The 192,902-nt window shown below is 74.2% G+C and carries 173 protein-coding genes, 3 tRNA genes, 3 pseudogenes and 2 riboswitches; of the genes and pseudogenes, 92 read left to right on the plus strand and 87 right to left on the minus strand.

What is annotated here, in order from left to right; genetic code table 11:
- The 3 genes and pseudogenes from ACPCUX_RS06630 to ACPCUX_RS06640 form a co-directional block, all read right to left on the minus strand.
- Window positions 1–1,264, minus strand: a pseudogene (locus tag ACPCUX_RS06630) (hypothetical protein); the annotation flags it as partial.
- A gap of 33 nt (window positions 1,265–1,297) precedes the next feature.
- Window positions 1,298–2,317, minus strand: a complete 1,020-nt coding sequence (locus tag ACPCUX_RS06635; RefSeq protein ID WP_034651214.1) for a sugar phosphate isomerase/epimerase family protein — start codon at window positions 2,315–2,317, stop codon at window positions 1,298–1,300.
- A gap of 94 nt (window positions 2,318–2,411) precedes the next feature.
- Window positions 2,412–6,089, minus strand: a complete 3,678-nt coding sequence (locus ACPCUX_RS06640; protein ID WP_423388417.1) for a PQQ-dependent sugar dehydrogenase — start codon at window positions 6,087–6,089, stop codon at window positions 2,412–2,414.
- 614 nt (window positions 6,090–6,703) lie between these two features.
- Here ACPCUX_RS06640 and ACPCUX_RS06645 point away from each other — a divergent pair.
- Window positions 6,704–6,979, plus strand: coding sequence for a type II toxin-antitoxin system Phd/YefM family antitoxin (locus ACPCUX_RS06645; protein WP_021483283.1), 276 nt, complete (start codon window positions 6,704–6,706; stop codon window positions 6,977–6,979).
- A gap of 94 nt (window positions 6,980–7,073) precedes the next feature.
- On the opposite strand, the gene ACPCUX_RS06650 is transcribed toward ACPCUX_RS06645, so the two are convergent.
- The 6 genes from ACPCUX_RS06650 to ACPCUX_RS06675 all read right to left on the minus strand — a co-directional run bounded on the left by ACPCUX_RS06650 (window position 7,074) and on the right by ACPCUX_RS06675 (window position 14,772).
- Window positions 7,074–7,694 carry a M15 family metallopeptidase gene (locus ACPCUX_RS06650; protein WP_423388418.1) on the minus strand — a complete coding sequence of 207 codons (621 nt, stop codon included), beginning with the start codon at window positions 7,692–7,694 and terminating at the stop codon, window positions 7,074–7,076.
- A gap of 139 nt (window positions 7,695–7,833) precedes the next feature.
- The gene (locus ACPCUX_RS06655; RefSeq protein WP_415297495.1) at window positions 7,834–10,767 is read right to left on the minus strand and encodes an FAD-binding and (Fe-S)-binding domain-containing protein; all 2,934 of its coding nucleotides are present in this window, start codon (window positions 10,765–10,767) and stop codon (window positions 7,834–7,836) included.
- Window positions 10,764–11,651 (minus strand): MurR/RpiR family transcriptional regulator, encoded by an 888-nt coding sequence (locus ACPCUX_RS06660; RefSeq protein ID WP_021482220.1) that lies wholly within the window; start codon window positions 11,649–11,651, stop codon window positions 10,764–10,766. The genes ACPCUX_RS06655 and ACPCUX_RS06660 overlap by 4 nt, the downstream gene beginning before the upstream one ends.
- Window positions 11,648–12,802 carry a BadF/BadG/BcrA/BcrD ATPase family protein gene (locus ACPCUX_RS06665; protein WP_423388419.1) on the minus strand — a complete coding sequence of 385 codons (1,155 nt, stop codon included), beginning with the start codon at window positions 12,800–12,802 and terminating at the stop codon, window positions 11,648–11,650. The genes ACPCUX_RS06660 and ACPCUX_RS06665 overlap by 4 nt, the downstream gene beginning before the upstream one ends.
- A gap of 120 nt (window positions 12,803–12,922) precedes the next feature.
- The gene (locus ACPCUX_RS06670; RefSeq protein WP_076404229.1) at window positions 12,923–13,597 is read right to left on the minus strand and encodes a response regulator; all 675 of its coding nucleotides are present in this window, start codon (window positions 13,595–13,597) and stop codon (window positions 12,923–12,925) included.
- Entirely contained in the window at window positions 13,594–14,772 is a 1,179-nt protein-coding gene (locus ACPCUX_RS06675) for a sensor histidine kinase (RefSeq protein ID WP_423388462.1), read from the minus strand. Before ACPCUX_RS06675 ends, ACPCUX_RS06670 begins: the two co-directional genes overlap by 4 nt.
- A gap of 108 nt (window positions 14,773–14,880) precedes the next feature.
- Between ACPCUX_RS06675 and ACPCUX_RS06680 the strand changes: the two genes are divergently transcribed.
- On the plus strand, window positions 14,881–15,885 hold the full coding sequence (locus tag ACPCUX_RS06680; protein ID WP_144679396.1) for a CPBP family intramembrane glutamic endopeptidase: 1,005 nt from the start codon (window positions 14,881–14,883) through the stop codon (window positions 15,883–15,885).
- Window positions 15,886–15,900: 15 nt separating this feature from the next.
- Here the strand turns inward: ACPCUX_RS06680 and ACPCUX_RS06685 are convergent, their stop codons facing one another.
- From ACPCUX_RS06685 to ACPCUX_RS06700, 4 genes are all read right to left on the minus strand, one after another.
- Window positions 15,901–16,599: a DNA alkylation repair protein gene (locus ACPCUX_RS06685; RefSeq protein WP_137281316.1), complete on the minus strand. Its 699-nt coding sequence runs from the start codon at window positions 16,597–16,599 to the stop codon at window positions 15,901–15,903.
- Window positions 16,600–16,679: 80 nt separating this feature from the next.
- Entirely contained in the window at window positions 16,680–17,465 is a 786-nt protein-coding gene (locus ACPCUX_RS06690) for an SDR family NAD(P)-dependent oxidoreductase (protein WP_074803850.1), read from the minus strand.
- Window positions 17,466–17,614: 149 nt separating this feature from the next.
- Window positions 17,615–18,226, minus strand: a complete 612-nt coding sequence (locus tag ACPCUX_RS06695) for a DUF6993 domain-containing protein (RefSeq protein ID WP_423388420.1) — start codon at window positions 18,224–18,226, stop codon at window positions 17,615–17,617.
- A 52-nt stretch (window positions 18,227–18,278) separates the two neighbouring features.
- Window positions 18,279–18,437, minus strand: a complete 159-nt coding sequence (locus ACPCUX_RS06700; protein ID WP_021483806.1) for a hypothetical protein — start codon at window positions 18,435–18,437, stop codon at window positions 18,279–18,281.
- A gap of 169 nt (window positions 18,438–18,606) precedes the next feature.
- Between ACPCUX_RS06700 and ACPCUX_RS06705 the strand changes: the two genes are divergently transcribed.
- A complete protein-coding gene (locus tag ACPCUX_RS06705) occupies window positions 18,607–19,089 on the plus strand; it encodes a glutathione peroxidase (RefSeq protein ID WP_415297497.1) in 483 nt (160 codons plus the stop codon).
- A gap of 53 nt (window positions 19,090–19,142) precedes the next feature.
- On the opposite strand, the gene ACPCUX_RS06710 is transcribed toward ACPCUX_RS06705, so the two are convergent.
- Together ACPCUX_RS06710 and ACPCUX_RS06715 are read right to left on the minus strand one after the other, a co-directional pair.
- Window positions 19,143–19,775, minus strand: a complete 633-nt coding sequence (locus ACPCUX_RS06710) for a uridine kinase (protein WP_415297498.1) — start codon at window positions 19,773–19,775, stop codon at window positions 19,143–19,145.
- 60 nt (window positions 19,776–19,835) lie between these two features.
- Window positions 19,836–20,714: an AraC family transcriptional regulator gene (locus ACPCUX_RS06715; RefSeq protein WP_423388421.1), complete on the minus strand. Its 879-nt coding sequence runs from the start codon at window positions 20,712–20,714 to the stop codon at window positions 19,836–19,838.
- 130 nt (window positions 20,715–20,844) lie between these two features.
- On the opposite strand from ACPCUX_RS06715, the gene ACPCUX_RS06720 reads away from it, so the two are divergent.
- Together ACPCUX_RS06720 and ACPCUX_RS06725 are read left to right on the plus strand one after the other, a co-directional pair.
- Window positions 20,845–21,390, plus strand: coding sequence for a carboxymuconolactone decarboxylase family protein (locus tag ACPCUX_RS06720; RefSeq protein ID WP_076404221.1), 546 nt, complete (start codon window positions 20,845–20,847; stop codon window positions 21,388–21,390).
- Between the two features lie 11 nt (window positions 21,391–21,401).
- Entirely contained in the window at window positions 21,402–22,181 is a 780-nt protein-coding gene (locus tag ACPCUX_RS06725) for an MOSC domain-containing protein (protein WP_423388422.1), read from the plus strand.
- 10 nt (window positions 22,182–22,191) lie between these two features.
- Here the strand turns inward: ACPCUX_RS06725 and ACPCUX_RS06730 are convergent, their stop codons facing one another.
- Window positions 22,192–23,973 carry a SpoIIE family protein phosphatase gene (locus tag ACPCUX_RS06730; RefSeq protein ID WP_211932559.1) on the minus strand — a complete coding sequence of 594 codons (1,782 nt, stop codon included), beginning with the start codon at window positions 23,971–23,973 and terminating at the stop codon, window positions 22,192–22,194.
- Between the two features lie 174 nt (window positions 23,974–24,147).
- Here ACPCUX_RS06730 and ACPCUX_RS06735 point away from each other — a divergent pair, with 174 nt between their 5' ends.
- Window positions 24,148–24,819, plus strand: a complete 672-nt coding sequence (locus tag ACPCUX_RS06735) for a response regulator transcription factor (RefSeq protein ID WP_043652826.1) — start codon at window positions 24,148–24,150, stop codon at window positions 24,817–24,819.
- Window positions 24,804–26,045, plus strand: a complete 1,242-nt coding sequence (locus ACPCUX_RS06740; protein ID WP_143311052.1) for a sensor histidine kinase — start codon at window positions 24,804–24,806, stop codon at window positions 26,043–26,045. Before ACPCUX_RS06735 ends, ACPCUX_RS06740 begins: the two co-directional genes overlap by 16 nt.
- Here ACPCUX_RS06740 and ACPCUX_RS06745 read toward each other — a convergent pair.
- The 5 genes from ACPCUX_RS06745 to ACPCUX_RS06765 all read right to left on the minus strand — a co-directional run bounded on the left by ACPCUX_RS06745 (window position 26,011) and on the right by ACPCUX_RS06765 (window position 32,495).
- On the minus strand, window positions 26,011–26,730 hold the full coding sequence (locus ACPCUX_RS06745; RefSeq protein ID WP_076404591.1) for an FAD:protein FMN transferase: 720 nt from the start codon (window positions 26,728–26,730) through the stop codon (window positions 26,011–26,013). The two genes, ACPCUX_RS06740 and ACPCUX_RS06745, sit on opposite strands and share 35 nt — an antisense overlap.
- Before the next feature lie 23 nt (window positions 26,731–26,753).
- The gene (locus ACPCUX_RS06750; protein WP_043652828.1) at window positions 26,754–27,281 is read right to left on the minus strand and encodes an FMN-binding protein; all 528 of its coding nucleotides are present in this window, start codon (window positions 27,279–27,281) and stop codon (window positions 26,754–26,756) included.
- The gene (locus tag ACPCUX_RS06755) at window positions 27,278–28,678 is read right to left on the minus strand and encodes a ferredoxin reductase family protein (protein ID WP_423388423.1); all 1,401 of its coding nucleotides are present in this window, start codon (window positions 28,676–28,678) and stop codon (window positions 27,278–27,280) included. Before ACPCUX_RS06755 ends, ACPCUX_RS06750 begins: the two co-directional genes overlap by 4 nt.
- 103 nt (window positions 28,679–28,781) lie before the next feature.
- Window positions 28,782–30,701, minus strand: coding sequence for a heavy metal translocating P-type ATPase (locus ACPCUX_RS06760; RefSeq protein WP_423388424.1), 1,920 nt, complete (start codon window positions 30,699–30,701; stop codon window positions 28,782–28,784).
- A gap of 84 nt (window positions 30,702–30,785) precedes the next feature.
- Window positions 30,786–32,495, minus strand: a complete 1,710-nt coding sequence (locus tag ACPCUX_RS06765) for an alpha/beta hydrolase (protein ID WP_409141522.1) — start codon at window positions 32,493–32,495, stop codon at window positions 30,786–30,788.
- Window positions 32,496–32,645: 150 nt separating this feature from the next.
- On the opposite strand from ACPCUX_RS06765, the gene ACPCUX_RS06770 reads away from it, so the two are divergent.
- A complete protein-coding gene (locus tag ACPCUX_RS06770) occupies window positions 32,646–32,894 on the plus strand; it encodes a toxin HicA (RefSeq protein WP_085388602.1) in 249 nt (82 codons plus the stop codon).
- Window positions 32,891–33,217, plus strand: a complete 327-nt coding sequence (locus ACPCUX_RS06775; protein WP_043652837.1) for a type II toxin-antitoxin system HicB family antitoxin — start codon at window positions 32,891–32,893, stop codon at window positions 33,215–33,217. Before ACPCUX_RS06770 ends, ACPCUX_RS06775 begins: the two co-directional genes overlap by 4 nt.
- Before the next feature lie 82 nt (window positions 33,218–33,299).
- On the opposite strand, the gene ACPCUX_RS06780 is transcribed toward ACPCUX_RS06775, so the two are convergent.
- Window positions 33,300–34,541, minus strand: coding sequence for an SLC13 family permease (locus ACPCUX_RS06780; protein WP_423388425.1), 1,242 nt, complete (start codon window positions 34,539–34,541; stop codon window positions 33,300–33,302).
- Between the two features lie 162 nt (window positions 34,542–34,703).
- Here ACPCUX_RS06780 and ACPCUX_RS06785 point away from each other — a divergent pair, with 162 nt between their 5' ends.
- From ACPCUX_RS06785 to ACPCUX_RS06820, 8 genes are all read left to right on the plus strand, one after another.
- Entirely contained in the window at window positions 34,704–35,108 is a 405-nt protein-coding gene (locus ACPCUX_RS06785) for a metalloregulator ArsR/SmtB family transcription factor (RefSeq protein ID WP_114553290.1), read from the plus strand.
- On the plus strand, window positions 35,105–36,157 hold the full coding sequence (locus ACPCUX_RS06790) for a cation diffusion facilitator family transporter (protein WP_423388426.1): 1,053 nt from the start codon (window positions 35,105–35,107) through the stop codon (window positions 36,155–36,157). Before ACPCUX_RS06785 ends, ACPCUX_RS06790 begins: the two co-directional genes overlap by 4 nt.
- A gap of 47 nt (window positions 36,158–36,204) precedes the next feature.
- Window positions 36,205–37,848 carry an ATP-dependent DNA ligase gene (locus ACPCUX_RS06795; RefSeq protein WP_423388427.1) on the plus strand — a complete coding sequence of 548 codons (1,644 nt, stop codon included), beginning with the start codon at window positions 36,205–36,207 and terminating at the stop codon, window positions 37,846–37,848.
- A gap of 139 nt (window positions 37,849–37,987) precedes the next feature.
- On the plus strand, window positions 37,988–38,641 hold the full coding sequence (locus tag ACPCUX_RS06800; protein ID WP_211932548.1) for a fasciclin domain-containing protein: 654 nt from the start codon (window positions 37,988–37,990) through the stop codon (window positions 38,639–38,641).
- 144 nt (window positions 38,642–38,785) lie between these two features.
- Entirely contained in the window at window positions 38,786–39,664 is an 879-nt protein-coding gene (locus ACPCUX_RS06805; protein WP_085386999.1) for a DUF4397 domain-containing protein, read from the plus strand.
- Window positions 39,661–40,383: a class F sortase gene (locus ACPCUX_RS06810; RefSeq protein ID WP_396049859.1), complete on the plus strand. Its 723-nt coding sequence runs from the start codon at window positions 39,661–39,663 to the stop codon at window positions 40,381–40,383. The genes ACPCUX_RS06805 and ACPCUX_RS06810 overlap by 4 nt, the downstream gene beginning before the upstream one ends.
- A gap of 89 nt (window positions 40,384–40,472) precedes the next feature.
- Entirely contained in the window at window positions 40,473–41,054 is a 582-nt protein-coding gene (locus ACPCUX_RS06815) for an RNA polymerase sigma factor (protein ID WP_423388428.1), read from the plus strand.
- Window positions 41,038–41,847 carry an anti-sigma factor gene (locus ACPCUX_RS06820; protein ID WP_396049857.1) on the plus strand — a complete coding sequence of 270 codons (810 nt, stop codon included), beginning with the start codon at window positions 41,038–41,040 and terminating at the stop codon, window positions 41,845–41,847. The genes ACPCUX_RS06815 and ACPCUX_RS06820 overlap by 17 nt, the downstream gene beginning before the upstream one ends.
- Window positions 41,848–41,876: 29 nt before the next feature.
- On the opposite strand, the gene ACPCUX_RS06825 is transcribed toward ACPCUX_RS06820, so the two are convergent.
- Window positions 41,877–42,455 carry a dihydrofolate reductase family protein gene (locus ACPCUX_RS06825; RefSeq protein WP_085388598.1) on the minus strand — a complete coding sequence of 193 codons (579 nt, stop codon included), beginning with the start codon at window positions 42,453–42,455 and terminating at the stop codon, window positions 41,877–41,879.
- Between the two features lie 78 nt (window positions 42,456–42,533).
- Between ACPCUX_RS06825 and ACPCUX_RS06830 the strand changes: the two genes are divergently transcribed.
- Window positions 42,534–43,106 (plus strand): TetR/AcrR family transcriptional regulator, encoded by a 573-nt coding sequence (locus tag ACPCUX_RS06830; RefSeq protein ID WP_043652855.1) that lies wholly within the window; start codon window positions 42,534–42,536, stop codon window positions 43,104–43,106.
- A gap of 32 nt (window positions 43,107–43,138) precedes the next feature.
- Here the strand turns inward: ACPCUX_RS06830 and ACPCUX_RS06835 are convergent, their stop codons facing one another.
- A complete protein-coding gene (locus ACPCUX_RS06835; RefSeq protein WP_423388429.1) occupies window positions 43,139–45,091 on the minus strand; it encodes a BTAD domain-containing putative transcriptional regulator in 1,953 nt (650 codons plus the stop codon).
- A 135-nt stretch (window positions 45,092–45,226) separates the two neighbouring features.
- Between ACPCUX_RS06835 and ACPCUX_RS06840 the strand changes: the two genes are divergently transcribed.
- Window positions 45,227–46,099, plus strand: a complete 873-nt coding sequence (locus ACPCUX_RS06840) for an alpha/beta fold hydrolase (protein WP_114552896.1) — start codon at window positions 45,227–45,229, stop codon at window positions 46,097–46,099.
- Window positions 46,100–46,115: 16 nt separating this feature from the next.
- On the opposite strand, the gene ACPCUX_RS06845 is transcribed toward ACPCUX_RS06840, so the two are convergent.
- Window positions 46,116–46,745, minus strand: coding sequence for a PAS and ANTAR domain-containing protein (locus tag ACPCUX_RS06845; RefSeq protein ID WP_423388430.1), 630 nt, complete (start codon window positions 46,743–46,745; stop codon window positions 46,116–46,118).
- Between the two features lie 197 nt (window positions 46,746–46,942).
- Between ACPCUX_RS06845 and ACPCUX_RS06850 the strand changes: the two genes are divergently transcribed.
- The 11 genes from ACPCUX_RS06850 to ACPCUX_RS06900 all read left to right on the plus strand — a co-directional run bounded on the left by ACPCUX_RS06850 (window position 46,943) and on the right by ACPCUX_RS06900 (window position 54,746).
- Window positions 46,943–47,653, plus strand: coding sequence for an ANTAR domain-containing protein (locus tag ACPCUX_RS06850; RefSeq protein WP_085386994.1), 711 nt, complete (start codon window positions 46,943–46,945; stop codon window positions 47,651–47,653).
- A 100-nt stretch (window positions 47,654–47,753) separates the two neighbouring features.
- On the plus strand, window positions 47,754–48,770 hold the full coding sequence (locus ACPCUX_RS06855; protein WP_114552898.1) for a zinc-binding dehydrogenase: 1,017 nt from the start codon (window positions 47,754–47,756) through the stop codon (window positions 48,768–48,770).
- A 694-nt stretch (window positions 48,771–49,464) separates the two neighbouring features.
- Window positions 49,465–49,791, plus strand: a complete 327-nt coding sequence (locus ACPCUX_RS06860) for a hypothetical protein (RefSeq protein ID WP_423388431.1) — start codon at window positions 49,465–49,467, stop codon at window positions 49,789–49,791.
- 82 nt (window positions 49,792–49,873) lie between these two features.
- A complete protein-coding gene (locus tag ACPCUX_RS06865; RefSeq protein WP_021482216.1) occupies window positions 49,874–50,188 on the plus strand; it encodes a DMT family transporter in 315 nt (104 codons plus the stop codon).
- A gap of 2 nt (window positions 50,189–50,190) precedes the next feature.
- A complete protein-coding gene (locus ACPCUX_RS06870; RefSeq protein WP_043657296.1) occupies window positions 50,191–50,604 on the plus strand; it encodes a DMT family transporter in 414 nt (137 codons plus the stop codon).
- 136 nt (window positions 50,605–50,740) lie between these two features.
- Complete coding sequence (locus ACPCUX_RS06875) at window positions 50,741–51,394, plus strand: ANTAR domain-containing protein (RefSeq protein ID WP_051028361.1); 654 nt, start codon at window positions 50,741–50,743, stop codon at window positions 51,392–51,394.
- A 52-nt stretch (window positions 51,395–51,446) separates the two neighbouring features.
- Complete coding sequence (locus tag ACPCUX_RS06880; protein WP_043657299.1) at window positions 51,447–51,953, plus strand: hypothetical protein; 507 nt, start codon at window positions 51,447–51,449, stop codon at window positions 51,951–51,953.
- Window positions 51,950–53,179 (plus strand): NRAMP family divalent metal transporter, encoded by a 1,230-nt coding sequence (locus ACPCUX_RS06885; protein ID WP_076404205.1) that lies wholly within the window; start codon window positions 51,950–51,952, stop codon window positions 53,177–53,179. The genes ACPCUX_RS06880 and ACPCUX_RS06885 overlap by 4 nt, the downstream gene beginning before the upstream one ends.
- Complete coding sequence (locus ACPCUX_RS06890) at window positions 53,176–53,616, plus strand: hypothetical protein (protein ID WP_396049847.1); 441 nt, start codon at window positions 53,176–53,178, stop codon at window positions 53,614–53,616. Before ACPCUX_RS06885 ends, ACPCUX_RS06890 begins: the two co-directional genes overlap by 4 nt.
- Entirely contained in the window at window positions 53,613–54,026 is a 414-nt protein-coding gene (locus tag ACPCUX_RS06895) for a hypothetical protein (protein ID WP_085386989.1), read from the plus strand. Before ACPCUX_RS06890 ends, ACPCUX_RS06895 begins: the two co-directional genes overlap by 4 nt.
- 114 nt (window positions 54,027–54,140) lie before the next feature.
- A complete protein-coding gene (locus ACPCUX_RS06900) occupies window positions 54,141–54,746 on the plus strand; it encodes a flavodoxin family protein (RefSeq protein WP_034652636.1) in 606 nt (201 codons plus the stop codon).
- A gap of 10 nt (window positions 54,747–54,756) precedes the next feature.
- On the opposite strand, the gene ACPCUX_RS06905 is transcribed toward ACPCUX_RS06900, so the two are convergent.
- The 8 genes from ACPCUX_RS06905 to ACPCUX_RS06940 form a co-directional block, all read right to left on the minus strand.
- The gene (locus ACPCUX_RS06905; protein ID WP_034652607.1) at window positions 54,757–55,077 is read right to left on the minus strand and encodes an ArsR/SmtB family transcription factor; all 321 of its coding nucleotides are present in this window, start codon (window positions 55,075–55,077) and stop codon (window positions 54,757–54,759) included.
- Window positions 55,074–55,559: an SRPBCC domain-containing protein gene (locus ACPCUX_RS06910; protein ID WP_085386988.1), complete on the minus strand. Its 486-nt coding sequence runs from the start codon at window positions 55,557–55,559 to the stop codon at window positions 55,074–55,076. Before ACPCUX_RS06910 ends, ACPCUX_RS06905 begins: the two co-directional genes overlap by 4 nt.
- 100 nt (window positions 55,560–55,659) lie before the next feature.
- Entirely contained in the window at window positions 55,660–56,037 is a 378-nt protein-coding gene (locus tag ACPCUX_RS06915) for a fluoride efflux transporter FluC (protein WP_396049842.1), read from the minus strand.
- Entirely contained in the window at window positions 56,034–56,480 is a 447-nt protein-coding gene (locus ACPCUX_RS06920; protein ID WP_396049840.1) for a FluC/FEX family fluoride channel, read from the minus strand. Before ACPCUX_RS06920 ends, ACPCUX_RS06915 begins: the two co-directional genes overlap by 4 nt.
- A complete protein-coding gene (locus tag ACPCUX_RS06925; RefSeq protein WP_423388432.1) occupies window positions 56,468–57,028 on the minus strand; it encodes a universal stress protein in 561 nt (186 codons plus the stop codon). The genes ACPCUX_RS06920 and ACPCUX_RS06925 overlap by 13 nt, the downstream gene beginning before the upstream one ends.
- 41 nt (window positions 57,029–57,069) lie before the next feature.
- Window positions 57,070–57,144: riboswitch (Fluoride riboswitch) on the minus strand.
- A 24-nt stretch (window positions 57,145–57,168) separates the two neighbouring features.
- Complete coding sequence (locus ACPCUX_RS06930; protein ID WP_423388433.1) at window positions 57,169–58,554, minus strand: hypothetical protein; 1,386 nt, start codon at window positions 58,552–58,554, stop codon at window positions 57,169–57,171.
- Window positions 58,555–58,635: 81 nt separating this feature from the next.
- Complete coding sequence (locus tag ACPCUX_RS06935; protein WP_034653862.1) at window positions 58,636–59,907, minus strand: arginine deiminase; 1,272 nt, start codon at window positions 59,905–59,907, stop codon at window positions 58,636–58,638.
- 43 nt (window positions 59,908–59,950) lie between these two features.
- The gene (locus ACPCUX_RS06940; RefSeq protein ID WP_043654682.1) at window positions 59,951–61,402 is read right to left on the minus strand and encodes a basic amino acid/polyamine antiporter; all 1,452 of its coding nucleotides are present in this window, start codon (window positions 61,400–61,402) and stop codon (window positions 59,951–59,953) included.
- 283 nt (window positions 61,403–61,685) lie between these two features.
- Between ACPCUX_RS06940 and ACPCUX_RS06945 the strand changes: the two genes are divergently transcribed.
- On the plus strand, window positions 61,686–62,117 hold the full coding sequence (locus ACPCUX_RS06945; protein WP_009861914.1) for a hypothetical protein: 432 nt from the start codon (window positions 61,686–61,688) through the stop codon (window positions 62,115–62,117).
- A 15-nt stretch (window positions 62,118–62,132) separates the two neighbouring features.
- Here the strand turns inward: ACPCUX_RS06945 and ACPCUX_RS06950 are convergent, their stop codons facing one another.
- Window positions 62,133–62,792: a GntR family transcriptional regulator gene (locus ACPCUX_RS06950; RefSeq protein ID WP_144722927.1), complete on the minus strand. Its 660-nt coding sequence runs from the start codon at window positions 62,790–62,792 to the stop codon at window positions 62,133–62,135.
- Window positions 62,793–62,882: 90 nt separating this feature from the next.
- Between ACPCUX_RS06950 and ACPCUX_RS06955 the strand changes: the two genes are divergently transcribed.
- The gene (locus ACPCUX_RS06955) at window positions 62,883–63,971 is read left to right on the plus strand and encodes a 3-keto-disaccharide hydrolase (protein ID WP_255438124.1); all 1,089 of its coding nucleotides are present in this window, start codon (window positions 62,883–62,885) and stop codon (window positions 63,969–63,971) included.
- 13 nt (window positions 63,972–63,984) lie between these two features.
- On the opposite strand, the gene ACPCUX_RS06960 is transcribed toward ACPCUX_RS06955, so the two are convergent.
- Window positions 63,985–67,407 carry a GH36-type glycosyl hydrolase domain-containing protein gene (locus ACPCUX_RS06960; protein WP_423388434.1) on the minus strand — a complete coding sequence of 1,141 codons (3,423 nt, stop codon included), beginning with the start codon at window positions 67,405–67,407 and terminating at the stop codon, window positions 63,985–63,987.
- A complete protein-coding gene (locus ACPCUX_RS06965; protein ID WP_081599999.1) occupies window positions 67,404–68,141 on the minus strand; it encodes a TetR/AcrR family transcriptional regulator in 738 nt (245 codons plus the stop codon). Before ACPCUX_RS06965 ends, ACPCUX_RS06960 begins: the two co-directional genes overlap by 4 nt.
- 141 nt (window positions 68,142–68,282) lie before the next feature.
- Between ACPCUX_RS06965 and ACPCUX_RS06970 the strand changes: the two genes are divergently transcribed.
- The 5 genes from ACPCUX_RS06970 to ACPCUX_RS06990 all read left to right on the plus strand — a co-directional run bounded on the left by ACPCUX_RS06970 (window position 68,283) and on the right by ACPCUX_RS06990 (window position 73,773).
- Window positions 68,283–69,572 (plus strand): extracellular solute-binding protein, encoded by a 1,290-nt coding sequence (locus ACPCUX_RS06970; RefSeq protein WP_021481813.1) that lies wholly within the window; start codon window positions 68,283–68,285, stop codon window positions 69,570–69,572.
- 15 nt (window positions 69,573–69,587) lie between these two features.
- Complete coding sequence (locus ACPCUX_RS06975; protein WP_021481814.1) at window positions 69,588–70,511, plus strand: carbohydrate ABC transporter permease; 924 nt, start codon at window positions 69,588–69,590, stop codon at window positions 70,509–70,511.
- Between the two features lies 1 nt (window position 70,512).
- Window positions 70,513–71,406 carry a carbohydrate ABC transporter permease gene (locus ACPCUX_RS06980; protein ID WP_144722923.1) on the plus strand — a complete coding sequence of 298 codons (894 nt, stop codon included), beginning with the start codon at window positions 70,513–70,515 and terminating at the stop codon, window positions 71,404–71,406.
- Between the two features lie 23 nt (window positions 71,407–71,429).
- Window positions 71,430–72,599, plus strand: coding sequence for a glycoside hydrolase family 1 protein (locus tag ACPCUX_RS06985; RefSeq protein ID WP_409141539.1), 1,170 nt, complete (start codon window positions 71,430–71,432; stop codon window positions 72,597–72,599).
- A 160-nt stretch (window positions 72,600–72,759) separates the two neighbouring features.
- Window positions 72,760–73,773 carry a LacI family DNA-binding transcriptional regulator gene (locus tag ACPCUX_RS06990; RefSeq protein ID WP_423388435.1) on the plus strand — a complete coding sequence of 338 codons (1,014 nt, stop codon included), beginning with the start codon at window positions 72,760–72,762 and terminating at the stop codon, window positions 73,771–73,773.
- A 36-nt stretch (window positions 73,774–73,809) separates the two neighbouring features.
- Here ACPCUX_RS06990 and ACPCUX_RS06995 read toward each other — a convergent pair whose 3' ends face one another.
- Together ACPCUX_RS06995 and ACPCUX_RS07000 are read right to left on the minus strand one after the other, a co-directional pair.
- The gene (locus tag ACPCUX_RS06995; protein ID WP_423388436.1) at window positions 73,810–75,762 is read right to left on the minus strand and encodes a glucoamylase family protein; all 1,953 of its coding nucleotides are present in this window, start codon (window positions 75,760–75,762) and stop codon (window positions 73,810–73,812) included.
- A gap of 239 nt (window positions 75,763–76,001) precedes the next feature.
- Window positions 76,002–76,427: a winged helix-turn-helix transcriptional regulator gene (locus ACPCUX_RS07000; protein ID WP_144722920.1), complete on the minus strand. Its 426-nt coding sequence runs from the start codon at window positions 76,425–76,427 to the stop codon at window positions 76,002–76,004.
- A 134-nt stretch (window positions 76,428–76,561) separates the two neighbouring features.
- Here ACPCUX_RS07000 and ACPCUX_RS07005 point away from each other — a divergent pair, with 134 nt between their 5' ends.
- Entirely contained in the window at window positions 76,562–77,434 is an 873-nt protein-coding gene (locus ACPCUX_RS07005; protein ID WP_423388437.1) for an aldo/keto reductase family oxidoreductase, read from the plus strand.
- Window positions 77,435–77,659: 225 nt separating this feature from the next.
- Here ACPCUX_RS07005 and ACPCUX_RS07010 read toward each other — a convergent pair whose 3' ends face one another.
- Together ACPCUX_RS07010 and ACPCUX_RS07015 are read right to left on the minus strand one after the other, a co-directional pair.
- Window positions 77,660–78,475, minus strand: a complete 816-nt coding sequence (locus ACPCUX_RS07010) for a CPBP family intramembrane glutamic endopeptidase (protein ID WP_423388438.1) — start codon at window positions 78,473–78,475, stop codon at window positions 77,660–77,662.
- 258 nt (window positions 78,476–78,733) lie between these two features.
- The gene (locus ACPCUX_RS07015; protein ID WP_423388439.1) at window positions 78,734–81,382 is read right to left on the minus strand and encodes a replicative DNA helicase; all 2,649 of its coding nucleotides are present in this window, start codon (window positions 81,380–81,382) and stop codon (window positions 78,734–78,736) included.
- A gap of 403 nt (window positions 81,383–81,785) precedes the next feature.
- On the opposite strand from ACPCUX_RS07015, the gene ACPCUX_RS07020 reads away from it, so the two are divergent.
- A complete protein-coding gene (locus ACPCUX_RS07020; protein ID WP_415298942.1) occupies window positions 81,786–83,150 on the plus strand; it encodes an MATE family efflux transporter in 1,365 nt (454 codons plus the stop codon).
- 96 nt (window positions 83,151–83,246) lie between these two features.
- Here the strand turns inward: ACPCUX_RS07020 and rplI are convergent, their stop codons facing one another.
- The 5 genes from rplI to ACPCUX_RS07045 form a co-directional block, all read right to left on the minus strand.
- Window positions 83,247–83,693, minus strand: coding sequence for a 50S ribosomal protein L9 (gene rplI, locus ACPCUX_RS07025; RefSeq protein ID WP_021481585.1), 447 nt, complete (start codon window positions 83,691–83,693; stop codon window positions 83,247–83,249).
- 19 nt (window positions 83,694–83,712) lie between these two features.
- Window positions 83,713–83,949, minus strand: a complete 237-nt coding sequence (gene rpsR / locus ACPCUX_RS07030) for a 30S ribosomal protein S18 (protein WP_021481584.1) — start codon at window positions 83,947–83,949, stop codon at window positions 83,713–83,715.
- A 101-nt stretch (window positions 83,950–84,050) separates the two neighbouring features.
- Window positions 84,051–84,584, minus strand: coding sequence for a single-stranded DNA-binding protein (locus ACPCUX_RS07035; RefSeq protein ID WP_423388440.1), 534 nt, complete (start codon window positions 84,582–84,584; stop codon window positions 84,051–84,053).
- Between the two features lie 153 nt (window positions 84,585–84,737).
- Entirely contained in the window at window positions 84,738–85,028 is a 291-nt protein-coding gene (gene rpsF, locus ACPCUX_RS07040; protein ID WP_170982187.1) for a 30S ribosomal protein S6, read from the minus strand.
- 153 nt (window positions 85,029–85,181) lie between these two features.
- Window positions 85,182–87,593: a transglycosylase domain-containing protein gene (locus ACPCUX_RS07045; protein ID WP_423388441.1), complete on the minus strand. Its 2,412-nt coding sequence runs from the start codon at window positions 87,591–87,593 to the stop codon at window positions 85,182–85,184.
- A gap of 414 nt (window positions 87,594–88,007) precedes the next feature.
- Here ACPCUX_RS07045 and ACPCUX_RS07050 point away from each other — a divergent pair, with 414 nt between their 5' ends.
- The 4 genes from ACPCUX_RS07050 (at window position 88,008) to ACPCUX_RS07065 (ending at window position 93,565) form a co-directional block, all read left to right on the plus strand.
- A complete protein-coding gene (locus tag ACPCUX_RS07050; RefSeq protein WP_021482833.1) occupies window positions 88,008–88,703 on the plus strand; it encodes a PadR family transcriptional regulator in 696 nt (231 codons plus the stop codon).
- The gene (locus tag ACPCUX_RS07055; RefSeq protein WP_021482832.1) at window positions 88,700–89,791 is read left to right on the plus strand and encodes an inositol-3-phosphate synthase; all 1,092 of its coding nucleotides are present in this window, start codon (window positions 88,700–88,702) and stop codon (window positions 89,789–89,791) included. The genes ACPCUX_RS07050 and ACPCUX_RS07055 overlap by 4 nt, the downstream gene beginning before the upstream one ends.
- Before the next feature lie 537 nt (window positions 89,792–90,328).
- Entirely contained in the window at window positions 90,329–91,660 is a 1,332-nt protein-coding gene (locus tag ACPCUX_RS07060; RefSeq protein ID WP_423388442.1) for an MFS transporter, read from the plus strand.
- Window positions 91,661–91,987: 327 nt separating this feature from the next.
- On the plus strand, window positions 91,988–93,565 hold the full coding sequence (locus ACPCUX_RS07065; RefSeq protein WP_423388443.1) for an MDR family MFS transporter: 1,578 nt from the start codon (window positions 91,988–91,990) through the stop codon (window positions 93,563–93,565).
- 136 nt (window positions 93,566–93,701) lie between these two features.
- Here ACPCUX_RS07065 and ACPCUX_RS07070 read toward each other — a convergent pair whose 3' ends face one another.
- Window positions 93,702–95,135, minus strand: a complete 1,434-nt coding sequence (locus tag ACPCUX_RS07070; RefSeq protein WP_420867583.1) for a CCA tRNA nucleotidyltransferase — start codon at window positions 95,133–95,135, stop codon at window positions 93,702–93,704.
- Window positions 95,136–95,308: 173 nt separating this feature from the next.
- On the opposite strand from ACPCUX_RS07070, the pseudogene ACPCUX_RS07075 reads away from it, so the two are divergent.
- The 8 genes and pseudogenes from ACPCUX_RS07075 to ACPCUX_RS07110 all read left to right on the plus strand — a co-directional run.
- Window positions 95,309–95,896 (plus strand): annotated as a pseudogene (locus ACPCUX_RS07075) (NUDIX hydrolase); the annotation flags it as partial.
- Window positions 95,897–96,024: 128 nt separating this feature from the next.
- The gene (locus ACPCUX_RS07080) at window positions 96,025–98,316 is read left to right on the plus strand and encodes a DUF6049 family protein (protein WP_423388444.1); all 2,292 of its coding nucleotides are present in this window, start codon (window positions 96,025–96,027) and stop codon (window positions 98,314–98,316) included.
- Complete coding sequence (gene murJ, locus ACPCUX_RS07085; RefSeq protein WP_354804972.1) at window positions 98,313–100,235, plus strand: murein biosynthesis integral membrane protein MurJ; 1,923 nt, start codon at window positions 98,313–98,315, stop codon at window positions 100,233–100,235. Before ACPCUX_RS07080 ends, murJ begins: the two co-directional genes overlap by 4 nt.
- A 107-nt stretch (window positions 100,236–100,342) precedes the next feature.
- On the plus strand, window positions 100,343–102,193 hold the full coding sequence (locus ACPCUX_RS07090) for a protein kinase family protein (protein WP_423388445.1): 1,851 nt from the start codon (window positions 100,343–100,345) through the stop codon (window positions 102,191–102,193).
- Between the two features lie 353 nt (window positions 102,194–102,546).
- On the plus strand, window positions 102,547–103,575 hold the full coding sequence (gene trxB / locus ACPCUX_RS07095) for a thioredoxin-disulfide reductase (protein ID WP_086150122.1): 1,029 nt from the start codon (window positions 102,547–102,549) through the stop codon (window positions 103,573–103,575).
- 39 nt (window positions 103,576–103,614) lie between these two features.
- Window positions 103,615–103,947: a thioredoxin gene (gene trxA, locus ACPCUX_RS07100; protein ID WP_021479912.1), complete on the plus strand. Its 333-nt coding sequence runs from the start codon at window positions 103,615–103,617 to the stop codon at window positions 103,945–103,947.
- 135 nt (window positions 103,948–104,082) lie between these two features.
- Window positions 104,083–105,411, plus strand: a complete 1,329-nt coding sequence (locus ACPCUX_RS07105) for a PLP-dependent aminotransferase family protein (RefSeq protein ID WP_304441589.1) — start codon at window positions 104,083–104,085, stop codon at window positions 105,409–105,411.
- Window positions 105,412–105,615: 204 nt separating this feature from the next.
- Window positions 105,616–106,536: a D-alanine--D-alanine ligase family protein gene (locus ACPCUX_RS07110; protein ID WP_044143999.1), complete on the plus strand. Its 921-nt coding sequence runs from the start codon at window positions 105,616–105,618 to the stop codon at window positions 106,534–106,536.
- A 1,368-nt stretch (window positions 106,537–107,904) separates the two neighbouring features.
- On the opposite strand, the gene ACPCUX_RS07115 is transcribed toward ACPCUX_RS07110, so the two are convergent.
- The 9 genes from ACPCUX_RS07115 to rpmH all read right to left on the minus strand — a co-directional run bounded on the left by ACPCUX_RS07115 (window position 107,905) and on the right by rpmH (window position 115,018).
- Window positions 107,905–108,042 carry a hypothetical protein gene (locus tag ACPCUX_RS07115; protein WP_211932506.1) on the minus strand — a complete coding sequence of 46 codons (138 nt, stop codon included), beginning with the start codon at window positions 108,040–108,042 and terminating at the stop codon, window positions 107,905–107,907.
- A 675-nt stretch (window positions 108,043–108,717) separates the two neighbouring features.
- On the minus strand, window positions 108,718–110,103 hold the full coding sequence (locus tag ACPCUX_RS07120) for a ParB/RepB/Spo0J family partition protein (protein ID WP_423388446.1): 1,386 nt from the start codon (window positions 110,101–110,103) through the stop codon (window positions 108,718–108,720).
- On the minus strand, window positions 110,100–111,272 hold the full coding sequence (locus ACPCUX_RS07125; protein WP_332306493.1) for a ParA family protein: 1,173 nt from the start codon (window positions 111,270–111,272) through the stop codon (window positions 110,100–110,102). Before ACPCUX_RS07125 ends, ACPCUX_RS07120 begins: the two co-directional genes overlap by 4 nt.
- 115 nt (window positions 111,273–111,387) lie before the next feature.
- On the minus strand, window positions 111,388–112,050 hold the full coding sequence (rsmG, locus tag ACPCUX_RS07130) for a 16S rRNA (guanine(527)-N(7))-methyltransferase RsmG (RefSeq protein WP_423388447.1): 663 nt from the start codon (window positions 112,048–112,050) through the stop codon (window positions 111,388–111,390).
- Window positions 112,051–112,454: 404 nt separating this feature from the next.
- On the minus strand, window positions 112,455–112,982 hold the full coding sequence (locus tag ACPCUX_RS07135; protein ID WP_114552588.1) for a protein jag: 528 nt from the start codon (window positions 112,980–112,982) through the stop codon (window positions 112,455–112,457).
- A gap of 39 nt (window positions 112,983–113,021) precedes the next feature.
- Window positions 113,022–114,113 (minus strand): membrane protein insertase YidC, encoded by a 1,092-nt coding sequence (yidC, locus tag ACPCUX_RS07140; RefSeq protein WP_043651562.1) that lies wholly within the window; start codon window positions 114,111–114,113, stop codon window positions 113,022–113,024.
- Between the two features lie 60 nt (window positions 114,114–114,173).
- Window positions 114,174–114,509, minus strand: a complete 336-nt coding sequence (yidD, locus tag ACPCUX_RS07145; RefSeq protein ID WP_396049806.1) for a membrane protein insertion efficiency factor YidD — start codon at window positions 114,507–114,509, stop codon at window positions 114,174–114,176.
- A complete protein-coding gene (gene rnpA, locus ACPCUX_RS07150; RefSeq protein WP_031315171.1) occupies window positions 114,506–114,874 on the minus strand; it encodes a ribonuclease P protein component in 369 nt (122 codons plus the stop codon). Before rnpA ends, yidD begins: the two co-directional genes overlap by 4 nt.
- A 6-nt stretch (window positions 114,875–114,880) precedes the next feature.
- Complete coding sequence (gene rpmH, locus ACPCUX_RS07155) at window positions 114,881–115,018, minus strand: 50S ribosomal protein L34 (protein ID WP_034225701.1); 138 nt, start codon at window positions 115,016–115,018, stop codon at window positions 114,881–114,883.
- A gap of 544 nt (window positions 115,019–115,562) precedes the next feature.
- Between rpmH and dnaA the strand changes: the two genes are divergently transcribed.
- From dnaA to ACPCUX_RS07180, 5 genes are all read left to right on the plus strand, one after another.
- On the plus strand, window positions 115,563–116,984 hold the full coding sequence (gene dnaA / locus ACPCUX_RS07160; protein WP_043651559.1) for a chromosomal replication initiator protein DnaA: 1,422 nt from the start codon (window positions 115,563–115,565) through the stop codon (window positions 116,982–116,984).
- A 1,469-nt stretch (window positions 116,985–118,453) separates the two neighbouring features.
- The gene (gene dnaN, locus ACPCUX_RS07165; RefSeq protein ID WP_034651929.1) at window positions 118,454–119,584 is read left to right on the plus strand and encodes a DNA polymerase III subunit beta; all 1,131 of its coding nucleotides are present in this window, start codon (window positions 118,454–118,456) and stop codon (window positions 119,582–119,584) included.
- A gap of 52 nt (window positions 119,585–119,636) precedes the next feature.
- Window positions 119,637–120,575 (plus strand): phosphogluconate dehydrogenase (NAD(+)-dependent, decarboxylating), encoded by a 939-nt coding sequence (gene gnd / locus ACPCUX_RS07170; protein ID WP_034651935.1) that lies wholly within the window; start codon window positions 119,637–119,639, stop codon window positions 120,573–120,575.
- A gap of 37 nt (window positions 120,576–120,612) precedes the next feature.
- Window positions 120,613–121,917 carry a DNA replication/repair protein RecF gene (gene recF, locus ACPCUX_RS07175; protein ID WP_423388448.1) on the plus strand — a complete coding sequence of 435 codons (1,305 nt, stop codon included), beginning with the start codon at window positions 120,613–120,615 and terminating at the stop codon, window positions 121,915–121,917.
- Between the two features lie 106 nt (window positions 121,918–122,023).
- Entirely contained in the window at window positions 122,024–122,524 is a 501-nt protein-coding gene (locus ACPCUX_RS07180; RefSeq protein WP_034651951.1) for a DUF721 domain-containing protein, read from the plus strand.
- A 92-nt stretch (window positions 122,525–122,616) separates the two neighbouring features.
- On the opposite strand, the gene ACPCUX_RS07185 is transcribed toward ACPCUX_RS07180, so the two are convergent.
- Window positions 122,617–124,179, minus strand: coding sequence for a hypothetical protein (locus tag ACPCUX_RS07185; protein ID WP_423388449.1), 1,563 nt, complete (start codon window positions 124,177–124,179; stop codon window positions 122,617–122,619).
- Between the two features lie 561 nt (window positions 124,180–124,740).
- Here ACPCUX_RS07185 and gyrB point away from each other — a divergent pair.
- The 6 genes from gyrB to ACPCUX_RS07215 all read left to right on the plus strand — a co-directional run bounded on the left by gyrB (window position 124,741) and on the right by ACPCUX_RS07215 (window position 131,108).
- On the plus strand, window positions 124,741–126,816 hold the full coding sequence (gene gyrB, locus ACPCUX_RS07190; protein ID WP_031315400.1) for a DNA topoisomerase (ATP-hydrolyzing) subunit B: 2,076 nt from the start codon (window positions 124,741–124,743) through the stop codon (window positions 126,814–126,816).
- A gap of 183 nt (window positions 126,817–126,999) precedes the next feature.
- Entirely contained in the window at window positions 127,000–129,639 is a 2,640-nt protein-coding gene (gene gyrA, locus ACPCUX_RS07195) for a DNA gyrase subunit A (protein ID WP_232322760.1), read from the plus strand.
- Window positions 129,636–130,646 (plus strand): DUF3566 domain-containing protein, encoded by a 1,011-nt coding sequence (locus ACPCUX_RS07200; protein ID WP_255438120.1) that lies wholly within the window; start codon window positions 129,636–129,638, stop codon window positions 130,644–130,646. The genes gyrA and ACPCUX_RS07200 overlap by 4 nt, the downstream gene beginning before the upstream one ends.
- 127 nt (window positions 130,647–130,773) lie before the next feature.
- A tRNA-Ile gene (locus ACPCUX_RS07205) sits at window positions 130,774–130,847 on the plus strand.
- Window positions 130,848–130,874: 27 nt separating this feature from the next.
- A complete protein-coding gene (locus tag ACPCUX_RS07210; RefSeq protein ID WP_021483216.1) occupies window positions 130,875–130,994 on the plus strand; it encodes a DLW-39 family protein in 120 nt (39 codons plus the stop codon).
- A gap of 38 nt (window positions 130,995–131,032) precedes the next feature.
- Window positions 131,033–131,108: transfer RNA gene (locus ACPCUX_RS07215), tRNA-Ala, on the plus strand.
- 222 nt (window positions 131,109–131,330) lie between these two features.
- Here the strand turns inward: ACPCUX_RS07215 and ACPCUX_RS07220 are convergent.
- Complete coding sequence (locus ACPCUX_RS07220; protein ID WP_423388450.1) at window positions 131,331–132,497, minus strand: hypothetical protein; 1,167 nt, start codon at window positions 132,495–132,497, stop codon at window positions 131,331–131,333.
- Between the two features lie 140 nt (window positions 132,498–132,637).
- Here ACPCUX_RS07220 and ACPCUX_RS07225 point away from each other — a divergent pair, with 140 nt between their 5' ends.
- Entirely contained in the window at window positions 132,638–133,177 is a 540-nt protein-coding gene (locus ACPCUX_RS07225) for a peptidylprolyl isomerase (RefSeq protein WP_021483785.1), read from the plus strand.
- A gap of 107 nt (window positions 133,178–133,284) precedes the next feature.
- The gene (locus ACPCUX_RS07230) at window positions 133,285–134,094 is read left to right on the plus strand and encodes a rhomboid family intramembrane serine protease (RefSeq protein WP_423388451.1); all 810 of its coding nucleotides are present in this window, start codon (window positions 133,285–133,287) and stop codon (window positions 134,092–134,094) included.
- 106 nt (window positions 134,095–134,200) lie between these two features.
- On the opposite strand, the gene ACPCUX_RS07235 is transcribed toward ACPCUX_RS07230, so the two are convergent.
- Window positions 134,201–134,452, minus strand: a complete 252-nt coding sequence (locus ACPCUX_RS07235; protein WP_021483485.1) for a cell division protein CrgA — start codon at window positions 134,450–134,452, stop codon at window positions 134,201–134,203.
- Window positions 134,453–134,799: 347 nt separating this feature from the next.
- Here ACPCUX_RS07235 and ACPCUX_RS07240 point away from each other — a divergent pair, with 347 nt between their 5' ends.
- The 4 genes from ACPCUX_RS07240 to ACPCUX_RS07255 are packed head-to-tail and all read left to right on the plus strand — an operon-like array spanning window position 134,800 to window position 137,226.
- The gene (locus ACPCUX_RS07240; RefSeq protein WP_232322665.1) at window positions 134,800–135,600 is read left to right on the plus strand and encodes a DUF881 domain-containing protein; all 801 of its coding nucleotides are present in this window, start codon (window positions 134,800–134,802) and stop codon (window positions 135,598–135,600) included.
- On the plus strand, window positions 135,597–136,376 hold the full coding sequence (locus tag ACPCUX_RS07245) for a class E sortase (RefSeq protein ID WP_085386962.1): 780 nt from the start codon (window positions 135,597–135,599) through the stop codon (window positions 136,374–136,376). The genes ACPCUX_RS07240 and ACPCUX_RS07245 overlap by 4 nt, the downstream gene beginning before the upstream one ends.
- The gene (locus ACPCUX_RS07250; RefSeq protein ID WP_021482317.1) at window positions 136,376–136,570 is read left to right on the plus strand and encodes a hypothetical protein; all 195 of its coding nucleotides are present in this window, start codon (window positions 136,376–136,378) and stop codon (window positions 136,568–136,570) included. The genes ACPCUX_RS07245 and ACPCUX_RS07250 overlap by 1 nt, the downstream gene beginning before the upstream one ends.
- A complete protein-coding gene (locus tag ACPCUX_RS07255; protein WP_085386961.1) occupies window positions 136,567–137,226 on the plus strand; it encodes an aminodeoxychorismate/anthranilate synthase component II in 660 nt (219 codons plus the stop codon). The genes ACPCUX_RS07250 and ACPCUX_RS07255 overlap by 4 nt, the downstream gene beginning before the upstream one ends.
- A 116-nt stretch (window positions 137,227–137,342) precedes the next feature.
- Here ACPCUX_RS07255 and pknB read toward each other — a convergent pair whose 3' ends face one another.
- From pknB to ACPCUX_RS07290, 7 genes are all read right to left on the minus strand, one after another.
- Entirely contained in the window at window positions 137,343–139,418 is a 2,076-nt protein-coding gene (gene pknB, locus ACPCUX_RS07260; RefSeq protein WP_396049789.1) for a Stk1 family PASTA domain-containing Ser/Thr kinase, read from the minus strand.
- Between the two features lie 110 nt (window positions 139,419–139,528).
- Window positions 139,529–141,199, minus strand: coding sequence for a protein kinase domain-containing protein (locus ACPCUX_RS07265; RefSeq protein ID WP_423388452.1), 1,671 nt, complete (start codon window positions 141,197–141,199; stop codon window positions 139,529–139,531).
- Window positions 141,196–142,662, minus strand: coding sequence for a peptidoglycan D,D-transpeptidase FtsI family protein (locus tag ACPCUX_RS07270; RefSeq protein ID WP_211932496.1), 1,467 nt, complete (start codon window positions 142,660–142,662; stop codon window positions 141,196–141,198). Before ACPCUX_RS07270 ends, ACPCUX_RS07265 begins: the two co-directional genes overlap by 4 nt.
- Window positions 142,659–144,299 carry an FtsW/RodA/SpoVE family cell cycle protein gene (locus ACPCUX_RS07275; RefSeq protein WP_400112491.1) on the minus strand — a complete coding sequence of 547 codons (1,641 nt, stop codon included), beginning with the start codon at window positions 144,297–144,299 and terminating at the stop codon, window positions 142,659–142,661. Before ACPCUX_RS07275 ends, ACPCUX_RS07270 begins: the two co-directional genes overlap by 4 nt.
- Window positions 144,299–145,729: a Stp1/IreP family PP2C-type Ser/Thr phosphatase gene (locus tag ACPCUX_RS07280; protein ID WP_085386956.1), complete on the minus strand. Its 1,431-nt coding sequence runs from the start codon at window positions 145,727–145,729 to the stop codon at window positions 144,299–144,301. Before ACPCUX_RS07280 ends, ACPCUX_RS07275 begins: the two co-directional genes overlap by 1 nt.
- 6 nt (window positions 145,730–145,735) lie before the next feature.
- A complete protein-coding gene (locus ACPCUX_RS07285; protein ID WP_076404153.1) occupies window positions 145,736–146,239 on the minus strand; it encodes an FHA domain-containing protein FhaB/FipA in 504 nt (167 codons plus the stop codon).
- A 10-nt stretch (window positions 146,240–146,249) separates the two neighbouring features.
- A complete protein-coding gene (locus tag ACPCUX_RS07290) occupies window positions 146,250–146,957 on the minus strand; it encodes an FhaA domain-containing protein (protein WP_021480387.1) in 708 nt (235 codons plus the stop codon).
- Between the two features lie 401 nt (window positions 146,958–147,358).
- Here ACPCUX_RS07290 and ACPCUX_RS07295 point away from each other — a divergent pair.
- A tRNA-Leu gene (locus tag ACPCUX_RS07295) sits at window positions 147,359–147,442 on the plus strand.
- 141 nt (window positions 147,443–147,583) lie between these two features.
- Here the strand turns inward: ACPCUX_RS07295 and ACPCUX_RS07300 are convergent.
- Window positions 147,584–148,081, minus strand: a pseudogene (locus ACPCUX_RS07300) (DUF6389 family protein); the annotation flags it as partial.
- A 9-nt stretch (window positions 148,082–148,090) separates the two neighbouring features.
- On the opposite strand from ACPCUX_RS07300, the gene ACPCUX_RS07305 reads away from it, so the two are divergent.
- The 3 genes from ACPCUX_RS07305 to ACPCUX_RS07315 are packed head-to-tail and all read left to right on the plus strand — an operon-like array spanning window position 148,091 to window position 150,963.
- Window positions 148,091–148,465 carry a PadR family transcriptional regulator gene (locus ACPCUX_RS07305; protein ID WP_423388453.1) on the plus strand — a complete coding sequence of 125 codons (375 nt, stop codon included), beginning with the start codon at window positions 148,091–148,093 and terminating at the stop codon, window positions 148,463–148,465.
- Window positions 148,465–149,841, plus strand: coding sequence for a permease prefix domain 1-containing protein (locus ACPCUX_RS07310; RefSeq protein ID WP_086150261.1), 1,377 nt, complete (start codon window positions 148,465–148,467; stop codon window positions 149,839–149,841). The genes ACPCUX_RS07305 and ACPCUX_RS07310 overlap by 1 nt, the downstream gene beginning before the upstream one ends.
- A 39-nt stretch (window positions 149,842–149,880) precedes the next feature.
- Window positions 149,881–150,963: a squalene cyclase gene (locus ACPCUX_RS07315; protein ID WP_144722898.1), complete on the plus strand. Its 1,083-nt coding sequence runs from the start codon at window positions 149,881–149,883 to the stop codon at window positions 150,961–150,963.
- Here ACPCUX_RS07315 and ACPCUX_RS07320 read toward each other — a convergent pair.
- From ACPCUX_RS07320 to ACPCUX_RS07335, 4 genes are all read right to left on the minus strand, one after another.
- Window positions 150,888–151,943: an ABC transporter substrate-binding protein gene (locus tag ACPCUX_RS07320; RefSeq protein ID WP_144722897.1), complete on the minus strand. Its 1,056-nt coding sequence runs from the start codon at window positions 151,941–151,943 to the stop codon at window positions 150,888–150,890. The two genes, ACPCUX_RS07315 and ACPCUX_RS07320, sit on opposite strands and share 76 nt — an antisense overlap.
- Window positions 151,944–152,034: 91 nt before the next feature.
- Window positions 152,035–152,817 carry an ABC transporter ATP-binding protein gene (locus ACPCUX_RS07325; RefSeq protein ID WP_031315990.1) on the minus strand — a complete coding sequence of 261 codons (783 nt, stop codon included), beginning with the start codon at window positions 152,815–152,817 and terminating at the stop codon, window positions 152,035–152,037.
- A 116-nt stretch (window positions 152,818–152,933) separates the two neighbouring features.
- The gene (gene fepG, locus ACPCUX_RS07330) at window positions 152,934–154,025 is read right to left on the minus strand and encodes an iron-enterobactin ABC transporter permease (protein WP_423388454.1); all 1,092 of its coding nucleotides are present in this window, start codon (window positions 154,023–154,025) and stop codon (window positions 152,934–152,936) included.
- Window positions 154,022–155,116 carry an iron chelate uptake ABC transporter family permease subunit gene (locus ACPCUX_RS07335; protein ID WP_144722895.1) on the minus strand — a complete coding sequence of 365 codons (1,095 nt, stop codon included), beginning with the start codon at window positions 155,114–155,116 and terminating at the stop codon, window positions 154,022–154,024. The genes fepG and ACPCUX_RS07335 overlap by 4 nt, the downstream gene beginning before the upstream one ends.
- Before the next feature lie 183 nt (window positions 155,117–155,299).
- Between ACPCUX_RS07335 and idi the strand changes: the two genes are divergently transcribed.
- Window positions 155,300–155,896 carry an isopentenyl-diphosphate Delta-isomerase gene (gene idi / locus ACPCUX_RS07340; RefSeq protein ID WP_086150146.1) on the plus strand — a complete coding sequence of 199 codons (597 nt, stop codon included), beginning with the start codon at window positions 155,300–155,302 and terminating at the stop codon, window positions 155,894–155,896.
- Window positions 155,897–155,931: 35 nt separating this feature from the next.
- On the opposite strand, the gene ACPCUX_RS07345 is transcribed toward idi, so the two are convergent.
- The 3 genes from ACPCUX_RS07345 to ACPCUX_RS07355 are packed head-to-tail and all read right to left on the minus strand — an operon-like array spanning window position 155,932 to window position 158,485.
- Window positions 155,932–156,672 (minus strand): hypothetical protein, encoded by a 741-nt coding sequence (locus ACPCUX_RS07345; protein WP_144722894.1) that lies wholly within the window; start codon window positions 156,670–156,672, stop codon window positions 155,932–155,934.
- Window positions 156,669–157,484 (minus strand): hypothetical protein, encoded by an 816-nt coding sequence (locus ACPCUX_RS07350; RefSeq protein ID WP_423388455.1) that lies wholly within the window; start codon window positions 157,482–157,484, stop codon window positions 156,669–156,671. The genes ACPCUX_RS07345 and ACPCUX_RS07350 overlap by 4 nt, the downstream gene beginning before the upstream one ends.
- Window positions 157,481–158,485 (minus strand): hypothetical protein, encoded by a 1,005-nt coding sequence (locus ACPCUX_RS07355; RefSeq protein WP_137281383.1) that lies wholly within the window; start codon window positions 158,483–158,485, stop codon window positions 157,481–157,483. The genes ACPCUX_RS07350 and ACPCUX_RS07355 overlap by 4 nt, the downstream gene beginning before the upstream one ends.
- 195 nt (window positions 158,486–158,680) lie before the next feature.
- Between ACPCUX_RS07355 and ACPCUX_RS07360 the strand changes: the two genes are divergently transcribed.
- Window positions 158,681–159,529, plus strand: a complete 849-nt coding sequence (locus ACPCUX_RS07360) for a class I SAM-dependent methyltransferase (protein ID WP_114553409.1) — start codon at window positions 158,681–158,683, stop codon at window positions 159,527–159,529.
- A gap of 416 nt (window positions 159,530–159,945) precedes the next feature.
- On the opposite strand, the gene ACPCUX_RS07365 is transcribed toward ACPCUX_RS07360, so the two are convergent.
- Window positions 159,946–160,854 (minus strand): SDR family oxidoreductase, encoded by a 909-nt coding sequence (locus tag ACPCUX_RS07365; protein ID WP_198163138.1) that lies wholly within the window; start codon window positions 160,852–160,854, stop codon window positions 159,946–159,948.
- Window positions 160,855–160,940: 86 nt separating this feature from the next.
- Between ACPCUX_RS07365 and ACPCUX_RS07370 the strand changes: the two genes are divergently transcribed.
- Window positions 160,941–161,465, plus strand: coding sequence for a low molecular weight protein-tyrosine-phosphatase (locus tag ACPCUX_RS07370; RefSeq protein WP_228485158.1), 525 nt, complete (start codon window positions 160,941–160,943; stop codon window positions 161,463–161,465).
- On the opposite strand, the gene ACPCUX_RS07375 is transcribed toward ACPCUX_RS07370, so the two are convergent.
- The 4 genes from ACPCUX_RS07375 to ACPCUX_RS07390 form a co-directional block, all read right to left on the minus strand.
- Window positions 161,448–162,056 (minus strand): VanZ family protein, encoded by a 609-nt coding sequence (locus ACPCUX_RS07375; RefSeq protein WP_137281385.1) that lies wholly within the window; start codon window positions 162,054–162,056, stop codon window positions 161,448–161,450. The two genes, ACPCUX_RS07370 and ACPCUX_RS07375, sit on opposite strands and share 18 nt — an antisense overlap.
- A 163-nt stretch (window positions 162,057–162,219) precedes the next feature.
- Window positions 162,220–163,368: an alpha/beta hydrolase gene (locus tag ACPCUX_RS07380; RefSeq protein ID WP_396049765.1), complete on the minus strand. Its 1,149-nt coding sequence runs from the start codon at window positions 163,366–163,368 to the stop codon at window positions 162,220–162,222.
- 95 nt (window positions 163,369–163,463) lie between these two features.
- Window positions 163,464–164,063: a DnaJ family domain-containing protein gene (locus ACPCUX_RS07385; protein ID WP_423388456.1), complete on the minus strand. Its 600-nt coding sequence runs from the start codon at window positions 164,061–164,063 to the stop codon at window positions 163,464–163,466.
- A gap of 65 nt (window positions 164,064–164,128) precedes the next feature.
- Window positions 164,129–164,761, minus strand: a complete 633-nt coding sequence (locus ACPCUX_RS07390; protein WP_423388457.1) for a hypothetical protein — start codon at window positions 164,759–164,761, stop codon at window positions 164,129–164,131.
- 123 nt (window positions 164,762–164,884) lie between these two features.
- Between ACPCUX_RS07390 and ACPCUX_RS07395 the strand changes: the two genes are divergently transcribed.
- Both ACPCUX_RS07395 and ACPCUX_RS07400 read left to right on the plus strand, forming a co-directional pair.
- On the plus strand, window positions 164,885–166,069 hold the full coding sequence (locus ACPCUX_RS07395; protein ID WP_354805024.1) for a pyridoxal phosphate-dependent aminotransferase: 1,185 nt from the start codon (window positions 164,885–164,887) through the stop codon (window positions 166,067–166,069).
- 95 nt (window positions 166,070–166,164) lie between these two features.
- On the plus strand, window positions 166,165–167,064 hold the full coding sequence (locus tag ACPCUX_RS07400; RefSeq protein ID WP_249356011.1) for an endonuclease/exonuclease/phosphatase family protein: 900 nt from the start codon (window positions 166,165–166,167) through the stop codon (window positions 167,062–167,064).
- A gap of 16 nt (window positions 167,065–167,080) precedes the next feature.
- Here ACPCUX_RS07400 and ACPCUX_RS07405 read toward each other — a convergent pair whose 3' ends face one another.
- Window positions 167,081–167,449, minus strand: a complete 369-nt coding sequence (locus ACPCUX_RS07405) for a CBU_0592 family membrane protein (RefSeq protein WP_128957677.1) — start codon at window positions 167,447–167,449, stop codon at window positions 167,081–167,083.
- 216 nt (window positions 167,450–167,665) lie between these two features.
- On the opposite strand from ACPCUX_RS07405, the gene ACPCUX_RS07410 reads away from it, so the two are divergent.
- The 4 genes from ACPCUX_RS07410 to ACPCUX_RS07425 all read left to right on the plus strand — a co-directional run bounded on the left by ACPCUX_RS07410 (window position 167,666) and on the right by ACPCUX_RS07425 (window position 173,064).
- Window positions 167,666–168,583, plus strand: coding sequence for a LysR family transcriptional regulator (locus ACPCUX_RS07410; protein WP_108050856.1), 918 nt, complete (start codon window positions 167,666–167,668; stop codon window positions 168,581–168,583).
- 79 nt (window positions 168,584–168,662) lie between these two features.
- On the plus strand, window positions 168,663–170,162 hold the full coding sequence (locus ACPCUX_RS07415) for a lactate/malate family dehydrogenase (protein ID WP_423388458.1): 1,500 nt from the start codon (window positions 168,663–168,665) through the stop codon (window positions 170,160–170,162).
- Window positions 170,163–170,266: 104 nt separating this feature from the next.
- On the plus strand, window positions 170,267–171,346 hold the full coding sequence (locus ACPCUX_RS07420; RefSeq protein WP_074804112.1) for a PIG-L family deacetylase: 1,080 nt from the start codon (window positions 170,267–170,269) through the stop codon (window positions 171,344–171,346).
- Entirely contained in the window at window positions 171,343–173,064 is a 1,722-nt protein-coding gene (locus tag ACPCUX_RS07425; protein WP_074804115.1) for a sensor histidine kinase, read from the plus strand. Before ACPCUX_RS07420 ends, ACPCUX_RS07425 begins: the two co-directional genes overlap by 4 nt.
- Here ACPCUX_RS07425 and ACPCUX_RS07430 read toward each other — a convergent pair.
- From ACPCUX_RS07430 to ACPCUX_RS07440, 3 genes are read right to left on the minus strand one after another with little or no spacing between them, the layout of a single operon-like run.
- Window positions 173,061–174,197 carry a hypothetical protein gene (locus tag ACPCUX_RS07430; RefSeq protein ID WP_175009387.1) on the minus strand — a complete coding sequence of 379 codons (1,137 nt, stop codon included), beginning with the start codon at window positions 174,195–174,197 and terminating at the stop codon, window positions 173,061–173,063. The two genes, ACPCUX_RS07425 and ACPCUX_RS07430, sit on opposite strands and share 4 nt — an antisense overlap.
- 5 nt (window positions 174,198–174,202) lie before the next feature.
- Window positions 174,203–175,492, minus strand: coding sequence for a glycosyltransferase (locus tag ACPCUX_RS07435; RefSeq protein ID WP_074804119.1), 1,290 nt, complete (start codon window positions 175,490–175,492; stop codon window positions 174,203–174,205).
- Between the two features lie 4 nt (window positions 175,493–175,496).
- Window positions 175,497–176,384: an ATP-grasp domain-containing protein gene (locus ACPCUX_RS07440; protein ID WP_423388459.1), complete on the minus strand. Its 888-nt coding sequence runs from the start codon at window positions 176,382–176,384 to the stop codon at window positions 175,497–175,499.
- Between the two features lie 149 nt (window positions 176,385–176,533).
- Window positions 176,534–176,642: riboswitch (glycine riboswitch) on the plus strand.
- 282 nt (window positions 176,643–176,924) lie between these two features.
- Between ACPCUX_RS07440 and gcvP the strand changes: the two genes are divergently transcribed.
- Genes gcvP through gcvH form a run of 3 tightly spaced genes read left to right on the plus strand, consistent with a single transcriptional unit; the run spans window position 176,925 to window position 181,406 of the window.
- Window positions 176,925–179,780, plus strand: coding sequence for an aminomethyl-transferring glycine dehydrogenase (gene gcvP, locus ACPCUX_RS07445; RefSeq protein WP_423388463.1), 2,856 nt, complete (start codon window positions 176,925–176,927; stop codon window positions 179,778–179,780).
- Window positions 179,777–181,000 carry a glycine cleavage system aminomethyltransferase GcvT gene (gcvT, locus tag ACPCUX_RS07450; protein ID WP_085386941.1) on the plus strand — a complete coding sequence of 408 codons (1,224 nt, stop codon included), beginning with the start codon at window positions 179,777–179,779 and terminating at the stop codon, window positions 180,998–181,000. The genes gcvP and gcvT overlap by 4 nt, the downstream gene beginning before the upstream one ends.
- A 28-nt stretch (window positions 181,001–181,028) precedes the next feature.
- Window positions 181,029–181,406, plus strand: a complete 378-nt coding sequence (gcvH, locus tag ACPCUX_RS07455) for a glycine cleavage system protein GcvH (RefSeq protein ID WP_021483687.1) — start codon at window positions 181,029–181,031, stop codon at window positions 181,404–181,406.
- A gap of 75 nt (window positions 181,407–181,481) precedes the next feature.
- Here gcvH and ACPCUX_RS07460 read toward each other — a convergent pair whose 3' ends face one another.
- From ACPCUX_RS07460 to ACPCUX_RS07470, 3 genes are read right to left on the minus strand one after another with little or no spacing between them, the layout of a single operon-like run.
- Entirely contained in the window at window positions 181,482–182,051 is a 570-nt protein-coding gene (locus tag ACPCUX_RS07460; RefSeq protein WP_051027849.1) for a hypothetical protein, read from the minus strand.
- Window positions 182,048–182,548, minus strand: a complete 501-nt coding sequence (locus tag ACPCUX_RS07465) for a pyruvoyl-dependent arginine decarboxylase (RefSeq protein ID WP_043653117.1) — start codon at window positions 182,546–182,548, stop codon at window positions 182,048–182,050. Before ACPCUX_RS07465 ends, ACPCUX_RS07460 begins: the two co-directional genes overlap by 4 nt.
- On the minus strand, window positions 182,545–185,463 hold the full coding sequence (locus ACPCUX_RS07470; RefSeq protein WP_186325292.1) for a response regulator: 2,919 nt from the start codon (window positions 185,461–185,463) through the stop codon (window positions 182,545–182,547). The genes ACPCUX_RS07465 and ACPCUX_RS07470 overlap by 4 nt, the downstream gene beginning before the upstream one ends.
- 70 nt (window positions 185,464–185,533) lie before the next feature.
- Between ACPCUX_RS07470 and ACPCUX_RS07475 the strand changes: the two genes are divergently transcribed.
- The 6 genes from ACPCUX_RS07475 (at window position 185,534) to ACPCUX_RS07500 (ending at window position 189,513) form a co-directional block, all read left to right on the plus strand.
- Window positions 185,534–185,929, plus strand: a complete 396-nt coding sequence (locus tag ACPCUX_RS07475; RefSeq protein WP_043653120.1) for a response regulator — start codon at window positions 185,534–185,536, stop codon at window positions 185,927–185,929.
- Window positions 185,926–186,279 carry an Hpt domain-containing protein gene (locus ACPCUX_RS07480; protein ID WP_167496879.1) on the plus strand — a complete coding sequence of 118 codons (354 nt, stop codon included), beginning with the start codon at window positions 185,926–185,928 and terminating at the stop codon, window positions 186,277–186,279. Before ACPCUX_RS07475 ends, ACPCUX_RS07480 begins: the two co-directional genes overlap by 4 nt.
- A 109-nt stretch (window positions 186,280–186,388) precedes the next feature.
- Window positions 186,389–186,682, plus strand: coding sequence for a hypothetical protein (locus ACPCUX_RS07485; protein WP_043653125.1), 294 nt, complete (start codon window positions 186,389–186,391; stop codon window positions 186,680–186,682).
- Between the two features lie 170 nt (window positions 186,683–186,852).
- Window positions 186,853–187,107: a helix-turn-helix domain-containing protein gene (locus tag ACPCUX_RS07490; protein ID WP_043653127.1), complete on the plus strand. Its 255-nt coding sequence runs from the start codon at window positions 186,853–186,855 to the stop codon at window positions 187,105–187,107.
- A 79-nt stretch (window positions 187,108–187,186) separates the two neighbouring features.
- Window positions 187,187–187,615 (plus strand): (deoxy)nucleoside triphosphate pyrophosphohydrolase, encoded by a 429-nt coding sequence (locus ACPCUX_RS07495; RefSeq protein WP_085386939.1) that lies wholly within the window; start codon window positions 187,187–187,189, stop codon window positions 187,613–187,615.
- 71 nt (window positions 187,616–187,686) lie between these two features.
- Window positions 187,687–189,513: a lipase family protein gene (locus ACPCUX_RS07500; protein WP_423388460.1), complete on the plus strand. Its 1,827-nt coding sequence runs from the start codon at window positions 187,687–187,689 to the stop codon at window positions 189,511–189,513.
- A gap of 52 nt (window positions 189,514–189,565) precedes the next feature.
- On the opposite strand, the gene ACPCUX_RS07505 is transcribed toward ACPCUX_RS07500, so the two are convergent.
- Entirely contained in the window at window positions 189,566–189,949 is a 384-nt protein-coding gene (locus ACPCUX_RS07505) for a hypothetical protein (protein ID WP_137281395.1), read from the minus strand.
- A 114-nt stretch (window positions 189,950–190,063) separates the two neighbouring features.
- Here ACPCUX_RS07505 and ACPCUX_RS07510 point away from each other — a divergent pair, with 114 nt between their 5' ends.
- Window positions 190,064–190,486 carry a VOC family protein gene (locus ACPCUX_RS07510; protein WP_137281396.1) on the plus strand — a complete coding sequence of 141 codons (423 nt, stop codon included), beginning with the start codon at window positions 190,064–190,066 and terminating at the stop codon, window positions 190,484–190,486.
- Window positions 190,487–190,528: 42 nt separating this feature from the next.
- On the plus strand, window positions 190,529–191,818 hold the full coding sequence (locus ACPCUX_RS07515) for an amidohydrolase (RefSeq protein WP_137281397.1): 1,290 nt from the start codon (window positions 190,529–190,531) through the stop codon (window positions 191,816–191,818).
- Between the two features lie 7 nt (window positions 191,819–191,825).
- Here ACPCUX_RS07515 and ACPCUX_RS07520 read toward each other — a convergent pair whose 3' ends face one another.
- Complete coding sequence (locus ACPCUX_RS07520; protein ID WP_423388461.1) at window positions 191,826–192,830, minus strand: DUF2510 domain-containing protein; 1,005 nt, start codon at window positions 192,828–192,830, stop codon at window positions 191,826–191,828.
- Window positions 192,831–192,902 lie beyond the last annotated feature (72 nt).

Here is a 192,902-nt window from a genome sequence, read left to right on the forward strand (position 1 = left end):
CGGTGAGCGTGATCGTCGCGGTGTAGGTGCCGCGCGGCGTGTCGAGCGGCATCTTGAGGTCGAGCTCGGCCCCGATCACGGACGCGCCGCGCGCGTGGCCCTCGTCGGCCCGCGCGAGGGTGCGTGCCTGCTTGAGCCCCTCGCCCTCGTCGAACCCGGACGCGACCGGGGCGCCGGCGACCGCGTCGCCGCCGTTCTCGATGACGCCCGGCGTCCAGCCGAGGTGCTTGCCGTCGACGGTCTGGCCGCCCGCCGTGAAGTCGGACACCTGGCCGGTGACCGACCACGCCGGGTCGCCCGCGCGCGTGTCCTGCACGCGCACGGGGACGAGCTGGCCCTGGGCCTGGTAGTAGCTGAGCTCCTCGTCGGCGACGCCGAGGTCGACGAGGCGCGACGAGCCCTCGAGCGACCACGTGAGCTCGCCCCCGGACTGCTGCGGCACGGTGACGGCCACGGCCTGGTCGCCCTCGGGCGCGGCCCCCGGCTCCTCGCCGGTGTGGTCGCCCTCGACGCCGCCCGCGGTGTTCCCGGGCCCGAAGACGGCGGCCGGGTCGTTGCCCGTCGCGCGGATCGTGCCCTGGACCGCCGTGCCCGCGACCCGCAGGTTGCCGGCGTTGCCGCTGAGCACGAGGTCGCCCGCGACCGCGTTGCCCCACTCGTCGGCCTCGCCGGACGCCGTCGCGCCGACGAGCAGGTCGCGCGCACCGTTGCTCACGGTGAGCGTGCCCCCGACCACGGCGCCCGCGACCGTCACGCCGAACGCGGAGCCGTCGAGCGTCGCGTCGCCGCGCACGGACGTGCGCAGCAGGTCGACGTAGCTCGCCTCCTGCGTGAGCAGCCCGCCGGAGACGGTCGAGTCGCTGATCTCGACGTCCACACCCCCGGCCGCGACGTCGCCCCCGACGGTGAGGTCGTTGAGGTACAGGAACCCGTTCCGGGTGCCCGCCGAGTAGACGCTGACGTCCCCGGCGACGCTCGTGCCGTCGAGCAGCACGCCGTACGCGTCGGTCGCGACGACGTCGCCCCCCACGGTCACGGACGTCGCGTCGAGCCAGCCGCCCGGCTGGACCACGACGTCGCCCTCGACGGTCGCGCCACCGAGGACGCAGTCCGCGCCCCCGGGGACGACGAGGTCGCCGCTGACGGTCCGATCGCCGAGGTCGGTCGTGCACTCGACGTCGGCGGCCTGCGCCGCGGGCGCGACCGCCGTGGCCGTGGCCACCGCGAGCAGCGCGGCGGCCGGGACCTTCCACTTCCACTTCATGTGATGCTCCTTGTCAGGTGTGGTCGGTCCGCGTCAGCCGCGGAGCGAGGAGATCTCGCCGTAGCTGCGGCGGGCGTTGCCCAGGGAGTTGAGGGCGTTGCCGGGCTCGGCCACGGTCGCCGCGTTGTCCTGCTCGTACAGCCCGAACCGCTGCCCTCGGTCGCGGAGCTGGGAGAGGAACGCCTGGTAGGGGATGTCGCCGGCGCCGAACTCGATGATGTCGTAGCCGTTGCCGCTGGACTCGTTCGTCTTGCCGTCCTTGAGGTGCAGGATCGGGAAGCGGCGCGGGTCGCGCGTGACGTAGTCGATCGGTTCGAACCCGGGGTACAGGTGGCGGCCCACGTAGGCCCAGTAGACGTCCATCTCGAAGAACACGAGCTCGGGGTCGAGGTTGTCCCACAGCAGGTCGTAGACGCGCTGGTTCGGGTCGTCGCTGGTGAACGCCCACTCCTGGGCGTGGTTGTGCGAGTAGAGCTTGAGGCCCGCCGCGCGGGCCTTCTCGCCCATCTGGTTCCAGGTCTCGCAGGCCTGGAGCCACTGCGCCTTGGGGATGGGGCCGCCGTAGCCGCCCGCGATGGGGCCGCCCTGGCCGAGGTGCGGCATGCCGAGCGCGAGCGCCTTCTCGATCTCGGCGTCGATGTTCGCCGGGGTGAGGTTGACGTGCGCGCCGACGGCCCGCAGGCCGTTGTCGTCGAGCAGCTGCCGGATCTCCGGCACGGTGATCGCGCCGACGCTCCCCTGCGTGTAGCCCGCGAACTCGATCTCGGAGTAGCCGATGTCGGCGAGCTCCTCGAACACGGCCCGGAACCCGAGCGAGCTGACCTTGTCCCGCACGGTGTAGAGCTGGATGCCGATGCGGTTCACCGGCACGAGCCGGTTGCGCCCGCCGGACGGCGCGACCGCCGTCGGGAGGGCGCCGCCGAGCGCGTTCGCCGCCGACGGACCGAGGGCGGCCCCCACGCCCACGGCGACCGACGACGCCGCGAGCGCCTTGAGCAGGTTGCGACGGGTCATCGGCTTGGCCGAGACCGTCGGGTGGTGGTGTGAACTCATGTCTCTCCTTCGAGGTGAGCCGCCCCGGGACCGCACCCGGGGACGCCTGGGGGCCGGTGGCCCGGGCGGGTCGCCCGGGCCACCGGTGGGACGGTCAGCTGCGGACCGTGAGGGTGAGGTTCACCGTGCTGGGCGCGACCCCGGCGGACCCCTGGTAGCGGGCCTGCACCTGGTAGGTGCCGGTCGCCGCGAGCTTGGGGAGCGTCACGACGACGTCCCCCGCCGCGTCGAGCGTCCCGGTGAGCGACGCGACGGTGCCGTTGTTCTTGCGCACCGTCACCTGCACGTCGCCCGTGGGCACGACGCCGGTCGACGACTCCACGTGGAGCGTCGCCTTCGCCGCGACGGCGGGCTTCACCGGGTTCGGCGCCACGCTGCCCGTCGTGGTCGACCGGGCCTGGGCCACCGTGAGGCGCACGGTCCCCGCCGACGCCGTGTAGACGCCGTCGGCGCCGTACGTCGCGGTGAGGGTGTGCGTCCCGACGGCGAGCGACGGGTCGATCGCGATCGTCGCCGTACCGTCCGCGAGCGTCCCGCGCCCGACCTCGGTCTCGCCCGTGGTGAGCACGACCTCGCCCGTGGGCGTGCCGCCCTCGCCCGTGACCGTGACGACGGCCTCGCCCGGCGCGCCGTAGGAGACGCGCGCGGCGCCGACGGAGACCGTCGTGGCCGAGGCGACCGTCGGCTCGTCCGGGGCGTCGAGGTCGATCGTGAACGACACCGCGCCGGCCTCGGAGACGTTGCCGCCCGTGTCGGTCGCGCGGTAGAGCAGGTCGTACGCGCCGTCCTGCGAGAACGTCACGCCGTACTGCTGGTTCGCCGCGAGGTTCGTCCACGTCGCGCCCGCGTCGCGCGAGTACTGCACGCTCGCGACCGCGCCGTCGTCGGTGGCCTGCACGGAGAACCGCACCGGCTCGTTGAACACGCCGCCGACGCCCGTGGGCGCCTCCGGCGCGAGCGTGTGCGCGACGGTCGGGGCGGTGACGTCCGCCGCGCCCGCCCCCACCATGGTGATCGCGTCCACCGCGAGCTCGTCGGACGACGTCACGAACAGCGTGCCCGAGCCCTCGGGGGCGTCGAACGTGATCTCGACGTCCTGCCAGCCCTCGCCCGCGGGGACGACGGCGGTCGCGAACGGCTCGGCGTCGGCCGCGCCCCAGCGGAGCTGAAGCTCGCCGCTACCGCTCGCGCGGACCACGGCGCCGTCGATCCCGGCGAAGCTCACCGGGTCGTACCGCAGGAAGTCGCCCGCGCCGAGGCCGCGGACGGCGTTGCCGCCCCGTGCGGTCGCGTCGGCGAACACCTCGACGCCCTCGCGGCCGATCGCGTGCTCGCCCTGCTGCTCCTTCGGGTTGAGGCGCAGCGTCGCCTCGCCCGCGGCCGGCGGGAGGCCGTTGTGGCCCGCGTCGGTGTACGTGACGACGACCGCCCCGTACAGGAGCGCGCCCGGGCCGTGCTCGGGCGAGTTGGGGTCGGTGCGCCACGCGCCCGTGCAGCCCGTGCCCGTGGACTCGGGGTGCGCGTGCTCGTCGTGCCCGAGGCCGTAGGTCCACGCGACGCGCGAGCACACGGTGCCCGAGCCCGCCTGCGGGTCCTCGAACGCGGCGGCGTACGCCTCGAGCACGTCCGCCACCATCTGCGCGGTGACGGCGCCGCCGGAGATCGCGACGAGCTCGTCGAGGGTGAAGCCGGAGGCCTCGCCCAGCGTCTCGGCGTCGACCCCGAGCGTCTCGACGAGGACGTCGTGCCCGATCGCGTCGGCGAGCCACTCGCCGATCTGGTCGCCCGACGTGAGGTGCGGCGTCGGCGCCTCGCCGCCGCCGAGGTCGTCCTCGGCGTCGGTCGTGGTCACCTTGTACGGGACGGCCTGGCCCCAGTCGAAGAACGCGCCGTCGGCCGGGTACTCGATCGTGACCTCGGGCGCCTGGTTCCCGACAGAGATGACGCGCGACGTGAGGGAGAACTTGCCCGACGCGTCGGTGACGCGCAGGCGCGCGGTGTACGCGCCGATCTCCGTGTACGTGTGCGTCGCCCGGACGCCCTCGGCGTCGAACGTGCCGTCCCCGTCCACGTCCCACGCGTAGGTGAGGTCGTCGCCCTCGGGGTCGGACGACGTCGACGCGTCGAACGTCACCTCGAGCGGCGCCTGCGACGACGACGTGGGCGTCGCGGTGAAGCGCGCCTGGGGCGCCTTGTTGCCCTCGGCGTAGTCGATCCGGTACAGGCCCGCGTCGGGGTTCGCGCGGAAGAAGCCGTCGCCGTAGTCGAGCACGTAGAGCGAGCCGTCGGGACCGAACTCGAGGTCCATCGGGTTGTCGTGCGGCGGCTGGCCCGCCGCGGCGAGCGCGGCGTTCGGCAGGAAGTCCTCGATGTGCGTGACGTCGAAGGTCTCCCAGTCGACCGTGAACGCGGCGAGGTAGTCCTGCGAGAACTCGCCGAAGAACGCCTTGCGGTCCCAGTACGCGGGGAGCTTCGTGGTCGACGGGTTGTCGGCGTCGTAGTGGTAGACGGGACCGCCCATCGGCGCCTGGCCGGAGCCGGAGCCGAAGTTCACGAGCTCGTCCCACGGCTGGTCGCCCGGGTTGTCGCCGTACCAGAGCGTCGCGGCGCGGGCCGGCGGCAGCTCGCGCAGGCCCGTGTTCCAGCGGGAGTCGTTGACGAGGTTCTCGGGGTCGAAGAACTCCCCCGGCGTGCCCGTCGCGAAGTCCCAGTCGTTGTAGGCGAAGTTGTCGCCCTGGACATAGGGCCAGCCGGCGTTGTGCGGGTCGTCGAGCGAGACGACGTTCCACTCCACGAGGCCCATGGGCCCGCGGCCCGCGGTCTCCGCGACCGCCTTCGTCGCGTCGGGGCCGTAGTCGCCCCACGAGAGCGAGTTCGTCTCCGGGTCGACCTCGAACCGGAACGGGTTGCGCACGCCCATGACGAAGATCTCGGGGCGCGTGCCCTCGGTGCCCGGCGCGAACAGGTTGCCCTCGGGGATCGAGTACGAGCCGTCGTCCTCGACGTGGATCCGCAGGATCTTGCCGCGCAGGTCGTTCGTGCTCCCCGCGCCACGACGCGAGTCGAAGCCGGGGTTCATGCCGGGGGCGTCGTTGTTCGGCGCGAAGCCGTTCGCGCCCGGGGTGCTCGCGGGCGTGTTGTCGCCCGTCGTGAGGTAGAGGTTGCCGTCGCCGTCGAAGTCGATGTCCGCCCCGACGTGGCAGCACTGGCCGCGCTGCACCTCGACGTCGAGGATCACCTGCTCGCTCGCGAGGTCGATCGTGTCGCCCGTCCACTGGAACCGCGCGAGACGGTTCACGCCCACCCAGCGGTCCCAGTAGCTCTCGTCCTCGCCCGCCGGGAGCGAGTTGGGCGCGTTGCCCGTCGGAGTGTCCGCGACGCCGTCGCCGTCCGCGTCGCGCGGCGCGTAGACGAGGTAGACCCACCCGTTGTCCTCGAACTCCGGGTCGAGCGCGACGCCCTGGAGGCCGTCCTCGGAGTTCGCGTAGACGTCGAGCGTCGTGACCACGCGCGTGATGCCCGTCGCCGGGTCGGTGAGCCGCACGTCGCCGTTGCGGGCCGTGTGCAGGACGCGCGAGTCCGGGAGGATCGCGAGGTCGATGGGCTCGCCCACGTCCTTCGTCAGCAGCACGCGCTCGTAGTTGGACCAGTCGAGCGCCGCCTCGGCGCCCGGTTCCGCGCCGTGGTCGACGCCGTCGTGCGCGACGGCGGGTGCCGTCGCCGCGCCCAGGCCCGTGAGCGCGAGGGCGCCAGCGGCCAGAGCCGCGGTCACCCGCCGGTTCCGGCGCGTACGCCGGTCGATATCCTTCATCTGATGCCGCTCCTGTGAGGTTCAGTCGCCTGTGAGGGGTCATCCGGACCGGGTCGCCCCCGTCGCGCCAACGACGGAATCAGGGCGGCTCGGTCTGTCTGTGCTGGTGGGAGGGCTGCGCGCCCCCTGCCCGGTGGTCCTCCTCGTCTCGTCGTCGAGCGCGATCCCCCCGCACGTCGTCGTGCGGACGGAGAGTGCCACCACGTGCACCGGGGCACGCGCGGAGGCGGTCGGGCCGTAGCGGTCGGGTGAAATTCACCTACCACTCGGTCGTCATCCTACGAGGCTTCTGTCGGGTGTCAATCAAAAGTCGAAAGTCCGCCGATGCACGGACTACAGGCAGGAACGCAGCCGAATCCTGACTGCGCTGTCGGGTTCGGGAACTGACCTCGAGCGCGCAGAGATCCCGCCAACGATCCGCCGTCGAGCACGTCGAGGCCGACGGCCTGCACGCCCGCTGCGCGGGCCTCCCGGCGTCCCGTGGGCCGAGAAGGCCGCGAGCACGGGAAGAAGGGGGTGCCTCTTTGGCAAGAATGAGGCTATTCACAGGCTCGTAGTCCGGACAGTATGAGCGCATGAAGTCGGTAGCTCTGAGCGAGGCGAGGGACAGGCTGTCGGCCCTGGTGGACGAGGCCGAGCGAGAGCTCCAGATCATGCGGATCACCCGGCAGGGGCGCGGTGCCGCGGTGCTGATGGCCGGGGACTACCTCGAGTCGCTGCGCGAGACGCTGTTCTGGCTGTCCGAGCCCTGCGTGCTCGACGACGTCGACGGGGCCCGTCGCGCCGCCGCCGAGGGCGCGACGACGTCCGGTGACGACCTGCGAGCACGGTCGGGGCTGCCGGCCCGGTGACCGCCGACCAGACCCCCAGCGTGGCGGCTCGAGGTCGCGACCGCGGCCGAGCGGTTGTTGCGACGCCTACCGCACAAGGTCGCGACCGCGGTGGTCAGGACCGGTACACCCAGTGCCACGGTTCGCGCGGGGTGTCCTCGACGAAGCCGAAGCGGCCGCCGTTGGTGCGCATCCACGCCTGGGCCCGGTCGTCCAGTTCGAGGTCGACCGCGATGCCCCAGCCGTGCGGGCTGGTCCCCGGCTCGGCGGCGAGCCCGCCCTGGGAGTACAGGCCCTTGCGCGCGGCGACGTCGACCTGCGCGTCGTAGGACCGGTAGGAGTCCGTGATGCCGATGCGGACGCCGTCGCGCGCCGCCTCGGCGAGCAGGCCCTCGAGCGCCTGGCCCGCGGGCGCCCAGAGGCGGTGGCCGGTCGTCCCGACCTCCTGCAGGGCGGTCCGGGGGATCTTCCCGTTGCCGTAGGCCGCGAGGTCGCCGGGGACACCGTCGACCGTGCGCGTCCGGTCGGGACCGGTCGCGCCCGCCACCGGGGTGCTGCCGGTGCCGGTCGAGCCCGCCAGCACCGTGCTGAGGAGCTCGTCGAAGCGCGCGCCGGAGCCGCTCGCGACCGCGTCCGCGGCGCGGGCGTCGACGGTGCGGACGTCGACGGCGCGGGCGGGGCTGAGGGTCGCCTCGATGGCAGCCACCCGCTGCGCGATCGCGGTGATGCCGTCCATCCGGTCGTCCTCCTGGGGGCGTGCCGGCGGTGGCGTCCACCGGTCAGCTCTCCCTATGCACCACGACGAGCGGTCTGCCGCCTCCCCGCGTCGCGGCGACCGCGCCGAGCGCGCCGACCGAGGCGCGACCGCGCGCGGCTCAGACGGTAGCGCCGGGGCGCGTGGCCGCCTCGAGGAGCTCGAGCACGTGGACGTAGTCCTCGCCCGTGGCGCGCGACATGCCCATCTCGCACGTCCGGTTGCTCGACACGTACGCGTCGAAGCGCCCCTCGGGGAGCGTGCCGGCGCGGTGCGCGACCTCGTCCGCCTCGGCGCGCGTCGCGCCCGCGGTGAGCTCGGGGTGCAGCATCCCCCGGTCGCCCGCGAACCCGCAGCAGCCCCAGGCCGTCGGCACGGTGGCGCGCTCGGCGACGGCCTCCGCCACGGCCCGCAGGTCGTCCACGGCGCCCAGGTGCACGGTCGCGCACGTCGGGTGCACGACGACGTCCCCCGCCCGCGCGACGTCGACCCCGCGCGCCGCGAGGCCGGGCAGCACGTCGGTGCGCACGAACGTCACGGCGTCGACGACCCGCAGGCGGGCGAACCGGTCGCGCGCCTGCTCGTCGCGCGGGTCCGTCCCGGTGAGGTGGCGCGCCGTCTCGGCGAGGCCGTGGGTGCAGCTCGACGCGTCGCACACGACCGGCAGCTCGCCCTCGCGCGTGGCGACCCACAGCGCGTCCACGACCTTGCGGGCCATGGCGGCCGCGCCGTCGGGCAGGCCCTTGGACGACCACGGGGTGCCGCAGCACAGCCCGCCGATCCCGTCGGGGACCACGAGCCCGACGCCCGCCCGCTCGCACAGCGCCCGGAACGCGGCCTCGGCCCCGACCGGGCGGCCCGCGCCGTCCCTGCCGCACGCGCCCCCGGGCAGGCCGGCCCCGGCGGGCGCGAAGAGCTCGCCCATGCACGACGCGAACAGCACCGCGCGCGCGGAGGCGTCGCCGCCGTCGGCCACGACGGCCGTGGTCCCGCGGCGCGGCCCGGGACCGGGCAGGTCGGCGTCGACGCGCGGCACGACGTCCGTCCCGACGACCCCGCGGGCGACGTCGGACGCGACGCGCACCAGCGGCGTCGGGAGCGCTTCGACGACGCCGAGCGCGGCGCGCAGGCCCGTGACCACGGTCCCCCAGTGCTCGGCGGCGGCCGCTCCCCCGCGCTGCACGAGCCGCGGCTGCGACCGCGCGCGGTGGCCCTTCATGACGACGCCCGTGTCGATGCCCACGGGGCACGCCTCGACGCAGAGCGAGTCCGCGGCGCACGTCGCGACGCCCTGGTAGGCGTACTGCCGCTCGAGCTCGCGCCGCTCGGCGGGCGGCGCGGCGGCCATCTCCTTGAGCAGCGCGATCCGCTGGCGCGGCGTGGTCGTCACGGTGCGCGACGGGCAGCCCGGCTCGCAGTACCCGCACTCGACGCAGCGGTCGACGAGCGCCGCGTCGTCCCCGCCCGCCGACGACTCGACCTTGAGGTTCCGCAGGTGCTCGTGGTCGTCGTCGGTGAGCACGACGCCCGGGTTGAGCAGGCCGTGCGGGTCGAGCAGCCGCTTGACCTCGCGCATGACGGCGTAGAGCTCGTCGCCGTACTGGCGCCGCACGAACGGCGCCATGATGCGGCCGGTGCCGTGCTCGGCCTTGAGCGTTCCGCCGTGGCCGAGCACGAGGTCGACGAGGTCGTCGCTGAACGCCGCGTACCGGTCGAGCTCGGCGCGGTCGCCGAGGCGCGGCGTGATCATGAAGTGCAGGTTGCCGTCCTTGGCGTGCCCGAACGTCACCGCGTCGCCGTAGCCCCGGCGCTCGAAGAGCGCGCCGAGGTCCCGCACCGTCGCGGTGAGGTCGGCGACGGGGACGGCCACGTCCTCGAGCAGCGCGGTGCTGCCCGCGGGCCGCGCGCCCGCGACGGCGGTGTACAGGCCCTTGCGCACGCGCCACAGGCGCTCGCGCGTCGCGGCGTCGGTCGTCACCGTGGCGGGGACGGCCAGGAAGCCGGCGAGCGAGCCGACGACGTCGCGCGCCGCCTCCTGGAAGGGCGCGAGACCGTCGGGGGTCGCCGCGCGGTACTCGACGAGGAGCGCGGTCTGCCGGTGGATGCCCGCCCCGGAGGCCAGCGAGCGCATCGAGGGATCGGCGGCCGGGTCCGCCGCGGCGACGCGGAGCGACGCCGCGTCGAGCAGCTCGATCGCCTCCGCGCCCGACGCGACGAGCGGCACGAGCGCGTCCGTGGCGTGCTCCAGCGAGTCGAGCACGAGGAGGGTCGTCGCGGCGTGCGCGAGGAGCGGCACCGTCCGGAACGTCACGTCGGCGACCCAGCCGAGCGTGCCCTCGCTCCCGACGAGCAGGTGCTCGAGGATCTTCACGGGCTCGTCGTGGTCGAGGAACGCGTTGACGGAGTAGCCCATCGTGTTCTTCATCGAGAACTGGCGCTCGATCTCCGCGCGCGCCGCCGCGCTGCCCCGCACGCGGTCGCGCAGCTCCGCGAGACCGCGGTGGATCGCGGGCTCGGCGGCGCGCAGGCGCGCGTCGGCGTCGGGCGCGCCCGTGTCGACGACCGTCCCGCTCGCGAGCACGACCGTCATCGCCTCGACCGTCCGGTACGCGGTCCGCGCCGTCCCCGACGACATGCCCGACGAGTTGTTCGCCACGACCCCGCCGATCGTGCACGCGATCTCGCTCGCCGGGTCCGGGCCGAGCCGGCGCCCGTGCCGCAGCAGGTGCGCGTTGACGAGCCGCAGCGTCGCGCCGGGCTCGCAGCGCACGCGCTCGCCGCCGTCGAGCACCTCGACCCGGGTGAAGCGCGTGCGCGTGTCGACGAGCACGCCCGCGCCCGACGCCTGGCCGGACAGGCTCGTGCCGCCGGAGCGGAACGTCACCGGCAGCCCGCGGCGGGACGCCTCGCGCATCGCGGCGACGACGCCGTCGCGGTCGTGCGCGCGCACGACGACCTCGGGCCGCAGGAGGTAGTGCGACGCGTCGTGCGCCTGCGCGACCCGCGTCAGGAGGTCCGTGCGCAGCTCGAGGCCGGGCGTCTCGACGGCGGTCACGGGCGCGTCCGGCGGTCGTAGCCGAGGCGGTGGGGCTGCACGGCCTCGTACGTCGCGCGCAGGTTCGCGGTCGTGCGGTCGTACAGGCGCTGTGCGACGCGCACGAACAGGAAGTCGACGAGCGCGAGCTGCGCGATGCGGCTCGACAGGGCGCCGGACCGGAACTGCGTCTCGCGCGCCGTCGTGGTGAGCACGAGGTCCGCGTGCTCGACGAGCGGCGACTCGGGGAAGTTCGTCACGGCGACGGTCGTCGCGCCGCGGTCGCGCGCGATGCGCAGGGCGTCGTTCGTCTCGACGGTGAGCCCGCTGTGCGAGACGCCGACGGCGACGGCGCCCTCGGCCAGGAGCGCGGCGGACTGGAGCTGGACGTGCGGGTCCGGCGACGCGAAGCACAGCAGCCCGATGCGCTGGAGCTTCTGCGCGAGGTCCTGCGCCGTGAGCCCGCTCGACCCGACACCGAACAGGTCGATCCGCGTCGCCTGCGCGACCGCGGCGGTGACCTGCTCCAGCGCGTCGAGGTCGAGCATGCGCGCCGTCTCCTCGATGGTGCGCGCCTCGTGGAACGCGATCTTCGTGACGACGTCGTGCAGCGTGTCGTCGGGGTCGATCTCGCCATGCGCGACGTTCGCGCGCTCCTGCTCGACGGCGCGGCGGCTCGTCGCCTGCGCGAGGTCGATGCGGAACTCCGGGTACCCGGCGTACCCGACCGCGCGGCAGAACCGCACGACCGTCGCCTGCGACGTCCCGACGAGCGCGGCGAGCTCCGTGATCGTCTTGCCCACGACGGCCGCCGGGTCGGCGAGCACGGCCTCGGCGATGCGCGCCTCGGCGGGCCGCAGGCTCGGCAGGGCCTGGCGGATGCGGACGAGGCCGTCGGCGGTCATGGGGTCTCCTCGGCGGTGGTCGGGTGCGGGGCGGTGCCGGGCGCGCCCGGCGGCAGGGCGGTCGGTGGCGCGGCGGTCGGTGGCACGGCGGTCGGTGGCGCGGCGTGGTCGCCGAGCGTGAGCCAGGGCGCGTGCTCGACGACGGAGCCCGGCTCGGTCGCGAGGCGCGCGGCGAGGTGCAGCGCGCCGTCGAGCGGCGTGCCCGCAGGGTCGACGAGCGCGACGTCGGGCCGCAGCACGGCGAGCCGCGCCCGGAACGCGTCGGTGAGGAGCGGGCCGATCCCCAGCACCCCGCCGGTCGCGGCGGCGAGCGGCGGGACGCCGTCGACGAGCGCGGCGGCGAGCGTCGTCGCGAGGTGGGTCCCGGCGCCCGCGAGGACCTGCCGCGCGACGGGGTCGTCGGCACGGGCGGCGGCCGCGACGTCGGGCGTGAACGACGCGAGCACCTGGGCGCGGTCGGGGCGCGTGTAGAGCTGCCCGGGCCACGACGGCACCGGGCCGAACCGCGCGACGGCGGCGGCGAGCAGCGCCGGCGAGCCGCCGGAGTCGCGGCCGTCGTGCGCGGCGACCGCGGCCCGCAGCCCCTGCGCGCCGATCCACGACCCGGAGCCCAGGTCGCCGAGCAGGTGGCCCCACCCGTCGACGCGGTGCCACACGGTCCGCAGGTCGGTGCCGAGCGCGATCGCCCCGGTGCCGACCGCCACGACGGCGCCGGGACGGCCGCCCAGCGCGCCGAGGTGCGCGGTGAGCGCGTCGGCCGCGACGGCGGTGCGCGGGCCGGGCCGGACGGACGGGTCGCCGTCGACCGCGGGGCCCGCGGCGGGAGGCAGGCCCGTGCGCAACGCGGCGTGCAGCTCGGCGGGGTCGCGCACGAGGGACGCGAGGCCGGTCGCACCGACCGCGGCCGCGGCGACGCCGTCCGCGGCGAGAGCGGGGACCGCGGCACGGAGGGCGTCGAGGAGGTCACGCACGACGTCCGCGGCGTCGCTCCCCGTCGGCCCGATCGCGACCGGTCGGCCGGACAGCGCGACGTCGTCCGTACCCGCACCGGACCCTGCCGCGGCGGGCAGGCGACGGGCGAGGAGGCGGCTCCCCGACCCCCCGACGTCGAGCCCGACGACCCACGGCCCCCCGAGCGTGCTGCTGCTCACGGGGCCAGTGTGGCACAAACTTTCACAGCAGAGAGGAAAAAGGGAGATTCTTGCCAGGATGCCCGGACCGCGTGCGCTCACCGTACGCCGCCCGGTCCGCCGCGGGAACCCCCGCCGCGGTCATCCGTGCTCCGGGTCGTTCCGCAGCACGAGGGCGGCGACCTGGGTGCGCGACTCCACGCCGAGCTTGGCGATCACCCGGCTGACGTGCGTCTTCACGGTGGCGAGCGAGATGAACAGCGCCGCGCAGATCTCCGCGTTCGACATCCCCCGGGCGAGGGCGCGCGCGATCTCGCGCTCGCGCGGGGAGAGCGTCGCGAGGGCGTCGACCGCGGCGGCGTCCGGCGGCCGGGTGTTCTCGGCCGCGAGGGTCATCACCCGCCGCAGCACCGCGGGCGCGAGGACGGGCCGTCCCTGGGCCGCCGCGCGGACGGCGTGGGCGAGCTCGTCGGGCGGCGCGTCCTTGAGGAGGAACCCGCACGCCCCGGCACGCAGGGCACGGACGACGTGGTGGTCCGTGTCGAAGGTCGTCAGGACGATGATCGCCGTCTCCGGCCGGAGCGCGGTCTCGCGCGCCGTCGCGACCAGCCCGTCGCAGCGCGGCATGCGCAGGTCCATGAGCACGACGTCGGGCCGGCAGGCCTCGATGACGTCGCGCGCGTGGTCCCCGTCGACCGCCTCGCCCACCACGGCGATGTCGGGCTCGCCGCCGAGCATCAGGCGCAGCGCCGAGCGGACCTCCGGCTGGTCGTCGACGGTGACCACCCGGACGACGTCGGATGACGGGCGGCTCACGCGGCCGGCCAGGGGATCGTCACCGACACCACGTGCTCGTCGACGCCCGGGCGGACGCTGACGGACCCGCCCACGGCCCGCGCCCGTTCCTGCATCCCGATGACGCCGAGGCCCGGTCGGGGCGCGCCCTGCCGCGGCCCCGCGAGTGCGTTGCGCACGACGATCGCCAGCTCGCGGCCGGGAGCGCCGCTGATGGCGACGTCGACGCGCTGCCCGGGGGCGTGCCGCCGGGCGTTGGTCAGGCACTCCTGGACGATCCGGAACGAGTGCCGGCTGACGGTCGGGGGCAGGCGCTCGAGGTCGACGGCGCAGTCCGTCCGGGCGAGCGGCGTCTCGGCCACGAGCTCGTCGAGCCGGTCCAGGGTCGGCTGGGGCCGGTCGTCGTCCGACCGGCTCGGGCCCCGCGCGTAGGTGAGGAGCTCGCGCAGGTCGGCGAGCGCCTGACGGCTGCTGTCGTGCAGGGCGGCGACGGCCTCGTCCCGGTCCGCGGCGTCGAGGTCCGTCCGGTGCCGCAGGACGCTCGCGTGCATCGCGGTCACCGAGAGGCGGTGTGCGAGGGCGTCGTGCATCTCCCGGGCGATCTGCGTGCGCTCCTGGTGGCGAGCTCGCTCCTCGCCGAGGCGCTGCTCCTCCGCGGTCAGCCGGACCCGCTCGTGCAGGGTGGCGACGAGGTCCCGCCGCGCGCCGACGGCGATGCCCGCGGCGAGCGCGACGGCGAGGACGACCGCGGTCGCGCCCACCGCGACCACCACCTCCCACCACGGCAGCGCGACGCCGACCAGGTCGATCCCCAGGGCGGCCACCGTCAGGACGCCGACGAGCCAGACCGCCGCGACCGGCGCCAGCTCGCGCACCCGGCGCCGGGTGGCGAGCGACCCGAACGCGACGAGGGCCGCCGGCACCGCCGCGGTCGAGACGACGGCGAGCACGGCGAGCAGCAGGGCGACGAGGAAGGGCGCGCTGCGGCGCCAGAGCACGACGACCCACGCGGCGACCCCGAACGCGAGGTCGAGGAACAGGAGCGCGGCGAACCGCACGGGATCGTCCTGCGCGCCCGGCGTGTCGACGCTGAGCGCGAAGTTGCCGAGGAACAGCAGGGCACCCGACAGGGCGACCGCGGCCAGGAGGCCGGTCTCGCGGAGGACCCGACGCCACGCCGGGCGCTGCGCGAACATGCTCACCGGAGCACTGTAGGCACCGACGAGCCCGGCGCCCCGGCTGAGGACGGGAAATCAGACCGATGACCGATACCGCGGCCCGAGCCGCCCGACCAGGCTCGACGCATGCACCCCTCGCTCGACGAGAGTCCCGTCCCGACGGCACCCGTGCCCGGCGCGCCGCTCATCGGTCCCGTGTCCCAGCCCACGCTCGACAGCACGACCGCGACCACCTTCGCCTACCACCGGGCGGCGCACGTCGACCTTCGCCCCGCACGGTGGTGGACCCCGCTCACCACGTTCGGCGCGACGGCGCTCCTCTACCTCGCCTTCCTCGCCCCGGTCGCCGTCGTCGCGGTCGCCTACGCCGTGCTGGTGCCCTACCGGCCCGGGCTGCCGACGCCGTCCGACGACTTCTCCGACCCGCTCAACCCGCTGGACTGGGCGATCGGCCTCGGGCTCATCGCGCTCCTGCTGCCCGCCGTCGTGCTCGGCGTGCGCTGGGGCGGTCGACGCCGCGGCACGATCCACTCGGTCGCCGGACGGTTCCGGTGGGGGCTCGTCGGCAGCGCGGTGCCGCTCGTCGTGCCGCTCTACGGCGTCGTCACCGTGGGCGGGTTCCTGCTCCGGCCGCCGTCCGACCTGGCGACCCCCACCGTGACCCCGGCCCTTCTGGTGAGCCTGGGGTGCATCCTCCTCCTCGGGCCGCTGCAGTGCGCCGCCGAGGAGTACGCGTTCCGCGGCCTGCCCCAGCAGATGCTCGGCACCTGGCTGCGCTCGCCCGTGTGGGGGATCGTCCTGCCCGTCCCGTTCTTCGTCGTCGGCCACGGGTACGACGGGGTGGGGCAGATCGGCATCGCGGCGTTCGCGCTCTGCACCGGGTTCCTCGTCTGGAAGACGGGCGGGCTCGAGCTGGCCGTGCTCGTGCACGTCGCCAACAACCTCTTCCTGTTCCTCCTCGCACCCTTCAGCGCCTCGTCGATGGAGCAGGGCGCGATCGAGCCGCTCGTGCTGCTCGTCGACCTCGCGCTCCTCGGCAGCGCCACCGCCGTGCTCACGGTCTGGTTCTCCCGCCGCGAAGGGCTGCGGATCCTCGAGCCCTGCTGCGGCCGGGTGCCGTCCCGGGGCTGAGGGCGACCCCGGCGCTCAGCGCGCGAGCCACTCCTTGCGCTCCGCGGGCGGCAGCTTCTCGACGGCGGCACGCAGCACGTCGCGCGACATCGTGGCGGCCCGCTCCTCGAGGAACGCCCGCAGCCGCTCGGGCTCGACGTCGCCCGCGTGCCGGAGCATCCAGCCGACGCCCTTCTGGACGTACGGCTCCGGGTCGTCGAGCAGCACCGCGGACAGCCGGAACGTGTCGTCGACCTGGCCGCGCCGCAGGAACGCCGCCGTCGCGACGACGGCGGAGCGACGGCGCGGCCAGTCGGGCGCGCGCGCCAGGTCGTCGAGCACGTCGCGCGGGCGGTCGAGCAGCCACGTCCCCAGCACCTGGGACGCGGTGAGGTCCACGAGGTCCCACGTGTCGATGCGGTCGTGCCGGCGCAGGAAGAGCTCCACGAGCTCCGCGTGCCGCTCGACCGTCACGCGCCGGGCGGTCGCCGCCTTGCCCATGATCGAGCACCCGCCGGCCCGCACCTCGTGGATCCGGTCCTCGAGCAGCAGCTCGATCTGGTCGACCGGCAGGTCGAGGGCGTTCTTCGCGAGCACGAACACGTCGCCCATGCGCACCCCGGCGACGGAGCCGCCGTCGCCCGGGAAGCTCCGGGCGGACGCGCGGCGCTGGGCCGCCGTCGCGCGGGCGAGCAGGTCGGCCCGGAAGTCGGTCGCCGTCGTGTACGGCGGCATCGTCCCTCTCCTCTCCTCCGGGCGCGAGCCCGGGGTCCTGTCGGCGTCGGGCGGCCCGTGGCCCCCGGCGGTCCTGCGGCTCAGCGCGGCGCCATGCGGATGGCGCCGTCGAGGCGGACCACCTCGCCGTTGAGCATCGGGTTCTCCACGATCGCGCGCACGAGGTGCGCGTACTCCTCCGGGCGCCCGAGCCGGCTCGGGTGCGGCACCTGCGCCCCGAGCGACTCCTGCGCCGCCTCGGGGAGCGACGCCATCATCGGGGTGCGGAAGATCCCGGGCGCGATCGTCATGACGCGGATCCGGTGCTGGGCGAGGTCGCGCGCGAGCGGCAGCGTGAGGCCGGCGACCCCGGCCTTGGACGCGGCGTAGGCCGCCTGCCCGACCTGGCCGTCGAACGCCGCGACCGACGCCGTCTGCACGACGACGCCGCGCTCCTCGCCGTCGGGGTCGGGACCGTCGGGACCGAGCGGGTCGAGGGCGAGCATGCGCTCCGCCGCGAGCCGGACGACGTTGAACGTGCCGACGAGGTTGACGTCGACGACGCGGCGGAACGCGTCGAGCGCGTGCACCCCGGACCGGCCGAGGACCCGCTGCGCGAGCACGATCCCGGCGCAGCTCACGACGACGCGCGCCCCACCCAGGGCGTCCGCGGCGTCCAGGGCCCGCGCGACGTCGTCCTCGCTCGTCACGTCCGTGGGGACGAACCGCGCCGCGTCGCCGAGCCCCGCGGCGACCGCCGCGCCGTCGGACGACGCCAGGTCGGCCAGCACGACGCGCGCGCCGGCAGCCACCAGGCCCTCCGCCGTCGCGCGCCCGAGGCCCGACGCCCCGCCCGTCACCAGCGCGACCGCGCCCTCGATCCGCATCTCTCACCCTCCGTCAGCCGTGCGGGCTCCGTCGCCCGCCCCGCTGACCGTACCCAGGTGGAGCCGCAGGTCGCGAGATCGACCCGCGCGGCGACCTCCCGGACCACCCGGGCCGGGCGCGCGGCCGCGGGCGCCCGGTGCGAGGGGCCTCAGTGCGCCGGCATCTCCAGGCAGCCACCGTCCGCGATCGGGCCGCCGGCCTCGAGGGTCACGGCGTCGGGCGCGACGCCCCCGAACACGCAGCCGCCCGGGACGGCGACGCCCACGCCGACGGTCGTCGCGACCTCGCCGGACGCCGTCGTGCCCACGACCTGCACGGTCTCGAACCCCGCGGCGGCGAGCGCCGCCGCGACCTCGACGGCGTCGACCGCCGAGCCGTCCGCGACCGGGTCGAGCGCGGCGCGGACGGCGGGCACCGAGCGGGCCGCCTCGGCGTCGCGCTCGGGCGTGCCCTGGCGCTGGCGGTACGCCTCGTTCGACGCGTCGAGCGTCGTCTCGCGCCCGGTCCCGGCGCCGGCCGAGGTGCTCGCCGGGGCGCTCGCGACCGACCGCTCGGCGGAGGCGCCCCGCTGGTCGGCCCACGACCGCATCCCGACCGTCACGACGGCGAAGTACCCCACGACGCCGACGAACGCGAAGATCGCGATGCCCACGACCACGCCGACCACCGCCCGGGTCACGGGCGAGGTGGTGTCGGGGCCGTCGTCCGGTCCCCCGTCGTGTCCGTGGCCCGGGCCGTCGTCCGGCAGCCGCGTCGTCATGCCCCGAGTCTGTCCCGCGCGGGCGCGGGAGGCCACCGAGATTCCGCCGCTCCTACTGCTCGCGCGCGGCGCGGACGCCCTCGAGCCAGCGGTCGAACTCCTCCGCGAGCTCCTGCGGGGACATCCGGAGCGCCTCGGCCGGGCTCGTCGCCTCCCGGCCTGCGACGTACAACCGGCGCACCATGTCGGTCTTCGGGGTCCACGGGCGCATGGAGGCGTCCCTTCTCTCGGCTGCTGGCATCGCGCACATACTTCAGCACGCCACGGGCAGGCTCGCGCGCGCTCGACCGGGGGTCGGGACCGGTTCCGCACGACGTCACACCCGCGGTGCGAGGATGGGACGGGCCCGGACGCGCCGGCGCCTCGCCCGAGGAGGTCCCATGAGCCTGTACGACATCCCGTTCGACGCCATGGACGGGACGACGCACACCCTGCGCGAGCACGCGGACGACGTCGTGCTGGTCGTCAACGTCGCGTCGCGGTGCGGGCTCGCGCCGCAGTACGCGACGCTCGAGGCGATGCAGGAGAAGTACCGCGACCGCGGGTTCACCGTGATCGGGTTCCCCAGCAACCAGTTCCTGCAGGAGCTCGGGAGCAACGAGGCGATCCAGGAGTTCTGCTCGCTCACGTACGGCGTCACGTTCCCCGTGGTGGACCGCGTGCGCGTCAACGGCCGCCACGCGCACCCGCTCTACGCGGAGCTCAAGAAGACGCCCGACGCGGACGGCACGGCGGGGCGCGTCACGTGGAACTTCGAGAAGTTCCTCGTCCTGCCGGGCGGCGAGGTGCACCGGTTCCGGCCGCGCACCCTGCCCGACGACCCGGCGATCGTCGAGCTCGTCGAGACGCACCTCCCCCGCTGACCGCGCCCGCTCCGGCCCGCCGCACCCGCAGCCACGGCCATGGCCACGGCCACTCAGCGGACGACGAGCGCCGGGTGCCGCGGGTCGTCGACCCGCACGACGACGTCCGCCACGTCCTCGGGACGGACCTCCTGCGCGTACCGGCCGTAGGCGGCGAGCGTCCACGCCGCGTCGGGCGCGGTGCGGCGCGCGAGCGTCGCGGGGCGCAGGGCGAGGTGCACGGTGAGGTCGAGCGCGAGGCCGAGCCCCAGGCAGAGCGCGCCGTCGAGCACGACGACGAGGCCCGGCTCGGCCTCGACGTACGCGGCGCGGGTCGACCGGCTCGTCGCGGGGTCGCGCAGGCTCGGCAGGTAGCGGCCGGACCCGCCCGGCCCGACGGCGTCGAGCACCTCCCGCCGGAGCCCGGCCACGTCGACCCACTCGTCGAGGAGCGCGTCGGGATCCTCGCGCCCGCGCTCGAGGCGCAGCGACGCGGAACGCCAGAAGTCCTGCACGCGCACGCGCGCGACCGGCCGACCCGCCGCGCGCAGCGGCGCGACCAGACGATCCGCGAGGTCCTCGGGCCGCGTGGAGGGGTGGCCGTCGACGAGGAGGCGGACCGCCCGGGGCTGCTCACGCCCGACGGCGAGCACGCGCTCGACGACCCGGTCTACGAGGACGTCCTCGCTCACCGGCTCGACGCGCACCGGCTCGACCCGCCTCGGTTCGGTCCGCACCGTTCGCCCCGCGCCTTCGACCGCACCGCGTCAGGATGCCACGGACGCCGCCGCCGGGTCCGCGCGCTCGGCCAACCACGCGCGCGGCGAGCGGCCGACGCGGTGGCTGAACGCGCGCGAGAACGCGGCGGGCGTCGCGTACCCGAGCTCGGTCGCCGTGCGGCTCACCGAGGCGCCCGCCCGGAGCCGGTCCTGCGCGACGGTGAGGCGCCAGCCGGTCACGTAGTCGCCGGGCGGCTGCCCCACGACGGCGGTGAACCGGGCGGCGAACGCGCTCCGGGACAGGTGCGCCGTGCGCGCCATCGACGCGAGCGTCCACGGCTCCCCCGGCGCCTCGTGCACGGCGACGAGCACGGGCGCGAGGCGCTCGTCGGCGAGGCCGGGGAGCAGCCCCGGCGGGAGGGCGAGGTCGTCGGCGTGGTCGAGGATCCACCGGAAGAGCTGCACGAGCACGACCTCGAAGAGCCGGTCGGCGAGGACGCGACGGCCGCAGCGGACGTCGTCGATCTCGCGGAAGAGCAGGTCGAGCGCGGGCTCGAGGCCCGCCACGTCGTCGAGCGGCAGCACGAGCACGGGCGGCAGCGTGCGCACGAGGGGGTGGGTGGCGCCGCCCTCGACGTCGAGCGTCGCGCACGCGAAGTCGGAGTCCTCGGTGGGCGCGTTGTGGAACGCGTGGTCGAGCGGGCGCGGGTAGAAGAGCAGGCTCGGGCGGTCGACGCTGCGGCGCTCGACCCGGCCGTCCGCGCCGACGTGGGTCATGTCCATCTCGCCCCGCCGGAGCACGTGCAGGAACCCGCGCCCGGGCCGCGCGTCGAACGTCGTGACGCCGCACAGCGGCCCGGTGTGGAAGAGGTGCGTGCGCACGCGGAACCGCTCGAGCAGGTGCGAGAGTCGGTCGACGGGAGCCATCGCCCCAGGATGCCAGACGATCGGACACGTTCCGAGGACGATTCGTTCCCCGTCGTCCGACGCGACCGACCAGGCTGGACGGCGTCGGCCCCGCCCGGGACCGGCGTCCCCGCACCCGGAGGAGATCACCGTGTCCCGTGTCCCCCTCGTCAGCCCCGAGTCCGCCACCGGCCCCGTCGCCGACGGGCTCGACCAGATCCGTGCCGCGTTCGGCGGCGTCCCGGCGATGTTCCGGGCGGTCGCGAACTCGCCCGCCGCCCTGCAGAGCATGTGGGGTGCGTTCGGCGCCCTCGGCACCGGCACGCTCGGCGCGGCCGTCGGCGAGCAGATCGCCGTCGCCGTCGCGAACCGGAACGCGTGCGCGTACTGCCTCGCCGCCCACACCGCGCTCGGGCGCAAGGCCGGCGTCGCGCGCGACGACCTCACCGCCGCGCAGGACGGCACCGCGTCCGACCCGCGCGTCGAGGCGCTGCTGCGCTTCGCGCTCGCCCTCGTCGACGCGCGCGGTCACGTGACCGCGCAGGACGTCCAGGCGGTGCGCGACGCGGGGTGGACCGACGAGCAGGTGGTCGAGGTCGTCGCGCACGTCGCCCTCAACCTGTTCACCAACTACGTCAACGTGGCGCTCGACGTCCCCGTCGACTTCCCCGCCGTCGGCCTGCGCCGCGCCGCCTGAGAGGAGCCACCGTGCCGTCCCGCCCCGTCGCACCGTCCCGCCCCGCCGCACCGTCCCGCCCTGGCGACCCGTGCTCCCCCGCGCCCGCCTCGCGGCCCGCGAGCGCCGTCGTGCTGGAGGTGCGCACCGGCGGGGTGGGCACGGTGGCCCACCGCGGGCGCGACGTGCCGACGGCGTTCCGCAAGCGGCCGCGCCTCGGCCCCGTCGCGGTGGGGACGGAAGGGCTGGAGGGCGACGCGCAGGCCGACCGGCGCGTGCACGGCGGCCCCGAGAAGGCCGTGTGCGTGTACCCGGTCGAGCACTACGCGGCGTGGCGCGACGAGCTCGGCGCGGACCTCTCGCCCGGCGCGTTCGGGGAGAACCTCCTGACGCGCGGGCTCACCGAGGACGACCTGCTGCTGGGCGACGTGCTCGCCCTCGGGACGGCGACCCTCCAGGTGAGCATGCCGCGCCGCCCCTGCTACAAGCTCGCGGCCGTGCACGGCCTCGTCGACCTTCCGGACCGGGTCCAGGCATCGGGTCGCACGGGCTGGTACCTGCGCGTGCTCACGCCCGGCACGGTGCGGGCAGGCGCGACCGCCGTCGTCGTCGACCGGCCGCGCCGGAGCGCGACGGTGCGGGAGGTCAACCGCGTGATGAACCTCGACCGCGACGACCTCCCGGCCGCCGCCGCGCTCGCCGCGCTCCCGACGCTCCCCGCGCGCTGGCGCGACACGCTCGCGCGCCGGCTCCGGGGCGGGACCGAGGACGACCGGGCGCGGCTGCGGGGGCCGCTCGCCGAGGGTCCGTAGCGCCCGCCGCTCAGGGGTGGGGCGGCGCACCACCGTCGGATGCCGCGGCCTCGTCCCCGCGTGGCAGGCGGACGACGAGCAGGCACGTGTCGTCCTCGTCGCTACGGCCCCCGGCCTGGTCGAGCAAGTGGTCCCGGACGGCGGCAGCGTCCGCGTCCGCCGGGGCGCGGCCGAGGGCCCGCGCGAGCTCCGCGACGCCCTCGCGCTGGCCCCGGGCGCGGGACTCCACGAGGCCGTCGGTGTACAGCACGAGCACGCTCCCGGCACGCGGTCGCAGCCGGGCGGCCGTGACGGGCCGGGGCGTGACGACCCCGATCGGCGTGGTGAGCGACTCGTCGAGCGGGCGGACGGCGCCGTCGGGCGTGCGGAGCAGGGGCGGCGGGTGGCCGGCCCGGCAGTAGACGAGCTCGCGCCCGCCGTCCGCGTCGGGCGGCCCGAGCGTCGCGACGACGCACGTCGCGACGTCCGCGAGGCCGAAGCGCTTCACGAGCCCGTCCAGGCGCTCGACGACCTCCTCGGGCGTCGTGCCGTCCGCCGCGACGGTGAGGAGCGCCGACCGGATCTGACCCATCGCGGCGGCGGCGTGCATGTCGTGCCCGACGACGTCCCCGACCACGAGCAGCACGCGGCCGTCGGGCAGCTCGATCGCCTCGAACCAGTCGCCGCCGACCGCCGCGGCTCCCACGGACGACCCACCTCCCGCGGGCCGGTAGACCACGGCCACGTCCAGCCCGTCGAGGGATCCGAGCCGCGGCAGCATGCGCTCCTGCAGGGTGTGCGCGGCGTCGCGCTCGCGCTCGTAGAGCCGCGCGTTGTCGAGCAGGAGGCCGATCCGGTGGCCGAGGTCCTCGAACATCACGGCGTCCTCGTCCTCGAAGAACCCGGGCTGCGCGCTGACCACGGCGAGCACGCCGACGATCCGGCCGCGGGCCCGCAGCCCGACGGACATCGCGGAGCCGAGCCCGAGCTCGTGCATGGCGGCGAGCTCCTCCTCGTCCGCGTGCGGCGAGACGAGGTCGGGCGTGACGTCGAACGGTCGCGCGAACCGCGCGCCGCCCCCGAGCACGTCGACCGCCGCGAGCGAGCGGTCCGCCCAGCCCGGTGTCCGGGACAGGCGCCGGGCGGCATCGGCGAGCGCCGGGTCGTGCGACGCGACGTCGGTGCGCGAGCGCCCACCCGGGTACGTCACGACGACCGCCCAGCACGAGAACACCTCGGCCACGGCCTGTGCCGCCTCGGCGAGCACGTCCTCCGTGCCGAGCAGCTCGCCGAGGCGCTCGACGATCCGGGTGGTCGTGGTCAGCCGATGGTTCGCGGAGATCGCGGCGTCGAGCGCCGCCTCGCGCGACCTCTCTGTCTCGACCCGGGCGGTGACGTCGGCCTGGACGCCCACGAAGTGCGTGAGGGTGCCGAGCTCGTCGTGCACGGGCGAGAGGGTGAGCTGGTTCCAGAACGGCGTGCCGTCCTTGCGGTAGTTGAGCAGCGTCTCGCCCGCCGTGGTGCCGCCGTCGACCGCGGCCCGGATCCTCGCGACCGCGTCGCGGTCGGTACCCGGGCCCTGGAGGAACCGACAGTTGGTGCCGAGCACCTCGTCCGCGGCGTAGCCGGTGGTCGCCGTGAACGCCGGGTTGACCCAGACCAGAGGCACCCCCGGGGCGCGGGCGTCCGCGATGGTGAACGAGACCTCGCTCGCAGACATCGCGCGCCGCTCGAGCGCGGCGGCGAGGCGCTCCGCCTCGGCCGGTGCGAGGGCGGCGCGCGCGGGGTCGGAGGGTGCGGAGGACGCGACCACAAGACGCCTCTCGGCTCGACGACGGGCGTCCTGTGCTCGAACGCCCGGAACACTGTCGCACGTCGCGACCGTCCGTGAGGACCCGCTCCGGGCGGGCGGCGGTGCGTCGGCCGCAGTTGTGCCCGACCGCCCGGCGGTCAGAATGGACACGTCCGGGAGACGAGGCGGAACCGCATGACAGTCGAGGCACGGGTCCTCGTGGTCGAGGACGACCGCATGCTCGCGGACATGCTCGTGGAGCTCCTCGGGAGCGAGGGCTACGCCGTCGAGGTCGCGCACGACGGCCAGCGCGGGCTCCACCTCGGCCTCACGCGCGAGTACGACCTGCTGCTCCTCGACCGTGGCCTGCCCGCCGTCGAGGGGCTCGACCTGCTCGCCCGGCTGCGCTCGCGCGGCGTCACGGCGCCCGCGCTCGTGCTGTCGGCGCTCGGCAACCCGGCCGACCGTGTGGCCGGCCTCGACGCCGGGGCCGAGGACTACGTGGGGAAGCCGTTCGACGTCGACGAGCTGCTGGCGCGGCTGCGCGCGCTGCGCCGGCGGGGCCAGGCGTCCCCGGCGGCGGGCGCGATCCGCCTCCCGGGCGGCACGCTCGACCTCGGGACCCGCCGCGTGACGACGGACGCAGGCACGACCGCCGACCTCTCGGCGCGCGAGGCCGCGCTCGCCGAGGTCCTCGCCCGGCACCCGCACCAGGTCTTCGGCCGGGACGAGCTGCTGGAGCGCGTGTTCCCCGAGGCGTCCGACCCGGGGGTCGTGGACACCTACGTGTACTACCTGCGCCGCAAGCTCGGCCGCCGCGCGGTCACGACCGTGCGCGGGCTGGGGTACCGGTGGGGCGCACTGTGATCACGGGCGCGGAGCGCGACCTCCTGCGGCGCACGAGCCGGCGCCTCGCGGTGCAGACGGGTCTCCTCGTGCTCGTGAGCCTGCTCGTGGTGGCGGCGGTCGTCCTCGCCGTGGTGGCTCGCGCGCTCGGCGAGGCGGACGACCGTCGGCTCGAGTCGGCGGCGTCGGCCGACGAGGTCACCGACGCGGGCCCAGGGATCTGGGTCGCCGTGGCCTCGCCGCGCGGTGTCGACGCGTCGCCCGGGATGCCGGCCGGCCTGCCCGACCTCGGTCTCGTCGAGCAGGTGGCACGCACGGGGACGAGCGCGCGGGAGCGGGTGACGACCTCGGCAGGCACGTTCGAGGTGCTCACGGTGGAGCGTCGGGACGGCGTCGTCCAGGCCGTCCTCGACCCGTCCGAGACGCGCGAGGAGCTGGCGCGCCTCCTCCTCGCGCTCGGTGTCGCGACGGCCGTCGGGGTCGTGCTCGCCACCGTCGGGGGCTGGTGGCTCGGGCGTCGCGCCGTCCTCCCCACGGCGCAGGCCCTCGCGATGCAGCGGCGCTTCGTGGCGGACGCGAGCCACGAGCTGCGGACCCCCCTCACCCTGCTCTCGACGCGCGCGCAGCTCCTGCGTCGCCGGCTCGAACGACCGGGCCCGGGGACGGCGGAGCAGGTGGCGCGCGACGTCGACGGGCTCCTCGAGGACACGGCCGCGCTCAGCGACGTGCTCGACGACCTGCTGACGGCCGCGGACACGCGGTCCGTGGACCTCGTCCCCGTCGACCTCGCGGCGCTGGCCGACGCCGTCGTGCGCTCGGCCGAGGCGCGCGCGGCGTCGCGCTCCGTCGCGCTGCGGCGCGCGGGGACGGACGACCTCACGGTCGCGGGGGCGCCGGCCGCGCTGCGCCGCGCGCTCACCGCGCTCGTGGACAACGCGGTCGACCACGCGACGCACGAGGTCGTCGTCACGGTGCGGCGCGCCGGGTCGGCCGCGCAGGCGCTCGTCGACGACGACGGACCCGGGCTGGGCGAGGACGCCGGTGACCTGTTCGCACGCTTCGCCTCGCGCCGCCCCGGGCCGGCACCCGACGAGGGCGGGCGCCGCCACTACGGGCTGGGGCTCGCGCTCGTCGCGGAGGTCGCGGCCCAGCACGCGGGCACCGTGGAGGCGACGAACCGCCCCGACGCACCGCACGGGGCCCGTCTCGTGCTCACGCTGCCGCTCGGCCCGCCGGCCCGTCGCTGACGACCGTCCCGTCCGGGAGGACGGCGAGCACGAGGGCAGCCCCCTGGTCCACCGCCCACGCGACCCCCTCCTCGCCCAGCGCGAGGACGCTCGTCGCGAGGACGTCGGCGGTCGTGAGGTCGGGCGCGACGACGGTCGCCGACAGGAGCCCGCGCGCGGCGGCACCCGTGCGCCCGTCCCACACGTGGAGACCGCGCTCGTACGTCCCCGACGTCGCCACCGCGCCGTCGTGCAGCTCGACCCGCGCCACGAGCCCGTCCACGCGCGCCGGGGAGCGCACGCCCACCACCCAGGGCCGGCCGGGCTCCGGCCCGCCACGGACGGCGACGTCCCCGCCGGCGTTGAGGCACAGGTCGGAGAACCCCGCGGCGACGAGCCGGTCCACCGCGCGCTGCGCGGCCCAGCCCTTGACGACGCCGTCGGTGTCGAGCGTGCCGTCCGGCCGGTGCACGTCGAACGCGCCACCGCTCGCGACGCGCGCGGCCTCCGCGAGGTCGAGCACCTCGCGCAGGTCCCGGGAGGGGCGCGCGACGAGCCCGCGCCGGTGGCGGGACAGCTCGCTGTCCGCGCGTCGCCCGCTGAACCGCGCGTCCGCGGCGTGGAGCACCGCGAACGCCGCGCGGGCGGCAGCCTGCGCACGCTCGTCGTCGGGCGCGCGCAGGTCCAGCGACATCGGCAGCCCCATGACCGTCTCCGTCCGGCGCACCGTCAGCCCCGCGCGTCGATCGCGGCCTGGAGGGACTCGCGGTAGCCCTCGGAGGTGTAGGTCGCCCCGGAGACGGTGTCGATGCGCGCGGACTGCGCCCGCACGGCCTCCTGCGCGAGCAGCGGCGTGGCGCGCGCGGAGATCTGGGAGCTCTCTCCCCCGCTGGGCGACCGCACGGTCTGCACCGCGTCGAGGTGCGTCCCGGTGAACGTCACCGCGACCTGCACCGGCCCGTACCGCGTCTGGACGACCGACCCCGTCACGGTCGCCCGCGTCGGGTCGGGCGTGCCGGTGCCCGGGCTCGCCGGGGACGTGCCCGGGTCCGTCGAGCCCGCGGTGGAGGGGGCCGGCGTCGGGGTCGTGGGGGTCACGGGCTCCGACCCCGCGACGACGGCGGCGGGACCAGCCGACGTCGCGGACCCGTCCCCGGCGAGGCCCGGCACCCCGCCGTACCGCGCGAGCGCGGCGGCCCCGAGCGCGAGCACGCTGCCCGCGTAGACGATCGTCCCTCTCCAGCGGCGTCCGGTCATGACAGGCTCAGCTCCTCGTGGTGGACGGCGGACCGCGGCACGCCCGCGCGGCGTGCCGAGTCCTCGACGGTGGCGACCATCGCGGGCGGACCGCACACGAACACGTCGCGCGACGCGATGTCGGGGACCAGGGCGTCGAGCCGCCCCGGGCCCAGGGGGTCGTACCCGAGGTCGGCCCGGCGGCCCACGACGGGCAGGTACGTGAGCGGCGCGTCGGCGAGCTCGTGGCCGAGGCCGAGGTCCGCCCGGGACCGGGCGCGGTGCACGACGACGACGTCGTGACCGCGCGCGACCAGGTCCTCCGCGAGCGCCCGCACGGGCCCGACGCCCGCGCCCCCGGCGACGAGCAGCACACCGCGGCGTCGCGCCCGGGCGGCGGTGAAGCGGCCGAACGGTCCCTCGAGGAGCACGCGCGTCCCCGGCCGCAGGTGGGCCACCGCGCGCGAGTGGTCGCCCAGGCCACCGACGGTGAAGCGCAGGTGCTCGCCGTCGGGCGCGACGGAGACCGAGTAGGGGTGGGCGGTGACGACGTGGCCCCGCGCGAGGAAGCGCACGAGGAAGAACTGGCCCGCCCGTGCCCCGGCGTCCGCGAGCGCCGGACCCGACACCCACACGCTCGTCATCCCCCCGGCCTCCGGCACGACCGCGCTCACCCGCGGCGCGTCCCGGAGCACGCCCAGGAGCGGCAGCACCACGCGCCACGTGAGCAGGGCCGCGGCGGTGCCCGCGTAGAGGAGCACCCAGGCGGCGCGGGCCGTCGGGTCGGCGACGAAGTGCGCGCCCGCCGTGACCTGGTGCGCGAACGTGAGGTACACCCCGGCGTAGATCGTCAGGTGCACGAGGAACCACGCCTCGTACGACAGGTGCCGCCGCACGAGGCGCGCGCCGGACACCCCCACGACCACGAACAGGCCGGTGCCGACCAGCGCCGCCGTCATGTCCGGCTCCGCCAGCACGAGGGTGAGCGCCTGCCACCAGGACGCGGCCTGCGCCGGCAGGGCGGTCCCGGCCACCATGAGGAGCGTGTGCGTGAGGACGAGGAGCACGACGGCCGTCCCGAGGACGCGGTGCCACGCGACGAGCCGGTCCAGGCCCACCGCACGCTCGAACCAGGGCACGCGCCCGACGAGGAGCAGCTGGGCGCAGACCAGCACCGACGCGACGAGCCCCACGAGCTCCCCCACGCCGGTGAGCGCGCCGGCCGGGGACGCCCCGGCGGACGGCGGCGTGCCCCGCCACCAGAACGCGACGACGAGCACGAGGACACCGACCAGCGCCGCCCGCAGGACGACCGCGCCCGGAGCGGGTGCGCCCGCTCCGCGCCGTGCCCGGGCCGTGGCCCGGTCCTGGGGCTGGGCCTGCTGGGCCGGCGTCCGGCGCGTCGTGAGGATGCTCATGCGAGACAGCGTGCCCGCCGATTCTCAGAGCATTCTCGGAGACGGTGCCGGGGGTCCGGGGTCCGATCCTCTCGTCCGCCCGTGGGCGGGTGGACGCCGGGTCTCAGCGGGACGACGCCGCCGGCACGAGCGGCTCGCCTACCTCCGCGGCGGATGCCGACCGGGACGGTCCGGGCGGCGTCTCGTCCCTGCCCGGGCGGGTGGCGAGCAGCGCCCACAGGATGCACGCGAGGTCGACGACCTCCTGGAGCCACGCCCCCGCGAGCGCGGGGAGCCGCCCCGTCGCGGCCACGACCATGAGCAGCCCGGACAGGGCGATCCCGATGCCGATGGCCTGCCACGCGACCCGCACGGTGCGGCGGCCGATCCGCACGGCGCCGACGGTGCGCGCGAGGTCGTCGCGGACGACGACGGCGTCCGCGGACTCGGTCGCCGCCGTCGAGCCCCGTGCGCCCATGGCCATGCCGACGTCGGCCACCGCGAGGACCGGGGCGTCGTTCACGCCGTCCCCGACCATCATCACGGGGCGGTCCGGCAGCGCACGCACCGCGTCGACCTTGTCCTGCGGGAGGAGGCCGGCGCGCACGTCGTCGATGCCCACCTGGTCCGCGACGTGCCGGGCGGTCGCCGCGCCGTCGCCGGTGAGCATGACGGTGGTCCGCACGCCCGCGGCGTGGAGGGCGGCGACGGTGGGGCGGGCCTCGGCCCGCAGCTCGTCGGCGAGGAGCACGGTCCCGGCGTACGCGCCGTCGACGCCCACGTGGACGGCGCTGCGGCCCGCGCCGGGCACGGGGACGCCCGCGGGCGCGCCCGCGGTGACGAAGGCCAGCCGACCGACCGCCACCGCGTGGCCGTCCACCGTCGCGCGGGCTCCCCGGGCGGTCTCCTCCGTCGCGTCCCGTGCGGCGGGCAGCGCGAGGTCCCGCTCCTGGGCCGCGCGGACGATCGCCGCCGCGAGCGGGTGCACCGAGTACTGCTCGACGGCGGCCGCGAGCGCGAGCACGCGGTCCGGCGTGCGGTCGCCCGCGGGCAGGACCTCCACGACGACCGGCGCCCCGTGGGTCAGCGTGCCCGTCTTGTCGAACGCGACGGTGCGCACGCGCGAGAGCTGTTCGAGCGTGCCCGCCGACTTCACGATGATCCCGTTCCGGGCCGCGCGGGACATGCCGGACATGAAGGCGACCGGGGCCGCGATGATCAGCGGGCACGGCGTCGCGACGACGAGCACCTCGGCGAAGCGGGTCGCCTCGCCGCTGAGCGCCCACGCTGCGCCCGCGAGCGCGAGGGCGGCGACCGTGAACGGCACCGCCACGCGGTCGGCGAGGCGCACGAACGGCGCCTTGGACTCCTGCGCCTGCTTCACGAGCTCGACGATCGCCTGGTACTGCGAGCCAGCGGCCGTCGCGGTCGCCCGGACCTGCGCCGCTCCGCCGCCGTTGACCGACCCGGAAAGCACGACGTCCCCGCGCCGGTGCTCCACCGGGAGCGACTCCCCGGACAGCGACGACTCGTCGAACGTGGCCGCCGTGCTGAGCAGGACGCCGTCCACGGGAACGACCTCCCCTGGCCTAACCCACACCTCGTCGCCGGGGCGCACGTCGTCGACGGGGACGTCCTCGAGCTCCCCGCCGGGCCCGGCCCGGTGGGCGACGCGCGGCGCGCCGGCGAGCAGGCTCGACAGCTCGCGCCGCGCGCGCCCGTTCGCGTAGTCCTCGAGCGCCTCGCCGCCCGAGAGCATGAGGCACACCACGAGGGCGGCCCAGTACTCCCCCACGAGCACCGTGGCCGTGACGGACAGGACGGCGAGCAGGTCGACGCCGTACGTGCCCGCCCGCAGGTCCGCCACCATGCCGCGCGCCCGGACCACGACGAGCACGAGCGCGAACGCCGAGACCACGACCTGGGCCGAGAGGGCCGGCCCCCAGGCCTCGAGCACGCCGGCGAGACCACCCACCGCCACCGTGGCGACCACCCACGGGTAGCGCCGGGCGGCCTCCGTCACGCGGCGGCCCGGTCCGGTCATGCCTCCAGGGTGGGCATGCGCCGGGACGGGTCGCCAGGGCCGAACGGCCGTGACCGCGGGGACCAGCGGGCAGCGCCCCGCGGGTCAGACGACCGGCAGGCGCAGCGCCTCGCCGAGCGGGACCGACGGGCCCTGGAACGGCACGGCGTCCTGCTCGCACGTCGCGCCGTCGGTCGCGTCGAGGTCCACGAGGTACCGCGCGACGGCGGCGTCCGCGCACGCGCTCTTGCCGATGATCGTGTGGCCCCAGCCCTCGACGGTGAGCACGCGGGCGTCGGGCCAGCGGTCCGCGTAGGGCTGCGTGAACCCGTACGGCGTCGCGGGGTCGAACCGGGTGCCGACCACGAGCACGGGGGCGTCCGTCGTCTGGTCCCACGGGCCCGTGAACGCGTCGCGGTCCTCGACGGGCACGAACTCGCACTGGACGCCCACCCAGCCGCGGAAGCGCCCGAAGTGCGGGTACTGCGCGTCGAGCGCGTCGACCTTCGCGGGGTACTGCCACGGGCGGCCGGGGGTCGTCGTGTCGACGCACAGGCTCGCGAGCGCGCCGCCGACCGACGCGTAGTCCTCGGCGAATCCGGCGCGGCGGAGCAGCTCCCCCAGCGAGGGCAGGGCGCCGAGGGTGCGCTGCCGGTCCGCGGCCGCGGGCGGCTCGACGGCGCCGCTCAGCACGGCGAGCGACGCGAGCGTGAGGTCGAGGTCGCCCCACGCGACGGGCTCGTACAGGTACTGGAAGACGAGCGCGACCGTGTCCGGGTAGCCGACGCGCACGCTCGTGCCGTCGGGGAGCGGCACGTCGACGGGCGCCCCGCGGAGCGCGGCGTAGGTCGCCTCGACGACGTCGGCCGGGTCGCCGAGCGACGCGAGCGCGCACGCCGACGGCCCCGCCTCCGCGCACAGCCGCGTGAACTCGCCGAACGTCTCGGTCGCGCCGGCGGCCTGCCCGATCCGGGCGCCGATCAGCTCGCGCGACCCGACGCCCGACCACGCGTCGACGTCCATCGTGCCGTCGAGCACGAGGGCGCGGACGCGGTCGGGGAACAGCGCCCCGTACGTCGCGCCGAGCACCGTGCCGTAGGAGTACCCCACGTAGCTGAGCTGCTCGTCGCCCACCGCCTGGCGCAGCAGGTCCATGTCCCGCGCGACGTTCGCCGTCGACGCGTGCGCGATCCGGTCGCCGGAGAACAGCGTGCACGACGCCCCGAACGCCGCCATCTGGCCGAGGTAGCGCGCCTCCTCGCGGTCGGTCACGGGGAACGCGGGCAGGCCCGCGAGGAACGCGTTCTCCCGCTCCTGGTCGCGGAAGCACGTCGCGGGGTCGGACGTCCCGACGGCGCGCGGGTCGAACCCGATGACGTCGAACCGCGCGAGCACGTCGTCGTCGAAGAGCGAGCCCCCCAGCAGGTGTAGCGTCTCGACACCCGGCCCGCCCGGGCCGCCGAAGTTGGTGAACAGGCTCCCGATCCGCTGCTCGGGGTCGGACGCCGGGAGCCGCGTCAGGCCGATGGTCGTCGTACGGCCGTGAGGGCGGTCGTAGTCGGTCGGCACCTGCGCCGTCGCGCACTCGAACGCCTCGAGGCCGTCGCCGTCGCAGGGGCCCCACGCGATCTCGGGCACGGGTGCCTCGACCTGGGCGGCCGTCGTCGTGGCGGGTCCGGTGCGGGCCGACGCCGTGGCGGCACCGGTGCGGGCTGGCTCACCCCCCGGGCCCGCGACGGCCGCGGCGGGGACCCCGCCGAGCAGGAGGACCGCCGCCAGCGACGAGGCGGCGGCGCGGACGGTTCGTGTCGTCATCGATCGCGAAGTCATCGCTCCCCATCCGACCACGGCCCCGCGAGGAACGCACCCGGACCTGTGCGGCCGAGCACGCCGGGCCACAGCACGGGTGGTACCACTATTGGTACCGTAGGTCTTCTGACGAAGCGAGACAAGGTGCTGGACCGCATGCGGAACAGCCCGGGCAGCGTTCGCTTCGACGAGCTCGCCGCCGTGTGCGACCACTACTTCGGCGAGCCCAGACGCAGCGGGGGCTCGCACCACGTCTATGCCATGCCGTGGCCCGGTGACCCCCGGGTCAACATCCAGAACAGCAACGGCCGGGCCAAGGCCTACCAGGTCAGACAGGTCCTCGAGGCGATCGACAGGCTCGAGGCCATGCACGAGGAGAACGACTCCACGGAGGAGGAGAAGTGAACGCCGCCGAGCACTACAGCTACCGCGTGTCCTGGTCCGCAGACGACGGAGAGTTCGTCGGTACGGTTCTCGAGCTACCCTCCCTCTCCTGGCTCGAGCCCGAGTCGGCCGCCGCGTTCGCCGGGATCCGGAAGCTCGCCTCCGAGGTGGTCGAGGACCTCGCAGCCTCTGGCGAAGAGGTCCCCGAGCCCCTGTCCGAGCGCCACTACTCCGGCGAGTTCCGCGTGCGGATCCCCCCGGCCATGCACCGTCGGCTCGTCGAGGAGGCTGCCGCGCAGGGCATCTCGATGAACCGTCTCGCCAACCACAAGCTCTCAGCCTGAGACAGCACGCAGCCCGCGTCCGGAGATCTCGTCTCGTCTCCTCGCGCGGGCTTCGTCATGACCGCTCGGCCGTGATGCCGGGTCACGTCGGCCGGGTCAGCACCACGACGGCGACCCCCGCCGCGACGGCGAGGGGCGCGAGCACGAGGCCCTGGCGGATCACGTGCCACGCGGGCGGCGCCTCCTGCCCGAAGGTGTGACGGCGGTACTGCTGCCACCACAGCACGGTCGCGAGCGACGCCCAGGGCGTGATCAGCGGCCCGGCGTCGACCGCGACGAGCAGGGTCGCGAGCCGCTCGACGTCCTCGCCCGCCGCGGGGAGCAGCGCGAGGAACGCGGGCAGGTTGTTCACGAGGTTCGCCGCGACCACGCCCGTCGCGGCCAGGCGGGCGAGGTCGCCCGGCCCGGTCCCCGTGCCCGCGACGGCGGCGAGGAGGTCGCCGAGCCCGTGCGCGTGCCAGGTCTCCACGACCACGAACAGCGCCGCCACGACCACCGCGGACCTCCACGGCAGCATCTCCCGCACCGGCACGAGCGGGCGCACGCGCCGCCACCACGTCGCGAGCGCGAGCACCGCCGCGCCCGCGAGCGCCGTCGGCGCGACGGGCAGCTCGAGCGCGAACGCGACCGCGAGGAGCACGACGACGGCCCCGGTGACCCGCAGGAGCACCCGGTCGGGCGGCGTCGGGCCGGGACCCACGAGGTCGAACCGTCCCCGCAGGTGGCGACCGTGCAGCGCGAGCAGCACGACGACCGTCACCACGAGGACCGCGAGCGCCGGCGCCCACATCACCCCGACGTACCCGGTGCCGAACCGGTCCGCGGCGAGCAGGTTGGTGAGGTTCGAGACCGGCAGGAGGAGCGACGCCGTGTTCGCGAGCGCGAGCACGGTGAGCGCGAGCGGCAGCGGTCTGGTGCCCGTGCGACGCGCGAGGGCGAGCACGACGGGCGTGACGAGCACCGCCGTCGTGTCGAGCGACAGCACCACGGTGCTGGCCGTCGCGAGCAGCACGACGAGCACCCACAGCACGATCCGCCGACCCCCGGCGAGCCGCGCCGCCCGGGCGGCGACGGCGTCGAACAGGCCCGCGCCCGCGCACAGCTCCGCGACCACCGTGATGGCGAGGAGGAACACGAGGACCGGCCCGGTGCGCACGAGCAGGTCGCGCGCGTCCGCCGCGGGGAGCAGCCCCGTCGCGGGGAGCGCGACGACGACCACCGCGGCGAGGAGCCACGGCGGCAGGCGACGGCGGCGTCGCCGGTGAGCCGTGCCCGCGGCGGCGCCGGAGTCCGCGCCGACATCAGCGGGAGGCTCGGTCGTCACGGCGGTCACTGTACGACCGGTGCGCCTCGCTCGGCGGTCCGGAGGCTCGTGCCCTCGCAGCCATGGGGGCGCGCTGCTCCGCCCGTGAGGCGTCGTGCACCGCGAGACCGACGGGGTCGTCCGAGCAAGGACGGGGGTCAGCCGGACCGCTACTATCTGCGTATGCGTGAAGATACGAAGGGTTGCACCTTCGGTACCGAGAGCCCCTACGTCGAGCTCGCGGCCGAGGTGTTCTCGCTGCTCGCCGACGCGACGCGGGTCCGGATCGTCCTCGCCCTGCGAGACGCCGAGCTCCCCGTCAACGCCCTCGCCGAGGTGGTGGGCAAGTCACCGACCGCGGTCTCCCAGCACCTCGCGAAGCTCCGGTGGGGCCGGATCGTCCGTGCGCGCCAGGAGGGCAACCGCGTCTTCTACTCGCTGATCGACGAGCACGCGCGCACGCTCGTGACGCAGGCCGTCTTCCAGGCGCAGCACGCGGTGGACGACCACCCGCAGCATCACGCCGACGGCGCGCACCGGGCGGCGGAAAAGCCGGCCGCGGGCAGTGCGGACGAGGCCGCGCGATGACCGCGCCGCGGCCGGCCGTCCTCGGCCACGACCACCCGCACGACCACGACCACGACCACGACCACGACCACGACCACGACCACGACCACGACCATCATCACGACGCGCACCCGACGGGCCTGCGCGGCTGGCTGCACGAGGTGTTCGTGCCGCACTCCCACGACGCGGCCGACTCGATCGACGACGAGCTCGTCGCCAGCGGCCAGGGCATCCGCGCGGTGAAGGTCTCGCTCGTGGTCCTCGGGCTCACTGCGCTCGCGCAGCTCGCCATCGTGGCGGTGAGCGGGTCGGTCGCCCTCCTCGCCGACACGGTGCACAACCTCTCCGACGCGCTCACGGCGGTGCCGCTGTGGATCGCGTTCGTGCTCGGCCGTCGTGCCGCGACGCGCCGGTACACCCACGGCTACGGCCGGGCGGAGGACCTCGCGGGCCTGTTCATCGTCGCGATGATCGCCCTCTCGGCCGTCGTCGCAGGCGTCGAGTCCGTGCGGCGCCTCGCCGACCCGCAGCCCGTGGAGAACCTCGGGTGGGTGGTCGCCGCGGGCGTCGTCGGGTTCGCCGGGAACGAGGCCGTCGCCGTCTACCGGATCCGCGTCGGGCGCCGCATCGGCTCCGCCGCGCTCGTCGCCGACGGCGTGCACGCGCGCACGGACGGGTTCACCTCGCTCGCGGTCGTGCTCGGCGCGCTCGGTGTCCTCGTCGGCGTCCCCCTCGCCGACCCCGCCGTCGGCCTGCTCATCACCGTCGCGATCCTCGTCCTCCTGTGGGGCACCGCGCGCGACGTCGGCCGTCGGCTGCTGGACGGCGTCGACCCCGCGCTCACGGACCGCGCCCGCCGCGCGCTCGACGCGGTGGACGGGCTGGACGGCGTGGACGACGTCCGTCTGCGCTGGGCAGGGCACCGGCTCACCGTGCAGGCGCGCGTCCTCGTCCCGCCCGAGACCTCGGTCGCCGTCGCCGACCGGACGTCGGCCCGCGCCGACGACGCGCTGCGGCACGTCCTGCCGTCGGTCGGGCGGGTCGACGTCGTGGTGGCCCCCTCCCCCTGAGCGCGCCCCGGCGGGCGAGGCGTGGGTGGTCGGCGTGAGGATGGGGCATGCTGCTCGCCGAGGTCGCCGCCACGTCCGACGCCGTCGCCGCCACGCGCTCGCGCCTCGCCAAGCGCGCGGCCATCGCCGACCTGCTGCGGCGCGTCGCGGACGACGCCGAGGCCGGGAGCGCGGAGGTGGAGATCGCCGTCGCGTACCTCGCGGGCGAGCTGCGCCAGCGCCGCACCGGGCTCGGGTGGCGGTCGCTGCGCGACCTCCCCGCGCCCGCGGAAGAACCCGGCCTCACGCTGACCGACGTCGACACCGCGTTCGCCCGCATGGCGGACCTCTCCGGCCCCGGGTCGTCGACCGCGCGCCAGGCCGAGGCGGCCGCCCTGTTCGGCGCTGCGACGGCGCGCGAGCAGTCGCTCCTCGCCGGACTGGTCTCGGGCGAGCTGCGCCAGGGCGCGCTCGACTCCGTGGTGGTCGACGCCGTCGCCGAGGCTGCGGGCGTCCCCGCCGACGCGGTGCGGCGCGCGGTCATGCTCGCGGGCGCGACCGGGCCGGTCGCCCGCGCCGCGCTCACGGCGGGCGGCCCGGAGGCCGCGACGGAGGCGCTCGCGGCGTTCCGGCTCACCGTCGGCCGCCCGGTGCGGCCGATGCTCGCGCAGTCCGCACCCGACGTCGGCGCCGCGCTCGACAAGCTCGGGGCCGCGCCGGGCGACCCGTCGGGCACCGCCGTCGCCGTGGACGTGAAGCTCGACGGCATCCGCATCCAGGTGCACCGCGACGGCGACGACGTGCGCGTCTTCACGCGCTCGCTCGACGACATCACCGAGCGCGTCCCCGAGATCGTCGCGGCCGTGCGGGCGCTCCCCGCCCGGGCGCTCGTCCTCGACGGGGAGGCGCTCGTCGTCGGGCCCGACGGCGTCCCCCGCCCGTTCCAGGAGACCGCCGCCCGCTCCGCGACGCAGGGCGAGCGCAGCGCCGCCGAGGAGGCCGAGCTCGCGGCCTCGCTCGAGCTCTCCCCGTTCTTCTTCGACGTGCTCCACACCGACGGCCGCGACCTGCTGGACGAGCCGCTGCGCGACCGGCTCGCGGTGCTCGACGACCTGCTCGCCGACGCCGCCGAGCCGCTCGTCGTGCGGCGCCTCGTGACCGACGACGCCGCGGCCGCGACCGCGTTCTTCGACACCGCCGTCGCGGAGGGCCAGGAGGGCGTCGTCGTGAAGTCGCTCGGAGCGCCCTACGCGGCCGGGCGGCGCGGTGCCGGCTGGGTGAAGGTCAAGCCGCGGCACACGCTCGACCTCGTCGTGCTCGCCGTCGAGCAGGGCTCCGGCCGGCGCAGCGGGTGGCTGTCGAACATCTGGCTCGGCGCGCGCGACCCCGACGGCGGGTTCGTCATGCTCGGCAAGACGTTCAAGGGCATGACCGACGAGATGCTCGCGTGGCAGACGCAGCGCTTCCGCGAGCTCCAGACCTCCGACGAGGGGTACGTCGTGCACGTGCGCCCCGAGCAGGTCGTCGAGATCGCGTTCGACGGCCTCCAGCGCTCGACCCGCTACCCCGGCGGGCTCGCGCTGCGCTTCGCGCGCGTCGTCCGGTACCGCGACGACAAGACGGCGGCCGAGGCCGACACGATCGACACGGTCCGCGCGCTCGCACGCTCGCTCGGGGGCGGCACGACGGAGGCGCCAGACACGGAGGGCTGAGCGGGCGGCGCGTCGAGCGCGTCAAGAAGTCGTCGGCGGTGGGTGCATCCGCGGGCGGCGGTCCGGGTGAAGGAGAGGTGGACGCCGCCCGGCGTCCGACGGCGCACCGCCGTCCCGTGCACGACGAAGGGACTCGACGATGAACCTCCGACGCACGCTCACCGCGGCGGGAGCCGCGCTCCTCGCCCTGACCGCCGCGGCCGCACCGGCCGTCGCGGCACCGGCCCCCACGACGGCGCCGCCGTCGGGCACCGCGAGCCTCGCCTCCGTGCTCGCGGCCGACGGCGACACGTTCGACCGCAACTGGTACGACTTCGACATCGTCGACCAGGCAGTGGCCGCGGTCCTCGCCGCCAAGCCGGACAGCCCCGTGGCGGTCCTGGCCGACGGCACGGTGCCGCTCACCGCGTTCCTGCCGAACGACCGGGCGTTCCAGCTCCTCGCGTTCGACCTCACGCACCGCTGGCAGCCCACCGAGGAGCGCGTGCTCACCTCGCTCGCCGGCGCGGTCGGCATCGACGCGATCGAGCAGGTCCTGCTGTACCACGTCGTCCCCGGCGCGACGATCGACTCCGGCACCGCGCTGCGGTCCGACGACGCCGTCCTCACCACGGCGCAGGGCGCGACGTTCCGGGTCGACGTGCTGAGCAAGCGCCTCGCCCTGGTCCGCCTCGTCGACCAGGACCGCAACGACCTCGACCCGTTCCTCGTGAAGAGCAAGCTCGACCTCAACAAGGGCAACGTCCAGATCGCGCACGGCATCAGCGCGGTGCTGCGGCCCCAGAACCTCTGACCGGTCCCCCGTGCCCGGCCCCGCACCGCGGGGCCGGGCACTTTTTTTGATGCGTGTGCATCCAGATCCGCACCTGCGGGGGAAGAGGGAGTGTCAGCAGATCGAGCGCCCGGGACGGACCGGGCTCGACCACCGGAGGACACCATGCACCGCACCGCACGACGCACCGCCGCGCTCGCGGGCGCAGCGACCCTCGTCGCGCTGGGGGCCGTCGCGCTCCCCGCCCAGGCCGCCACCGACGACGGCGCCTCGCTCTCCGTCCTGCACGGCGTGCCGGACACGCCCGTGGACGTCTGGGTGAACGACGAGCTCACCCTCGACGACTTCCAGCCCGGCGACCTCGCGGGTCCGCTCGACCTCCCCGCCGGGACGTACACGGTCGCGATCACGGCGCCCGACGCGACGGACACGAGCTCCCCGGTCATCGGCCCGGTCGACCTCCAGCTCGCGGGCGGCACGAGCTACACCGCCGTCGCGCACCTCGACGCGGGCGGCCAGCCGACCGCGACGCTCTTCACGAACGACACGAAGCCCACGGCCGCGGGCCAGGGCCGGCTCACCGTGCGCCACGTCGCCGCGGCGCCCGCGGTCGACGTCCTCGCCGGCGGGGAGGCGGTCGTGACCGGCCTGGAGAACCCGAAGGAGGCTGTGCTCGACCTACCGGCCGGCACGATCTCGGCGACCGTCGCCGCCGCGGGCACCACGGAGCCCGTGCTCGGCCCGGCCGACCTCACGGTCGCCGAGGGCGTCAACACCATCGCGTACGCGTGGGGCAGCCTCGAGGACGGCAACCTCGCCCTCGCGACCCAGACGGTCGAGGGCCTGCACTCGTCGCCGTCGGGCGTCCCGGCCGGGCTCTCGGGCCTCGCGGCCGACGCGCCGAGCAGCACCGCGACGGGCGTCGCCATCGCGTTCGGTGCGTCGCTGTTCGGCCTGCTTCTCGTCGCGGCCACCTTCATGCTGGCGCGCGCGTGGCGCCAGCAGCACGCGGCCCACGCCGTCCGGAGCGACCGGACGGCATGACGCAGCGCACGACCGCCGGTCCCGCGCGCCCCGCCCGGGGCGCGCGGGCCGGCCTCCGGACCCTCCTGGGGGCGGTGCTCGTCACCGCAGCGGTCGTCGGCGGATGCTCCCTGCCGTCCGCCGACGGGTCTGCCGACGGACTCGGACCGTCGGCCGACCCCCTCCCCACCCCGGCCCCCCACCAGGGCGGGGAGGCGACCGCGGGGACGCCCGGGCCGGCCCGGGACGCACCGGTGCCGGTGCGCCCGGCCCGGGACGTCCCGGCTCCCCCGCCGCCGGCACCCGCACGGGTCGTCGTCGGTGACCTCGGGATCGACCTGCCCGTCGAGCCGGCGGGCGTCGACCCCGAGGGGCGGATGGCGCTGCCGGGCTCCGGCGACGTCGCCGCGTGGTACCGGTTCGGGCCGGCCCCGGCGAGCCCCACCGGGACGACCCTGGTCGCGGCCCACGTGGACGACCCGGACGGCGTCGGGCCGTTCGCGCGGCTCCGCGAGATCACGACGGGCGCGAGCGTCGACGTCGTCGACGCGACGGGCACCTCGTACACCTACACAGTGACCGACATCAGGAGCATCGCGAAGCCCGACGTGCCGCTCGACGCGCTGTTCGACCGCGACGGCGAGCGCCGCCTCGTCCTCGTGACGTGCGGCGGCCGCTGGGACGCCGAGCGACGCTCGTACTCGGACAACGTGATCGTGACCGCGGTCCCGTCGCGGTGACGTCCCGCACGGGCGCTACGATCGCTGCTACCCGCTCGCCGCTGCCGCTCCGGGCGGTCGGCACCGACCCTCGAGGACCCGCCCTGAACGTGACCGAGACCGGGACCACCGACCCGGACCTGTGGCGCCTCGGCCGCGACTTCGCCGACGGCGACGAGCAGGCGCTCGCCGAGGCCTACCGGCGCTGGTCCGCGCTCGTGCACACGATCGCGCTGCGCTCGCTCGGCACGCGCGCCGACGCCGAGGACGTCACCCAGCAGGTCTTCGTCGCGGCCTGGCGGGGCCGGTCCCGGTTCGACCCCGACCGGGCCCGGCTCCCGGCCTGGCTCGTCGGGATCACGCGGCACACGGTGGCCGACGCGCACGAGGCCCGGTCGCGGGTCCGCCGGTCGGAGGGGGCCGCGGCCACGACCGCCCCGGACGCGGGCCGCGCGGCGAGCGAGGACACCGACGTCGGACGTGTCGCCGACCGCGTGCTCCTCACCGAGGAGCTGCGACGGCTCGGCGACCCGGGGCGGACGATCCTGGAGCTCGCGTTCTTCCGCGACCTGACGCACGTGCAGATCGCCGAGGAGCTCGGCCTGCCGCTGGGTACGGTCAAGAGCCACGTACGACGAAGCCTGATCCGGCTGCGCGACCGATTGGAGGTGGACGGTGCAGCACATCGATGACGAGACCCTCGCGCTCCTCGCGCTCGGCGAGGACGTGCTCGACGACGACGCGCGCGCGCACCTGTCCTCCTGCCCGGAGTGCGCCGACGCCGTCGCAGGGCTCGCGCGCGTCGTCGACGCGTTCGACGGCGCGGACCCGGCGGACGAGCTCGTCGCCCCCGACGCCGCGGTGTGGTCGCGAATCCAGGCCGAGCTCGGCCTGACGAGCGCCGCCGCCGCTCCGCCCGTCGTCGCCCCCGCGGCGGTCACCGACGCTCCGGCCGCGCCGACGCTCCCGCAGGGCGCAGCCGAGCCCGGGACGGAGGACGGCGTCGCGACCGGCACGGCCGTCGTCGTGCCGCTCGCGTCGCGGCGCCGACGGGTCTGGGTCCCGGTCGCGGCGGCGGCTGCGGCCGCGCTCGTCGTCGGCGGCGTGGGCGGCGTCCTCTGGGAGCGCCGCGAGGTCGAGCCGCCCGAGACGACGGTCGCGAGCGCGACGCTCGACCCGCTGCCCGACTGGCAGGGCGCGAGCGGCGACGCGCGCGTCGAGGAGCGGCCCGACGGGCGGCGCCAGGTCGTCGTGACGGTCGACGCGCCGGCGCCCGACGGCACGTACCGCGAGGTGTGGCTGCTCGCGGAGGACCTGAGCGGCCTCGTGAGCCTCGGCGTGCTCGACGGCGCGGAGGGCCGCTTCGACGTGCCCGACGGCCTGGACCTCGCCGAGTTCCCGGTGGTCGACGTCTCCGAGGAGCACTTCGACGGCGACCCGTCCCACTCGGGCGACTCGGTCGTGCGGGGACCGCTCGACGTCTAGGTGCACGGTCGTCACGGCGGGACCGTCGCTCACGCCCGCGCGTACTCCGCGAGCGTGACGCCGGAGCGGAACGTCTGCGTGCCCGTCGATCGCCAGGAGAGGGGCGCGTAGTCCCGCTCGCCGAACAGCGGGACGCCGGCGCCGAGCATCATCGGGTTCACCTTGAGCGCGAGCCGGTCGATCTCGTCGACGAGCACGGCGGCGAGCGCTCCCCCGCCGCACAGCCAGATCCCCTGGCCGTCCTCCCGCTTGAGCGCGCGGACCGTCTCGACCGGGTCGGCGCCGGTGAACAGCACCCCCTCGCTCCCCTCGGGCGCCTCGTGCGTGCGGGTGAAGACGATCTGTCGCAGGTGCCGGTAGGGGTTCGGCAGGTGGTGGTCGGGGAGGCCGACGGCGTAGGTGTTCCAGCCCATGAGGACGGTGTCGAAGGGGCCGTCGGCGACCGGGAGCCCCGCGGCCTCGGCCAGGTCAGTCGGCGCCGTGCCGCGGTACCGGGACCAGATGGGCGCCATGTGGTCGCCCTCGGCGAGGAAGGCGTCGAACTCGCCTCCCGGACCGGCGATGTACCCGTCGAGGCTCACGGCGACGTAGTAGGTCAGCTCGCGCATCATGTCTCCTGACAACTACAGATGAAGTGGTTGCCGGTGAGACTACAACAGGTGCAGTGGTTGCGATAGCCTCGGCGCATGGCGAAGAACACCGCACGGCGCAGCGCCCTGGCGGACGCCGGGATCGCCGTGCTCGCCCGCGAGGGGTCGCGCGGCCTGACGCACCGCGCGATCGACGACGAGGCCGGGGTCCCGACGGGCACGACGTCGAACTACTTCCGGAGCCGAGACGCCCTCGTCGCAGGGCTCTTCGAGCGCATCGGGGAGCGGCTCGCGCCGACACCCGAGGACCTCGCCCGACGCGCGGCCCAGACGCCCGACCGCGCGCTGTTCGCGGACTACCTCCGCGACATCGTGCGCCGGTTGTCGACCGACGCCGACGTCACCCGAGCCCTGTTCGAGCTGCGGCTCGAGTCCGGCCGTCGGGGCGAGCTCGCGGCCGTGCTCGGCCCGTGGCTGCGCGCGGGATTCGAGGCCGACGTCGCGTTCAACCGGTCGGCCGGCCTGCCCGGCGGACGCCGGGAGATCGCCCTGTTCCACTACGCGATCGACGGGCTGCTCCTCGACCGTCTCACCACGCCGATCGACCCCGACATCCCGACCGACGACGTCGTCGACGCGCTCGTGGCGGGGTTGCTCCCGGAGCGCTGAGCGGCCTCACGCCCGCCCCCGAACGGCCGCCCCTACGACGCGCGGCGCTCGTCGAGCCGGTCGAGCCAGCCGCGGACAGGCCCGAGCGAGACCAGGCCCGACCCGGCCCCGGCGAGCTCATCGGGGGTGCGGGCGAGCGCGCGTCGGGCCTGCCCGGCGAGCGCGCGGTCCCCGAGCCGCAGGGCGGTCTCCGCGCGCAGCGCCCACAGCAGCTCGCGCAGGTGGTCGGCGGGCGGCTCGGGCGCCGCGAGCGCGAGCTGTGCGGCGGCGTCGGGGTCGCCCGCGTCGAGCACGAGCAGCGGCTCCGCCCACGGGGCGTACGGGCCGAGGTCGGCGATCTCGATCCCGGCGAGCGGGCGCCCGTGCCGCACGCGCACGGTGAGGAGCGCGAGCGGGAGCAGCCCGTCGCGCACGCCGGGCATGCGCACCCCGGCGAGCCGGTCGTCGGCGGCGCGGTACGCGCGCGCCGCGGCGTCGGGCGGGGCGGTCTCGGCGTCGCGCATCGCCCGGTACCAGGCGGTGAGCATCGGGACCACGGGCGACTCGTAGCCCGCCGCGACGTCCTCGGCCGCGGCGGCGTGGGCGTCGGCGCCAGGGAACCGGCCCGCGCCCGCCGCCGCCTGCATCCGGACGAGGTGGCCGAGGATCGCGAAGGTCGGGAGGTCGTGGTCCTCCGCCAGGGCGACCAGCTCGGCGCCGGTCCGGTCCCGCTCGGGACCGGCGCCCGGCCGCTGGAAGGACTGGAGGAACCGCGCGTTGAGCGCGAGCGCGAGCGTCGCCGGGTCGCCGAGGTCGCGCGCGATCCCGACGGCGTCCTCCGCCGCGGCCCGCGCCCACGCGTCGCGCGTCCCGCGGTGCTCGATGCCGACCACCGCGAGCAGACGCGCCCGCAGCACCGGGGGCGCGTCCGGGCCGAGGCGCCCGAGGGTCCGCCGCGCGACGCCGACGAGCGCGTCGGCCGCCGCCGGGTCGTCGCTCCGGGTCCAGACGGCCGGGACGTCGTACGCGGTGACGGTCCGCGCGGCGAGCACCGGGTCGCCGGTCGCCTCGGCCGCGAGCGCCGCGGCGACGCGCTGCTCCTGCGCGGTCGCGAGGTGGTCGCCCCCGGCGACGGCGAGCGTGCGCGCGACGTCGACCGTGGACCGCAGGTGCGTGCGCGAGCCGGTGGGGGCCGTGACGGCGAGGCGCGGCCCCGGCGTCGGGCCGTCGAGCGACGCCGCGTGGCCGAGCACGTCGCGCTCGAGCCGGACGAGCTCGGGACCCGGGTCGAGGCCGAGCTCGTCGGCGAGCCGGCGGCGCGCGCGCCGCAGGACGTCGAGCGCGTCCGCCTGCCGCCCGTCGCGGTACAGCGCGAGCGCGAGCAGCGCCCACGCGTGCTCGCGCCACGGGTGCGCGGCGGCGTGCGCGTCGAGCACGACGACCGCCTCCGCGGCCCGGCCCTCGCCGAGCAGCGCGTCCGCGAGCAGCTCGACGGCGCGCGCGTGCACCTCGACGAGGTGCCGGCGCTCGGCCCGCACCCACTCCCGGTCCGGCAGGTCGGCGTACGGCTCGCCGCGCCAGGCGGCGACGGCGTCCGCCAGCGCGCGCGTCGTGCCCGACGCCGCGTCCCCGGCCCCGGGAGACGCGCTCGCCCGGGCGACGGCCGCCTCCAGGCGCGCCGCGTCGAGCGCGTCGTCCGGGAGCCGCAGCGCGTAGCCGCCGTGCGCGGTGACGAGGACGCGCGGGGGCGTGCGCGGCGCGCGCCTGGGCTCCAGGCGCCGCCGCAGGTCGCCGACGAACGTCGCGAGCGCGCCGCGCCGGTCGCCCGTCCCCGCGCCGGGCTCGTCCCAGAGGTCGTCGGCGAGGCGGTCGAACGGCACCGGGCGCCCGCGCGCGGCGGCGAGGCGCGCGAGGAGCTCGCGCTGGCGCGGTCCGCCGGGGTCGACGTCCGCGCCGTCGCGCAGCACGCGGACCGGCCCGAGCACCTCGACGCGCAGCTCCACCACCCCGCCATTCTCGCCGCACCGGGGCACGGATCGGGCGGCACTGATCGGACGCTGATCCGCCGCCCGAAGGATGGCGACGAACCGGCCGGGCACAGCCCCGGCACGGCCGAGAACCGCTCCGAGAGAGGACACCCCATGCACATCCCCGGCTTCGAGACCCGCACCGTCGAGGTCGCGCCCGGCGTCGCGCTGCGCGCCGAGACCGCGGGCGAGGGCACGCCCGTCGTGCTCCTGCACGGCTTCCCGCAGACGCGCCACATGTGGCGGCACGTCGCGACCGACCTCGCGCGCGACCACCGCGTCGTCGTGCCCGACCTGCGCGGCTACGGCGAGAGCGCGAAGCCCGCCGCCACGACGCCCGACGTCTACGCCAAGCGCACCATGGCCGCCGACGTCGTCGCGCTCGCCGACGCGCTCGACGTCGACCGGTTCGTCCTCGTGGGCCACGACCGCGGCGCGCTCGTCGCGTTCCGCGCGGCGCTCGACCACCCCGACCGCGTGAGCCACCTCGGCATCCTCGACGTGGTGCCCACGCTCGACACGTGGGGAGTGCTGCACGGCGTGGACGCCGCCGTCGCGTTCCACCTGTACCTCATGGCGCAGCCCCCGGGCCTGCCGGAGACGATGATCCGCAACAGCGCCGACGCGTTCTTCGGGTCCTTCCTCGACGCGTGGACGCAGGACCCGGCCGCGATCCCCGCCGACGTGCGTGCGCACTACCTCGCGTCGAGCCGCGACGCGGTCGACTCGATCGTGGCCGACTACCGCGCGACCGCGACGGTCGACGTCGAGCACGACCAGGCGTCGCTCGACGCGGGCGACCGGCTCGCGATGCCCGTCGCCGTGGTGCAGCAGGACTGGGGCGCGCAGCTCGGGTACGACGCCGCGGGCGTCTGGCGGCGCTGGGCGCCCGACCTCGAGCACCTCACGACGACGGCGGGCCACTTCATGGCCGAGGAGGCGCCGGGCGACGTCGCCGCGGTCGTCCGGTCGCTCGCACGGCGCTGACCGCCCGGCCCGGCGCCTACCGCAGGAGGGACACGACGCGCCGGGCCCGGTCCGGGCTCGGCGTGGTGCCCTCCTCGACGACCCGCCGGGCGAGCTCCCGCAGACGCACGTTGCGGTCGTTCGAGACGCGCTTGAGGAGCCCGAACGCCTGCTCCGTCCCCACCCCGAGCGCGGCGGCGACGACGCCCTTGGCCTGCTCGATCGGTCCGCGGCTGCGGGCCGCGGCCGCGATGTCGCGCTCGGCCTGCTGCTCCGCCCGGTCCCGGACGGCGACCGTCACGTCGACGAATCTGCCCATCAGCTCGACGACCCGGCCGGTGTCCCGGTCGCGACGGCCGTGCCCGACGAGCACGAGGACCCGCTCCGCGCCGCGCGCGTCCATGATGCGGTGCATGCTCGAGAACGGCTCCCCGTCGACGCGGGCCCGCTCCAGCAGGTCGCGGACGCGGTCGCGGTCGTCGGGGTGCTTGTGGGCGAGCACGAGCGACGTCGTGGGCACGACCTCCCCGGGCTCGAAGCCGTGGAGGCGGTACGTCTCCGGCGACCACCACCAGACGTCGGTCGCGAGGTCGACCCGGAACTGCCCGGGCGTCGTGCCGTCGCCGAGCGAGACAGGGTGCAGCGGTGCGGGGTTCTCCACGGACATGGGTCGTCTCCGTCGTCGTTCAGCGGGGTGGTGAGCCAGGTCCAGACTCGACTCCGGGACTCTAGCCCGGTGGCGGTTTCCTGCAACCGGTCCGGGGACAGCCCGGACCGGAGCGCGTCGGAGCGTCGGTCCACCGCCGACGAGCGAGTGTGGGGTGCGCTGTCAGACTGACCGTGCACGAGGTAGGGAGGCACACCGTGGGCGCCGCGCCGGATCTGCTGGAGCTGCTCTCGCGCGCCCTCTCCCGGGCCGACCGCAGCCTGCCCCTCGCCACGCGGCTGTGCCAGGCGTCCGCGACCGTCCTCGGAGCCCGGAGCGCGGCGCTGACGGTCGCGCCGACGGCGGAAGACCGGCTCACCGTGTCCACGGCGGACGGCCTCGCGGCCCGCATCGAGGGGCTGGGCGAGGTGATCGGTGAGGGCCCGGTCCAGCGCGCCCTCTCGGAGGACCACATCGTCGTCAGCGGGGCCGACGACGGCCGCGACGAGCACGACTTCCCCGTCTTCTCCCACGCGGTCGAGGCGATCACGGGCCAGGGCGCGTACCACGCCGTGCCGATGCACGCGGGAGGGCGGGTCGTCGGCGTGCTGAGCATCGTCACCTCCTCCCGGACGCTGGCGCGGGGACCGGAGGAAGTACAGCTCCTCGCCGACACCGTCGGGCTCTCCCTGCTGGGCGACCTCGACTCCTTGGACTGGGCGCCCCGCGCGGAGGTCCACCAGGCGACCGGCATGGTCACCGCCCAGCTCCGCATCCCGCCCGGCGACGCGCTCGCGGTGCTCCGGGCGCACGCCTACGCCCGGTCCACGACGCTCGACGACGTCGCCGACGAGGTCGTCACCAGGAGGCTCAGCTTCGCCTACGACGAGGAGCACGCCGTGCAGACGCTCCGGACCGACGACGGCTGACCACAGGCTCTCGACGGCCGCACGGGCCCCGCGCCGCCAGCCGCCGTAGGCTCGACGACGTCCCGACCGCCCACCCGCCCGCCCGCCCCGAGGAGCCCCCGTGCGCGCGACCGTCATCCACGCCCCCTACGACGTCCGCGTCGAGCAGCGCGACGACCCGCGCCTGCTCGCGCCCACCGACGCGATCGTGCGCGTCGAGGCCGCGTGCGTGTGCGGGTCGGACCTGTGGACGTACCGCGGCGTCAACCGGGTCGAGCACCCCGTCGCGATGGGGCACGAGTACGTGGGCACGGTCGAGGAGGTCGGCGCGGACGTCCGGACCGTGCGCCCGGGACAGCTCGTCGTCGGGTCGTTCTTCGCGTCCGACAACACGTGCCCGATCTGCCGGGCCGGGTACCAGACGTCGTGCGTCCACCGGGAGCCCGTGCGCGGCGCCCAGGCCGAGCTGCTGCGCGTCCCGCTCGCGGACGGGACGCTCGTCGCGACGCCCGAGCGGCCCGACGACGACCTCCTGCCCGCGCTGCTCACGGCGTCGGACGTGCTGGGGACCGGGTGGTTCGGCGCGCGTGCGGCCGAGGCCGGCCCGGGCAAGACGGTCGTCGTGGTGGGCGACGGCGCCGTCGGGCTGCTCGCGGTCCTCGCCGCGGCGCAGCTCGGCGCCGACCAGGTGATCGCGATGAGCCGGCACGCGCCGCGCCAGGAGCTCGCGCGCGCGTTCGGCGCGACGGAGGTCGTCGCGGAGCGGGGCGACGAGGGCGTGGAGCGGGTCCGCGAGCTGACCGACGGGCTCGGCGCGCACAGCGTCGTCGAGGCGGTGGGCACGCAGGACTCCATGAGCCAGGCGCTCGGTGCCGTCCGGGCGGGCGGGCACGTCGGGGTCGTCGGGCTGCCGCACGGCGTCGACCTCCCGGCGGTCGACATGTTCTACCGGCACGTGCACTGGTCCGGCGGGCCCGCGCCCGTGCGCCAGTACCTGCCCGAACTGCTCGACCTCGTGCTGGAGCGGCGCATCGACCCCGCGCGCGTGTTCGACCTCGAGCTCTCGCTCGACGACGCGGCCGAGGGCTACGCCGCGATGGACGAGCGGCGCGCGATCAAGGCGCTGCTGCGCCCCTGACCGCGGCCGACCGCGGCTGCTAGGGTGCCCGCGTACCGCATCGCGTGGCGGCCTTCCCAGCTCATCCTTTTGCCTGGAGACAGCCGCATGTCTGCACGTCCCCGTGTCCGGACCTTCCGTCGCGACGACCGCGACCAGCTCACGGACCTCGTCAACTCCCACCTCTCCGCCGTCGTGCCGGGCGCGCGGCTCTCGGTCAACAGCGTGCTCGGGAGCCTGGAGCGCCAGCCCGACGAGCACGTCGTCGACCCGTGGGTCGTCGAGCGCGCGACGTTCGTCGTCGAGTCCCGGCACCGGGTCGTGGGCGCCGCGCACCTGCACCGGTTCACGGCCGGGCCGGAGGCGAGCGACGACTACCGCGACGCCGGCCTCGTGCAGTGGCTCCTCCTCACGCCGCCCGACGACGAGGACCCGGAGCAGTCCGCCGAGGCCCGCGCGGCCGCGGACGCGCTGACGGCCGCTTGCCACGCACAGCTCGCGGCGTGGCAGGTGCGCGTCGCGTACGCGGACGGGCAACTGCCGTTCGCGGGCGTCTACGGGGTGCCGGAGCAGTGGCCGCACGTCCGCGAGGCCCTGGAGCGCGCGGGCTTCCGTCCCGGAGAGCACGCCGAGACGGTGCTGCTCGCCCCGACCTCGGCGCTCCCCCGCGCCGGACGACGTCGCCCTGCGGCGCACGCTCGGCCCCGGCGGGGGCGTGCGGTTCACCGCGCACCGCGGCACGGAGACGGCCGCGTACGTCGAGCTCGACACGACCCTCGGCCGCGCCGAGCGACAGGCCGCGACGGGAGGCACCGCCGAGCTGGTGGACCTCGCGCCCGGCCCGGGGGCCGACGACGCCCTGCTGGCCGGGGTGCTGGCCAAGGCCCGGGCGTGGCTCGAGCTCGCCGGGGTGCACCGTGTCCTGGTCGGCACGGACGCGACGGACCACGAGGAGATCGCCCAGCTGCGCGCCTGGGGGTTCCGCGAGCTGACGACCGTGAGCCGCGGCTGGCGGCTGGAGAGGTCGAATGTGGTACGTTAGTACCAGAGTTGCGTCGAGGTAGCTCTGCGGACGAGGGAGCAGTACCCGCACGGACAAGACTGACTCAGGAGGGTTACTTGTCATGGCTTGGCTCGTCCTGGTCCTCTCGGGCCTGCTCGAGGCAGTGTGGGCCACCGCACTCGGAGCGTCGGAGAACTTCCGCCGGTGGCGCCCGACCGTCGTCTTCTTCGTCGCCATGTCGCTGAGCATGGTCGGTCTCGCCTGGGCGATGACCACGCTCCCCACCGGCACCGCGTACGCGGTGTGGGTCGGGATCGGCGCGACGCTGACCGTCGTCTGGGGCTTCGTCACGGGCAAGGAGCGCGCCACCGTGGCGCGCGTCGGCCTGCTCGTGCTGCTCGTCGGCTCCGTCATCGGGCTCAAGGCGGTGAGCTGACCGTGCCGTGGATCATCCTGCTCGTCAGCGCCGTCTTCGAGGCCGTCTGGGCGACGGCGCTCGGCACGTCCGACGGGTTGTCCGTCCTCGGGCCGTCCGTCGTCTTCTTCGTCGCGCTCGCGCTGAGCATGCTCGGCCTCGGCTGGGCGACCAAGCACATCCCGATCGGCACCGCGTACGCGGTGTGGGTCGGGGTCGGCGCGGCGCTCACCGTCACCTACGCCATCCTCACGGGCGACGAGTCCGTGAGCGTGGGCAAGGTGGTCTCCATCGCCGGGATCATCGCGGCGGTGGTGGGCCTCAAGCTCGTGCCGTCGCGCCCGGGGCGGGCGGCCGAGAGGGCTTCCGGCCCGGAGGCCGACGCGTCGGCCGACTCCGCGCGGGCGCCCGCGGGAACGGCCCCGGACCGCCCGTAGCGCGGCGTCGAACCGCTCCGCCGCGCCCCTGAGCACGGGATTCGTCGCTCGGGGGCGCGGTGCGGGAGCATGTGCGCCGGGGCGACGGGGTCATGCAGCGGCCCGGACGCCGCCCTCGAGGCCGCAAGGAGCAGAAGTGAACGGTTCGGCCGACGCCGCCCTCTCGACGTGGGTGCCCTCTCCCGGCGCCGTCGCCGCCGGGGAGTTTCGGTACTACCCGGAGGAGGACCGGTGGTGGTGGTCGGACCCGCTCCTCGAGCTCTTCGGCTACTCCCCCGGTGAGGTCGTCCCCACGACGGAGCTGCTCCTGTGGCACCACCGGGCCACGGGCAAGGACCGTGCGCAGACGCTCACCGCCATCGCGCGCGCCGTGTCCGGCGAGGCGCCGGTGCAGGTGCAGGTCATGCGGGACGCGAGGGGCCGGGAGTGCGCGGTCATCGTGCTCGTGGACGTCGCCTGGACCGACCCGACCGGCGTACCCGTCGCCCGGGGCGTCGTGCTCGACGTGACGAGCGTCGTCGGCGTCGGCGCACGGGCCCAGGCGAACGAGCAGATCGGCCTGTGGGCACAGTCCCGCGCCGCGATCGAGCAGGCCAAGGGCATCATCGCGCTCGCCTACCGCGTCACCCCCGACGCCGCGTTCGCGTCGCTCCGTCGCTCGTCGAGCCTCGCCAACGTCAAGGTGCGCGACATCGCCGAGTCGGTCGTCGCCGTCGCGCAGGACCTGCCGGCCGGGGCCGACCCGCGACCGGCGCTCGACCGCGTGCTCGCGGGCGTCCAGGCCGCCTGACCGCCGGCCCGTCCGGGTGCAGGCCTCCCGGAGCAGCGGCACCATCGCTGACGTGGGACGTCGTGCGCGCATCACCCGGTCCGGGGCCGCGCTCGGGCTGCTGCTCGGGCTCGCGCTCGGCACGACGGTGGGCTGCACGGCGAGCCGGCAGGAGCCCGGCCAGGCGACGGCCGCCGTCGCCGACGCGGTCGCCCAGGCCGGGTCGGCGGTCGAGACGACGCGGCTCACCGTGCGCCTGCTCGACGCCGACCGTGTGACGACGCCCGTCGCGGACGCCGCCGTGCTCGACCAGGTCCGGGTCCTCGAGGAGTCCACGACCGCCCTGACCACCCTCGTGCCGCCGGACGACGTCTCGTCCGCGCAGCGCGACGCAGGCCTCGCGGCCGTCGCCGACGCGACGGCCGAGGTCGTCATCGCGCGCGCCTGGGTCGCGCGCGAGGCGGGCGGCGACCTGTCGGCCGCCGGGGCGGTGCCGCTCACGGCGTCCGAGCTCGAGGCCGACCTCGCGCGCGCGGCCGACGACCTCGACACGGTGCTCGCCCTGGCGGGTGGCGCGTGAAGCAGCTGCTCGGTGTCGCGCTCGGCATCCTCACGGCGATCGGCGGGTTCGTCGACATCGGCGACCTCGTCACGAACGCCGTCGTGGGGTCGCGGTTCGGCCTGTCGCTCGTGTGGGTCGTGGTCGTGGGCGTCGTCGGGATCTGCCTGTTCGCGTCGATGTCGGGCCGCGTCGCGGCGGTGAGCGGGCGCGCGACGTTCGAGATCATCCGCGAGCGCCTCGGCCCGCGGGCGGCGGGCGCGAACCTCGCGGCGTCGTTCGCGATCAACCTCCTCACGCTCACCGCGGAGATCGGCGGCATCGCGCTCGCGCTGCACCTCGCGAGCAGCGTCGAGCCGCGCCTGTGGATGCCGGTCGCGGCGCTCGCCGTCTGGCTCGTGCTGTGGCGCGTGAAGTTCCAGGTGATGGAGAACGTCGCGGGCCTGCTCGGGCTGCTGCTCGTGGGGTTCGGGGTCGCGCTGTTCCTGCTGGGACCGGACTGGGGCGAGCTGCTGCGCCAGGCGGTGCCGCCGTCGCCCCCGGAGACGGAGCACGTCGCGACCTACTGGTACTACGCCGTCGCGCTCTTCGGCGCCGCGATGACGCCGTACGAGGTGTTCTTCTTCTCCTCCGGGGCCGTCGAGGAGGGCTGGACCGCGAAGGACCTCGCGCAGAACCGCGTCAACGTGCTCGTCGGGTTCCCGCTCGGCGGGCTCCTGTCGGTGGCGATCGCGGCGTGCGCGGCCGTCGTGCTGCTGCCCGCGGGCATCGAGGTGTCGTCGCTGTCGCAGATCGTGCTGCCCGTCGCCGAGGCCGGGGGGACGCTGCTGCTCGCCGTGGTGATCGTGGGGATCGTCGCGGCGACGTTCGGCGCCGCGCTCGAGACGGCCCTGTCGAGCGGGTACACGCTCGCGCAGTACCTCGGCTGGTCGTGGGGGAAGTTCCGCCGCCCGGCGCGCGCGGCGCGCTTCCACCTGACGATGGTCGTCGCGCTGCTGCTCGCGGTGGCGATCCTCATGACGAGCGTCGACCCGGTGGCGGTCACCGAGATGTCCGTCGTGTTCTCCGCGGTCGCGCTGCCCCTCACGTACGTGCCGATCCTCCTCGTGGCCAACGACCCGGAGTACATGGGCGAGCACGTCAACGGGCGCGTGACCAACGCGCTCGGCATGGTCTACCTGGTGATCGTCGTCGTCGCGGCCGTGGCGGCGATCCCCCTGATGATCGCGACGGGAGCAGGGTCATGAGCCGGGACGCCACCCCTTCGACGGGGGTGCGCGTCGTGGACGCGCGCCTGCACCTGCTGAGCCGTCAGGTGCTCGACGTCGACGGCGAGCCGGTCACGACCGTCGACGACCTGGAGCTCGTCGCCTCCCCCGCCGCGGACGATGCCGCGCCCGACGGCTCGCCGGGCGGCGGCCCGCGGGACGCGGTGCCCGGCGAGCCGGCGGAGGTCGGCGCGGTCCTCACCGGGCCGGTGCTCGTGACGCGCCTCCTCGGCGGCCGCCCGCCCGCGTCGCGCTGGGAGCGCGTGCCGTGGTCCGACGTCGGGCACGTGGGCACGGCGCTCGAGCTCACCGTCCGCGCGGACTCGCTCGACCTGCACTGGACCGAGGACTGGCTGCGCGAGCACGTCGTCGGCCGCATCCCGGGTGGGCGGCACGACCCCGAGGAGGAGTCGTGATCCTCGGCGACCTGCTCGACGCGCGCGTCCTCGGGCCCGGCGGGGAGGACCTCGGGTTCCTCGTCGACGTGCGCCTCGCGCTCGACACGCTGCCCGACGACGGCCCGCCCGCGGGCGGGGCCGACCCCGACGACGCGCACCCCGAGGACCGCGCGCTGAGCGATCAGGTGCGACGGCGCAGCCGCGTCGGGCGCGCGCGGGTCGTCGGGATCCTCGTGAGCCCACGGACCGGGACGTCGTTCCTCGGGTACGAGCGCACGGGCGTCACGGCGCCGTGGCCGGTGCCGCAGCTCGTGCGGCGTCGGCACCGCGGCACGTTCCTCGTGCCGTGGGACGACGTCGCCGCCGTCGGGCAGGGCGAGGTCCGGCTCGCGCGCGGCTACCGGCGCCAGGACGCCGCCCTCCCCTGACGACGCCGCGCGTTGCGAGCGGCGCGCGGCCCCGTGACGCTGGACGGGACGGTGGAGCCAGCCGCCGCCGGCCGTCCCGGGCGGCACGACCGCCCGGCGCCACGGGAGGACCCCATGAAGGCGCTGTTCGTCAGCTGCACGCTCAAGAGCTCTCCGGAGCCGTCCAACACCGAGGCGCTCGGGCGCGTGGTCGCCGAGGCGCTCCAGGACCGCGGGGTCGAGGTCGAGCACGTCCGCCTCGTCGACCTCGCCGTGCCGCCCGGCGTCGTCACCGACGTCGGGGAGGGCGACGAGTGGCCCCGCGTGCACGAGCGGCTGGTCGCGTCGGAGATCCTCGTGGTCCTCACGCCCACGTGGCTCGGGCGCCCGTCGTCGCTCGCCCAGCGCATGCTCGAGCGCATGGACGCGATGATCTCCGAGGAGGGGCCCGACGGGATCCCGGTCGCGTACAACCGGGTCGCGGGGGTCGTGGTCACGGGCAACGAGGACGGCGCGCACCACGTCATCTCGGAGGTGAGCGGCGCCCTCGCGGACATCGGCTACACGATCCCGGGGCAGGCGTGGACCTACTGGAACCAGGGCCCGGGGCCCGGGCCGGACTACGTCCAGACCGGCCACGGCCACGAGTGGGCGCGCGAGACCGGGCGCCTCATGGCGCACAACCTGCACGCCGTCGCGTCGGCGCTCGCGGCGCACCCCGTCCCCGCTCCCGGCTCCTGACCGACGACCGCTACGCCTCCGCGATCCGCTTGATCGCCGCGAGCCGGCGGTCCCACGCCGCGCCGATGGCCTCGAGGGCGCGCGCGGTCTCGCCGAGCCGCGTCCCGACGGCCCGGTGCCGGACCTCGCGCCCGACGCGCACCGACTCGACGAGCCCGACCTCCGCGAGCACGGCGAGGTGCTTCGCGATGGCCTGCCGGCTCACGGGGAGCCGCTCGGCGAGCGCGGACGCCGAGAGGTCCGCGCTGCCGAGCTCCTGGAGGATCCGCCACCGGGTGTCGTCCGCGAGCGCGGAGAACACGGGGGCGAGCTCCGTCGCCGCTGCGCTCACGCGTGCCCGCCCTCGGCCGCGAGAGCGCCCTCGAGGAGCTCGACGAGCTCGTCGAGCTCGCTCGTCCACCCCTGCCGGTGGCTCTCGAGCAGCTCCTCGGGGTCGGCGGTGCGCTCGAACCCGGTCTCGACGACGCGCAGGACGGTCGTCGGGCCCTGGGGCTCGAGCGTGAAGCGCGCGACGGTCGACGTCGTCTCGTCCACGGGCTGCCCCACCGGGGTCCCCCACCGGAAGGCGAAGGTCGTCGTGGGGTCGTACTCCTCGATCCGCACCTGGACGTCGGGGACGTCGGGCCAGCTGAACACCCCCTCGCCACCGACGCGCAGGTCGGGCAGGGACGTACGCTGACCGAACCAGCGGCTGATGAGGTCCTCCTGGGTGAGCGCCGCCCAGACGCGGGCAGCCGGGGCGTCGATCGTCACGGTCCGGGAGACGGTGTACGACGCCGGGTCGACGACGGCCGGCTCGTTGGTGGTGGTCATGGTGCGTCCTCTCCGTGGGGAAGGTCTCGCTGTGCAACTCCACAGTTGCACAGCGCCGGGTCGGGGCGCAACCCCCGGGTTGCACCGGGCCCGCGACGACTCACCCTCCCCCGAGCGCGATCCCCGCCACGGCGGCCGCGAGGCACACGAGCAGCATCCCCAGCGCGTGCAGGAGCGCGACCGCGCCGCGACCCGCGAGGAGGAGCCGCGCCCCCTCGACGGACGCCGTCGAGAACGTGGAGTACCCGCCGAGGAACCCGACGCCGAGCACCGCCACGACGTCCCCCTGGCCCGGGTGCGTCGCCCCCCAGCCCGTGAGCAGCCCCAGCAGGAAGCAGGCCGTCACGTTCACCGCGAGCGTGCCGAGCGGCGTCGACCAGCGGTTGTGCCGCGCGACCACCGTGTCGAGGAGGAACCGGGCCGCCGCACCGAGCCCGCCCGCGACGGCGACGAGCAGCAGGTCGGGGACCCCCGTCACCGCGCGCCACCGTCCCGGGCGACGCGTCGCCGTCGGGCCGCGGCCGCGAGCGCGACGCCGCCCACCGCCGCCGCGACCCCCAGCGCGACGCTCCCCAGCGCGTAGGCCGCGCCGAGGGCGGCGTGCCCGCCGCTCGCGAGGCGCTCGACCTCGACGACGAACGTCGAGTACGTCGTGAAGCCCCCGAGCACGCCCGTGCCGCACCCGAGCCGGACGGCGCGGCGCCGACCCGAGTCGGGGCCCGCGCGCAGCAGCGTCTCGAGCAGCGCACCGAGCACGAACGAGCCGACGAGGTTGATCCAGAACGTCGTCCACGGCCACGCTCCCGGCACGGGCGCGAACGCCTGCTCGAGCAGCGCGCGCGCCGTCGTGCCGACCGCTCCCCCGGCCGCGACGAGGCCCGCGAGCGCGAGCAGCGGGGTCCGGCGCGTCACCTCTCCCACGGGGTGCGGATCTCCTTCCAGTCCACGACGGCGAGCGGGACCGTGAGCACGGGACGGTGCTGGTGGTGGGCCAGGTGCACCGCGACCGACCCCTCGACGAGCTCGCGCACGTGCGCGAGCGAGCCCGGCGCGCGCGAGCCGACGACGATCACCGCCGCGTCGACGGCGCGCGCGAGGTGGGTCAGCGCGCGGTCGGGCCGCCCCGCGAGGTAGCGCAGCTCCCACGGCACGCGCACGTCCGCGAGCTCCGCGCCGACCTCGGCGCGCAGGCGCTCGGCGGTGTCCTGCCAGGCGTCGTCGGCGGAGTCCGGGTCGAGGGACGCGTGCGTCACGGACCCGTCCGGGTGCTCCTCGACCACGGCGCGCGACGCGTCGGCGTACGCCGCGACGAGCCGGGACCCGGCGGCGTCGGCCCAGGCCGCCGCCGTGCGGACCACGAGCGGGTCACCGCCCGGGACGACGCCCACCACCACGGCGTGCCCCGCGAACGGGACCATCCGGTCGAGCGCGGGCTGGGGCACCGGTCCCGCGTGCGGGCGTGCTCTCATGCGGCCTCCTCCCGCGGGCAGCGCCCTGCCCGCCGACGTGCGACGAGTCAGGAACCATCAGCCCTGGCGGCGGTTCGGGCGGCTGCGCCCCGGCGGGATCCATCACCGCTCCCAGCGTAGCCAGCGCCGGGACCGTCCGCTCAGCCGGCCTTGGGCTTCGCGAACTTCTTCTCCTCGAACGACTTGGCCAGCTCGTGGTCGGTGACGACGAACCCGACCGCCTGCGCGACCGGGAGCACCTGGTCGCGCTCCAGGCCGTCGTCGATCCCGAGCCGGTACATGATCACGACGGTGCCCGTGCTCAGCATGACCGACGGCGCGTCCCCGTCGTCGAGGATCGCGTACGAGCCCTGGAACCCGGGCTGCGGGACGGCCGCGGCCAGGGTCGGGTGGGCCGGGCCGGTGGTGTCGGCCAGGGGGTCGCCCTCCGGCGCGTCGTTGAACGCCGCGGCGGCGCGCTCGGCCTCCTCCTTCGAGCCGACGTCCAGCACGACGACGTCGAGCGCGACGGTCGGGCCGTCGTCGGACACGACGCGCGCCTCGAACCCCGCCTGGCACGAGCCCGCGAGGGCCTGGATCGCGGGGATCGCGGGGACGTCGTCGCACGCGAAGTCCCGCCGCGCCACGAGGGCGATGCGGTCGTCATTGACGAGGTAGTCGTTGTCGGAGAAGTACGCCCACGACATCGGCGCGAGCTCGGGGCCCTTCTCCGGGTCCATCTCCGCGCCCGCGCGGTACTCCTGCGCGAGCCACGGCTCGTCGTCCGTGACGTCGGTGTCCGCGGGGTCCTCGGTCTCCTCCGGCTCCGGCTCCGTCGGCGCGTCCGACGTCGCGGGCGCCTGCTCGGCCGAGGTCGGCCCGGGGTCGGGCGCGGCGTCGTCGCGCAGCCCGAGCCACACGCCGAGGGCGCCCGCGACGAGCACGAACGCGCCCACGCCGGCGAGCACCGGCACGAGCCACGGGCGACGGCCGCGGCCCGGCGGCGTCGCGTACGGGGAGAAGCCGTACGGGTCCGACGGCGGCGCGGTCGCCGTCGGGACGACCGTCGCGTCGTCGGGCGCACCGTAGCCCTGGCCGGACGGCGCCCCGTACGGCGCGGACGGCGTGCCGTACGGAGCCGTGGGCCGGGTGCCGTGGGGCGGGGCGCCGTAGGGCGCGCCCGCGTACGCCCCGGGCGGCGGCCCGGTGTGCCCGGGCGGCGGGGGTGCGGTGTGGCCCGACGACGTCGCGGCGGGCGGCCACGTCGCGCCGGTCTCCGCGGGGGGCCAGGTCGCGCCCGTGTCCGCGGGCGGGATCGTCGCGTGCGGGTCCGGGCCGCGGTACCCCTGCGGCGCGGGCGGCGCCCCGCGCTGCCCGTACGGGTCCGTGCCGTACGGGACCTGGGCGTGGGGCTGCCCCGGTCCGGGCGGGGGCGGCGGGGGCGGCGTCCCGCCCGGGGTCGCGGCGCCGTCGTCCCCGTACCGCCGCGGAGGCCGCATGACGGTCTGGTCGTCGACCGGCTCGTACGGCTCGGTGGGGTCGGACATCGGGCGGGTCCTCTCGTCGTGGGCGGCTCGTGCAGGGTATCCCGGGAGCCGCGCCGCGCCGGTGGTCCGCCGAGCGGCGTCTCAGTCGAGCGGGTCGCGCGCGATGGGGCACGTCATGCAGTGCCCGCCGCCCCGGCCGCGCCCGAGCTCCGCCCCGACGATCGTCACGACCTCGACGCCCGCGCGCCGCAGCGCCGCGTTGGTCAGGGTGTTGCGGTCGTAGGTGACGACGACGCCCGGCTCGATGGCGACGGCGTTGTTCCCCGAGTCCCACTGCTGCCGCTCGGACGCGTACGCGTCGCCCGCCGTCTCGACGACGCGCAGCGCGGGCAGGTCCAGGGCGCGCGCCACCACGTCGACGAAGGGGGTGTCGCCCTCGTCGGTGATCTCGACGCCCGGCGCACGGTCCGACGGCCGCAGCGTGAAGGTGTGGATGCCGTCGACGATCGCCGGGTGCACCGTGACGAGGTCGCGGTCCGCGAACGTGAACACGGTGTCGAGGTGCATCGCCGCGCGCAGCCGCGGCATGCCCGCGACGACGACCTGCTCCGCCGCGCCCGCCTCGAACAGCGCCTTCGCGAGCTGCGAGATCGCCTGGCGCGACGTGCGCTCGCTCATCCCGACGAGCACCGCGCCGTTGCCCACCGGCATGACGTCGCCGCCCTCCAGCGTGGCCTGGCCCCAGTCCTGCTCCGGGTCGCCCCACCACACCGTCGACTCCCGGTACTCGGGGTGGAACGTGTAGACCGCCTTCATGAGGAGCGTCTCCTCCTGGCGCGCCGGCCAGTACAGGGGGTTGAGCGTCAGGCCGCCGTAGACCCAGCACGTGGTGTCGCGCGTGTACAGGGTGTTCGGCAGCGGCGGGAGCAGGTACTCGAACCCGCCCGTCGACTCGCGCGCGAGGTTCACGTAGCCGGTGCGGTAGTCGTCGGGCAGGTCGGTCGTCGCCAGGCCGCCCACGAGGAACCGCGCGAGCTCGCGCTCGCTCAGCGAGTCGAGGTAGGCCCGCGTGCCCTCGACGAGCCCCAGGCCCACCTGGTTCGGCACGACCTTGCGGTCGAGCACCCACGCCCGCGCCTCGGGGATCGCGAGTGTCTGCGCGAGGAGGTCGTGCAGCTCGACGACCTCGACGCCCCGGTTCGTCAGCTTGTTGACGAAGTCGAGGTGGTCGCGCTGGGCGGCCTCCACCCACATGACGTCGTCGAAGAGGAGGTCGTCGGAGTTCGTCGGGGTCAGCCGCTCGTGCGCGAGCCCCGGTGCGCAGACGAGGACCTTGCGCAGGCGCCCCACCTCCGAGTGGACGCCGTGCTGCGCGGGCGGGACGGTGGACGGGACGGCGGACGCGACGCTCATGGGTGCTCCCTCTCGGTGGTGCGGTCGGTACGGTCCGGTGGTCTCACAGCGACACCCACCCCGTCGCGAGCCCGACGACGGCGAGCACCGCGAGCGCCACGACGACGCCGAGCAGCGCGAGCTCCGCGGGCCCGAACGCCCGCCGCCCCTGCTCGCGGCGCGTCATGACGAAGAGGACGGTGACGGGCGCGTAGAAGACGAACGCGAGCAGCGCGAGGTCGAGCCCGGCCGCGAAGAGCAGGAACGCGGTGTACGCCGACGCGAGGACCGCCACGACGAGGTCGCCCGTCAGGGTGCGGGCGGGGGCGCCGTCGTACGTCTCGCGCGTGAGCCGCAGCCGCAGCGCGTAGAGCGCGGCCAGGAGGAACGGGATGAGGGTCATCGACGCGGTGAGGTCGAGCGCGAAGTCGAACGCGTCGTCGGAGAAGTACGTGACGACGAGGACCACCTGCGAGAGCGCCGTGCTGAGCAGCAGCGCGTTCACCGGGACGTCCTCCCGGCGCGTGCGGGTGAGGAACCGCGGCATGTCCCGGTCCTGGGCCGCGACGAAGAGGACCTCCGCCGCCATGAGGGTCCACGCGAGGTAGGCGCCCAGGACCGAGACGATCAGCCCGACGCCCACGAAGACGCTCCCCCACGGCCCGACCGCGGCCTCCAGCACGCCCGCCATCGACGGCTGGCGCAGCTCCGCGATCTCGGCCATCGGCAGGATCCCGTAGGACACGATCGTCACCGACGCGAAGATCGCGAGCACGCTCGTGAACCCGAGGATCGTCGCCCGCCCCACGTCCTCGCGGCGGCGCGCGTGCCGCGAGTAGACGCTCGCGCCCTCGACCCCGAGGAAGACGAACACGGTGACGAGCATGGTGTCGCGCACCTGGTCGAACAGCGACCCGGTGTACGAGGCGCCGTGGAGGTTCGCCGCGAAGACCGCGGGGTCGAACGCGAGCACGGCGAGCAGGACGAAGACGAGGATGGGCACGAGCTTGGCGATCGTGACGATCCGGTTGATCGCCGTCGCCTCCCGGATCCCCTGCCGCACGAGCGCGAAGAAGAGCCACAGCCCGACCGACGAGAGCACGAGCGCGAGCACCGTGTCCCCCGCGCCCAGGGCCGGAACCCATGCCCCGAGCGTCGACATGATGAGCACCCAGTACGTCACGTTGCCCACGCACGCGCTCGCCCAGTACCCGGCGGCGGCGTAGAAGCCCGTGAACTCCCCGAAGCCCGCCTTCGCGTACGCGTAGACCCCGGCGTCGAGCCCGGGCTTGCGGACCGCGAGCCGCTGGAAGACGAGGGCGAGCGTGAACATGCCCGCGCCCGCGACGACCCACGCCACGAGCGCGCCCGCGACCCCGGTCTCCTGCGCGAAGCGGCGCGGGAGCGAGAAGACGCCCGCCCCGACCATGGAGCCCACGACCATCGCCGTGAGCGTGAGCACGGTGACCTTCGTGGTGCCGGACGTCGTGCCCTGCGCCGTGCCCTCAGCGGTCATGCCCCACGCCCCTCGCGCTCGCGTGCCGGCCCGCGCCGAGCGGCTCGGCGGCACCGTGCTGACCCGGTCGATGATGGCAGCGCCGCGGTCGGGCCGCGCGTCGGGTGCCGAGGTCCCCCGCGCGACCTACCCCGGGCGCCGGACCCGCTGCCCGATCTCCTCCTCAGGGTGGACACGCGCGCGCGATCGGTACGCGTACGCTGCCGGTGGGTCGCCGGACACGGCAGGGGGGAACTGCTCGACCGACGAGTGACCGACCGTCGTCCGACCCACCTCACCGCACATGAACATGCTCACCTGGACCGCCGTCGACCACCGGACCTGGCGTGCCCGCAGCGCCTCGCGCGAGTACGTCGTCCGGCGCGACGACACCGGCACCTGGACCCTCGACGGCCCCGGCCGCACGTGGGGCGCGCTGCCGAGCCTCGAGATCGCCCAGGAGGTCGCCGCGCTCGCCGACGAGGTCCACCACGACGACGACCGGATGACGAGCTATCGCGTCGTCACCGCCACGGGTGCGCGGCGCGGCGAACCGTTCGGCGCGGAGACGGACGAGGAGGCGCTCGACGTGCTGCGGGCCCGGCGCCGGGCCGGCAACCTCCCGCTCGCACCGTTCCGCCTGGAGACCTCCGACGGCCGCCTGGTCGGCGCGTGGGACAAGGCCGTCCAGATCCCGGCCCGGTCGGTCGGCGACGGGACGTCCGGGCCGGTCTGACGCGCGGTCTGACGCTCAGGCCCGCGACGCGGCGCGACGCGCCGCGAGGGCCGCCCGCCGCCGTCGGCTGCTCTCGACGTGCGCCGCGGCGAGCTCCGCGGCCCGGTCGCCGTCCCGGGCACGCACCGCGTCGAACAGCGCCACGTGCTCGTCGGTGACGTCGGCGAGGTCGTCGTGCTGCGACAGCGCCCAGCGCATCCGGCTGCGGATGCCCTGCATCATGTCGTCGAGCAGCCGGTTGCCCGCGAGCGCCGTGACGATCTCGTGGAAGTCGGCGGCCGAGCGGCGCGACCCCACGGGGTCGGCCGCGCGTGCACCCTCCTGCTCGCGGTCGAGCGCCGCGCGCAGGCGCTCCAGCCCCGCCGGCTCGTGGCGCTCGGCGGCGAGGCGGAACGCGAGCGGCTCGAGCACGGTGCGGACCTCGTCCAGGTCGGCGAGGTCGGCGTCGGTGAACGCCCGCACGACGGCCCACGTGTGCGGGCGCAGCGCGACGAGCCCCTCCCCCTCCAGGACCTTGAGCGCGTCGCGCACGGGGATGCGGCTCACGCCGAACCCGGCGGCGAGGTCGCGCTCGACGAGGCGCGAGCCGGGCTCGCGCACGCCGTCGAGGATCTCGTCCCGCAGCCGGGACGCGACCCGCGCGGACTCCAGCACTCGCTCCTCGGCTCCGGCCACGCGTCGATTCTCGCACCGGCCCGGGTGCCGTTGAGAGCCCGCGCGGACCGTGCGAGGGTGGACGGGACCGCGTCGAACGAGGGAGTTCCGATGACGAGCACCACCCGTACCCCCGCCCGCGCGACCCAGGGCAGGGTGCGCCGCGCCCGGCTCGCCGGGGCGACGGCCCTGGCCGCGGGGATCGCGCTCGCGGCGCCCGCGGCGGCGGTCGTGCCCGCCGCGGCACCCGCCGACGACGGCTACGAGGTGATCCTCGACGGCACGCCGGAGTCGTTCGACGCGTGGGAGTACGCGGGCGACGGCGGGTTCGACCGTCTCGACGACGGCACGGTGCGCAGCCGCGCCGGCGCGGGCGGCGGGTTCGGGACGCTCTGGTACCCGGTGCGCCAGTACGGCGACTTCTCGATGGTGGTCGAGTTCCGCGACGACGCCCCCGGCGACGCGCGCGCGAACAGCGGGATCCAGGTCCGCTTCCCGGACCTGTCCGGACCGGTCGAGGGCTGCCCCACGACGTTCAACGGGAGCGAGACGGGCAACCTGTCGTGGATCGCGGTCAACTGCGGCCACGAGATCCAGGTCAACGACTCCCCCGAGGGCGGCTCGAACGACCCCCGCAAGACGGGCTCGGTCTACGGCTTCGCCGACCTCGGCCTCGACGAGGCCCGGCCCACCGCGAAGGGCACGTGGAACGAGCTGGAGGTGCGCGTCGTCGGGCAGCACTACACGGTGATCCGCGACGGCGTGGTCATCAACGAGTACGAGAACCTGCCGGGCGTGCCGTTCCCCGACCGTCCGCTCGACCCGGACTCGAGCTCGCGCGGGCTCGTCGGGTACGTCGGCCTCCAGGCGCACGGCTCCGCGCCGGACGTCGTGTCGTTCCGCGAGGTGCGGGTCCGCGAGCTGCCGCCCGTCCACGTCGAGGCCGACGCGCGGTGCCTCGGCGGGACGGCGCACGTCGCCGTCCGCGCCGAGAACGTCGGGAGCGACCCGCTCGACGTCACGCTCGGCACGCCGGCCGGCGAGCGCACGTTCGACGCCGTGGCGCCCGGGCGCAACGCGTACCGCGCGTTCAGCGCCCGTGCGGCGTCGGTCGACGCGGGGACCGCGACGCTCACGGTCCCCGGCGCCGACGGCCCCGTGGTCGTCGAGACGCCGTACGCGGGCGTCGACTGCACCTGACCGGCGGCCGGGCCTACGACCCGGCGGGCACCGTGACCTCGACGTGCGCGGCGTCCCCGAGGTCGCGCGTCGCGACGACGACGCCGCGCTGCCGGTAGTCACCGGTGCGCAGGGTCGCCGGCACGGGCGCGAGCGCGTCCGGGCCGCTCCCGGCGCGCACCTGCACGCCGTCCCCGGTCGCCGTGACGCGGTAGACCACGCGACGCGTGCGGCCGCCGAGGTCCAGGTCGACGACGAGGCCGTCCGCCGCCGCGGGCAGCACCGGGTCGACGACGATCTCCCCGCCGCGCTCGGTCAGCCCGAGGACGCCCTGGACGAGCTGGCGCAGGTAGATGCCGGGGCCGCTGGAGTACACGCGCCACCCGCCGCGCACCCCGACGCTGCCGTCGCGGAGCCCGTCGAAGTCGCGCGCGAAGCTCTCGCGGTCGGGGAAGTCCGCGTCGCTCGACGAGAAGTAGGCGTTGCGCTGGCGCGGGGCGGCGTGCGCGAGGCGCCGGCCGAGGTCGACCGGGCTGATGCGCAGCAGCTCGTCGAGCGCGCGGCCGCGGCCCAGGGCCGCGAGCGCCTCGACGTAACGGATGTGCGCGTGCACGTACATGAGCCCGATCTCGCGGCCGACGTTCGCGGCCTGCTCGGCGCGCAGGAACGTGTGCGGCACGCCCTCGTCGAACGCGGCCGGGTGGTCCATGAGGCGCACGCCGTCGGGGAAGTGCAGGTGCTCCAGCACGAGGCGCTCGTGGTCCGCGGCCTCCTCGGGCGTGAGGATGCCCGCGATGATCGACTGCGTCATGGGGATGAGGCGGTACCGCATCCCGGAGACGGTGTCCGACGGGTGGATGACGAGCTCGTCGCCGTCGGTGCCGTGGCGCACGTACCCGGCGAGGACGCCGTCCACGAGGGCGCGCTCGCGCAGGTCCGCGCGGACCTCCGCCGCGAGCGTGCCGGCGCGCCCGGAGAGCGCGGCGAGGTCGTCTCGGCCGGCGGTCGTGCGGGCGAGCAGCTCCGCGGCCTGCACGAGCAGCGCGGTGGTCCACGTCGACGCCAGGTCGGTGCGCATCCGCGGGTCGGCGGGCTGGAGGGTGTCGTCCCAGTCGCCCTCGCCGTAGGCCGGCAGCGCGGTGCCGGGCAGGCGGTCGCGGTCGAGGTGGTCGAGCAGGCGGGCCACGTGGTCGCGGACCGTCGCCGCGGCGTCGGGCCCCGAGGCGGCCGGGCGGCGCTGCTCGTGGTCCCAGAACGGGACGTGCTCGTCGAGCACGGCGAGGTCGCCGCTCGCCTCCAGGTACTGGGCGAGCGCGAACAGCGGCCACACCACGACGTCGCCGTGCGAGGAGTCGTTGTACCGCTCCGCGTAGGCGTCGAACATGAACCACTGCGGGAACTCGCCCCACGTGTGCTGGTGGGCCAGGACGCGCAGCACGATCTCGCGCGCGACGTCGTGGCGCCCGCCCGCGAGCGCGAGCTCGAACGGGCCCTGGCACACGTCGCGCGTGCCCCACGCCGCGCCTGAGTACTGCTCCAGGCCGTGCGGCACGAGGAAGTGGATCAGCGCGTCGTGCGCGTACCAGGGCACGAGGAGGTCGAGCTCCTGCGTCTCGACCGTCGCGTGCGGCGCGAACCGCAGCCCGCGCACGACGCCACGGACGGTCTCGACGTGGCGCGCGAGGGTCGCGTCGGCGTCCGCCAGGGGGTCGAGCGCGCCCGCGAGGAGCCCGAGCGCGGCGTCGGTCCCGCGCAGCGAGCCGGAGAGGGCGAGCGTGAGCGACCCGGTGCCGGTCGTGCTCGTGAGGCGGCGGGTCGTGCCGGACGCGGCGCCCTCGGCGCCGGCCTCCGAACCGTCCTCCTCGACGACCAGCCGCGCGGACGACGCCAGGGCGTACCGCAGGTCCGGGTAGTGCGCGTCGACGTCGCCGCCCGGCACGGGCCGCACCACGACGGCGTCGCCCGGGGCCGCGGGGACGTGCTCGGCGAGCCAGCCACCGGCCTCGTCCTCGAGCTCGAGGGTCGCGGTCACGTGCAGCGGGCGCTCGCAGCGCACGGCGACGTCGATGCGGTTCTCGCGGTCGTGCGCGACGGTCCGCACGTCGACCCGCCCGAGCGGCGTCTCGTAGAGCCAGCGGACGCCGCCGACGTCGAGCACGAGCGCGGACGGCAGGCCGAGGAGCCGGGGCCCGCGGCCGTCGTCGACGAGCACGCGCAGGCCGCTGCTGCGCATCAGATTGAGGTGGTGGCGGTGCACGGTCGCGAGGCGGTTCGCCGTGGTGTTGCCGAGCACGACGTGCGACGCGAAGACGCCGGGCGCGAACGCCGTCGTGGAGAGGACGTCGTCCGTGGGCAGCACGTCGTCGCCCGCCTTGAGCACGTGCCCGTGCGAACGCTCGGTCACGGTGTCCTTGCGCGCGTCGACGACGTGCGTCCCCGTCGCGGTGAAGAACGACAGGAGCGTGCCGTCGGCGTCTCGCTCGGGCAGGAGCACGTCGTCGGCGGCGAGGCCGACGGCGGCGAGCAGCCCGGCCTCGTCGAGCTCGTCGCCCGCGAGGAGCGGCGCGTCGCGCAGCGCGGAGGCGGTCGGCGTGAAGCGCGCGGTCGGGCGGTCGGCGGCCGCGGCGGCGACCGCGGCGGCGGCCCAGCCGGACACCTCGTCGAGGTGGGCCGCGAGCGGCCCGGGCGCGTCGGCGTCGACCACGGTCACGGCGTGCACGCGCGCCGTCCCGGTCGAGAGGTCGAGCGGGCGCGAGACGAGCGTCGGCATCGCGTACTCGTACTGGAGCACGCCCGGCTGCACGGGCCCGAGCAGGCCGTGCGGCAGCCCGTCGCGCCGCGAGCGCGCGGTGAAGACCTGGAGAGAGTCCGTGAGGTGCGCCACGGCGCCCTCGACGAGGAACGCGACCGCGAGCGGGAGGCGCGGCTGCGCGGACATGGTCTGCCGGCTGACGAGCACGGTCCCGGCGTCGGGGTGCTCGAGCGCGCGGTGCAGCAGGTACTGGCACACGTACGGCTCGCTCGACAGCGCCGCGGCGGGCGGCGCGAGCGCGAGGTCCTGCGCGTGCACGACGTCGTAGCGCGTCCCGGCGTCCGTCGCGGGGCCGGCCGTGAGGTCGACGCGCCAGACGAGCGTGCGCCCGTCGAGCGTGAGCGCGACGCGCGTGGCGAGCCCGAGCGCGGCGCCCGACCACACGACGCGGTCGGCGCCGACCTCGACCGCCGTCACGGCGGGTGCGGAGCCGGTGAGGCGCGCGACCTCGACCGTGCCGTCCGGGCGCGTGGCGCGCAGCAGGATCCCGCCGAGCATGCGGTCGTGCTCGCCCGGCAGGTACTGGTTCACGAGCAGGCCGTCCGTGCTGACGGCGCGCACGTCGCCGCCGCCGGTGAGCTCGACGGTCAGGCCGCCCGAGGTGAGCGTGGCGCGGGCGGGGGTCTCGGTCGCGGTGAGGGTCACGCGGTCTCCTGCTCGGTGGTGCGGGGCTCGGGTGCTGCGGGCGACGTGCCGTCGGGGCGCAGCAGCGCGAGGAACTGGTCGAAGAGGGCGACCATGTCGACGTTGTCGGGGTCGAGCAGCCACTGGAGCTGCAGGCCGTCCATGACGGCGGAGAAGAGCTGGCCGATCGCGGCCGGGTCGACCTCGGGGCGCAGCTCGCCCCGGGCGACGGCGTCCTGGAAGCGGGTGTCGTCCTGGTGGCGCAGCGCGCGGTAGCGGTCGCGGACGACGTCGTGCGCGGGGTGGGTCGCGTCGGTCGCCTCGGCGGCGACCACCACGTGGAGGGACACGAGGCCGGGCGTCTCGGCGTTGCGGCGCACCTGGTCGCGGATGGTCGTCAGGAGGTCGGCGCCCGCGGCCTCGTCCTCGCCGCGGCGCACCCGGTCGCGCCGGTCGCGCTCCTCCAGGGTCGCCGTGAGGAGGCCGGCCTTGCTGCCGAAGTGGTGCAGCAGACCGGCCTCGGAGATCCCGACGCGGGCCGCGATCTCGCGCAGCGAGCTCCCGCGGAAGCCCTGCTCGCCGAACACCTCGACCGCCGTGCGGAGGATCTCGCGGCGGCGCTGCTCGCCGCGGACGATGCGGCGGTCGGGGAGGCCGGCCGCCGTCGTGCCGCGAGCGCCCGTCGCGCTCGTCGTCCTCGGGCCCCCGGCCGTCCCCGTCGTGGCGCCGCCACCTGCGGGGTCGCTCTCGTTCATCACCGTCTCCTTCGGCAGGTCTGTCGGCGCCAACGGTACGGCCTGGACGCCCCGGTTGAAAATACTAACCGAGCGCACGCTAAGGTAGTTTCCACAGCGGCTCACACGGACGAGCCGACTGCTCGATGAGGAGGATTGCTCATGAAGCTCGGACGCAAGGCGGTCGCCATCGGCGTCGTCGGACTCCTGGCCCTGACCGCGTGCGGTCGCGCGGACGACGACTCCACGGGTGGTGAGACCAGCGCCGGCTCCACCACGACGGTGGACGACGCGCCCGCGGAGGGTGACATCACGATCTGGGCGATGGGTGAGGAGGGCGAGAAGCTGCCCGACTTCGTCCAGGGCTTCACGGAGGAGAACCCCGACGCGAACGTCGAGGTCACCACGATCCCGTGGGCCGACGTCATGACGAAGTTCCAGACCGCTGTCGCCGCGGGCACCGTGCCCGACGCGATCATGATCGGCTCGTCCTTCATGCCGACGATGGTCGCGACCGGCGGCCTCGCCCCCGTCCCCGAGGGCCTCGTCGACAACGACGACTTCGTCGAGGGCGCCGCCGCCTCGACCGTCGCCGACGGCGTCGCGTACGGCGTGCCGTGGTACGTCGAGACGCGCGTCCTGTACTACCGCTCCGACCTCGCCAAGGCCGCGGGCGTCGAGGCTCCCACCAGCTGGGAGGAGCTCACCGCGTTCGCGGAGGCCATGAAGGCCAACGGCTCGACCTACGGCCTCCAGCTCCCGATGGGCGACGCCGAGGACTCGACGCAGGTCATCCTGCCGTTCTACTCGCAGGCCGGCGGCTCCGTCCTCAACGAGGCCGGCGACGGGTTCGACCTCGACAACCAGGCCATGGTCGACGCGCTCGACTACTACGCGTCCTTCTTCACCGAGGGCCTGTCGCCGCTGTCCGGCTACGGCGACTCGCAGAACAGCGCGTTCGTCGACGGCTCCGACCCGGCGTTCATCTCCGGCCCGTGGATGGTCAACGTGCTCGCCGACCTCCAGGGCGAGGACTGGGTCGAGCAGAACGTGGCCACCGTGCCCGTGCCCGCCGGCTCCGCCAACAACGACTCCTACATCGGCGGCGCGCACCTCGGCGTCTTCGCCGAGGCCAAGAACGCCGACGGCGCCTGGAAGCTCATCCGCTGGCTCTCCGAGCCCGAGACGCAGCAGGCGTGGTTCGACGCGACGAGCGACCTGCCCGCGCTGAACAGCGCGTGGGACTACGAGGCGCTCACCTCGAACCCCCGCACCCAGGTGCTCCAGGAGCAGCTCGAGAACACGATCGCCCCGCCGACCGTCCCGAGCTGGGACGAGCTCTCGGCCACCATCGAGACCGAGGCCGAGAAGGTCGCGAACGGTCAGGTGTCCTCCGAGGACGCGGCCAAGGCCATCCAGGCCAAGGCCGACACGCTCGGGCTCGGCTGGTAACAGGGCCCGTCAGTCATGACCACCACCACCGAGGGACGGCGCCGGCGTACGGCCGGCGCCGTCCACCGGCGACGGCAAGCGCTCGTCGCCTGGCTGTTCGCGCTCCCGTTCGTCGCGGTCTTCACGGTCTTCATGCTGGGGCCGCTGCTCGCGTCGTTCGGGATGTCGTTCTCGGACCTCACGATCCGTGACATCAAGACCCCGTTCGCGGTGAACTTCGTCGGGATCGAGAACTTCACCGGCGTCTTCCAGGACGAGCTGTTCCGCAAGGCGCTGGTCAACACCTTCTACTTCGTCCTCGTCGGCATCCCGCTGACGATGGTGCTCGGCCTCGCCCTGGCCGTCGCGCTCAACTCGGGCATCGAGAAGTTCCGCAGCGTCTTCCGCGTCGGCTTCTACACGCCCGTCGTGACGTCGATCGTCGCCGTGGCGGTCGTCTGGCGGTTCATCCTCCAGGACTCGGGCCTCGTCAACACCGTGCTCGGCTGGGTCGGGATCGACGGCCCCGACTGGCTCAACGACAGCACGTGGGCGATGCCGTCGATCATCCTCATGGCCGCGTGGCGCAACATGGGCACGCTCATGATCATCTTCCTGGCCGGCCTGCAGGCGATCCCGCGCGACGTCTACGAGGCGGCCGAGGTCGACGGCGCCGGCTCGTGGCGGCGCTTCCGCTCCATCACGGTCCCGCTGATGCGCCCGACGCTGCTGCTCGGCGCGGTGCTGCTGTCGGTCGGCTTCCTCCAGGTGTTCGAGGAGCCCTTCGTCATGACCAAGGGCGGCCCGGTCAACTCGACGCTGACCATCAGCTACTACGTCTACAACCAGTTCGGGTACGGCAACTACGCGTTCGCCTCCGCAGCCGCGTACGTGCTCTTCGCGCTGATCGCCGCCCTCGCCGCCGTCCAGTTCCGCCTGCTGCGGTCGAAGGAGGATTGACATGACCGTCACGTCCTCGCGGACCCCCTCCGCGACGTCGGCTCCGGAGGGCGCGCCGCGCCGTCGAGCACGACGCCCGATCCGCTGGTCGCGCGGCGCCACGTACACCGCGCTCGTCGTCGGGCTGCTCCTGACGCTCATGCCGTTCATCTGGATGGCGCTCGGCAGCTTCAAGACGCAGGGCGAGCTCCTGCAGCGGCCCATCACCTGGTGGCCCGAGAACCCGACGCTCGACAACTACGAGCGGTGGCTGTCCCAGCTCAACTACGGGCAGTACTTCACCAACTCGATCGTCGTCGCCGTCGTCGTCGTGCTCGGCAACATCATCTTCTGCTCGATGGTCGGCTACGCCCTCGCGAAGATGCAGTTCCCCGGCAAGAAGGTGCTGTTCGCGCTCGTCATGCTCACGCTCATGGTCCCGGGCGTCGTCACGCTCGTGCCGATGTTCGTGCTCGTGTCCAACATGGGGCTCGTCAACACCTACCCGGCGCTCATCCTGCCGTTCCTCGCCGGCCCGCTCGGCGTGTTCCTCATGCGGCAGTTCATGCTCGGCATCCCGGACGCGCTCATCGAGGCCGCCCGGATCGACGGCGCGGGCGAGTTCCGGGTCTTCTTCCGGATCGTGCTCCCCCAGTGCGGGCCGCCGCTCGCGACGCTGAGCATCCTCACGTTCCTCGGGTCGTGGAACAACTTCCTGTGGCCCCTGGTCGTCGCGCAGACGGAGAACATGTACACCCTCCCCGTCGCGCTCTCGCTGTACTCGGTCGGCTCGAACGGCACCTACTACGGCCTGCTCATGGCCGGGTCCGTGCTCGTCGTGACGCCGATCCTCATCCTGTTCCTGTTCCTGCAGCGCTACTTCGTGCAGGGCATCGCCATGACCGGCATCAAGTGACCGGCGACCGACGAGGAGAGCCTGTGTCGATCACCTTCCCCGAGTCCTTCGTCTGGGGCGCCGCCACGGCGGCCCACCAGATCGAGGGCAACAACGTCAACAGCGACTGGTGGGCGCGCGAGGTCGACCCGGCCTCGACCCTCGCCGAGCCGTCGGGCGACGCCGCCGACTCCTACCACCGGTACGCCGACGACATCCGGCTGCTGGCCGAGTCCGGGCTCACCTCGTACCGGTTCTCGATCGAGTGGGCGCGCATCGAGCCGGCCGAGGGCCGCTTCTCGCGGGCCGAGGTCGACCACTACCGCCGCATGATCGACTGCTGCCTCGAGCACGGGGTCACGCCGCTCGTCACGCTGCACCACTTCACCTCGCCGCGCTGGTTCGCGGAGGACGGCGGCTGGACCGACCCGCGGTCCGTCGAGCGGTTCGCGCGGTACGTCGAGCACGTGCTGCCGCTGCTCGACCGCGCGTCGCACGTGTTCACCATCAACGAGCCGAACATCCTCGCGATGATGATCACGGCCGCCAAGGGCACCGAGCAGCTCCAGGCCGGCACGATGCACGCTCCCGACCCGGTCGCGACCGAGCACCTCATCGCCGCGCACCGCCGGGCCGTGGAGCTCGTGCGGACCGTCGGGGTGCCCGTCGGGTGGTCCGTCGCGCCGCAGCAGTTCTTCGCCGACCCCGGCGCCGAGGAGGTCCTGCGCGAGTACGCCTACCCCCGCGAGACCGTCTTCCTCGAGGCCTCGCGCGGCGACGACTTCGTCGCCGTCCAGGCCTACACGCGCACGCGGATCACCGTGGACGGGCCGCTGCCCGCCCCGGAGGACTCCGAGAAGACGCTCACCGGGTGGGAGTACTACCCGGCCGCCATCGCGGAGGCCGCGCGCCTCGGGCACGAGATCACCGGTCTGCCGGTCCTCGTCTCGGAGAACGGCATCGCGACGGCGGACGACGCGCGCCGCATCGACTACACGCGCGACGCCCTGCGCGCGCTGCACGCCGAGATGGAGGCGGGCCTCCCGCTGCTCGGCTACCTGCACTGGTCGCTGCTCGACAACTACGAGTGGGGCTCGTTCGCCCCGACGTTCGGGCTCGTCGCGTGGGACCCGGAGACCTTCGAGCGCACGCCCAAGCCCAGCCTCGGCTGGCTCGGCGGCGTCGCCCGCGGGAGCGTCTCGCTCGACGACTGACCGCGCGCACGGCGGCCCGGTCCGGACCTCGCGGTCCCGGCCGGGCCGTCGTCGTCCGTGCCAGGCCCGGTCGCGACCCGGGGCCTCGCTACGATCCGGGGTCGGGGCACGCTCCCCCGGCCGGACCGGCCGCGGGTCGCACGACGGACGGAGGGCTCGGATGGCAGCGTCGCAGCCGGGTCAGCGCGTCCCCCTCGCCCGGGTCGCGGCCGACGCCGGGGTGTCCGTCCCCACGGTGTCGAAGGTGCTCAACGCGCGCCCGGACGTCTCGGCGGCGACGCGCGAACGGGTCGCGGGCGTCCTGCGGCGGCACGGCTACGAGATCCGGCCCCCCACGTCCCGGCGGACGGGGCTCGTCGACGTCCGGATCGTCGACTTCGAGGGCCCGTGGTCCGAGGCGGTCGTGCGCGGGGCGGTCGCGGAGGCGCGGCGCCTCGGGCTCGACGTCGTGCTGTCCGTCGAGCTGGACCCCGACGACTGCGGCGCCTGGGTCCGGCACGCGCTCGCCCGGGGCACGGACGGTCTCGTGAGCGTCGTCGCCGTGCCCGACGCCGAGGCGCGTGCCGCGCTCGCCACGGCCGGGGTGCCGCTCGTCGTCGTCGACCCGCGCCGCCGTCCGCCCGAGGACGTGCTCAGCGTCGGGGCGGCCAACTTCCAGGGCGCGCTCGAGGCGACGGCGCACCTGCTCGCCCTGGGGCACCGACGGATCGCGACGATCACGGGCGTCCCCGAGCAGGACAACGCGCTCGCCCGCCTCGCGGGCTACCGCGCCGCGCTCATCCAGGCGGACGTGCCCGTCGACGACGACCTCGTGCGCCTGAGCACCTACGGGGTCGCCGCGGGCTACGAGGAGACGCAGCGGCTGCTCGCCCTCGACGACGCCCCGACGGCGATCTTCGCGTGCAGCGACGACACCGCGCTCGGCGCGCTGCGGGCGCTGCGCGAGGCGGGGCGCTCCGTGCCGGACGACGTCTCGCTCGTCGGGTTCGACGACCTGCCCGTCGCGCCCTGGACCGACCCTCCGCTCACCACGGTGCGCCAGCCGCTCGTCGAGATGGGCGCCTCGGCCGTCGCGCTCGTGCACCGGGCACGCAGCGCGAGCGGCCGCACCCTGCGCACGGAGCTCGCGACGAGCCTCGTCGTGCGCGCGTCGACCGCCGCGCCGCGCGCCTGACGCGCGCGGCACGGCGGTCGGCCGCGGTGCGTGGGGTCAGCCGCAGGAGACGCCCGCGTAGCGGTACGGCAGCTCCTGGACGGTCGCGCCGTCGTCGGACGTCACCGTCACGGTCGCGGTGCCCGACGGGATCTCCGCCGTGCGCGCCGAGAACGCCCGGTAGGTGCTGCGGTGCGGGGCGACGTCGTCGTACGACCGCGTCCCGTACGGGGTGGCGAGCTCGACGGTCGTGCGGCCGTCGGACGTGCTGGTGGCGCGCACCGCGACGGCCGCCCGGTTCCCGAGGCAGCGCGCCTCGACCTCGACGTCGGCGCCCACGCCGGGCGTGAGGTCGGCGACGGCCGAGAACGTCTCCGCCTCCATGAGCGGGCGCAGCGCCTGCTCGAGCCGGTCGTCGACGAAGTAGTCCTTGAGGCGCGAGTCGTCGAGGACGTTGCCGATCGCGGCGACGATCATCGCCTGGTCGAGCGACAGGTAGCGCTCGGCGACCGTGCCCGAGCGGACCGCGACCGAGTCGTAGAACCCGCCCGGCCCGTACGCGTCGAGGTCGTCCGCGAGGTGGGCCAGGTTGTCGAGCACGCCCTCGGTGTCGTACGCGAGCCCGAGGAACGACGCGTGCGGCGTCACGACACCGTCACCGAACTCCGGCGCCGGGTTCGTGGCCTCGCGGCAGCCCTCGAAGCCGAGGTCGACGTCGGTCTCGCCGTCGGACAGGTAGCCGTCGGAGCGCAGGCCGATCGCGTCGACACCGTACTCCGCGTACCCGCCGAAGGGGTTGCTCGCGGGCGAGAATCCCCAGGCCCCGTACCCGGCCTCGTCGAGGCCGTGCTCCTTGTGGGCGCGCACCACGAGCGGGTGGTTGACGCCCCACGACGTCGGGCCCCACTCCGCCTCGGGGACGAGCATGTCCGGCATGAGCGCCTCGAACATCGAGCCGCCCCAGCCCGGCACGACCGCGAGGTCGCGGTAGCGGTACGCCCCCTCGAACACCGGGACGCCGAGGTGCTCGCGCGTCTCGCCGATCGGCTTCTGCTCCTGCCACGACCAGTCGCACGTGTCCGGGAACGTCCGGTAGCTCGCGTAGTAGGCCTCCGGCGGCACCTCGCCCTCGGCGATGCCGAGGTAGGTCGCGATGCGCGTCTCCGAGACCGTCGTGTCGTAGTTGTGGCACGTGTAGTAGACGTCGGTGCCCGTGCCGAGGTAGTCCCCGGCGACCGAGCACCCGGGCGGCTCCTCGTCCCAGAACCCGCCGCGCAGCAGCCCGACGCCGAGGTCCGGGCGCGCCTCCGCGTTGTAGAACGCGCCGAAGTGCATGCCGTCGTAGACGGCCAGCGCCTCCTCCGCGAGGCTCGGCTCCGCCTCCGCGACGACGCGCAGGCCCGCGGCCAGCCAGCCGTTGTCCACCGAGCTGAGGAACTGGTGCACCGGGTTGCCGTCGTCCGGCCACGTCTCCACCCGGTCGCCCGTCGCCGGGTCGTACCAGTTGTAGAACATGCCGCTCGCGTCGTGCCGGTCGAGGGACGCGACCGTGTCGATCGTCGTCGCGAGGCGGTCGCGCGCCTCGGCCTCGTCGACCAGGCCCAGGTCGCGCGCCACGACGGTGGACCACAGCCAGCCGCCGATGTTCGTCGGCGACGTGTACGCGCTGCTCGACGCCGGGTCCAGGTCGCCCTCGATGTTGTCCGCGGGCAGGCCGGTCTCCTCGTCGGTCATGGCCTCCAGCGAGGTGTACGTGTCCTCCAGGTACGTCTCCAGCGTCGCGCGCTGCGCGCCCGTCAGGGCGGGCTGCCCGACGGCGGGCGTCGCCGTCGCCGGGACGCTCGCCGTGCGCGGGGCGCCTTCGGCGGCGGCCGGGACGCTCTCGGCCGCGGCCGGGACGGCGAGTCCCGCCGCGAGCGCCAGCCCGCCGGCGAGCCCACCGGCGACGAGGCCCGTCGCCCTGCGTCGGCGCCGCGTCGTCTCGCACGCGCGGTCGGTCGATCCATCCATCAGGCACTCCTTCGTGTCACGGCCCCGAAATTTCGGCCGAACTTTCCGAATGGGGGCGGAGAGGGTAGCCCGGTCGGTGGGGCCGGTCAACGGGTGGTGACCGGGGGACGGTCTCGTGCGGTCGGAGGGCCGACGAACCGGGAGAGCGCGTGGGACGTCGGCGTGCCGCCGCGGTCGGGGCGCTCGGGCGGAGTGATCCCGAGGAGCCCGAGGTCCGGCGGTCGTCACCGTGCAGCTCGTCAGTCGTTCGTGTCGTACTGGCGACGGCTGGCCTGCACCGCGTCCATGTTGTCCTGCGCCCAGGCCCTGAGCTCGCGCGTGGTCCGGTGGAGCGAGAGACCGAGATCGGTGAGCGTGTAGTCGACGGTGACGGGGACCGTCGGGGTCACGGTGCGAGTGAGCATCCCGTCCCGTTCGAGTGAGCGGAGGGTCTGGGTGAGCATCTTCTGACTCACCCCCGCGATCATGCGCGACAGCTCGGAGTAGCGCAGGGAGATCGGCTCCCCGTCGCCGCCGGGGCCGTCGCCGCCCAGGGCGCACAGAACCAGCACGACCCACTTGTCGGAGAGCCTGTCCAGGAGCTGACGGCTCGGGCAGGCGGACAGGAACGCGTTGTAGGCGGTTCTGGCTCGGGCTCGCCGTTCGGCCGCGGTCTGCGTCGTCATGAGTCTCGTCCTTGCTCGGGGAGGTAACGCACTTCAGGGTGCGTACTTCCTTGTGGAGAGTTGCTCTCTCATGCTCGTGCACGGCGAGGTGGAGCACCAGCCTGTTGAAGCACGCACACGAGAGGCATGACGAGATGACCACGGACACGACCACGCTCCCCGGGGGGACCTGGGCCCTCGGCGGACGCACCATCACCCGCTTCGGGTACGGGGCGATGCAGCTCGCCGGACCCGGGGTGATGGGACCGCCCACGGATCGGGACGGTGCGATCGCGGTGCTGCGCGATGTCGTCGAGCAGGGGATCACCCACATCGACACCAGCGGCGCCTACGGGCCGCACGTGACGAACGAGCTGATCCGCGAGGCGCTGCACCCCTACCCGGAGTCGGTGCTGATCTCGACCAAGGTCGGGGCCGACCGCGACGCCGCGGGCGGCTGGCCCGCTGCCCGCACGCCGGCGGACCTGCGCCGCCAGGTGAGGGAGAACCTCGAGTCCCTGGGCGTGGAGCGCCTCGACCTGGTGAACCTGCGCATGGGCGACGCCCACGAGCCGCAGCCCGGTTCGATCACCGGGGCCCTGGAGACGCTCGTCGAGCTCCAGCAGGAGGGACTCGTCCGACAGCTCGGCGTCAGCAACGTCACCGCCGAGCAGGTCGCCGAAGCCCGTGCGGTCGCGCCGATCGTGTGCGTCCAGAACATGTACAACCTCGCGCACCGCGGGGACGACCGGCTGATCGACGACCTCGCCGCGGACGGTATCGCCTACGTCCCGTTCTTTCCCCTGGGAGGGTTTAGTCCCCTGCAGGCAGGCGCCCTCTCGGCCGTCGCAGCGCGACTGGATGCCACCCCGATGTCCGTCGCCCTCGCCTGGCTCGTGCGACGCTCCCCGAACATCCTCCTCATCCCCGGTACCTCCCGGGTCGCGCACCTGCGCGAGAACCTCGCCGGAGCAGCACTGGCACTCTCGCAGGAGGACGTCACCGAGCTCGACACCATCGGTCGCTGACTGCCCGACCGGCGGGGGCCTGCACGGCGCCCGCCGGTCGGACCCGCCTGGCAGACACCCTGGGGTGTCGGTGGACAACCTGGGTGGGAGATGGCGCCGGGAGGGCCGGTGCCGCGCAGATCGCCTGCCCGAGACGCGGCGATCACGCTCACCGACGCGCCGCCCTCCGCATCTCTGCGCACCACTGCGGACGTCCATCCGCGTCGCCGCAGCCCTGCGTGATGCTCAGCGCCCGACGCGCCATCGATGAGTCGCCCGCGACCTGTGGGAGAGCATGACCGGTGCGAGGGCAAGAATCAGAACCCCGGTATTGGCGGCAAGAGTGCCTGCCCAGGTCGTCGGCGGGATGCCGAGAGTGAAGCTGGCGGCGTTGAACACCGTGTGGCTGAGGATGCACAGGAGCACCCCGTTCGAGCCGGCCGTCCTGAAGATCGCGCCGTAGAGGAAGCGGAACGCCATGATCTGGACCGCGAACATCCAGAAGTCGATCAGACCGGACTCGTGGTTCGTGCCAGGGATGAAGAAGAGCGGCACGTGCCAGAGGAGCCAGATGATCCCGACCACCAGCGAGGACGGGACGAACCCCCACCGCCGATCGAGCCCGGGTTGCAGCGCGGTCATCCAGCCGGCCTCCTCCATGCCGCCGATGACGAGATTGCCCGGCAGGGACAGGAAGAACACGAACCACGGGAGCGCGTGGGTGGAGGGGCCGGAGACCAGCAGGTGGAGCGCGAAGTACAGCGCGAGCGCGGAGAGGGCGAGCAGATATCCCGCGGGACGGCCACGGATGGCGAAGACGAGGCGCAGCCACTCCCGGAGGCCCGAGACCCTCCGGCTCGCTCGCAGGACGACGTACGAGGCGATCGCGGGCGAGAGGATGTAGAGCGCGAACGGTACGTTCGCCAGGAGCTCGGGAACCGTGGAGACGACGTTGTGCACCTCGTGGCCGAAGCGGGCCGCCACGATCAGCCCACCGGAGATCCCATAGGCGATCAGAAAGGTGAGCGCCACGAGCTGGCGAGCGATCCGGGCGTCCGTCACCCCGCAACGATAGGACCCGGGACCGAAGCAACGCGGCTCGTCCAGGAGCGCGCCGTGACGTCAGCGCGAGAGACCACGAAGGGGCCTCCGCCACGCTCCGCACGGCCGAGGGACCCACCCGCGAGGTGGTCGCCGTGCCACTAGCACTGCCCCCTGCACGCCAGCGCTGCGCCGGAGGGACCGACGGTGGCTGTGCACGATGGACGTGACACAGAGAAAGGAGGTGGCAAGTCGACAGCGACGACTGCCGGGCGTTCCCTACATCTGCATATCCGCGAAGCGTTGGTAATGACCCTGGAACGCGACGGTGATCGTGTCGGTCGGACCATTTCTGTGCTTGGCGACGATCAGGTCCGCCTCGCCCGCTCGGGGCGATTCTTTTTCATAGGCGTCTTCGCGGTGCAAGAGGATCACGACGTCGGCGTCCTGCTCGATGCTGTTGTGTGCCGCGATGCCGTTCGCGACGAAGTTGTGCCCGTCGAGGACTGTGGCGTCGTAGACCTGCTTCTCCCCCATCGGCTCGATCGAGACGACCTCGTCCCACAGGAGGTCGTTGACGGCCATGATCTCCAGCTCCTCGCTCTCGAGCACAGCCGCGATCTTGCCGAGGCGGTGCCTCGACGGGGAGTTCTTCCACAGCGCGCTGCCGCAGAACTCGGTGCCGATCGCTGCCGCGAGCTCGCGGTGCGTCATGCCGCGCTCGACGAGGATCTCGCGGACGTCGTCCCAGACCCGGCGCGGGACGGTGTCGACGTTCGTGTTGGCCCGCGTCTCGCGGATGATCGTCAGCAGCTTCTCGGCGACATCGCCGCGGTCGCCGTGCACGCCGATCTCCTGGAGGAAGCGGCGCTGGTCATCCACCCCGCTCACGTCGAGCGTGTACCCGGGGCGGTACGACCCCTTGGGTGTCGCCGTGCGCACGCGCGTCGAGATGCCGAAGCGGAGCAGGAGGCGCGACAGCCCGTCGACGACCTCACGGGACGTCGAGGCGTAGTAGATCCGACCGCTGCGCCCGTTCTTGTTGATCGTCACCGAGCCGTCCGTGGCCCAGATGTGCTTGATGAAGAGCGCGATCTGACGCTTGGGCAGGTGGAAGACGCTCGTCGGGATGAACTTCTCGTGGCTGCGCGCCCCGAACAGGCCCAGGTCGTCGAGCCACTCGGCGATGGGGTTCCGGCGACCCCGAGCGAGACGGTAGGGCGCCGGGAGGCGCAGGGTCGTGACCCTTGCGGCGGCATACTCGTCGCGGATCGGGGTGATGCCGAAAGCGCCTGCGGCCTCGGAGACGGTCGCGAGGTTCCGCTCATCGATCGAGGCGTAGCGGATCGGCTGGCGCTTCACGAACGACCCGTCACCGAGGAGGTGCGCGAGCATGACGACCTTGCGGTCGTCCCACTCCAGGTTCCGCTCCGGCCCCGGTACGTGGCGCGGTACACCGATGCGCGAGCCCACCTCCAGGTCCCCGAGCGCCGTCCAGCCGTCGTAGGTGAGGAACGGGTGGTTCGCCGTCGCCTCGATCTCCTTGCCCGACGCGAGGCGCATCCTGAACACCGGCTTCACTCCGGTGGGGAACACGTGGGTGAGGTGACGGCGCACGTACTGGAGCCGGTCGTTGAGCGCCCACACGGGCACGTCCTTGGCGTTGAGCGCGAACAGCTCACCGAGAGTGGTCTCCGCGCCGGTGTCCGCGCGCAGGATCTTCGTGTCCTCGGTGAGGCAGCCCGACTCACGAAGGTCACTCATCTGCGGCTTCTTGTCGCCACGCTGTTCCGGACCACGGTTCAGCTGCGAGATCGCGATGACAGGAACCTCGAGTTCCTTCGCGAGCAGCTTGAGCGCACGCGAGAACTCCGAGACCTCCTGCTGGCGCGACTCGACGCGCTTGCCGGAGCTCATGAGCTGGAGGTAGTCGATGACGACGAGCTTGAGGTCGTGCCGCTGCTTGAGCCGACGGCACTTGGCCCGGATCTCCATGAGCGACATGTTCGGCGAGTCGTCGATGAACAGCGGCGCCTCGGCGACCTTGCCCATCGTCGAGGCGAGCTTCTGCCAGTCCTGCTCGTCCATCTTCCCGGAGCGCATCCGCGTGAGCGGCACCTTCGCCTCGGCGGCGAGCAGACGCATCGTGATCTCGTTGCGGCTCATCTCCAGGGAGAAGATGACGGCCGCCATCTGGTGGTGCACCGCGGCGTGCGTCGCAACATTGATTCCTAAGACGGATTTTCCAATGGCCGGGCGCGCCGCGACGACGATCATCTGGCCGGGGTGCAGGCCGTTGGTGAGCCGGTCGAAGTCGGAGTACCCGGTAGGGACGCCGGTCATGCCCTCGCCGCGCCCCTGGGCGGCCTCGATCTCGTCGAACGTGGGCCCGAGGATCTCGGCGAGGGGGAGGTAGTCCTCCGTCGTGCGCCGCTCCGTCACGGCGTAGACCTCGGCCTGGGCGTTGTTGACGATCTCGTCGACGTCGCCGCCGTCGGTCGCGTAGCCGAGCTGCACGATGCGCGTGCCCGCCTCGACGAGGCGGCGCAGGACCGCACGCTCGCGGACGATGCGCGCGTAGTACCCGGCGTTGGCGGCGGTCGGCACGCCGGCCATCAGGTCGTGGATGTAGGGCGCGCCGCCGATGCGCTGGAGCTCGCCGCGCTTGGTCAGCTCCGCGACGACGGTGATGGCGTCGGCGGGCTCGCCGCGACCGTAGAGGTCGATGATCGACTCGTAGACGATCTCGTGCGCCGGACGGTAGAAGTCGGAGCCGCGGATCTGCTCGATGACGTCTGCGATGGCGTCCTTCGACAGCAGCATGCCGCCGAGCACGCTCATCTCGGCGGCGACGTCCTGGGGCGGCGTCCGGTCGAACCCCGACGGCCCCGGTCCCCCGTAGCTCTCCTCGAGCTCCTCGATCGACATGCGCCCCTCGCTCCCCCGGGACTGGAACGGCCCTTGCGGGACCGCACGACCGGGACCACTCTTCGTCGTACACGTGTTCTACCGCGGGCCACCCACACGACTGTCCCGGTGGCCGCGCCCCCCGCCTCCGACAGGCACGACCCCGCGACACTAGATCGCCACCGGACGCCCTGCAAACGGCCCTGTGCACGCCCGGTGGACAGGGACCCCCGTTCCTGTGGACACAGTCCCCCACACTGTGCACACCCGGTGGAAAACGGTGTGGACAACCTCACGATCTTCCTGTGTACATCGCCGTGAGCGGCCTCTGACCAGCCTCATCACTACCCTCAGGGGTGTGGAAGAAAGAAAGTCGGGCGACACGCCGACGACACGCCGGACACCGTCCGGCCACCCCGACGACATCGGGCCGCCGTCCGGCCCCGGTACGTCGTCCACAGGTCGCCGCGCACGGTCCCGGCTCGACCGCGAGATCCTGGCCCTCGCCGTCCCCGCGCTCGGCGCGCTCGTGGCCGAGCCGCTGTTCGTGCTCGTCGACAGCGCCGTCGTCGGCCACCTCGGCACCGCGCAGCTCGCAGGCCTCTCCCTCGCGTCGACCCTCCTCGTGACCCTCGTCGGCCTGTGCGTCTTCCTCGCCTACGCGACCACGGCCGCCGTCGCGCGCCGCATCGGCGCCGGCCACACGCGGGAGGCGCTCCAGTCCGGGATCGACGGCCTCTGGCTCGCCGTCGGGCTGGGTGCGCTCCTCGCGGCCGTCCTGTGGACGACGGCACCGTGGGCCGTCGGCGCGATGGGCGGCACGGGTGAGGTCGCCGAGCACGCCGTGGTGTACCTCCGCTGGTCCGCGCTCGGACTCCCCGGGATGCTCCTCGTCCTCGCGTCCACCGGCGTGCTGCGCGGCATGCAGGACACCCGGACGCCCCTGTGGGTCGCCGCGGGCGGCGCGACCTTCAACGCGGTCCTCAACGTCGTCCTCGTCTACGGGGCAGGGCTCGGGATCGCCGGGTCCGGCATCGGGACGGCCGTCGCCCAACTCACCATGGGCGCGGTACTCGTCGTGGTCGTGGTGCGCGGCGCCCGGCGGCACGGCGCGTCGCTGCGGCCCGCCGCGGGCGGGATCTGGGCCAACGCGCGCGCCGGCGCTCCGCTCTTCGTCCGCACGCTCTCGCTCCGCCTCGCGATCCTCCTCACCGTGTTCGTCGCGACCGGGCTCGGGGAGGTCACGCTCGCGGGCTACCAGGTCGTGAACTCCGTCTGGGGTCTCGCGGCCTTCGCTCTCGACGCGCTCGCCATCGCGGCGCAGGCGCTCGTCGGGCACGGGCTCGGGGCCGACGACGTCCCCCGCGTCCGCGCCGTCCTGCGCCGCACCCTCCAGTGGGGAGTGGCCGCCGGGGCCGGGCTGGGCGTCGTCATGGCCGCGGGCGGCTGGTGGTTCGCGCTCCTCTTCACGTCCGACCCCGAGGTGCGCACCGCCGTCGCCGTCGGCATGGCGGTGTGCGGCGTCCTCCTGCCGATGGCGGGTTGGGTGTTCGTGCTCGACGGCGTCCTCATCGGCGCCGGGGACGGCCGCTTCCTCGCCTGGGCGGGCATGCTCACGCTCGTGGTCTACGCGCCGTTCGCGCTCGCCGTCCGGCACTGGGCGCCCGACGGCGCGGCGGGCCTCGCGTGGCTCTGGCTCGCCTTCGCGGGGGTCTTCATGGCGGCACGCGCCGTCACCACCGGGCTCCGTGCGCGCGGGAGCGCCTGGATGGTCACCGGCACCGCCTGAGGGCTCGACGCGCGCAGCCGGCGACTGGGCCGGACGCGACGAAGGCCCGGCCCCTCGGAGGAGGGGCCGGGCCTTCGTGGACTGCTCAGCAGCAGATCAGGCAGCGACGACCTTCACCGCGAGGGTCGCGGAGACCTCCGGGTGGAGGCGGACGGAGACCGTGTAGTCCCCCGTCGCCTTGATCGGCTGACCGATCTCGATCTTGCGCTTGTCGACCGACGCACCGGCGGCCGTCACGGCGGACGCGATGTCCGCCGTCGTGACGGCGCCGAAGAGGCGACCGGCAGCGCCGGCCTTCGCCTCGACGACGACCGGCTTCGCCTGCAGCGAGTCGCGGATCGCCTTCGCGTCGTCGAGCGACGCGATCTCGCGGGCCTTGCGCGCCTTGCGGATCGCAGTCACCTGCGACTCGGCGCCCTTGGACCACGGCGTGGCGAGCTTGCGCGGGACGAGGAAGTTACGGGCGTACCCGTCCTTCACCTCGACGACGTCGCCGGGCTCACCGAGACCGGTGACCTCGTGGGTCAGGATCAGCTTGGCCATGAGTTCTCTCCCTTCCCGCTCAGCGAGCCGTCGACGTGTACGGCAGCAGCGCCATCTCGCGCGCGTTCTTCACCGCACGGGCGATCTGGCGCTGCTCCTGGACGGAGACGCCGGTCACGCGACGCGCGCGGATCTTGCCGCGGTCGGAGATGAACTTGCGCAGCAGCGCGGTGTCCTTGTAGTCGACCGACTCGATCTTGGCCGACTTCAGCGGGTTGGACTTCTTCTTGGGCTTGCGCACCACAGGCTTCGCCATGGTGTTGCTCCTCTACAAGGTGCGATCCCCGCGTGCGGACTGCGCCGACGAGCGGCGCGGCACCCGCGGGGACGGGTGTGTGTTCTGGGAGTGGCGGACGATCAGAACGGGGGCTCGTCGGAGAACGAGCCACCGGACGACGCGGGACCAGCCGTGGCCCACGGGTCGTCGCTCTGCTGCTGACCGCCGCCGGAGCTGAATCCGCCGCCGGAGTTGGCGCCACCTCCGTAGCCGCCACCGCCGCCGAAGCCGCCGCCACCGCCACCCGAGCGCTGAGCGCGGGTGACCTTGGCAGAGGCGTAGCGCAGGGAGGGACCGATCTCGTCCACCTGCAGCTCGACGACGGTGCGCTTCTCCCCCTCGCGGGTCTCGTACGAGCGCTGGACGAGGCGGCCCTGCACGATGACGCGCATGCCCTTCGTCAGCGACTCCGCGACGTTCTCCGCGGCCTCGCGCCAGATCGAGCAGCGCATGAACAGGGTGTCCCCGTCCTTCCACTCGTTCGACTGGCGGTCGAAGGTCCGCGGCGTGGACGCCACCGTGAAGTTGGCCACCGCCGCACCCGAGGGGGTGAAACGCAGCTCCGGGTCTCCCGTGAGGTTCCCGATCACCGTGATGACGGTGTCACCTGCCATGGCCAGCTCCTTCGTGTGTCGTCTGTGTCGTCGACGGCGCCGTGCGCCTCGCTCGTAACGTTCTCGCGTCGCTCATCCCACCACGCGGCGCCCACACGCGCTACGGCGTGCAGCGTCCGGTGCAGGACGGTCGGACGGGGGAAGCGGGGAGGATCAGCGAGCGTCCGTGCGCAGGATCTTGGTCCGCAGGACGGCCTCGTTGAGGCCGAGCTGACGGTCCAGCTCCTTGGCGGTGTCGGAGGTCGACGTGAAGTCGACGACCGCGTAGATGCCCTCGGACTTCTTGTTGATGTCGTACGCCAGGCGGCGACGACCCCAGATGTCCACCTTGTCGACGGAGCCGCCGTCGGTCTTGATGACCGACAGGTACTTGTCGAGCGACGGGGCGACGGTGCGCTCCTCGATCTCGGGGTCGAGGATGATCATCAGTTCGTACTGACGCATGCGGATAACCCACCTCCTCTGGTCTTCGCGGTCACGGTCTCTCCGTGACAGGAGGGTTCATGCTTCATGCTGCTACCGTCCGACGGGCGGACGGCAGCTCCCCAGGGTACCCGCTCGGCGCGGGCGCCCGGAAATCTGCGGCCGACGGGCAGGTCAGCCCCGGCCCGGGATGATGCCGCCGACGTTGCCGTTGCCCCCGCCGGGGTTGCCTCCACCACCCGGGTTCCCGGTCTCGGTGGGCGACGGGTCCGGATCCTCCGGATCCGGCGTCTCCGGCGGCGGTTGCTGGCCCGGGTCGGTCCCCTTGGAGACCACGAGCGCGATGGTCGACCCCGGCGGCACCTGGTCCATCGAGGACTGGCTGATGACGTAGCCCCGCGGCTGCTGGTCGGAGAACTCCTCGGTGATCCGCACCTTGAGGCCGGCGGCCTCGATCTGGGCGCGCGCGGCGCGGGCCTCCATGCCGACGACGGACGGCACGGCCACGTTCTCCGGCTGCTGCGGCTCCTCCGTCTCCTCCGGCGTCGGCTCCTCGGTCGGGGTCTCCGTCGGGGTCTCGGTGGGCGTCTCCGTCGGCTTCGGCTTGGGCGGGGTGTAGTCCGGGAACTCGCCAGCCGGCAGGTTCGCCGCGGCGGTCTGCATGTACGACGTCCAGGCCTCGACCGGCCACGACCCACCGGTGATCTCGCTGTCGACCCACTTGCCGAACGGCGTGATCTGCTCCTGCTCGCCGTTGGGGCCGGACTGGTAGAGACCCACGACCGTCGCGAGACCGGGGGTGAAGCCGGCGAACCACGCGGACTTGTTGTCCGTCGACGTACCCGTCTTGCCCGCCGCGGGACGACCGATCGCCTGCGCGGGCTTGCCCGACCCCGTCTCGACGACCTGGGAGAGCGCGTACGTCGCCGCTGCCATCACCTCGGGGTCGAACTCCTGCGTCCGCTTGTCGGCCCCCGGCGCCTCGTAGACGAGGTTGCCGCGGGAGTCGGTCACGGAGGCCACGATGTGCGGCGTCGCCTTCATGCCCTGAGCCGCGATGGTCGCGTACGCGTTGGTCAGCTCGAGCGGCGTCACCGTCGCGTCACCGAGCACGTTCGCCAGGTTCACCCCGACGTCGGCCTTGATGCCCAGGCGAGCCGCGACGTCCGCGGTCTTCTCCGGCCCGACCTCGAGGTTGAGCTCCGCGTACGCGGTGTTCACCGACTGCGCGGTCGCCTCGGTGAGGTCGACGTTCCCCCAGTCGTGGTCGCCGAAGTTGCGGACCTTCCAGTCCTCGCCATTGTTGGCGCCGGGGAAGGTCTTGGGCGAGTTGCCGTCGAAGCGCTCGTCGAGCGTGTGCCCGTTCTCCAGGCCCGCGATGAGCGTGAACGGCTTGAACGTCGAGCCGCCCTGCGCCGCACCGGGGGTCGCGCTGTTGTACTGGTTCTCGAGGAAGTTCTTGCCGCCGTAGAGGGCGCGGATCGACCCGTCGTTCGGGTCGACGGAGACGATCGCGGTCCGGAGGTTCGGGGAGACCGGGTTCTCGTCGCGGCCCTCCTGGGGGAGCGAGTCCGCCGTCGCGACGGCGGCCTGCTGCATGGCCGGGTCGATCGTCGTCGTGACCTTGTAGCCCTTGCTCGTGAGGGCGTCCTCGCTGATGCCGATCCCCTCGCCGGCGAGCTCCTTCTCCACCATGGCGAGGAGGTAGCCGGTGGGACCCTCGTACTTCTGGGACTTCACGTACTCCTGCGCCTCGGGGAAGCCCGCGTCCACCGCCGCCTGGTGCTCCTCGGCGGTGATGTGGCCGTCCTCCTCCATGTTCCGCAGCGTCCGCTTCCACCGCTCCTCGGCCTGGGCGTGGTTGACGGCCGGGTCCCAGTTGGTGGGGCTGGGGATGATGCCGGCGATCATCGCGGCCTGCGACACCGTGAGGTCGGCGGCGTTCACGCCGTAGTACTTCTTGGCGGCCGCCTGGATGCCGTAGGCGCCACGACCGAAGTAGATGGTGTTGAGGTAGTTGCCGAGGATCTCGGGCTTGTCCTGCTTCTGGGTGATCTTGACGGCGAGGATCGCCTCGCGCGCCTTGCCCGCGTAGTCGGTCACGGTGTTCGTGTAGTACCGCTCGACGTACTGCTGCGTCAGCGTGGACGCGCCCTGACGGCCGCCACCCTTGATGTTGTTGTAGAAGGCGCGCGCGATGCCCTTGACGTCGACGCCGGAGTTCGTCCAGAACGTGCGGTCCTCGGACGCGACGACCGCGTTGCCGACGTACTCCGGCAGCGTCGCGTAGTCGACGATCTCGCGGTCCTCGACCGCGTACTTGCCCATCTCGGTGGTGCCGTCGCCCCAGTAGACGGTCGACGTCTGGGCGCCGACGCTGGGCAGCTTCGTCGGCACGTCGGTCGTGTACCACGCGGCGACGGCGACGCCCGCGACGAGCGCGATGCCCGTCAGCATGGTCCCGACGACCACGCGCCACGACGGCAGCCAGCGGCGGACGCCCTTGACGTGCGAGCGTGGGTAGTTGAAGAACCGACGGCGCCCGCGCGGGGTCGTCCGTCCGTTCGTCCTCGTGGATCGCGCCACGGTCTACCTTCCTCTGGGGGGCATCGAGGAGCCGGCCCGCGTCGACCGCGGGCCCGCCCGTGGGCCGCCGTGCGGAGACCACCTGACCGACGGGACGGGCCCCGCCTCGGGGGCGGGCCGCCGTCGGGCACGAGGTCGGCGCACGCCGGACCACCCTGAACAATAGGGCGTCCCCCTGTCCCGACAAGGGTTCAGCGCACCGTGAGCGGGATCGTCCGCCATTGATTCGCCCGGGCGTCCCGCCGCCTCCGCGGGTTCTTCACATGCCCGGCGACGCGTGTCACAGTCCGGTCAGGATTGCACGACACATCGGGACGACCTAACCTGTCGATGTATCGAGTCGATACATCGGGGTCGACCACGATCCCAGCGGGTCCCTCCGGGGCACGCCGAGGAGCGTCAGGAGGTGGGATCGTGCGGAGCAAGACGCCTGTGCTCGAGACCGCGATCCTGGGGCTCCTCAAGGAGGCGCCGCTGCACGGGTACGAGCTGCGCAAGCGGCTCAACATCATGCTCGGCTCCTTCCGCGTGCTGTCCTACGGCTCGCTGTACCCCGCCCTCAAGTCGTTGGTGGCCCGCGGGCTCATCACCGGCACGGAGCAGTCGGCCGCGCAGTCGACCCTCGCGCCCGCCCTCTCGGGCAAGCGCGCGCGGATCGTCTACGAGCTGACAGCCGAGGGCAAGGAGCACCTCCAGACCGTCCTGGCCTCCTCCGGGCCGGCGGCGTGGGAGGACGAGAGCTTCGACGTCCGGTTCGCGTTCTTCGCGCAGACCGACGCCGAGACCCGCATCCGCATCCTCGAGGGCCGGCGCACCCGGCTCACCGAGAGGCTGGAGGCGGTCAGGGAGTCCGCGGCTCGCACGCGCGAGCGGCTCGACGAGTACACGCTCGAGCTGCAACGCCACGGACTCGAGCAGGTCGAGCGCGAGGTGCGCTGGCTCGACGGTCTCATCACCACCGAGCGCGACAGGAGCTCCGGGCACGCCCGGGGCGCCGCCCGCGCGCGGTCCAGCAGCACCCCGCATCCTGCGGAACCATCCGAGCAGGAGCCCGACGGCGCGAGGCGTCCCGAGGACCCTGGAACAACGAACACCAAGGAGCGAGGATGACCTCCATCCGCGTCGCCATCGTCGGCGTAGGCAACTGCGCATCGTCCCTCGTCCAGGGCGTGCACTTCTACCGTGACGCCGACCCGAGCAGCACCGTCCCGGGCCTCATGCACGTCCAGTTCGGCGACTACCACGTGTCGAGCCTGGAGTTCGTGGCGGCGTTCGACGTCGACGCGAAGAAGGTCGGCTTCGACCTCTCCGAGGCCATCAACGCCTCCGAGAACAACACGATCAAGATCGCCGACGTGCCGCCGCTCGGCGTGACCGTCCAGCGCGGCCCGACCCTCGACGGCGTCGGCAAGTACTACGCGCAGACGATCGAGGAGTCGGACGCGGAGCCGGTCGACGTCGTCGCCGCGCTGCGCGAGGCGCAGGTCGACGTGCTCGTCTGCTACCTCCCCGTGGGCTCGGAGCAGGCCGCGAAGTTCTACGCGCAGGCCGCGATCGACGCCGGCGTGGCGTTCGTCAACGCGCTGCCCGTCTTCATCGCGTCCGACCCGGAGTGGGCCGCGAAGTTCGAGGAGGCCGGCGTCCCGATCGTCGGCGACGACATCAAGTCGCAGGTCGGCGCGACGATCACGCACCGCGTGCTCGCGAAGCTCTTCGAGGACCGCGGCGTCGTGCTGGACCGCACGTACCAGCTCAACGTCGGCGGCAACATGGACTTCAAGAACATGCTCGAGCGCGAGCGCCTGGAGTCCAAGAAGATCTCCAAGACGCAGGCCGTGACCTCGAACCTCGAGGGCCCGCTCGGCGGCAAGAAGGAGGACCGCAACGTCCACATCGGCCCGTCGGACTACGTCGCGTGGCTCGACGACCGCAAGTGGGCGTACGTGCGCCTCGAGGGCCGCGCGTTCGGTGAGGTCCCGCTGAACCTGGAGTACAAGCTCGAGGTGTGGGACTCCCCCAACTCCGCCGGCATCATCATCGACGCCGTCCGCGCCGCGAAGATCGCCAAGGACCGCGGCGTCGGCGGCCCGATCCTCTCGGCCTCGACGTACTTCATGAAGTCCCCGCCGGTCCAGATGGAGGACACGAAGGGCCGTGCGCAGCTCGAGGCCTTCATCGCCGGTGAGGTCGAGCGCTGACCTGGAGCGCAGTGGAGGGTGAGGGCCGAGGTACGAGGCGCTCGCCCGTCACGGAGCGCAAGGTCAGCGCGACCGGAGACGTCGAGCGCTGATCCGGAGTGCAGCGAAGGTCGAGAGCCCGGCACGCTTTTCGCCGGGCTCCCGGCCGTAGCGGAGCGCAGGACCAGCGCGACCGAAGAGTCGAGCGCTGACCTGGAGCCCTGAAAGCTGAGCGCTCCGCCGAGGTAGAGCCCTGGTCGTCCGGCAGGAGGACCAGGGCTCTACCTCGCTCGGCCGGGTTCGCCGTCGGCCGCGGGCACGCTCGAGGTGAGACGGCACCGGGAGGGCGGGGAGGCGCGCCGCGTCGTGGCGGGTCTGGCGGGAGCCGCGAGGGACGAGCGGCGGATGGTAGACGCGGCGCGCCTCCCCGCCCGACCACCCAGGGCGACCCGCGCCGTCGGCCCCCGACCCGCGCCGTCGGCCCCCGATCCGCCGCGCGACGCCCCACGGGGGACAACCGCATGTCCGACCGCACGACGACGAACGTAGGGTGACCGCGTGGGTGTGATCTCCGAGCTGCGGGCGCTGCTGCGTCTGGACGGCTTCCGCAAGCTGTTCGCCGTCCGGCTCGTGTCGCAGGCCGGGGACGGCATGTTCCAGGTCGGCCTGGCGTCGCTCCTGTTCTTCTCCCCCGAGTCGCAGGGCACGGCGGCGGCCATCGCGGGCGCGTTCGCGGTGATGCTCGCGCCGTTCACGATCGTCGGCCCGTTCGCCGGGGTGTTCCTCGACCGCTGGCAGCGGCGTCAGGTCCTCGCGTGGGGCAACGCGGTGCGCGTCGTCATCACGCTCGGCATGGCGGTGCTCATGCTGACGGGCGGGGTGAGCGGCTGGATCTACGCGCTGGGCCTGGCCGCGCTGTCCGTGAACCGCTTCCTCCTCGCCGGGCTCTCGGCGGGCCTGCCGCGGGTCGTCGACGGCCCGCTGCTCCTCACGGCGAACTCCCTCACGCCGACGCTCGGCGCGGGTGCGGCGTTCGTCGGGGGCGGGATCGGCGTGGTGCTCGGGCTGGCGTTCGAGCCGGGCCGGGTCAAGGACTCGTCGGCGCTCGTGTGCGCGGCGCTCGTGTTCGGCGTCGCGTCGCTCCTGGCGCTGCGCCTCGGGCGCACGCAGCTCGGCCCGGAGCGCCCGGCGGAGTCCGCGATCCGCTCGGAGATCGCGCGAGTCGCACGCGGTCTGGCCGACGGCGCCCGGTACCTCGTCGCGCGACGAACGCCGGGGCAGGCGCTGCTCGCGATGGCGACGCACCGCTTCCTCTACGGCGTGGTGTTCATCGCGTCGATCCTCATCGCGCGCAACCTCCTGAGCCCCGGCGACCAGGACGCGGGCTTCGTGACATTCGGGCTCGTCGTGGGGCTCACGGGCGTGGGAGGTGCCGCTGCGGCGGTCATCACCCCGTTCCTGTCGCGCCGCACCGGCCCGCAGGTGTGGATCGCGATCATGCTGCTGCTCGCGGCCGCGAGCCAGCTGCTGCTCGTCACGACGCCGTCGCGCGCGGTGGTGTTCACGGGCGCGACGCTGCTGGGCCTGGCCGCCCAGGGCACGAAGATCGCGGTGGACACGATCGTCCAGCGCGACACGGACGACGAGTTCCGCGGTCGCGCGTTCGCGTTCTACGACGTGCTCTACAACGCGGCGTTCGTGGGCGCGGCGGCCCTCGCGGCCTTCACCCTCCCGGACACGGGCTGGTCGCGCGGCGTGTTCGCCGTGCTGGCGGTGGCGTACTGCGTCGCCGCCCTGGTCCTGTGGACGCGGGGCGCGCGCACGCCGTCCGAGCCGGGCGACGCCCTCGTGCCCGACGCCGGGGCCTCCCCCCGCACGTCGCCCGCCTGACGCGGCCCTCCGCTCGACCGCCTGCGCGACGCGCGCGGGCCGCCTTCTGCCCTCGGCGTACCGATGAGTCCGGGGCGGAAAAGAGGTCGTCACCGTCGGCGGGAATAACGCAGGATGGTGAATGGTCGTACAGGGTACGGATCTCGCGGCGAGCGCCGCGCGGGCCGTCCCGGGTCGCGTCACCCTGCTCGTGACCCCGCCGACCGAACCGACACCGTCGTCGCGTGCCCCCGCACGCGACCGTCGCGCTGCCCTGCAGCGCACCCTGCCCCCCGACCGGGTCCGACCCTGCGCCCGGGCCGCCACCGACGCGAGCGGAGACACACCGTGACAGCCTCCCCCACCCACGACACCTCGGCCGCCGTCGACCGCCTCCCCCGGGCGGACTTCCTCGTCATCGCGCTGCTGCTCGGCTCGGCGTTCGTCGTGATCCTCAACGAGACGACGATGAGCGTGGCGCTCGCGCCGCTCATGGCGGACCTCGGGATCACCGCGAGCACCGGCCAGTGGCTCACGACGGCGTTCATGCTGACCATGGCCGTCGTCATCCCGGCGACCGGGTTCCTGCTCCAGCGGCTCGGGACGCGCGGTGCCTACCTGCTCGCGATGTCGCTGTTCAGCGCGGGCACGCTGCTCGCCGCGCTCTCCCCCGGCTTCGCGTGGCTGCTCGTCGGGCGCGTCGTCCAGGCGTCGGGCACGGCCATCATGATGCCGCTGCTCATGACGACGATCATGACGCTCGTGCCGCCGGCCATCCGCGGCAAGGTCATGGGCAACATCTCGATCGTCATGGCCGCCGCGCCCGCGCTCGGTCCGTCGCTCTCGGGTCTCATCCTCAACTCCCTGAGCTGGCGGTGGGTCTTCGGCATCGTGCTGCCCATCGGCCTCGTCGCGCTCCTCCTCGGCTTCCTGTACATCCGGGACGTCGCAGACCGTACGCACTCGCGCCTCGACCCGTTCTCCCTCGTCCTCGCGGCGTTCGCGTTCGGCGGGCTCGTCTACGGGCTCTCGAGCATCGGGGAGGCCGCGCGCCACACGCCCGTCGTCCCGCCGGCCGTGCCGCTCGCTCTCGGCGTCCTCGCGCTCGCCGCGTTCGCGTGGCGGCAGATCGTCCTCCAGCGCGAGGACCGCGCCCTGCTCGACCTGCGCGTGTTCACGCACCGCGGGTTCAGCGTGCCGCTCGGCATCATGGCCGTCGGCATGGTCGCGATGTTCGGCTCGCTCATCCTCCTGCCGCTGTTCCTCCAGGACGCGATGGGCCTCGAGCCGCTCGCGACCGGGCTCATCGTGCTCCCGGGCGGGCTCCTCATGGGTCTGCTCGGCCCGACCGTCGGCCGGCTCTACGACCGGGTGGGCCCGCGTCCACTCGTCATCCCGGGCGTGAGCGTCGTCGCGGTGGCCCTCGCGGCCTTCACGACGATCCACGCGAACTCGTCGCCGTGGTTCGTCCTGGCGCTGCACGTCACGCTGAGCCTGGGCCTCGCGTTCATGTTCACGCCGCTGTTCACGTCCGCGCTCTCGTCGCTCGAGCCGCACCAGTACTCGCACGGCTCCGCGTCGATCGGCACGGTGCAGCAGCTCGCGGGCGCCGCCGGGACCGCGATGTTCGTCGCGGTCATGACGTCGCGCTCGATCGCCTACGGCGAGGCGGGCGCGTCGCCCCGGGTGGCGCTGGCGGAGGGCGTCGGCGACGCGTTCGTCTGGGGCACGGCGGTCATGCTGGTCGCCGTCGGCCTGTCGTTCCTCCTGCGCCGCAGCGCGCCGCCGGCGCACGGCCACGGCCCGGCGCAGCCCGGCACGCAGGACGCCCCGGTCGAGGACGCCCGCACCGGGGACTCCCGCGCCACGGACGCCCGTACCGCGGACGTGAAGGTCGAGGCCGCCCTGGCCACCGACGACGTCTGAGGCGACCGGCACGACGTCGCACCCGCGAGCACGGCGAGGGGTGCCGCTCTCATCAGCCCGAGAGCGGCACCCCTTCGGTGTCTTCGCTCCTTCTCACCGCCGAGGGCTCACCCGCGCGCCCGGAGGTACGCCATGCTCAGGACGCCGACGACTCCGGCTGCTCGGCCCACCACCGCAGGAGGTCCGCGCGCGCCGTCTCCTCGTCGACGGGGCCCCGGTCGAGGCGCAGCTCCAGCAGGTGCTTGTACGCCTTCCCCACCACGGGCCCGGGGCGGATCCCGAGGATCTCCATGATCTGCTGCCCGTCGAGGTCGGGGCGGACGGCGTCGAGCTCCTCCTTCGCCTGGAGGTCGGCGATGCGGCGCTCCAGGTCGTCGTACGACTCGCGCAGCCGCTGGGCCTTGCGCCGGTTGCGGGTCGTGCAGTCGGCGCGCGTGAGGCGGTGCAGGCGCTCGAGCAGCGGGCCGGCGTCGGTCACGTAGCGGCGCACGGCCGAGTCGGTCCACGCGCCGTCGCCGTAGCCGTGGAACCGCAGGTGCAGCTCGACGAGGCGGGCGACGTCCTTGACCACCTGCTTGTCGTACCGCAGCGCCTTGAGGCGCTTGGCGACCATCTTGGCGCCGACGACCTCGTGGTGGTGGAAGCTCACGCCGCCCCCGGCCTCGAACCGGCGCGTGGGCGGCTTGCCGACGTCGTGCAGGAGCGCCGCGAGGCGGAGCACGAGGTCGGGCGAGGGGACGGCGCCGTCGGGCCCGGTCTCCTGCGCGATGGCCTGGTCGAGGACCGTGAGCGAGTGCTCGTACACGTCCTTGTGCCGGTGGTGCTCGTCGATCTCGAGCTTGAGCGCGGGCAGCTCGGGCAGCACGTGGTCGGCGAGGCCCGTGTCCACGAGGACCTCGAGCCCGCGCCGCGGCGCGGCGCCGCACAGCAGCTTCGACAGCTCGTCGCGCACGCGCTCGGCCGAGACGATCTCGATGCGCTCGGTCATGAGGACCAGCGCGGCGAGCGTCCCGCCGTCGACGTCGAACTCGAGCTGCGCGGCGAACCGCGCCGCGCGCATCATGCGCAGCGGGTCGTCGTCGAACGACTGCTCGGGGGCGATCGGGGTGCGCAGGACGCGGCGGGCGAGGTCGCCCAGGCCGTCGAACGGGTCGACGAACGTCATGTCCGGCACCCGCACGGCCATCGCGTTGACGGTGAAGTCGCGGCGCGACAGGTCGCCCTCGAGCGTGTCGCCGAACGCGACGACGGGCTTGCGTGACGTCGGGTCGTACTCGTCCGTCCGGTACGTCGTCACCTCGACGACGAGGTCGTCACCGGGGCCGCTGCTCCCGAAGCGCTTCGCGCCGATCGTGCCGAACTCCTTGCCGATGTCCCAGTGCGCGTCGCCCCACCGCGCGAGGATCGCCTCGGTCTCGTCGGGCGACGCGGAGGTGGCGAAGTCGAGGTCGTTGCTCGCCCGCCCGAGGAACGCGTCGCGGACCGGTCCCCCGACGAGCGCGAGCTCGTGGCCCGCGGCCCGGAACGCCTCGCCGAGCTCGATCGCCGCGGGCGCCATCTCGGTGAGCACCGCGAGGGCGCGGCGCTGCAGCTCGAGCGCGTGCGGCGTCGCGGGCGGTGTCGGCTGGGGCGACGGCGAGGGGGACGAAGGCTGGGGCACGACACCCAAGCCTGCCAGATGCGGCGCCCGCGCCGGGGAGCCGGTCCCGGGGAGGTGGGTGCCCACTCGGTAAAGTTGAACCCATGTCCACCCCCGCGCACGCCGACGACCCCCGGAGGGATCCGGCGGGCGGGCGTGGCGACGGCCGCGGGCAGCCCGCCCCCGTCCCGGCCCCGCCGGGCGGCCACGCCCTCCGCATCGACCCGCGCTCGCGACCGGGCCCCGCGCCGGCGCCGCTCCCGGTCGTCGACGAGGTCTCCGCGGGCGGCCTCGTCATCACCGTCGCCGGTGGCTACCCGTGCGCGGCGATCATCGCGCGGCGCAACCGCGGGGGCCGCCTGGAGTGGTGCCTGCCGAAGGGCCACCTCGAGGGCGACGAGACGCCGGAGCAGGCGGCCGTCCGCGAGATCGCGGAGGAGACGGGCATCCGCGGCGCGGTGCAGGAGCCCCTCGGCGTCATCGACTACTGGTTCACGGGCGACGACCGGCGCGTGCACAAGGTCGTCCACCACTTCCTGCTCCGCGCGACGGGCGGGCACCTCACGGTCGAGGGCGACCCGGACGGCGAGGCCGAGGACGTCGCCTGGATCCCGGTCGTGGACCTTCCGGCCCGGCTGGCGTACCCGAACGAGCGGCGCATCGCCGTCGTCGCGCAGGGCGTCCTCGAGGGCCGTCGCACGCGGTTCCACGGGGTGGTCGAGAGTAGTGTGACCCGGACGATCGTCCGCCCGCACGGCCACCCGCACGACGGCCGCGGCGGCCCGGCACCGCCCGCCCCACGGAGCTCGACCGACCACTCATGACGCCCTCCTCCCGCAGCGGTGCGCGCCCCCCCGGCGCCGCGCCGGCCTCGCTCCGCGGTCCGACCGCACGGCTGCTCGTCACCCTGCTCCTGGTGCTGGTCGTCGCGGCCGGCGTCCTGCTCGGCGGCACGACGGCGGCCCCGCCCGCCGCGGCCGACACGGTCCCGGAGGGCGAGGACGCGGTGACGCTCGAGCTCACGTCGCTCGCACCGACCGTCCTCGCGCAGGACAGCACCCTCACCGTCACCGCGCGCGTCACGAACGGGACGGAGCAGACGCTCGGCTCCCCCGCGGTGACCCTCGGCGTCGACCGCCGCGCGCTGCGCACGCGGTCCGCGCTCGAGAGCTGGACGACGACCGGTCTCGACGGGCGTGTCGGCGCCACCGTCGCCACCGAGGACGTCGGGCGGCCGCTAGCCCCCGGGGAGAGCGCCGACGTGACGCTCTCCGCGTCGGCCGCCGAGCTCGGCCTCGGCACGGGCAACGACCCGGGCCCGCGCGGCCTGGCGGTCGCCGTGTCCGACGGCGGTACGCGCCTCGCCGTGCAGCGCACGTTCGCGCTCCGGGCCCCGGCGGACGACGTGTCTCCCGTGCGGCTCAGCGTGGTCGCGGCGGTGACGGGCCCCCCGGTCGACCCCGACCCGGTCGCGTACGACGACGCGCTCTCGGCCGCGGTCGCGAGCGAGGGACGGCTCGGTCGCCTGCTCGCCGCGTCGGGCGGGACGTCCGACGTGGGCTGGGTCGCCGACCCGGCGCTGCTCGCGGCCGCAGCCGTCGCCGCCGACCCGGCGGTGAACGCCTGGGCGGACGCCGTGAGCGGGGCGACCGCCGGGCGCTCCACGTTCGCGCTGCGCGCCTACGACCCGGACGTCGCGGCGTTCGCGCACGCGGGCCTCGCGCTGCCCGAGGGGACGCCGCTGCCGTCGTCGGGCACCTCGTCCGACCCGGTGTCGGGCACGGCGGCCGACGGCACGACCGACGGCACGACCGACGGCGACGGCACCGACGACGCCGCGGACACGGGGACCCCCGCTCCCCCGGACCCGACGAACGGGTGGCGCACCGACCTCGCCTGGCCGGCCGAGGCCGTCCCCGACCTCGCGACCACGACGCTCGCCGTCGCGTCGGGGGCGACCGCGACGGTCGTCGGCCCGGGCGGCCTCGCGCCGGACGAGTCGCTCACGTACACGCCCTCGGGCGTCGCGACGGTGACGACGTCCGCGGGACCGGTCACGGCGCTCGTCGCCGACCCGGTGCTCACCGCGCTGCTCTCCGCCGGCGACGGCTCCGGCGTCTCCGCCACGCAGCGCCTGCTCGCCGAGACGGCCGTGATCGCGCGCGAGCGCCCCGCCGACCAGCGGCACGTCCTCGCGGCCCTGCCCCGGTCGTGGGAGCCCGAGCCCGGCCTGTTCACGGCGCGGCTCGACGCGCTGCGCGACTCCGGCTGGGTCGACCTCGCTCCCGTGGACCAGCTCCTCGCGGTCGAGCCGCCCGCCGTCGACCGCGCGTCGCTGCCCGAGGACGCCCCCGCCGACGGCGAGATCGGTGCCGCCGAGCTCCGGTCCCTCGACCGGTCGCGCGCGGAGCTCGCCGCGTTCGCGACGGTCGCGGCGGACCCGACGGCGCTCACGCGCCCGCTCGAGCCGGCGTTCGTCACGCCGACGGCCGTCGCCTACCGCGCGGCACCGCCGTCGCGCACGCTCGCCGTCCAGCAGGCCGAGCAGCGGTCCGCCGCGGTGCGGGGCGGGCTCTCGGTGGAGACGCGCTCGTCGTTCTTCTTCGTCGCCGAGCAGGAGGACCTGCCGGTCCGGGTGCGCAGCACCCTCACGCAGGACGCGACGGTCCAGGTCGTCCTCCGGCCCGACGACCCCCGGCTGCGGGCCCCGGAGCGCACGACGGTGACGATCCCGGCGGCGACGCGCGACGCGGACGGCGACCTCGTCCCGACCGAGGCGAGCGTCGGGGTGCCGGTCGAGGGCTTCGGGAGCGGCAACGTCACGGTCGAGGTCGAGCTCGTCAGCGCCGCGCAGCCCCAGGTCCGGGTCGCGGAGCCGCAGCAGTTCGTGGTCCGGGTGCGGGCCGACTGGGAGTCCGTCGGCACGGTCGTCGTCGCCGTCCTGCTCGTCATCGCGCTGTTCGCCGGGATCTGGCGCACCGTGCGTCGTGGCCGCTCGCCCCGTCGTCTGGCCGGCGCCACGCTCGACCAGCCGTCACCGCAGGACGCGCCGGCCGCGACGCCGGGCGGGCCCGACGGACCGCCCCGGCGTGACGAGGAGCGCGTCGAGTGAGCCCCGGACAGCCGCGGCACGTCCGTCCCGCGGGTGCCGGGCGAGGTTCTCGCCCGGGGACGACGCGCGACGCCGTCCCCAGGATCGAAGGCGCGCTCCCGGGCGACCCCGCGGCGTCGGGCACCCCCGACGAGACCGCGGAGGCGGGCGCCACCGAGGCCCCGGCGCCCCGCACGGGGAGTCTCGGCCGGTCGTCGGCGCTCATGGCGTCCGGCACCTTCGTCTCGCGCGGCCTGGGCCTCGTGCGCAACGTGCTGCTGGTCGCCGCGATCGGCACGACGGGCCTCGTGGCGGACGCGTTCGACGTCGCGAACAAGATCCCCAACGTCCTCTTCGCGATCCTCGCGGGCGGTGTGCTCAACGCCGTCCTCGTCCCGCAGATCGTGCGCGCCTACCGCGCGCGCAACACGCAGGAGCGGCTCGACAAGCTGCTCACGCTCTCGGGCGTGATCCTGCTGGCGCTTTCCGCGCTGCTCACGGCCGGTTCGAGCATCCTCGTCGCGCTGTACACGGGGCCGGGCTGGACGGCGCCGCAGACGTCGCTCGCCGTCGCGTTCGCGTTCTGGTGCACGCCCCAGCTCTTCTTCTACGGCCTGTACACGCTGCTCGGGCAGGTCCTCAACGCGCGGGGGCAGTTCGGCCCGTTCATGTGGGCGCCCGTGCTCAACAACGTCGTGTCGATCGCCGGGTTCGCGGCGTTCATCGCGCTGTACGGCCCCGCGGCGACCGGGAACGTCGACGACCTCACGCAGTGGGACGGGACCAAGATCGCGCTCCTCGCAGGCACCGCGACGCTCGGCGTCGCCGCCCAGGCGCTCATCCTCGTCGTGCCGCTGTGGCGCGCGGGCTTCCGCTGGCACCTGCGGTTCGGCCTCCACGGCATCGGCCTGCGGTCCGCGGGCCAGGTGGCACTGTGGACCTTCGCCGCCGTCCTCCTGGAGCAGGTCGGCGTCCTGTTCACGACGCGCTTCGCGAGCGAGGCGCCCCGTGCGGCGCTCGCGCAGACCTTCGGGGCCTACCGCGACGACCCCGGGACCCTGGGCGCCGTCACCGGGCTCGTGACGGGCGCCCCCGGCGCCTTCTCGGACGCGCTGGCCGTCGCGGGCAACGCGGCCTACACGCAGGCGCTGATGATCTACCTCCTGCCGCACTCCCTCGTGACCGTCTCCATCGCGACGGCGCTGTTCACGGGCATGAGCGCGGCCGCCCACGCGGGCGACCTCGCGCGCGTGCGGCACGACCTCTCGCGCGGCGTGCGCACCGTCGGCGTGTTCACGGTGTTCGCGACGGCGGTCCTCGTCGTCCTCGCCCTGCCCGTCACCAAGCTGCTCGTGCCCTCGGTGGACGCCGCCTCGGGCGAGGCCGTGTCCATGGTGCTGCGCGCGATGGCGCTGGGGCTCGTGCCGCTCGGCGGCATGGTCCTCATGAAGTGGGTCTACTACGCGTTCGAGGACGGGCGCACGGTCTTCTGGATCCAGGTGCCGGGCACGCTCGTGCTCGTCGGCGTGTCGTGGCTCGGCACGCAGGTCCTCCCTCCCCAGCTGTGGGTCGTGGGCATCGGCCTCGCGATGAGCCTGTCCAACCTCGTGGCGGTCGGGCTCCGCACCGTCGGCCTGCGCCGCACCCTCCACGGGCTCGACGGCGCGCGGATCCTCCGCCTGCACGTCAAGGCCGGGCTCGCCGCGCTCGTGAGCGCCGTCGCCGGGTGGGGCGTGCTGCGGGCCTTCGTCGTGCTCTCGGGCGACCCCGCCGACGGGATCTACGGGCTCTCGTGGTGGCAGTCGGTCGTCGTCGTGGCGGTCGGCGGCACCGTGATGGGCCTCGTCTACGCGGGCGGCCTCAAGCTCATGCGCGTGCGGGAGCTCGACCAGCTCGCGGGACCGCTCGTGGGCCGCGTCAGACGCCTCGTCCGCCGGTGACGCGACACGTCTGACGTGCGGGTATCCGGTGATACGGGGGCAATCCGGGCCCGCGTACCATGGGGTCTCGACCACGAGTCCCACACGGAGGAGGTCCGGTGAACGGCGTGGCCCCAGGAACGTTGCTCGTCGCGCGCTACCGGCTCGACGAGCAGCTCGCGTCCGACCTGTCGGACGTCACGGCATGGTCGGCCCACGACCAGATCCTCGACCGACCGGTGCGGCTCTCGGTCGTCACCGGCGCACACGTCGCCGAGGCGCTCGACTCCGCACGACGCGCGGCGCTCGTCGTCGACCCGCGCCTCACGCGGGTGCTCGACGTCGGGTCCGAGGACGGCGTGGCGTACGTCGTGACCGAGCGCTACACGGGCATCACGCTGAGCGAGGTCGTCGCCGGCGGGATCGTGGACCCGCAGCAGGCGCGCGCCATCGTCGGCGAGGCTGCCGCGGCGCTCGAGGTCGCCCGGCGCCGCGGTGTCCACCATCTCGCGCTGCGCCCGGACGCGGTGCGGGTCGACGGCAGCCGCGTGCTCGTCACGGGCCTCGGGCTCGACGCGGGCGTGGCCGGTCACGACCAGCACGACGCCGAGCAGACCTCGCGCGCGGACGCCGTCGGGCTCGTCGCGCTCCTCTACTACGCGATGACGGCCCGCTGGGCCGGGCCGTCCCTCGACGTCCCCTGGATCGCCGCGGACTCCATCCACCCGCTGCCCGCGCAGCGCGCGGGCGACAGCGTGCTCGCCCTCTCGGACGTCCGTCCCGACGTCCCCGCCGAGCTCGACGAGCTGTGCGCCGAGACCTTCGCCGGCACCCACGGCACCGCCGCGGAGTGGACCGCGACACCCCTGGGAGAGGGTCCGCGCTCCCCCGCCGACGTCGTGGGTGCGGTCGAGCCCTGGGGCGAGGTCTCCGTCGTCGCGGCGCTGCCCGCGTTCGTGCAGCCCGCCGCCGGTGTGAGCCGCCAGTCCGTGCGGACGGCGTTCGACGGCGCAGCGAGCGCGCCGCCCGGGACGCCGCCGCCCGCGCCGCCCGTCCGCCGTCCGACGACCGGACGCATCCACCGCGTCGGTGCGGTGCCGGGGTCGGCCGGTGCGGGCGCGGGAGCGGCGTACGCCGCGGGGGCGGCGACCGGGGCCACCGCCGCCGTGCCGCCGCCCACCGCCGAGGCGTACTCGGTCCCGCCGCCGCCCGTCGGCTACGACGCGGGCACCGTCCCCCTGCCGTACGACCCGGCGTCCCCGCCGCCCCCGCCCGCCGGTCCCGACGCCGCGCAGGCCTGGAGCGAGCCCGTCCCGTCGCGGCGCGGGCCGCGCCGGTTCAACGCGACCCCGATCGTCCTCGTGCTCGTGCTGGCCCTCGTCGTCGGCGGTGTCGTCTGGGCCGTCAACACGGCGTTCGACGGCTTCGGCCCCGCCGTGCAGACCAACGAGCCCACTGCGGGCGGGTCGGAGGCACCGGCCGAGGGCGGAGAGGGCGACGCCTCCGCAGGTGAAGAGGCACCGCCCGCGCCCGAGGTCCGCCCGATGATCGCGTCCGGCATCGCGCTCGACCCCGAGGGCGACGCCGCCGGCAGCAACGACGGCGAGCACCCTGAGCTGGCGTCGCTGGCCTACGACCAGCAGCCGGACACGACGTGGATCTCGCGGCGCTACAACGCGGCGGACTTCGCCGGGCTGCGCTCGGGGATCGGTTTCGCCGTCACCCTCGAGCAGAAGGCGCCCGTCTCGTCGATCGTCATCGACACCGCGACGAACGGCGGCAACGTCGAGATCCGCGCGACGAGCCCGGACACCCCCACCGAGGGCACGGTGCTCGCCTCCGGGCCGCTCTCCCCCGGTGCGACGTTCACCTTCGAGCAGCCGGTCGAGGCCGAGTCCATCGTCCTGTGGTTCACCGAGCTGCCGCAGAACCCGGCCGGCGAGTACCGCGCGGAGATCAACGAGATCCTCGTCTCCTGACGTCGTGGGGGGCCCGACGCCGGGTCCCCCACGGTCCGCGGCGTCGCCTGCCGCTGTGCTCGTGCCCGCGGTGCGGTGCTCGTCGCGGACACGTGCGTCCTCGCCGGCCGCCCGTCGCTCTGGCGCCACGAGGCCGTGGAGCGCCCGCACACGGCACCCTGTCGGCGGGCACGGCCGCGGGCTGGTGCCGGGACCATCGCCGCGGCGCGCCGGGTGCCGGTCGGTCCGCACCCACGGTGAGCCGAGCACCCGCCGACCCGCCAACCCCCGTACCGTGGAACAGAAGCCGCCCCGGCGGCGTTCACACTCTCGCGTGGTCGGCCGCCACGCACCGAGCATCCGAGGAGCAGCACGTGACCGAGCAGTCAGCCGTCCAGAACCTGATCATCGTCGGGTCCGGTCCCGCCGGGTACACCGCGGCGATCTACGCGGCGCGCGCGGGCCTGTCCCCGCTGGTGCTCGCGGGGTCGGTCACCGCCGGCGGTGCGCTGATGAACACGACCGAGGTCGAGAACTTCCCCGGGTTCCCCGACGGGATCATGGGCCCAGAGCTCATGGACCACATGCAGAAGCAGGCCGAGCGGTTCGGCGCGCGCATCGAGTGGGACGACGCCACGCTGCTCGACCTCGAGGGGCCGGTCAAGACCGTCGTGACGGGCAACGGTGACACCTACCGCGCCCGCGCCGTCATCCTCGCGACCGGGTCCGCCTACCGCGAGCTCGGCCTGGACGACGAGAAGCGCCTGTCCGGCCGCGGCGTGTCCTGGTGCGCGACGTGCGACGGCTTCTTCTTCCGCGACCAGCACATCGCGGTCGTCGGCGGGGGCGACTCGGCGATGGAGGAGGCCACGTTCCTCACCCGCTTCGCCGAGAAGGTGACGCTGGTGCACCGTCGTGACGAGCTGCGCGCGTCGAAGATCATGGCCGACCGCGCGCTCAACGACCCGAAGATCGAGTTCGCCTGGAACAGCGAGGTCGCCGGGATCGAGGGCGACAAGAAGGTCGAGGGCGTGACGCTGCGCGACACCGTGACCGGCGAGGAGCGCGAGCTCCCCGCGACGGGACTGTTCGTCGCGATCGGCCACGAGCCCCGCACCGAGCTCGTCAAGGGTCAGATCGACCTGGACGACGAGGGCTACATCCAGGTCGTCGGGCGCACCACCGCGACCAACCTCGAGGGCGTGTTCGCGTGCGGCGACGCCGTCGACCACACCTACCGCCAGGCCATCACCGCCGCCGGCTCGGGGTGCTCCGCCGCCCTCGACGCGCAGCGCTACCTCACCGAGCTCGCGGACGCGGCGGGCCTCGCGGACCTCGCCGGCACCCCGCAGACGCCGAACCCCGACGAGCTGCCCGAGGCGCTCGCCGAGCTCCAGGCCTGACCCCGCACCGTAGCCACCGACGTCCCCAGGAGGTTCACCATGTCGACCGTCCCCGTCACCGACGCCACCTTCCGCGCGGAGGTCCTCGAGTCCGACGTCCCCGTCCTCGTCGACTTCTGGGCGACCTGGTGCGGCCCGTGCCGCCAGGTCGCGCCGATCCTCGAGGAGCTCGCCGAGGAGTACGACGGCAAGATCAAGATCGCCAAGCTCGACACCGACGCGAACCCCGAGACGACCGCCGCCTACGGCATCGTGTCGATCCCGACGCTCAACGTCTACGTCGGCGGCGAGCTGCAGAAGTCGATCATCGGTGCGCGCCCCAAGCGCGCGCTCACGGAGGAGATCGACGCCGTCCTCGCCACGACCGTCTGAGCCGTCGCCTCCCGCGACCGCACGGTCCGCGAGCGACCTCGCACCACGCACGCCGGAGGGCGGGCCACCAGCACGGTGGTCCGCCCTCCGGCGTCTTCACGCGATCCCCCGATCCTCCGTGCCACACTGGGGATCGTGACTGGACCGACGACTCCCTCGCAGCAGCCCGCTCCCAGCGGCACCCGCCTCGACCCGTGGTTCGGTGCCTACGCAGAGCGAGCGCACGGGATGCGAGCGTCGGAGATCCGAGCGCTGTTCTCGGTCGCGAACCGGCCGGAGGTCGTGTCGCTCGCCGGCGGCATGCCGTACCTCGAAGGCCTCCCCCTCGACCAGATCGCCGACACCATGCAGCGCCTCGTCGCGACGCGCGGTGCCACGGCGCTCCAGTACGGCTCCGGTCAGGGCGACGAGACCCTGCGCGAGCGGATCCTCGACGTCGTACGGCTCGAGGGCATCGAGTGCCACCCCGACGACGTCGTCGTGACGACCGGCTCGCAGCAGGCGCTCGACCTCGTCACGCGGATCTTCGTCGACCCGGGCGACGTGGTCGTCGCGGAGGCGCCGAGCTACGTCGGGGCGCTGGGCGTGTTCCGGTCGTACCAGGCCGACGTCGTGCACGTGCCCCTCGACGAGCACGGGCTCGTCCCGGAGGCGCTGGAGGAGACGCTCGCGCGCCTCGCGGCCGACGGGCGTCGCGTCAAGCTGCTCTACACCGTCCCGAACTTCCACAACCCCGCCGGCGTGACCCTCACCGCCGAGCGCCGACCGCGCATCCTCGAGATCGCGCAGCGGTACGGCGTCCTCGTCATCGAGGACAACCCCTACGGGCTGCTCGGCTTCGACGGCCAGACGCTCCCCGCGCTGCGATCCCTCGACGAGGACGGCGTCCTCTACCTCGGCTCGTTCTCGAAGACTTTCGCCCCGGGCTACCGTGTCGGCTGGGTCGTCGCGCCGCACGCCGTCCGCGAGAAGCTCGTGCTCGCCAGCGAGTCCGCGATCCTGTGTCCGTCGAACGCGTCGCAGCTCGCCATCGCCGCCTACCTCGACACATGCGACTGGAAGGGCCAGATCAAGCAGTTCCGCGAGCTCTACCGCGAGCGTCGCGACGCCATGATCGGCGCCCTCGCCGAGCACCTCCCCTCGGCGCGCTGGACGGTGCCCGACGGCGGCTTCTACACCTGGGTCCAGCTCCCCGACGGGCTCGACGCGCGATCCATGCTCCCCCGCGCGGTCACCGCGCGCGTCGCCTACGTCCCCGGGACCGCGTTCTACGCCGACGGCACGGGCGCGAGCCACGTGCGCCTCTCCTACTGCTTCCCGACCCCGGAGCGGATCCGCGAGGGCGTCCGTCGCCTCGCGGGCGTCGTGAACGCCGAGCAGGAGCTCGTCGAGATCTTCGGCACCAACGCCGAGCTCGACCCCGACGTCACGGACGTCGAGAACCCCTCGCCGAACCTGGCCTGAAGCCCTCACCACACGACGCCGCGGCCGCCCCACCGGGCGGCCGCGGCACCGAACAGGAGTCCGTCACCAGTGGACACGACCACGGGCAGCCCCACGACGAGCGGCGTAGCCGACAGCACGACCTCGACGGACGCGCAGCGTCCTGACCAGCACCTTCACCTTCTCCGGCCCGACGACGACGTCCCCCCTGGCGGGCACGTCGCCATCCTCGCGGGCGGTCTCTCGCACGAGCGCGACGTCTCGCTCCGCTCGGGGCGCCGGGTCGCGGAGAGCCTCCGCGCGGCCGGTCTCGAGGTGACCGTGCACGACGTCGACGCCGACCTCCTCCCCTTCCTCGAGTCCGCACGACCCGACGTCGTCTGGCCGCTCCTCCACGGTGCCAGCGGAGAGGACGGTTCCATCCGCGACGTCCTCGAGCTCGTCGGCGTGCCCTACGTCGGCACCGGTCCGCGCGAGAGCCGTGCGGCCTGGAGCAAGCCCGTGGCGAAGAACGTCGTCCTCGGGGCCGGCTTGTGCACCCCGGAGTACGTCACCCTCCCCCAGAGCCTGTTCCGCGAGCTCGGCGCCCAGCCCGTGCTCGACGCGGTCGTCGCACGCCTCGGGCTGCCGCTCGTCGTGAAGCCGACGCACGGCGGGTCCGCGCTCGGCGTCACGCTCGTCGAGCGAGCCGACCAGCTTCCTCGCGCCATGGTCGACTGCTTCGCGTACGGCGAGGTCGCTCTCATCGAGCAGGCCGTCCGCGGTGTCGAGCTGGCCGTGAGCGTCGTCGACCTGGGCCGCGGTCCGGAGGCCCTGCCGCCGGTCGAGATCGTCACGACGGGCCCGTACGACTTCGACGCGCGCTACAACCCGGGCCGCACCGAGTACTTCGCACCGGCGCGACTCGACGACGACATCCTCGGCGTCGTCCGCGAGGTCGCCGTCCGGGCCCACTCCGCGCTCGGTCTCCGCGACCTCTCCCGGACGGACGTCATCCTCGATGCTGACGGGGTCGTGCAGTTCCTCGAGGTCAATGTCGCGCCAGGGATGACCGAGACGTCCCTCCTCCCCCAGGCGGCACGCGCTGCCGGACTCGATCTCGGGCACCTCTACCGCTCTCTCGTCAACGCGCACGTGCGGCACTGATTCCTTTCCGCCTGGCTGACCGGCGCCGCTGTTTCACGTGAAACGGCGGCGCCGTTCGTTTTCGGCCCGCTCCGCCGGCGCTGGTGAGCGAGAGCCACGGTGATGCCACGGACTGCCGCGGCGGAGTTCGCGGATGCGTTGGCCCGACGGGATAGCACCGACTGATGCGACCCCATCCCGACCCTGCCGCTGATGCTCGTTCCCGGGCCGACCCACGCTCCCGTCATGACCTCGTACGGTGGAACTTCGCGCCCTTCCGACAGAGGTCGGCTCAGGATCGCCGTCAGGCGCGTCGTTTCACGTGAAACACCCCTGATGGCGCCGGCCGACTTCGAGCGGGCTCACTCTCCGAGCGGTTGGCCCCGCGTCCCCCGCGCGTCCCCCGCGCGTCCCCCGCGCGTCCGCCCGGCCGGCGTTCCCGGACCCGCGCCCATGGACTGGGCGGCGCACGGCGTCGCGCTCGCGGAGCGAGAAGACGTCTTGTTCGCGTGGACGCACCTGTGCTGTCTCATTCTCCGAAGGCCGAGACCTCTCCCACCCACGGCGACACGCACGCTGCAGCAGAGCCACGGAGGCGAAGTTCTCGGCTGGGCGGGGGTTCGCGCGTACCGGTGCGTGATGCCGCTGACCGTCCACGACTGCAGCGGGGCCAGGATGGACGCGAGGGGAAGAGCGAGCCTCACGCGGCGGTCTCCCCGACCGTGGCACTTCTGACCTCCCCTGCACCCAGCTCCACCCCTGGTGATCCTGGCGGCACATCACGGGATCCCTCCCCTCCCCCGGTGCCGGGCTGCGACCTCCAGCCCCGCCGATGCGTCGCGCGCCCTGGCGCTTCACCTGCGGAGTCGGACGACGCGGTGCGGGTAGGTGCGCGGCGTCCAGCCCAGCGGCATCGGACGGTGCCACGACCTTCCGATGTTCCACGTGAAACAGCCGATCACGGCGCGTGAGCGAGAGACGTCGCGTTGTCCGGCCCGTCCACGTACGGGCTAACCCGGTGCCGCTGTGTTCTCACGAGAGGAATCCACAGGCCGGACCGTCCACGGGCACCCGAGGTCGGCCGACGGTGCATGGCAACGGCATCGAGACGCCATGGGTCACTGAGCCGCGAGCGGCAACTCTGCGGCCCATCGTCGAAGACACGAGGGCCGCTCCGCTCAAAACCACTCCGTTCTCAGAGAATCTGCGTAGTGCCGAGGGTCCTCGGCCTCTGCCGCAAAGAACGGCCGAGACGCCGCCCCGCACATCGACCCGTTGGCAGGGTGCCAGAGCGGCCACGTCGCGGAGGGCTTGATCTGCGCAGCGTTTTCCGGGACCGTTCGGCCTCGCGCCCGACGCGAGCGTCTCCGAGCAGAGAGCGCCGCGGACCTACTCTGCTTCAACGCTGGACGGGCGCTGCCAGCGCATGAGGAGCTTGGCGTCGACCGTCTGCTTGCTGGCCGTCGCGGAGCCGTTCAGCGGCCACGTCGTCCCGCCCATGTTCCACGTGAAACACGTCGCGACCACAGCCTGCTCCGTGATGAGCGTCTCGACCCCTGCGCGAAGAGGAACGCGGTGGACGGCGGCCGTGTCGGCCCGAGCCGGGGCGCCACGACCTCGCGCGCGTACGCGATGGGGGCGCTCCCGGCGAGGCGTTCGGCGAATCCGGGTACGGCGAGCCGCGATCCCTCCACGGTATACGCCCGCGCGCTGCCGCTGGTCCGCCGTTTCAGGTGAAACACCCGCCGATCCCTCCGGGAGGGAACCATCACCGTCGCGTGGACACAGCGCTCGAATGGTGTGAGCAAAGGCCACCCATCGTGACACGGCCGTCCTCGGCAGCGAGGCGTTCCCGCACTCGCTGAAGAACCTCGTTCTCCACACGCCGGTTTTCCTTCTACCGGTCTCGAGGCGGGTCTGCGGTAGATGCGCAGTTCCCTCACCACGCACCACGGGCACAGCGCGTTGTGCCTACCGGCCGACACAGGGGTTGTTGGCAATGTGAGTCAGACGCGCGCCGGTGAGGCCGGCTCAGGCGTGTCACAACAAGAAATCAGAGGAGACGAGGTGCGATCCGTTCTCCAGACAGACCAACGGGGCGGGTGCACTCGCCGTATGGCGTGCGCACCCGCCCCGCTAGGTGATCCCGCGAGCCGATGCTGGTCGACGCAGACGCGCCCACACCACCGGCGCGATCGTCGTCTACTTCCGCAACAGACCCGGGTCGTCGGGCGCCATCACATCGAGGATGCGGTTGAGGTCCTCGACGGAGGCGAACTCCACGGTGAGACGGCCCTTGTTCTTGCCCAGGTCCACCTTGACGCGCGTCTCGAAGCGGTCGGACAACCGATGCGCGAGCTCGTCGATCGCCGCGGACCGCTGTCCGGCGCGAGGAGTTCGCGGCGGGCGACGCTCCCCGTCCAGACCGCCCATCGCGACGATCTCCTCCGTCGCCCGCACGGAGAGGCCTTCGGCGACGATGCGCTGCGCCAGACGCTCGATCTCCGCACCGTCCGTGAGCCCCAGGAGCGCCCGGGCGTGTCCGGCCGACAGCACTCCGGCAGCAACCCGACGCTGTACCAGCGGAGGCAGGCGCAGCAGACGCAGGGTGTTCGAGATCTGCGGACGGCTTCGCGAGATGCGGTCCGCTAGCTCCTCGTGGGTGCAGCCGAAGTCGTCCAGAAGCTGCCGGTACGCGGCCGCCTCTTCGAGGGGATTGAGAGCGCTGCGGTGCAGGTTCTCCAGGAGCGCGTCGCGCAGCAGGTCGGCATCGTCGGTCTCACGGACGATGGCCGGGATGGCATCAAGACCCGCTGCCTGCGTCGCCCGCCAGCGGCGCTCGCCCATGATCAGCTCATACGCGCCGGACTCCCCCGGCACCGGGCGCACGACGATCGGCTGGAGCACGCCGATCTCACGGATGGAACCGATGAGCTCATCGAGCTCGCCCTCGTCGAAAACGGTGCGCGGCTGCCGCGGGTTGGGTCGGATGGACGAGGTCGGGAGCTCGGCGAACCGCGCGCCCGGAACGGGCACCAGGTCGTCGGCGGCCCCGCCTGCCCACTCCTCCACGCTGGTCGATCCCGCAGATGAAGAGGCACCAGGCTCCGTTGCGGTGATCTCCTCCTCGCCGGCCTTCAGGCTGGAGTCCGACGTCGTTTCACGTGAAACCGCGCCCGTCATTGCCGAGTCGACCGTCGCCTGGTCTGTCGTCGCCTGGTCTGTCGTCGACGAGTCGCGAGTCGGCGCCAGGCTCGCGCTCGAGTCGGCGGTGTCCCCCGCCGCCACAGCATCCAGCTCAGCGAGGTCCGCGTCCGAGAGCGAGGTAAGGGACGCGAGGTCAGCGGGCCCGGCGTCCGCGTCCGCGTCCGCGTCCGCGTCCGCCACCAGCGTCGTCACACTCGTGGTGGCTGCCGCCTCCTCGGCCTGCTGGTCGACAGAACTCTCTGCGGCGCCGGCCGTCTCGTGGTGCTTCGCCTCGTCCGTGGCAGGGCTCGGGAAGAAGACGTCGACGGGCCGCCTGCCCTCGGAGCTCGTCGGGATCAGGGCACCTAGTCCTCGACCGAGTCCTCGGCGCTTCTCGCTCATCGCTGTTCCTCCTGCCGCAGGCCGGGACCACCGATGGTGCCGGCGAACTCATGATCGTGGTGAGACGTGGAACCGGAATGTGCTGACCCCGGAGGGTCCTGGGGTGGCCGCAAGTCGGCGTTCCGTTGACGGTCCTCGCTCGTCCCCTCGTCGCTACGGTTCTCCGCTCGCTGCGTGAGCTCGCGGGCCGCTTCGAGGTACGCGAGGGCCCCCGTCGACCCCGGGTCATAGGTCATGACCGTCTGCCCATGGCTCGGGGCCTCCGAGATGCGCACGGAGCGCGGGACCGTCGTGCGCAGCGTCTGCTCCGGGAAGTGCTCGCGGACTTCGCTGGCGACCTGCTGCGCAAGGTTCGTCCTGCCGTCGTACATCGTGAGCAGGATCGTCGAGACATGGAGCCCCGGGTTGAGGTGCGCCTTGATCAGCTCGATCGTCTTGAGGAGCTGGCTCAGGCCTTCCAGGGCGTAGTACTCGCACTGGATAGGGATGAGCACTTCCCGACCGACCACGAAGGCGTTCACCGTCAAGAGGCCAAGGCTCGGCGGGCAGTCCACGAGGACGTAGTCGATGGGTTCGAGGCCGTCGCGCTCACGCTGGGCGAGATACTCATCGAGCGCACGACGAAGCCGTGTTTCACGTGAAACGAGCGACACGAGCTCGATTTCTGCACCCGAAAGATCGATGGTCGCCGGGACGCACCAGAGGGTGGGGATGTCGGGACACTGCTGCACCGCACTCGCCAACGGGTCGCCATCGACGAGAACCTCGTAGACCGACGGCGTCCCTGCGCGATGCTCGACGCCGAGAGCGGTCGACGCGTTCCCCTGGGGATCGTTGTCGATCACCAGGACGTTGAGCCCGGCCATCGCCAGCCCGGCGGCAAGGTTCACCGTCGTCGTGGTCTTCCCGACGCCGCCCTTCTGGTTCGCGACGGTGATGATCCGGGTGGTCACCGGTCGGGGGAAGCGACGCCCGTGCAGGTCGATCCGACGGCGAGCGTCCTCCGCGAGCTGGGCCGCCAACGGCGTCGACTCGTCGGCGACGGGAAGACTCGCCATCAGCGCTGCCCGGCGGTCGTCCTCGGTTCCCATGCTCCGATCGCCCTCCCCGTCGTGGGAGAGCGCCACCTGCTCCTCGGAGCCGTCGGGGCCCACAGGGCTCTGCGTCACGCGTCTCATCCTCTCCGTCGTCGCCTCTCAGCATCCGCCGTGCGCCATGGCTTTCGACGGATGTCGGGGCCGAGATCGGGCGTGTCGCTCACGTCCTCGGCACCCGTTCCCCAGATCAGCGGGATCCAGTCTGCCGCACGATACGAACGACCGTCGTGGTCTCCACGCCGGGGAGCGTCGGTGCCTCGATGATCTCCGGCTCGGACCCCTTGAGCTTGCGCAGGACCTTCCGCGCCGGATCGACCTCGCGACTCACGTTACGACCCTTGAGAACGATCATCTCTCCGCCGGGTCGAACCAGCGGGAGCGACAGTCGCGCGAGCTTGTCGAGTGCCGCGACGGCTCGCGACGTCACCGCGTCGCACTCGAACGCCCCGTGATACTCCTCGGCCCGTCCTCGCTTGACCTCGATGTTCGGCAAGGAGAGGTCCTCGGCGATCTCCGTCAGCCAGGCGCAGCGCCGCTCCATCGGTTCGATGAGGTAGACGGTCGCCTCCGGCCGCATGGCGGCGATCACGACGCCCGGCAGGCCAGCACCCGACCCCACGTCGGCGATCAACCCGGTCCTGGGCAGGAAGGGCACGACGGCGGCCGAGTTCAGGATGTGACGATCCCAGATCCGCGGAACCTCCCGCGGTCCGATGAGACCGCGCAGCTCGCCTTCGCTCCGCAACCGTTCGGCGAACTTCTCGACGACGACGAACGCGTCACCGAAGTACTCGATCAACGCCTCCCGGGGGATGTCCGGATCCTCGTTGCCTACGGACTCGTGCTGCATCGGGTCGTCTGCCTCCTCGTGTGCGAACGCCTCATCGTTTCACGTGAAACGACGTCGAGCGTGCGCGGCCCACCGAGTGCGGAGCGAGGTTCGACGCGCCCTGACTACGGTCCCTTACGCTCCGAGGGTCGTCGTCACGCTTCTTCTCGCCGACACGAGTAACGGCGGTCGTCGCGACGTGGCGAATGCCGTCGATCAGGGCATCTGCCCGCACACGCCCCACCACCCGGTGCTCGTCGCGCCCCGCAGCTCCTGTGCGGTTCCCCTGCCGACGGGACGTCAGCACCTCCGCACCCAGAGTCGCGCGGAGCTCGTGGGCACCTGCACACCCTCAGCAACGCGCTTCGCCCCGCGTTTCACGTGAAACGCGGGGCGAAGGAGCGGTGGGGTCGTCTCCGACGGTGTCAGTCTGTCGGGTAGATGACGACGTAGCGCTGCGGCTCGACACCCTCCGAGTCGCTCCGCAGCCCGGCTGCGGCCACGGCGTCGTGGATGACCTTGCGCTCGAAGGCGTTGAGCGGTTCGAGCGAGACCTTGGTGCCCTCGGCACGGACGCGCTCGATCGCCTCTGCGGCCTGCGCCGTGAGCTCACGACGGCGGCCCGCACGGAAGCCGGCGACGTCGAGCATGAGACGGCTCCGCTCCCCCGTCCGGGCCTGCACGGCAAGACGCGTCAGCTCCTGCAGCGCATCGAGCACCTCGCCGTCGTCGCCGACGAGAGAGCTCAGAGCGGCGGGGTCGTCCGCGACGATCTCGACAGCGGCCCGGTCGTGCTCGACGTCGATGTCGATGTCACCGTCGAGGTCCGCGATGTCGAGGAGCTCCTCGAGGTAGTCCGCCGCGATCTCCCCTTCCTCCTCGAGTCGGGTGGTCTCCGGGGCGGATTCCTCGGTGGACGTCGCGTCGGGCGCGGGCGTCTCGGTAGGCGTCATGCGTTGCTCCTCACGGCACGTGCGCGCTCGGGCGCAGGTCTACTTCTGCTTCTTCTTCTTGGGCGCGGGCTTCGACGCGCCGGTCCCGGACCCGCCCTTCGCGGCACCGCCCGGTGCCGGCTTGTCCGCCGGGGCATCCTCCACCGGGGCATCCTCCGGGGTGGTCGCGGACACCGTCCCGACGGGACGAGGGGCGCTCTTCTGGCGGTCCTTGCGCTTGGGCTGCTGACGCTGGCCGCGAGGCTGCTCGATGACCGGCGTCGCGTCCTCGACGACGCCCTTCGCCGCGCGCTTGCGCGCCTGGCGCTCCTTGAGGAGGCGCTCCGCCTCCGAACCCGGGGCCGGCATGCGTCGGATCGTGTAGAACTGCTGCCCCATCGACCAGAGGTTCGTCGTGGTCCAGTAGACGAGGACACCGACGGGGAAGTTCACGCCGGAGACGGCGAAGATGAAGGGGAAGACGTAGAGCATCATCTTCTGCGTCGAGGCCATCGGGCCCTCGAGAGCGGCCTTCGGCATGTTCTTCATCGTGAGCTGTCGCTGCGTGAAGAACGTCGTCGCGCACATCGCCAGGATGAGCACGGCGATGACGATGCGGGTCTGCAGGTCGTCCGTCTGGAGGAAGACGTCGGAGAGCTTGGCTCCGAAGACCGACGAGCTCTCGATGTCGCTCGCCACCGAAGCGTCGATCGGTCCGATGCTGTCGCGCGAGTACGTACCGTCCGAGATCGGCTTCAGCGAGTTCAGCACCCGGAAGAGTGCGAAGAAGATCGGCGACTGGAGCAGGATCGGCATGCACGAGGCGAAGGGGTTCGTCCCGTGCTTGCGGTAGAGCTCCATCGTCTCGCGGCTCATGGCCTCACGAGACGCGGGGTCCGTCTTCCCCTTGTACTTCTTCTGGATCGCCTGCATCTCAGGCTGCAGCAGCTGCATGCCGCGCGACGCCTTGATCTGCTTGAAGAACAGCGGGATCAGCAGGATGCGGATGATGATGACCAGGCCGACGATCGACAGGACCCAGGCGGGCCCCGGGCCGTCGGAGAACCCCAGGAACGTCAGTCCCTGGTGGCAGAAGTACATGATCCAGGCGACTACCCACTCGATCGGGTAGAGAAACGCGAAGAAGTCCATCCGTGACTGCTCCCTCAACTTCGGACAAAGCGTGTGAAAGCCCGTTTCCCGGGCAGCGGGCTAGTGCGTGTGTCGTGCCGGCGGAACGTCGTCGACCCCACCGAGGCTCCAGGGGTTGCAGCGCAGCAGCCGCCAGAGGGCGAGGCCCGTTCCGCGCAGGGCGCCGTGACGACGCACCGCCGTGAGGGCGTACTGGGAGCAGGACGGGTAGTACTTGCACGTGGGCCCCGTCATCGGCGAGATCACCGACTGGTAGGCCCTGATCATGCCGATCAGCGTGAGAGCGGGGACCCGGCGCAGCAGGTCGACGACCCGGCGGACGACGCCGCGCTCGTCGGTCCCCGGCTCCTCGGGCGAGGACGGCGCCGGAACGCGCGGCGGGTGGGTCGTCGTCATCGACGCTCGCCCGCTCGCTCGTCGAGCCGACGGGTCGCACGCACGAGACCGCTGTCGAGGTCGGCGCTGAGCTCCTCGAAGGAGGCGAGCGCCGCGCCGGGAAGCGCGCGGACGACGGCGCGCCCGTGCGCGGGCAGCACGGAGAGGCGCGACGCCGTGGCGGCGCGCAGTCGGCGCTTCACGAGGTTGCGGTGCACCGCGTTCCCCACTGCCTTGGAGACGACGAAGCCGACCTGCGGCTGAGCAGCGCCCTCGGGATCCTCCGAGAGGTGCACGACCACGGTCGACCTACCAGCACGCACGCCGCGGCGCACCGCCCGCTCGAAATCGACGGAACGGCGCAGTCGGTGCGCCGCGGGGAGCACGTGCGATCAGGCAGAGAGCTCGGTGCGGCCCTTGCGGCGGCGGGCAGCCAGGATGGCGCGGCCGGCGCGGGTCCGCATGCGCAGCCGGAAGCCGTGGGTCTTCGCCCGGCGCCGGTTGTTCGGCTGGAAGGTCCGCTTGCTCACGAGGTACTCCAAGAACGTCGGGGAGGTACACCGTCTATGTCCTCGACGATGCAGTGACAGGCTCCGGTTGGCTCCTGCCGGTGGTTCGGGTCGTGCGCCGGACGGTCCCCCGCCCGGTCACCGCTCAGGCGCGCGGACCGGATGGCCATTGCTGGGGGCACCGGGTCCTCGCAGGGAGTTCCTGACGTGAGGCCTCGCGTCGAGTTTCCTTCCACGCGGGCGCGCCAAGAACACCTGGAACGGCTGTCTGACGTTACGCTGCGCGACCCCTCCGGGTCAAACCACGACGGGTGGCCTTCGCCGCGTGCGACGATGGCGCGGCGTCGTCCCGGATCCCGGCATCCTGCCGGTGAGAGCATCCTCACCCTACAACCCACAGCCTGTGGACAACTATGTGGATGAGGGGTTCCCGTGGCACGATCGACCCCAGCATCACCCCATCCGTGACCTTCTCCTCGTCGGCGCACCCCCGCCCGGCCGTCAGCGTGCTCGACGGCCGGAGCTCTGCCCGACGCACGCTGTCGACCCCCGTGAGGAACTGCCCGTGGCCAACCCGGACGAGAACATCGCCGACGTCTGGGCACAGACCCTGAGCATCCTCGAGGCGAGCCCGGACATCACCCCGCGGCAGATCGCGTTCATCCGGCTGGCCAAGCCGCTCGCGATCCTGGACGACACCGTCTTCATCGCGGTTCCCCACGAGCAGACCCGCACGTACCTCGAGACGCGCGTCCGGGACGAGCTGGTGACCGCGATGTCGTCCTGCCTCGGGCGCGACGTCCGGTTCGGCATCACCGTCGACCCGGAGCTCAGCTCCGACCCCGTCCTCGCGCCCGCGTCGCGGCCGGCGGTGGAGCGCCCCTACATCGAGCCCGACGACGTGCTCCTCCCTGACCTGCCGGCACCTCCCCCGCCGCGTCCCCAGGCCGAGCCGAGCCGGCTGAACCCCAAGTACGTCTTCGAGACGTTCGTCATCGGCTCCTCCAACCGGTTCGCGCACGCCGCCGCGGTCGCGGTGGCCGAGGCACCCGCCAAGGCCTACAACCCGCTGTTCATCTACGGGGACTCCGGGCTCGGCAAGACGCACCTGCTGCACGCGATCGGGCACTACGCCCACAACCTGTACCCCAACGTGCGCGTGCGCTACGTGAACTCGGAGGAGTTCACGAACGACTTCATCAACTCCATCGGTGAGGGCAAGGCCGGGGCGTTCCAACGGCGCTACCGCGACGTCGACGTGCTCCTCATCGACGACATCCAGTTCCTGCAGGGCAAGGAGCAGACGATGGAGGAGTTCTTCCACACCTTCAACGCGCTGCACAACGCCAACAAGCAGGTCGTCATCACGTCCGACCTGCCCCCCAAGCAGCTCAACGGGTTCGAGGACCGCCTGCGCTCCCGGTTCGAGTGGGGCCTCATCACGGACGTCCAGCCGCCGGACCTCGAGACGCGCATCGCGATCCTCCGCAAGAAGGCGTCGAGCGAACGCCTCGCCGCTCCGGACGACGTGCTGTCCTACATCGGGTCGCGCATCTCGACGAACATCCGGGAGCTCGAGGGCGCGCTGATCCGTGTCACCGCGTTCGCGAACCTCAACCGCCAGCAGGTCGACCTCCCGCTCGCGGAGATCGTGCTGAAGGACCTCATCACCGACGAGGACAGCGCGGAGATCACCCCCGCCGCGATCATCGCGCAGACGGCCGCGTACTTCGGCCTGACGATCGACGACCTCTGCGGCAGCTCGCGATCGCGCGTCCTCGTCACCGCTCGCCAGATCGCGATGTACCTGTGCCGCGAGCTCACCGACCTGTCGCTCCCGAAGATCGGGCAGCAGTTCGGGGGCCGCGACCACACGACAGTCATGCACGCGAACCGCAAGATCACCGAGCAGATGGCCGAGCGCCGCTCCACGTACAACCAGGTCACGGAGCTCACGAGCCGGATCAAGCAGCAGCACCGCGGCTGAGGCGGCGCGGCCGTGCCCGGACGGTGCTGCTCCTCGACTCGACGACGTGCTCACCGCGGCTCTCTCCCCTCACCGTGCGGCTCGGTCCCGGACGAGGCGGGTCGCTCCCGCCGCCCCTGCGCACCGGGGCTCCCTGAGCCCACGGCGGGTCCGCCGTACGGCGGGCGACCGCACATCCCCGCCGCTCTGCCTCACACCCGGGGCAGGACGCAGCCCTCGGCACGCGTCGCGGCCGGGCTCTCTCGCGTCGCACCGCACGCCCCCGGTGGCCCTCCGTGTCACGCGCCCCCAGTGGCCTTCCTCGGCCTGCGTCGAGCTCGGACGATCCACATCGATCGCGTTCCAGGCCTCTGCCCGGATTCCTGCTATCCCCGCGGAGCGGGTCCGAGATCACCGAGATCCCTCGGCGACCATCCGATCTTCTTCCGGCTGTCGAGCCTCGTCGCGACGAGACGCCGTCCGACGCCCCGGGACGGACCAGACGCGCCCCTCCCCGAGCGGTCTGCCATCGGGGTTGTCCACCGCCAGTGGACGGTCTCACCAGCTCGTCGCCGACCCCGAAGACCCTTCCCCACCTGTCCCGCGCGCTGTCCACAGGGTTACCCACCGTGGTGCTCTATTCTGTGGAAATCGGCGTCAAGCACCGACGCGCCTCTCCAGCCACGGGCAGGTACGACACTCGTACACAGCTTGTGGGTGGAGTTGTCCACAGTCATCCACAGGACTCCTGTGGGTATTCACATCCGCGGAATGCAGACGACGACGGTGGACCACAGGGTCTCGTGCGGCGCGACAAATCCTGACAACATCATGGTTTTCCCCCCGAAACCTGTGGACGGCGGCCTCGTACACACCCTGTGGACGGCTCACCCGGAGGGGCTCTGTGCACAGTTCTGTGGACAGCTGTGGACGAAGGCCCTCTCAGTGTGGACGGGCCACCCTCGATCAGTGGACGACGTGTGGGGACAGATCGGCCGCCCACAGGCGCCGCGACTTTCCCACACTGGGCTCACCGGTTCGTCCACACGCATTTGTGCCCTCTGACCTGGGCGGACACCGGTTTTCCACGAGATCCACAACCCCTATGACGACGACGAAAGTGTTCTCAGAGGGGAAATTCCACACGCCTTCATCAGGCTCCGGCGGCCGACGGTGCGACCTGTGCTCCACGAGCCTGCTCCCGATCCTCGTCGAGCCGCGGCGAGCGCGCGACGTCGGCGGAGACCGCCGTCGGGCCTCCGTCCCCAGGCCCGCTGTTCCAGTTCCTCCCACCCGCCTCCTCGCGTAGGGTTCATGCACGACACGTGTGCGCGGACCTGCGACCCGGCACCTCGTGTCCACAGCGGCAGACCTGCCCGGTGGACGAGCGAGGGCGAGCGGCCCCGACGGCGAGCCCGGCGTCGCGGCGAAGCAGGGCGGCACATGTGAAGATCGGGTCCGACCGAGACGTGGGGACGAGAGGGTGTGGGATGAAGTTCCGGGTTGAGCGTGATGTCCTGGCCGACGCGGTGACCTGGACGGCGCGAACCCTGCCGACCCGCCCGCCCGCGCCCGTCCTCGCCGGGGTCCGGCTCGAGGCCGACGCGTCGGGGACCATCGGGCTGTCGAGCTTCGACTACGAGGTCTCGGCCCGGTCGGAGATCCCCGCCGAGGTCAGCGAGCCCGGCACGGTCCTCGTCTCCGGCCGGCTGCTCGCCGAGATCTCCCGGGCGCTGCCCGCGAAGCCCGTGGACGTCGTCCTGGAGGGCAACAAGGTCACGGTGACGTGCGGCGCGAGCCGGTTCACGCTCCTCACCATGCCGGTGGACGAGTACCCGGCGCTGCCCGCGATGCCCGAGCTCTCCGGCACCGTCTCGGGCGACGAGCTGACGAACGCCGTCGCGCAGGTCACGGTGGCGGCGAGCCGCGACGACACGCTCCCCCTCCTCACGGGCGTGCGCGTCGAGATCGAGGGCGAGAAGATCACGCTCCTCGCGACGGACCGGTACCGCCTCGCCCTGCGCGAGCTCACCTGGACGCCCGTCACCCCGAGCTACTCCGCCGTCGCCCTCGTGCGCGCGCGCACCCTCAACGACGTGGCGAAGTCCCTCGGCGGCTCGGGTCTCGTCAACATCGGGCTCAACACGGGCGCCGGCGTGGACCTCATCGGGTTCGAGGCCGGGGGTCGTCACACGACGTCGCAGCTCGTCGACGGCGACTACCCCGCGGTCCGCCGGCTCTTCCCGGACGAGACGCCCATCCACGCCGTCGTCCCCACCGCCCCGCTCATCGACGCCGCCAAGCGCGTGTCGCTGGTCGCCGAGCGCAACACGCCGATCCGCCTGTCCTTCACGGACGGTCAGGTCGTCCTGGACGCCGGGCAGGGCGACGACGCGCAGGCGTCCGAGGCGCTGGAGGCGGTGCTCGTCGGCGAGGACATCTCGGTGGCGTTCAACCCGCAGTTCCTGCTCGACGGCCTGGGCGCGCTCGGCACCGACTTCGTGCGCCTGAGCTTCACGCACCCGAACAAGCCGGTCGAGTTCACGGGTCAGGACTCCCTGGACGGCGAGGACTCGTCCCACTACCGCTACCTGCTGGTGCCGATCCGCTTCGCCGGCTGACCCCGACGGAGCCGGACGGCTCGCACCGCACCACCGCACCCGGAGGACTCGTATGGTCACGCGCATCGGCCTCGTCGGCCTCGGCAAGATGGGCAACAACATGCGGGCGCGCGTCCGCGCCGCCGGCATCGAGGTCGTCGGCTACGACCCTCGTCCGGAGGTGTCCGACGTCGCGACGCTCGCCGACCTCGTCGCGGCACTGCCCGACGACGGCCCGCGCATCGTGTGGGTCATGGTCCCGGCGGGCGACGCGACCCGCGGCGTGGTCACCGAGCTCGGCGGCCTGCTCGGCGAGGGCGACTTCGTCATCGAGGGCGGGAACTCCTACTACGCCGAGGACCAGGCGCGGGCCGCGGAGCTGGCCGAGAAGGGCGTCGGCTACCTCGACGTCGGCGTCTCGGGCGGCGTCTGGGGCCTCGAGAACGGCTACGGGCTCATGGTCGGCGGGGACCGGACGTACGTCGAGGCGGCCATGCCGGTCTTCGACGCGCTGCGTCCCGACGGCCCGCGCGAGGAGGGCTTCGTCCACGCGGGCGAGGTCGGCGCCGGGCACTTCGCGAAGATGGTCCACAACGGCATCGAGTACGGGCTCATGCAGGCGTACGCCGAGGGCTACGAGCTCCTCGCCGCGAAGAGCGAGCTCGTCAAGGACGTGCACGGCACGATGAAGGCGTGGACCCGTGGCACGGTCGTGCGCTCGTGGCTCCTCGACCTCTTCGTCAAGGCGCTCGAGGAGGACCCGCAGCTCGCCGCGATCGACGACTGGGTCGACGACTCCGGCGAGGGCCGCTGGACGGTCGACGAGGCGATCGACAACGCCGTCCCGCTGCCCGTGATCTCCGCCGCCCTCTTCGCGCGCTTCGCCTCGCGTCAGGAGCAGTCGCCCGCGCTCAAGGCCGTCGCCGCGCTGCGCCAGCAGTTCGGCGGGCACGCGGTCAAGGCGGCCGGTCCGGCCTCCCCGGGAGCCGGGCCGCTCGAACCCCCGGCCTGACCGGTCCCCGCCGACCTCCTCGACCCTCGCCGCACCGATGTACGTCTCGCACCTCTCCCTGGTCGACTTCCGCTCGTACGAGTCCGTCGACGTCGAGCTCGTCCCGGGCGTGAACGCGCTCGTCGGGCAGAACGGGCAGGGCAAGACGAACCTCGTCGAGGCGATCGGGTACGTCGCGACGCTCGCGAGCCACCGTGTCGCGGGCGACGCCGCGCTCGTCCGTGCGGGGGCCACGCGCGCGGTTGTGCGGACGCGCGTCGTGCGGGGCGACCGGGCGAGCACCGTGGAGCTCGAGATCGCGTCGGGGCGGGCCAACAGGGCGCGGATCAACCGGTCCCCGGCCCAGCGGCCGCGCGACGTGCTCGGCATCGTCCGGACCGTGCTCTTCGCGCCGGAGGACCTCGCGCTCGTCAAGGGCGACCCGGACGGACGGCGCCGCTTTCTCGACCAGCTCGCGGTGCTCCTGGTGCCGCGCGTGGCGGCGCTCCTTGCGGACTACGACCGGGTGCTGCGCCAGCGCGGCGCGCTGCTCAAGTCGGCGACGGCGCTGCGCGGGCGCGGCCGGCGGAGGCCGTCCGCCGCCGAGCCGCCGCCCGACGACGACGCGCCCGAGACCGCGGCCTCGCCGCTCGCGACGCTCGAGGTGTGGGACGCGCGTCTCGCGAGCCTCGGCGCGGAGATCACGGCGCTGCGCCTGCAGCTCGTGGCCGCGCTCACGCCCTACGTCGCGGAGGCGTACGAGCAGGTCAGCGCGGGGCAGGGCGAGGCGCGCATCGCGTACCGCTCGTCCGTGGACGAGGCGCTCGACGCGGACGACGGTCCCGTGGGGCCGCCCGCGGCGGGTGACGCCGCGGACCCGGGCGACGCACCGGCGTCGGGCATCCCCGACGTGGCGACGCTCGAGAGGCGCATGCTGGAGGCCATGGAGGCCGTGCGCGCGAAGGAGGTCGACCGCGGGGTGAACCTCGTCGGTCCCCACCGCGACGACCTCGTCCTCACCCTGGGCGGCCTCCCGGCGAAGGGCTACGCGAGCCACGGCGAGTCGTGGTCGTTCGCGCTCGCGCTGCGGCTCGCGTCGTACCGGCTGCTGCGCGACGGCGCCCCCGCGGGCCTCGACTCGCTCCTGTGGGCAGACCAGTGGGGGCCCGACGGCGAGCCGATCCTCGTGCTCGACGACGTGTTCGCCGAGCTCGACGTCCGCCGGCGCGAGCGGCTCGCCGAGCTCGTGGCCGACGCGGGCCAGGTGATCATCACCGCGGCCGTGCCCGACGACGTCCCGAGCCGGCTCGACGGCGCGCGGTTCGCCGTGCACGACGGGACGGTGCACCGTGTCGAGGACTGAGCCCGCGGACCGGGACCCGGCGGACCGCCAGGACGACGACGCGCGCCCCGGCCCGGCCGACGACCTCCCGGAGCGACGCGCCACGGGGCTGCCCGTCGGTCACGTCGTGGAGCTGACCCCGCCGGCGGAGGTGGCGCGGCAGGCCCTGAACCGCGCCAAGGCGGCGGCGCGCGCGAAAGGGCTGCGGCCCGGGCAGGAGCCTCGCCGACGCATCCTCGCGGACCCGCCGACGTCGGGCGCGCGCCCGGGCGGCCGCGACCCGCAGCTCCTGGGCGACGTCGTCGCGCGCCTGCTGCACGAGCGGGACTGGGTCGCGGACGTGTCGGTGGGGGGCGTCGTCGGGCGGTGGCGCGAGGTCGTGGGCGACCAGGTCGCGGACCACTGCGAGCCCGAGACGTTCGAGGACAAGGTGCTCGTCGTGCGGGCCGACTCGACGGCGTGGGCGACGCAGGTGCGGCTCCTCACGCCGCAGCTGCTCGAGCGGCTCGCGCGCGAGGTGGGCGAGGGGGTCGTCGAGACGGTGACCGTCCTCGGGCCGGCGGGACCGAGCTTCCGCCGGGGGAAGAAGTCCGTCCGCGGGCCGGGTCCCCGCGACACCTGGGGCTGAGAAGGTCCGGACCGACGACGAGGCCCGCCGTGCAGGGGGCACGGCGGGCCTCGCGGGTGGTGACCGGGGCGTTGGTCACCACGTCAGGGGGGTCAGGCCTGGGCTCGGCGGCGCAGCCAGAGCACCAGGGCCCCGCCGCCGACGAGCAGCGCGGCGAACGCGGCCGCGCCGGCGACCGTCGCACCGGTCGTGGCGAGCGCGGGGCCGGTCGGCTCCTCGGGTCCGGCGACGTCCTCGACGGCCACGGGGGCGACGGGCGGGTTCGCGCACGCGCTCGTCGCCGGCGGGTACTCGACCACGGTCGAGTACGACGGGTTGACCTCAAACAGCACCTCGGCGCCGTCGCGGGTCCAGGCGTAGTTGCCGTCGGTCTCCGTGTACGAGCCGTCCTCGTTCCGGACGAACCCGGGCCACTGCCTCGGCTCCTCGGCCGAGGCGCCGGGCCACAGAAGGGTCCCGCTGAGCGGCTGGTCCGTCACGACGTAGTCCTCGCCGCCGTTCGGGTGCAGGAAGGTGATCGTCAGCGGGGTCTCCGAGTCGACCGTCACGCCCTCGGGCAGGCCGATCTCGTAGCCGAGGTACGGGACGTCGCCCTGGCAGACGGCGCCGATCTCGCCGGGCACGAGGGCGCACGCCTCGTCGGACGGCAGGAGGTCCTCGAGCGGGAAGAGCGCGAAGCGGCCGTCCTCGGTCACGAGGTAGCCGAGACCCTCGGTCTCGAGGGAGAAGGTCGCCTCGGCGTCCTTCGGCTCGGCGACGACGCCCTCCTCGGTGAGGGTGTACCGGACGTCCTCCGACTCGGCGGGGAGGTTCTGCTCGGTGAGCTCGGTGCCGCACACCTCGACGGCGGTCGGCACGTCCGGCGTGACGAGGACGTCGACCTCCTCCTGGACCGGCTGGGCGGGCGCACCGGGCCTCGGGGTGTCGCACGCGCCCTCGGGGAGGAGGTCGGCGAGGTCCTGGTGGTCCCACGCGACGAGCGTGCCCTCGGGGAACTCCCCGAGGTGCTTGCCGTCGGGCGAGTAGCGGATGTCCGTCGGGAGGTCGTCGAGACCGCCGGGCAGGTCAACGAGGTCCTGCTGGACGGCCCAGGCGGTGCACAGCTCGACGGTGTCGACGCCGGGCTGGATCGCGCGGGCGACCTCGCGCACGTCGTCCAGGTCGAGGGGCTGCACGACCCAGGCCTTGTCCCACGGCTTCTCGGGCGCGGCGATCTCGGCGCTCGTGACGATCTTCTGCGGACCGGAGTTCTCCCAGGCCGCGTCCTTCGTGCGGTCCAGCTTGGGGTACACGTAGACGCCGACCTGGACCGGGGCGTCGGGCGTCTCGCAGGCCCGGGTCGAGCCGGACTGCTCGTAGTCGTACTGGCGGCCGTCGGACGCGTCGACGGAGACGGTCCAGGTGTGGTCCTGCGTGGGGTCGAGGTCGTACGACCGTGTGAGTTGGCGCTCGAAGGTCGTGGACTCGACCTCCTTCCCGTCCACGGTGACGGTGAGCTCGTTGCTCTTCTTCGAGTAGGCCCAGAGCTTCACCGAGAGCGTCGTGCAGTCGGCGGTGACGTCGGGCGTGTGAGCGGAGGCGGGTGCCGCGGTGGCCACGAGCAGGCCGCCGAGCGCGAGCGCTGTCGCCGCAGCGCTCGCGAGGAGTCTCTTCACTGAGTGGGGTCCCTTCGGGGTCGAGCCGCCCGCGTGGTATCGCTGCTGCGCGGACGACGCGCGAATCAGGATGGTGTGTGGTATTAGACCACTTTCCGCGTGAAACACCGATTCCCGACTTGTCCGCTGCGGTAGCGCTCCCACCTGGAGCGCAGGACGGTTGCTGCGGGCACTTTTCCGGCGACCGTCGACGGTCGCCCGAGCGTCGTGCACAGAGCCTGTGGACAACCGTGTGGAGAACTTCCGCCGGGACGGCGCGGATCGCGTCGCGAATGTCCTGCGAGATGTCCTCAGGACGGCCGAGATCCGCGGAATTCGGCTCGTGGCGGGTAGACTGGGGAGGTCATTCCGGGTCTTGTCACCACCCGCCCGCGCAACCCGTCCGCGGCGCTTCCACCGGCCGTCCGCGGCCGGTCGGACGCTCCTCGCACGGAGCCGGCGCAGGCGGCGGTGCGGGCCCGGAACCTTTGAGCAGCGGCGGCCGGTCCGGCACGGACACGGCGGTCGCGCGCACGACGACGAGGAGCAGTCCTGCCCGTGGCAGAGCACACCGACACCGCCATCCCCGACCCGACGGCGTCCGCGGAGGCGGCACCCTCGGCGGGCGGCGGCTACGACGCGAGCAACATCACCGTCCTCGAGGGCCTCGAGGCGGTCCGCAAGCGTCCGGGCATGTACATCGGCTCCACCGGTGAGCGCGGTCTCCACCACCTTGTGTACGAGATTGTGGATAACTCTGTGGACGAGGCCCTCGCCGGGCACGCGGACACGATCGACGTGACGCTCCTGGCCGACGGCGGCGTGCGCGTCGTCGACAACGGCCGTGGCATCCCCGTGGCGATCCACCCGACCGAGGGCAAGCCGACGCTCGAGGTCGTCATGACGATCCTCCACGCCGGGGGCAAGTTCGGCGGCGGCGGGTACGCCGTCTCCGGCGGTCTGCACGGCGTGGGCATGTCGGTCGTCAACGCGCTCTCGACGCGCATGGTGTCCGAGGTCCGGCGCGACGGGTACGCGTGGCGGCAGGAGTTCACCGAGGGCGGGAAGCCGGTCGCGCCGGTCGAGCGGCTCGAGCCGTCGCAGGAGACGGGCACGACGCAGACCTTCTGGGCCGACCCGGAGATCTTCGAGACGACCGACTACGACTTCGAGACCCTGCGGGCGCGCTTCCAGCAGATGGCGTTCCTCAACAAGGGGCTGCGCATCACGCTCACGGACGAGCGTCCGGCCCACCTCGACACCGGCGACGAGGTGACGGGCGGGGACGACGCGGCGGCGGACGCCGACGGCGTCTCGGAGGCCGACGGCACCGCCGCGGCCGGCTCGTCCCCCGCGCGCACCGTGACCTACAAGTACGACGGCGGCCTCGTCGACTACGTGAAGCACCTCAACACGGCGAAGAAGGTCGAGCTCGTCCACCCCGACGTCATCGACTTCGAGTCGGAGGACACGGAGAAGCGCATCTCGGTCGAGATCGCGATGCAGTGGACGAGCGCGTACTCGGAGTCCGTCCACACCTACGCGAACACGATCTCCACGACGGAGGGCGGCACGCACGAGGAGGGCTTCCGTGCGGCGATGACCTCGCTGGTCAACCGCTACGCGCGCGACAAGGGCATCCTCAAGGAGAAGGACGAGAACCTCACGGGCGATGACATCCGCGAGGGCCTGACGGCGGTCATCTCCGTGAAGCTCGGCGAGCCGCAGTTCGAGGGCCAGACGAAGACGAAGCTCGGCAACACCGAGGCGAAGACGTTCGTGCAGCGCGTCGTGCACGAGCAGCTCACCGACTGGTTCGACGCGCACCCGAACGAGGGTCGCGACGTCATCCGCAAGGCGATCCAGGCGTCGCAGGCGCGCCTCGCCGCCCGCAAGGCACGCGAGGCCACCCGCCGCAAGGGCCTGCTCGAGTCCGGCGGCATGCCGGGCAAGCTGCGCGACTGCCAGTCGAACCGCGCGGAGGAGTGCGAGATCTTCATCGTCGAGGGTGACTCGGCGGGCGGTTCGGCCGTGCGCGGGCGCAACCCCCGGACGCAGGCGATCCTGCCGATCCGCGGGAAGATCCTCAACGTCGAGCGCGCGCGCCTCGACCGGGCCCTGTCGAACCAGGAGGTCCAGTCGATCATCACGGCCTTCGGCACCGGCATCGGCGAGGACTTCGACCTCACGAAGCTCCGGTACCACAAGATCGTCCTCATGGCCGACGCCGACGTCGACGGCCAGCACATCGCGACGCTCCTGCTCACGCTGCTGTTCCGGTACATGCGCCCGCTCATCGAGAACGGGCACGTCTACCTCGCGCAGCCGCCGCTCTACCGGCTCAAGTGGTCGAACGCCCCGCACGACTACGTGTACTCCGACAAGGAGCGCGACGCTTTCCTCGCCGCCGGGCAGGCCGCCGGCAAGCGGATCCCCAAGGAGAACGGGATCCAGCGCTACAAGGGTCTGGGCGAGATGGACTACTCGGAGCTGTGGGACACGACCATGGACCCCGAGCACCGCACGCTCAACCAGGTGACCCTCGACGACGCCGCGGCGGCCGACGAGATCTTCTCCGTCCTCATGGGCGAGGACGTGGAGTCCCGCCGGAGCTTCATCCAGCGCAACGCGAAGGACGTGCGGTTCCTTGACATCTGAGCCGCTCCTCGCGGAGCCGGGGGGCGGCAGGACCGGACGCCCCGGCGCGGCCCGCCCTCCCGGGCGGGTCCGGAGGTCTTCCAGGACGACGACGCACGAAGAGACGAACGAACGAGGTAGACCGTGACCGACGAGCAGAACCCCGAGAACGAGCCCACGGCTCCCGGCGACGGGTCCGAGGAGATCGTGCACGCCGACGGGACGGCGGTCGCGGTGCACCACGGGCGCATCGAGCAGGTGGACCTGCAGCTCGAGATGCAGCGGTCGTACCTCGACTACGCGATGAGCGTCATCGTGGGTCGTGCGCTGCCGGACGTGCGCGACGGCCTCAAGCCCGTGCACCGGCGCGTGCTGTACGCGATGTACGACGGCGGCTACCGCCCCGACCGCTCGTACTCGAAGTGCTCGCGCGTCGTCGGCGACGTCATGGGCAAGTTCCACCCGCACGGCGACAGCGCGATCTACGACGCGCTCGTGCGCCTCGTGCAGGACTGGTCGCTGCGCTACCCGCTCGTCGCCGGCCAGGGGAACTTCGGCTCCCCCGGCAACGACCCGGCGGCCGCCCCGCGGTACACCGAGTGCCGCATGGCGCCGATCGCCATGGAGATGGTCCGGGACATCGACAAGGACACCGTCGACTTCCAGGACAACTACGACGGCCGCACCCAGGAGCCGTCGGTCCTGCCGGCCCGGTTCCCGAACCTGCTGGTCAACGGCTCGGCGGGCATCGCCGTCGGCATGGCGACCAACATCCCGCCGCACAACCTCCGCGAGGTCGCGGCGGGCGTGCAGTGGCACCTCGACCACCCGGACGCCTCGCGCGAGGAGCTCCTCGCGGCGCTGCTGCAGCGCATCAAGGGCCCGGACTTCCCCACGGGCGCCACGATCCTCGGCCACAAGGGCATCGAGGAGGCGTACCGCACGGGCCGCGGCTCGATCACCATGCGCGCCGTGGTCAACGTGGAGGAGATCCAGGGCCGCGTGTGCCTCGTCGTCACGGAGCTCCCCTACCAGGTGAACCCGGACAACCTGGCCGCGAAGATCGCGGACCTCGTCAAGGAGGGCCGCATCCAGGGGATCGCGGACATCCGCGACGAGACGTCGGGCCGCACGGGCCAGCGCCTCGTCGTCGTGCTCAAGCGCGACGCGGTGGCGAAGGTCGTCCTCAACAACCTGTACAAGCACACCCAGCTCCAGGACACGTTCGGCGCGAACATGCTGGCGCTCGTCGACGGCGTGCCGCGCACGCTGAGCCTCGACGCGTTCGTCCGGCACTGGACGACGCACCAGCTCGACGTCGTCGTGCGCCGCACGCGGTACCTGCTGGCGGAGGCCGAGCGCAGCATCCACATCCTGCGCGGGTACCTCAAGGCGCTCGACGCGCTCGACGAGGTCATCGCGCTGATCCGGCGCTCGCCCGACGTCGAGGAGGCGCGCACGGGCCTCATGGAGCTGCTGGGCGTCGACGAGGTCCAGGCGACCGCGATCCTCAACCTCCAGCTGCGCCGACTTGCGGCCCTGGAGCGGCAGAAGATCCTCGACGACCACGACGCGCTCGAGCGCCAGATCCTCGACTACCAGGACATCCTGGCCAAGCCCGAGCGACAGCGGTCGATCGTGGGCGACGAGATGGGCGAGATCGTCGCGAAGTACGGCGACGAGCGTCGGACGACGATCCTCCCGTTCGACGGCGAGGTCTCCATCGAGGACCTCATCGCCGAGGAGGAGATGGTCGTCACCATCACGCGCGGCGGGTACGTGAAGCGGACGCGCAGCGACAGCTACCGCGCCCAGAAGCGCGGCGGCAAGGGCGTGCGCGGCACGCAGCTGCGCGAGGACGACATCGTCGACCACTTCTTCGTGACGACGACGCACCACTGGCTGCTGTTCTTCACGAACCTCGGCCGCGTCTACCGCGCGAAGGCGTACGAGCTCCCGGAGGGCGGGCGCGACGCCAAGGGTCAGCACGTCGCGAACCTGCTCGCGTTCCAGCCGGGCGAGAAGATCGCGCAGGTGCTCGACCTGCGCGACTACGACGCGGCGCAGTACCTGGTGCTCGCGACGCGTCGCGGCCTGGTGAAGAAGACGCGGCTGTCGGAGTACGACTCGCCGCGCTCGGGCGGCCTCATCGCGATCAACCTGCGCGAGGACGAGTCCGGGACGCCCGACGAGCTCGTCGCGGCGCTCCTCGTGGACGCCGACGACGACCTCATCCTCGTGTCGCGCAAGGGCCAGTCCATCCGCTTTCCCGCCGACGACGACACGATGCGGCCGCTCGGCCGCGCGACGTCGGGCGTCACGGGCATGAAGTTCCGCGACGGCGACGAGCTGCTCTCGGCCGACGTGGTCGAGGAGGGCTCCGACCTCTTCGTGGTCACGGAGGGCGGGTTCGCGAAGCGCACGCGGATCGACGAGTACCGCGTCCAGGGTCGCGGCGGTCTGGGCATCAAGGTCGCCAACCTGGTGGAGGCTCGTGGAGATCTCGTGGGGGCTCTGGTGACGGAGGCCGACGACGAGGTGCTGGTCATCATGGAGCGCGGGAAGATCGTGCGGTCCGCGGTCGGCGAGGTGAACCTCACCGGTCGGAACACGCAGGGGGTGACGTTCGCGAAGCCCGACAAGGGCGACCGCATCATCGCGGTCGCGCGGAACGTCGAGCGTCGTCTCGGAGAGGATCGGGATACCGTGGAGGGCGAGGACGGGACCGGCACGGCCCCGGGCGTCACCGACACGAGCAGCGCACCGACCACCGACGCGACCGCCTCGTCCGACGGGGCGGGCGGGACCGACCCGGCCCCCGGAACCACCGAGGAAACCAGATGAGCAGCGAGAACAACGCACCGCCGACCATCACGCCGCGGCTGACCGTGCCGCGGCCGGACACGGACGCGTCGGCACGCCCCGCGGCCGCGTCCCCGAGCCGGCACGGCGAGGCGGACGGGACGTCGTCGAACGGCTCGTCGAAGAAGGGCTCGTCGAAGGGCGCCTCGGCGCCGGCGACCCCGCGTGACGGGGCGACGGCCGCCGTCCCGCCGCCTCCCCCGCCGCCCCCGGGCCCGGCCGCCCAGGCCGCGCCCGCGCCCGCGCAGGGCACGGTGGACGACGACGGCATGGAGCGCGCGTCGGGCGAGAGCCGTGTCGCGGTCGCGCGTGCCGGGGCCGTGAAGGCGGCGGCCGCGGCGATCGCGGCGGCGAAGACGGCCGCGAAGAAGGTGTCGGCGGCGGTCCCCGCCGCACCCGCAGAGACGGAGCCCGAGCGCGGGCACGACGAGATCGACGACGAGACGGTGAGGCGCGTGCCCACGACCACCTCGGCCCCCACGAGCGCGGCGGCCGCCGGCGCTCCCGCCGGGGCCTCCATGCACTACTCCGCCGCCGGCGTGACGGGCACCGCGAGCCCGCTCACGGGCGCCACGCCCGCCGTGGGGACCGCGACGGGCGCGACGCCCGCCGTCCGGCCCGACGGCGGCCCGCGCCGCGTGCGGCTCGCGGTCTCGCGCGTCGACCCGTGGTCCGCGATGAAGCTCGGCTTCCTCCTCGCGGTCGCCATCGGGATCATGACCGTCGTCGCGACCGCCGTCGTCTGGTACGTGCTCGACGGCATGCAGGTCTTCTTCAAGATCGAGGAGCTGTTCACGCAGATCGTCGGCACGGAGACGGACGTCGACATCCGCCAGTACGTCGCGTTCGGCCGGGTGATCTCGATCGCCACGCTGCTCGGCGTGGTGAACGTCGTCATCATCACGGCGCTCTCGACGATCATGGCGTTCCTGTACAACATCGTCGCGGCGCTCGTGGGTGGCGTGCACCTCACGCTCACCGACGACTGACCGCGCACCGGCTCCCCGACCGGGAGGCACGGGCCCTCGGTTTGGGTCTGCGGCTCCCGGTGGGGTAACCTCAATCGCTGCCTGCGAGCGGAGCAGCCCTCCTGGGGCTGTCCGGCGAGGCGCGTGCGGGCCTATAGCTCAGACGGTTAGAGCGCTTCCCTGATAAGGAAGAGGTCAGAGGTTCAAGTCCTCTTAGGCCCACTGCCAACCCACTCGAGGGGGAACACCATGAAGAAGCTCCTGCTCCTGCTCCTCGCCGCCGGCGCCGGGTACCTCGTGTGGCGCAAGTACACGGAGGACAACGCCGAGCGCGACCTCTGGGCAGAGGTCACCGACACCTTCGAGTGAGCACCTCTCGCCGCTGACCGGCCCCGGCCGCGTCACCCGGGGCCATGGCGCAATTGGTAGCGCACCTGCTTTGCAAGCAGGGGGTTGGGGGTTCGAGTCCCCCTGGCTCCACCATCGTCACGACCACGAAGACCCCGTCCGGCTGCGGACGGGGTCTTCGTGCGTCCGGCCTCGGCGTCGGCGTGCCCGCCGCCGAGGCTGCGTGCCGCCGCCGCGTGCCGCCGCCGTGCCCGCGTGCTCGTGAGGTCTCCGCCCCCTGGGGACGACGAGGGGCCCGTCCCTGCTGGGACGGGCCCCTCGGTCGTCGGTCACCGTCCGAGGACGGCGGGTGGAGCGTCAGGCGTCGTCGGCCTTCTTCGCGGCGTCCTCGGCCGCGGACTCGGCGGCCTCGCGCGCCTTCTTGCCGGCGTCGCCCAGGTCGTCCTTGGCGTCCGCCGCGGCGTCCTTGACGTCCTCCGCCGTGTCCTTCACCGCGTCCTTCGCGCCGGCAGCGCCGCCACGGGTGGTGCTGCGGGCCCGGCTCGTCGCCTTCTTCGCCGCGTCCTTCGCGTCCGAGACGGCCTCGGTGACGCGGTCGGTGACGTCGTCGCGGACCTCGGCAGCGCGCTCGGCCAGCTTGTCGGTGGCCTCGCGGCCCTTCGCGACGGCGGCGCCCGCAGCCTCGCCGATCGACTCGGCGGCGTCCCCGACGGCGTGCTTGGCGTCGCCGACGACGTCGTCGAAGTGGACCTGCTGCTGCTCCTGCTCCCACGGCTCGGCCCAGGGGTCGGTCGTGGGCTGCGCGCGGCGGTAGAGCACGTAGCCGACGCCCGCGGCGGTCACGCCACCGGCGATCCACCAGAGCGTGCGGCCCTTGCCCTTCGAGGAGTCGGCCGCGGCGGCCTTGGCCGCCGCCTTGTCCGCGGCCGCGGCGAGCTTGGCGGCCGCCTTCTCCGCGGTCTTGTCGGCGTGCTTGGCGGCCTTCTTGCCGGCCTTGCCCGCGGACTTCTGCGCCTGCTTCGCGGCCTCCGCCGTCGCCTTCTTGGCCTGCTTCGCGAGCTTGCGCGCCTCCTTGCCCGACGCGGCGGCTGCCGCGGCCGTGGCGGCGGCGGTCGCCTCGGCCGCGTTGTCCGCGGCACGCTGGGCGGAGTCGGCCGCGCTGGCGGCGGCGGCGTTGAAGCTCGCGACGATCTTCGGCAGCACGTCCTCCACGAGGCGGTCGTGCGCCGTGTCGATGGCGGGCGCGGCCTTGGTCGCGGCCTTCTCGACGCGCGGCGCGGCGGCCTGGATGCTGTCCTGCCACGCCTTCTCGACGCGCGGCTGGAGCCACTCGAGGAACGCCTCCACCTTGGGCGTGCCCCACTCCTTGGCGTGCACCGCGGCGTCCTTGGCCTGGTCCGCGAGCTGGGTCGCGGCGCTCTGCGCGGTCGCGGCGGCCTGCGCGGCCTGTTCCTTCAGCTTCTCGGTGTCGATCGACTCGAGCGTGTCCTTGACGGAGTCGCTCGCTGAGCGAGTACGGGTCATGCGTGCTCCCCGGGGTCGTCGTCCGACGGGACGAATGTGCGGATGCGATGCGTTTCCGCCCACTCTGCCACCACCCCGGCCACGCCGCGAGACATCGCCCCGGACGGGTCGGGCGCGGGTCTCGTGGGAAGATGGTGCCCATGTTCGCAACCCTCCACACGACCGCAGGTGACATCCGGATCGAGCTCCTGCCGAACCACGCCCCGAAGACGGTGGCGAACTTCGTCGGGCTCGCCCAGGGCACCACGACGTGGTCCGACCCCCGCACCGGCGCCGAGCGCACCGAGCCCTTCTACGACGGCCTGATCTTCCACCGCGTGATCCAGGACTTCATGATCCAGGGCGGCTGCCCGCTCGGGACCGGCACCGGCGGCCCCGGCTACACGTTCAACGACGAGATCCACCCCGAGCTCCAGTTCGACCGCCCGTACCTGCTGGCGATGGCGAACGCGGGCGTGCGCCGCAACCCGGTGACGGGCGAGGCCGAGGGCACCAACGGGTCGCAGTTCTTCATCTCGACGGTCCCCACGCCGTGGCTCAACGGCAAGCACACGATCTTCGGCGAGGTCGCGGACGACGAGTCCCGCGCCGTCGTCGACGCGATCAACGCGACGCCCACGCGTCCGGGCGACCGCCCGCAGGAGGACATCGTCATCACGTCCGTCACCATCGAGGACTGACCATCTCGGCGACACCTCCCGGGCCACCCGGCCCGCCGGCGTACGGGACGGCCGGACCGCACGACGGTCCCGCCGTCCCGCCGGTGTGCCCGCGGCACCCCGACCGCGTGTCGTACGTGCGCTGCCAGCGGTGCGGGCGCCCGGCGTGCCCCGAGTGCCAGCGACCGGCCGCGGTCGGCATCCAGTGCGTCGACTGCGTGCGCGACGCCGCCCGCCAGGCGCCGACGCAGCGCACCGCGCTGGGTGGGAAGGTGCGCGGCGGGCCGCCCGTCGTGACGTTCACGATCATCGGCCTGTGCGTCGTGAGCTGGCTCCTCCAGCTCGTCACGGGCGGCACGTGGACGAACATGCTCGCGTTCGCGCCCTGGGTCGGCGAGCTTCAGCCCTACCGCTTCCTCACGGCGGCGTTCCTGCACTCGACGAGCCCCGTCCACATCCTCTTCAACATGTACGCCCTGTGGATCACGGGCCCGTTCCTCGAGCAGCAGCTCGGCCGGCTGCGCTTCACGGCGCTCTACCTGCTCTCCGCGCTCGGCGGCTCCGTCGGCTACCTGCTCCTCGCGGGGGGCCCGACGTCGGGGGCCTGGTACCAGCCTGTCGTCGGCGCCTCGGGCGCGGTGTTCGGCCTCTTCGGGGCGATCCTGCTCGTCCTGCGCCGGACGGGCCGGAACGCGATGCAGATCGTCGTGCTCATCGGCATCAACTTCGCGATCGGGCTGTTCTTCCCCGGCATCGCGTGGCAGGCGCACCTGGGCGGTCTAGTCGTGGGGCTCGCGCTCGGCGCCGCCTACGCCTACGCGCCGCGCGAGCGTCGCACCCTCGTGTCCGTGGGGGCGACGGTCGTCGTCGTGGTGGCGCTGGTCGCCGCCTCCTGGCTCACCTACGCGGCGGCGGACCAGTTCGGCCATCTCACCTGACGAGGCGGCCACAGGAGTTATCCCCAGGATTACTCACAGGTGTGGAACTACACCGGTGTGAGGCCCGACGGCACCGGACGGGGCCCAGGCCCCGCCCGGTGCGCGGCTACTTCCAGCGCGTCGTGAGCGCGAAGCCCGCGATGATGAAGGCGAAGCCGACCCCGAGGTTCCATGCACCGAGCGGCGGGACGGGGAGCTGCTTCGGACCGCTGAGGTAGAACAGCACGATCCACGCGAGCCCGACGAGCATGAGCCCGAGCATCGTGGGCACGAGCCAGCGCGGGTTGCCCGTCTCGGGCTTCGGCACGCTCGGCGGACGCTGCGGCTTGGGCTTCTTGCGCGACTTCGACTCGGGCACGAGGGTGGGCTCCTGTCCTGGTGGGGCTCGCTGCGCCGGCGCCGGGACGCACCGCGGGAGCGGACGCCTGCCGTCGTCGTGCAGGAACCGTGCATGGGTCGGGCGAAGGTCGTCGACGCGCCGCGAGGCTCTGCCGGAGCACAGGTCCGTCACGATCGTGGACGACGTTCGTCGACTAGCGTAGTGGGCGCACACAATAGGCACGGACACCGCGCGCGGAGGACGTGCCGCGAGGTGTGCCGCGCACGACCTCAGCACCACGCAGTCCACGACGCCGACGCACCACGCCGACGCACGACGCCGAACCGGTCGACGACCTCGTCCGCCCCCAGGAAGGAGACGGTCGCGTGAGCACCACGGACCCTGGCGCCACGGGCCCGGACGACCCCGCCGAGGGGCCGTCGTCCGCCCCGGGCGGCACGCCGCGCGCGCGTCGCGTCCGGTCCGCCGTGACGGTCGCGCTCGTCCTCGCGCTCGCCGGGGTCATGTTCACGGCGAACGCGCGCCTCGCGCGCGGCGACGAGTCCCGGCACCCGGAGAACCTCGCGCAGCTCGTCGACCGCGAGTCCGACCGCGTGGCCGACCTCGCGACGCAGGTCGACGCCCTGACGGCGGAGGTCGCGGACCTGTCGCAGACCGGGGACGCGCCCACCGGCGTCGACCCCGACCTCGCGGCGCGCACCGCCGTCGCCGCGGGGACGACGCCCGTCGAGGGCGCCGGCGTCTCCGTGACGCTCGACGACGCGCCCCCGGAGGGCAGCTACCCGGCGGGGATCCGTCCCGACGACCTCGTCGTGCACCAGCAGGACATCCAGTCCGTCGTCAACGCGCTGTGGGCGGGCGGTGCCGAGGCGATGACGCTCCAGGGGCAGCGCGTCACGGCGACGTCGGCGTTCCGCTGCGCGGGCAACATCCTGCTGCTGCACGGCCGCGTGTACTCCCCGCCCTACGTCGTGGAGGCCGTGGGTGACCCCGAGGCCCTGCGCGACGCGCTCGACCGCTCGCCGGGCGTCCAGGTGTACAAGGAGTACGTCGACGCGGTGAACCTCGGCTGGTCGGTCGAGGACGAGAGCGACATCGAGATGCCGGGCTACCAGGGGGCGCTCGAGCTCCGCTACGCGCGCCCGTCCGACGCGGTGGCGTCGTGACCGCGACGACCCCCGCACCGGTCCGCCACGCGGGGCACCGCGGCTCGGGTCGCGGTCCGGTGTCCGCCGTCGTGGGGGTGCTCGGCGAGCTGCTCATCACGCTGGGGATCCTGCTCGGCCTGTACGTCGTCTGGCAGCTGTGGTGGACGGACGTCCAGGCGGACCGCGTCCAGGCGCAGGTCCTCGAGGAGATCCAGGCGCCGACGCCGGACGCCGCGGACGTCGGCACGACGATCCTGCGCGACGACCCGCCCGTCCCCGCCGCGCCCGCGCTCGGCGAGGTGTGGGGCACGCTCTACGTGCCGCGCTGGGACGGCAAGATGATGCCGATCGCGGAGGGCACCGACAAGCGGTCGATCCTCGACCAGGCGATGGCCGGGCACTACCCCGAGACCGTCATGCCGGGCGCCGTCGGGAACTTCTCCCTCGCCGGGCACCGGCAGACGTACGGCAAGATCTTCCACGACGTCGAGGAGCTCGAGATCGGCGACCCGATCGTCGTCGAGGCCGACGGCACGTGGTACGTCTACCGCGTCGACCACATGCAGGCCGTGAAGCCCGACCAGGTCGAGGCGATCGCGCCCGTCCCGTGGCAGCCCGGCGTCGAGCCCGCCGAGCGGTACCTCACGCTGACGACGTGCCACCCGATCGGCCTCAACTCGCTCGTCGCGCGGTACATCGTCAACGCGAAGTTCGACTACTGGATGCCCGTCGAGGACGGCACGCCGCCGGAGCTCGTCGGCCAGACCGCTCCCGCCGCCGAAGGAGGCTCGTGATGTACGGGGCGCTGTGGCGCGTGCTGCCCGGCCCGGCGTGGCTGCGGGTGCTGATCCTGCTCGTCCTCGCGGCCGCCGTCGTGCTCGCGTGCTTCGAGTGGCTGTTCCCGCTCGTGTCCGAGTACATGCCGTTCAACGACCCCAACATCCAGACCGACGCCGCCGGCGCAGTGTCCGTGGAGGCCCCGCGATGACCCACCCGACCCGCATCCTCGTCGTGGACAACTACGACTCGTTCGTCTACACGATCGTCGGCTACCTCGACCAGCTGGGCGCGCAGACCGTCGTCGTGCGCAACGACGCGGTGCCGGAGCCCGACGCCGACGGTCGCTTCCGCGACGCGGACGGCACCGTGTTCGACGGCGTCCTCGTCTCCCCCGGGCCCGGCACGCCGAAGGAGGCCGGGCAGAGCGAGCACGTGATCCGCACGTGCGCCGCGTCGCGCACGCCGATGCTCGGCGTGTGCCTGGGCCACCAGGCCCTCGCCGAGGTATACGGCGCGACGGTCACGCACGCGCCCGAGCTCATGCACGGCAAGACGAGCCTCGTGGAGCACGAGGGCGAGGGCGTGCTCGCGGGCCTCCCCCACCCGTTCACCGCGACGCGGTACCACTCGCTCGCCGTCGTGAGCGACACCGTGCCCGCGGAGCTCGAGGTGACGGCGACGACCGCCGGGGGCGTCATCATGGGCCTCCAGCACAAGGACCTGCCGCTGCACGGGGTCCAGTTCCACCCGGAGTCCGTGCTCACCGAGGGTGGCCACCGCCTGCTCGCGAACTGGCTCGAGGCGTGCGGCCTGGAGGGCGCCGTCGAGCGCTCCGCGGGCATGGCCCCGCTCGTGCGCCAGTAGCGAGCACCGCGCGGCACCGGCCCCGGTCTGCCGCCCTCGGACGCCCCGCACGACGACGGGCCCTCACCTCCGTGGAGGTGAGGGCCCGTCGTCGTGGACGGCCCGGGGGCGGTGGGTCAGCCCTCGCCGTCCCCGCCGTTGCCCCCGCCGTTCCCGTTGCCGCCGCCGTTGTTCCCGCCGCCGTTGTCGCCGCCGCCGTTCGACGGTCCGGGACCGGTCGAGACGATGAGGCGCACCTCTGAGCCGACCTCGAGCTCGGTCCCGCCCCGCGGGTCGGAGCCGATGACCGTGCCCGCCGGCCACTGCTCGGACTCCTGGGTCTGCCGTGCCCCGGGGACGAGCCCGGCACCGCCCAGCGCCTCGAGGGCCTGCTGCTCGGTCATGCCGGCGAGGTTCGTCGGCACCGTCGTCGTCTCCGCCGCGCGCGGGATGGCGACCTTGAGGGTCACGGTCGACCCCTGCGGGACGCTGCCCGCGTTGGGCTGCTGCGAGAGGACCTGGTTCTCCGGCTCGTCGGACTCCTCCTCGCTGCGGTCGACCTTCAGGCCGAGCGCCTCGACGGTCGACTTCGCGGCGTCGAACTGCTGGCCCGTGACGTCCGGGAGGGCGACGAGGCCGCTCGACACGAACAGGTTGACCGTCGAGCCCGCCGGCACGGACTGGCCGGCGCCGGGGTCGGTCTTCGTCACCGCGCCCTTCGGGACGTCCGGCGAGTCCTCCGTGTTGACGTCGCCGACGTTGAGCCCGGCGTCGGAGAGGTACTGCCGGGCCTCCTCCTGCGTCTTGCCCTTGAGGTCCTGGATGGTGACGGCGTCGGGACCGGTCGAGAACCAGACGTCGACCGAGGTGCCCGGGTCGACCTGGGCGTCACCGGCGGGGCTCTGGCGGATGAACTCGCCCTCCGGGACGTCGGAGTTCTCCTCGAGGAGCGGGTTGAACTCGAGGTCCAGGCCGTCGAAGAGTGCGGCGGCCTCCTCCTGGGTCATGCCCGCCTGGACCGTCGGCACGGTGACGAGCTCCGGCTCGACGTCCTTGTTCTGGTTGATGAGCAGCATCGTCACGATCGCCGCGATGGCGAGCACGCCGACCGCGATGAGCGTCCACATGAGGCCCTTGCGGCTCTTGGGCTGCTCGTCGTCCTCGCCGGGCGGCTGCTCCCCCGGCGGGACGGCGGGCGCCGCGCTGGTCGCCCAGGGGTTCGCCGCCGCGGCGGCCGGTGCCATGACCTGCGTCGCGGACTCGACCATCGTCGGCTGGAGGTCGGCGGCCGCGGCGGCGGCACCGAGGCCGGCGGCGGCGGCCGCGACCCCGAGCGCCGGGGCCGTGATCGACCCGCCGCGCACGGCGTTCTCCAGGTCGGCCCGGAACTCGGCGGCGCTCGAGTAGCGCGCCGTGCGGTCCTTCGCGAGCGCCTTGAGCGTGATGCGGTCGAGCACCTCGGGCACGTCGGGAGCGATCGCGCTCGGCGTTGCGGGCGCCTCGCGCACGTGCTGGTAGGCCACTGCGACGGGCGAGTCGCCGATGAACGGCGGGCGCCCCGTGAGCAGCTCGTAGAGCAGGCAGCCGGTCGAGTACAGGTCGGAGCGCGCGTCGACCGTCTCGCCGCGCGCCTGCTCCGGGGAGAGGTACTGCGCGGTGCCGATGACGGCCTGCGTCTGGGTCATGGTGGCCGCGGAGTCGGCGACCGCGCGGGCGATGCCGAAGTCCATGACCTTCACCGCGCCCGTCGGCGTGATCATCACGTTGGCGGGCTTGATGTCGCGGTGGACGATCCCGGCGTGGTGCGAGTACTCGAGCGCCGCGAGGACGCCCGCCGTGATCTCGACCGCCTCGTCGATGGGCACGGCCTGACCGTCGCGCAGGATGTCCCGCACGGTGTGGCCCTCGACGTACTCCATGACGATGAACGGGACGTGCACCGCGTTGCTGGTGGCGTCCTCGTGCACGTCCTCGCCCGTGTCGTAGACCGCGACGATGGCCGGGTGGTTCAGGGAGGCCGCTGCCTGCGCCTCGCGACGGAAGCGCGCGAGGAACGACGGGTCGCGCGCGAGGTCGGAGCGCAGGATCTTGATCGCGACGGTACGACCGAGGCGGTTGTCGTGCCCGATGTGCACCTCGGCCATGCCACCACGGCCGATGAGCTCACCGACCTGGTAGCGCCCGGCAAGCACTCGGGGAGCGTTGTCCACCACTCATTCGTCCTTCGGTGTCGTCGGAGCCGTGGGCGCGTCCGCCCACGGCACAGCTGGCGCAATCATCCCACCCGCGACCCTGCGGCCACGCGGGGAACACCACGATGTCGTCACGATGTCACCCGTCCGGGGAGCGTCTCGGCGTCGGGCACGGCGACCTCGACGGAGGTCTCCGCGCCCCGCACGGGGGCGGCGTCGCCGCCGTCGCCGTCCCGGTCCCCGAGCGTGGCGATCGTCGCGATCACCAGCACGAGCAGGAGACCCAGGAGGGCGACGAGCGGCCAGGTCAGGCCGTTGGGCAGGCCTCCCAGGCGGCGGCCCGTCGTGGTCGACGTGCGGCGCCCCGCGGAGCGCGAGGGCACGGGTGCCGACTGCGACTGACGGCGGGCCTCGGCGCGGGTCGCCGGGGCGACGGGCTCGGCGCGCGTCGAGCCCCCGGCCGCGCCGGCCGGGCGCGTGCCCGCGCGGGTGGGCTGCGGCCGTCGTGAGGAGCGCGTCGGGCCGTGCATCTCGCGGCGCGGCGGGTACGCGCGCGGGGCGGCCGGGTCGTCCGCCGGGGCCGCGGGGACGGGGCGCTCCCACGGGAGGGCGGGGCCGGGGGCGGCGCCGTCCGGTGCGGGCGGCGCCCCGACGGGCTCGGCGGTCTCCGGGACCGTCCCGCCGTGCCGGCCGAGCGGGCGGACGCGGGTGGCGTCGTCGTCGGGCGGACCGGGGGGCGTCGCGGCCGACGGCGGCGCGTCCGCCTGCGCGGCGTGCGCGGCGCGACGCGGCTCGGGGGCGACCCACGGGTTCGCCGGGTCGGGCGCGTGCGGGTCGCGCACCGCGGCCGGGATGACGAGCGGCGTGATGACGGGTGCCGGGTCCGGCTCGGGCGCGGGGACGTCGTCGGCGGTGGTGCGGGCCCGGCGCGCGCGGCGCGTGGGGGCGGGCGCCCCCGTGCGGGCGGACCAGGGGTCGCTCGCGAGGCGCGCGGCGATGCCCTCGAAGACGCGCGCGAGCGCGTCGGCCGGGTGGGGCCGCGCCAGCGGGTCCTTGGCGAGCATGACCATGACGAGCTCGCCGAGCTCCGGGTCGACCGACGTGGGCAGCGGCGGCACCGGCTCGTTGACGTGCGCGACCGCGATGTCCACGGGCGTCGATCCCGTGAACGGGCGGTTCCCCGCGATGGACTCGTACGCGACGATGCCGAGCGCGTAGATGTCCGAGGCGCCGGTGGCGGCCTGGCCGACGGCCTGCTCGGGCGAGAGGTACTGGGCCGTGCCCATGACCATGCCCGTCGCGGTCATCGGGACCTGGTTGGCCGCGAGCGAGACCCCGAAGTCGGTGATCTTCACGGTGCCGGAGCGGTCGATAAGGATGTTCCCCGGCTTGACGTCCCGGTGCACGACGCCGGACAGGTGGGCGGCGTGCAGCGCCCGGGCGGTCTGCGCGAGGATCGGCAGGAGCCGCGCGGGCGGGAGCACCGGCTCGCGCTCCAGCAGGTCCGCCATGGGCTCGCCCACGACGAGCTCCATGACGAGGTACCCGGAGCCGTTCGTCTCGCCGTAGTCGTACATCTGCGCGATGTTGGGGTGCGAGAGCGCCGCGCTGTTGCGGGCCTCGGTGCGCAGCCGGTTGAGGAAGTCCTCGTTGCCCGCGTACTCGCTCCGCAGGACCTTGACCGCGACCTCGCGGCCGAGCGCGTCGTCGGCCGCGACCCACACCTCGCCCATGCCGCCGACGGCGATGCGCCGCACGAGGCGGTAGCGGTTGCCGAGCGTCAGCCCTCGGACCGGCTTCATCCGTTCAACACCGCCTCCATGACGGCGCGGGCGATCGGCGCGGCGATCGCGCCGCCCGTCGCCTCGTTGCCCATCGAGCCGCCGTTCTCGACGATGACCGCGACCGCGACCTGCGGGTCGTCGGCCGGGGCGAAGCTCGTGAACCACGCGTGCGGCGCGGCTTCGCCGCCCGTCTCGGCGGTGCCCGTCTTGCCCGCGACCTGCACGCCCGGGATCTGCGCGGACTTCCCGGAGCCGTTCTGCACGACGCCCACCATCATCTGGGTGAGCTGCTCGGCCGTCGACGGCGAGACCGAGGTGCGCAGACGCCGCGGCTCCGACTGCCGGACGACGTCGAGGTCGGGGTTGCGGATCGTCTCGACGGTGTACGGGGCCATCTGCACGCCGTCGTTCGCGATCGCGGCGGCGACCATCGCCATCTGGAGCGGCGTGACCTTGACCTCGCCCTGGCCGATGCCGGCGCGCGCGATCCCGGCGGCGTCGGCGCCCGGCGTGCCCTCGGCGGGGAAGCGGCTCGGCGTGACGTCCATGGGGATCTCGAGCGAGGAGTCGAAGCCGAAGTCCTCGGCCTGGTCGCGCATCGCGTCCTCGCCGAGGGTCATGGCCAGGTCGCCGAACGCGGTGTTGCACGAGATGCGCAGCGCGTCTGCGAGGGTCATCTCGCCCGTGGGCGAGCAGCGCGTGCCGCCGAAGTTCTTCATCGTCTGCGTCGACTGGGGGTACGGCAGCTCGTCCGGGGCCGGGATCACGGTCTCGGGCGTGTACTGCCCGCTCTCGAGCGCCGCGGCGGACGTGACGATCTTGAACGTCGACCCCGGCGGGTACGTGTTGCCGCGGATGGCCCGGTTCGACATCGGGTTGCCCTCGGCGTTGAGCAGCTCCTGGTAGCGCTGGCGTGCGAGGGCGGTGTCGTGCGTCGCGAGCTCGTTCGGGTCGTAGCTCGGCTTCGACACGAGCGCGAGGACGCGGCCCGTCTTCGGCTCGATCGCGACGACGGCGCCGCGCTGGTCACCCAGCGCGTCCCACGCGGCCTGCTGCGCCGCCGGGTCGATCGTCAGCTCGACGGACGCGCCCTGCGGCTGCTGCCCCGTGAAGAGCGCGCTCAGGCGGTCGAGCCACAGCGAGCTCGCCTCGCCGTTGAGGTAGTCGTTCTCCTTGTCCTCGATCTCCGTGCGCCCGTTGGTGAGCGACAGAAAGCCGGAGACGGGCGCGTAGAGCGGGCCGTTGGAGTACTGGCGCTGGAAGCCGAACGCATCGTCCACCGGCGTCGAGGACGCGATGGCGTCGCCCGCGACGACGATCGGGCCGCGGAACTTGTTGTACTCGCGGTAGATCGTGCGGGCGTTGCGCGAGTCGTTGTTGAGCGAGTCGGCCTGGACGAACTGGATGTACGTCGTCGACACCATGAGCGCGAGGAACATCACGAGGACGACGGTCGCGACGCGACGCAGGGGGACGTTCACCGGGCTCCTCCCCAGGGGTCACGGTCGGTCTCGGTGGCGGCGTCCGGTCGGCGGACGACCTCCGTGCGCAGGTCGTCGGGGTGGTCGGGGACCTCCCCGGTGCGGCCGACCGCGGGCTGGACGCCCGTCGTCGCGCGCGTGGGGCCCGTGGCGGGACCGGGGACGGTGGGCGCGCCGACCGTGGTGGGTGCGTCGTCGGGCAGGGCGCCCACGGCCGCGCCGCCGCCCACGACCGCGACCGGGTCGGAGTCGGTGCGGCTGCGCGCCCCGCCGGGCGCGACCTGCCCGCGCACGGGCAGGGAGGAGGGGCGCCGCGCGTCGTCCGAGATGCGCAGGAGCAGCCCGACGACGAGCCAGTTCGCGAGGAGCGACGACCCGCCCTGGGCGACGAACGGCATGGTCAGGCCGGTGAGCGGGATGATCCGCGTGATCCCGCCGACCACGACGAAGAGCTGCCACGCCATGACGAACGCGAGACCGCCCGCGAGCAGCTTGCCGAACCCGTCGCGCACGCCGATCGCGGTGCGCAGGCCGCGCTCCACGAGGACGAGGTACGCGAGCAGGATGCCGATGAGGCCCGTGAGGCCGAGCTCCTCGCCGAGCGACGCGTAGATGAAGTCGGAGAACGCGTACGGGACCGTGCGGGGGTAACCGGCGCCCCAGCCCGTGCCGAAGAGGCCGCCGTTGCCGAGCGAGAACAGGCCGCCCACGAGCTGGCCGGACCCGCCGACCTTGCGGCCGAAGATCTCCGGGTCGAACGGGTGCAGCCACACGTCGACGCGCGCCTGCACGTGCCCGAACGTCGACGCCGCGAGCACTGCGCCGACCGCGATGAGGAGCAGACCGATGACGACCCAGCTCACGCGCTCGGTCGCGATGTAGAGCATCGCGACGAACAGGCCGAAGAACAGGAGCGAGGTCCCGAGGTCGCGCTCGAACACGAGGATCGCGAGCGAGACGAGCCAGACGATGATGATCGGCCCGAGGTCGCGCAGGCGCGGGAGCTGGAGGCCGAGCACGCGGGGGCCGGCGAGCGCGAGCGTGTCGCGGTTCGTCACGAGGTACCCCGCGAAGAAGATCGCGAACGCGACCTTGGCGAACTCGGCCGGCTGGAGCGAGAAGCCGAACAGGTTGATCCAGATCTGGGCGCCGTTGATGCGGGTGCCCAGGCCCGGGACGAGCGGCAGCGCGACGAGCACGATGCCCGCGATCATCGCGGTGTAGGTGTAGCGGCGCAGGGTCCGGTGGTCGCGCAGGAACCAGACGAGGGCGAACGCGCAGAGGATGCCGAGCGCCGTCCACTGGAGCTGGCGGGGCGCGAGGTCCTGCTCGCCGCCCGTGACCTGCGAGCCCAGGTCGAGGCGGAAGATCATGGCGAGGCCGATGCCGTTGAGCGCGACGGCGATCGGCAGGATCACCGGGTCCGCGTACGGCGCCTTGAACCGCAGCAGCACGTGCGCGGCGCCCGCGAGCACCACCGTGCCGATGCTGTACACGTAGAAGCGGCCCGGGAGCTCGCCCGTGAGCTGCAGACCCACGAGCGCGTACGCCCCGATGCCCAGCGCGAGCGCGAGGACGAGCAGACCGAGCTCCGCGCCCCGGCCGGGGCGCACCTCGGTGGTCTCCACCGTGGCCATCAGGCCCCCGAGCCGGCGCCGTCGGCGGGCGCCGGGGTCACGTCCGGCGCGTCGGCCTCCGGCGTCCCCGTCGTCGCGCCGTCGACGGTCCCGTCCGCGGGCGGTTCGGTCGAGCCGTCGGTCGCGGGGGTCTCGGTGGTGTCCTCCGTGGCCTCGGCGACCAGCCGCTCGGCGCGGGCGCGGGCGTCCTCGAGCGACTGCGCGGGGATCGTGGTCTCCAGGCGGTCGACGACGTAGCCCGGCAGGTCGTCGACGCGCGTCCCCGTGAGCTCGATCGGGGTCGACAGCGTGACCGGGCCCGCGTTCTCGGGGATGCCGCGGAACACCGCGACCTGGCCGTCGGCGACGCCCACGTAGTACTGCGACTGCGTCCAGCGGTAGCCCGCCCAGCCGGCGACGCCGAGGCCCGCGACCACGAGCAGGATCGCGACCACGGTGACCCAGCGCCGGGGCGCGCGACCCGGGCGCACGTCGTCCTCGTCGTCGCCAGAGCCCTCGGCGATGGTGCGACCCTCCGTGCCGTCCTCGTCCGCCGCGTCGGCGTCCGGGTCCTCGGCCGGGGCGGTCGTCTTCGTGCTCGCCATGAGCGCGGCCGCGCGGGCCGCCGGGCCGTCCGCGGCCGACGTCGGGGCGTCGCGGTCGATCGCCGCCGACCCGACGACCTGCGCGCCCGTGCCGGGGGCCCCGCCGTCGGGCAGGGCGTCGACGTCGACGACGTCCGCGACGACGACCGTGACGTTGTCCGTGCTGCCGGCGCGCAGCGCGAGCTGGAGCAGGTGGTCGGCGCACGCGTCGACGTCGTCCGTGTCGGCGAGCGTCTGCGCGATGGTCTCCTGGCTGACGAAGCCCGAGAGGCCGTCCGAGCACAGGAGCCACCGGTCGCCCGGCTTCGCCTCGCGGACGGACATGTCCGGCGTGAGGTCGATGTCGAAGTCGCCCAGCACGCGCATGACGACGTTGCGCTGCGGGTGGGTCTCGGCCTCGTCCGCCGAGATGCGCCCCGTGTCGACGAGGTGCTGCACGAACGTGTGGTCCGTCGTGACCTGGTTCAGCTCGCCGTCGCGCAGCAGGTAGGCGCGCGAGTCGCCGAGGTGCGCCATGGCGAGCTTGTTGCCCGCGCGCAGGATCGCGGTGACGGTCGTGCCCATGCCGACCAGCTCCGGGTCGGTCACGCTGCGGTCCACGAGGTCCTGGCGGGCGTGGTCGATCGAGCGCTCGAGCTCGGCCAGCGCGTCGTCCGGGCCGTGCGACTCGCCGTCGAGCGGGGCGAGCGCGGCGATCGCGATGGACGACGCGACGTCGCCCCCCGCGTGTCCGCCCATGCCGTCCGCGACGACGAGCAGGTGCGGGCCCGCGTAGCCGGAGTCCTGGTTGTTGGAGCGCACGAGCCCGACGTCGGAGCGCGCGGCGTAGCGCAGGGCGATGTTCACTGCGGGCTACCTCTGCAGCTCGACGACGGACTGACCGATCCGCACCCGCGTCCCCAGGCCCAGGGGGGTGACCTGGGCGATCCGCTGGTCCTCGACGTAGGTGCCGTTCGTGGAGCCCAGGTCCTCGACGAACCAGGACCCGTGCTGCGGGAAGATGCGGGCGTGGCGCGACGACGAGTAGTCGTCGTCGAGGACGAGCGTGCAGCTCGGCGCGCGGCCGATGAGGATCGACGACGTCGTGAGCGGGATCGTCGTGCCGGTCAGCGGGCCGGCGGTGACGACGAGCCGCGACGGGCCCGCGGGCGCGGCGGGTCGCGACGGCTCCGGGGCGGCGGGGGTGGGGCCCGACGTCGGGCGGGCGGCCGGGGCGGGGGCGCCCTTCTTGCCGCGGCGCGGCGTGATCTTCGTGCCGTACAGGTCCCGACGCAGCACCCCGATCGCGGAGAGCACGAACACCCAGAGCAGCACCAGGTAGCCCAGCCGGAGCAGGGTGAACGTGAGATCGGTCATGCGGGCCGGATCACCACTCCTCGTTGTCGGACGCGCCGGTCCAGAACATGATGCGGGTCCGGCCGATCGTCAGGGAGTTCCCGTCGAGCAGCGTCGCGGCCGGCACCTGGTGGCCCTCGACGAACAGCCCGTTCGTGGAGCCGAGGTCCGTCGCGATCACGCCCTCCGGGGTCACGCGGATCTCCAGGTGGCGCCGCGAGACGCCCGGGTCGTCGACGACGATGTCGGCCTCCGAGCCGCGGCCGATCACGGTGACCGGGCCGGTGAGCAGGTAGCGCTGCCCGTCGATGTCGACGAGCGGGTGGCGCGTGCTCGGGGACGCCGTCGTGGCGGGGGCGACGTTGCCGCGCACGCTCGCCGAGCGCAGCTGGAAGCGGCCGACGTCGAGCGTGTCGTTCTGCTCGAAGCTCACGCTCACGGGGCCGACGAACGCGTAGTGCTGCGACGCGGCGTACTGGGTGACGTTCGAGGCCAGCTCGTCGGCGAGCGTCTCCGCGCCCCACCCCTCGACCTGGCCGAAGTCGTCCACCGACAGCTCGATGGTGAACTCGTTGGGCACGACCGTGCGCTCGCGGTCGACGACGGCGGCGCGGTCGTCGACCTCGCGCCGCAGCGCGCTCGCGAGCTCGACGGGCTTGACCTCGCTGCGCCCGACCTTCGCGAACGCGTTGTTCACGACGCGCTCGACGCCCTTCTCGAAGCGGTCCAGGACTCCCATGCCACCTCCTCCCTCGTGCTCGCTCGTGCCGCGGCCCACGCCGCGCGGATCTCGTCTGCTCTGCCGGCGCCCTTCCCCGGTGGCCCCCCGCGCACCCGCGTCCGGGCAGACTACCTAGATCGTATCGATCGCGTCGGACCAGCAGGCCCGTTTCGTCGGACGATTACCGGACGGATGTGGCGCTTTCGTGGCGGAGCGTGTGAACGTCGGGCGTCCGCTCCCCCGCCGAGCACGAGGTTGGCGTCGTCTCGCCGCTCTTCCCGGGAGCGACGACGTGCTCGAGGGCGACGAAGGTCGTGGTCGGCGACGGGGCCGCGCCGCGGTGCGTCCGGGTGGCGGGCGTCACGCAGGACGGTGCGGTGCCGGTCGGTCGCCCGCGCCGTGCTAGTCTTCTGCGGCACGCGCGAGTGGCGGAATAGGCAGACGCGCACGGTTCAGGTCCGTGTGCCCGAAAGGGCGTGGGGGTTCAACTCCCCCCTCGCGCACGTGACGAGGTCCCGGTCAGGTCGTCCCTGACCGGGACTTTCGCATTCCCGGGCCCGTGCTTCCTCCCGGGTGCCGCCTCCGGCGGCGTCGTCCGGCCCAGCTCCCGCGCTCACGGCGCCAGCGCGCGGCACGGAGGTGCCGTGGCCGTCGTGCCCGTCCACCACGCCCGGCACGCGCGACCTGCCGCGCGCCGCGGCGTCCCACACCTCCACGACCCAGTCGGCGGCGGTGTCGACGACGACGTCGCGCGCGTCGTGCGGCTCGCGGCCGGGTGCGACGAGCGGCACGTCCGGGACGGGGCCGTCCTCGCCGTGCACGACCTCGAACAGCGTGCGGTGCGGCGCGATCGCGCGGTCGAGCACGGCGGCGTCGGGGCCGTCGAGCGACACGACGACGTCGAACGTGCCCTCCCCGTCCTGGTCAGGGAAGACGGTGACGACGATCTCCTCCGCGCGGTCCGGGAGCGCGTCGACGACGGCGCGCAGGCGGCGCACGGCCTCCGGCGTCGCGGCGTCGAGGTGGCCTCGCACGAGGCGGGCGTGGGTCGCGGCGTCCATCGCGTCACCGTAGCGCCGGGCGAGGCTGCCGAGGCCAACCCTAGATCTGCTAGGGTCGTAACCCCTAGAACAACTAGGCATAGGAGCGTTATGCGTATCGACAAGGACCTCGTGGCCGCCTCGGCCACCCCGCTCGTGCTCGGGATCCTCGCCGACGGCGAGTCCTACGGCTACGCGATCCTCAAGCGCGTGGACGAGCTCTCGGGCGGCCGGATGCAGTGGACCGACGGCATGCTCTACCCGCTGCTGCACCGGCTGGAGCGCCTGGGGCTCGTCGAGGCTTCGTGGGGCACGTCCGACGTCGGCCGGCGCCGCAAGCACTACGCGATCACGGCCGCGGGGCGCGAGGCGCTCGTCGAGCGCCAGGCGCAGTGGGACGTCGTCGCGCACGCGCTCCAGCAGGTGTGGCGCTCTGCCCAGCACGGGCTGCAGAGCCCGCCGCGCGTCGCGGAGGGGTGGGCCTGATGGGCGCCGCGACCGCGCCGGCCGGCGCCGCGAGCCCCGGCCCGCACGCCGCGCTCGAGGCGCAGATCGACCAGTGGCGCGGGTACGTCCGGCGCCGGGAGGCGATCTCCGCGGCGGACGTCGACGAGATGGAGGACCACCTGCGCGAGCGGGTCGAGGACCTGCGCGCGACGGGCCTCGACGACGACGAGGCGTTCCTCGTCGCCGTGAAGCGCATGGGCACGCTCGACGACCTGTCGCGCGAGTTCGCGCAGGAGCACTCCGAGCGCCTGTGGAAGCAGCTCGTCCTCGTGGGCCAGCAGCCCGGCCGCACCCGCTCGTGGCGCGAGCTCGCGGTCGTGCTCGGGCTCGCCGTCGCGGTGGGCGTCACGGTCAAGGTCGCGACCGTGCTCCTGCCCTGGGAGACGGTCGGCCTCAACGTCGGGCTCCTCGTGCTGCCGTTCCTCACGGCCTACCTCGCGTGGAAGCGCCAGGTGACGCTGCGTGTCGTCGGCGCGCTCGTCGTGCCGTTCGTCGTGCTGGGCGTCGTGCTCAACGTGTACCCGTTCGCGCCCACGGACGCGACGTTCGTCCTCGCGGCGCTCGCCGCCCCGGTGACGCTGTGGTCCGTCGTCGGGCTCGCCTACGTGGGCGGGCGGTGGCGCTCGGACGCGCGTCGCATGGACTTCGTGCGGTTCACGGGCGAGCTCGCCGTGTACTACACGCTCATCGCGCTCGGCGGCGGGGTGCTGCTCGGCCTGACGATCGGGGTCTTCTCGCTCGCCGGCGTCGACCTCGAGCCCTACCTCGACACCTGGATCCTCACCCTGTGCGTGCCGGCGGCGCTCATCGTGGCCGCGTGGCTCGTCGAGGCCAAGCAGAACGTCGTCGAGAACATCGCGCCCGTGCTCACGCGCGTGTTCACGCCGTTGACGCTCGTCATGCTCCTCGCCGCGTTCGTCGTCCTCGCGACCGCGGGGAACCTCGCGGCCGTGGACCGTGAGCTGCTCATCCTCATGGACGCGATCCTCGTGCTCGTCCTGTGCCTGCTCCTCTACTCCGTCTCGGCCCGCGACCCGCTCGCGCCCGGGTCGTTCTTCGACGGGCTCCTGGTGGTCCTCGTCGGCGCGGCGCTCGCCGTCGACGCCGTCGCGCTCACCGCGATGCTCACGCGCATCGCCGAGTTCGGCGTCAGCCCCAACAAGGCGGCGGCGCTCGGGCTCAACCTCCTGCTGCTCGTCCACCTCGCGTGGTCGGCCGTGCTCGCGACGGCGTTCCTCCGCGGGCGTCGGCCGTTCGCCGACCTCGTCGCGTGGCAGACGCGCTTCCTCCCCGTCTACGCGGCGTGGGCGGCGGTCGTCGCCCTCGTGTTCCCGCCCGTGTTCGGCTTCGTCTGACCGACGGCGGTCGGCCGTCCCCGGGGGTAGCGTGACGGGATGGCCGACCGACCGTCCGGCGGGCCGGTCGACGACGACGTCGTCGGCTGGCTCCTCGACGCCGACCCGGCGCTGCGCTGGCAGGTGGAGCGCGACGTCGTGCACGCCCCGCCCTCCGTGTGGCGGGCGACGCGGGCGCGCGTCGCGACGGAGGGCTTCGGCGCCCGGCTGCTCGGCCACCAGGACCCGGACGGGCAGTGGGCGGGCGGTGCGTACTTCCCCGCGGACGTCGGCGGGGACGGCGCGGCCCCGCCGGACGCCGAGGGCAGGCCCGAGGAGGGCCAGCCCTGGACCGCGACCACCTGGTCGCTCGTCGCGCTGCGCGAGTGGGGTCTCGACCCTGAGGTGCTCCGCGCGCGCCGCACGCCCGAGCTGCTCGCCGAGCACTGCCGCTGGGAGTACGACGACCTGCCCTACTGGGGTGGCGAGGTTGACTGGTGCATCAACGGGTACACGCTCGCCGCGGGCGCGTGGCTCGGCGTCGACGTGACGGCGCTGCTCCGCACCGTCCTCGACGGTCGGCTGCCCGACGGCGGGTGGAACTGCGCGTGGGTCGAGGGCGCGACCGTGTCGTCGTACCACTCGACGCTCAACGCGCTGAAGGGCCTCCTCGCCTACCAGGAGCACGCCGGGGCCACGGACGAGCTGCGCGCCGCGCGCCGCGCCGGCGAGGAGTACCTGCTCCGCCGCGGCCTGTTCCGCCGGCTCGGCACCGGCGAGCCCGTCGGGGACTGGGCGTTCCGCCTCGCCTACCCGTTCCGCTGGTACTACAGCGTGCTCAACGCGCTGGTCTACCTGCGCGCCGCGTCGCTGCTCGACGGCACGCCGCCGGACCCGCGCGCGGCGGACGCGGTCGAGCACGTCCGCCGCGCGCGGCGCCCGGACGGCACCTGGCTCCAGGGCCGGCGCCATCCGGGCCGCGTGTGGTTCGAAGTCGACGCGCCCGCGGGCGAACCGTCACGCTGGCTCACGTACCACGCGACCGTCGTCCTCGACTGGTGGGACGGTCAGGACGCGGGCGGCCCGGAGACGACCTCCGCGCCGTCGAGCACCGCGATGAGCTCGTCGAACCACTCGACGTAGCTCGCCCACGTGAACGGGCGCTTGTCGTCCCAGCCCACGACCTGCCCCGCCTGGACCGCGGGCAGGCCTGCGTACACGGGGTTCGCCGCCATGGCCTCGTCGGAGCCGGTGTAGCTGAGCACGACGTCCGCCGGGTAGTCCGGCACGCGCTCCCAGCTGAGCTCCGCCCAGGCCTGCTGGTCCTGCGGGCCGCCGATCGTGAAGCCCAGCTCCTCCAGCAGCGCGAGCTGGCCCAGGGTCCGCTGCCCGACCCACAGCTCCTCGGCCCCGTTGAGCGGCAGGATCGTCAGCGGCTTCTCCGCGGCGATCGCCCGCAGGGTGTCGAGGCGCTCGTCGAACGCGGCGCGCGCCTCCGCGACCTCCGGGGTGTCCGCGTCGCCGCCGAGCGCCTCCGCGAGCGACGCGTAGTCCTCGATCACCTCGACGACGGGCCGGCCGGAGAACTTCATCCCGACGAACGGCGCGACGGCGGTCGCCTCCTCGGTGATCTTCTCGTCCCACCACCGCCACGCCGTGCCGTCCTCCGTGCCGAACCCGATCACGAGGTCGGGGTCGAGCGCGAGCAGCTTCTCCAGGTTGAGCTCGGCGTCGGTGCCGACGACCTCCATCTCGTCGACCCGCGCGTTGCCGATCGAAAGCGCGCCCGTGTCGGAGAAGCCGTACCCGAACACGCCGTCGGGCCGCACGCCGTAGTCCCACAGCGCGGCGGCCGAGTAGCCGTCGACGACGAGGCGGTCCGGCGCCTCGTCGAGCTCGTACGTCGTGCCGTGGCCCGAGGACGTCCACGACCAGCCGTCGGCGCTCGCGGACGGCTGGTCGTCCCCGGCGCCGTCGGAGCCCGCGTCGGTGCCCGGGGAGCACGCCGCGACGACGGCCGTGAGACCGAGCGCGAGCGTGGCCGCCGCGACCGCGCGCGCGGGCCGGCGCCGCGCACGGGGCGCGCCGGGCAGGGTGGACGAGGGACGGGTCGTGCGGGTCATGCGGTGCTCCTCCGACGAGGCGGTGCGGGCGAGCGCAGGACGGTGGGGGGCCGGTCGGGCGGGGTGGTCCGACCGGGAGAACGGGGCCGCGTCAGGCGCGGCGGGGCCGGCCCTCGGGCACGACGAGCGGGGTGCCCGTCACGGGGTCGGCGATGATGCGGCACGGGAGGCCGAACACGTCCTCGACGAGCTCGGCCGTGACGACCTCGCCCGGCGCGCCCTCGGCGACGATCGCGCCGTCCTTCATGGCGATGAGGTGGGTCGCGTAGCGGCACGCGTGGTTGAGGTCGTGCAGGACGGCGACGAGCGTGTGCCCGCGGTCCCGGTTGAGGTCGGCGCACAGCTCGAGCAGCTCGATCTGGTGGGCGATGTCGAGGAACGTCGTCGGCTCGTCGAGCAGGAGGAGGGGCGTCTCCTGCGCGAGGACCATCGCGACCCACACACGCTGGCGCTGGCCGCCGGACAGCTCGTCGACGAGCCGGCCAGACAGGTCCGTGGTGCCGGTCGCGGCGAGCGCGGCGACCACGGCCGCCTCGTCCTCGCGCGACCACTGGCGCAGGAGCTTCTGGTGGGGGTAGCGCCCGCGCGCGACGAGGTCTGCGACGGTGATCCCCTCGGGCGCGATCGACGACTGCGGCAGGAGGCCGAGGCGGCGCGCGACCTCCTTCGCGGGGATGGACGAGATGGAGCGGCCGTCGAGCACGACCTCGCCCTGCGACGGCTTGAGCAGGCGCGACAGCGCCCGCAGCAGCGTCGACTTCCCGCACGCGTTCGGCCCGACGATCACCGTGAACGAGCCGTCGGGGATCGTCACGTCGAGCCCCGAGGAGATGACGCGGTCGTCGTAGCCGACGGTGATGCCGTCGGCGTGCAGGCGGTCGGCGGTGGGGGCCGCGGGGCGGTCGGCGGTGCCGGGCGCGGCCGCGTCGTGCGGGGCGTCCGCGAGCTGGGTGGGTGCCACCGGGGTCCTTCCGGTCTGCGGGGTCGGGGTCACTTGCGGGCCTCGCGGACGAGGAGCCAGACGAGGTAGGCGCCGCCGACGCTCACGGTGACGACGCCGACGGGGAGCTGGGTCGGGGCGAACGCGCGCTGCGCGACGAGGTCGCTCGCGGCCAGGAGCACCGCGCCCATGCACGCGGCGGGCAGGATGCGCACGCCCGCGCTGCCCGTGAGGCGGCGCGCGAGCTGGGGTGCGGCGAGCGCGACGAACGCGATCGGGCCGGCCGCCGCGGTGACGAGCGCGGTGAGCGCGACGCCGAGGACGACGAGCGCGAGCCGCACCCGCTCGCTGCGCAGGCCCAGGGCGGCCGCGGCGTCGTCCCCGAGCTCGAGCAGGCCCATGCGCGGGGCGAGCCACACGAGCGGCAGGGCCAGGAGCGCGGCGAGCACGCACGCGGGGACCGCCTGCGCCCACGTCATGCCGTTGAGCGACCCCGCGCCCCACACGGCGGCGGCCATCGCCGTCTCGAGGTCGGCCTTGACGATGAGCCACTGGTTGGCGGACGCGAGCATCGCCGACACCGCGATGCCGACGATGATGAGGCGGAACCCCTGCACGCCGCGCCGGTAGGCGAGGACGTACACCACCCCCGCGGTGACGATCCCGCCGACGAGCGCGCCCGCCGCCACGCCGACGTACCCGCCGCCGAGCAGCATGATGACGACGAGCGCCCCGGTGTACGCGCCCGTGTTGAAGCCGATGACGTCGGGGCTGCCGAGCGGGTTGCGCGTGAGCGACTGGAAGATGGCGCCGCTGACGCCGAGCGCCGCGCCGAGCACGAGCGCCATGAGCGCGCGCGGGAGGCGCCACTCGACGACGACCATGTGCACCGGGCCGTCGGCCGCGCCGACGAGCGCCTGGAGCACCTGCGGCACGGTGAGCGGGTAGTCGCCGGTGGTGAGCGCGACCACGCCGACGGCCAGCGCGACGAGCAGGAGCGCCCCGCACACCGCGAGCGTGCGCAGGTCGAGCCGCAGGCTCACGCCCCGGCCGCGCACGACGCGCGTCGGGCGGCCGAAGTCGACGCGCCGGTCCGGACCGGGCGCCCCGGCCGAGAGACTGTCCTGCACCGGGGCGCTCACAGCCCGCTCGCCTTCGAGCGGCGCACGAGTGCGATGAGGACCGGGGCACCGACGAACGCCGTGACGATCCCGACCTGGAGCTCGCCCGGCATGACGACGACCCGGCCGACGACGTCGGACACGAGCAGCAGGACGGGCGCGAGCACCGCCGAGTACGGGAGGATCCAGCGCTGGTCCGGGCCGACCGTCCACCGCGCGACGTGCGGCACCATGAGGCCGACGAACGCGATGGGCCCGGCCGCGGCCGTCGCCGCGCCGCACAGGAGCATGACCGCGACGCCGACGAGCACGCGCGTGCGCCCCACGTGCGCGCCGAGCGAGCTCGCGAGGTCGTCGCCGAGCGCGACGGTGTTGAGGGGGCGCGCGACGACGAGCGCGATGACGAGCCCGATCACGACGAACGGCGCGATCGTCCCCGCCATCTCCATCGTGCGGCCCGCGAGCGAGCCGGCGCCCCAGAAGCGCATGCGGTCGAACGCCGCCGGGTCGAGCAGGGTGATGCCCTGCGAGACGCCGCCGAGCACCGCGCCCAGCGCGACGCCCGCGAGGGTCAGACGCACGGGCGTCGCTCCCCCGCGGCCCTGCGACCCGATGGCGTACACCGCGACGGTCGCGACGACGGCGCCCGCGAACGCGAACCAGATGAACGACCCGATGTCCGTGAGCCCGAGGAACGCGACGGCCAGCACGACGGCGAACGCGGCGCCCGCGTTGACCCCGAGGATGCCCGGGTCGGCCAGGGGGTTGCGCGTCATGGCCTGGATGAGGGCGCCCGAGACGCCGAGCGCGGTGCCGACGAGCAGCCCGACGACCGTCCGCGGGAGGCGCAGGTCCCGGATGATCACGTGGTCGCCCGAGCCGTCGTAGCCGGTGAGGGCGTCCCAGACCGTGCCGAGCGGGACCGGCTTCGAGCCGACGACGAGGCTCAGCACGATCGCGAGCACGAGGACCGCGAGGGCGACGAGGAGGCCGACGCTGCGCCCCGCGTTCGTGCGGGCGACCCCGGCCGGGCGGTCGGCGGGGTCGGTCCCGGCCGGTGCCGTGCCGCCGGGGACGTCGGCCGTCGTGGCGGCGGTCGCGGGCGAGGTCATGGTGCTCGGATCTGCTCGGGGGCGCTCGGCCCGGCGGGTCAACACGAGTGAGGTTACCCTCACCTTAATTCACGCCCCGGAGGGTCCGGCAAGGTCGTCCGCGAACCCGGTGGAGTGACCCCGCTCACCGTCGCTGCGGGAGGGGGTTGCCGGTCCGCGAGCGGCGTGTGCGAGAGTGGCCGCATGACCTCGCACGTCCCCGTCGCCGCCGACCACGTCGTCACCGTCGACGACCAGGGCCGCCGGACCGGCACCTTCGAGCGCGCCGCGGTCCACACGACCGAGACGCCCCTGCACCTCGCCTTCTCCTGCTACGTGCTCGACGACGCGGGCCGCCTGCTCCTCACGCGGCGGGCCCTCGCGAAGCGCACGTGGCCCGGCGTGTGGACCAACTCGTTCTGCGGGCACCCGCGCTGGACGGAGTCGACCGAGGAGTCGATCGTCCGCCACGCGCGGCACGAGCTCGGGCTCGAGATCGCGGACCTGGAGGTCGCGGTCCCCGGCTTCCGCTACCGGGCCGTCGACGCGTCGGGCGTCGTGGAGAACGAGATCTGCCCCGTCTACGCCGCCCGGGCTGCGGGCCCGGTCGAGGCGAACCCCGACGAGGTGATGGAGCTCGCCTGGGCCGACCCGCGGGACGTCGCGCGCGGGGTCGCCGCCACGCCGTGGGCGTTCAGCCCGTGGATGGTGCTCCAGGTCGGCGCGCTGGGCGGCGCGAGCACGGCCGGCGACGGTCCGACGGCGCCCCTCGCCGCGGCCTTCGGTCCCGCCTCCGCCTGACCGCGCCCGGCCCGCGACCGGGCAGGGGCGAGGAGTCAGACGCGCCGGAGCTGCGCGCGGCGGAACCGCTCGGGGATGCCCAGGTGGTCGGCGTCCTCGGCGGTCGAGCGCAGCCGCCGCGGCGGGAGCGCGTGCGGCAGGACCGCGTCGGCGCCGGGGACCCGCGCGTCGTGCATCGCGGCGGCGAGCGCGTGCACCAGGGGCGCCTGCCGGGACGGCCGCCGCGTCGAGAAGACCCACAGGTCGAAGCCGGGGGCGGTCGCGAGGTCGACGGGCTGGCCCTGCGCCCACGCGTGCCGCGCGACGACCGGCGACACCGCCAGGAACGTGACCGGCCGGCGCGACCAGAGCACCGTGCGCGACGCGCCGCTCACGCCGCGGTCGGCCAGGAGGAGCCCGATCGTGCGCTGGTTGCCCACGACGGCGGACACCGTGCGGGGGTCGATCCCCGACCACGGGATGACCGTCGGGCGCAGGAACGGTGCGAACGAGCCCACGACGATGCCGCCGTCGAGCACGAGCAGCTTCTCCGAGCCCAGGAACCACAGCAGGACGCCGAGCACGGCGGCGACGGCCACGAGCAGGACGGCCGCGGCGACGACCTCGCCGTCGGCCAGGCTGGCGACCGGCGCGAGCAGCACGAGAACGAGGACCACGGCCCACGCGGGGCCGTTCGGCGTCGCGGCCTCGACGTGCCGCAGGCGGCCGAGGCGCGACGCGTCGGCCCAGTGGCGCACCTTGCGCGTCGCGCGGTCGCCGGTCGGCGCGGCCGTCATCGGCCGAGCAGCTCGGCGGGGAGGCGGCGCAGCGTCGCCGGCCCGACCTCCGACAGCTCGAGCGTGACGGGCGCGCCGTCGGCGTCGTGCTCGCCGCCGCGCACGACGTACACGCCGTCCGGCGTCGCGTAGACGCTCACCCGGACGAGGGTGTCCGAGCCTGCGCGCACCGCCCCGAGCACCGTGACGGCGACCGCTCCGGAGAGCTCCGGCGACGTGCGGGCCTCCGCGGCGAACTGCTCGGTCGTGAAGGTGCGGGCGCGGCCGTCGAGCACGGCCTTCGCCGCGGGGTCGAGGAACACCGCGAGGCGCCCCGCGAGCTCGGCGAGCGGGTAGACGCTGAAGGAGTGGTGGCCGCTCGGCCCGACCTCCTCCTCGAGCACCCGGTCCTCGTCGTGCAGGTAGACGTACACCCAGTGCTTGCCGAGCGCCGTCGTGCGGTCCGCGGAGAGGATGGCCGACGCCGTACGCCGCAGCACGAGCGGGCCCGTCACCTCGGGGACCGCGTCGATCCCGACCTGCGGCTCGCCGCCCGGCCCGGGCGGGCGCTCCTCGTCGGACGGCACCACGAGACCCCGTGCGAGCAGCGACCGCAGGGCGACGCGCCCGACGAGCGTGCGGTCCGCGCCCTCCTGCGCGTCGAGCCAGGGCAGCGGGACGAGCTGCGGGTTCTGGAGGCCGTCGAGGATCGCGACCTCCTCGTCGGTGAGCGTGACGACGTGCGTCACCTCGCCCGAGGCCGTGCGCGCGAGCGTCTGCTCGGCGGCCGCGATGTCGGCCGCGGACCACTGCATGGTCGGCTGCTGGGTCACGAGAAGAGGCCTCCGATGAAGTCGCCGGCGGCGGAGAGCCCGTCGCCGATCGCGTCACCGACGTCGGACGCGACGTCGCCGATGGTATCGGCCGCGTCCCCGACGAAGCTCGTGACGTCGTTCCAGCCGTCCGCGAGGTACGGGCCCGGGTCCGAGAAGAACCCCGTGATCGAGTCCCAGTTGTCGTAGACGAGGTTGCCGAGCGCCCAGACGCCCGCGACCGCCGCCGCGCCCGCGACGACCGCGATGCCGACCGGGTTGGTGAGGAGCCCCGCCGCGATCGCCATGGTGCCCGCGCCGCCGATCACGGACAGGACGCCCATGCCGCGGTCGACGCCGCCGCGCACGCCGTCGTACTGGGTGTTGACGATCTGGTTGATGCCGCCGACCACGCCGGCCGCGCCGCCCGCGAAGCCCATGAACCGGGAGAACGTCGTGGCCCGCCCGAGCACGCTCAGCGCGTCCCCGACCGCCATCCCGCGCGTGAGCTGCAGGGCGCTCGCGGCCGCGGGCGACAGCGCCGCGAGCCGGCTCGCGTCGAGGAAGCCGCGCGCGGCGAGGAAGGTGCGGTACGCGATCCACGCGCCGCTCCCGGCGCCCCACGCGGACAGCGCGGTGTCGCCGACGTCCCAGATCGACCCGTCGAGCGGGTCGCCCGCGCCGGGAGGGCCGCCGCCGGGGCCGGTCGGCACGCCGGGCCCGGGGACGCCCGGGGACGGGATGGACCCGCCCTCGGTGCTCGTCGCGAACTGCTGGTCCGCGTGGCGCAGGACGGCCTGCGACGCCTCGGAGAGCGTCTGGCTCACGCCGCGCAGCAGCGCGACGGACGTGCCGGTCCACTCGCTGCGGAACTGGTCGGCGTCGCCGCCCTGCCAGCGGCCCGCCGCCTCCACGAGGCCGCTGACCTCGGACGTCGTGCTCACGAGCTGGTCGGAGGCGGACCGCAGCGACTGCGCCAGCCTCCGCAGCTCGTTGACGTCCGCGCCCCACATACCGCTCACGTCGTCCTCGTCCCCTCGTCGGTCGTCCGGCCCGCCGGCACCCGGTGTCCGGGACGCGCGAGGCGGGCACCGGGGAGGCTACCGTGCGCGCCGTCGTGCGGGCGATGGGGAGTCCTCCCCGTCGGGTCGCGGCGCGCCCGCGCCCGCGCACCGCTCGCGTTCGGCTCCGGCGCGCGGGCGGGTGACAATCGACCCATGCCTGACGCGGTACCCGACACCCCCGCCACCCCCGACCGCGCGAGCGAGGCGCCGGTGCCCGCCCGGGACGCCTCGTTCGAGGAGCACGTCGCGTGGGCTCGCGCCGTCCCGGTCGTCGGGTTCGACCTCTCCCCCGTGGCGGGCCGCGTCGTCGAGGACCCGCTGCCGTGGGACTACGTCGCGCTCGCGCGCGAGCTCGTCGCGAGCGGGCGCGGGCCCGTGCTCGACCTCGGCACGGGCGGCGGCGAGCTCCTCTCCACGCTCGGCCCGTTCCCCGCGGGCTCCGCGGCGACCGAGGGCTGGGCCCCGAACCTGCCGGTGGCCCGACGGCGGCTCCAGCCCCTCGGCGTCGAGGTGCGGCCCGTGGAGGGCGACGACGAGCAGCTCCTGCCGTTCTTCGACGGCCAGTTCGCGGTCGTCCTCGACCGGCACGAGGAGTTCGACCCGGACGAGGTGCTCCGCGTGCTGGAGCCGGGCGGCGTGTTCCTCACGCAGCAGGCCGACTCGCGCGACGGCGTGCGCCTGAGCACCGCGCTCGGTGCCGAGCCGGCGTGGGACCCGGACTCGGTCACGCTCGACGCCGCGGTCGAGGTGCTCCGCGAGGCCGGGTTCGTGGTCGACGCCGCGCGCGAGCACGAGGGCCTGCGCCGGTTCCGGGACCTGTCCGCCCTGCTCTGGTACCTGCGGCTCATGGCCTGGCAGGTGCCGGAGCTCGCGTCGCTCTCGCCCGAGGCGGTCGCGCGCTACGAGGCGCCCCTGCGCGCCCTGCACCTGCACCTCGCCGCGGGCCACGAGTTCGTCGACGAGGCGCCGCGCTTCCTCGTGGTCGCGCGCAAGCCCTTCTGACGCCTACTCAGCGTCGGGGTGCGGGCAGCAAGAAGCCCGCGGGCTGGAGGGTTCCTCCTGTCGTGCTGGACGAGGGCACGACACCCGCGGGCTCCGGTGGTTGCGTGGTACTCGCTCGCCGCCGGGGGCTCCCCTCGGGAGACCCCGCCCGGTTCACGGGCTCACCGCATCCGGTCCGTTGCTGGATCGGTTGCGCGACGACTAGCGCGCAACCACCTCACGAGTCCGAAGAATCTTCACTTCCAGGACCACCTCCTTTCGCGTGTACGACGACGGTACGTCCGCCTCCCGCGGCCACGCCAGGGGTTTTCGCCCACGGCGTGGAACCGCCGGGGAACGTCCCGCCGGGTGGCCCGGCCGGTCCTGCGAGGGGCGACCGGGCGACGCGCGGGCCGACGTCGCGCGCTCGACGCGGGTCAGGCGGGGCGCAGGTGCGCCCACTCCTCGGGGTAGTCGTCGAGCCACGCGGCGAACGACTGCGCGGGTCGCTCGACGAGCCGCGGGACCGTGTCGCTCACGTGCGCGAGCTCGCCCGCGGCGATCGCCGTGTACGACGACACCCAGCCGTCCACCTCGAACCGCGGCGCCCCGTACCGGTCGCGCGACGCGTACGCCTCGTCGACGGTCTCGGGGTGGTACGTGATCTCGCGGCCCGTGGCCGACGACAGCTCGGCCGCGACCTCGGCGAGCGTGAGCGCCTCGGGGCCCGTGACGTCGTAGGTGACGCCGTCGTGGCGGTGCGCGTCGGCGTCGAGCAGCACGACGGTCGCGACGTCGGCGATGTCGTCGTGCGAGACCGACGCGACGCGCCCGTCGCCCGCGGGGCCGCGGATCACGCCGTCGTCGCCCACCATGAGCGCGAGCCCGCGGTGGTAGAGGTTGTCGCGCAGGAACGTGTGCCGCACGCCCGTCGCGCGGATGTACTCCTCGGTGCGCCAGTGGTCACGCGCGAACGTGAACACGGCGTCGGGGGCGGCGCCCACGAACGACACGTAGACGATGCGGTGGACGCCCGCCGCGACGGCCGCGTCCACGGCCGCGCGGTGCTGCGCGACGCGGTCGACGTCCTCGCGCGCGGACACGAGCAGGACGGTGTCCACGCCGGTGAACGCCTCGACCATGCCGCGCGTGTCCGTGTACCCGGCGACGACGGCGACGTCCGACTCCGGCAGCGGGTCGTCGCCCAGGCTGGGCGCGCGGGCGGCGTCGCGCACCACGAGGCGTTGCGGCGCGCCCTCGGCGGCGAGCCGGAACGCGAGCTTCGACCCCAGGAGACCGCTCGCGCCCGTCACGGCGACCCGTCCCGACCCCGCCCCGATCATCATCTCCTCACGGTAGGCGCCCTGGTCACGGGCCGCCCGACGACCGGCCCGGACGGGAGGGGAACGCCCTCCTCGCGCAGAATGGGGCCATGTCCAGTGCCGAGACCCGCCCCGGGCCCTACCGCGTCATGACCGTCTGCACCGGCAACATCTGCCGCTCCCCCATGGCCGAGGTGGTGCTGCGCGACCGCTTCGAGGCGGCCGGGCTCGGCGACCGGGTCGTGGTGGACTCGACCGGGATCAGCGACGAAGAGCGGGGGAACCCGATCGACCGCCGCGCCCGGGCCGTCCTGGCCGAGCACGGGTACGTCGTCGACGGGACGCACCGGGCGCGTCAGGTGCGCGCGGGCGACCTCGCCGCGCGCGACCTCGTGCTCGCGATGACCGCCCAGCACGCGCGGGCGCTGCGGCGGCTCGACGCGTCGGCGCCGGTGCGCCTGTACCGCTCGTTCGACCCGGCGGCGCCGCGCGTCGAGCCGGGCGGGTCCGAGCACGTGCTCGACATCGCCGACCCCTGGTACGGGGGGCAGCAGGACTTCGAGGACTGCCTCGCCGAGGTCGAGGCCGCGGCCGACGGGATCGTGGACCTCGTGCGCTCAGAGCTCGACGGCTGAGCCCGCGCGACGGGCGGCCGTCCCGTCGGCGCGCGACCCGCGCGGCCGCGGCGCCGTGGACCAGCGGAAGCGGTCGAAGAACGCGTCGAGCGCGGGGACGCGGCACAGCACGGTGAACAGCCCGAGGCCGAGCGCGCCGCCCACGACGTTGAAGAGCAGGTCGCTGGCGTCCGCGATGTGACCGCCGCCCAGCAGGTGCGAGGTGACGTACTGGGTGACCTCGATCGCGAGGCTGAAGGCCGCTGCCGTGAGCACGACGCGCCACCACGACGGCCGCGCCAGGAGGAGCGGCAGGAGCATGCCCAGCGGCACGAACACGAGGACGTTCATCACCGCGTCGGCGACCTCGTAGTCCACGAGGGGCACGAGGACCAGGTGGGCGTCCCACGCGGCGCTGCTCACCGGCTTGTCGAGGAAGATCGGGAACACCGTGTTCGCCACGACCCCGGCCGCGTAGACGGCGAGCGCGAGCGCGACGGCGGCCCGCGGCAGCGTGAGACGACCGGACCGGTGCAGGCGCCACAGCAGCAGCCCGAGGACCACCGCCCCCAGCGGGACGACCACGGGGAGGACGGGGACCTCGCGAAACACTCGAACCGCTCCTTCAGCTGGCGACATGGCGCACGACGTCGCCGACGGTAGCGGTGCCCCGCCGCCCGGGAGATCCCCCGACGGTGCGACCCCGGCCGCGGCGCCCTCCCCCTGCGGGTGGACCGGGGCGCGCCGCCCGAGGTTCATCGGGTGTCGTCGAGCGTCACCGGCGGCGGGTCCGCCCGCGCAGCGTCCCGACGGCGGTGCCCACGGACCGCGCGACGGACCGTCCCGCGTGACGCACCGTGGCACCGAGCCGGCCGAGCGCGCGGCCCACGCCTCCCGTCGCGCGCGGCGCGCCGCGGGGAGAGGGGGCGACGGCGTCGGGCACGGGCGGCGTGACAGGCGCGGGCCGCGGCAGGTACGCGCCGACCCACTGCGCGATACGTCCGTACGCGAGCGCGCGCACGGGCCGGGAGGAGAGGACGACGTCGTGCAGGGCGCCGTCGAGGCGCGCGACCGTGACGAGGTCGCCGAGCTGGACCGAGCGCTGCGCGACGCCGTCGACGTCGATCGCGGTGTCCGTGCGCATCATCTCGGGCGACCAGCGGGGCAGCAGCGTGCTCCGGGCCGAGAGCAGGACGAGCACCGGGGCGCCGATCCCGAGGCCGCGCGCGACCGTCTGCTGGCCGTGGAAGACGGCGGACAGCCACGCGGGCGTCGTCCGGAAGCCGTGCTGCGGACGCCAGGTGAGGTCGTACGACCACTCGCCGTCGAACTCCTTGCTCACGGAGCGCGTGTAGAAGCCGAGGTCGACGTTGGGCAGCGGACGCGTGGGCGTGAGCCGGGCGCGCGCGCCGATCACGGGCTCGAGGAGGAGGCGGCCGACCTCGCGCGTCTGGAACTCGAGCCACGGGCTGTTGAGGACGAGCGCCGCCGCGCGCCCGGGGTGGCGCGCGAGCCACAGGCTCAGCGTGAGGCCGCCGGTCGAGTGGCCCATGAGCACGACCTCGCGCGGTGACCGCCCGTCGCCCCGGTGGCCCATCGCGACGAGCGCGGCCTCGATGTCCTCGTCGTACGTCGCGAGGTCGGCGACGAACCCGGGCGTCTGGCCGGGCCGCAGGCTGCGGCCGTACTTGCGCAGGTCGAGCGCGTGGAACCGCGCGCCGTGCGCCTCCCAGAAGTCGGCGAGCTCGGTCTGGAAGAAGTAGTCGGACCAGCCGTGCACGTACAGCACGTCGAGGTACGGGTCGGGCCCCGGGCGCCGACGCCGCACGAGCGTCGCGACGACCTCGCCCTCCTCGTCGGGCGAGAGCGGCAGCGTGAGCTGCTCGTAGTCGTCGCCCAGGACGTCGGGCTGCCAGTCCGCCATGCCGCTGACCCTAGGCGGGCCCGACGACGACCGCCCGCCCGGCGGGTCGCGGACCGGTCGGGCGGGGTCGGGTCCGGTCGAGTCGGTTCCGGTGGTCAGCGGGCGGCGCGGCGGGCGCGCCAGCGCGCGACCTCGTGCTCGACGTCGCGCGTCGGGGTCACGACCGGCGGCCCGCCGAGCAGCTGACGACGGGCGTCGACGACGCGCGCGTTGAAGTCGGCGAGGATCTCCCGGACGGACTTCTCGTCGAGCTCGCGGTCGAGGCGGTCGTCGAGCTCACGGTCCTCGGCCTTGAGGAGCATCGCCGGCGGCCCGAGACCGGTGAGCTGCTCGCGCTCGATGACCGCCTTGAGCCACCAGTCCGGGTCGTGCGTGCCCGTGAGCCCGGGGATGGGCTTGCCCGCGAGCGGGAGGTCGTCGAACTCGCCGCGCCGGACGGCCTGGTCGATCACCGTGTCGACGTACATCGCGCGGTCCTCGGGTCGTACACGACGTGGTCCACCGGTCGGGGCGTCGTCGTCGCGCGCCTCGGCCGCGCCGCGCGTGCCCGCCCCGCCCGGCGGCTCGCGGCGGGCGGGGTCGTCGTCGGGCACCTCCCGCTCCGCGGCCTCGCGCGCGGCCTCCCGCTCGACCCGGTACTGCGCGGCCCGCCGGACGGGGTCGTCGTCCGGGGTGCGGGAACGTCGTCGGAACACGAGCACCTCCCTCGTCGTCTCCGCCCAGCGTAGGCAGCCGCGGGCCGGCCGGACGAGCAGAGAGCTCAGCCGTCGAGGAGCGGGTGGTACCGGCGGCGCAGGGCCCGGTCGAGGGCGGCCAGCACGCCGCCGACCGTGAGGACCGTGTTCACCGGGCCCGGGAGGTCCGGCACGAACGGCGGCGTCCAGCCGGTGAACTGCGACGCCAGCTCGAGCAGCTGCGGCACCTGCGTGAGGAGCGCGACCGCGAGCACGACCCACGCCGTCACGCCCACGGCGCGGCTCGCCGTCGGGCGCTCGCGGTCCATGCGGTCGCGCCACGCCTCGGCGGTCCCGGGCAGCGGCGGGACGTCGTGCACGGTGCCGACCGCGTCCACGACGCGCACGTACCGCATCCCGTAGGTGCTCATCCTCGCCTCCAGCGTCGCGCCCCCGAGGTCGAACCGGGCGCGCGAGCGCTGCTCGTCGACGAGCCGGTCGTCCCGGTACAGCCGGATGCGCTCGTCCCAGTCGAGGAAGTCCACGGCCACGACGTACTCGTGGCCGCCGTGCCGGAGCCCGAACGCGCTCCGCCACAGCACGGCCCACCCGCGCACGGGGCGGAAGGTCGCGGCGCCGTCGCGTCGGTCGCCGTGGTCGCCGTGGTCGTCGTCCTCCCGGTCGTCGGGGCCGTCGCGCCAGGCGTCGTCGGTCGTCATGGCACCATCCGACCGCGGGCGCGGGGTGCGGCGCGTCGCCCGGACGACCGACCACCCGGCGCGGAGCCGGACCGGCGTCCGCCGAACGGATGACCCGGGCATGATGGGCTCATGCCCGGGTCGATGAAGGTCTCACGCCGCTCCCACGTGCCGCCGTTCGCGGTGATGGAGGTCCTCGCCGAGGCGAACCGGCTGCGCGACGCCGGCGCGTCCGTGCTCAACCTCTGCGCGGGCGAGCCGTCGACCGGGGCGTCGGACGTCGTGCGGCGCCGGGCGATCGAGCTGCTCGAGCACGGCGACCTCGGGTACACCGAGTCTCTCGGGGTCCCCGCGCTGCGGCGCGCGATCGCCGAGCACTACGACCGCTGGTACGGCGTCGAGATCGACCCGGCGCGGGTCGCGGTGACCACCGGGTCGTCCGGCGGGTTCCTCCTCGCGTTCCTCGCGGCGTTCGACGTCGGCGACCGCGTCGCGCTCGCCCGCCCCGGCTACCCCGCGTACAAGAACATCCTGCGCGCGCTGGGCTGCGAGGTCGTCGAGCTCGACTGCGGCCCGGAGACGCGCTACCAGCCGACGGTGTCGCAGCTCATGGAGGCGTACTACGACGGCGGCCTCGACGGGCTCGTCGTCGCGAGCCCCGCGAACCCGACGGGGACGATGATCCTGCCCGCCGAGCTCGACGCCGTCGCGGCGTGGTGCACCGACCACGACGTGCGGCTCGTCAGCGACGAGATCTACCACGGCATCGTCTACGGCGACGGCGCGGACGGTCCGGCCGCGGCGCTGCCCACGGCGGCGCGGTACGTGCCCGACGGCGCGGTCGTCGTCAACTCGTTCTCGAAGTACTGGGCGATGACCGGGTGGCGCCTCGGGTGGCTCGTGCTGCCGGACGAGCTCGTCGGGCCGGTCGACGCGCTCGCCGGGAACGTCGCGTTGTCGCCGCCCGCGCTCGCGCAGCACGCGGGCGTCGCCGCCTTCTCCCCCGAGGGGTACGCCGCCGCGGCCGAGAACGTCGCGCGGTACGCGGCGTCGCGCGAGCTCGTGCTGTCCCGGCTCGACGACCTCGGGTGGTCGCGGGTCGCGCCCGCCGACGGCGCGTTCTACGTCTACGCCGACGTGTCCGGGGACGGCCTGGACTCCGTGACGTGGTGCGCGCGCCTGCTCGCCGAGGCGGGCGTCGCGCTCACCCCCGGCACGGACTTCGACGGCGTCCGCGGCGGGGACTGGGTCCGGCTGTCGTTCGCCGCGGCGCCGAGCACGGTCGCCGAGGCGGTCGAGCGCATCGCCGCCTGGCGCCGCACCCTCTGACGGGCCCGGGGCGCGCCGCCCCTGCGGCGTCCCCGGTACCGGGCGGGGAACCCGCCCTGGTCGCGACGGTCCGCGGCCCGCGCGAGGATCGTCCGGTGCCCCACGACTCCCGTGACCTGACCCACGGACCGCTGCCCCCGCGACCGGAGGGCGCCCTCCGTCTCGCGACCTTCAACACGCTGCACGGCGCCGCGCTCGACGGGACGGTCGACGTCGAGCGGTTCGCGCGCGCCGTCGCCTACCTCGACGCCGACGTGCTCGCGCTCCAGGAGGTCGAGCGCGACTCGCCCCGCTCGCACCGCGCCGACCTCGTCGCCGTCGCGGCGGAGGCGCTGCGCGCCGAGCACCGGCACCTGTCCCCCACGCTGCGCGGCGTCTCCGGTGCGTGGGTGCGCGCGGGCCGGCCGGGTTCGGGCGTGCGGCGCGTCCCCGGCGTCGCGTCGTACGGGATCGGGCTCGTCAGCAGGTTCCCCGTCGAGCGGTGGTCGCGCCTCGAGCTCGACCGGATGCCGTGGCGGTCGCGCGTCCGACGGCGACGGCCGGGTGCCGCGACGGGGGTCGCCCGCCTGCTCCCGTTCCGGGTGGTGCCCGACGAGCCGCGCGCCGCGCTCGCCGCCGCCGTCCGCACGCCGTGGGGGCCGCTCACCGTCGTGACGGCGCACACGACGTCGCGCCCCGAGTTCACCGCGGACCAGCTCCGGTCCTTCACGGGGGCCTGCGCGCCGCTCCCCCGCCCGCTCGTGCTGCTGGGCGACCTCAACCTGCGCGCGCCCGAGCCGGCGGAGATCACCGGGTTCACGTCGCTCGCCGACGTGCTCACGCACCCCGTCGACCGGCCCGTGCGGCAGATCGACCACGTGCTCGCCGACGGCCTGCCCGGCGGCCCGACCGTCCGGGCCCTCGGGCCCGCCACGGCCGTCGACACGGGGCTGTCCGACCACCGCGCGGTCGTCGTGGACGTCGTCCTGGAGCCCGCGCCGGGCGCCTCGCGCTGAGCGGGGCCGGGGGCGGTCAGGCCGCGAGCCCGACCTCCTGGGGAGCGGGGTCACCGTCGGCGCGCACGGCGGCCGGTGCGGAGGCGGCCGCCGTGATCCCGGCGGCCTCGGCGAGCGTGCGACGGCGCGCACGACGCGCCCGCACGATGACGACGATCGCCTGGGCGCCGATGAGGACCCACACGAGGTTCGCGGCGACGGACGGCCACACGCCGTTCGCGGCGGCGACCATGCCCATGAGACCTGCGGCGGTGAGGTTGGTCAGCTGGAACGGGGCGGACGACGGCGCCCAGCGGCCACGGCTGACCATCGCGTAGGCGACGACGCCGGCGGCGGCACCGATCCAGCCGAGGAACATGACGATCGCGTCGAGGGTGACGGGCACAGCGGTACTCCGGTGACGAAGAAGGGGTGGAGGGGGGTACCGCGACGCTGCGGTGGCTGTGCGCTCCGGGCCGATGGCTGGTGGCGCGGGTGGTGCGAAGCTCGGGCGCCGACCCGTAAGGAGGAGGAGGTAACCGACCGGCGCCACGACAAGTGTGAGGCCTTCCGAGGTTCAGCACAATCGAAGGATTCTGCACCGGCCGTTTAGCATCTCTACATGGCGACGGACCCACGCAGACTTGGTTTCCTCCTTGCCGTGCACCGGGGCGGAGGCATCCTCGCGGCAGCGGATCTCCTGCACGTCACCCCGTCCGCGGTCTCCCAGCAGATCCAGCGGCTCGAGGCCGAGGAGGGGGTCGTCGTGCTCGACCGCGGACCGCGCGGCGTGACCCTCACCCCGGCCGGTCGCGTGCTCGCCGAGACCGCCGAGCGCATCGAGACCGAGCTCGTCGAGGCCCGCAAGGCGCTGGCCGCGCTCGGCGACGAGGTGAGCGGGCGCGTCGCCGTCGGCTCCTTCCAGACGGCGATCCGCGCCGTCGTCGCACCCGTCGCCGGGAGGCTCGCCGAGACCGCACCGGGGATCGAGCTCGACGTGCAGGAGCGCGAGCCCACCGAGGCGCTGCGGCTGCTGCGCGCGGGCGAGCTCGACGTCGTGCTCCTCGAGCGCGACTACGAGGCCGACTCCCCCGCCCCGCGCGGCACGCGCGAGATCGTCCTGCTCGACGAGCCGTGGCGGCTCGTCGTCCCCGCCGGCATGCCGACGCCCACGCGTCTCGACGACGTGCGCGACGCCGTGTGGCTGGGACCCGAGCCCGGCACCGCCGCGGCCCGTGCGCTCCGGCGGCTGTCGCGCGGGCTCGGCGGGACCCTGCGCACGCGGCACAACTACTACGACTTCGACGTCGCGCTCTCGCTCGTCGCGGCCGGGCTCGGCGTCGCGATGCTCCCGGCGCTCGCCGTGGAGGGTGGCGCGTCGGACGAGGTGCCCGACGGCGTCACGGTCGTCGGCCTGCCCGGGCTCGGCTCGCGCCGCCTCGTCGCGCGCCACCGCGCGACCCGGCACGAGCCCCGGCCGGTCGTCTCCGCGGTGCTCGACGAGATGGTCGCCGCCGCGGGCGACATCGCGTTCGCCTGACGTCGTGGTCCCCGGGTCCGCCGGACGATCCCAGGGCCGCTGAGGGTCGCGACGGCGCGGGGCGTCGTAGCCTGCCGGGGTGGACGTAGCGGTGGTGGGGGCGACGGGCGACGTCGGCCGACAGGTGTGCACGCAGATCGTCGAGCGGCGGGTGCTCCCGCCGACGGCGCGGCTCCAGCTCGTCGGTCGGGCCGGCGGCGCGTCGGGGCGCGCCGTGCACGGGCTGCGCGCCGACCTCGTCGACGCGTACGACGAGCACGCGCCGCTCCTCGACGTCGCGTACTCGCCCGACGACGTCACTGCCGACGTCATCGTCGTCGCCGCCGGCCTCACTCCCCCGGCCCGCACGGGCGCCGACCCCGACCGGCGCGTGCTCGCCGCGACGAACGGCGCGGTGCTCGCCGAGTACGCGGACGCGATCGCGCGGCACGGCTCGGGCCACGAGGTCGTGATCGTCGTGACGAACCCCGTCGAGCTCGGTGTCGCGGTCATGGCGGAACGGCTCGGGCGGCACCGCGTGCTCGGCATGGGGGCCTGGCTCGACACGCTGCGGTTCCGGCGCGAGCTCGCGGTCGAGCTGGGCGTGCGGCGGCACCGCGTCGGCGGGTTCGTCGGGGGCCAGCACGGCGAGGACGCCGTGCCGCTCTGGTCGACCGTCCGGGTGAGCGGGCTCGACGCCGACGAGCGGGCGCGCGCCGTCGCCGCGCTGCGCCGCGGCCGCACGCTCGACGCGCTGCCCGGCGAGATCGCCGCGGCGAAGGACGAGCTCGCGCGCGTCGCGAGCCAGGACATGGGCGCCGCGTTCGAGCTCATCGACACCTGGCCCGCCGACCTGCGGCTCGTCACGCGGCCCTGGATGACGCACCAGTCCGGCGCCAAGACCCCCGCGGGCACCGCGAGCGCGACCGTCGACCTGCTGGAGGTGATCCTCGACGGCCGCGAGATCGTCGTCGCGGGGCAGGTCGCGCTCGACGGCGAGCTCGACGGACGCCTTGCCCCGGCCGACGGCGTGCCGTCGCGCGGCGTCCTCGGCGTCCCGGTCGTGCTCGGCCCCGGCGGCTGGACGCGCGTGCTGCTCGACGAGCTGCCCGACGACGAGGCGCGCCGGCTCGTGCAGGCGGCCGGGGGGATCGATCGCCTGGTGTCGGCGAGCGCGGCGTCGGCGAGCGCGGGGTCGCCCGCGGGCGGTACGGCGAGCGCGGCGGCGGGTGCGGAGGGTTCGTCGGGCGCGGCGGGCACGCAGGTCGGGACGGCTGGCGTCCCGGGCACGACCGGGACGACGGTCGCGGAGCGCGTGCCGACCCCGGCCGGTGCGGAGCGCGACTGGGTCGCGACCGTGCACGGTCTGGACCAGCCGGGCACGCTCACCGCGCTCACCGGGGTGTTCTCGACGCGCGGCGTGAGCTTCGACTCGCTCGCCACCGGGCCGGTGGACGGCGACGGCCGGGCGGGGCGGATCGTCGTGTCGTTCCGCGCGACGCCCCGCCGCACGCGGGCCCTGGAGCGCGCGGTCCGGCGTCTCGCGACGGTGCGCTCCGTCGTCGTCGAGCCCGCGGGAGGCGACGCCGGGCGTCCCTGACCGCGCCCCGGGGTGCCCGTGCCGCGCACGCCGGGACCGTGACGAGCGGTGTCGTCCCGGGGCGCGTACCGTCGATGGGACCGAGTCCGCAGTCAGGGGGGACCGTGCCCGAATCCCAGTACCAGGTGCTCGTGATCGAGGACGACCTCGACGCCGCCGAGTTCCTGAGGATCGCGCTCGAGCGTCACGGCGGCATGCACGTCGACACGGTCGAGACCGCCGAGGGAGCCGTCGAGGCGCTGCGACGGCAGTCGTACGACGTCCTCGTCAGCGACATCCAGCTGCCCGGCCGTTCCGGGCTCGAGGTCCTGCCCGAGCTCCGGGCGATCGACCCGGCGGTGCGCGTCATGATCGTCACCGCGTACCCGACCGTGGACCACGCGATCGGTGCGCTGCGCGAGTCGGCGGACGACTTCCTCGTCAAGCCGGTGACAGCCGCCGAGGTCGTCCGCCGCGCCACCGAGCTCGCGCAGCGGACCCGGGCGGCCCGCACCTCCTCCCGGCAGCGGGTGCTCGCCGTCGGAGCGCACCCGGACGACGTCGAGATCGGGGTGGGTGCCACGCTCGCCGCGCACGCCGCCGCCGGGGACGAGATCGTGACGCTCGTCCTCTCCGGCGGTGCGGTCGGCGGCGAGACCTCGGCCCGCCGCTCGGAGGCGGCCGCCGCGGCCGCGGTCGTCGGTGCGCGCCTCGTGCACCTCGACTTCCCCGACACGCGGCTGGACCCCGCCGCGGGGATGATCACCGCGATCGAGGAGGTCGTCCGGGAGGTCCGCCCGACGCGGATCTACACCCACGGGATCCACGACCGCCACCAGGACCACCGCGCCGTGCACGAGGCGGTCCAGGTCGCTGCGCGGGAGGTCCCGGGGCTCTGGTGCTTCCAGAGCCCGTCCTCGACCGTCGAGTTCGCGCCGAACCGCTTCGTCGACGTCGACGGGTTCGTCGACACCAAGCTGAGCATGCTCGCCGCCTTCGCGTCCCAGAGCCACCGGGAGTACATGCAGCCCGACGTGGTGCGTGCGACCGCGCGGTACTGGGCCAGGTTCAGCCCCGCCCGCGACGCCGAGCCGTTGGAGACGGTCCGGGCCAGCGAGACCCTCGTCCGCGGGGAGGTCGTCCAGGCGGCTCCCGCGGTCGACGGGCAGGGGGCGGACGCCGGGCACGGCTCCGGCGGGCGGTGAGCAGACCGACCGAGCTCGGTGAGAGGTACCCGGTCCTCCGCCTGGGCTGGGCGGACGAGGACGCCGTCGCGCTGCGCCAGGTGCCCATCACGCTCTCCGTGGTGGTCGCCGCGGCCTCGCTGTGGTGGATGGTGGAGCCCGCCCGTCCGGGTCTGCTGGTCGCGGCGGTCGTGCTCTCCGTCGGCGTCCTCGTGGTCGCCGCGCTCGGCCGGTGGGACACGTGGCCCGTCTCATGGCGCTTCGCCTGCTCGCTCGCGCAGATGCTCGCGATCGGCCTGCTCGACGTCGGGGCGGGCCTCCAGGCGGTGACCCTCGACATCCTCCTCGTCCTCCCCCTCGCGAGCCTGGCGCTCCGTCCGGGCTCGGCCGGTCCCGCGGTCGGGCTCGCGGGCGCGGGTCTGGTCCTCCTCGTGCCGGTCGTCGTGGACACCGGCCGGATCCAGCCCGTCCTGCACGCGGTCGTCACCTTCTCGATCCTCGCGACGCTCGCGCTCGGCATCCACGGCATGGTGACGCTCGCGCGCGGCCAGGCCGTCCAGCTGGCCGCCGCCCGCGACGCCCTCGACGCGTCGTCACGACGTCTGCGCGACTCGCGGGACACGCTCGCGAGCATCCTCGCCGCCGCTACCGAGCAGGCCTTCCTGGCCACCGACGACGCGGGCACGGTGGTCTCCGCCAACACCGGCGCCGAACGTCTCCTCGGGACGGCGGCGAGCACGCTCGTGGGGACGGACGTCGTCCGCCTCCTCGGCGGAGGATCGGCCGCGGCGGGCGAGGCGGGCGACCAGGAGGGGGGCACGCCGTCGGCGCTCGCGGAGATCGTCGGGGCCGCCGCGCACGGCGGCACCGAGGTGCACGAGCGCGACCACACCCTGCCGGACGGTACGAGTCGTCGGCTCGAGGTGGTCGTGACCCGCAGGCCCGCCCTCTCGGGGCCGGCGCCGGAGCTCCCGCCGGGCTACCTGTTCGTGGCGACCGACGTGACGCGCCGCCACGAGGACGAGCAGGAGCAGGACGCGTTCATCGGCCTCGTCAGCCACGAGCTGCGCACGCCGCTCGCCTCGATCCTCGGGTACGTCGACCTGCTCCGGATGCGGCCCGAGAGCCTGGACGACGAGCAGCAGCGCTATCTCCAGGTCGTGGAGCGCAACGCGCACCAGCTCCAGGCCCTGGTGGAGGACCTGCTCACCAGCGCCCAGGTGGTCTCCGGGACGTTCGCCCTGGTACCGATGGAGCTGGACGTGGTGGAGGTGGTCCGGGAGGCCGTGGCGTCCACCGCACCGGTCGCGGCCCGTGCCGGGGTCGCGATCGTCGAGGACGGGGACGCCGAGGTCCGCCTGCTCTCCGACGCGCAGCGGCTGGGCCAGGTGGTCGAGAACCTGCTCACGAACGCCGTGAAGCACAGCACGCGGGGCGGCCAGGTGCGGGTGAGCGTCACCGCCGAGCCCGCGCAGGATGCCGCCCGGTGCGTCCGCGTCCGGGTCGTCGACCACGGCACCGGCATCCCGGCGGATGAGCTCGCGCGCCTGACCGAGCGCTTCTACCGGACCCGGGAGACCGTCCGTCGGCGGGTCCGGGGCGTCGGTCTCGGCCTGTCGCTCGTGCAGACGATCGTCGACGCGCACGGGGGGAGCCTGTCCATCGCCAGCGAACCGGGGGTCGGGACCGAGGTGGACGTGCTCCTGCCCGACCTCTCACCGGACCAGGACGAGCCCTAGGCCGGTTCTTCGCTCGCGTCGGGGCGCCACACGGACGCGAGCGCGGTCCAGTACGCGTCGCCCATGAGGGAGTACGGGGTCACGTTGACCGAGCGCACCCCGTTCGTCGCGGCGAAGGAGACGCCCTCCGCCATCGTCTCCGGCTCGATGTTGCGGCCGCGCCCCGCCCAGAGGCCGACGGAGATCGTGATGCGCGACGTGTCGTATCCCGCCGCAGCGAGCGCTGCGGTGAGCGCCTCGACGCTGTCGGCCTCGTGTCCCGAGTTCTGGAAGTAGGCCCAGACGGTCAGCCGGTCGACGGCGGACAGCAGGACGCCGTAGTCGTGGCCGCTGGACGGGACGCCCTGCGCGAGGTCGTCCCAGTCCACGCGTACCTCCATGGAGAGGGCGATCGACGCGCCGTCGCCGTCCCCGACCTCGTCGAGGCCGGCCCGCATCCGCGCGAGGAGCCCGGCGAGCACGTCGGACCGCCAGGACCCCAGCTCCGGCGCGTCCTCCTGGACCGCGCCGGACTCGTCGCGCGGCCAGTCCTCCGCGCCGGTCATCTCGCGGTAGAGCGCGAGATCGTCCTCGCCGAACGTGTAGCCGTCGAGGAAGAGCTCGGTCACGGAGATGTACGCGGGCTCGTACCGCTCGCCCAGCGCGACGACGTAGGCGACCAGGCGGTCACCGACGGGCCCGGTCGCGAGAGCGCTCGCGGAGGCCTGGTAGGTCGCCGTCTCACCGCTCGTGCTCCGGCCGGCGAGGGAGGGGTCCTGCTCGAGCCACCGCGGGACGAACGCGTCCACGATCAGGCCGAACTCGCGCTGCGCGCCGTCGGAGGTCCGGGCCAGGGCGCGCGCCGCCGTCGAGAGGTGGTCGGTACCCGGCTCGGCGGCGGCCTCCGGGTAGGCGGCCCAGTCGAACGCGGTGAACTCCACCCGTCCGGCGTTGAGCTCCACGGCGTTCGCCCCGGCGGAGTCGAGGTGCTGGTCGACCGCTCCCCAGTCGGTGCCCGGGTCGGTCACCACACCGAAGTCGATGCTGACGGACCGTACGTCGTCGGGCGGGGGCGTGGACCGCATGGGCGGCAGGGACTCCTTCCACGGGCTTGCGAGGAGCACCGCCGCGACGACGACGGCGACGAGGGGCACGACGATCAGCGCGACCCAGGGTCGTCGACCGCGCCGAGCCCGCGCACCGACACCGTGCCGGTCCTCTCGAGCTTGTCCCATCGTCCCTCCGCGTCCGTCGTCTCCCGGCGTGCCGCCTCCAGCATGACCAGTGTCATGAGCGAGGAGTAGACGGGCCACAGCGGGACCGTCCACAGATATCGAAGATCGCCGGGTGCGTGGTCGAGCACGACCGCGAGGAGCAGCAGCCCCAGGGACAGGGGCAGCCCGAGGAACAGCGCCCACTCCCACCACGACGGAGGCAGCCAGCCCGTGCCCTCGACGGCGACGAGGACGGAGAGGGCGAGGAACGCGAGCACCTGGAGGAACGGTCCCGCCACCTGCGACACGGTGTTGTAGAGCAGGTACGCCCCGAAGCGCCCGTACCGGAGGTTGCCGATCATCCGCCGGTGCAGCGCCGACACCTGGAGCAGGCCGCGCGCCCACCGCACCCGCTGTCGCCAGAGGCCGCGGACCGTCGAGGGCGACTCGGCGTAGACCACGGCGTCCGGCGCGAACGTCACCCCGTAGCCGGCGGCGTGCACCCGCCAGGTGAGCTCGAGGTCCTCTGCCAGGGTGTCCGTCCGGAGGGGCCCCGTGCGTTCGAGCACCTCGCGCCGGAACGCGCCCACGTTCCCCGACACGACGGGGAGGCAGCCGAGCACGTCGAGCGCGCGGCGCATGAGCCCGGTGCCGACGTGGCTGACGAGGGCGAGGAACCGCGTCAGCACCCGATCGAGGTTCACCGGACGGTCGTTCCCGCACACCGCGCCGACGCGGGCGTCGCGGAACCCGCGCAGCAGCCGGGTGATCGTGTCGGGCCGGAAGACGCCGTCGGCGTCGACCAGGAGGACGACCTCGCCCCGCGCGAGGGCGATGCCACGGTTGAGGGCGGCGCCCTTGCCGGCGTTCTCCTGCCGCACCGCGTGCACGCGCGCGTGCCGCTCGGACAGCCTGAGCATCCTGTCGAAGGTGTCGTCGCGGGACCCGTCGTCGACGCACAGGATCTCGAAGCGCGGGTAGTCGCTGCGCAGGAGCGACCGCACGCAGTTGTCGATGACGACCGCCTCGTCGAAGGCGGGGACCACGACGGAGACCAGAGGAGGCTCCGCCCAGGACGGGCCGAGCCCGGCGGGGCCGGGTGCCGCGCGTCGGTGGCGGTGCTCGAAGGCGAGCGCGAACGGCACGAGGGCGAGGCGGACGAGCCCCACGACGAGGAGCGTCGATCCGACCACGAGCGCGAGCGCGGTGAGGACTCCGGTCAGGGCGGCCGGCATGCCTTCAGACCGGCCACTCGCGGAGCACGGCGTCGAGCAGCTCCGGTGCGGACTCGGACACCGCCCCGAAGCGCGCGTTGACCTCCAGGACGACCGGTGTCCCGTCCGCGAGCCGCCGGACGTCCATGTCGAGAGGACCGACGAGCCCGAGCGCCAGGGTCGTGGCCCGTGCCACGGCGGCGACGTCCGCGGCCGCGCTCTCCTCGAGGCGCGTCACCGTCGTGGCGTTGCCGACGCGTCCCTCCTTGCGGCCGGTCTTCTCCAGGACGACGACCTGCGTCCCCCCGGTCGACGGCGACCGGAACACCTGCGGGCAGTACTCCCGCCCCGGCGCGAACCCCTGGACGATCCACGACGCGTCGAGAGCGGCCCATGCCGGGTCGTCCGCGGTCTCCACGACGTGGACGCCACGCCCGCCCCGCGCGACACGCGGCTTGACGACGACCGGACCCGCCGCCCAGTCGAGCGCGTCCGCCGCGGAGGGCAGGGCGTCGGCCCCGGCGTGCGGCGGGACGCCGACGCCCTGGCGGTCGAGCGCGAGCATCGTGAGGAGCTTGTCGCCGGCGACGGCCGTCGGGCCGGGCGGCGACACCACGACGTCGCGGGTCAGGCCCGCGGCACCGGCGAGGACGGCGAGGTGCGCCAGCTCCTCGGAGACGGACGGGACGACGAGGACGTCTCCGTACCGGCGCACGAGCGCCAGGGTCGCGCCGTCGTAGGCGGGGTCTCCCGCCGCCGGGACGGCCTCCACGGTCGCGAACCCCGGGACGGCACGTGGCGCCAGGTCCACCCCGACGGCGTGCACCTCCGGTCGTCGCGCGAGCTGAGCCCCGAGCGCCCGCCCGGCCGGCCCTGCGGCCCCGGTGACGATGATCGTGCGCGTGTCCCCCATCGTCCGAATGTACGGCGGCCTCCTGGGGTCCGCAGGGCCGGGGGCACCGGGTACGCGGGAGCGAGGGCGGTGTGCCCGCTACGATGAGGCCACAACTCCATGCTTGACCGGCGGTGCCGTCCTTCGGGCGCGGTGCCGGCCGGGCCGCCAGAACCGCGACGGGAGAGTCCGTCGCCCCGGTCCCCGGACCGCGGCGACGGCGCCGAAGGAGCAAGTCCTCCCCGGGAATCTCTCAGGCCCACGTACCGTCGAGGCGAGGCAACTCTGGAAAGCGGCCGTGCTGGGGCGCCCTCGAGGCGTCGCGCGCGGCCCACCGACGGTGCAAGTCGGCGCGCCCCGGCCCTCGTGGCACGGCGGACCGGCAAAACTCTCAGGTCGACGCGTGCGTCCGATGACAGAGCGGGGAGGGACCCGCCGTCGTCCCCTCCCCCGGAGGTCCCCGTGACCCAGCCGTCCCTCGACCGCACCTCCCCGCTCGACGCCGCCTCCGGCGCGTTCGCGCCGCGCCACCTCGGCCCGCGGGGCCGCGAGGTGCAGGTCATGCTCGACCAGCTCGGCCACGCCTCGCTCGACGCGCTCGTCGACGCCGCCGTGCCCGCGGCGATCCGCACCGAGCGCCCGCTCGACCTGCCGGCGGCGCGCACCGAGACGGAGGTGCTCGACCACCTGCGCGCGCTCGCCGCGAAGAACGTCGTCAAGACGCAGATGATCGGGCTCGGCTACTACGGCACCGTCACTCCCCCGGTGATCCGTCGCAACGTCCTCGAGTCCCCCGCCTGGTACACGGCGTACACGCCGTACCAGCCCGAGATCTCGCAGGGCCGCCTGGAGGCGCTGCTGAACTTCCAGCAGGTCGTCGAGGACCTCACGGGCCTCGACGTCGCGAACGCGTCGCTGCTCGACGAGGCGACCGCGGTCGCGGAGGCGGTCGCCCTCATGTGGCGGGCCTCGCGTGCGAAGAGCGGCTACGTGGTGCTCGACGCCGACCTCTTCCCGCAGACGCTCGCGGTGACGCTCGGTCGCGCGCAGGCCGTCGGCCTGCCCGTGGTGGTCGCGGACCTGTCGGGCGGCCTGGAGGCCGGGCTCGCCGCCGCCCGCGCGGCGGGCGCGTTCCCCGCCGAGGTGGACGACGACGCGCACCTCGTGGGCGTCGTCGTCCAGCAGTCGGGCGCGTCGGGTCGCGTCGTGGACTGGCGGCCCGTGGTCGCGGAGGCCAAGGACGCGGGTGCGCTCGTCACGGTGGCGAGCGACCTGCTCGCCCTGACGCTGCTGGTCTCCCCCGGCGAGCTCGGCGCGGACGTGGCGGTGGGCTCCGCCCAGCGGTTCGGCGTCCCGCTGTTCTACGGCGGCCCGCACGCCGCGTTCATGGCCGTCCGCAAGGGCCTCGAGCGGTCCCTGCCGGGCCGCCTCGTGGGCGTCTCGATCGACGCCGACGGCGACACCGCCTACCGCCTCGCCCTCCAGACGCGCGAGCAGCACATCCGGCGCGAGAAGGCGACGAGCAACATCTGCACGGCGCAGGCGCTCCTCGCGATCGTCGCCTCGATGTACGCGGTCTACCACGGCCCCGACGGCCTCCGCGCGATCGCCGAGCGCACCCACGCCCACGCCACGACCCTCGCCGAGCACCTGCGCGCGGGCGGCGTCACGGTCGAGCACGCCACCTTCTTCGACACCGTCCGCGCCGTGGTCCCGGGCCGCGCCGCCGCCGTCGTCGAGGCCGCAGCAGCGGCCGGCGTCAACCTGTACAACCCTGATGCAGATCATGTACAGATCGCCTGCGACGAGACCACCACGTCGGCGATCCTCGCCACGGTCGTGCGGGCGTTCGGGGTCGACCCCGCGACCGGGCAGAGCGAGGACGGCGCCGCTGCCGCAGCGCCCGGCCACGACCTCCCGGACTGGGCGACCCGCACGACGCCGTACCTCCAGCACCCGATCTTCCGTCTGCACCGCTCCGAGACGTCGATGCTGCGCTACCTGCGCCGTCTCGCGGACAAGGACCTCGCCCTGGACCGGACGATGATCCCGCTGGGCTCGTGCACGATGAAGCTCAACGCGACGGCCGAGATGGAGGCGATCTCCTGGCCGGGGTTCGCCGATCTGCACCCGTTCGTGCCCGCCGACCAGGCGCGCGGCTACGAGGAGCTGATCGGCGGCCTGGAGTCGGCGCTGGCGGAGATCACGGGGTACGCGGGCGTCTCCGTGCAGCCGAACGCGGGCTCGCAGGGCGAGTTCGCGGGCCTGCTGGCGATCCGCGAGTACCACGTCTCTCGCGGTGACGTGGAGCGCGACGTGTGCCTGATCCCCGCGTCGGCGCACGGCACGAACGCGGCGTCGGCGGCGCTGGCGGGCCTGAAGGTCGAGGTCGTGCGGACCGCCGAGAGCGGCGAGGTGGACCTCGCCGACCTCCGCGCCAAGCTGGCCGACCACGGGCCGCGGGTCGCGGCGATCATGATCACCTACCCCTCGACGCACGGCGTCTTCGAGGAGCACGTCCGCGAGGTGTGCGACCTCGTACACGAAGCAGGTGGCCAGGTGTACATCGACGGCGCGAACCTCAACGCGCTCGTCGGGCTCGCGCGACCGGGGGAGTTCGGCGGCGACGTCTCGCACCTGAACCTGCACAAGACCTTCTGCATCCCGCACGGCGGGGGAGGGCCCGGGGTCGGGCCGGTCGCGGTCGGCGAGCACCTCGTGCCGTTCCTCCCGGGCGACCCGCTCGCGCCGGGCGCGTCCGCCGCGACGCCCGTCTCGGCGACCCGGTACGGCTCGGCCGGGATCCTGCCGATCTCGTACGCGTACGTCGCTCTCATGGGCCCGGACGGGCTCACGGAGGCGACGAAGACGGCGGTGCTCACCGCGAACTACGTCGCGAGCCGTCTCGCCGACCACTACCCGGTGCTCTACACCGGGCCGAACGGCCTCGTCGCGCACGAGTGCATCCTCGACCTGCGCCCCATCACCGCGGAGACGGGCGTGACCGCGGAGGACGTGGCGAAGCGGCTCATGGACTACGGGTTCCACGCCCCGACGCTCTCGTTCCCCGTGGCGGGCACGCTCATGGTGGAGCCGACGGAGAGCGAGGACCTCGCGGAGCTCGACCGGTTCGTCGACGCGCTCGTTGCCATCCGCGGCGAGATCGACGCGGTCGCGTCGGGCCGCTGGGCGGTCGAGGAGTCGCCGCTGCGCGGCGCGCCGCACACCGCGGCGGCGCTCGTGGCGGAGGACTGGGACAAGCCCTACTCGCGCGAGCTCGCGGCCTACCCGGTCGCGAGCCTGCGCGCCGGGAAGTACTGGCCGCCGGTGCGCCGCATCGACGGTGCGCGGGGCGACCGCAACCTCGTGTGCTCGTGCCCGCCCCTGGAGTCCTACGTGACGGGAGACCTCGCATGACCGAGCAGCAGACCGGGACGACCGAGAGCGCGGAGCGCCGCAGCCCGCTGCACGACGAGCACGTCGCGCTCGGCGCGAACCTCACGAGCTTCGGCGGGTGGCTCATGCCGCTGCGGTACACGTCCGACCTCGCGGAGCACCGCGCCGTCCGCGAGGCGGCCGGCCTGTTCGACCTCTCCCACATGGGCGAGATCGAGGTCGCGGGACCGCAGGCCGCGGCCGCGCTGGACCACGCGCTCGTCGGGAACCTCTCCGCGGTCGCGCCGGGCCGGGCGCGCTACACGATGATCTGCCAGGAGGACGGCGCGGTCCTCGACGACCTGGTGGTGTACCGCCTCGCGGACGAGCGATTCCTCGTGGTCGCGAACGCGGGGAACGCGGACCTCGTCGCGCGCGAGCTCGTGGAGCGCGCCGCGGGCTTCGACGCGACGGTCACCGACCAGGGCGCGGGCACGGCGCTCGTCGCGGTCCAGGGCCCGCGTGCGGAGGAGATCGTCGCGGGCCTCACGGACCCGGCCGACCCGGTCGCCGCCGAGACCGTGCGGGACCTCCGGTACTACGCGGCCGCGCCGCTCGTGCTGCGGACCGACGACGGCCCGGTCGACGCGCTCGTGGCCCGCACCGGGTACACGGGGGAGGACGGGTTCGAGCTCTTCGTGCCCGCGGACCGCGCCGCCGTCCTGTGGCGCACGGTGCTCACCGCGGGGGCGCCGCTCGGCCTGGTCCCGGCGGGCCTGTCCGCGCGCGACTCGCTGCGCCTGGAAGCGGGGATGCCGCTGTACGGGCACGAGCTCGACACCACGACCACGCCGTACGAGGCGGGGCTCGGGCGCGTCGTGAAGCTCGACAAGGTCGACGCCGACGGCGCGCCGCTCGAGTTCGTCGGCCGCGCCGCGCTCGCCGCGCGCCGGGAGTCGCCGCCCGCGCGCGTGCTCGTCGGGCTCCGGGGCCTGGGGCGGCGGCCCGCGCGGGCGGGCTACGCCGTCGTGCTGCCGGGCGACGGCGTCGACGCCGGGGGAGCGGTGGGGGAGTCCGCGCGTCGCGTGGGCACGGTGACGTCCGGCGCGCCGTCACCGACGCTCGGCCACCCGATCGCCCTCGCGTACGTCACGCCCGAGCTGTCGGCGGAGGGCACCGAGCTTGCCGTCGACGTGCGCGGCCGGGCCGAGCCCGTGGTCGTCGTGCCGCTCCCGTTCTACCGTCGTCCCCAGCAGTCCTGACCGCCCCGTCGTCCCGAAGGAGAACCCCATGACCGAGGCCCAGTTCCCGGCGCACCTGCAGTACACGGCCGAGCACGAGTGGATCGACGGCTCGACGCCCGCCGTCGTCGGGATCACCGCGACGGCCGCCGAGGCCCTCGGCGACATCGTCTACCTGGAGCTGCCCGAGGTGGGCGCCGAGGTGACCGCCGGGAGCGTCATCGGCGAGGTCGAGTCGACCAAGTCCGTGTCGGAGCTCTTCTCGCCCGTGACGGGCACGATCGTCGAGGTGAACCAGGCGGCGGTCGACGACCCGGCCGTCGTGAACTCGGACCCGTACACCGACGGCTGGCTGTTCAAGGTCGACGTCGTCGACACGGGCGACCTGCTCACCGCCGACCAGTACGCGGCGCACGTCGGCAGCTGACGACCCGGCCGGGGCGGCGCGGACCGCCCCGGCACAGGGTCGGCGGAACGTTCGGCGGAACGGCCGGCGGAACGGTCAGCGGAACGTCGTCGCGTAGTACGTCTGCTGGTCGACGGTCTCGACCTCGACGTCCTGCGTCCGCTCGAGGTGGCGGCGCAGGTTGTCCGCGAACCGCAGCGAGTCGTCGTTGAACCGCGACACGTCGTAGGCGCACACGACGCGGTTCTCCGCGAGGTGCGCGACGAGCGCGTCGATCATGTCCATGAACGTCCGGCTCGCACGACGGCCCGGGTGGGCGAGCGTGAAGCCGATGTACCAGACGGCGCCGCGCGCCGCGTGCTCGGGGTAGCGCGCCGCGAAGAACTCCGGGCTCACCCACGGGACGGCCGCGAGGTCGGTCGCGAGCGTCGTCAGCCCGACGGCCGCGCCGTCGTCGTCGTGCGCGAGGAGCTTGAGCACCCGCGGGTCGCTCATCTCCTCGTCGAACTCCTCGCGGTGCAGCACGTGCCGGGCGGCTGCACGGGTCCGCAGCGGCTCGAACGCCTCGAGGTAGAGCTCCCAGAACCGGTCGGCGAGCTCGCCGCCCACGGTCTGCTCGAACGTCACCGCGGCGCGCCCCGCGCCGGCGCGCGTCGGCGCCGTCACCGGGTCTCCCCGTCCCAGCCCTCGCGGCGGTACGCGGCGACGACGACGGAGCACACGGGCAGCGACTCGCAGCGCACCCCGGCGACCCGGCGACCGGCCGGGTGGAACCGGTTGCCGCGGGTCGCGGCCAGGTCCTCGAGGCTGAGCGTGAGGTCCAGCTCGAGCTGCTCGTGCGACGGCGCCTCGTGCTCCACGAAGAGACCGGCACCGCTGTCGTCGTCGCGCAGCGACCACGCCACGCCGGCCCACGCCTCGTGGCCGGGCATCACGGCGTGCGCCTCGGCGTACACGCAGTAGAGGAGGTCGCCGTGCCCGCCGTACCCCTCCTCGAGACGGTCCACCTCGACCACGCGGGACCCGGGCGGCACGACGGAGCTCAGCCGGACGAGGTTGAAGTCGCCGACGCCGGCGTCCGTGAGCGCCGCGTCGAACGCGGAGAGCTCGGTCCTCCCCGTGCCCGTCCCGTGGCTCACGTAGATGATGGGTCCCGCGGTCATGTGATCTCCGTCCCTGAGGCTCTTGCCCCGTCGTCGTGCGCCGTGCCCCAGCGGCCCGCGGCCGTGTCCAGGAGGTCGAGCACGGGTTCCAGCAGCTTCTCGGGGGCGGTGCTCCCCTTGCGCAGGTAGACGGTATCTCCCAGCCTGAGGTCCGCACGCTCGTGCGCGTCCAGGCGGGCCCCGCTGTAGATGACGAGCGGGACCCGGCTCAGGCGGCCGTCCTGGCGGAGCGCGTCGACGACCTCGCGCCCCGCGCCGTCGGGCAGCGTGAGGTCGAGCACGACGAGCGCCGGGTCGTCGCCGCCCGCGAGCACCTCCAGCGCCTCGTGGACGCTGCGTGCCAGCGTGACGACGAGGCCCGCGCCCTGCAGCACGGCCCGGACCACCTCGCCGACCTCCGGGTCGTCCTCGACGACGAGCACGTGCTCGTGGTGCGGGCGCAGGCTCACGGCCTCCTTGACCGTGCGCTCGAGCTCCGCGGGCGCGACCGGCTTGACGAGCCAGCGGTCGGCGAGCGACGCCGTCGCCTGGGCCTTCGAGGGCTGCGAGCCCGAGACGATGACGACGGGCACGTTCGCCGTCGCGGCGCTCCGGCGCACCCGGTCGAGCACGTCCTGCCCGTCGCGCCCCGGCATCGCGAGGTCGAGCACGACGGCGGCGGGCCGGGCCGCCTCGATGGCTGCGAACGCGAGCGTGCCGTCGGTCACCCCGACGACGTCGTACCCGCGCGACTCCAGGACCGCGCGCAGCACGTCCACGACGTACGCGTCGTCGTCGACCACCACGACCCGGGGGCGCTGGTCGCCGGGCGCGGTCGCGGGCACGTCGTCGGCCGGGTCGAGGACCGGCTCCGGCCGGGGGAGGGTCGCGCGGAAGGTCGCGCCCATGCCCTCGCCGCGGCTCTCGGCCCAGATGCGGCCCCCGTGGCGCTCCACGATGCTCTGCGAGATCGCCAGGCCGAGCCCGCTGCCGCCCCGCTCGCGCGAGTCCGACGCGTCGACCTGCTCGAAGCGCCGGAACACCGCCTCGAGCTTGTCCGGCGGGATGCCGCGCCCCTCGTCCTCGACGCGGAGCTCGACCATCTCCCCGGCGGAGCGCGCGGACACGCGGACCGTCCCGCCCGGCGGGGAGAACTTCACGGCGTTGCTCAGCAGGTTGGTCAGCATCTGCACGACGCGGTCCCCGTCGACGGCGACGACCTCGTCGGTGTCCTCCTGCACGATCTCGACGCCGGCGTCGCGCGCGAGCAGCCCGACCGGCTCCGCGGCCGTCGAGACGAGGTCGGCGACGCGGTGGTCGGCCCGCTCGAGCGGCGTCGTGCCCGAGTCCATGCGCTCGATGTCGAGGATGTCGTCCACGATCCGGTTGAGGCGGTCGCTGCTGGACCGCGCGACGTGCACCATGCGCGCCGAGCGCTCGGGGAGCGTGCCCAGGGCCCCGCTGTCGAGCAGGCCGAGCGCGCCGCGGATCGCGGTGAGGGGCGTGCGCAGCTCGTGGCTCACGACGGACACGAACTCGTCCTTGAGCCGCTCGACCTCCCGCCGGTCCGTGATGTCGCGGAACACGACGACCGCGCCCAGCGTGCGGCCGTCGTCCTTGAGCGGGCTCGCCGTGACCTCGACGGCCACCTCGGAGCCGTCCTCGCGGAGGTAGACGTCCTGCTCGGCGACCGCGGTGATGCCGTCGCGCACGGCCTCCCGGATGTAGCAGGACTCCGCGGGGTAGGGGTTGCCGTCCGCGTCCGGCGCGTGGAAGAGCGCGTGCGCGTCCCGGCCGATGAGCGAGTCCTGGCTCGCGCCGAGCGTGCGGGACGCCGCCGCGTTGACGAAGGTGACGCGGCCGTCGGGGTCGACGCCGTAGATGCCGTCCGCCACGGACTCGAGCGTCCGTGCGCGCTCGCCGGCGAGCGCGCGGAGCTGGGACGTGCGCTCCTCGACGCGTCGCTCCAGGCCGTGCAGCAGCGACTCGTTGTCGGCGACGACGAGGATCTGCCGGGCGACGACGGCGAGCAGCACGACGACCCACAGCGCGTTCGGGGCCCACGTGAAGCCTGTCGAGGACTGCACGACCCGGATCAGGGCGGCCGCGAGGAACAGGCAGAACGTCACGGTCGTGCCCAGGATCGCGGACCCCTGCGCCCGCTCGTCGGCCACCGGGCTGCCGCTCGCCGCCCGGTGCCGCGCGGCGAGCGCGATCATGAGGTACCCACCGACCCACCCGACGTCGATCGGGCTGCCGAACGTGAACGTGCCGTCGGCCGAGAGCAGGGCGAACGCGACGTCGGCGACGGCGTAGAGCACGAACCCGCTGCCCACGAGCACGAGGGGCACCCGCTCGGAGGCGGTCGAGCGGGTCATCACGAGGACGGCGAAGGTCGCGAGCAGCGCGTCCACCACCGGGAGCGTGTACGCCGTGACGGCCGTGGTGCCGGTCGGCGGGGCCTCGGCCGAGCGGAGCGTCACCGCGTAGAGCGCGATGTACAGCACCGAGCCGCCGACGACGACGCTGTCGAGCAGCATCCGCCCGATCTCCTTGCCGCGCGGGCGCACGGTGGGGAAGAACGCGAGCCCGACGATGCCGAGGACCAGCGCGGCGATGTAGGCGTAGTCGCCCGTCGACGGGTTGTCGACCAGGCCCGCGTAGACATTGCCGACGAGACCGACCACGCCGCCGAGCGCGAGCAGGCTCCACGCCCGACGCCGTCGGCCCGTCGAGCGTGCCGCGCGCCACCCGCAGCTCGCCGCAGCGATCGCCCCGGCGCTCACGATCGAGGCCTGCGAGACCGTGCGTCGCGTCTCGGCGTCGAGGGGGCTCGCGAGGACCGCGGCGAGGAGCACGAGGAGGACGCCGACCACCCAGCACCAGAGGACGAAGGGGTCGTGCGTCCGCTCCGCCGGTCCCCGCTGCCCCACCATGCGTCGAGCGTAGGGGACTGCTCGTGGGCGCGCGCTGCCGGGCACGGGCTTCTCGGCTAGCGTCGGGACGATGGACGCGGAAGGGCAGACCAGGCGGCGCGTGGTCGTCATCGACGACGACCCGTCGATCCGCGAGGTCGTCGAGCTCGCGCTCGACGTGGTGGGCGGCTACGAAGTGCACGTCGCCGCCGACGGGGACGAGGGCGCGGCGCTCGCCGAGCGCGTGCGGCCCGACGCGATCGTGCTCGACGTGATGATGCCCGTCGTGGACGGGCCCACCGTGCTCGCGCGCCTGCGGACGCGCCCCGCGCTGCGTGACGTGCCGGTCGTCTTCCTCACCGCCAAGGTCGGCGCGGGGGAGATCTCGCGCCTCGACGGCCTGGGCGCGGCCGGCGTCATCACGAAGCCGTTCGACGCTCTCGACCTCGCGGCCCGGCTGGGCGCGCTCCTCGGGTGGGAGCCGTGACGGCCGGGCCCGACGGCCGTGCGGAGGACCGGCTCGACGCCGCGCTCGTCGTGCTGCGGCAGCGGGCGCGCGCCCGGAACGCGGCCCGCGTCGAGGAGGCCGCCCGCCTCCTGGGGCCCGGGGCGGACGGCGCGGAGGAGCCCTCGGCCGAGGCCGTCCTGGAGGCTGCGGCGCTGTGCCACGCCGTCGCCGGGTCCGCCGGGACGTTCGGCGACGACGACACGACCGCGGCCGCGCGCGCGCTGGAGGCGGCGCTCCGCGGGGGCGACCTCGCCGCGGTGCCGGCACGTCTCCAGCGCCTGCGCGCCCTGACCGACGGCGCCCGGGAGGCCACGAACCCCGAGTCTTGAGCAAATCTTGAGGTTCTCCTGCGGCGGACGTGGGATTCCCCCGAGGACCGCGCACCAGGGTGGTGGGTGCCGAGGGGACGGTCCCCCGGACTGGCAGGGGGGTACTCCCATGATCGACACCGTGACGTCGCCCGACAGCCCGACCCGACGCGAGACCCGTGCGAGCCACGGGCCCCGCGTCCCGACGCCGACCTACCTCACGTCGGGACCGCAGGCGAGCATCGACGCCGCCATGGCAGCGCTGAGCGACACCGTCGAGCGCACGCTGCAGGAGGACCTCGCCCAGGGAATGCTCCCGACGGTCGAGCAGATGAGCGTGAGCGTCGTGACCCGTTCGACGGGTTCCGTCGAGGACTACACCGCGGTGGCGCTGCTGCTGCTCTCGTACCAGCACCTCGTCTGACCTGCACCGACGCCGCTCCGGCGGCAGGTTCGTCCGGGTCTGGACGAACGTCCTGAAACTCGTCGCGAGAAGTCGCGTCATGAAACGACTCCCGTCCCATCCCTTCAAGTAGCACCAACCGGAACTCGCCACGTGGGGATGACGTGACCGGAGAGCATCTGGAGGAGAACATGAGCACCATCGAGCTGGTCCGCCCCGTGGCGGCCCCGTCGGAGCGGATCGCCACGCCGATCGCTCCGCTGACCCGCCGGGAGCGGGTCGTCCTGTCGAACCTGTCTGAGGACGTCACGCTCGAGCAGATCGCCACCAAGCTCTTCGTCACGCGCAACACGGTCAAGTCGCAGGTCCGCAGCCTCTACCGCAAGCTCGGCGTCTCGACCCGTGCCGAGGCCGTGGCCTGGGCCCGGGCGGCCGGCCTGCGCTGACGAACGGGCCCGCGGCCCTCGCAGGCCGCGGTCGCGGTCGCGTCACCCGCACGTCACGACGCCGTGCGACACTCCGCGTATGACTCTGCGCAGACTGGTGGTGGCCGCGGCGATCGTCGACGATCTCGTCGCCCCGCGGCTCCTGCTCAGCGCGCGCCGGTCCCGTCCGTCGCACCTCGCGGGCCGCTGGGAGTTCCCCGGGGGCAAGGTCGACCCCGGCGAGACCCCGACGGAGGCGCTGCACCGCGAGCTCCGCGAGGAGCTCGGCGTGGCCGTGGAGCTCGGTGACGAGATCGTGGGCCCCGACCACGGGGCCTGGATCATCACCGACCGCCACGTGATGCGCCTGTGGTTCGCGCGGGTCACCGCGGGAGAGCCCCAGCCGCTCGTCGAGCACGACGAGCTGACCTGGCTCGACGCCGGGCGCTGGCTCGACGTGCCGTGGCTCGACGCCGACGTGCGCATCGTCGAGGAGCTCGCGCGCCAGGTGGCGCCCGAGGCGGTCTGACCGCCGACCCCTCCCGGCCTGCGCCACGCGCTCCGCGCGCGCCCTGCGGGACGCGTGGCTACGGTCGCGACGTGAGCCGAACCACCGCCCGGGCGCGCCGCGCGCTGCGCGACCTCGGGGACCGCCTGCCGCCCTGGGCCGCCGTCGTGCTCGGCGCCGCCGCGACCGCGCTCGGCGCCGCCGTCGTGCTGCGGCCGTTCGCCTCGCTCGCGGTCCTCGTCGTCGCGGTCGTCGCGGCGTTCGCCGTCCTCGGCGTCGCCGAGCTCGTCGGCGACGGCGGCGCGCCCCCGGACGCGCGCGGCCCCCGCGCCCTGCGCGTCGTGCGCGGGCTGCTGTTCCTCGCCCTCGCGGTCGCCGTGCTCGTGTGGCCCGCGCCGACGAGCGGGGTCGTCGCGCTGCTCGTGGGCGTCGGCCTGGTCGTCGCCGGGGTCCTCGACGTGGTCGACGGCGTCCGGTCGTCCGGCACGGACCGCTGGGCCCGCGTGGCGGTGGGCGCGGCGTCCGTGCTGCTCGGCGCGCTCGCGCTCGTCTGGCCGGACGTGACCGTGCTCGTCGTCGCCGTGGTGCTGGGGGTGCGCCTCGTGCTGCTCGGCGTGCGGCTGCTCGTCGCCGGGCTGCGCCGTGCGCGCGCCGCGCGCCGTCCGCCGGAAACCGTCGCCGCGCCGTCGCGCCGGTCCCGGTCGGCGCGCCGCGGCCCGGCCGCGCTCGTCGGGGCCGTGCTCGCGTTCGTCGCGGCCGCGGGGCTCACGGGCGTGAGCGTCGCCGTGCAGCGCGCCGCGCCGCACGCCGACGCGTTCTACGACGCGCCCGACGCGCCCCCGGACGCGCCCGGGAGCCTGCTGCGGGCCGAGCCGTTCACGCGGCAGATCCCGGACGGGGCGACGGCCTGGCGCATCCTCTACACGACGACGCTCGACGAGGGGGAGCCCACCGTCGCGAGCGGCCTCGTCGTCGTGCCCGACGGCGTCGGGACGGACGGCGGAGCGCCGCCGCCCGTCGTCGCGTGGGCGCACGGCACCACCGGCTTCGCGCGCGGGTGCGCGCCGTCGGTGCTCGACGAGCCGTTCGAGTCCGGCGCGTTCTTCCTGCTCGACGACGTGCTCGCGCGCGGCTGGGCCCTCGTCGCGACCGACTACGCCGGGCTCGGCACGCCGGGACCGCACCCGTACCTCGTCGGCCAGGGCGAGGCCCGCTCCGTGCTCGACGCGGTGCGCGCGGCCCGCGCCCTCGACGATGCGACGCTCGGCGAGCAGACCGTCGTGTGGGGCCACTCGCAGGGCGGGCACGCCGCCCTGTGGACGGGCGCCGTCGCGCCCGTGTACGCCCCCGACGTGCCGCTCGCGGGCGTCGCCGCGCTCGCTCCCGCGAGCGACCTCACGGCCATGGTGTCCCACCTGGAGAACGTGCCCGGGGGGAGCGTGTTCGCGTCGTACGTCGTGGCGGCGTACGACGCGGCCTACCCCGACGCGGACGCGATCGAGGCCGTGCGCCCGGGGGCGCGCCTCGTCGTGCACGAGATGGCGTCCCGCTGCCTGTCCGAGCCGGGCGCGCTCGTCTCCGTCGCCGAGGCGCTGTCCATGGACCAGCCGCTGTGGACGACCGACCCCACGGACGGCGCCCTGGGGGAGCGGCTCGCCGAGAACGTGCCGACCGGGGCGGTCGAGGCGCCGCTGCTCGTCGCGCAGGGGGCGTCGGACCCGCTGGTCCTCCCGAGCACGCAGGACGCGTACGTGGGGGAGCGGTGCGCGGCCGGGCAGCCGGTCGACTACCGCACGTACGAGGGGCGGGACCACGTCAGCCTCGTCCAGGCGGACTCGCCGCTCGCCCCCGACCTCGTGCGCTGGACCGAGGCGCGCCTCGCGGGCGAGCCGCCGACGCCCACCTGCGCCACCGGCTGACGCGTCGGCGTCGCCGCGTGCCGTGGCGAGGGCGGACGGCGGCCGACGGCTGTCAGGGGCGCTCGTCGTCCGCCGTGTCCGCCACGTCCGCCGTGCCCTCCGCGTCCGCCGCGCCGGCGCGCGCCCGGAGCAGGCTCGCCACGTCGGCGAGCGTGCTGCCCACGGCCCGCGGGGCGCGGTCGGGCCGCAGGTAGCGCTCGTCGTCGTCCGGGGTGCCCACGGCCGGGCGAGGTGGCGCCGTCGGCCCGTCCCCTGGCGAGGCGCCGGGCACGGTACCCGGCTCCGGGAGCCCCTGCACCACGCGGCCCCCGCCGGCCCGCCAGGCGAGCGTCGCGTCGACGAGGCGCCGGTACACCCCCGCGTCGAGCGGGTCGCGCAGCCACGCGTCCGCCGCCTCCGCGACGTGCCGCGCGAGGCGCCCGTCCTGGTCCGTCACGTCGTCTCCCGGTGGGTGGTGTGCCGTCGTCCGGTCCCATCCTCGCGTGCCGCGACCGCACCTGCTTGCGAGCGCGCGGGCGCGGCGCGACGGTGGCGTGCGGAGGTGGTCACCGTGGCCGACGTGTTCCCCCGGATCGCCCAGGTCGTGCTCGACACGACCGACGCCCGCGCGCTCGCGGAGTTCTACCGCGGCCTGTTCGGGCTCGAGTACCGCGCGGGCGACGAGCCGCCCGCCGCGGGCGAGCCCGACCCCGACGGCGCGGACTGGCTCGTGCTACGCGCCGCACCGGGCGGGGTCCAGCTCGCGTTCCAGCAGGTCGGGACGCTCCCGCCCTCGACGTGGCCCGACGACGGCGTGCCTCAGCAGCTGCACCTCGACTGCACCGTGCCCGACGTCGCGGAGCTCGACCGGCAGCACGACCGCGCCCTCGCGCTCGGGGCACGGCTGCTGCTCGACCGGTCCGACGACCCGGACGAGCCGCTGCGCGTCTACGCCGACCCGTCCGGTCACCCGTTCTGCCTCTTCGTGGGCTGACGCGCGGTCGCCGCCCGTCGCCGGGCGCGGGATCATGCGTGCATGACCGCGACCCCGCTGACCACCGCCGAGCTCACCGACGTCTACACCGACCTCCACCGGCACCCCGAGCTCGCGTTCGCCGAGCACCGGACCGCCGGGATCGTCGCCGAGCGGCTGCGCGGCTGGGGGTACGACGTGCACGAGGGGATCGGCGGGACCGGCGTCGCGGGCGTCCTCGCGAACGGCGACGGACCGCGCGTCCTGCTGCGTGCCGACATGGACGGGCTCCCCGTCACCGAGCTCACCGGCCTGCCCTACGCCTCGACGGACACCGCGACCACGCCCGACGGCCACGAGTCCGGCACCATGCACGCGTGCGGCCACGACGTGCACGTGACGTGCCTGCTCGGCGCCGCGGCCGAGCTCGCCGCGCACCGCGACACGTGGTCGGGCACGCTCGTCGTCGTCTTCCAGCCCGCCGAGGAGGTCGGCGGGGGAGCGCGGGCGATGGTCGCGGACGGGCTGTTCGACCGGACCGGCGGGCGGCCCGACGTCGTCCTGGGGCAGCACGTCATGCCCCTGCCCGTGGGCGTCGTCAACCTCACCGCCGGGCCGGCGATGGCCGCGACCGACTCGTTCCGCGTCACCCTGCACGGCAAGGGTGGTCACGGCTCGAGCCCCGAGTCGACGGTCGACCCCGTCGTCATGGCGGCCGCGACGGTCATGCGGCTCCAGGGCGTGGTGTCGCGGGAGGTCGGGGCGCGGGAGTCCGCGGTCGTGACCGTCGGGGCCCTGCGCGCCGGGACGCAGGCCAACATCATCCCGGGGTCGGCGGAGCTGCTCGTCAACGTCCGGTCCTTCACGCCGCAGGTGCGCCGTCGCGTGCTCGACGCGATCCACCGCATCGTCGACGCCGAGGCCGCGGCGTCCGGGGCGCCGCAGGCGCCGGAGTACGAGGAGGTCTCGACGTTCGACCTCATGGTCAACGACCCCGCCGCCGCCGAGCGCACCCGGGCCGTCCTCGCTCGCACGCTCGACGAGCAGCACGACCGCATCGAGGCCGCGGGCGGGCGGGCCGCGGTCGTGTCGCTGCCGCCGCTGCCCGGCTCCGAGGACGTCGGCGACCTCGCCACGGCCGCCGGCGTGCCGCTCGTCTACTGGAACCTCGGCGGGTTCGACCCCGCGCTGTTCGCCGCGTTCGACCTGTCCACCGCGACGGGCATGGGCAACCTGCCCGACGGCGTCGCCCCGAACCACTCCCCGTACTTCGCGCCCGTCCCCGAGCCGACGCTCGACCTGGGCGTCGCGCTCCTCGTCGCCGCGGCACGCGACTGGCTGCGGACCGCGTAGGACAGCCCTACTGGGTGGCGACGAACACCTCGTCGGCGAAGTACCCCGGAGTCACACGGATCAGGCCGGGGTCTCCCGCCGGGACCGCGATGACCGTGTTCCCGGTCGTCGTGCCGCCCGTGTACAGCTCGTCGATACCGAGGCTCGGGTCCGGCGGGAGCGCAAAGGTGTCGTACGCGGCCAGGACCTCGCCGGTGCTGGCGACGTAGTCGATGCCCACCGCCATGGCGAAGCTCGACTCCGCGCCCGTGTAGGTGATCGTCGCGTTGATCAGCGCGTAGGTGAACCCCTCGGGGGCCGGCTCGTTGTACAGGTCGGGTGCCATGACCGCGTCCGTCGCGTCGAGCTGCACCGAGTTGATGGTCACGTCGAAGTCGTCGCCGCTGATGACGCTGCCGAGCGGGACCGGGTTGTCGCGGCTGCCCGGCTCGGAGGCCGCCTCCTGCTCCGTGTCCGTCTCGGTCCCCTCCGCCGCGCCCTCGTCCTCGGCAGGCGCCGAGTCCTCGGCGTCCGGGGTGGTCACGGTGACGTCCGAGCCGCCGAAGGCCTCGTCCACGGAGTCACTGACCACGGTGAAGAAGACGACGAAGCCGACGATCGTCCCGACGACGGACAGGACGAGCGCCGTGACGACCGGCCACTTCTTACCCTGCACGAAGAACCCGATGATCGACAGGATGAAGGCGATCGGGAGCAGGACCCAGCCGATGATCAGCGCGCCGGGGATGCAGGCGAAGACGAACCCGACGACCGCGGCGGCCAGCGCCACCCACCCGAGGGGGTGGACCGTGCGGGCGGTGGCCGTCGTCGCGCCCGGGTAGGCGGCTCCGTAGGCTGCTGCCGAGGGGTCGCCGCCGGGGGCGCCGTAGCCGGTTCCCGGAGCGGCAGGCTGGTTCTGCGGGGCCGGGATCGTGTGCTGCGTCCACGACGATCCGTCCCAGTACCGCTGGACACCGGTCCCGCTGCCGTCGTCGTACCAACCGGGTGCCGGAGAACCATCGGGCGTGCTCATGGGCACATGCTAGGTGGGCGTGGTGAGCGCCCCGGCACCGGTCGAACGGAATTCACCCGGTCGCCTGGTCGA

The organism is Cellulosimicrobium sp. AB352 (genome assembly GCF_049538415.1).
Taxonomy (GTDB): Bacteria; Actinomycetota; Actinomycetes; order Actinomycetales; family Cellulomonadaceae; genus Cellulosimicrobium; species Cellulosimicrobium funkei.

Excerpts from the sequence above, each read along its gene's own strand:
- ACPCUX_RS06830 (WP_043652855.1), top strand. The coding sequence starts at position 42,534 with ATGGCGAAGAACACCGCACGGCGCAGCGCCCTGGCGGACGCCGGGATC.
- ACPCUX_RS07475 (WP_043653120.1), top strand. The coding sequence starts at position 185,534 with ATGGACGCGGAAGGGCAGACCAGGCGGCGCGTGGTCGTCATCGACGAC.
- ACPCUX_RS06965 (WP_081599999.1), bottom strand. The coding sequence starts at position 68,141 with ATGAACGAGAGCGACCCCGCAGGTGGCGGCGCCACGACGGGGACGGCC.
- ACPCUX_RS06685 (WP_137281316.1), bottom strand. The coding sequence starts at position 16,599 with ATGCCGCCGTACACGACGGCGACCGACTTCCGGGCCGACCTGCTCGCC.
- ACPCUX_RS07380 (WP_396049765.1), bottom strand. The coding sequence starts at position 163,368 with ATGGCGGACTGGCAGCCCGACGTCCTGGGCGACGACTACGAGCAGCTC.
- ACPCUX_RS06755 (WP_423388423.1), bottom strand. The coding sequence starts at position 28,678 with ATGAGCATCCTCACGACGCGCCGGACGCCGGCCCAGCAGGCCCAGCCC.
- rpsF (WP_170982187.1), bottom strand. The coding sequence starts at position 85,028 with ATGCGTCAGTACGAACTGATGATCATCCTCGACCCCGAGATCGAGGAG.
- ACPCUX_RS06970 (WP_021481813.1), top strand. The coding sequence starts at position 68,283 with ATGAAGCTCGGACGCAAGGCGGTCGCCATCGGCGTCGTCGGACTCCTG.
- ACPCUX_RS07440 (WP_423388459.1), bottom strand. The coding sequence starts at position 176,384 with ATGGGGGACACGCGCACGATCATCGTCACCGGGGCCGCAGGGCCGGCC.
- ACPCUX_RS06770 (WP_085388602.1), top strand. The coding sequence starts at position 32,646 with ATGCGGAACAGCCCGGGCAGCGTTCGCTTCGACGAGCTCGCCGCCGTG.
- ACPCUX_RS06935 (WP_034653862.1), bottom strand. The coding sequence starts at position 59,907 with ATGAGCGTCGCGTCCGCCGTCCCGTCCACCGTCCCGCCCGCGCAGCAC.
- ACPCUX_RS06805 (WP_085386999.1), top strand. The coding sequence starts at position 38,786 with ATGCACCGCACCGCACGACGCACCGCCGCGCTCGCGGGCGCAGCGACC.
- ACPCUX_RS06715 (WP_423388421.1), bottom strand. The coding sequence starts at position 20,714 with ATGGCTCCCGTCGACCGACTCTCGCACCTGCTCGAGCGGTTCCGCGTG.
- ACPCUX_RS06930 (WP_423388433.1), bottom strand. The coding sequence starts at position 58,554 with ATGTCCGACCCCACCGAGCCGTACGAGCCGGTCGACGACCAGACCGTC.
- ACPCUX_RS07080 (WP_423388444.1), top strand. The coding sequence starts at position 96,025 with ATGACGCCCTCCTCCCGCAGCGGTGCGCGCCCCCCCGGCGCCGCGCCG.
- ACPCUX_RS06795 (WP_423388427.1), top strand. The coding sequence starts at position 36,205 with ATGCTGCTCGCCGAGGTCGCCGCCACGTCCGACGCCGTCGCCGCCACG.
- ACPCUX_RS07200 (WP_255438120.1), top strand. The coding sequence starts at position 129,636 with ATGAGCAGCGAGAACAACGCACCGCCGACCATCACGCCGCGGCTGACC.
- trxA (WP_021479912.1), top strand. The coding sequence starts at position 103,615 with ATGTCGACCGTCCCCGTCACCGACGCCACCTTCCGCGCGGAGGTCCTC.
- ACPCUX_RS07365 (WP_198163138.1), bottom strand. The coding sequence starts at position 160,854 with ATGATGATCGGGGCGGGGTCGGGACGGGTCGCCGTGACGGGCGCGAGC.
- ACPCUX_RS06810 (WP_396049859.1), top strand. The coding sequence starts at position 39,661 with ATGACGCAGCGCACGACCGCCGGTCCCGCGCGCCCCGCCCGGGGCGCG.
- gcvH (WP_021483687.1), top strand. The coding sequence starts at position 181,029 with ATGACCGAGGCCCAGTTCCCGGCGCACCTGCAGTACACGGCCGAGCAC.
- ACPCUX_RS06705 (WP_415297497.1), top strand. The coding sequence starts at position 18,607 with ATGAGCCTGTACGACATCCCGTTCGACGCCATGGACGGGACGACGCAC.
- gcvT (WP_085386941.1), top strand. The coding sequence starts at position 179,777 with ATGACCGAGCAGCAGACCGGGACGACCGAGAGCGCGGAGCGCCGCAGC.
- ACPCUX_RS06890 (WP_396049847.1), top strand. The coding sequence starts at position 53,176 with ATGAGCCGGGACGCCACCCCTTCGACGGGGGTGCGCGTCGTGGACGCG.
- ACPCUX_RS06980 (WP_144722923.1), top strand. The coding sequence starts at position 70,513 with ATGACCGTCACGTCCTCGCGGACCCCCTCCGCGACGTCGGCTCCGGAG.
- ACPCUX_RS06745 (WP_076404591.1), bottom strand. The coding sequence starts at position 26,730 with ATGGGGCTGCCGATGTCGCTGGACCTGCGCGCGCCCGACGACGAGCGT.
- ACPCUX_RS07320 (WP_144722897.1), bottom strand. The coding sequence starts at position 151,943 with ATGACCCGCACGACCCGTCCCTCGTCCACCCTGCCCGGCGCGCCCCGT.
- ACPCUX_RS07055 (WP_021482832.1), top strand. The coding sequence starts at position 88,700 with ATGACCTCCATCCGCGTCGCCATCGTCGGCGTAGGCAACTGCGCATCG.
- ACPCUX_RS06790 (WP_423388426.1), top strand. The coding sequence starts at position 35,105 with ATGACCGCGCCGCGGCCGGCCGTCCTCGGCCACGACCACCCGCACGAC.
- ACPCUX_RS07220 (WP_423388450.1), bottom strand. The coding sequence starts at position 132,497 with ATGACCCGTACTCGCTCAGCGAGCGACTCCGTCAAGGACACGCTCGAG.
- ACPCUX_RS06945 (WP_009861914.1), top strand. The coding sequence starts at position 61,686 with ATGAACATGCTCACCTGGACCGCCGTCGACCACCGGACCTGGCGTGCC.
- ACPCUX_RS06800 (WP_211932548.1), top strand. The coding sequence starts at position 37,988 with ATGAACCTCCGACGCACGCTCACCGCGGCGGGAGCCGCGCTCCTCGCC.
- ACPCUX_RS06785 (WP_114553290.1), top strand. The coding sequence starts at position 34,704 with ATGCGTGAAGATACGAAGGGTTGCACCTTCGGTACCGAGAGCCCCTAC.
- ACPCUX_RS06735 (WP_043652826.1), top strand. The coding sequence starts at position 24,148 with ATGACAGTCGAGGCACGGGTCCTCGTGGTCGAGGACGACCGCATGCTC.
- ACPCUX_RS07410 (WP_108050856.1), top strand. The coding sequence starts at position 167,666 with ATGGCGACGGACCCACGCAGACTTGGTTTCCTCCTTGCCGTGCACCGG.
- ACPCUX_RS07265 (WP_423388452.1), bottom strand. The coding sequence starts at position 141,199 with ATGAAGCCGGTCCGAGGGCTGACGCTCGGCAACCGCTACCGCCTCGTG.
- ACPCUX_RS07470 (WP_186325292.1), bottom strand. The coding sequence starts at position 185,463 with ATGGTGGGGCAGCGGGGACCGGCGGAGCGGACGCACGACCCCTTCGTC.
- ACPCUX_RS07225 (WP_021483785.1), top strand. The coding sequence starts at position 132,638 with ATGTTCGCAACCCTCCACACGACCGCAGGTGACATCCGGATCGAGCTC.
- rplI (WP_021481585.1), bottom strand. The coding sequence starts at position 83,693 with ATGGCCAAGCTGATCCTGACCCACGAGGTCACCGGTCTCGGTGAGCCC.
- ACPCUX_RS07495 (WP_085386939.1), top strand. The coding sequence starts at position 187,187 with ATGACTCTGCGCAGACTGGTGGTGGCCGCGGCGATCGTCGACGATCTC.
- recF (WP_423388448.1), top strand. The coding sequence starts at position 120,613 with ATGTACGTCTCGCACCTCTCCCTGGTCGACTTCCGCTCGTACGAGTCC.
- ACPCUX_RS07520 (WP_423388461.1), bottom strand. The coding sequence starts at position 192,830 with ATGAGCACGCCCGATGGTTCTCCGGCACCCGGTTGGTACGACGACGGC.
- ACPCUX_RS07465 (WP_043653117.1), bottom strand. The coding sequence starts at position 182,548 with ATGACCGCGGGACCCATCATCTACGTGAGCCACGGGACGGGCACGGGG.
- ACPCUX_RS07390 (WP_423388457.1), bottom strand. The coding sequence starts at position 164,761 with ATGACGACCGACGACGCCTGGCGCGACGGCCCCGACGACCGGGAGGAC.
- ACPCUX_RS07210 (WP_021483216.1), top strand. The coding sequence starts at position 130,875 with ATGAAGAAGCTCCTGCTCCTGCTCCTCGCCGCCGGCGCCGGGTACCTC.
- yidD (WP_396049806.1), bottom strand. The coding sequence starts at position 114,509 with ATGACGACGACCCACCCGCCGCGCGTTCCGGCGCCGTCCTCGCCCGAG.
- ACPCUX_RS06990 (WP_423388435.1), top strand. The coding sequence starts at position 72,760 with ATGGCAGCGTCGCAGCCGGGTCAGCGCGTCCCCCTCGCCCGGGTCGCG.
- ACPCUX_RS06940 (WP_043654682.1), bottom strand. The coding sequence starts at position 61,402 with ATGACCGCTGAGGGCACGGCGCAGGGCACGACGTCCGGCACCACGAAG.
- rsmG (WP_423388447.1), bottom strand. The coding sequence starts at position 112,050 with ATGCAGCACGAGTCCGTAGGCAACGAGGATCCGGACATCCCCCGGGAG.
- ACPCUX_RS07120 (WP_423388446.1), bottom strand. The coding sequence starts at position 110,103 with ATGAGCGAGAAGCGCCGAGGACTCGGTCGAGGACTAGGTGCCCTGATC.
- ACPCUX_RS07000 (WP_144722920.1), bottom strand. The coding sequence starts at position 76,427 with ATGACGACGCAGACCGCGGCCGAACGGCGAGCCCGAGCCAGAACCGCC.
- ACPCUX_RS07345 (WP_144722894.1), bottom strand. The coding sequence starts at position 156,672 with ATGACGGCCGCGCCGACCGGCGACCGCGCGACGCGCAAGGTGCGCCAC.
- ACPCUX_RS07250 (WP_021482317.1), top strand. The coding sequence starts at position 136,376 with ATGTACGGGGCGCTGTGGCGCGTGCTGCCCGGCCCGGCGTGGCTGCGG.
- ACPCUX_RS07305 (WP_423388453.1), top strand. The coding sequence starts at position 148,091 with ATGCGTATCGACAAGGACCTCGTGGCCGCCTCGGCCACCCCGCTCGTG.
- ACPCUX_RS06925 (WP_423388432.1), bottom strand. The coding sequence starts at position 57,028 with ATGAGAGCACGCCCGCACGCGGGACCGGTGCCCCAGCCCGCGCTCGAC.
- ACPCUX_RS06975 (WP_021481814.1), top strand. The coding sequence starts at position 69,588 with ATGACCACCACCACCGAGGGACGGCGCCGGCGTACGGCCGGCGCCGTC.
- rpsR (WP_021481584.1), bottom strand. The coding sequence starts at position 83,949 with ATGGCGAAGCCTGTGGTGCGCAAGCCCAAGAAGAAGTCCAACCCGCTG.
- ACPCUX_RS07015 (WP_423388439.1), bottom strand. The coding sequence starts at position 81,382 with ATGTCGATCGAGGAGCTCGAGGAGAGCTACGGGGGACCGGGGCCGTCG.
- ACPCUX_RS06645 (WP_021483283.1), top strand. The coding sequence starts at position 6,704 with ATGAAGTCGGTAGCTCTGAGCGAGGCGAGGGACAGGCTGTCGGCCCTG.
- ACPCUX_RS07360 (WP_114553409.1), top strand. The coding sequence starts at position 158,681 with ATGCCTGACGCGGTACCCGACACCCCCGCCACCCCCGACCGCGCGAGC.
- ACPCUX_RS06695 (WP_423388420.1), bottom strand. The coding sequence starts at position 18,226 with ATGACGACGCGGCTGCCGGACGACGGCCCGGGCCACGGACACGACGGG.
- ACPCUX_RS06650 (WP_423388418.1), bottom strand. The coding sequence starts at position 7,694 with ATGGACGGCATCACCGCGATCGCGCAGCGGGTGGCTGCCATCGAGGCG.
- ACPCUX_RS06955 (WP_255438124.1), top strand. The coding sequence starts at position 62,883 with ATGACGAGCACCACCCGTACCCCCGCCCGCGCGACCCAGGGCAGGGTG.
- ACPCUX_RS06660 (WP_021482220.1), bottom strand. The coding sequence starts at position 11,651 with ATGACCGCCGACGGCCTCGTCCGCATCCGCCAGGCCCTGCCGAGCCTG.
- ACPCUX_RS07255 (WP_085386961.1), top strand. The coding sequence starts at position 136,567 with ATGACCCACCCGACCCGCATCCTCGTCGTGGACAACTACGACTCGTTC.
- ACPCUX_RS06760 (WP_423388424.1), bottom strand. The coding sequence starts at position 30,701 with ATGACCGGACCGGGCCGCCGCGTGACGGAGGCCGCCCGGCGCTACCCG.
- ACPCUX_RS06690 (WP_074803850.1), bottom strand. The coding sequence starts at position 17,465 with ATGCGGATCGAGGGCGCGGTCGCGCTGGTGACGGGCGGGGCGTCGGGC.
- yidC (WP_043651562.1), bottom strand. The coding sequence starts at position 114,113 with ATGGACTTCTTCGCGTTTCTCTACCCGATCGAGTGGGTAGTCGCCTGG.
- ACPCUX_RS07490 (WP_043653127.1), top strand. The coding sequence starts at position 186,853 with ATGAGCACCATCGAGCTGGTCCGCCCCGTGGCGGCCCCGTCGGAGCGG.
- ACPCUX_RS07370 (WP_228485158.1), top strand. The coding sequence starts at position 160,941 with ATGTCCAGTGCCGAGACCCGCCCCGGGCCCTACCGCGTCATGACCGTC.
- ACPCUX_RS07485 (WP_043653125.1), top strand. The coding sequence starts at position 186,389 with ATGATCGACACCGTGACGTCGCCCGACAGCCCGACCCGACGCGAGACC.
- ACPCUX_RS06635 (WP_034651214.1), bottom strand. The coding sequence starts at position 2,317 with ATGAGTTCACACCACCACCCGACGGTCTCGGCCAAGCCGATGACCCGT.
- ACPCUX_RS07310 (WP_086150261.1), top strand. The coding sequence starts at position 148,465 with ATGGGCGCCGCGACCGCGCCGGCCGGCGCCGCGAGCCCCGGCCCGCAC.
- ACPCUX_RS06845 (WP_423388430.1), bottom strand. The coding sequence starts at position 46,745 with ATGTCCGTGGAGAACCCCGCACCGCTGCACCCTGTCTCGCTCGGCGAC.
- ACPCUX_RS06765 (WP_409141522.1), bottom strand. The coding sequence starts at position 32,495 with ATGACGACACGAACCGTCCGCGCCGCCGCCTCGTCGCTGGCGGCGGTC.
- ACPCUX_RS07135 (WP_114552588.1), bottom strand. The coding sequence starts at position 112,982 with ATGACGCCTACCGAGACGCCCGCGCCCGACGCGACGTCCACCGAGGAA.
- ACPCUX_RS07395 (WP_354805024.1), top strand. The coding sequence starts at position 164,885 with ATGAAGGTCTCACGCCGCTCCCACGTGCCGCCGTTCGCGGTGATGGAG.
- dnaN (WP_034651929.1), top strand. The coding sequence starts at position 118,454 with ATGAAGTTCCGGGTTGAGCGTGATGTCCTGGCCGACGCGGTGACCTGG.
- ACPCUX_RS06910 (WP_085386988.1), bottom strand. The coding sequence starts at position 55,559 with ATGACCACCACCAACGAGCCGGCCGTCGTCGACCCGGCGTCGTACACC.
- ACPCUX_RS07285 (WP_076404153.1), bottom strand. The coding sequence starts at position 146,239 with ATGACCGATCTCACGTTCACCCTGCTCCGGCTGGGCTACCTGGTGCTG.
- ACPCUX_RS06865 (WP_021482216.1), top strand. The coding sequence starts at position 49,874 with ATGGCTTGGCTCGTCCTGGTCCTCTCGGGCCTGCTCGAGGCAGTGTGG.
- ACPCUX_RS06680 (WP_144679396.1), top strand. The coding sequence starts at position 14,881 with ATGCACCCCTCGCTCGACGAGAGTCCCGTCCCGACGGCACCCGTGCCC.
- gcvP (WP_423388463.1), top strand. The coding sequence starts at position 176,925 with ATGCTCGACCAGCTCGGCCACGCCTCGCTCGACGCGCTCGTCGACGCC.
- ACPCUX_RS06900 (WP_034652636.1), top strand. The coding sequence starts at position 54,141 with ATGAAGGCGCTGTTCGTCAGCTGCACGCTCAAGAGCTCTCCGGAGCCG.
- ACPCUX_RS07290 (WP_021480387.1), bottom strand. The coding sequence starts at position 146,957 with ATGGGAGTCCTGGACCGCTTCGAGAAGGGCGTCGAGCGCGTCGTGAAC.
- ACPCUX_RS07515 (WP_137281397.1), top strand. The coding sequence starts at position 190,529 with ATGACCGCGACCCCGCTGACCACCGCCGAGCTCACCGACGTCTACACC.
- ACPCUX_RS06675 (WP_423388462.1), bottom strand. The coding sequence starts at position 14,772 with ATGTTCGCGCAGCGCCCGGCGTGGCGTCGGGTCCTCCGCGAGACCGGC.
- ACPCUX_RS07335 (WP_144722895.1), bottom strand. The coding sequence starts at position 155,116 with ATGACCTCGCCCGCGACCGCCGCCACGACGGCCGACGTCCCCGGCGGC.
- ACPCUX_RS06825 (WP_085388598.1), bottom strand. The coding sequence starts at position 42,455 with ATGCGCGAGCTGACCTACTACGTCGCCGTGAGCCTCGACGGGTACATC.
- idi (WP_086150146.1), top strand. The coding sequence starts at position 155,300 with ATGACCTCGCACGTCCCCGTCGCCGCCGACCACGTCGTCACCGTCGAC.
- ACPCUX_RS07275 (WP_400112491.1), bottom strand. The coding sequence starts at position 144,299 with ATGGCCACGGTGGAGACCACCGAGGTGCGCCCCGGCCGGGGCGCGGAG.
- ACPCUX_RS07315 (WP_144722898.1), top strand. The coding sequence starts at position 149,881 with ATGGCCGACCGACCGTCCGGCGGGCCGGTCGACGACGACGTCGTCGGC.
- ACPCUX_RS07035 (WP_423388440.1), bottom strand. The coding sequence starts at position 84,584 with ATGGCAGGTGACACCGTCATCACGGTGATCGGGAACCTCACGGGAGAC.
- ACPCUX_RS06995 (WP_423388436.1), bottom strand. The coding sequence starts at position 75,762 with ATGGATGGATCGACCGACCGCGCGTGCGAGACGACGCGGCGCCGACGC.
- ACPCUX_RS06750 (WP_043652828.1), bottom strand. The coding sequence starts at position 27,281 with ATGACCGGACGCCGCTGGAGAGGGACGATCGTCTACGCGGGCAGCGTG.
- ACPCUX_RS07005 (WP_423388437.1), top strand. The coding sequence starts at position 76,562 with ATGACCACGGACACGACCACGCTCCCCGGGGGGACCTGGGCCCTCGGC.
- ACPCUX_RS06840 (WP_114552896.1), top strand. The coding sequence starts at position 45,227 with ATGCACATCCCCGGCTTCGAGACCCGCACCGTCGAGGTCGCGCCCGGC.
- gnd (WP_034651935.1), top strand. The coding sequence starts at position 119,637 with ATGGTCACGCGCATCGGCCTCGTCGGCCTCGGCAAGATGGGCAACAAC.
- ACPCUX_RS07435 (WP_074804119.1), bottom strand. The coding sequence starts at position 175,492 with ATGCCGGCCGCCCTGACCGGAGTCCTCACCGCGCTCGCGCTCGTGGTC.
- ACPCUX_RS06700 (WP_021483806.1), bottom strand. The coding sequence starts at position 18,437 with ATGCGCCCGTGGACCCCGAAGACCGACATGGTGCGCCGGTTGTACGTC.